Source organism: Sphingobium indicum B90A (genome assembly GCF_000264945.2).
Taxonomy (GTDB): Bacteria; Pseudomonadota; Alphaproteobacteria; order Sphingomonadales; family Sphingomonadaceae; genus Sphingobium; species Sphingobium indicum.
In genome coordinates this window covers 443,766-670,819 of the sequence record NZ_CP013070.1, presented here as the reverse complement: position 1 = coordinate 670,819, position 227,054 = coordinate 443,766, and the positions used below count along the sequence as shown (strand labels likewise).

General features: G+C 66.0%; 214 protein-coding genes, 4 tRNA genes, 1 other RNA gene and 5 pseudogenes (2 of these 224 cut by a window edge). 78 read left to right on the top strand and 146 right to left on the bottom strand.

Going from position 1 to position 227,054, the window contains the following annotated elements; genetic code table 11:
- Together SIDU_RS03415 and SIDU_RS03410 are read right to left on the bottom strand one after the other, a co-directional pair.
- On the bottom strand, positions 1–283 hold the 5' portion of the coding sequence (locus SIDU_RS03415; protein ID WP_039980398.1) for a strawberry notch family protein. It extends 3,959 nt beyond the left edge of the window; only the first 283 of its 4,242 coding nucleotides appear in the window; it begins with the start codon at positions 281–283; the stop codon falls past the left edge of the window.
- Between the two features lie 75 nt (positions 284–358).
- Positions 359–1,255: a DUF7146 domain-containing protein gene (locus SIDU_RS03410; RefSeq protein WP_007688402.1), complete on the bottom strand. Its 897-nt coding sequence runs from the start codon at positions 1,253–1,255 to the stop codon at positions 359–361.
- Positions 1,256–1,380: 125 nt separating this feature from the next.
- On the opposite strand from SIDU_RS03410, the gene SIDU_RS03405 reads away from it, so the two are divergent.
- Positions 1,381–2,037 (top strand): lytic transglycosylase domain-containing protein, encoded by a 657-nt coding sequence (locus tag SIDU_RS03405; protein WP_007688403.1) that lies wholly within the window; start codon positions 1,381–1,383, stop codon positions 2,035–2,037.
- Positions 2,038–2,091: 54 nt separating this feature from the next.
- On the opposite strand, the gene SIDU_RS03400 is transcribed toward SIDU_RS03405, so the two are convergent.
- The 15 genes and pseudogenes from SIDU_RS03400 to SIDU_RS03330 all read right to left on the bottom strand — a co-directional run bounded on the left by SIDU_RS03400 (position 2,092) and on the right by SIDU_RS03330 (position 15,670).
- On the bottom strand, positions 2,092–3,345 hold the full coding sequence (locus SIDU_RS03400) for a tyrosine-type recombinase/integrase (protein WP_007688405.1): 1,254 nt from the start codon (positions 3,343–3,345) through the stop codon (positions 2,092–2,094).
- 177 nt (positions 3,346–3,522) lie between these two features.
- Positions 3,523–3,599 (bottom strand) — tRNA-Met (locus SIDU_RS03395).
- A 107-nt stretch (positions 3,600–3,706) separates the two neighbouring features.
- A complete protein-coding gene (locus SIDU_RS03390; protein ID WP_007688407.1) occupies positions 3,707–4,468 on the bottom strand; it encodes a prepilin peptidase in 762 nt (253 codons plus the stop codon).
- Positions 4,465–5,181 (bottom strand): type II secretion system protein N, encoded by a 717-nt coding sequence (gene gspN / locus SIDU_RS03385; protein WP_007688408.1) that lies wholly within the window; start codon positions 5,179–5,181, stop codon positions 4,465–4,467. The genes SIDU_RS03390 and gspN overlap by 4 nt, the downstream gene beginning before the upstream one ends.
- The gene (gspM, locus tag SIDU_RS03380; RefSeq protein ID WP_013040578.1) at positions 5,181–5,666 is read right to left on the bottom strand and encodes a type II secretion system protein GspM; all 486 of its coding nucleotides are present in this window, start codon (positions 5,664–5,666) and stop codon (positions 5,181–5,183) included. The genes gspN and gspM overlap by 1 nt, the downstream gene beginning before the upstream one ends.
- Entirely contained in the window at positions 5,663–6,775 is a 1,113-nt protein-coding gene (gene gspL, locus SIDU_RS03375; protein WP_039980416.1) for a type II secretion system protein GspL, read from the bottom strand. The genes gspM and gspL overlap by 4 nt, the downstream gene beginning before the upstream one ends.
- Positions 6,772–7,761 carry a type II secretion system minor pseudopilin GspK gene (gene gspK, locus SIDU_RS03370; protein ID WP_007688413.1) on the bottom strand — a complete coding sequence of 330 codons (990 nt, stop codon included), beginning with the start codon at positions 7,759–7,761 and terminating at the stop codon, positions 6,772–6,774. Before gspK ends, gspL begins: the two co-directional genes overlap by 4 nt.
- Positions 7,754–8,392: a type II secretion system minor pseudopilin GspJ gene (gene gspJ, locus SIDU_RS03365; RefSeq protein ID WP_007688415.1), complete on the bottom strand. Its 639-nt coding sequence runs from the start codon at positions 8,390–8,392 to the stop codon at positions 7,754–7,756. The genes gspK and gspJ overlap by 8 nt, the downstream gene beginning before the upstream one ends.
- Positions 8,389–8,772, bottom strand: coding sequence for a type II secretion system minor pseudopilin GspI (gspI, locus tag SIDU_RS03360; protein WP_073507119.1), 384 nt, complete (start codon positions 8,770–8,772; stop codon positions 8,389–8,391). Before gspI ends, gspJ begins: the two co-directional genes overlap by 4 nt.
- Before the next feature lie 10 nt (positions 8,773–8,782).
- Positions 8,783–9,214 (bottom strand): annotated as a pseudogene (locus SIDU_RS03355) (GspH/FimT family pseudopilin); the annotation flags it as partial.
- A 79-nt stretch (positions 9,215–9,293) separates the two neighbouring features.
- On the bottom strand, positions 9,294–9,779 hold the full coding sequence (gspG, locus tag SIDU_RS03350; RefSeq protein WP_007688418.1) for a type II secretion system major pseudopilin GspG: 486 nt from the start codon (positions 9,777–9,779) through the stop codon (positions 9,294–9,296).
- A gap of 72 nt (positions 9,780–9,851) precedes the next feature.
- Positions 9,852–11,069 (bottom strand): type II secretion system inner membrane protein GspF, encoded by a 1,218-nt coding sequence (gspF, locus tag SIDU_RS03345; RefSeq protein ID WP_007688419.1) that lies wholly within the window; start codon positions 11,067–11,069, stop codon positions 9,852–9,854.
- A complete protein-coding gene (gspE, locus tag SIDU_RS03340; protein ID WP_050983567.1) occupies positions 11,062–12,603 on the bottom strand; it encodes a type II secretion system ATPase GspE in 1,542 nt (513 codons plus the stop codon). The genes gspF and gspE overlap by 8 nt, the downstream gene beginning before the upstream one ends.
- A 71-nt stretch (positions 12,604–12,674) precedes the next feature.
- Positions 12,675–14,855, bottom strand: coding sequence for a type II secretion system secretin GspD (gene gspD, locus SIDU_RS03335; RefSeq protein ID WP_039980404.1), 2,181 nt, complete (start codon positions 14,853–14,855; stop codon positions 12,675–12,677).
- A complete protein-coding gene (locus tag SIDU_RS03330) occupies positions 14,852–15,670 on the bottom strand; it encodes a type II secretion system protein N (protein WP_007688425.1) in 819 nt (272 codons plus the stop codon). Before SIDU_RS03330 ends, gspD begins: the two co-directional genes overlap by 4 nt.
- A gap of 80 nt (positions 15,671–15,750) precedes the next feature.
- Here SIDU_RS03330 and SIDU_RS03325 point away from each other — a divergent pair, with 80 nt between their 5' ends.
- A complete protein-coding gene (locus SIDU_RS03325) occupies positions 15,751–16,488 on the top strand; it encodes a prolyl hydroxylase family protein (RefSeq protein WP_007688427.1) in 738 nt (245 codons plus the stop codon).
- Positions 16,489–16,688: 200 nt separating this feature from the next.
- Here the strand turns inward: SIDU_RS03325 and SIDU_RS03320 are convergent, their stop codons facing one another.
- From SIDU_RS03320 to ssrA, 4 genes are all read right to left on the bottom strand, one after another.
- Positions 16,689–19,373 (bottom strand): TonB-dependent receptor domain-containing protein, encoded by a 2,685-nt coding sequence (locus tag SIDU_RS03320; RefSeq protein ID WP_039980420.1) that lies wholly within the window; start codon positions 19,371–19,373, stop codon positions 16,689–16,691.
- 89 nt (positions 19,374–19,462) lie between these two features.
- Positions 19,463–21,052 (bottom strand): hypothetical protein, encoded by a 1,590-nt coding sequence (locus SIDU_RS03315; RefSeq protein ID WP_007688430.1) that lies wholly within the window; start codon positions 21,050–21,052, stop codon positions 19,463–19,465.
- Positions 21,053–21,325: 273 nt separating this feature from the next.
- Positions 21,326–21,709, bottom strand: coding sequence for a hypothetical protein (locus SIDU_RS03310; RefSeq protein ID WP_007688431.1), 384 nt, complete (start codon positions 21,707–21,709; stop codon positions 21,326–21,328).
- A gap of 295 nt (positions 21,710–22,004) precedes the next feature.
- Positions 22,005–22,351: a transfer-messenger RNA gene (gene ssrA / locus SIDU_RS03305) on the bottom strand.
- Positions 22,352–22,374: 23 nt separating this feature from the next.
- On the opposite strand from ssrA, the gene SIDU_RS03300 reads away from it, so the two are divergent.
- Positions 22,375–23,127, top strand: a complete 753-nt coding sequence (locus SIDU_RS03300) for an NRDE family protein (protein WP_037511739.1) — start codon at positions 22,375–22,377, stop codon at positions 23,125–23,127.
- A gap of 39 nt (positions 23,128–23,166) precedes the next feature.
- Here SIDU_RS03300 and SIDU_RS03295 read toward each other — a convergent pair whose 3' ends face one another.
- The 5 genes from SIDU_RS03295 to SIDU_RS03275 form a co-directional block, all read right to left on the bottom strand.
- On the bottom strand, positions 23,167–24,387 hold the full coding sequence (locus SIDU_RS03295) for an MBL fold metallo-hydrolase (protein WP_073507117.1): 1,221 nt from the start codon (positions 24,385–24,387) through the stop codon (positions 23,167–23,169).
- Between the two features lie 112 nt (positions 24,388–24,499).
- Entirely contained in the window at positions 24,500–25,882 is a 1,383-nt protein-coding gene (locus SIDU_RS03290) for a sensor histidine kinase (RefSeq protein WP_007688434.1), read from the bottom strand.
- Entirely contained in the window at positions 25,882–26,976 is a 1,095-nt protein-coding gene (locus tag SIDU_RS03285) for a DUF2336 domain-containing protein (protein WP_007688435.1), read from the bottom strand. The genes SIDU_RS03290 and SIDU_RS03285 overlap by 1 nt, the downstream gene beginning before the upstream one ends.
- Before the next feature lie 46 nt (positions 26,977–27,022).
- Positions 27,023–28,189, bottom strand: a complete 1,167-nt coding sequence (locus tag SIDU_RS03280) for a hypothetical protein (protein ID WP_007688436.1) — start codon at positions 28,187–28,189, stop codon at positions 27,023–27,025.
- 76 nt (positions 28,190–28,265) lie between these two features.
- Positions 28,266–28,568, bottom strand: a complete 303-nt coding sequence (locus SIDU_RS03275) for a hypothetical protein (protein WP_007688437.1) — start codon at positions 28,566–28,568, stop codon at positions 28,266–28,268.
- 80 nt (positions 28,569–28,648) lie between these two features.
- Between SIDU_RS03275 and SIDU_RS03270 the strand changes: the two genes are divergently transcribed.
- Positions 28,649–31,321 (top strand): coiled-coil domain-containing protein, encoded by a 2,673-nt coding sequence (locus SIDU_RS03270; protein ID WP_007688439.1) that lies wholly within the window; start codon positions 28,649–28,651, stop codon positions 31,319–31,321.
- An 88-nt stretch (positions 31,322–31,409) separates the two neighbouring features.
- Here the strand turns inward: SIDU_RS03270 and SIDU_RS03265 are convergent, their stop codons facing one another.
- From SIDU_RS03265 to SIDU_RS03240, 6 genes are all read right to left on the bottom strand, one after another.
- A complete protein-coding gene (locus SIDU_RS03265; RefSeq protein WP_007688441.1) occupies positions 31,410–31,682 on the bottom strand; it encodes a DUF4242 domain-containing protein in 273 nt (90 codons plus the stop codon).
- Positions 31,683–31,784: 102 nt separating this feature from the next.
- Positions 31,785–32,510 (bottom strand): extensin-like domain-containing protein, encoded by a 726-nt coding sequence (locus SIDU_RS03260; protein ID WP_007688442.1) that lies wholly within the window; start codon positions 32,508–32,510, stop codon positions 31,785–31,787.
- 3 nt (positions 32,511–32,513) lie between these two features.
- A complete protein-coding gene (locus SIDU_RS03255) occupies positions 32,514–33,275 on the bottom strand; it encodes an NUDIX hydrolase (RefSeq protein WP_039980422.1) in 762 nt (253 codons plus the stop codon).
- A 106-nt stretch (positions 33,276–33,381) separates the two neighbouring features.
- The gene (locus tag SIDU_RS03250) at positions 33,382–34,824 is read right to left on the bottom strand and encodes an aldehyde dehydrogenase family protein (protein WP_007688446.1); all 1,443 of its coding nucleotides are present in this window, start codon (positions 34,822–34,824) and stop codon (positions 33,382–33,384) included.
- 42 nt (positions 34,825–34,866) lie between these two features.
- The gene (locus SIDU_RS03245) at positions 34,867–35,838 is read right to left on the bottom strand and encodes a hypothetical protein (protein WP_007688447.1); all 972 of its coding nucleotides are present in this window, start codon (positions 35,836–35,838) and stop codon (positions 34,867–34,869) included.
- A 40-nt stretch (positions 35,839–35,878) separates the two neighbouring features.
- A complete protein-coding gene (locus SIDU_RS03240; RefSeq protein WP_007688449.1) occupies positions 35,879–37,513 on the bottom strand; it encodes a GMC family oxidoreductase in 1,635 nt (544 codons plus the stop codon).
- A 286-nt stretch (positions 37,514–37,799) separates the two neighbouring features.
- Between SIDU_RS03240 and SIDU_RS03235 the strand changes: the two genes are divergently transcribed.
- Positions 37,800–38,609 carry an IclR family transcriptional regulator gene (locus SIDU_RS03235; RefSeq protein ID WP_233431864.1) on the top strand — a complete coding sequence of 270 codons (810 nt, stop codon included), beginning with the start codon at positions 37,800–37,802 and terminating at the stop codon, positions 38,607–38,609.
- A 45-nt stretch (positions 38,610–38,654) separates the two neighbouring features.
- Here the strand turns inward: SIDU_RS03235 and SIDU_RS03230 are convergent, their stop codons facing one another.
- The 5 genes from SIDU_RS03230 to SIDU_RS03210 form a co-directional block, all read right to left on the bottom strand.
- On the bottom strand, positions 38,655–39,959 hold the full coding sequence (locus tag SIDU_RS03230; RefSeq protein ID WP_007682743.1) for a spinster family MFS transporter: 1,305 nt from the start codon (positions 39,957–39,959) through the stop codon (positions 38,655–38,657).
- A 160-nt stretch (positions 39,960–40,119) separates the two neighbouring features.
- Positions 40,120–41,403 (bottom strand): metallophosphoesterase family protein, encoded by a 1,284-nt coding sequence (locus SIDU_RS03225; protein ID WP_007682745.1) that lies wholly within the window; start codon positions 41,401–41,403, stop codon positions 40,120–40,122.
- A gap of 122 nt (positions 41,404–41,525) precedes the next feature.
- Complete coding sequence (locus SIDU_RS03220; protein WP_233431863.1) at positions 41,526–43,778, bottom strand: TonB-dependent receptor; 2,253 nt, start codon at positions 43,776–43,778, stop codon at positions 41,526–41,528.
- A 473-nt stretch (positions 43,779–44,251) separates the two neighbouring features.
- Positions 44,252–44,689 (bottom strand): acyl-CoA thioesterase, encoded by a 438-nt coding sequence (locus SIDU_RS03215; RefSeq protein WP_007682749.1) that lies wholly within the window; start codon positions 44,687–44,689, stop codon positions 44,252–44,254.
- A 2-nt stretch (positions 44,690–44,691) separates the two neighbouring features.
- Positions 44,692–45,372, bottom strand: coding sequence for a GntR family transcriptional regulator (locus tag SIDU_RS03210; RefSeq protein ID WP_007682751.1), 681 nt, complete (start codon positions 45,370–45,372; stop codon positions 44,692–44,694).
- Positions 45,373–45,532: 160 nt separating this feature from the next.
- Between SIDU_RS03210 and SIDU_RS03205 the strand changes: the two genes are divergently transcribed.
- Positions 45,533–46,237, top strand: a complete 705-nt coding sequence (locus SIDU_RS03205; RefSeq protein WP_007682752.1) for a CoA transferase subunit A — start codon at positions 45,533–45,535, stop codon at positions 46,235–46,237.
- Between the two features lies 1 nt (position 46,238).
- Positions 46,239–46,874, top strand: a complete 636-nt coding sequence (locus tag SIDU_RS03200) for a 3-oxoacid CoA-transferase subunit B (RefSeq protein WP_007682754.1) — start codon at positions 46,239–46,241, stop codon at positions 46,872–46,874.
- A 252-nt stretch (positions 46,875–47,126) separates the two neighbouring features.
- Here SIDU_RS03200 and SIDU_RS03195 read toward each other — a convergent pair.
- Positions 47,127–47,202 (bottom strand) — tRNA-Ala (locus tag SIDU_RS03195).
- A gap of 225 nt (positions 47,203–47,427) precedes the next feature.
- On the opposite strand from SIDU_RS03195, the gene SIDU_RS03190 reads away from it, so the two are divergent.
- Entirely contained in the window at positions 47,428–48,375 is a 948-nt protein-coding gene (locus SIDU_RS03190) for a DUF2171 domain-containing protein (RefSeq protein WP_007682757.1), read from the top strand.
- A 49-nt stretch (positions 48,376–48,424) separates the two neighbouring features.
- Here SIDU_RS03190 and SIDU_RS03185 read toward each other — a convergent pair whose 3' ends face one another.
- From SIDU_RS03185 to SIDU_RS03170, 4 genes are read right to left on the bottom strand one after another with little or no spacing between them, the layout of a single operon-like run.
- A complete protein-coding gene (locus SIDU_RS03185; RefSeq protein WP_007682760.1) occupies positions 48,425–49,261 on the bottom strand; it encodes an HpcH/HpaI aldolase/citrate lyase family protein in 837 nt (278 codons plus the stop codon).
- A complete protein-coding gene (locus tag SIDU_RS03180) occupies positions 49,258–49,710 on the bottom strand; it encodes a MaoC family dehydratase (protein WP_007682761.1) in 453 nt (150 codons plus the stop codon). Before SIDU_RS03180 ends, SIDU_RS03185 begins: the two co-directional genes overlap by 4 nt.
- Positions 49,710–51,590 carry an acetyl/propionyl/methylcrotonyl-CoA carboxylase subunit alpha gene (locus tag SIDU_RS03175; RefSeq protein WP_007682762.1) on the bottom strand — a complete coding sequence of 627 codons (1,881 nt, stop codon included), beginning with the start codon at positions 51,588–51,590 and terminating at the stop codon, positions 49,710–49,712. Before SIDU_RS03175 ends, SIDU_RS03180 begins: the two co-directional genes overlap by 1 nt.
- On the bottom strand, positions 51,587–53,188 hold the full coding sequence (locus tag SIDU_RS03170) for a carboxyl transferase domain-containing protein (protein WP_007682764.1): 1,602 nt from the start codon (positions 53,186–53,188) through the stop codon (positions 51,587–51,589). The genes SIDU_RS03175 and SIDU_RS03170 overlap by 4 nt, the downstream gene beginning before the upstream one ends.
- Before the next feature lie 45 nt (positions 53,189–53,233).
- On the opposite strand from SIDU_RS03170, the gene SIDU_RS03165 reads away from it, so the two are divergent.
- A complete protein-coding gene (locus SIDU_RS03165) occupies positions 53,234–53,572 on the top strand; it encodes a DMT family protein (protein WP_007682766.1) in 339 nt (112 codons plus the stop codon).
- Between the two features lie 106 nt (positions 53,573–53,678).
- Here SIDU_RS03165 and SIDU_RS03160 read toward each other — a convergent pair whose 3' ends face one another.
- Positions 53,679–54,824, bottom strand: a complete 1,146-nt coding sequence (locus SIDU_RS03160) for an isovaleryl-CoA dehydrogenase (protein WP_007682769.1) — start codon at positions 54,822–54,824, stop codon at positions 53,679–53,681.
- Between the two features lie 86 nt (positions 54,825–54,910).
- Between SIDU_RS03160 and SIDU_RS03155 the strand changes: the two genes are divergently transcribed.
- Positions 54,911–55,786 carry a LysR family transcriptional regulator gene (locus tag SIDU_RS03155; RefSeq protein ID WP_007682770.1) on the top strand — a complete coding sequence of 292 codons (876 nt, stop codon included), beginning with the start codon at positions 54,911–54,913 and terminating at the stop codon, positions 55,784–55,786.
- Here SIDU_RS03155 and SIDU_RS03150 read toward each other — a convergent pair.
- Positions 55,740–56,552, bottom strand: coding sequence for a methyltransferase domain-containing protein (locus SIDU_RS03150; RefSeq protein ID WP_007682772.1), 813 nt, complete (start codon positions 56,550–56,552; stop codon positions 55,740–55,742). The two genes, SIDU_RS03155 and SIDU_RS03150, sit on opposite strands and share 47 nt — an antisense overlap.
- A gap of 62 nt (positions 56,553–56,614) precedes the next feature.
- Between SIDU_RS03150 and SIDU_RS03145 the strand changes: the two genes are divergently transcribed.
- The 3 genes from SIDU_RS03145 to bfr all read left to right on the top strand — a co-directional run bounded on the left by SIDU_RS03145 (position 56,615) and on the right by bfr (position 58,710).
- On the top strand, positions 56,615–57,856 hold the full coding sequence (locus SIDU_RS03145; protein ID WP_007682774.1) for a DUF418 domain-containing protein: 1,242 nt from the start codon (positions 56,615–56,617) through the stop codon (positions 57,854–57,856).
- 54 nt (positions 57,857–57,910) lie between these two features.
- On the top strand, positions 57,911–58,081 hold the full coding sequence (locus tag SIDU_RS03140; protein WP_007682776.1) for a (2Fe-2S)-binding protein: 171 nt from the start codon (positions 57,911–57,913) through the stop codon (positions 58,079–58,081).
- Positions 58,082–58,230: 149 nt separating this feature from the next.
- Positions 58,231–58,710: a bacterioferritin gene (bfr, locus tag SIDU_RS03135; protein WP_007682778.1), complete on the top strand. Its 480-nt coding sequence runs from the start codon at positions 58,231–58,233 to the stop codon at positions 58,708–58,710.
- Positions 58,711–58,764: 54 nt separating this feature from the next.
- Here bfr and SIDU_RS03130 read toward each other — a convergent pair whose 3' ends face one another.
- Complete coding sequence (locus SIDU_RS03130) at positions 58,765–59,172, bottom strand: (deoxy)nucleoside triphosphate pyrophosphohydrolase (RefSeq protein WP_007682779.1); 408 nt, start codon at positions 59,170–59,172, stop codon at positions 58,765–58,767.
- Between the two features lie 78 nt (positions 59,173–59,250).
- Between SIDU_RS03130 and SIDU_RS03125 the strand changes: the two genes are divergently transcribed.
- Positions 59,251–59,436: a Flp family type IVb pilin gene (locus tag SIDU_RS03125; RefSeq protein ID WP_007682781.1), complete on the top strand. Its 186-nt coding sequence runs from the start codon at positions 59,251–59,253 to the stop codon at positions 59,434–59,436.
- Between the two features lie 139 nt (positions 59,437–59,575).
- Positions 59,576–59,737: a Flp family type IVb pilin gene (locus SIDU_RS03120; protein WP_007682783.1), complete on the top strand. Its 162-nt coding sequence runs from the start codon at positions 59,576–59,578 to the stop codon at positions 59,735–59,737.
- A gap of 69 nt (positions 59,738–59,806) precedes the next feature.
- Here the strand turns inward: SIDU_RS03120 and SIDU_RS03115 are convergent, their stop codons facing one another.
- The 5 genes from SIDU_RS03115 to SIDU_RS03095 form a co-directional block, all read right to left on the bottom strand.
- Positions 59,807–61,285, bottom strand: coding sequence for a M48 family metalloprotease (locus tag SIDU_RS03115; protein ID WP_007682785.1), 1,479 nt, complete (start codon positions 61,283–61,285; stop codon positions 59,807–59,809).
- A 78-nt stretch (positions 61,286–61,363) separates the two neighbouring features.
- Complete coding sequence (locus SIDU_RS03110) at positions 61,364–62,308, bottom strand: acetyl-CoA carboxylase carboxyltransferase subunit alpha (protein WP_007682787.1); 945 nt, start codon at positions 62,306–62,308, stop codon at positions 61,364–61,366.
- An 11-nt stretch (positions 62,309–62,319) separates the two neighbouring features.
- Positions 62,320–63,237, bottom strand: coding sequence for a tyrosine recombinase (locus tag SIDU_RS03105; RefSeq protein ID WP_007682789.1), 918 nt, complete (start codon positions 63,235–63,237; stop codon positions 62,320–62,322).
- Positions 63,237–65,051, bottom strand: a complete 1,815-nt coding sequence (locus SIDU_RS03100; RefSeq protein ID WP_073507116.1) for a hypothetical protein — start codon at positions 65,049–65,051, stop codon at positions 63,237–63,239. Before SIDU_RS03100 ends, SIDU_RS03105 begins: the two co-directional genes overlap by 1 nt.
- Positions 65,052–65,056: 5 nt before the next feature.
- Complete coding sequence (locus tag SIDU_RS03095; protein WP_007687034.1) at positions 65,057–65,245, bottom strand: hypothetical protein; 189 nt, start codon at positions 65,243–65,245, stop codon at positions 65,057–65,059.
- 80 nt (positions 65,246–65,325) lie between these two features.
- Here SIDU_RS03095 and SIDU_RS03090 point away from each other — a divergent pair, with 80 nt between their 5' ends.
- Both SIDU_RS03090 and aroB read left to right on the top strand, forming a co-directional pair.
- Entirely contained in the window at positions 65,326–65,874 is a 549-nt protein-coding gene (locus SIDU_RS03090; protein WP_007687035.1) for a shikimate kinase, read from the top strand.
- The gene (aroB, locus tag SIDU_RS03085) at positions 65,865–66,974 is read left to right on the top strand and encodes a 3-dehydroquinate synthase (protein WP_007687038.1); all 1,110 of its coding nucleotides are present in this window, start codon (positions 65,865–65,867) and stop codon (positions 66,972–66,974) included. The genes SIDU_RS03090 and aroB overlap by 10 nt, the downstream gene beginning before the upstream one ends.
- A gap of 230 nt (positions 66,975–67,204) precedes the next feature.
- On the opposite strand, the gene rpmE is transcribed toward aroB, so the two are convergent.
- The 12 genes from rpmE to rpsB all read right to left on the bottom strand — a co-directional run bounded on the left by rpmE (position 67,205) and on the right by rpsB (position 78,667).
- Positions 67,205–67,429, bottom strand: a complete 225-nt coding sequence (gene rpmE / locus SIDU_RS03080; protein WP_007687040.1) for a 50S ribosomal protein L31 — start codon at positions 67,427–67,429, stop codon at positions 67,205–67,207.
- A 178-nt stretch (positions 67,430–67,607) separates the two neighbouring features.
- On the bottom strand, positions 67,608–68,087 hold the full coding sequence (gene fabZ, locus SIDU_RS03075) for a 3-hydroxyacyl-ACP dehydratase FabZ (RefSeq protein ID WP_007687042.1): 480 nt from the start codon (positions 68,085–68,087) through the stop codon (positions 67,608–67,610).
- Positions 68,088–68,094: 7 nt separating this feature from the next.
- On the bottom strand, positions 68,095–68,754 hold the full coding sequence (locus tag SIDU_RS03070) for an OmpH/Skp family outer membrane protein (protein WP_007687044.1): 660 nt from the start codon (positions 68,752–68,754) through the stop codon (positions 68,095–68,097).
- Positions 68,754–71,390 carry an outer membrane protein assembly factor BamA gene (gene bamA, locus SIDU_RS03065; protein WP_007687045.1) on the bottom strand — a complete coding sequence of 879 codons (2,637 nt, stop codon included), beginning with the start codon at positions 71,388–71,390 and terminating at the stop codon, positions 68,754–68,756. Before bamA ends, SIDU_RS03070 begins: the two co-directional genes overlap by 1 nt.
- Before the next feature lie 92 nt (positions 71,391–71,482).
- Positions 71,483–72,616 (bottom strand): RIP metalloprotease RseP, encoded by a 1,134-nt coding sequence (gene rseP / locus SIDU_RS03060; RefSeq protein ID WP_007687047.1) that lies wholly within the window; start codon positions 72,614–72,616, stop codon positions 71,483–71,485.
- Positions 72,613–73,770 carry a 1-deoxy-D-xylulose-5-phosphate reductoisomerase gene (locus SIDU_RS03055; protein WP_007687049.1) on the bottom strand — a complete coding sequence of 386 codons (1,158 nt, stop codon included), beginning with the start codon at positions 73,768–73,770 and terminating at the stop codon, positions 72,613–72,615. Before SIDU_RS03055 ends, rseP begins: the two co-directional genes overlap by 4 nt.
- Positions 73,767–74,546, bottom strand: coding sequence for a phosphatidate cytidylyltransferase (locus SIDU_RS03050; RefSeq protein WP_025772648.1), 780 nt, complete (start codon positions 74,544–74,546; stop codon positions 73,767–73,769). The genes SIDU_RS03055 and SIDU_RS03050 overlap by 4 nt, the downstream gene beginning before the upstream one ends.
- Positions 74,547–74,551: 5 nt before the next feature.
- The gene (gene uppS / locus SIDU_RS03045; protein ID WP_007684309.1) at positions 74,552–75,292 is read right to left on the bottom strand and encodes a polyprenyl diphosphate synthase; all 741 of its coding nucleotides are present in this window, start codon (positions 75,290–75,292) and stop codon (positions 74,552–74,554) included.
- Positions 75,293–75,335: 43 nt separating this feature from the next.
- Positions 75,336–75,893 carry a ribosome recycling factor gene (gene frr, locus SIDU_RS03040; RefSeq protein WP_007684308.1) on the bottom strand — a complete coding sequence of 186 codons (558 nt, stop codon included), beginning with the start codon at positions 75,891–75,893 and terminating at the stop codon, positions 75,336–75,338.
- Positions 75,894–75,899: 6 nt separating this feature from the next.
- A complete protein-coding gene (gene pyrH / locus SIDU_RS03035; RefSeq protein WP_007684307.1) occupies positions 75,900–76,625 on the bottom strand; it encodes a UMP kinase in 726 nt (241 codons plus the stop codon).
- A gap of 169 nt (positions 76,626–76,794) precedes the next feature.
- On the bottom strand, positions 76,795–77,721 hold the full coding sequence (gene tsf / locus SIDU_RS03030) for a translation elongation factor Ts (protein ID WP_007684305.1): 927 nt from the start codon (positions 77,719–77,721) through the stop codon (positions 76,795–76,797).
- A gap of 187 nt (positions 77,722–77,908) precedes the next feature.
- The gene (gene rpsB, locus SIDU_RS03025) at positions 77,909–78,667 is read right to left on the bottom strand and encodes a 30S ribosomal protein S2 (RefSeq protein ID WP_007684303.1); all 759 of its coding nucleotides are present in this window, start codon (positions 78,665–78,667) and stop codon (positions 77,909–77,911) included.
- A 248-nt stretch (positions 78,668–78,915) separates the two neighbouring features.
- On the opposite strand from rpsB, the gene SIDU_RS03020 reads away from it, so the two are divergent.
- Positions 78,916–79,140 (top strand): hypothetical protein, encoded by a 225-nt coding sequence (locus SIDU_RS03020; protein ID WP_007684301.1) that lies wholly within the window; start codon positions 78,916–78,918, stop codon positions 79,138–79,140.
- A 3-nt stretch (positions 79,141–79,143) separates the two neighbouring features.
- Here the strand turns inward: SIDU_RS03020 and SIDU_RS03015 are convergent, their stop codons facing one another.
- Both SIDU_RS03015 and SIDU_RS03010 read right to left on the bottom strand, forming a co-directional pair.
- A complete protein-coding gene (locus SIDU_RS03015) occupies positions 79,144–79,923 on the bottom strand; it encodes a CDP-alcohol phosphatidyltransferase family protein (RefSeq protein ID WP_007684299.1) in 780 nt (259 codons plus the stop codon).
- Positions 79,923–80,657: a phosphatidylserine decarboxylase gene (locus SIDU_RS03010; RefSeq protein WP_007684297.1), complete on the bottom strand. Its 735-nt coding sequence runs from the start codon at positions 80,655–80,657 to the stop codon at positions 79,923–79,925. The genes SIDU_RS03015 and SIDU_RS03010 overlap by 1 nt, the downstream gene beginning before the upstream one ends.
- Positions 80,658–80,910: 253 nt before the next feature.
- Between SIDU_RS03010 and SIDU_RS03005 the strand changes: the two genes are divergently transcribed.
- Both SIDU_RS03005 and SIDU_RS03000 read left to right on the top strand, forming a co-directional pair.
- The gene (locus SIDU_RS03005) at positions 80,911–82,131 is read left to right on the top strand and encodes an NADP-dependent isocitrate dehydrogenase (protein WP_007684296.1); all 1,221 of its coding nucleotides are present in this window, start codon (positions 80,911–80,913) and stop codon (positions 82,129–82,131) included.
- A 194-nt stretch (positions 82,132–82,325) separates the two neighbouring features.
- Positions 82,326–83,936: a carbon-nitrogen hydrolase family protein gene (locus SIDU_RS03000; protein ID WP_007684294.1), complete on the top strand. Its 1,611-nt coding sequence runs from the start codon at positions 82,326–82,328 to the stop codon at positions 83,934–83,936.
- A gap of 184 nt (positions 83,937–84,120) precedes the next feature.
- On the opposite strand, the gene glmS is transcribed toward SIDU_RS03000, so the two are convergent.
- From glmS to glmU, 3 genes are all read right to left on the bottom strand, one after another.
- On the bottom strand, positions 84,121–85,944 hold the full coding sequence (glmS, locus tag SIDU_RS02995; protein WP_007684293.1) for a glutamine--fructose-6-phosphate transaminase (isomerizing): 1,824 nt from the start codon (positions 85,942–85,944) through the stop codon (positions 84,121–84,123).
- Positions 85,945–86,028: 84 nt separating this feature from the next.
- Positions 86,029–86,826, bottom strand: coding sequence for a metallophosphoesterase (locus tag SIDU_RS02990; RefSeq protein WP_050983537.1), 798 nt, complete (start codon positions 86,824–86,826; stop codon positions 86,029–86,031).
- 56 nt (positions 86,827–86,882) lie between these two features.
- Entirely contained in the window at positions 86,883–88,175 is a 1,293-nt protein-coding gene (glmU, locus tag SIDU_RS02985; protein WP_233431892.1) for a bifunctional UDP-N-acetylglucosamine diphosphorylase/glucosamine-1-phosphate N-acetyltransferase GlmU, read from the bottom strand.
- Positions 88,176–88,335: 160 nt separating this feature from the next.
- Here glmU and SIDU_RS02980 point away from each other — a divergent pair, with 160 nt between their 5' ends.
- From SIDU_RS02980 to SIDU_RS02970, 3 genes are all read left to right on the top strand, one after another.
- A complete protein-coding gene (locus tag SIDU_RS02980; protein WP_007684290.1) occupies positions 88,336–89,004 on the top strand; it encodes an HAD family hydrolase in 669 nt (222 codons plus the stop codon).
- Positions 89,001–89,762 (top strand): enoyl-CoA hydratase/isomerase family protein, encoded by a 762-nt coding sequence (locus SIDU_RS02975; RefSeq protein WP_007684289.1) that lies wholly within the window; start codon positions 89,001–89,003, stop codon positions 89,760–89,762. Before SIDU_RS02980 ends, SIDU_RS02975 begins: the two co-directional genes overlap by 4 nt.
- Before the next feature lie 140 nt (positions 89,763–89,902).
- A complete protein-coding gene (locus SIDU_RS02970) occupies positions 89,903–91,075 on the top strand; it encodes a GGDEF domain-containing protein (protein WP_007684288.1) in 1,173 nt (390 codons plus the stop codon).
- Positions 91,076–91,281: 206 nt separating this feature from the next.
- Here SIDU_RS02970 and lpdA read toward each other — a convergent pair whose 3' ends face one another.
- The 9 genes and pseudogenes from lpdA to SIDU_RS02925 form a co-directional block, all read right to left on the bottom strand.
- Positions 91,282–92,682, bottom strand: a complete 1,401-nt coding sequence (gene lpdA / locus SIDU_RS02965; protein ID WP_007684287.1) for a dihydrolipoyl dehydrogenase — start codon at positions 92,680–92,682, stop codon at positions 91,282–91,284.
- A 49-nt stretch (positions 92,683–92,731) separates the two neighbouring features.
- Positions 92,732–93,004: pseudogene (locus SIDU_RS02960) on the bottom strand (GIY-YIG nuclease family protein); the annotation flags it as partial.
- A gap of 66 nt (positions 93,005–93,070) precedes the next feature.
- Positions 93,071–94,309 carry a 2-oxoglutarate dehydrogenase complex dihydrolipoyllysine-residue succinyltransferase gene (odhB, locus tag SIDU_RS02955; protein ID WP_007684284.1) on the bottom strand — a complete coding sequence of 413 codons (1,239 nt, stop codon included), beginning with the start codon at positions 94,307–94,309 and terminating at the stop codon, positions 93,071–93,073.
- 8 nt (positions 94,310–94,317) lie between these two features.
- On the bottom strand, positions 94,318–97,128 hold the full coding sequence (locus tag SIDU_RS02950; RefSeq protein ID WP_007684283.1) for a 2-oxoglutarate dehydrogenase E1 component: 2,811 nt from the start codon (positions 97,126–97,128) through the stop codon (positions 94,318–94,320).
- 85 nt (positions 97,129–97,213) lie between these two features.
- Positions 97,214–98,098 (bottom strand): succinate--CoA ligase subunit alpha, encoded by an 885-nt coding sequence (sucD, locus tag SIDU_RS02945; protein WP_007684281.1) that lies wholly within the window; start codon positions 98,096–98,098, stop codon positions 97,214–97,216.
- A gap of 102 nt (positions 98,099–98,200) precedes the next feature.
- Positions 98,201–99,163, bottom strand: a complete 963-nt coding sequence (gene mdh, locus SIDU_RS02940) for a malate dehydrogenase (RefSeq protein ID WP_007684279.1) — start codon at positions 99,161–99,163, stop codon at positions 98,201–98,203.
- A 305-nt stretch (positions 99,164–99,468) separates the two neighbouring features.
- Positions 99,469–100,581 (bottom strand): cell division protein ZapE, encoded by a 1,113-nt coding sequence (gene zapE, locus SIDU_RS02935; protein WP_007684277.1) that lies wholly within the window; start codon positions 100,579–100,581, stop codon positions 99,469–99,471.
- A complete protein-coding gene (locus SIDU_RS02930) occupies positions 100,578–101,024 on the bottom strand; it encodes a PaaI family thioesterase (RefSeq protein ID WP_007684275.1) in 447 nt (148 codons plus the stop codon). Before SIDU_RS02930 ends, zapE begins: the two co-directional genes overlap by 4 nt.
- Positions 101,025–101,058: 34 nt before the next feature.
- Entirely contained in the window at positions 101,059–101,847 is a 789-nt protein-coding gene (locus SIDU_RS02925) for a succinate dehydrogenase iron-sulfur subunit (RefSeq protein ID WP_007684273.1), read from the bottom strand.
- A 154-nt stretch (positions 101,848–102,001) separates the two neighbouring features.
- Between SIDU_RS02925 and SIDU_RS02920 the strand changes: the two genes are divergently transcribed.
- The 3 genes from SIDU_RS02920 to SIDU_RS02910 are packed head-to-tail and all read left to right on the top strand — an operon-like array spanning position 102,002 to position 104,609.
- Positions 102,002–103,093 carry a hypothetical protein gene (locus SIDU_RS02920; RefSeq protein ID WP_007684271.1) on the top strand — a complete coding sequence of 364 codons (1,092 nt, stop codon included), beginning with the start codon at positions 102,002–102,004 and terminating at the stop codon, positions 103,091–103,093.
- A complete protein-coding gene (locus tag SIDU_RS02915) occupies positions 103,090–104,184 on the top strand; it encodes a CDP-alcohol phosphatidyltransferase family protein (protein WP_007684270.1) in 1,095 nt (364 codons plus the stop codon). The genes SIDU_RS02920 and SIDU_RS02915 overlap by 4 nt, the downstream gene beginning before the upstream one ends.
- Positions 104,181–104,609: an HIT family protein gene (locus SIDU_RS02910; RefSeq protein ID WP_007684269.1), complete on the top strand. Its 429-nt coding sequence runs from the start codon at positions 104,181–104,183 to the stop codon at positions 104,607–104,609. The genes SIDU_RS02915 and SIDU_RS02910 overlap by 4 nt, the downstream gene beginning before the upstream one ends.
- Here the strand turns inward: SIDU_RS02910 and SIDU_RS02905 are convergent.
- Positions 104,597–105,364 (bottom strand): phosphocholine cytidylyltransferase family protein, encoded by a 768-nt coding sequence (locus SIDU_RS02905; RefSeq protein ID WP_007684268.1) that lies wholly within the window; start codon positions 105,362–105,364, stop codon positions 104,597–104,599. The two genes, SIDU_RS02910 and SIDU_RS02905, sit on opposite strands and share 13 nt — an antisense overlap.
- A gap of 119 nt (positions 105,365–105,483) precedes the next feature.
- Between SIDU_RS02905 and SIDU_RS02900 the strand changes: the two genes are divergently transcribed.
- Positions 105,484–106,815 carry a lipopolysaccharide biosynthesis protein gene (locus tag SIDU_RS02900; protein ID WP_007684267.1) on the top strand — a complete coding sequence of 444 codons (1,332 nt, stop codon included), beginning with the start codon at positions 105,484–105,486 and terminating at the stop codon, positions 106,813–106,815.
- A 3-nt stretch (positions 106,816–106,818) separates the two neighbouring features.
- Here SIDU_RS02900 and SIDU_RS02895 read toward each other — a convergent pair whose 3' ends face one another.
- On the bottom strand, positions 106,819–107,922 hold the full coding sequence (locus SIDU_RS02895; RefSeq protein ID WP_007684266.1) for an NAD(P)/FAD-dependent oxidoreductase: 1,104 nt from the start codon (positions 107,920–107,922) through the stop codon (positions 106,819–106,821).
- Positions 107,919–108,899: an alpha/beta fold hydrolase gene (locus SIDU_RS02890; RefSeq protein ID WP_007684265.1), complete on the bottom strand. Its 981-nt coding sequence runs from the start codon at positions 108,897–108,899 to the stop codon at positions 107,919–107,921. Before SIDU_RS02890 ends, SIDU_RS02895 begins: the two co-directional genes overlap by 4 nt.
- A 42-nt stretch (positions 108,900–108,941) precedes the next feature.
- Between SIDU_RS02890 and SIDU_RS02885 the strand changes: the two genes are divergently transcribed.
- The 8 genes from SIDU_RS02885 to SIDU_RS02850 all read left to right on the top strand — a co-directional run bounded on the left by SIDU_RS02885 (position 108,942) and on the right by SIDU_RS02850 (position 116,590).
- Positions 108,942–109,415, top strand: a complete 474-nt coding sequence (locus SIDU_RS02885; RefSeq protein ID WP_013040656.1) for an A24 family peptidase — start codon at positions 108,942–108,944, stop codon at positions 109,413–109,415.
- Positions 109,416–109,467: 52 nt separating this feature from the next.
- The gene (gene cpaB / locus SIDU_RS02880) at positions 109,468–110,484 is read left to right on the top strand and encodes a Flp pilus assembly protein CpaB (RefSeq protein WP_007684263.1); all 1,017 of its coding nucleotides are present in this window, start codon (positions 109,468–109,470) and stop codon (positions 110,482–110,484) included.
- Position 110,485: 1 nt separating this feature from the next.
- Positions 110,486–111,985, top strand: coding sequence for a type II and III secretion system protein family protein (locus SIDU_RS02875; RefSeq protein ID WP_007684261.1), 1,500 nt, complete (start codon positions 110,486–110,488; stop codon positions 111,983–111,985).
- A gap of 17 nt (positions 111,986–112,002) precedes the next feature.
- The gene (locus SIDU_RS02870; protein ID WP_007684260.1) at positions 112,003–112,659 is read left to right on the top strand and encodes a CpaD family pilus assembly protein; all 657 of its coding nucleotides are present in this window, start codon (positions 112,003–112,005) and stop codon (positions 112,657–112,659) included.
- A 1-nt stretch (position 112,660) separates the two neighbouring features.
- Positions 112,661–113,947 (top strand): pilus assembly protein CpaE, encoded by a 1,287-nt coding sequence (locus SIDU_RS02865; protein WP_007684258.1) that lies wholly within the window; start codon positions 112,661–112,663, stop codon positions 113,945–113,947.
- Between the two features lie 71 nt (positions 113,948–114,018).
- The gene (locus SIDU_RS02860; protein WP_007684256.1) at positions 114,019–115,017 is read left to right on the top strand and encodes a type II secretion system F family protein; all 999 of its coding nucleotides are present in this window, start codon (positions 114,019–114,021) and stop codon (positions 115,015–115,017) included.
- Between the two features lie 13 nt (positions 115,018–115,030).
- Positions 115,031–116,023, top strand: coding sequence for a type II secretion system F family protein (locus SIDU_RS02855; protein WP_007684254.1), 993 nt, complete (start codon positions 115,031–115,033; stop codon positions 116,021–116,023).
- A 135-nt stretch (positions 116,024–116,158) separates the two neighbouring features.
- Positions 116,159–116,590, top strand: a complete 432-nt coding sequence (locus tag SIDU_RS02850; RefSeq protein ID WP_007684252.1) for a DUF2147 domain-containing protein — start codon at positions 116,159–116,161, stop codon at positions 116,588–116,590.
- Between the two features lie 199 nt (positions 116,591–116,789).
- Here the strand turns inward: SIDU_RS02850 and def are convergent, their stop codons facing one another.
- Both def and recR read right to left on the bottom strand, forming a co-directional pair.
- Entirely contained in the window at positions 116,790–117,320 is a 531-nt protein-coding gene (def, locus tag SIDU_RS02845) for a peptide deformylase (protein WP_007684250.1), read from the bottom strand.
- 48 nt (positions 117,321–117,368) lie between these two features.
- A complete protein-coding gene (recR, locus tag SIDU_RS02840) occupies positions 117,369–117,965 on the bottom strand; it encodes a recombination mediator RecR (RefSeq protein ID WP_007684248.1) in 597 nt (198 codons plus the stop codon).
- 187 nt (positions 117,966–118,152) lie between these two features.
- On the opposite strand from recR, the gene fmt reads away from it, so the two are divergent.
- Both fmt and truA read left to right on the top strand, forming a co-directional pair.
- Positions 118,153–119,061, top strand: coding sequence for a methionyl-tRNA formyltransferase (gene fmt / locus SIDU_RS02835; protein WP_007684245.1), 909 nt, complete (start codon positions 118,153–118,155; stop codon positions 119,059–119,061).
- A 4-nt stretch (positions 119,062–119,065) separates the two neighbouring features.
- Positions 119,066–119,812: a tRNA pseudouridine(38-40) synthase TruA gene (gene truA, locus SIDU_RS02830; RefSeq protein ID WP_007684243.1), complete on the top strand. Its 747-nt coding sequence runs from the start codon at positions 119,066–119,068 to the stop codon at positions 119,810–119,812.
- A 23-nt stretch (positions 119,813–119,835) separates the two neighbouring features.
- On the opposite strand, the gene SIDU_RS02825 is transcribed toward truA, so the two are convergent.
- Positions 119,836–120,555: a queuosine precursor transporter gene (locus SIDU_RS02825; protein WP_007684241.1), complete on the bottom strand. Its 720-nt coding sequence runs from the start codon at positions 120,553–120,555 to the stop codon at positions 119,836–119,838.
- 86 nt (positions 120,556–120,641) lie between these two features.
- On the opposite strand from SIDU_RS02825, the gene SIDU_RS02820 reads away from it, so the two are divergent.
- Positions 120,642–120,718: transfer RNA gene (locus SIDU_RS02820), tRNA-Arg, on the top strand.
- A gap of 14 nt (positions 120,719–120,732) precedes the next feature.
- Here the strand turns inward: SIDU_RS02820 and SIDU_RS02815 are convergent.
- Positions 120,733–122,745, bottom strand: a complete 2,013-nt coding sequence (locus tag SIDU_RS02815) for an acyltransferase family protein (RefSeq protein ID WP_007684240.1) — start codon at positions 122,743–122,745, stop codon at positions 120,733–120,735.
- A 506-nt stretch (positions 122,746–123,251) separates the two neighbouring features.
- Here SIDU_RS02815 and SIDU_RS02810 point away from each other — a divergent pair.
- Positions 123,252–123,569 carry a hypothetical protein gene (locus tag SIDU_RS02810; RefSeq protein WP_007684239.1) on the top strand — a complete coding sequence of 106 codons (318 nt, stop codon included), beginning with the start codon at positions 123,252–123,254 and terminating at the stop codon, positions 123,567–123,569.
- Between the two features lie 8 nt (positions 123,570–123,577).
- Here SIDU_RS02810 and ypfJ read toward each other — a convergent pair.
- Positions 123,578–124,446 (bottom strand): annotated as a pseudogene (gene ypfJ, locus SIDU_RS02805) (KPN_02809 family neutral zinc metallopeptidase).
- 157 nt (positions 124,447–124,603) lie between these two features.
- Between ypfJ and SIDU_RS02800 the strand changes: the two are divergent.
- From SIDU_RS02800 to SIDU_RS02785, 4 genes are all read left to right on the top strand, one after another.
- Positions 124,604–125,782: a patatin-like phospholipase family protein gene (locus tag SIDU_RS02800; RefSeq protein WP_007684238.1), complete on the top strand. Its 1,179-nt coding sequence runs from the start codon at positions 124,604–124,606 to the stop codon at positions 125,780–125,782.
- Positions 125,779–126,585, top strand: a complete 807-nt coding sequence (locus SIDU_RS02795; protein ID WP_007684237.1) for a 3-hydroxybutyrate dehydrogenase — start codon at positions 125,779–125,781, stop codon at positions 126,583–126,585. Before SIDU_RS02800 ends, SIDU_RS02795 begins: the two co-directional genes overlap by 4 nt.
- A 160-nt stretch (positions 126,586–126,745) precedes the next feature.
- Positions 126,746–127,300: a hypothetical protein gene (locus SIDU_RS02790; RefSeq protein ID WP_007684230.1), complete on the top strand. Its 555-nt coding sequence runs from the start codon at positions 126,746–126,748 to the stop codon at positions 127,298–127,300.
- Positions 127,301–127,443: 143 nt separating this feature from the next.
- Entirely contained in the window at positions 127,444–128,796 is a 1,353-nt protein-coding gene (locus SIDU_RS02785; RefSeq protein WP_007684228.1) for an amidohydrolase, read from the top strand.
- 284 nt (positions 128,797–129,080) lie between these two features.
- Here SIDU_RS02785 and ftsH read toward each other — a convergent pair whose 3' ends face one another.
- From ftsH to ptsP, 6 genes are all read right to left on the bottom strand, one after another.
- Positions 129,081–131,030 carry an ATP-dependent zinc metalloprotease FtsH gene (gene ftsH, locus SIDU_RS02780; protein WP_007684226.1) on the bottom strand — a complete coding sequence of 650 codons (1,950 nt, stop codon included), beginning with the start codon at positions 131,028–131,030 and terminating at the stop codon, positions 129,081–129,083.
- Positions 131,031–131,097: 67 nt separating this feature from the next.
- Positions 131,098–131,289 carry a hypothetical protein gene (locus tag SIDU_RS02775; protein WP_007684224.1) on the bottom strand — a complete coding sequence of 64 codons (192 nt, stop codon included), beginning with the start codon at positions 131,287–131,289 and terminating at the stop codon, positions 131,098–131,100.
- Between the two features lie 128 nt (positions 131,290–131,417).
- A complete protein-coding gene (tilS, locus tag SIDU_RS02770; protein ID WP_007684223.1) occupies positions 131,418–132,362 on the bottom strand; it encodes a tRNA lysidine(34) synthetase TilS in 945 nt (314 codons plus the stop codon).
- Between the two features lie 7 nt (positions 132,363–132,369).
- Entirely contained in the window at positions 132,370–133,281 is a 912-nt protein-coding gene (locus SIDU_RS02765) for a tol-pal system YbgF family protein (protein WP_039979775.1), read from the bottom strand.
- Between the two features lie 99 nt (positions 133,282–133,380).
- Entirely contained in the window at positions 133,381–134,262 is an 882-nt protein-coding gene (locus SIDU_RS02760; protein WP_007684219.1) for a helix-turn-helix domain-containing protein, read from the bottom strand.
- Positions 134,263–134,365: 103 nt separating this feature from the next.
- A complete protein-coding gene (gene ptsP, locus SIDU_RS02755) occupies positions 134,366–136,642 on the bottom strand; it encodes a phosphoenolpyruvate--protein phosphotransferase (protein ID WP_007684218.1) in 2,277 nt (758 codons plus the stop codon).
- Positions 136,643–136,785: 143 nt separating this feature from the next.
- On the opposite strand from ptsP, the gene SIDU_RS02750 reads away from it, so the two are divergent.
- Both SIDU_RS02750 and SIDU_RS02745 read left to right on the top strand, forming a co-directional pair.
- Positions 136,786–137,943, top strand: a complete 1,158-nt coding sequence (locus SIDU_RS02750; RefSeq protein WP_007684217.1) for a pyridoxal phosphate-dependent aminotransferase — start codon at positions 136,786–136,788, stop codon at positions 137,941–137,943.
- 122 nt (positions 137,944–138,065) lie between these two features.
- Positions 138,066–139,235 carry a pyridoxal phosphate-dependent aminotransferase gene (locus SIDU_RS02745; protein ID WP_007684215.1) on the top strand — a complete coding sequence of 390 codons (1,170 nt, stop codon included), beginning with the start codon at positions 138,066–138,068 and terminating at the stop codon, positions 139,233–139,235.
- A 249-nt stretch (positions 139,236–139,484) separates the two neighbouring features.
- Here the strand turns inward: SIDU_RS02745 and SIDU_RS02740 are convergent, their stop codons facing one another.
- From SIDU_RS02740 to SIDU_RS02720, 5 genes are all read right to left on the bottom strand, one after another.
- Entirely contained in the window at positions 139,485–139,952 is a 468-nt protein-coding gene (locus SIDU_RS02740; RefSeq protein ID WP_007684213.1) for an SRPBCC domain-containing protein, read from the bottom strand.
- Positions 139,949–140,440, bottom strand: a complete 492-nt coding sequence (locus SIDU_RS02735; RefSeq protein WP_007684211.1) for a VOC family protein — start codon at positions 140,438–140,440, stop codon at positions 139,949–139,951. The genes SIDU_RS02740 and SIDU_RS02735 overlap by 4 nt, the downstream gene beginning before the upstream one ends.
- Positions 140,441–140,465: 25 nt before the next feature.
- A complete protein-coding gene (locus SIDU_RS02730; RefSeq protein WP_007684210.1) occupies positions 140,466–141,260 on the bottom strand; it encodes a VOC family protein in 795 nt (264 codons plus the stop codon).
- Positions 141,261–141,272: 12 nt separating this feature from the next.
- A complete protein-coding gene (locus SIDU_RS02725) occupies positions 141,273–141,635 on the bottom strand; it encodes a DUF1428 domain-containing protein (RefSeq protein WP_007684208.1) in 363 nt (120 codons plus the stop codon).
- A 79-nt stretch (positions 141,636–141,714) separates the two neighbouring features.
- The gene (locus SIDU_RS02720) at positions 141,715–142,455 is read right to left on the bottom strand and encodes an SDR family oxidoreductase (RefSeq protein ID WP_007684205.1); all 741 of its coding nucleotides are present in this window, start codon (positions 142,453–142,455) and stop codon (positions 141,715–141,717) included.
- Positions 142,456–142,557: 102 nt separating this feature from the next.
- Between SIDU_RS02720 and SIDU_RS02715 the strand changes: the two genes are divergently transcribed.
- Complete coding sequence (locus tag SIDU_RS02715) at positions 142,558–142,992, top strand: winged helix-turn-helix transcriptional regulator (RefSeq protein WP_007684204.1); 435 nt, start codon at positions 142,558–142,560, stop codon at positions 142,990–142,992.
- Positions 142,993–143,077: 85 nt separating this feature from the next.
- On the opposite strand, the gene SIDU_RS02710 is transcribed toward SIDU_RS02715, so the two are convergent.
- The 3 genes from SIDU_RS02710 to SIDU_RS02700 form a co-directional block, all read right to left on the bottom strand.
- Positions 143,078–143,890 (bottom strand): hypothetical protein, encoded by an 813-nt coding sequence (locus tag SIDU_RS02710; protein WP_037510308.1) that lies wholly within the window; start codon positions 143,888–143,890, stop codon positions 143,078–143,080.
- A gap of 114 nt (positions 143,891–144,004) precedes the next feature.
- On the bottom strand, positions 144,005–145,015 hold the full coding sequence (locus SIDU_RS02705; RefSeq protein WP_007684203.1) for an NAD(P)H-dependent flavin oxidoreductase: 1,011 nt from the start codon (positions 145,013–145,015) through the stop codon (positions 144,005–144,007).
- 120 nt (positions 145,016–145,135) lie between these two features.
- Positions 145,136–146,401: an aspartate kinase gene (locus SIDU_RS02700; protein ID WP_007684202.1), complete on the bottom strand. Its 1,266-nt coding sequence runs from the start codon at positions 146,399–146,401 to the stop codon at positions 145,136–145,138.
- A gap of 148 nt (positions 146,402–146,549) precedes the next feature.
- On the opposite strand from SIDU_RS02700, the gene ubiG reads away from it, so the two are divergent.
- On the top strand, positions 146,550–147,287 hold the full coding sequence (gene ubiG, locus SIDU_RS02695; RefSeq protein WP_007684201.1) for a bifunctional 2-polyprenyl-6-hydroxyphenol methylase/3-demethylubiquinol 3-O-methyltransferase UbiG: 738 nt from the start codon (positions 146,550–146,552) through the stop codon (positions 147,285–147,287).
- 6 nt (positions 147,288–147,293) lie between these two features.
- Positions 147,294–147,923, top strand: coding sequence for a YdeI/OmpD-associated family protein (locus tag SIDU_RS02690; RefSeq protein ID WP_007684200.1), 630 nt, complete (start codon positions 147,294–147,296; stop codon positions 147,921–147,923).
- A gap of 135 nt (positions 147,924–148,058) precedes the next feature.
- Here the strand turns inward: SIDU_RS02690 and SIDU_RS02685 are convergent, their stop codons facing one another.
- Entirely contained in the window at positions 148,059–148,661 is a 603-nt protein-coding gene (locus tag SIDU_RS02685) for a hypothetical protein (protein ID WP_007684199.1), read from the bottom strand.
- Between the two features lie 660 nt (positions 148,662–149,321).
- Here SIDU_RS02685 and SIDU_RS02680 point away from each other — a divergent pair.
- The gene (locus SIDU_RS02680) at positions 149,322–150,227 is read left to right on the top strand and encodes a DMT family transporter (RefSeq protein ID WP_007684198.1); all 906 of its coding nucleotides are present in this window, start codon (positions 149,322–149,324) and stop codon (positions 150,225–150,227) included.
- Here SIDU_RS02680 and SIDU_RS02675 read toward each other — a convergent pair.
- A complete protein-coding gene (locus tag SIDU_RS02675) occupies positions 150,219–150,650 on the bottom strand; it encodes an OsmC family protein (protein ID WP_007684195.1) in 432 nt (143 codons plus the stop codon). The two genes, SIDU_RS02680 and SIDU_RS02675, sit on opposite strands and share 9 nt — an antisense overlap.
- 89 nt (positions 150,651–150,739) lie before the next feature.
- On the opposite strand from SIDU_RS02675, the gene SIDU_RS02670 reads away from it, so the two are divergent.
- The 11 genes from SIDU_RS02670 (at position 150,740) to SIDU_RS02620 (ending at position 161,547) form a co-directional block, all read left to right on the top strand.
- Positions 150,740–151,105: a PRC-barrel domain-containing protein gene (locus SIDU_RS02670; RefSeq protein WP_007684193.1), complete on the top strand. Its 366-nt coding sequence runs from the start codon at positions 150,740–150,742 to the stop codon at positions 151,103–151,105.
- Between the two features lie 173 nt (positions 151,106–151,278).
- Positions 151,279–151,947, top strand: coding sequence for an RBBP9/YdeN family alpha/beta hydrolase (locus SIDU_RS02665; protein ID WP_007684191.1), 669 nt, complete (start codon positions 151,279–151,281; stop codon positions 151,945–151,947).
- Between the two features lie 150 nt (positions 151,948–152,097).
- On the top strand, positions 152,098–152,289 hold the full coding sequence (locus SIDU_RS02660; protein WP_007684190.1) for a YezD family protein: 192 nt from the start codon (positions 152,098–152,100) through the stop codon (positions 152,287–152,289).
- A 176-nt stretch (positions 152,290–152,465) separates the two neighbouring features.
- On the top strand, positions 152,466–154,949 hold the full coding sequence (locus tag SIDU_RS02655) for a TonB-dependent receptor (protein WP_025772628.1): 2,484 nt from the start codon (positions 152,466–152,468) through the stop codon (positions 154,947–154,949).
- Between the two features lie 226 nt (positions 154,950–155,175).
- Positions 155,176–156,048, top strand: coding sequence for a 3-methyl-2-oxobutanoate hydroxymethyltransferase (panB, locus tag SIDU_RS02650; RefSeq protein WP_007684188.1), 873 nt, complete (start codon positions 155,176–155,178; stop codon positions 156,046–156,048).
- A 74-nt stretch (positions 156,049–156,122) separates the two neighbouring features.
- On the top strand, positions 156,123–156,821 hold the full coding sequence (locus SIDU_RS02645) for a tetratricopeptide repeat protein (protein ID WP_007684187.1): 699 nt from the start codon (positions 156,123–156,125) through the stop codon (positions 156,819–156,821).
- A 14-nt stretch (positions 156,822–156,835) separates the two neighbouring features.
- The gene (locus SIDU_RS02640) at positions 156,836–158,179 is read left to right on the top strand and encodes an outer membrane protein assembly factor BamB family protein (protein WP_007684186.1); all 1,344 of its coding nucleotides are present in this window, start codon (positions 156,836–156,838) and stop codon (positions 158,177–158,179) included.
- A gap of 116 nt (positions 158,180–158,295) precedes the next feature.
- Positions 158,296–159,666 carry a ribosome biogenesis GTPase Der gene (gene der / locus SIDU_RS02635; protein WP_007684185.1) on the top strand — a complete coding sequence of 457 codons (1,371 nt, stop codon included), beginning with the start codon at positions 158,296–158,298 and terminating at the stop codon, positions 159,664–159,666.
- Entirely contained in the window at positions 159,653–159,868 is a 216-nt protein-coding gene (locus tag SIDU_RS02630; protein WP_007684184.1) for a sulfurtransferase TusA family protein, read from the top strand. Before der ends, SIDU_RS02630 begins: the two co-directional genes overlap by 14 nt.
- Positions 159,869–159,941: 73 nt before the next feature.
- Complete coding sequence (locus tag SIDU_RS02625; RefSeq protein WP_007684183.1) at positions 159,942–160,385, top strand: Hpt domain-containing protein; 444 nt, start codon at positions 159,942–159,944, stop codon at positions 160,383–160,385.
- Between the two features lie 142 nt (positions 160,386–160,527).
- Positions 160,528–161,547, top strand: coding sequence for an LLM class flavin-dependent oxidoreductase (locus SIDU_RS02620; RefSeq protein WP_007684182.1), 1,020 nt, complete (start codon positions 160,528–160,530; stop codon positions 161,545–161,547).
- On the opposite strand, the gene SIDU_RS02615 is transcribed toward SIDU_RS02620, so the two are convergent.
- Positions 161,515–162,636 carry an acyltransferase family protein gene (locus SIDU_RS02615; RefSeq protein ID WP_007684181.1) on the bottom strand — a complete coding sequence of 374 codons (1,122 nt, stop codon included), beginning with the start codon at positions 162,634–162,636 and terminating at the stop codon, positions 161,515–161,517. The two genes, SIDU_RS02620 and SIDU_RS02615, sit on opposite strands and share 33 nt — an antisense overlap.
- A 147-nt stretch (positions 162,637–162,783) precedes the next feature.
- Between SIDU_RS02615 and SIDU_RS02610 the strand changes: the two genes are divergently transcribed.
- Positions 162,784–164,442 (top strand): ATP-binding protein, encoded by a 1,659-nt coding sequence (locus SIDU_RS02610; RefSeq protein WP_007684179.1) that lies wholly within the window; start codon positions 162,784–162,786, stop codon positions 164,440–164,442.
- Positions 164,443–164,446: 4 nt separating this feature from the next.
- Here the strand turns inward: SIDU_RS02610 and SIDU_RS02605 are convergent, their stop codons facing one another.
- The 6 genes from SIDU_RS02605 to SIDU_RS02580 all read right to left on the bottom strand — a co-directional run bounded on the left by SIDU_RS02605 (position 164,447) and on the right by SIDU_RS02580 (position 173,886).
- The gene (locus SIDU_RS02605; protein ID WP_007684165.1) at positions 164,447–165,898 is read right to left on the bottom strand and encodes an MATE family efflux transporter; all 1,452 of its coding nucleotides are present in this window, start codon (positions 165,896–165,898) and stop codon (positions 164,447–164,449) included.
- 85 nt (positions 165,899–165,983) lie between these two features.
- Entirely contained in the window at positions 165,984–168,794 is a 2,811-nt protein-coding gene (locus SIDU_RS02600) for a valine--tRNA ligase (protein WP_007684162.1), read from the bottom strand.
- 116 nt (positions 168,795–168,910) lie between these two features.
- Positions 168,911–170,971 carry a S9 family peptidase gene (locus SIDU_RS02595; protein WP_007684160.1) on the bottom strand — a complete coding sequence of 687 codons (2,061 nt, stop codon included), beginning with the start codon at positions 170,969–170,971 and terminating at the stop codon, positions 168,911–168,913.
- 219 nt (positions 170,972–171,190) lie between these two features.
- The gene (locus tag SIDU_RS02590) at positions 171,191–171,682 is read right to left on the bottom strand and encodes a DUF2497 domain-containing protein (protein WP_007684158.1); all 492 of its coding nucleotides are present in this window, start codon (positions 171,680–171,682) and stop codon (positions 171,191–171,193) included.
- A gap of 69 nt (positions 171,683–171,751) precedes the next feature.
- Positions 171,752–173,233, bottom strand: a complete 1,482-nt coding sequence (locus SIDU_RS02585) for a TolC family outer membrane protein (protein ID WP_007684156.1) — start codon at positions 173,231–173,233, stop codon at positions 171,752–171,754.
- A gap of 20 nt (positions 173,234–173,253) precedes the next feature.
- Positions 173,254–173,886 (bottom strand): protein-L-isoaspartate O-methyltransferase family protein, encoded by a 633-nt coding sequence (locus SIDU_RS02580; protein ID WP_007684154.1) that lies wholly within the window; start codon positions 173,884–173,886, stop codon positions 173,254–173,256.
- Positions 173,887–174,085: 199 nt separating this feature from the next.
- Between SIDU_RS02580 and SIDU_RS02575 the strand changes: the two genes are divergently transcribed.
- The 3 genes and pseudogenes from SIDU_RS02575 to SIDU_RS19945 form a co-directional block, all read left to right on the top strand.
- Positions 174,086–174,159, top strand: a tRNA-Cys gene (locus SIDU_RS02575).
- 162 nt (positions 174,160–174,321) lie between these two features.
- Positions 174,322–174,864: pseudogene (locus SIDU_RS20325) on the top strand (tyrosine-type recombinase/integrase); the annotation flags it as partial.
- 52 nt (positions 174,865–174,916) lie between these two features.
- Positions 174,917–175,033: pseudogene (locus SIDU_RS19945) on the top strand (cold-shock protein); the annotation flags it as partial.
- A 59-nt stretch (positions 175,034–175,092) separates the two neighbouring features.
- Here SIDU_RS19945 and SIDU_RS02560 read toward each other — a convergent pair.
- From SIDU_RS02560 to SIDU_RS02525, 8 genes are all read right to left on the bottom strand, one after another.
- Positions 175,093–175,341 carry a hypothetical protein gene (locus tag SIDU_RS02560; RefSeq protein ID WP_007684151.1) on the bottom strand — a complete coding sequence of 83 codons (249 nt, stop codon included), beginning with the start codon at positions 175,339–175,341 and terminating at the stop codon, positions 175,093–175,095.
- Complete coding sequence (locus SIDU_RS02555; RefSeq protein ID WP_007684149.1) at positions 175,341–175,592, bottom strand: hypothetical protein; 252 nt, start codon at positions 175,590–175,592, stop codon at positions 175,341–175,343. Before SIDU_RS02555 ends, SIDU_RS02560 begins: the two co-directional genes overlap by 1 nt.
- Before the next feature lie 294 nt (positions 175,593–175,886).
- Positions 175,887–177,518: a chaperonin GroEL gene (gene groL, locus SIDU_RS02550; RefSeq protein ID WP_007684147.1), complete on the bottom strand. Its 1,632-nt coding sequence runs from the start codon at positions 177,516–177,518 to the stop codon at positions 175,887–175,889.
- Positions 177,519–177,590: 72 nt separating this feature from the next.
- On the bottom strand, positions 177,591–177,875 hold the full coding sequence (locus SIDU_RS02545; RefSeq protein WP_007684146.1) for a co-chaperone GroES: 285 nt from the start codon (positions 177,873–177,875) through the stop codon (positions 177,591–177,593).
- 223 nt (positions 177,876–178,098) lie between these two features.
- Positions 178,099–179,079 carry a sensor histidine kinase gene (locus SIDU_RS02540; protein WP_007684145.1) on the bottom strand — a complete coding sequence of 327 codons (981 nt, stop codon included), beginning with the start codon at positions 179,077–179,079 and terminating at the stop codon, positions 178,099–178,101.
- Between the two features lie 113 nt (positions 179,080–179,192).
- Positions 179,193–179,555, bottom strand: a complete 363-nt coding sequence (locus tag SIDU_RS02535) for a response regulator (RefSeq protein WP_007684144.1) — start codon at positions 179,553–179,555, stop codon at positions 179,193–179,195.
- Positions 179,556–179,636: 81 nt separating this feature from the next.
- Entirely contained in the window at positions 179,637–180,941 is a 1,305-nt protein-coding gene (locus tag SIDU_RS02530) for a cation:proton antiporter (protein ID WP_007684143.1), read from the bottom strand.
- Between the two features lie 21 nt (positions 180,942–180,962).
- A complete protein-coding gene (locus tag SIDU_RS02525; RefSeq protein ID WP_025772613.1) occupies positions 180,963–182,102 on the bottom strand; it encodes an extracellular catalytic domain type 1 short-chain-length polyhydroxyalkanoate depolymerase in 1,140 nt (379 codons plus the stop codon).
- Positions 182,103–182,554: 452 nt separating this feature from the next.
- Between SIDU_RS02525 and SIDU_RS20190 the strand changes: the two genes are divergently transcribed.
- From SIDU_RS20190 to SIDU_RS02515, 3 genes are read left to right on the top strand one after another with little or no spacing between them, the layout of a single operon-like run.
- Entirely contained in the window at positions 182,555–182,683 is a 129-nt protein-coding gene (locus SIDU_RS20190) for a hypothetical protein (RefSeq protein ID WP_257787146.1), read from the top strand.
- A gap of 28 nt (positions 182,684–182,711) precedes the next feature.
- On the top strand, positions 182,712–182,978 hold the full coding sequence (locus SIDU_RS02520; RefSeq protein ID WP_007684141.1) for a hypothetical protein: 267 nt from the start codon (positions 182,712–182,714) through the stop codon (positions 182,976–182,978).
- Between the two features lie 41 nt (positions 182,979–183,019).
- On the top strand, positions 183,020–183,937 hold the full coding sequence (locus SIDU_RS02515; protein ID WP_007684140.1) for a transglutaminase family protein: 918 nt from the start codon (positions 183,020–183,022) through the stop codon (positions 183,935–183,937).
- A 262-nt stretch (positions 183,938–184,199) separates the two neighbouring features.
- On the opposite strand, the gene SIDU_RS02510 is transcribed toward SIDU_RS02515, so the two are convergent.
- Both SIDU_RS02510 and SIDU_RS02505 read right to left on the bottom strand, forming a co-directional pair.
- Positions 184,200–184,397 carry an excisionase family DNA-binding protein gene (locus tag SIDU_RS02510; RefSeq protein WP_007684139.1) on the bottom strand — a complete coding sequence of 66 codons (198 nt, stop codon included), beginning with the start codon at positions 184,395–184,397 and terminating at the stop codon, positions 184,200–184,202.
- Positions 184,394–184,825 carry a ribbon-helix-helix domain-containing protein gene (locus SIDU_RS02505; RefSeq protein WP_007684138.1) on the bottom strand — a complete coding sequence of 144 codons (432 nt, stop codon included), beginning with the start codon at positions 184,823–184,825 and terminating at the stop codon, positions 184,394–184,396. The genes SIDU_RS02510 and SIDU_RS02505 overlap by 4 nt, the downstream gene beginning before the upstream one ends.
- A gap of 54 nt (positions 184,826–184,879) precedes the next feature.
- On the opposite strand from SIDU_RS02505, the gene SIDU_RS19905 reads away from it, so the two are divergent.
- Positions 184,880–185,734 (top strand): hypothetical protein, encoded by an 855-nt coding sequence (locus tag SIDU_RS19905; protein ID WP_007684137.1) that lies wholly within the window; start codon positions 184,880–184,882, stop codon positions 185,732–185,734.
- A 593-nt stretch (positions 185,735–186,327) separates the two neighbouring features.
- Here SIDU_RS19905 and SIDU_RS02495 read toward each other — a convergent pair.
- The gene (locus SIDU_RS02495; protein WP_025772609.1) at positions 186,328–187,119 is read right to left on the bottom strand and encodes a sulfite exporter TauE/SafE family protein; all 792 of its coding nucleotides are present in this window, start codon (positions 187,117–187,119) and stop codon (positions 186,328–186,330) included.
- Between the two features lie 178 nt (positions 187,120–187,297).
- Here SIDU_RS02495 and SIDU_RS02490 point away from each other — a divergent pair, with 178 nt between their 5' ends.
- Positions 187,298–187,972, top strand: coding sequence for a glutathione S-transferase family protein (locus tag SIDU_RS02490; RefSeq protein WP_013040744.1), 675 nt, complete (start codon positions 187,298–187,300; stop codon positions 187,970–187,972).
- A 239-nt stretch (positions 187,973–188,211) separates the two neighbouring features.
- On the opposite strand, the gene ndk is transcribed toward SIDU_RS02490, so the two are convergent.
- The 3 genes from ndk to SIDU_RS02475 all read right to left on the bottom strand — a co-directional run bounded on the left by ndk (position 188,212) and on the right by SIDU_RS02475 (position 190,622).
- Positions 188,212–188,634, bottom strand: a complete 423-nt coding sequence (ndk, locus tag SIDU_RS02485; protein WP_007684133.1) for a nucleoside-diphosphate kinase — start codon at positions 188,632–188,634, stop codon at positions 188,212–188,214.
- A gap of 93 nt (positions 188,635–188,727) precedes the next feature.
- The gene (locus SIDU_RS02480; protein WP_007684131.1) at positions 188,728–189,177 is read right to left on the bottom strand and encodes a DNA polymerase III subunit chi; all 450 of its coding nucleotides are present in this window, start codon (positions 189,175–189,177) and stop codon (positions 188,728–188,730) included.
- Positions 189,177–190,622, bottom strand: coding sequence for a leucyl aminopeptidase (locus SIDU_RS02475; protein ID WP_007684129.1), 1,446 nt, complete (start codon positions 190,620–190,622; stop codon positions 189,177–189,179). Before SIDU_RS02475 ends, SIDU_RS02480 begins: the two co-directional genes overlap by 1 nt.
- Before the next feature lie 177 nt (positions 190,623–190,799).
- Here SIDU_RS02475 and SIDU_RS02470 point away from each other — a divergent pair, with 177 nt between their 5' ends.
- The 4 genes from SIDU_RS02470 (at position 190,800) to rsmA (ending at position 196,387) form a co-directional block, all read left to right on the top strand.
- Positions 190,800–193,064: an LPS-assembly protein LptD gene (locus SIDU_RS02470; protein ID WP_007684127.1), complete on the top strand. Its 2,265-nt coding sequence runs from the start codon at positions 190,800–190,802 to the stop codon at positions 193,062–193,064.
- Positions 193,065–193,150: 86 nt separating this feature from the next.
- The gene (locus SIDU_RS02465; RefSeq protein WP_007684125.1) at positions 193,151–194,536 is read left to right on the top strand and encodes a peptidylprolyl isomerase; all 1,386 of its coding nucleotides are present in this window, start codon (positions 193,151–193,153) and stop codon (positions 194,534–194,536) included.
- Positions 194,514–195,539, top strand: a complete 1,026-nt coding sequence (gene pdxA, locus SIDU_RS02460; protein WP_025160942.1) for a 4-hydroxythreonine-4-phosphate dehydrogenase PdxA — start codon at positions 194,514–194,516, stop codon at positions 195,537–195,539. The genes SIDU_RS02465 and pdxA overlap by 23 nt, the downstream gene beginning before the upstream one ends.
- 5 nt (positions 195,540–195,544) lie before the next feature.
- Positions 195,545–196,387, top strand: a complete 843-nt coding sequence (gene rsmA, locus SIDU_RS02455) for a 16S rRNA (adenine(1518)-N(6)/adenine(1519)-N(6))-dimethyltransferase RsmA (protein ID WP_007684121.1) — start codon at positions 195,545–195,547, stop codon at positions 196,385–196,387.
- Positions 196,388–196,708: 321 nt separating this feature from the next.
- On the opposite strand, the gene SIDU_RS02450 is transcribed toward rsmA, so the two are convergent.
- The 7 genes from SIDU_RS02450 to SIDU_RS02420 form a co-directional block, all read right to left on the bottom strand.
- Positions 196,709–197,227 (bottom strand): tetratricopeptide repeat protein, encoded by a 519-nt coding sequence (locus SIDU_RS02450; RefSeq protein ID WP_037510035.1) that lies wholly within the window; start codon positions 197,225–197,227, stop codon positions 196,709–196,711.
- 92 nt (positions 197,228–197,319) lie between these two features.
- Positions 197,320–198,495, bottom strand: coding sequence for an RsmB/NOP family class I SAM-dependent RNA methyltransferase (locus tag SIDU_RS02445; protein ID WP_007682186.1), 1,176 nt, complete (start codon positions 198,493–198,495; stop codon positions 197,320–197,322).
- Between the two features lie 123 nt (positions 198,496–198,618).
- Entirely contained in the window at positions 198,619–200,076 is a 1,458-nt protein-coding gene (guaB, locus tag SIDU_RS02440; RefSeq protein ID WP_007683962.1) for an IMP dehydrogenase, read from the bottom strand.
- Positions 200,077–200,328: 252 nt separating this feature from the next.
- Complete coding sequence (locus SIDU_RS02435; protein WP_025161047.1) at positions 200,329–201,021, bottom strand: aspartate/glutamate racemase family protein; 693 nt, start codon at positions 201,019–201,021, stop codon at positions 200,329–200,331.
- Positions 201,022–201,080: 59 nt separating this feature from the next.
- The gene (locus SIDU_RS02430) at positions 201,081–201,878 is read right to left on the bottom strand and encodes an NAD(P)(+) transhydrogenase (Re/Si-specific) subunit beta (protein ID WP_409349299.1); all 798 of its coding nucleotides are present in this window, start codon (positions 201,876–201,878) and stop codon (positions 201,081–201,083) included.
- Positions 201,879–201,886: 8 nt separating this feature from the next.
- On the bottom strand, positions 201,887–202,156 hold the full coding sequence (locus SIDU_RS02425) for a proton-translocating transhydrogenase family protein (protein ID WP_007683957.1): 270 nt from the start codon (positions 202,154–202,156) through the stop codon (positions 201,887–201,889).
- A gap of 131 nt (positions 202,157–202,287) precedes the next feature.
- Positions 202,288–202,395 carry an aa3-type cytochrome c oxidase subunit IV gene (locus SIDU_RS02420; RefSeq protein WP_021223190.1) on the bottom strand — a complete coding sequence of 36 codons (108 nt, stop codon included), beginning with the start codon at positions 202,393–202,395 and terminating at the stop codon, positions 202,288–202,290.
- Between the two features lie 170 nt (positions 202,396–202,565).
- Between SIDU_RS02420 and SIDU_RS02415 the strand changes: the two genes are divergently transcribed.
- On the top strand, positions 202,566–204,011 hold the full coding sequence (locus SIDU_RS02415; protein ID WP_007683955.1) for a sigma-54-dependent transcriptional regulator: 1,446 nt from the start codon (positions 202,566–202,568) through the stop codon (positions 204,009–204,011).
- A 123-nt stretch (positions 204,012–204,134) separates the two neighbouring features.
- Positions 204,135–204,761, top strand: coding sequence for a hypothetical protein (locus SIDU_RS02410; RefSeq protein WP_007683954.1), 627 nt, complete (start codon positions 204,135–204,137; stop codon positions 204,759–204,761).
- 184 nt (positions 204,762–204,945) lie between these two features.
- Here the strand turns inward: SIDU_RS02410 and SIDU_RS02405 are convergent, their stop codons facing one another.
- The 9 genes from SIDU_RS02405 to SIDU_RS02365 form a co-directional block, all read right to left on the bottom strand.
- Positions 204,946–205,449 carry an asparaginase domain-containing protein gene (locus SIDU_RS02405; RefSeq protein WP_007683953.1) on the bottom strand — a complete coding sequence of 168 codons (504 nt, stop codon included), beginning with the start codon at positions 205,447–205,449 and terminating at the stop codon, positions 204,946–204,948.
- A 67-nt stretch (positions 205,450–205,516) separates the two neighbouring features.
- Positions 205,517–206,329 carry a pyrroline-5-carboxylate reductase family protein gene (locus SIDU_RS02400; protein WP_025772602.1) on the bottom strand — a complete coding sequence of 271 codons (813 nt, stop codon included), beginning with the start codon at positions 206,327–206,329 and terminating at the stop codon, positions 205,517–205,519.
- A gap of 11 nt (positions 206,330–206,340) precedes the next feature.
- Complete coding sequence (locus tag SIDU_RS02395; protein ID WP_013040761.1) at positions 206,341–206,847, bottom strand: type III secretion system chaperone family protein; 507 nt, start codon at positions 206,845–206,847, stop codon at positions 206,341–206,343.
- Positions 206,848–206,938: 91 nt separating this feature from the next.
- Positions 206,939–207,229 carry an accessory factor UbiK family protein gene (locus SIDU_RS02390; protein WP_007683948.1) on the bottom strand — a complete coding sequence of 97 codons (291 nt, stop codon included), beginning with the start codon at positions 207,227–207,229 and terminating at the stop codon, positions 206,939–206,941.
- Positions 207,230–207,275: 46 nt separating this feature from the next.
- Positions 207,276–207,824: a TspO/MBR family protein gene (locus SIDU_RS02385; RefSeq protein ID WP_007683946.1), complete on the bottom strand. Its 549-nt coding sequence runs from the start codon at positions 207,822–207,824 to the stop codon at positions 207,276–207,278.
- Between the two features lie 20 nt (positions 207,825–207,844).
- Positions 207,845–210,949, bottom strand: coding sequence for an efflux RND transporter permease subunit (locus tag SIDU_RS02380; protein ID WP_007683944.1), 3,105 nt, complete (start codon positions 210,947–210,949; stop codon positions 207,845–207,847).
- Positions 210,950–210,961: 12 nt separating this feature from the next.
- On the bottom strand, positions 210,962–212,020 hold the full coding sequence (locus SIDU_RS02375; protein WP_007683943.1) for an efflux RND transporter periplasmic adaptor subunit: 1,059 nt from the start codon (positions 212,018–212,020) through the stop codon (positions 210,962–210,964).
- 59 nt (positions 212,021–212,079) lie between these two features.
- Positions 212,080–212,844 (bottom strand): TlyA family RNA methyltransferase, encoded by a 765-nt coding sequence (locus tag SIDU_RS02370; protein ID WP_007683942.1) that lies wholly within the window; start codon positions 212,842–212,844, stop codon positions 212,080–212,082.
- Positions 212,844–214,865, bottom strand: coding sequence for a protein-disulfide reductase DsbD family protein (locus tag SIDU_RS02365; RefSeq protein WP_007683941.1), 2,022 nt, complete (start codon positions 214,863–214,865; stop codon positions 212,844–212,846). Before SIDU_RS02365 ends, SIDU_RS02370 begins: the two co-directional genes overlap by 1 nt.
- A gap of 77 nt (positions 214,866–214,942) precedes the next feature.
- Here SIDU_RS02365 and SIDU_RS02360 point away from each other — a divergent pair, with 77 nt between their 5' ends.
- Complete coding sequence (locus SIDU_RS02360) at positions 214,943–216,595, top strand: alkaline phosphatase family protein (protein WP_007683940.1); 1,653 nt, start codon at positions 214,943–214,945, stop codon at positions 216,593–216,595.
- Positions 216,596–216,709: 114 nt separating this feature from the next.
- On the opposite strand, the gene epsC is transcribed toward SIDU_RS02360, so the two are convergent.
- The 9 genes from epsC to SIDU_RS02315 form a co-directional block, all read right to left on the bottom strand.
- A complete protein-coding gene (gene epsC / locus SIDU_RS02355; RefSeq protein ID WP_007683939.1) occupies positions 216,710–217,714 on the bottom strand; it encodes a serine O-acetyltransferase EpsC in 1,005 nt (334 codons plus the stop codon).
- Positions 217,715–217,819: 105 nt separating this feature from the next.
- Positions 217,820–219,139, bottom strand: coding sequence for an ATP-binding protein (locus tag SIDU_RS02350; protein WP_007683938.1), 1,320 nt, complete (start codon positions 219,137–219,139; stop codon positions 217,820–217,822).
- Complete coding sequence (locus tag SIDU_RS02345; protein ID WP_007683937.1) at positions 219,136–219,846, bottom strand: response regulator; 711 nt, start codon at positions 219,844–219,846, stop codon at positions 219,136–219,138. Before SIDU_RS02345 ends, SIDU_RS02350 begins: the two co-directional genes overlap by 4 nt.
- Before the next feature lie 165 nt (positions 219,847–220,011).
- Positions 220,012–220,869: a TorF family putative porin gene (locus tag SIDU_RS02340; RefSeq protein ID WP_007683936.1), complete on the bottom strand. Its 858-nt coding sequence runs from the start codon at positions 220,867–220,869 to the stop codon at positions 220,012–220,014.
- A gap of 299 nt (positions 220,870–221,168) precedes the next feature.
- A complete protein-coding gene (locus SIDU_RS02335) occupies positions 221,169–222,665 on the bottom strand; it encodes a SulP family inorganic anion transporter (RefSeq protein WP_007683921.1) in 1,497 nt (498 codons plus the stop codon).
- A gap of 4 nt (positions 222,666–222,669) precedes the next feature.
- Positions 222,670–223,368 carry a carbonic anhydrase gene (locus tag SIDU_RS02330; protein WP_007683920.1) on the bottom strand — a complete coding sequence of 233 codons (699 nt, stop codon included), beginning with the start codon at positions 223,366–223,368 and terminating at the stop codon, positions 222,670–222,672.
- A 206-nt stretch (positions 223,369–223,574) separates the two neighbouring features.
- Positions 223,575–224,285, bottom strand: a complete 711-nt coding sequence (locus tag SIDU_RS02325; protein ID WP_007683919.1) for a response regulator transcription factor — start codon at positions 224,283–224,285, stop codon at positions 223,575–223,577.
- A complete protein-coding gene (locus SIDU_RS02320; RefSeq protein WP_007683918.1) occupies positions 224,282–224,734 on the bottom strand; it encodes a hypothetical protein in 453 nt (150 codons plus the stop codon). The genes SIDU_RS02325 and SIDU_RS02320 overlap by 4 nt, the downstream gene beginning before the upstream one ends.
- A gap of 91 nt (positions 224,735–224,825) precedes the next feature.
- On the bottom strand, positions 224,826–225,416 hold the full coding sequence (locus SIDU_RS02315) for a 3'-5' exonuclease (RefSeq protein WP_007683917.1): 591 nt from the start codon (positions 225,414–225,416) through the stop codon (positions 224,826–224,828).
- Between the two features lie 276 nt (positions 225,417–225,692).
- Between SIDU_RS02315 and SIDU_RS02310 the strand changes: the two genes are divergently transcribed.
- Complete coding sequence (locus SIDU_RS02310; RefSeq protein ID WP_007683916.1) at positions 225,693–226,787, top strand: glycosyltransferase family 4 protein; 1,095 nt, start codon at positions 225,693–225,695, stop codon at positions 226,785–226,787.
- A gap of 61 nt (positions 226,788–226,848) precedes the next feature.
- Positions 226,849–227,054: the 5' portion of an amylo-alpha-1,6-glucosidase gene (locus SIDU_RS02305; protein WP_007683915.1), read on the top strand. Its footprint extends 2,044 nt past the window's final position; 206 of the gene's 2,250 nt are visible here — the first part of the coding sequence; the start codon lies at positions 226,849–226,851; its stop codon lies off the right edge, out of view.

The window sequence follows — 227,054 nt, the reverse complement described above, 5'->3', positions numbered from 1 at the left end:
CGCAGAAGAACTGATCCGCCTCGTCGATAGGGCTCTTGAGCTGGATCTGATCTGAGGCTTGCAGGTGTTGAACCTGCGCCAGCTCGAGCGCAGCGTGAGCATCACGGACTGACCATGCCCCAAGTGCATCGGTTCCGCCGAAGTGGTCCGTCATGACGCGGTTGATGTCGCTACGCGAAATCGCGCTGCCTGCTGCCAATTGCAACGCCATTGCTTTGGCTGCCGTCACGACAAGCGGCGGAGATGGTGGATCGAATGCGAAGGCGAGGGAAGAGTTGGACATGGGAAACCTCCTGACGAGGTCCTGCGTCTCGCAGGCCTCAATCAGCCGAAGGCCCCCTCCCCTCTGGCATGCTGATCAGGTTTCGCGAGCGAGCCTTGCCTTGAGTTCGTCATTCCAGTCGAAACCGATCGATGCTGGGGCTCGCGAGCGGATCGCACGGCCTGATGCAGAATAGGCCTGTCGCGCTCGCTGATCCGCGAGTTCGCCTCCCGGATCATTGTCGATGAACAAGTGGAGCTCGCGCACACTCTCTGGAATCGCGACGAGGCCGAACCGTTCGTTACCGAGCGTTGCCCAGCAAGGAATCCCGGACAGCTGCATGGCTGACAGGGCGCTTTCGATACCTTCGGCAAGGCCCAACCGGCCTGCGGCCGGCGAGGCAAGTCTGACAGCCCCACAGCCGAGGCTTCCCAATGCACGCTTCGGCCGATCGAAAGCGGCGAGCTTTGCGCTCGGCGCGTCGAGAAATGTCCTGTGGATCGCGATTATGCCCATGTCAGTCGTGACGGCAGCCAACATTGCAGGGAGGAACTGGACCGCACCACGTGGTCCGAGCGGCGTGCGCTCGAGATAACGGAGCTGATCAGAGGCACGCAGGATCCCGCGCTGCGCGAGGTATCCTTCGGCAGGGCTGTCGGAGATCGCCGTCGCCGAGTGCCACAAACGCCGCGCGTTGGAATTGAAGGCCCTTTTTTCCGGTCGATCAGCGGCAACGGCACCCGAGCCATCGAACAGGTCACGGCTGCGAATACCCTGGCGGTCGAGTGCGGCAATCACCTCATCATTCGAGCATCCCGCGAAGCAATGAAACAGGATCGCTATGCGCCCCAGTGTCACGCTCAGTGAGGGAGTGCGGTCGTCGTGCGCGGGGCAGCAGCACATGCCTTTGCCCCGATACCATGTACCCTGAAGGCTTTCGACGATCGTGCGGGCGCGGCGTTCAAGTTGATGAACTTTGTCTAACGGGGGCATCGACCTTCTCCGGTTGAGGTGCCCTCCCCGCGCAGCCTCCGCTCTGCACTTGCGCCATTCCAATTTTCCTACATCGCTTGTTCTTTATATGTTCTCACTCGATTCGACTAGACAAGGATCGAGAAATGACAATCAGAACTCTCTTGATCGCGGGCATCGCGATCACCTCTGCTATCCCCGCCAGTGCCCAGGACCTAGCAGCGCCAGCCACGATCGACGCCCCGGCCAGCCATTCCGATGGCATCCGCATTGCTGAAACATCCAACGGCTTCCAGCTGGTCGAGCATGGGCTTTGGCGATCCGTCCAGGACGGGCCGGCACCTGTTCTGACGATCCCGCAAAATGGCCGGGTCAAACTGCCATACAGATACGAACCCAAGGCCAAACCAGGTCCATCCGACTTTCGGCGGGCGAGCTATCTGCCCCACGTCTATGCGGCGGAAGCGAAATATTCATTGCCCTCGGGCCTGCTCGATGCACTTGTATGGACGGAGTCTCGATACAACCCCTTTGCCATCAGCCCAGCAGGCGCAGCAGGTCTCGGACAGCTGATGCCAGCAACCGCAAAGGAGCTTGGGGTCTTCAATCGCTTCGATCCTATGGCAAACATCTTCGGCGCTGCGCGATACCTGCGGCAGATGCTCGACAGGTTTGGCGTGGTCCACCTCGCGGTGGCTGCCTACAATGCGGGACCGGGGGCAGTTGAACGTGCTGGTGGCATTCCCCGGAATGGCGAAACGCCCGGATATGTCCGCGACGTCCTACGGCACTGGCAGTTTTGATACGAACTGCGTCAAATGCCATTTGATCAGATTGAATGCTTCTCCTGACGGGCGTCACGCGGCGCGCTTTCGCCCTTTCCTGATGTCGACGACCTTCCGCCCATCGAGGAAGTCAGCCCAATCCTGCATCATTCGCCGGCGGGGCGCGAGATATTCCGCCGCGTTGTAAGCTCCCCGGACATCATCCTTCTCTGAATGAGCGAGCTGCAACTCGACCCAATCCTCATGGTACTTCCGGATCCACATCGCTGGCTTGCCAAATTCAACCAATTGCTCGTTCGCCCAGGTGCTGGCGAGTCCTCGAAAGCCGTGGATGGTCTGGCGACTATGATATCCAAGGCGGTAAAGCGCATAGATCATCGTGTTTTCAGACAACGGCTTGTCTGGGTGGGTCCCGGGAAACAGGTAATCACCGGTCGCCGCCGATACCATTTTTCTAGCAATGAGTGCGGCCTGGGCTGACAGTGGAACGAGGTGTTCGCGCCCCATCTTCATGCGCGCAGCCGGAATCCGCCAAACGGGTTCCGTACCATCGAGATTTTCAAATTCGGATTTGACGGCCAGTCGAAGCTCTTTTGTCCTGACCCAGGTTAGCAAGGCGAATAGCACTGCATCGCGGGTGATCGCCGAGCGCCGGTCACCTTCCTCTTGGTAGGCTCGCAGCTTTTCGAGGAACGCAGGTATCTCCACCAAAGGAAGGCGGCTCATGTGCTTCACCCTCGGCCGAGGCTTGAGGGCGCCACTGAGGTGAGCAGTGGGATCGCTGGATGCCAGCCCGCAAGCAATCGCGAACTGAAAGACCTGCCCTACCCCTTGCTTGGCACGCCGACTGATATCGAGCGCGCCTCGTGTCTCAATCCTGCGGATCATGTCCAGGACCTCTGGGGCAGTGATCTCGTGGATCAGCTTCTGTCCTAGGGAGGGGAAAACGTCCCGCTCCATTCGTGACCAGACACGTTCGGCATGCGCTGGATTCAATGCCGACTGGCGGTTCTCGTGCCAGCGTTTCGCTACCATGTAGAAGGTGTCACCGTGCTCCGATATCACCTCCCCCTTGGCCTTTATTGGATCCTTGCCCTCGGCAAGGAGCGCCTTGGCCGCTTTGCGTTTGTCCCGGGCGGCGGCGATCCCCAACGCCGGATAAGCGCCAAACGACAGCAACTTCTCCTTGCCTGCAACTCGGTACTTCATCCGCCAAAGCTTCGTGCCGTTCGGCTGGACGAGCAGGAACAAGCCCTCGCTATCGGCAAGCTTGTACGCTCGCTCGCGAGGCTTGGCATTCTTGGCTTGAGTCTCCGTCAGAGGCATGGGGGTATCGCTCCTTTCCGATACTCCGCAAAACTACCCCCAAAATACCCCCACACCAAATCTGGCTGCATGTGGAAGGCCATGGGCGCATGCGGACGCGAATCACCCGCAACCCTCTGCTATTATTTCGATTTTTGGAAAAATACGGAAGCTGCCGGAAGCTTCCGGATAAGCCAATGGTAGCGGAGGAGGGACTTGAACCCCCGACACGCGGATTATGATTCCGCTGCTCTAACCAGCTGAGCTACTCCGCCCCATGGGCCGTCCGCCGGGCCGTGCCCTGCGGTGAGGCGGCGCTATAAGCAGAGCGGGCTGATGGGTCAACGGGGTTTCACCGCATCGTGAAATTTCTCTGGCCGCGTCATCCGCCGCCGCCGGTGAGGATCGTGGCGAGCCACGATCCCGGCACTGCGGCGATGGCGAGGAAGGTGCCCAGCGGCACCCGCGTCGTGCCATCGACCCGCCTGCCCGTCGCCATGACGGCGACGACCGACAGCAGCCCCACGCTCGCCGCCAGCAGCAGGATGAAGGGCAAGGCCTGCCAGCCGAACCAGGCGCCGAGCGCGCCCAGCAGCTTGGCGTCGCCCAGGCCCAGCCCGTCCCGCCCCCGCGTCCGCCGATAGCCGGTCGCGATCAGCAGCAGCGCGAGGTAGCCGGCCAGCGCGCCGATCGCCCGATACGCCATCGTCGCTTCGGTGGCCCAAGGACCAAGGGTGAAGCCCAGAAAGGCCAATGGCAGGGTCAGCGCGTCGGGCAGCCAGAAATGCCGCCTGTCGAGCACCGCCAGCGTCAGGAGCAGCCAACCCAGCAGAGCCCATCCAACCCCGCCCGGATCGGGCGCAAATCCCAGGGCAAGCGCGCCGATGATCGCGCATCCCGCCTCCACCCGTCCATGCAGCGGATCGATGGGCGCGCCGCAGGTCCGGCACCGCCCCCGCTGAATCAGCGCGCTCAGCATCGGCACCAGATCGACTGCGCCAAGCACGCGCCCGCAGCCGTCGCAGGCCGACCGGCCGCGCAGCACGCTCCGGCCCCTGGGCCAGCGCAGGATGATCGTGGCCAGGAAGCTCCCGGCTATGGCTCCGGCTGTCGCGCCCAGCAGGGCGGGAAGGGCCTGGATCACAGCGTCCCTTCGATCTTCAGCACGCGCGCGCCCCCGGCTTCTGCAAAGCCCGCCTTGGCCAATGCCTCGCCCAGGGCGGCGTCGGCGGTTTCCACCCGCATTTCCGCCTGATAGCGACCCGATCGCCAGATGCGCAGATCGAGCTTTTCCAGTCCCGACTGGCTGACCAGCGGCAACAGCAGCGCTTCACCGTCGCAACTGGCCACGCCCGAAAGGCCCTGCGACAGATTGAGGCCCGGAAACTGCCCCATCCGGGCCCGCACGCGCCCCTCTGCATGGCCGCAGCGGTCGCCGGAGAACCAGGCCGACACATCTTCCATGACAAGGCTGCTGAGCGGCAGCGGCGCGAAGGTCCGGTCCAGCGGCACCGCGCCCGTCACATCGTCGATACCCATGCGCCCGAAGCCGACGGTCAGCGCGCCGCCCAGATCGTCCGCCGCGCCGTTGCGGCGCCAGACGTCGAACCGCGCCCGTCCCGCCAGCAACGACAGGGGCGACAGGCCGGCATGGACCGACCCCAGCGGCACCGTGCCCAGCATCAGCCGGTCGATCCCGCCGCTCCACACCGTGCCGCGCACCTCCCGCGCCGCCACGCCCAGCCGCTCCAGCCCCGCCATGCCGAGCGCGATGCGCATCGGCAGGAAGATGACGAAGCCCATCGCGAACAGGGCGATGATCGCGATGCGCGTCCGTCGCGAAAGGCCAAGCCCCATCACCGCTCGCCCCGCACCAGCACGGCCTGCACCGATACGCTGCCCGCCGTCGCCGCCGGCCGCGCACTCATCGTTTCGACCCGGATGCCCTGCCCTTCCAATGCGGCAAGCCATGACAGCAGCGCGACCGGCCGGACGGAGGCCATCGCCATGTCGATCCGGTCCGCGCCCTGCGCCTGCGCGCGTTCCAGCGTCAGCCCGGCCTCGCCAGCGCTCTGGCCGATGAACTGCTCCAGCGGCACGCCCGCATCGACCGTCGCCGTCGTGCGCGGCAGGGATTTCAGCAGCGTCACCTTGGCGCGGATCGCGGCGTTGCGGTCCGTCGCCTCCCGCAACGCGTCCCCTGCCGAACGCTGCGCCGCGTCCAGCGGCCGCGCCACGCCCAGCCACAGGATCACCACCGCCAGCAGCGCGAACATCACGCCCAGCATCCATTGTTCGCGGGGGCTTCGTTCGCCCCATAATGCCTGCAACCGTTCCATCATGACTGCACCGTGATGTCCGCCAGCATCCGCCCGCCGGGATCCTGCGAAGGCGTCGCCGTGATCGTGAAGCCCGCCGCCTGCAACGCCAGCAGCACGCTGTTGATGTCATCCCCCTTCGCCGCCGCCAGCGTGGCGCGGATCATCCCGTCGGGATCGCGCGACAGCGCCGTCAGCGATACGCCCGGCACGTCCTGCATCGCGCTCAACAGGCCGGAAACGGGCGCAGTGAAGGCATAGCCGCCCGCCCCCCGCGCCGCGAGCCGACGGTCCATCTCCACCTCCGCCTGGAGGAGGTCGTTCGCCCCCGGCACCACCTGCCGCGCCAGGGCCAGGCTTTCCGCGTCCAGCCTGCTCGCCGCGAAATGCCGTTTGGCAAGGCCGACCAGGGCGATGGACAGGCTGACGAGCAGGATGAGGGCGCTCCACAGCGCGATGCGAGCCATGGTCCGCTTGTCGAAGGACCGCCGCACCCGCTTGGCGAAGTCGCCCTGCCGCAGGTCGAGCGGCGGCCGGTCCAGCGCGGCGGTCGCCCGCGCATCGATCTGCCCTGCGGGAACGTCCCGCACCACGGCATCGCCGACCAGTTCCGGCAGGGCCAGGTCGCCCGCCAGCGCCAGATCGGCCCCCCGCAGCACCGCTTCGCCGCCGATCACGCCGCGCTCGAACCCCTCCTGCGGTTCGGGCAACAGCAGCGGGGCAGGCACGATGATGTCGGGGTCCAGACCATGATGCTGCGCCCAGAGCAGCCAGTGCTGCATGTCCGCCCGCGCCGCCACGGCGACGCAATGCGGCCGCGCCGGATCGTCATTCTCGTCCGCCGCGGCGAAAAGCTGGTCGGCGGGCACGATCCCGCCCGCCATGGCCGCCAGCCGCGCCGCCGCCCTGCCCTGCCGCGCCGGCAGGTCGGGATAGGCGCCCTGGTGCAGCGTCACCAGCGCCGCTGGCGGCACCAGCATCACCGTCATATCCTCCGGCAGCGCCGCCAGGCCGCAGGCCGCGAGCCAGTTCGTCCCCGCCCCCTTCCGCACCACGGCGCCGTTCGCCACCCGCGTCCACAACGGCTCCGCGCCCGGCCGTTCCGGCAGGACGACGATCAATCCCTCGCTCACGCGCCGGTCCCCCAATTGCGGCGTATCAGCGTGGCCGGACTTTGCCGCGCATCGATCAGCGCTCGTTCGACCACCTGCGTTCCCCCGACATCCACCGACACTTCCACTTCGAAAAATCCCGTCGTCAACTTGACCTGCCGCGCCGCCTCCTCCAGCGGGCTGAGCCCCGCCAGCGACGGGGCGCGCCAGAATTCCACCGTGCTGCCGTAGCCATCCGCCGGGCGCTGCGCCAGCAATTGCCGCGCCTGCGCGACGCTCAGCTGCCCCTGCATCAGCATGGCGAAAAGCGGCGCCTGATCGGGTAGCAGCGTATTGATGTTGATGGGCGACAGGTCGGCGGTGGGCAGGGCGCAGACCCATGGCCGCACCAGCCCGTAAATGGCCGGCGTCACCCCGTTGACCGCCCGCAATTCGCTGGGGTCGACCATGAAGCGGTTGGCCGCGCGATAGGGCCGCGGCGCCCGCGCATAGGTCTCGTCCTCCGCGCCGCCGGGCTGGGGCGCGCCATCCGTGTCGATCCAGTCAGCCAGCGACGCCGCCGCCACTTGCGCCTGTCGCACATCGACTCCCAGCGCCTGCAACAGCGCCTGGAACTGCGACACGCCCACCGGACGCACCTTCAGGTCAGCCTCTGTCTCGCCCGCGACCACGCTGTTGAGGTTGAAGCAATTGCCCCCGTCCGTCACCCGCGCCGTGGCCACGCCGCCCGGCACGGATATGGCCTGGGGCGTGCCCATCCAGTTGCCCGCCAGCGTCGTCTTGCCCGGACTGGCCGCCACCAGGTCGCCTATGCGCAACCGGGCGATCTCCGTCCCGGCATCGGCAAAGGCGCGCGCCTGGTCGACCGCGCCGCCATTGCCTGTCATCCGCGTGGCCAGCGCCAGCCGCTCCAGCGCGGTGGAGGCGACCACAGCCATCACCGCCACCAGCAGCAGCACGGTGAGCAGCGCAGCGCCGCGCTCTCCCGGCTTGCGCGGGTCAGCCATTGGCCGGCGCCCCTTCTGGCCTTTCCGCCGGCCCCGGCCCCACCAGGAAGCGCAGCGTCACCGGCGGCTCCCCGGTCCGCGTCACTATCATCTCCACGGCGCGGGGCATCAGGTCGGGCTGGGTCGGCGCCCATTGGTCGCGCCACTCCCCGCCAGCGTCGCGGAAGCGCAGCGCGACATCCTCGACCCCGGTGAGCAGCGCGGCCGGCTCGTCGCCCGCCGCGCCGTCGACCTGCGCATAGGTGCGCCGCTCCAGCCGCCCCTGCCGCACCCAATATTCGACTTTCTGGAGGGAGGGCCGCGGCAGGTCGCCCAGATTGTCCCACCCGCCGCGCACGAACTGGAGGACGGGCAGGCTCTCCCCCTCCCGATGCGACCAGAAAGCGGGCGCCAGCGTACCCGCTTCGGTGCGGCTGATGCGCGGCACCGCCTGCCCCAGATCGGCCGCCAGAGCGCCGCTCGCCCGCTGCACGGCGGCCATGTCGTCCAGCCGCAGCTTGATCTGCGCCTGCGCCGACACGCCGTTGCCCAGCAGCAGCACGCCCGCCGCCGCCAGCATGGCGAAGATCGCCAGGGCTACGAGCAGTTCGACCAGGGTGAAGCCCTGCTGGGCGGAGCGCGCCCTTGTCATTGCACCACCCGCACGAAACTCAGCACCACGGGGGAGGAACCCGCCTGCCCGTCGACGGTCAGATCGACCTGCAACAGGCGCTTGTCGTCCGTCGCCTTGACTTCCCGCGTCCAGTGCCAGCGCCGCCCGCCATTGTCGATGTCGCCCTCTTGAGAACCAAGCGAAGGCGGCGCGGGGTCGGTCTGCACCTCCACCATCAGGTTGCGCGCGACGATCTGACCCATCGCCTTGCTGTCGAGGTCGGCGGCGGTGTGCAGGGTCACGCCCTGCAAGCGCACGAGAGCCAGCGCGGCAAGGCTGAACACTGCCAGCGCGACCAGCATTTCGAGGAGGGTAAAGCCGTGCTCCTCCCCACGCGCCTTGCGGCAACGTGACAGCATGAGGCGCGTCCTACCCACCGACAACGACCTTTCCGGCCATGTCGACCGAAATCGAGACCCGTTCTCCCTCGCGGGCAAGGGTCACGATCATCGGATCGGTCGGCAAGCCCGTCCCGTCGAAACCGATCTGCTGCCGTCCGTCCTTGCCGACCAGCGCTCGCGTGCCCGATTTCCAGTCAGCGGTGGCGAAGGGCTTATCCTCCAGCCCCACCCATTGCCCGCCGTCGCGGCGTTGAAAGCCGTAGCCGGAAGCCGATACCCACACCCCCATGGGACGCGCCGTGACGACCGCTTCGTCGCGCGCCGCGGCCAGGCGCGCGGCGAAGCGGTCGGCATCCTCTATCACGCGCCCGCGCGGATCGGGGATCGCCAGCACGACCGCAGCCGAAATGAAGCCGATGATCGTCAGCACGACCATCAGCTCGATCAATGTGAAGCCCGTCTGCCCCTTCGTTTCGAGCGAAGTCGAGAAACGGCAGGCCTCCTCCTTCCCGCCTCCGCCGCACGAGGGGCGGAAACGATCAAAGCTCGCTGGAATAGATGTCGGCATTTTCATTGTCGCCACCCGGCTGCCCGTCCGCGCCCAGCGAACCGATGTCGAACGCGCCCTTTCGTCCCGGCACGACATAGCTGTAGGGCCTGCCCCAGGGATCGTTCGGCAGCTTCTTGATATAGCCCCCGCGCCGGTAACGCTGCGGCTGGGCGAGCGAGGCCGGCGGGCTGATCAGCGCCTGCAGCCCGTCCGTCGCGGACGGATAGGTCAGGTTATCGAGCCGATATTGCTCCAGCGCCTGTTCGATGGTGGCGATGTCGGCCCTGGCCTTCTCCACCCGCGCCGTGTCCGTGGCCGGAATGACGTTGATCGCCACGATCGTCGCCAGCAGGCCGATGATGACGATCACGACCATCAGTTCGACCAGCGTGAAGCCGTGTTCGGCGGAACGCCTCAAGGACGTGAAGCCGTGTTCGGCGGAACGCTTCAAGGACATGAAGCCGTGTTCGCCCATTGCGCCATCCTGCTCCTGCCTTCGCAGGAGCACGGCGCACTTCAACCTCTTCAAATCGGGCATAAACACTCCTCAGGCCCCGGTAAGGCTCTGCAATTGCAGGATCGGCAACAGGATGGACAGGATGATGACCGCGACGATGCCGCCCATCAAGATGATGATCGCCGGCTCCAGCATGGCCAGCGCGGCGGAAGTGAAGCTGTCGAATTCCCGCTCCAGATAGTCCGCCGCCCGCTCCAGCATGCTGTCCAGCCGCCCGGCGCTCTCTCCGCTCGCCGCCAGATAGACCAGCAAGGGGGGAAACACCCCCGCTCGCCGCAGCGCCGCCGACAGGCTGCCGCCGCCGCGAATGGCCTGCACGATCTCCTCCGACGCCTGGCGCAGCACCCGGTTATGGACGGTCTGGGTGGTCAGCGACAGCCCCTCCATCAAAGGAAGGCGGCTGGCCACCATGGTCGAGAGCGTCCGCGCCATCCGCGCCGCATGCAGGTCGCGGATCAGTCGTCCCAGCAAGGGCAAGCGCAGCAGCGTCGCATCGAAACGATAGCGGAAGCTCTCGATTTTCAATGCCCGCCAAAAGCCGAAGCCAGCCACCCCCTGCAGGATCGCCAGCAGCCACCAATAGCCCGCCAGAAAGGCCGAAATCCCCATCACCATGCGGGTGAGCAGCGGCAGTTGCTGGCCCACCGTGTCGAACTGCTCCACCACCTTGGGGACGACGAAGATCATCAGCGCCGCGACCACGCACACCGCAAAGGCGGCGAGCACGGATGGATAGGCGATGGCGGTCAGCACCTTCGACCGGATCACCGCCTGCCGTTCCATGAGGTCGGACAGGCGCTCCATGATCGTGGGCAGGCTGCCCGAACTCTCGCCCGCCGAGATCATCGCGCGGTAGAGCGGCGGGAAGCTCCTCGGCTCGGCGCCCAGGGCATCGGCCAGCCGCCGCCCCTCCAGCACGCCCGAATGCACCTTGCCGACGATGGCCTGCACATGCGCCTGCTCGCTCTGCCGGCCGATGGTGCGGAGCGATTCCTCCAGCGGGCTGACCTGGATCAGCGTCGACAACTGCCGCGTGAACAGCGTCAGTTCCTTGGCCGACAGACGCGGGGCGCGGAACGACAGACCCGCCCGCCTGCGCGCCTTCTCCACCGCGCCCGGCTCGATCCGAACGATGAACAATTTGCGCGAGTCCAGCTTCGCCCGCGCATCCTCGACCGTTTCGGCCTTGATCGCGCCCTTGCGTTCACGCCCGGCGGGGTCGATGGCGATATAGTCGAACTCAGCCATCCGGGATCGTTTCCACCTCGCCCGCGTCGCGCCGGGACACGCGGATCGCCTCTTCCGCCGTGGTCTGGCCGTCCCGCACCAGCGCCCGCGCCGCCGAACCCAGATTGGGGGCGTTCAGGAAAGCATGGCGCGCCACCAATGATTCATCGCCGCCGTCGTTGATCAGACGGCGGATGGTGTCGTCCACCCGGATCGCCTCGAACACGCCGATGCGGCCCTTGTAGCCGGTGCCGTTGCATGCCTCGCATCCCCGCGCCCGATAGATGATCGTGCCCGGATCGAAGCCCAGCAGGGCGCTGGCGGACTTGTCCGCCTGCACCGGCTCCCGGCAATGCTGGCAGAGCCGCCGCACCAGCCGCTGCGCGATCACGGCGCGCAGGGTGGAGGCGAGCAGGAACGGTTCCACCCGCATGTCGCGCATCCGCGTGATCGCGCCCACGGCATCGTTGGTGTGGACGGTGGACAGCACCAGATGCCCCGTCAGGGACGCCTGCACGGCGATTTCAGCCGTCTCCCGGTCGCGGATTTCGCCGACCATCACCACATCGGGGTCTTGTCGCAGGATCGCCCGCAGGCCCGCCGCGAAGGTCAGGCCGACCTTGGCGTTCACCTGCGTCTGCCCGACGCCCTCGATCGCATATTCGACCGGGTCTTCGACGGTCAGGATATTGCGCGTGCCGTCGTTAAGTTGTCGCAGCCCCGCATAGAGCGTCGTCGTCTTGCCCGATCCCGTCGGTCCGGTGACCAGGATGATGCCATTGGGTTCCTGCAACCCCTCCCGGAAAATCCTGTCCGCCGCCCCGGCCATGCCCAGCAGGTCGAGGTTCATGCCCGCATTCTCCTTGTCGAGGATGCGCAGCACCACCCGCTCGCCCGCTCGGCTCGGCAGGGTGGAAACGCGCACGTCGAGCAGCTTCCCGCCCAGCGTCAGCCCGATCCGCCCGTCCTGCGGCACGCGCCGCTCGGCTATGTCGAGGCGGGCCATCACCTTGATGCGGCTGACGACGACCGGCGCGACATGCGGCGGCATCCGCAAGGTTTCGCGCAACACGCCGTCGACGCGCATCCGCACGATCAGCCCGGTCTCATAGGGTTCGATATGAATGTCCGACACGCCCTGCCGCGCCGCTTCGGCGATGATGCCGTTGATAAGGCGGATGGCAGGCGCATCGTCCGCGCTGTCGAGCAGGTCGTCGGCGGTCGGAATGTCGGCGGCCAATATGTCCAGCTCGTCCGCCCCGACGTCGAGCGATCCCGCCATGGCCGCCGCGCTGCCCTCCATCGCATAATGGTCCGACAAATGCCGGTCGAACTGCGCGGCATCGACGAAACGCACGTCGAAGCTGCGCGCCAGATGCCGCCGCACCTCCAGCAGGACGCGGGGATCGCTGCCTTCGCGCACGGCGATGGTCAGCCGCTCTCCCTCCAGCGGCAGCATGACCACGCCATGCCTGCGCGCGAAGGCATAGGGTATGTCGACGGCGCGGGGGGCGATATGCGGGGCAATCGCTCCATCTTGCTCCTGCGCAGGCAGGAGCCCAGGGCCAGATTGCGCTTTCCCACCCTGGACTCCTGCCTGCGCAGGAGCACGTTGCTGCTCGTCGTTCACGGCTTTGCCTCACTTGGCGGAACGGGCCGCACCACGCCGCTCGACTGGCGGGCGGTCGGTTCGATGATCTCGGCGGGCGGCCGCGCCACGGCGTCGCCCGGCTGCGGCGCTGCGGCCGGAGGAGCCGAACCCATATAGTCGCGCACCAGTTCGTCGATGCTCGGCTCCTGTTCCGGATTGCGCAGCAACTGCATGCCGCGAATATAGCCGTAGCGCTGCTGCGTCAGTTTCTGCGCATCCTCCTTCGACCGCAGGATGGTGGGGCGGATGAAGACCATCAGGTTCGTCTTGGTCCGGCTCTTGCTGCGCGACTTGAACAGTTCGCCAAGGCCGGGAATGTCGGACAGCAGCGGAATGCGCTCTATCGTCTTGCGCTCATTGTCGTCCAGCAGGCCGCCCAGCGCCAATATCTCGCCATCGTCGACCGTCACGGTCGTCTCGATCTCGCGCTTGTTGATGATGAGGTCGCTGTTGTTGTTCGACACCGGCCCGGCGACGCTGGACACTTCCTGCTTCAGGAACAGCTTGATCGCGCCGCCGGTGTTGATCTGGGGCTTCACCTCCAGCTTGATGCCGACATCCTGCCGCTGGACGGTACGGAACTGGTTGTCGAAATTCTGGCTCAGCGCCTCGCCCGTCGTCACCGGCACCTGCTGGCCGACCAGTATCGACGCCTTCTGGTTGTCCAGCGTCATCACGGAGGGCGTGGAGAGGATGTTGCTGTCGGTGTCGGATTTGACGGCATTGATGATCGCGCCGAAAATCCCGTTCCGCCCCAGCGACGTCGCCACCCCGCCGAAGCCGCCGGTCGCATTCATCAGGCTGTCGACCGCCGCCTGCTGCAGCGTATTAGCAAGGTCGCCATTTTCCCGCGTCCTCGTCTCCGTTCGGGTGCCGTCCGGCGCCACGACGGTCGTCGTCGTCTCGCCCAGCCGATCGGCGGCGATCGCGCCTGCCAACGTCAAGATATTGGGCGAAGCATTGGAATAATTGGTCGCGGCAAAACCGGTCTTGGTGCTGCCGATCAGGAATTGCACGCCCAGCTTCTTGGCGGCGGCGTCGCTGATCTCGACGATGATCGCCTCCACCAGCACCTGTTCGCGCCGCGTGTCTATCTGGCGGATCGTCTCGCCCAGCATCCGCTGCACGTCGCTGTTCGCCGCGACGATGATCGCATTGGCGCCTTCATAGCGGGTGACGATGGCAGGCCCGCGGGACGAAATCCCGTTGCCGCCCGAACCGCCCGACCCCGCCATCACGGTCGAGGCGGCGGCAGGCGCGGCGGAGGGCGGGGTTCCGGCGGCCGGGGTTGAAGCGGTCACGGGCGAAGCGGTCGCCTGGCCCACCAGTTGCTGCAACACCGGCAGCAGCTTTTCGGCATCGGCATGTTCCAGCCAGTAGACGCGGATTTCGGTCCCGCTGGCCGCCTGCCGGTCCAGGTCGCGCGCCATCTGCGCCAGCCGCGCCACCGTCCCGGCGTCGCCCCGGATCGCGACGGCGTTGCTGCTGTCGATCGGCACGACGGTCGCGGGCTTCGCCGCCCCTTCCCCGCCCGTCGTCACCAGCGCCTGCAGGGACGTCGCGATCTCCCGCGCCCCGGCATTTTTCAGCACGACCGTGGTGGTCGAGGCCGTATCCCGGTCGATCCGCGCGATCACCTGCCGGATGCGCCCGATATTGTCGGCATAGTCGGCCACGACCACGCTGTTGCCCGCCCGGTTCGCCGTCACCGAACCATCCTTGCTGACCAGCGGCCGCAGCGTTTCCAGCGCGCTCGCCGCGTCGATGGAGCGCAGGCGGAACACCTCCGTCACGAACTGGTTGCGATTGGCCGCCCGGCCCACGGCGCTGGGCTGGCCCGCCGCGCCGTCCGCCGGCTGGATGCGATAGGCGCCGCCCGGCGCCGGCACCGCCACCAGTCCGTTCGCCCGCAGGGTCGACAGGAAAATCTCGAAATATTCGGACCGCGACAGGGGCCGGTCGGTCACGACGGAAACCTTCCCCGACACGCGGTTGTCGATGATGAAGGTCCGCCCCGTCACCCGCGCCGCGTCCTGGATGAAGGCGCGGATGTCGGCGTCGCGCACGTTCAGCGTCTGCTGCGCCATGACCGGCGATGCGATGGGAGCCGCCAGCGCGAGGGCCATGGCGGCGGAAAGAAGCGGTTTTCTGGTCATTGGCCTTGCAGTGTCAGATTGACGGAGGATGTGGCCGCGCCGCGTTCCACCATCAGGGAAATGCGCGAGCCGGGCATGATCCTGCCCTGCAGCGCCTGAAGATCGCTCAGCGATCTGATGGGCTGGCCATCGACCTGGGTGATGACGTCGCCGGGCTGGAAGCCGGCCTGCTGGAAGCCCGGTCCCCTGGCCGTCAGGATCAGGCCGGTGACGCGCCCGTTCTGCATCCGGGGGGTGAAGCCGACGTCGCGCTTCAGCGTGTCGGCGCTAGGATTGTCCATCCCCGCCACCGGCGGCGGCGGAGGCGAACCTTCCGGCGCGGCGACGGGCGCGGGCTGCGACTGGTCGAGGAAAACCTGCTCCTCCGCCCCGCCCCGGTCGATGGTGATATGGTCGAAGGCGACCGCCTTCAGCACCACGCCGGGCATGATCTCCTCCCCCACGGCAAAGCTGTTCTGCACCCCGTCCGGTCCCGCCACGATGGCGGAACCCAGTCCCGACCCTTCGTTCAGCCGGATGCCGTAGACCGTCAGCGCCAGGGAGGTCACGACGCCGCCGCCCGCCTGTTGCGGGCCGCCGCGATAAAAGGGGTCGAAGCGGGAAAACAGGGCCTGCCGCTCCGCGACGGAGAGGAAGCGGGCCTGCCGCCCTTCCCAGGGGCCGAAACTGCCGACGGGCGTCAGCACCGCCCAGACCAGCGCCGCGCACAGCAGCGCCAGCAGGCCCAGAAACAGCTTCTCGACCGCCGCCAGCCAGTCGACGGGCCGCAGCCGCCCGCCCATGTTCCGGATATTCTCGCTGAAAGCCACACGCATGCGCGTCGTTCATCCCCCTCGATATCGGCGCCTGCTATAAAATCGGTTTTACCACCGGATGACACTATTGTGACGCTTTGATGACAATCGCAACGACCGAAGCGACGGCGCTTGCATTTCGCGCGGCCAGCGATAGCAAAAGGCCTGATTTCCGCTTCCTGGACCCGCCGATGGCAGACAGCCTTCCCCCCTTCGCCGCCGACGCCGATCCCGCCTGGATCGCGTCCCACCCCCGCGTCCAGCGCGTGCCCAGCCGCGACCTTACCCTGTTCATCCAGCGCCATTTCCTCTCGGCGGAGGAATGCGCCGGCCTGGTCGAACGGATCGACGCCCACCGCCGCCCCTCCACCATCGCGGACGCGAATGGCGACGGATATTTCCGCACCGGCGAGACATGCGACCTGGATGCTTCCGACCCGTTCGTCGCGGGGATCGACGCGAAGCTCGCCGCCTTTGTCGGCATCGACCCCGCCCATGGCGAGCCCATTCAGGGGCAGCGCTATGCGCTCGGCCAGGAATTCAAGGCGCATACCGACTATTTCGAACCTGGGGGCATCGATTTCGAACGCTTCTGCGCGGTTTCCGGCAACCGCACCTGGACGCTGATGGTCTACCTGAACGAACCGGCGGCGGGCGGCGCGACCCGCTTCGTCAAGATCGGCAAGACGGTGCAGCCCGAAACCGGCAAGCTGCTGGCATGGAACAACCGGCTGGGGCCGGGCGCCTGTAATCCCGCCAGCATCCACCACGGCATGAAGGTGCGCGGCGGGGTCAAGCATGTCATCACCAAATGGTATCGCGAGCGGCCCTGGGCGTGATCGGGCGTGGGGCGCGAATGACCGTTGGCGCCATCAGGCGCGCCGTGCTCCTGCCTGCGCAGGGGCACGGCGCGCCCTTGGAGCGATCCAAGCGATCGGAACTGATCGCTGGCTAAGAAATCGCGGAAAACCAAAATCCAGAGCGGCCATCTGATTCAACCAGTATCGAAACCCGCTCCAGGAGAAGGCGGCCGGCAGGTTCAGAAGGCGACGGTCAGCGACGCGGCCAGGGTCGTGCCGATCTTGTATCGGTTGTAGAACAGCTTGGCGCCGTCCAATTGCTGAAACTCCTGGAATTTCCGGCCGGTGATGTTGCGCGCCTCGAACTTGAACTCGCTGTTGATGCCGCCCGGCAGCTTCACCGCCTGGCGCGCCACGAAGTCCAGCGTCAGGCCCGGCTTTTCCCTGATGTCGGGCTGAAGGTTCGGACCACGGCTGGTCACGCGGGGACTGGCGTAGGTGAGCAGCAGGGTCTGCTGCGACAGCTTGTCGGTATCCTCCAGCCCGACCTGGACGTTCACCAGATGGTCGGACTGGCCGGTCAGCGGCACGCCGTCCTGGAAATAGTCCGACGCCGCGGGCAGCGGCCCGGCGGTATAGCTGTAGGGGACGGTCGTGTCGCCTTCGCCGACCTTCAGCTTCGACCTGGTATAGGTGTAGTTGCCGATCAGCACCAGGCGCCGGCTCTGGAAGAAGGCCGCGTCGGACAGGCTGTCGAGCGGCAGATATTTCTGCACCTCGACCTCCGCGCCATAGAGCGTCGCTTCCGGCGCGTTGGCGAAGCTGGTCGTCACGTCATATTTGTCGTTGATGGTGGTGTAGGTTTCGATCGGATTGTCGATCTTCTTCCAGAAACCCGCCAGCGTCAGCCGTTCGTCGCGGCCCATATACCATTCGACCCGCGCTTCCGCATTCCACAATTCGCTGTCCTGCAGGAACGGGTTGCCGCGGTAGAAGCGGTTGGATTCCGTGTCGATATAGGGCTGCGCGATCAGTTCGCGGAACTGCGGGCGGGCGATGGTCTTCGACCCGCTGATGCGGAACTGAAGCCCCTTGGACGCCTCGAACGTCAGCGTCGCGGCCGGCAGCCAATAGCTTTCGTCGATCCTGTTAACCGGGGTCAGCCCGGTGTTGTAGACATCGACGCCCGTGACCGACTGCCGGCCCTTTTCATGGCGCACGCCCGAATCGATGGTCAGGCCCGGCGCCAGTTCCGCCTTCACCTGACCATAGCCCGCATGGACGCGCAGCGCGGCGTCATAGACCGGATAGTTGCCGGAAAAGTCCAGCAGCGTCATGTCGTAAAGCTGGATGGCGGCATCCGACAACAGATAGTCGGGCCGCATCTGCTGCGCGTCGATCGGCAGGTTGGTCGCATCGAAATGCAGTTCATAGCGCGACGACGTGCGCTTCGTGTCGCTGAACGCATAGCCTGTCGTCAGCGTCAGGGCGGGCGAGAATTTGTAGCTGAGGTCGGCGCCCGCCGACCACAGATCCTCGTTCAGGTCGCTGAAGGTGATCGACGCGTCGCCGCGCTGGCGGTTGAGCGCGTTGATGAAGCGATCCCCCACCGGATCGGCGGCAAGGTCGCGATTGGTGCGCACATATTCGAACTCGCGCTCATAGGGCGCCTCGCGCTGAGAATTGGCGTAGCCGCCGCGCAGATCCAGGCTGAGCGCGTCGGCCAGCCTGAACTCGCCCACCAGTTGCGTGTCGATCAACTGCCGTTCGTACCAGGCGGTGTTCTGCTTCATATAGTCCGCGCCCTCGATCTCGCCATTGTTCCGGCCGAGCGACAGGGCGCCGCGCTTCAGCGTGTCGCGGATGAAGACGTTGGTCCAGCGGATCTTCTGCTCCCCCAGTTCCAGCCCGGCCCCGAACAACGCGTTGACGGTGACCTCATTGTCCGTGCTGACCTGCGTCCCCGTCTTGCCCGGCGCCTGGCTGAGGTCGGTCGACGCCTGCTGGAGCGATGCGCGCGTGCGCCATTTGTTGCTGTAGGACGCGGTCAGCAACAGCCCCAGGCGCCCGTCGCTTCCAACGTCGAAGGCGGTGCCGCCGTTCAGCGATCCGGAAAAGTTGAACGGCAGGCTGTTGGTCCGCTGCAGCACCGAAGTCTTGGCGTTCAGGAACTGCATCGAGATCGCCTGCAGGCCGCCCCGCGGAATGTTGGAGAAGGGAACGCCGCCCTTGAACGCCTGTGCCAGCAGCGGCGGGACGTCGCGCGAACCGTCGTCGAAACCCGTCCAGTCCGACTTGCTGCCATAATAGGTGTAGCCGAGCTGGCCGGACGTCTCCGTATTGGCCGAGCTGCCGACGCTCAGTTCCAGATAGCTTTCCGCCGGAATCGCCTTGGTCGTGAGGTTGATCACGCCGCCGCCGAATTCGCCGGGGAAATTGGCCGAATAGCTTTTCTGCACCAGCGTCGAGGCGATCACGCTGGTCGGGAAGATGTCGAGCGGCACGACGCGCTTCAACGGTTCGGGGCTGGGCAGCGGCGAACCGTTCAGCAAGGCCAGCGAATAGCGGTCGCCAAGGCCGCGCACATAGACATAGCCGCCGGACACGACCGAAAGGCCGGTCACGCGCTGGAGCGAACCGGCGATGTCGCCCTCGCCCGTGCGCTTGATGTCGGCGGCGGACAGCACGTTCACCACCTGCGGCGCGGCCTGGGACACATTGCTGTTGCGGCGGCCGGTGACGATGATGTCGGAACCGGGGATGGACACGTCGACCCGCCCGGCCTGGGCGTCGGCTTCCTCTGATTGCGTCGGGGTGCCGGAGGTGACGGGCGGCGTGGGCGCGGCGTTCTGGGCCATGGCCGCAGGCGCGACCAGCGCGGTGGAAATCAGGAGCAGGCGCGCCATGTTCAGCGGCTGTGACATGAAAATGTCCCCCAAAAGAAATTCAGTGCAAAGAAGGCGGGGAAGCGCCGGATGCACGCTTCCCCGCCCCTGTTGAGGTCAGGAACCGATCAGGTGGTCGGGATGGCCGTGCAGTTCTTGCTGCTGCTGCCGAAGCTCGCCGTCACCGAGTTGCAGGTCCAGCCGGCATACCAACTGTCGTTGCTGTCCTTCACCGCGCCGACATAGTTGGTGGTGGTGAAGGCGCTGTCGACCGTCTTGGGGTCGATCGCGGTGCGGGCGGTTTCGGTCGCGCCGTTGACGAACAGGCTGGTCAGCGACGGCGTGTAGGTGAACGTGCTGTTCGGGTCGGTCGTGAAGATCGACTGGACCAGCGCCACGTCAGCGCCGCCGGTGCCCTTGAACGGGGTGGCGTTGCACTGCATGACCACCGACAGGTAGCGCGGCTTGCCCGCGTCCTGCAGCGCCGGGTCGGCATCGCGCACGGTCGACGCGCTGTTGATGCGCAGGCAGCTCTGGTCGGGGCTGACGATGATGCCGTTCACCATGGCAAGGTCGGCGCCGCCGCGCAGCATCATGGTCGCGCCGTCATCGCCGGTGTTCGACCGCTGGATATGGGTGAAGTTCGCCACCTTCAGATATTGGCGGGGCAGCGCGTCCTCGCTGGCATTGCTGTTCGTGGTCGAACCATTGGAGTCCGTCTCGGTGAAGGTGTCGCCGATATTGGCGTTGGCGCGCTGGACGGAGATGATGAACTGGGCCGTGCCGCGGAAGCCCACGTCGGTATCCAGATTGTCGTCCTCATTGCCGGTCAGCACCAGATATTTCATGTGCGTCGAACCGCCGAACACCTCGATGCCGTCGTCCGAGCTGTTATGGACCTGGATATGGTCGATCTGCGTGCCGGTGCCCACGCCCGAGGGAGTCAGGCCCTGCAGCTCCTTGCCGTTCGACAGCACGAAGCCCGAATAGCGGATCTGGACATAGCTCAACCGGCCGGAACTGTCGGCGTCGTCCGCGCCGCCGTAAATGGCGTTGCTGGCGCCTTCGGTGTCGCGCGTGCAGGCGGTGGTGCCCGGCGCTGCGGCCGGCGCGTCGCAATCGGTGATCTTCGCCCGGCCGAGCAGCACGATGCCGCCCCACTGCCCGGATGACTGGTCGTTGGCGGCGCCGGTCACATTCTCGCGGCTGGTGAAGACGATGGGGCTTGTCGCGGTGCCCACCGCATTGATCTTGTTGCCGCGATTCACCGCCAGATAGGCGTTGCCGGTGCTGGCGAAGACCACCACGCCCGGGTCGATCGACAGGGTGACGTTGGTGCCGGTGCTCGCGGCGCCCTGATCGGTGCCGACGTCCACGCGGCCCGGCAGGGAATAGATGACGCCCGCGGCCTTGGCGATCGCGGTGGTGCTGTTGAACCGCGCGGGAAAGCCGCAGTTCCGCCAGGTGTTGCTGCCGTCGGTGATGGTGCCAAGGTCGGTCAACTGGTCGGAACCCGCAATCGTCGGGCAGCTCGAAGCCGGCGTCACCGCCGTCGGCGTCGGCGTGGGAGTCGGCGTGGGCGTGGGGCTGGGCGTGGGGGTGGGCAGCACGATGGTGCCTTCGCCGGGCGAAGCGATGTCGTCCGCGCCGCATGCGCCGAGCGCCGCGCAGGCGCAGCCTGCCATCAGGATGGTTTGCAGTCGGTTGAACTTGGCCATGTCGTCTCCGCTTCCGGCTTTGCCGGCATGTGATGGAATGCGGAGCGCCAAGGGGAACTAGAATCGGACAACGCCCCCTGTCGCCCTCCGAGGCGGCAGCTAGGCTCGTCAGATGACAGGCTCATTTTGATTCCGTGACGAAACGGCGTCTTTGAGATGACAGTTTGAAGACTATTCTTTCATTCGCGTGACGGCGAACGCGGCAGGGGCGCCGTCCGGTAGCGGACGACGCCCCCTCTCCCTGCACCCAGGGCTTCCGCCTGACGCCTTTTTTCAGCGCATGGCGTATTGCGCGTTCAGCCGGCCGAGAGCGCGGCGGGCGATGTCCCGCGACGACGCCTCGTTGCCGTCCGCCGTCACCAGGGGGGTGTCCGGCGCGAACCGGGCGGCCTTGTAGGCCGCATGGGCAGCATCGATGCGGCCCATGCCGGCATAGGCATTGCCCAGGTTGATGAGACGGGCCGGATCGTTCGCCGCATCGGGACGGACCGCTTCCAGGCGGCGGGCGGCGCGGCCGTAATCCCCCGCGACCAGCGCGCCGGCGGCGAGACGGCCGTCGGGCACGCCGACCACGACCACCTCCTCCGTCGCCGCGAAGGCCATGGCCGGCGCCATCGCCGCCAGCCCAAGGGCCAGAATCGCTGCCGCCTTCGCCATTCCGTTTCTCCTGAAAAAACCTTCTACAATAGCCATCAGTATTTCACTTTGATGACATGGCGACAAGGGTCCGGGAAACCCCTGGAAAGGATTTTTATCACTTTATTTTCAATGTCTTATGACTTTTACTTCGAACTGTCATAAAAGTGTAATCGAATGAAGGGGTTACGGCCCCTTCCGATTCGCGCCAGGAGCGCGCAGGGCTGAACGATCCGCGATAGGCGGCTGGCGGGGACATGGATTTTCGGGAAGAAGGGTCCGGAGGGTTCTGTTGCCCGGCCCCTCCGGAGGCCGCTGAATTCCCTTCTGTTGCCCGGTGGGTTCAACCGCGTTCTTTTTGAGTAATGTCTGGCCGTAAGGCCATCAATTACGCAGCAAGAGCAAGAGCCTCGTTATCGTTGGCACTTGTGAGTTTTGAACCTTTTTACGGCTTACTCAGGCCGGGTGAAAATATCGCTTTTCAACACACGTCGATCCTAGTTCGGCCCCGTCAGACACCCCCTCGCGAAAGGGGATATGTGGTGGAGCCGCCGGGTACCGCCCCCGGGTCCGCTGCGCCTATTGCACGACACAATTTATCACCATAGCCGGGCGAACCCGGCACGGGCCTATATGGAGAGGCGCGGACCGTTTATCAAGCCGCCGCTGAATCGGGAGGAAAAGGCATGTGCATCATGGCGATGGCGTGGGACGCGCACCCGCACTGGCGGCTGATCCTGATCGGCAATCGCGACGAACTCCACGCCCGCCCGGCGGCGCCGCTCGCCCGGTGGGAGAATCCGGACCATCTGATCGCGGGGCGCGACCTGCTGTCCGGCGGAACCTGGCTGGGCGTGTCGGAACAGGGGCGCGCCGCGATCGTCACCAACCTGCGCGGCCATGGCGATCCCCATCCCGATCGCGCCTCTCGCGGCGCGCTGGTTACGGACCTTCTGAGCGGCCGGGAAGCGGCTCCGCCGGCGGATTTCAATCCGTTCAACCTGATCCTGGTCGAAGGGGATCGGGCGCAGTTCCTGACCAACCGCCCCGCCCCGTTGCGCACCGACCTTGCGCCCGGCCTTTACGGCCTTTCCAACGGCACGCTCGACGCGCCCTGGCCCAAGACGCTGGCCCTGAAATCCGCCCTGCTCGACTGGCTGGTCGCGGGAGCCGACGATCCGCTGACGCTGTTCGACGCTCTCCGCGCGGAAAGCCTGCCCCATGCCGGCATCGCCCCCGACGCGCCCTCTGACGTTCCGGCCGAGGCGATGGTGTCGCCCATCTTCATCCGAAATCCCGTCTATGGCACGCGATGCAGCACCATCGTCGCGGTGGACGCGCAGGGGCAAGGCGTCATCGCGGAGCGCCGCTTTGACGCGGACGGCGCGCAATCGGGGGAAAGCGGCATGGCCTTCCACTGGCCCGAAAGAGGCCGATGACGCGAAACGGCCGGCAGCGGCCATCCCGGCGGCGGCAAGCTACTCCAGTCCCGCGATCGCGCGGCGGTCGCACCGCCGCTCTCCGCGCCGCACCGGCGACCAGCCGGGCACCTGGATCGACTGCCCAACCCTGAGCGGCGCGAAGCGACGCCGTTCAATGCCCGCGCAGCGCAGATAAAGCTCCAGCATCCTGGGCGGCGTGTCCCATTTCTCATAGGAAAGGCGGAACGTCCCCCAATGGATGGGAATGGCGGTGGAGGCCTCCAGCTTCCCGAACAACCGCACCGCCTGTTCCGGTCCGACATGCGCGTCCGACTGCATCTGGCCGGGCCAGAAACGGAAGGCTCCGATGGGAATCAGCGCCAGCCTTATCGGCCCCAGCCGCGCCGCTTCGTCAGGCCAGGCCATGTCGCCCGCGCCCGTGTCGCCCGCGAAGAAGATATTTCCCGCCCTCGTGCTGATGAAGAAGCTGGACCAGAGCGCCCGGCTGCGGTCCGTGCCCCAGCGGCTGCTCCAATGATGATTGCGCAGAACATGGACGCGATAATCCGGGCAATGTTCGTAATTTTCGCACTGGATCACCGTGTCGTCGCCCAGGCCGCCCAGCGCCGCGCCGCTGACCGATTGCCCCCAGTCGAGCGCGGTCGACGGGATGCCGTTCGCTTTCAGTATCGCGTCGTTGCCCAGGCTGGTGACGATCTTTGGCCGGTCCCGTTCCCAAAGCCTTTTCAGCGTGGGGATGTCCATATGGTCGTAATGATTGTGGCTGACGAGGATAAGGTCGATCTTCGGCATGTCGTCGAAGCGCACGCCCGGCTGCGCCACCCGCTTCGGCCCCAGCGGCGGAAGGGGACTGGCATGGTCCGACCAGATCGGATCGGTGAGGATATTGAGGCCCGCCGCCTGCACCAGCACGGTCGCATGCCCGACCCAGGTGGCGACCATGCCCCGCGGCGCGGCGAAGGCAGGCGGGCGCGATGGCTTGACCGCCACCATGTCGGGCCAGGAGGGCCGGTCGTCCTGGCCCAGCAGCCAGCGGGCGATGAAGCCGCGCGGGTTGCTGCCCGGCGGCGCGGGAGAGCGGATTTCCCCGTCGGGATTGAAGAAGCGCGCGCCGTCATAATGGCGGCTGACCGGCCCCTCATAATAGATGCGGTCGAGAAAGGGCGGGACGATGGTCACCGCCAGGCAGAGGGCGACCGTCAGGAACAGCAGCGCGACGCCCAGGCCTTTCACGATTTTCCCGACGATGCGGCCCATGCCGTCTCCTGCCCTGATGATCCGGGACGGACATAGCGCGGATCGGGCTATCGGCAAGCGCTCAGATTGGGGGCGCTTGAAAGCAAGGGGGTGATGCCCGCCGTCCCTTGCCTCAGTTCTGCAAAGCGGGAAGCAGCAGCGTGAAGCGCGCGCCGCCTTCGGGCGCGTCGTCGATGTGAATGTCGCCGCCCATGGCGCGCGCCAGCCGCCGCGAAATATAGAGGCCAAGGCCGCTGCCGCCCGCGTCGCCGCGGCCGAGCCGTTCGAACTTGTCGAAGATCCGCTCCCGGCTGTCGGCCGCTATGCCGTCGCCCTGGTCCAGCACCGCGATCCAGGCCTGGCCGCCAAGCCGGCCCGTTTCGATCCGCACCGTCGATCCTTCGGGCGCATAACGCACGGCATTGCCCACCAGGTTCATCAGTATCTGCAAGGCGCGGCGGAATTCCCCGATGGCGGGCTCCGCCTCCTCCAGCGCGGGCGCGAGGATGCCGATCCCCCGGTCCCGCGCCTTGACCAGGAACAGCCCGGCAGCGCGCCGCCCGACATCGGCCAGGTCGATCTCTTCCGCAGCCACGCTGAAATCCGGCCGGTCTATCGCCTGCAGGTCCGCCAGATCGTCGATCAGCGCCATCAGATGCCGCCCCGCCGCCGAAATGTCGCCGGCATAACCCAGATAATCCGGCCGCAGCGGCCCTTCCAGTTGGGCGCCGATCGAATCGGCATTGGCGATAATACGCCCCAGGGGCCGACGCAGGTAACGGTCGAGCCGTTTCCCGAATTCGGCGGGGTAGAATAGCAGCGGCTCCGGCGTGGCGAGCGGCGCGGCGACGGCGCGGTCCACGGGCAGCGCCTTGCCGCGATAGCCCACCAACTGGCCCGCAAGGTCGAACATCGGAAAGCCCGACAGGATGAAACGCTGCGCCGGATCGCTGGTCAACCCGGCCACCTGGTCGCGAAAGGCGCGCCGCTGGGCAAAGCCGCGCAGGATCGCCAGGTCGCCGTCCGCATCGGCGCGCAGCTCGAAAAAGCTGGTGAAGCGGCTGCCCGGCAGGGGCGGTGCGGACGGCAAGGCGCCCTCTCCGCCCAATCCCTCCAGCACCATCTGGAAGCGCAACTGGGTGTCGATCTGCCATGTCCAGCCGTCGGACAGGGCGGCGATGTCTGTTTCCCGCCGCGCCAGATCGAGCGGCGCCGCGACTGCCTGCCGCTCATGCCAATCGATGATGGAAAGCTGCACCCGTTCGGCTTCCGGCTTGGCCCGCACCCACATGTCGATGTCGCCGCGCTCCGCCGCGGCGACGACCGGACGGGACAGGGCGATGCCCAGATGCGCCGCCAGCCGCGCCATCGCCGCCAGTTGCGGGATCGCCAGCGCGCTGCCGAGGTCTCCTCCTGCCTCCTGCTGCAAGGCGAGCACGGGCGCATCCGCGCTCAGCAGCCGGCCGTCCGCGGCGACCGTCGCTCGGATGATGGCGGGATGCGCCGGCATGTTCATCAACCGGCGATCCGCCGCAGATGATCCAACTTGGCCCGCAGCGCGGCGGGCGCGCGCAGGGCGCCCACCGCGGCATCGGCCTGCGCCACGCTCAATTCCTGATAGCGCATGGCTTCTCCAACGATGGTCGCATCGGACAAGGAGGGCCGCACCGGCCGCAGCGCCAGCAATAATTGCCGGTAATCGCTGTCCGATCCTCCCAGCGCGCGGCACAGCGCCGCAACCTGCCCCACCGGACCCATGACCAGGATGTCCGCGACCTGCGCGCTCTCCATCCGCAACCGCCGCCCGGCGAGCGCGGCGAACAGCAGGAAATGCCTGTGCTGCAGGGCGGCCGCCATTATTTCGGGCGCATCGGCGCGATCGCCCAATCGGCCGACCAGCCGGTCCGCCGCGGCGATCGGCCCGGTCGCCTCATCATGCCGGGCCAGTTGGCGCTGCGCCGCGGCCTCGACCAGCGGCACCACGGATTCCGCCTCGCTCAGGCCGCTCCGCTGGACGATGGCCGCCAGGCAGGCGGCCGCTGTCCACAACAGCTCCGCGAAGAAACCGGCAGGCAGATCGGGCTGCATCGGCTGATCCTCCGCCGCCGTCAGCAGCCAGCGCCCCTCCGCCAGCATCAGCGCGGCAAGCGCCTCGCCCAGCGCGGGATCGTCGGCGGGGAACAGCGAGTCCGCTTCCGATTCGCCCGAACCGCCGTCCGGCCCGCCGAACTGACGCAGCATCAGGCTGATCCCGCCCCGCATCTGCATATGGGCGAGCAGCGCCGGTCCCAGCAGGGTCGGCTGGGCGCGCAGCGTCGGCCAGCAGACGGGTTGCGGCCATTGCGCCAGGGCCGCCGCGATTTCCCGCGTTTCCTCCAGCGCCAGGCGCAATCCGATCTCCATCGCGGTCAGGCACCCGCCCAGATGCCGCCGGGTCTCCGCCACCAGCGCGTCGTGCCGTTCCCGTCCGTCGTCGGGAAAGAAAAACGCCAGATCAATGGCATGGCCGACGGGCACGGCGGACATGCCCGCCATGACTTGCGCCATCGGCCAGCAGTCCGCCCGGGTCGATCCGATCAGGGACGAATAGGCGCTCATGCCGGCCAGCATAATGGCACGTCGTTAAAATGCACTAAACCGTAACGAGCAAAATCGTTCAATTCCGGCGGAGCAGGATCATCGTTCCCACAGACGCGATGGCGCACAGCATCGCCAGGTCGAACATCGGCGCCAACGCTCCGGTCGCCGAAGCCAGCAGCAGCGGAATGAGCGCGCTGGCGGGCGTGAAGATCATCCATGGCCGCAGCGGCCCGGCCTTTTGCCAGCGATCCGCCATCTGGACGATCACCAGCATCAGCGCGAGATAGGTCGCCGTCGTCCCTCCCCCCGCCAAGGCGATCCCGCCTAGCGCGAAGGCCGGCGCGACGAAGGCCAGCCAGCCCATGGGCAGCGGCCGCAACGCCATTTCGTCCAGCCTGTCCGCCGTTTCCGCCAGCAGCAGCGACAGCAGCAGCAGGCAGAAGCCGGTGCCGGTCCAGAGCAGTTCGATCGGCACCAGCGCGATCGCGCCCAGCGCCATGGCGGCGATCCGCACCTGCAATGCCGGAACCTGCATGCGCATCAGCGCCGGACTGATCAACCGGGCCGCCGGGCCCAGCAGATATTGTTCGGCCGCGCCCCGGACGCGCCGCAGCCGCGGTCCGCCGGCAAGCACCGCCTGCGCCGCCAGATCGGCCTGCTCCTGCGTCTCCACCAGCGCGACGCGGCCCTCCATCAGGTCGTCCTGCGGCACGGTGATCCGGCGCGCGCCGGCCTGCACCGCGCCCCGCACCAGCGTCAGCGCCAGATCCCAGTCCCCGATCATGTCGAGCGTGTTGAACAGCAGGTCCGGACTGACCCGGACGAGGCCCGCCCAGCGCTGCCCGGCGTCGATCCGTTCGAACGGCGCGCTCGCCCGGCTGTCGTCCGTCACCAGCAGGGCATCGCCCTGATGGGCGGCCATAGCCTCGAAATAAGCCTGTCCGATGATCGCGCCGTCCGCGACCAGCAGGGCGTCGGCGTCGCGGGGCGCGTCGCGCACCATCGACACCATGTCGCGGACCAGCGCGACGGCGATGCCGTCGGCCGACAGCCGGTCCACGGCCTGCGACAGGGCCGGGGTGATGACGCTGACCAGGATCATCACCCGGTCGGCCCCGGCGCGCACCGCCTGCCGCGCCTGATATTCCACCAGAGTCTGCCCGGCGAAATGCAGGCTGGCGCGCAGCGACCCGGTCGAATCGCCGCCAGCCCGGCTTGCGCTGAGAATAGCCGCAAAAGTCATGCGTGATGAAACCGACCCGATCCTTGTTCAGTCCACCTTTACAAGGCGGAGGGCATCGCGCAAGCAGCCTGACGCGTCAACGTTGCGTAAGGTCGTCGAGCGCGGCGCGCAGCCGCCGCAATATGCGCGGGTCGCCCGGCGCGGCGTCGGCCGCTTCATCGGCCATCGCCATCAGGCCGGTCAGGCCGAAACTGGCCGCCAGCCCCTTCAGCCGCCAGGCGGCAAGCTGCCAGTTCGCGTCGCAGCGCGACCGCCCCAGCAGATCGACCTGCCGTTCGGCGCTTTCGATGAAGGCGACGCGCAGATCCTCTATCAGCGGTCTGTCGTCGCCGACAGCGGCGGCAAGAGCGGCATTCAGGGCGCCTGGATCATAGGACATGGGGTCAACGCTATCTGGCTTGCGTTAAGTTTTGGTAACAGGGCATTTTCGTACGCGCAAAAGCTGCTAGGATGGGCCGCATGAACGGGGGCAGCACAATCGTCGAATTCTGGCGGGACAAGGACGCGGCGATCGATGACGCGGCGCGGGCGGACGACGCCCTGCTGTTGAAACAGGCCGTCCTGGACCTGGAGGACGATGGCATGCCCGCGGAAAGCGAAGGCCATGGCATGCGCGCCCCGACCTGGGCGTTGCTCGCCGCCGGCCTTGGCTGGATCGGCTTTTCCGGCTGGGCGACGCTGTCCTCCGGGCAATGGCGCGCCGGGCCTGCGGCGTGGCCGGGGCTGGTTGCGACCATCCTGGTCCCGCTTATCCTGCTGGGCGTCTGCTACCTGCTGCTCTTGCGGAACAGCCGGAGCGAAGCCCGCCGCTATCGCGACACCGCCCGCGCCCTCCGGACGGAGGCGGAACTGCTGGAACTGCGGGTCGCGCGAATCGCCGCCCAGTTGGAAACCGCGCGCCAGAGCATGCAGGACCAGGCGGAACTGCTCGACAGCTATGGCGCCGCCGCCAGCAGCAATATGGAGGCTTCGGCCGAACTGATCGCGAGCCGGGCCAACAGCACCGCCGAACGCGCCGAGGCCGCCGAACGCGCCGGGCTGGCGCTCGTGCAGCGCATGGAGGCGCTGGTCGCCGCCATCCCGGAACTGGAGGATCGCGCAACCCGCATGTCCGCGCAGATCATGGACAATGGTCATGCGCTGGCGGAACGCATCGACATGCTGGAGGCGCGGCTGCATGCGCTGGGCGAGATTTCCGACGACGCCCGCAGCCGGACGCTTTCCGCGACCAAGAGCCTGTCCAGCCAGCTCACCGAACTTCAGGAAGCCACCCGCTCCGCCGCGCAGGAAGTGACCGGCATGGCCGATGTCGCTTCGGGCCGGATCGAGGCGACGACCCAGAGCGCGCGCAAGGCGATGGAGGAGAGCCGGCTCGACATCGAACAGAAGTCGATCCTGCTGAGCGGCCTCACCGACCGGACAAAGGCGGAAATAGCGGAGACCGCCCAGTCGGTCATCGCCCTGCTGACGCAGGAACTGAACCGCGTCGAGATCGACGTGCTGCACCGCCTGGAAACCACCCATGGGCGGGCGCAGGAAACCATGGCGGCGGTCGATGCCAATCTGACCGCGCAGGCCGCGTCGCTCAAGGCGCTGATAGAGGGCGCGCAGGCCGGCATCGCCGCCACCAGCCAATCCGCCCTTTCCACACTGGCGCGCGACGCCGAGACCGTGGAGGCCGAACTGCGCCGCCGGGTGGAAGCGGCCATTGCGCAAACCTATGAAGGCATCAGGCTGAGCGACGAGAGCATCGCCCGCCACGAGGAGGCGCTGGAGGCGCTGATAGCCCGGTCGCGCGACAGCATCGCCGCCATCGGGGATGACACCGTCGCCCATCTCGCGGACCATGTGGGCGAGATCGAAAGCCGCCTGCACCAGATCAACGATCTGGTCGAGGGCCAGCGGGCGCTTGTCTCCGGCCTGCAAAGCAGCTTGGACGAGGCGGTCGATTCCGCCCAGTCGCGCTTTGCCGCGATGGAACAGTCCGCCCTCGCCCGCAATGAGCGGCTGACCGAAGCGCTGTCGCGCCTGACCGCCGAAACGCAGCGCATCGACGCCGCGCTGGGGGCTGGCGGCATGACCGCCGAAAAGCTGATCGGCAGCGCGGAAACGCTGATGATGGCGCTCGATTCCAGCGTGCGCGAACTCGACGAAACCTTCCCCGCCGCGCTCCAGCGCTTCAACGGGCGGATCGAGACCAGCCGCACCCTGCTCGACAGCGCGGCGCCGGAAATGGAGCGGCTGGAGGCGATCTCCGAAGCGCTGCTCGGCCGCACCCAGGAGGCCGAGGAACTGCTGCGCGGACAGGGCCGACGCCTGACCGAATGGCTGGAAAGCACGCAGAGCGGCGTCGACGCCAATCGCGAACTGGTGGAGAAGCTGCGCACCGCGCTCGACAATGCGCATCAGGACGCCACCCGCATCACCGAGGGAGCCGGTCCGCTGCTCGTCACCGCGCTGCTGCGGGTGAAGGACACCGCCGACCAGGCCGCCGAACGCGCCCGCCAGGCGCTGAGCCGCGCCATTCCCGAAGCGGCGGAGGCGCTTGCCGACGCCAGCGAGCAGGCGATGCAGCGCGCCATCGACGAAAAGGTCACGGCCCAGATCGAAATGGTCGCCAGGGTGGCGGAGGAAGCGGTGAGGGCCGCGCATCAGGCATCCGACCGCCTGACGCGCCAGCTACTGACCATCGCCGACACCAGCGCCAGCGTGGAGGCGCGGATAGAGGAGGCCGAGCGCGCCGCCGAAGACCGCGACCGCGACCATTTCGCGCGACGGTCCGCGCTGATCATCGAATCGCTCAACAGCACGGCCATCGACGTTTCGAAGATCCTGTCCAACGATGTGACGGATTCGGCCTGGTCAGCCTATCTGAAGGGCGACCGCGGCGTCTTCACCCGCCGCGCCGTCAAGCTGTTGGACGCGGGCGAGTCCCGCGAAATCGCCCTGCATTACGACAATGATCCTGAATTTCAGGAGCATGTGAACCGTTATATCCACGATTTTGAATCGATGCTGCGGATCATCCTGTCGGCCCGCGACGGCAATGCGCTGGGCGTGGCGATCCTCTCCTCCGACATGGGCAAGCTCTATGTCGCGCTGGCGCAGGCGATCGAAAGGCTGCGACAATAGGGTTCGGCCCGGCGATCGTTCCGCCGTCGCCTGCTTCCGCGAAGGGGCGCGGCGGCGCCTCACCCTGCATCCCCACTTCCCCGACGCATCAGTCCGCCGTCGTCGGATCGATCGTCGCGCATATCCGGGCGATGCTGTTCGCCGGAAACCCCGCCATTTCGGCGTGCCGACGGATCAGTTCCTCGCTGGGCGCGCGATAGACGCAGTAAATCTTGTCGTCCGTCACATAGCTGTGAACCCACTGAATGTCCGGGCCAAGCTGGCGCAGGACATTGCAGGATCCCTGCGACGCGTCCTTGAGCTGATCGGGCGATAATCCACCGACACCCGGCATGTCCCGTTCGATCACGAATTGCGGCATGGCGTCCTCTCCTGCCTGAAAGGCGCGGGGATCATAGACCCTCCATGCCCCATGTTCGAGGGCGATATTGGATTAGGGCTGAATGTCGATGGCCCCAGGCCCTCAACGGCAGGCGCGCGCGCCCCATGCGCCGCGCTCCGCCTGGTCGAGGTGCAGATGGTCGCGATGCGCCGCATTGTAATCGGGCGACAGGACCGTCGAAAACAGCGCGCAGGCGCCGTCGCGGACCTCATGCAGGAAATCCGCTTCCTTCCCCTCTCCCTTCCAGTCCGCCGCGACGCCGATCCGACGGCCATCGGTCAGGATGAAACCCGCCACGTCGATGGCGTCGGCGGTGGCATGCTCGCTGAAATCCCCGGCACTGCGTCCATAGAGGCGGCGGCAGCTATAGGCGCCGAAATGCGTGACCTTCCGAACCGCCCGGCCGAAATGGCGCTGGGCGGCGGGCTGGACCACCTGCCATTCCCAGAGCTTGAGCGCCGCCGCAACCGGGCAGGATGGCGCCACCGCCGCCGGCTCCAGCGCGATGGCGCCGTCGGCCGGCGCCAGCCGCACGGCGTCGGCATAGGCGCAACGGCCCTCGCCGCCCGGCTTCATCCGCGCATAGGCGACGCCCGCCCGATCCAGCAGGGCCCGGCATTCGGCCGGACGGGCGGCCAGCATGGCGAGCTTGCGCCCGGTGAAGAGGCCGACGGGCTGGGAGAGGTCTAGGCGCGTCCAGGGAAGATTCTGCGGCTGGCGGGCGACATAGGCATAACCGACCAGGCAAAGGATCAATATCGCCGCGACATGGACCAGGCGGCGCAGGAAGACATGGATTCGTCGCATGGCTCAAGCACGCCGGACCGTCCCGATTGGTTCCGCCGTCACCGGATAGCCGAGATGATCGGGGATGCAGAGATGCGGCTTTCCATCCCTTTCCTCAAGCCAGGGCGTCACGGTTTCGACCGGGATCGACAAGGCGTGGGCGGCCAGATCGTCGAAGCTGGCAAATCGGGCCAGCCGCTCCAGATTGCGCCGCGTCGGAAAGATGACCTGCCCCTCCCCCCGGTCGCAACGCGCCAGCATGTCCGCCGCGCTGCTCCAGAAAAGCGCCACATTCTCTGTCGCATCGACGCTCGCTACCTGTCCTTCGGGCGCCCGGGCGATGTAGAAGCGGGTGTCGAATACCCGCCGCGCCTGTTCCAGATGCGCGGGATGCCAGCGGGCGAAGGGCAGCAGCCTATCCAGCGCGATTTCCAGCCCATGGTCGTCGAGTATGTCGCCCAGCCCCGCCCCCGCCGCCAGCGCCCGCCGCATGACGGCGATCCGGTCCGGCCCCGGCGGCGAGGTGAAGGCGATGGCGAGGCCGCTTTCCTCCAGCGTCTCCCGCACGGCGGCGATCCGCGCCGCCGCTTCGTCCAACGGCAGGCCGTCGGCGATCGTCGCGGCCAGGGCATGGTCGCCGGCATCCACCGCGCCGCCCGGAAAGACCAGCGCGCCCGCTGCGAAGGCCATGCTGGATGCGCGCTCCACCATCAGGATTTCCGCGTCCGCGCCGGGGCGGTCGCGCAGGATGACCACCGTCGCGGCGGCGCGGCCTGTGGGAAGCATATCTGTCATGGAACCGGCATAAGCGCCGAAATCGCCGGCGGTAAAGGCCCTTCCGTCGAGCGCCGGGGATTGATCGGACCGCGTCGACCCGAATGCCACGGCCGCGTCAGCTTCGCCGGATCACCAGGTTGCGGATTTCGCTCATGTCCTCCATGGCGAAGCGCACGCCTTCGCGCCCCAGCCCGCTGTCCTTGACCCCGCCATAGGGCATGTTGTCGACGCGGTAGCTCGACACGTCGTTGACGACGATGCCGCCGACGTCGAGATGGTCCCACGCCTCCAGCACCTTGTGGATGTCGCGCGTGAACAGCCCGGCCTGAAGCCCGAACTTGCTGTCGTTGACCTCGGCGAGCGCGGCCCTCCAGTCGGAGAATTTCGACAGGATGACCACCGGACCGAAGGCCTCCTCCCGCACGAGGTCGGTGTCGTTGGGGACGTCTTCCAGCAAGGCGGCTTCCAGCATGTTGCCTTCGCATCCGCCGCCTGCGAGCAGGGTCGCGCCCACCGCGACCGCATCGTCGATCCAGCCCTTCAGCCGCCTGGCCTCGTTGACCGAGATCATGGGGCCTATGAACGTGTCGCGCAGCTTGGGATCGCCGGATTTCAGGGTCCGGACCTTCGCGGCGAGCATGTCGCGGAACCTGTCGTAAATATCCTCGTGGATGATCACGCGTTGCACATGGATGCAACTTTGGCCCGATTGATAATAGCCGCCGAAGATGATCCGCGCCAGCGCATGGTCCAGGTCGGCATCCTTGTCGACGACGACCGCCGCGTTGCCGCCCAGTTCCAGCACGACCTTCTTCTTGCCCGCCCGCGCCTTCAAGTCCCAGCCCACGTCCGGCGAACCCGTGAAGCTGAGCAGCTTAAGCCGGTCGTCGGTGGTGAACAGGTCGGCGCCCGCGCGCGATGCGGGAAGGATGCTGAACGCGCCCTCCGGCAATATGTCGCATTCGGCGAGCACTTCCCCCATGATGATCGCGCCCAGCGGCGTCAGCGACGCGGGCTTCATCACGAAGGGGCAGCCGATCGCGATGGCCGGGGCGATCTTGTGCGCGGCGAGGTTGAGGGGGAAGTTGAACGGCGAGATGAAACTGCACGGGCCGATGGGCACGCGCTTCCACATGCCCATATAGCCCCTGGCGCGGGCCGAAATGTCGAGCGGCTGGACCTCGCCATAATTGCGGGTCGCTTCCTCGGCAGCGATGCGGAAGGTGTCGATCAGGCGGCCGACCTCCCCCTCGCTGTCGGCGATGGGCTTGCCCGCCTCGACGCACAAGGCATAGGCGAGTTCGTCGAAGCGCTCCTGAAAGCGGGTGACGCAATGGGCGAGTATGTCTCGCCGTTCGAAGCTCGCCAGCCGCGCCATCGGCTCGGCTGCGCGCGCGGCCCCGGCGATGGCTTCGGAGATGATCTCCGGCGTCGCGAGCGCGGTGCGGAAGGCGACCTCCCCGGTGAACTTGTCGGTCACCGCCAGGTCGGCATTGGGCTGCGCCGCCCGGTTATTGAGATAGAGCGGATAGACGTCTTTGAGCTTCATCACGGCCATTCTCCCATATCCCCGGCGCGCCGCGGATGCTGTTTCCCTTATCTACCGCTGGAGCGCCCGCGCAATCCGGCTGAGATAGAAGACGCGCTCGAACGTGGCGTCGAACGCGACGGGGGTCGACTGGTCGGGCGATCTATACCAGCGGCCGTCCTGCGCCTGGACATCGCATATCCATTGCGTCATGCGCGCGGAAACATCCCTGAACCCGTTGTCCCCGGTCACGGCGAACAGCTCGGCGCAGCCCCAGGCGATCTTGCCGTTGGAGGTCGATTCAGATATTTCCGGATGGCATCCGTTCACGAACGCCAGCAGCTTTTCCGCCGCATCGACCCATTTGCGCTCGCCCGTCAGCAGGTTCATCTGCGCCATCAACGCAAGAGCATATCCGATATACCAATATATCTGCCCGCTTTCCGACCGCCGGACCGTCCAGCCCCTGCCATCCTCCCCCGCCGCCGGCCGCACATATCCCCTTTCAGGCGACCACCGGAAATATAACGCCTCCCTGGGTTCGGGCTGGTCCTCGACAAGGGCGCGAACCAGATCGGCTCCCTTCGCGACCTCATGGCTCCTCCCAGCGGCGAGCAGCGCCGTCAGGGCGCAGCATGTCAGGCCGACATCGACGACCCGCCCCTGTCCGTCGACAAGGACGCCGCCCGTGGTCGGGCAAAGCTGCCGGCTTATGGCGTTCGCCGCCGGAACGGACATGTCGTAGCGACCGGCCAGATGGGCTCCCCAGGTCAGCCACGAATCCCGGTAGATCGGTCCGACCGTCGCAGCCGGATATTGCTCGCCCCCGAACTGCCCGTCCCGGTAGAAGTCCCGCTTTATCTTGCGCGCGACGCGTTCCGCCTCCAGATAGCGGCCGGCGACGGTCAATGTCAGGAGAGCCTTGTAATAGCCGAACAATATGGACTCGCTGCCTTCAAGCTCGCCGCTGTCCGATACGCGCTCGACAAGCCATTTCAGGCCGAGCGATATTGCTTCCTCGCAACGCCGAACGATCTCTGCCAATGATCCTCTCCAGGATTGAGAATGCGTGATGGGGGCTGCCTCACGCCGCCGTCCGGCGGATGAGATCGGCGCCCTTTTCCCCGATCATCAGGGCGGCCGCATTGGTGTTGGAGGACGGCATGGTCGGCATGATGGAGGCGTCCACAACCCGAAGCCGGTCGACCCCCCTGACGCGCAGCCGATCGTCGACCACCGCCCAGTCGTCGCGCCCCATCTTGCACGTGCCGATCGGATGATAGGAGGTCTGGCCGCTTTGCCGGATATATTCCTTGATCTCCTCATCGGAGGAAGCCGCCGCGCCGGGCCGCAATTCCGTCACGACGAATCTGGAGAGCGCATCCTGCGACGCGATGGTCCGCGCCATCCTGATCCCCGCGGTCAGAACCCGGACATCCTCTTCGTCCTCGAACTGGTTGGGGTAGATGAGGGGCGCGGCATTCGCGTCGGGCGAGGATATGTGGAGATGGCCGCGCGATCGCGGCGACAATTGGACGACGCCTATCGTCAGGCCGGGATGCGGGTCGATCCCCAGATCCTTGCTGTAGGCCATCCGATCCTGGCCGCTGAAATGGTGAAGCTGGAGCTTCAGGTCGGGCATCGGAGCATCCGGACGGGACCGCACGATGGCATGCGCCGACGCGAGCGGGGTCGACATCAGCCCCCGGCCCAGGAACAGCCATTCCGCCCCCACCTTCATGCGGAACAGGTAATTGCGGACCAGTTCGTTCAGGCCGGCGGTATTCCTGGCCTTCAGGCTGATGCGGGTTTGCAGGTGATCGATCAAATTCTCGCCAACGCCGGGCAAATGGTGGACGACAGGGATGCCGGCATCTTTGAGGATGAACCCGTTGCCGATCCCGGAAAGCTCCAGCAACTGCGGTGAACCGATCGCGCCTGCACTGACGATGATCTCTCTATCGGCGCGGATGGTCTGTTCCCCGCCGGCGTTCTGCAAGACCACGGCGCTGGCGCTTCCGCCGACGACATCGATCTTCCTGACCCGCGTGTTCGCCAGGACATGCAGGTTCCTGCGCTTCATGGCCGGGGAAAGATAACCGACGGCGGCGCTTTGCCGCCGTCCATAGCGGGTGTTGAACTGCAACGGGCTCGCCCCCTCGATCGACGCGCCGTTATAGTCGGCATTGGCCGCTATGCCGGCCTGCGCGCACGCATCCAGGAACGCGCCGGTGACCGGCAGATCCAGCCTGAGGCGCTCCACCGAAATCGGGCCGCCCCGCCCCCTGTAGCGCGGGTCTCCGCCCTTGAAATTCTCGAATTTCTTGAAGAATGGCAGGACATCGTCATAGCCCCAGCCGATATTGCCCATTTGCCGCCAGCGATCATATTCCTCGCGCAGGCCCCGGATGAAGATGGTGCCGTTGACGGAGCTGGAACCGCCGACGACCTTGCCCCGCGGCCAGCTCAGCCTTCGGCCGTTGAGCGCTGGCACCCCCTCCGTCTCATAGGGCCAGATCACGTCGGTCCGGCGCAGCATCTGCCCGGTCCCCAGCGGAGCCCGCATCCAGAACAGCGTGTCCGGGCCGCCCGCTTCGACGAGCAACACCGAATGTTCCCCGCTTTCGCTGAGCCGGCTGGCGACGACGCATCCCGACGATCCAGCGCCGATCACGATATAATCGTACGAAGTCCGGACATCGTTATGCGCCATGCTCATGCTGGGAATATTCCATTTCGTGCGACCCGCGGCTCAGGCCGGGCCGGATGCAGGCTTGCTGCATCCGGCGCCTCCCCCACGGTTTAGCTTGAATGATAAGTCATAATAGTTCCATATATCGAAACTGTCAAAGGATTATCGTCGGTATGTCGGAACTTTTAAATTTTCTCGGCATGGCCTATCAGGAGGATGCTTTTGGCCGCTCCAGTTCCTGTGTAATTGCGGAAGCTGGTGCGCGGGCGCCGACAGGCGAATCGGACGCGAGGGGATGGAAGTGGGAAAATCTGTGCCGGCCGAAGACCAGGGATCGATCACGAGACAGCGTTCCTCCAAATATTCCGACCCCTTCTTCGCCACGACGCTGGAGCGGGGCTTGCGGGTTCTTGCGGCATTCCGCCCGGATGACGCGTGGCTCAGCAATTCGGAGATTTCCGCCCGGACGGGAATGCCGCGATCCTCCGTCTCGCGCCTGACCAACACGCTGGTCCAACTGGGCTATCTGGGCCTCAATGAAAGCGGGTCCTATCGCGTGGGTTCCCAGGTTCTTTCCGTGGCCTATCCGCTGCTGGCGCGGTTCAAGATCCGGCAGATCGCGCGCCCCTTCATGCGCGATTTCGCCGTGCGGGCCGGCGGCAACGTGTCGATCGCCATGTCGAACGACCTCAACGCCATCATGCTGGACGTCACGCGATCGGACGACACGGCGCTGCCCGACTATATTTCCGACATAGGATTTTCCGTACCGCTCTATCGCACCGCCATCGGCCGCGCGATCCTGTCGCTCATGTCGCCGGAGGAGCGCGCCGCGCTTCACCAGCGGACCCTGGAGACCGCCCCGCAACTGGCCGACGGAAAGGCGGAGGCCGACCAGGGCGTGGAGGACTGCAAGACGGACGGTTTCTGCTTCGCCTCGTCCTGGCGGGCCGAAACGCTGGCGGTGGCGGCTCCGCTGCTGCGGACCGCCGATGGGGAATGCCTGGCGCTGGTGTGCGCCGTTCCGGCTTTCCGGACCAATGAGAATGAGATGCGGAACGATGTCGGGCCGCGCCTCGTTTCACTTGCCGCCCGGATCAGGGCGCTTGCCGGCGGCGCGTAGCAGGAGCCTGGCCGCGCAAGCATTTCCAGGAGCCGTTTCCCGGCTTCAGCCCGACTTCAGTTCGCTATTGAGGCGCAGGCTTGCGCGCCACAGGAAGAAGGCGGGGATCAGGCCCAGCCATGCCGCGCCATAAAGGACATATCGCACGCTTTCGGTCCCGACGGCGGGCTTCAGCATTTCCGACAAGATGCCGAACAGAAGCGGCCCCAGTCCCAGCCCGACCAGATTCTGCATGAACAGAAGTATGGCGCTGGCCATCGCCCGCGCCTCCGGCCGCACGAGCCCGTGCAGGCAGGCGAAGGTCGGGCCGTAATAGGATGCGTTGAACACCGTGGGTATGAAGATCAGCACGAGGGCGATATGCCATTCGTCGATCCAATAGCCGAGGAAGAGAATGGGAGCGCCGAGCGCCATGCCGATCACGGGCGTGGTCAGCATATGCCGCTTGTCCACGCGGCCGAAACGGTCCGCCATGTAACCGCCCAGCCAGGTGCCGACGATCCCCGCCGCGCCGATGGCGATGCCAAGCAACAGCCCCGTTTCTCCCACGCTGAGGCCGTGCGAGCGCTGAAACAGGATCAAGGCCCAGACATTCTTGCCATAGGTGAGGAAGGCCGTGAAAGAGGCTCCGATGGCGAGGTGAAGGAAGGTGCGCGTGCCGAACACCTCCCGCAGGGCGCCGACGACGGTCAGGTCGGCCCCAGGCGCCGGAGGAGCGGCCGCCGGCCGTCTGCGCTCGTCCCGGATCAGGAAGGGCAGGGCCATGGCCATCAGGATGCCGGGAGCCCCCACCAGCATGAACGCGAAGCGCCATCCCCACAGATCGTTGGCGAAGCCCCCTATGGCCAGCCCGAACAGGGTGCCGATGGGAATGCCGAGGCCATAGAAGGCGATGGCCGACGAACGCTTCGAAGGTTCGACCGTGGAGCTGATCAACGAGTGCGCCGCCGGGGTGCAGCCCGCCTCCCCTATGCCGACGCCGATGCGGGCGAGCAGGAGCTGGATGAAATTATGGGCCATGCCGCACAGCACCGTCATCCCGGCCCAGGTCGCGAGCGAGATGGAGATCAGCCCGACGCGATTGGTCGTGGGGCGATCGGCGAACCGGGCGATGGGAATGCCCAACACCGTATAGAAAAGCGCGAAGGCCAGGCCCGTCATCAAGCCGATTTGGGTGTCGGACAGCGAAAGATCCCTGGCTATCGGCTCTGCCAGGATGTTGACGATCTGCCGGTCGAGAAAGTTGAAAATATAGACCAGGAGCAATATCCAGAGCATCGTCCGGGCGCCCGACCTGTTCCGCACTTCGGCGGCGGCCGCAGCAGTCGCAACTTGATTGGTTTCATCCACTTTTCTCTCCCGGCGCCAGGGGCGCGGATGTGGCGGCGGGATTGCCCCCGCGGCGCCCATCAAAACTGGCTTCACATGGGGTCGCGACTTCCCGTTTTCTTCGGCGCGTTCGGCCCGGCGCCCGCCATGACTTCCGGAGACTGTCGCTTCGACAGGCCCGTCACTTGCGCCCGTCGCCGCGCGCGGACCGCGCCGGCGCGAAGCGGGCATGGAAATCGTCGAGATCCAGCGCGAATTCGTCGGACGCGATGAACTCCTCGTCCGTCGCAGTCGGCTTTTCCTTTTCCTTGTAGAATGCCGAATAGGTCGGCAGCTTGGAAGCCGTGGACTTGTAATAGGTGGAGATGGTCTTCACCTGCACGCTGGCCTTCGGGCCCGACAGGTCGAACTGCATCAGCCGCATCCATCCGTCGCCGATCGTCTCGCGCTCGTTCGCTCGCGCGGGCGCGGCGGTCACGAAGGATTGCCGGCGCCCCTGATAGTCCGACAGCACCTGATAGACCTTGTGCCCGAACCTGTTGAGGTCGACGCGATGGGCCTGCCCATATTGGTGGCCGCTGAGCATCAGGAAGATCTGGTCGTTCTGCGACAGGAACTTGTCCCACACGTCCTGCGGATTGTTGTGGACGGGATTGACCGCCTTGAAATCCACGGCGGGATTTTCGCGCCTTTCGCCTGCGCGGTTGAGGAAGCTGTGCGTGCTGACGATGGTGGGCAGGCCGGGGTAGCGCTTGATCACGCCCTCTGCCCATTTCAGCACCGCGTCGGACGGCGCCATCTCGAACCCGATATGCAGGAAGCGGTAGCCGCCCGCATCGAAGAGCTGGGCGCTGTCGGCGCCGCCATTATAGCTGGCGACATACCAGGACTTCTTCCTGAAGAAGGGCGTGTCCGCGCCGAATATGGACGTCCAGTTCTTGAGCCCGCCATAGGCGAGCATGCCGTTGGGCAGGCCCCCCTGGCCTTCCGGCCAGCGTGAATCGGCCCAGTTCGAATCATAGTCGTGATTGCCCGGCACGACCGAGAAGGGCAATTTCCCGGCAATCATCTCATATCCCCGGCGCGCCGTCGGCATTTCGACCGTGAGCACGCGGGAATCCGGATGGATTTGCGGCAGGCTGGTCAGATATGTCTGGATATGCTTGTACCCCTGGGCGGCATATTCCGGGGTCATGCGCTGGCTGGCATGTTGCCAGACATCGCCGAGCGCCGTGGCGAAGGCGATGTCGCCGCCGTGCGATTCCGCGTTCTCCGCGATGTAGCGCATCTGGTCGAAGAAGAGTTCCCGCGCATCGAAGGGAAAGCCCTCCTCGGTCTGATGGCGGTAATCGGTGTAATATTGGGTGTCCGGAATGACGGCGATCGTGAATTTCCCGTCCTCGGCCTGCGCAACCGACGTGCCGACAATGGCAAGCAACAAGATCAGAATGCGTTTGATCGACATGTTCCGGCCTTCCCAAGGCGCTTTCCGGGCCGCCCGGCGCACAGGGCGCCGGACGGATTGGAAAGCCAATTCAGACAATATTCCAGGGCGCCGATTTCCCTGCAAGCGAAGCGGAGCGGGCCTTAGAATTCATACCGCACGCCGCCGCCGAACAGCCGCGGCGACCCGACCAGGCGCTGCGCCAGATTGCGGTCGATCGCATACACCTCGTCAGTGAGGTTGCGGACATAGGCGAATACCGACCAGCCCGCATCCGACGACAGTTCCCCGCGCAATCCGAACAGGGCATATGTCGGCACCCTGGAGGTCGCGACATTGTTCAGGCGCTTGAATTCGGCGCTCTTGTAACGGGCGTCGAACGTGGTCGTGAACTCCAGCCCCCCGCCGAGCTGGAGCTTGTGAACCAGGGATGCGTTGGCGGTGCGATGCGGCGCGGCGGGAAGATCGTTGCCAAGGTTCGCGGCGACCTGAGCGGGCGTGCCCTGGAATTCCGTGATCCTGCTGTCGAGCAGCGTCCCACCCGCTTCCAGGCGGAGGCTGTGCCGATCATTGTCGAACAGGCTCAGTCCGACCTGCAAATCGACGCCGTAGAGGATCGACTTGCCGACATTGATGCGGACGTTCGGCGTGTTGGGCGCAACGATGGTGAATGCCTGCAGTTCCGACAGATCGTAATAGAAACCGTCGACCGATGCATAGAAGCCGGCGGCGGTCGAAACCTTGAAGCCTGCCTCATAGGCCTTGACGTTTTCAGGCTTGAGCGGCAGCGCCTCCACCGCGCTGAAGATCGACGATCCGTCGAAGCCGCCGGCCTTGTAGCCCGTGCCGTAGGACGCGTAGACCTTGATCTCCTCGATCGGCTTGTAGGACAGCGTCAGCCGTCCCGACACATTATTGTCGTGCGCCCGGTTGTCGAAGAACACGGGCACCGCGGGAAAGCGGCTGGCGCCCTGGGAGATGCCATACGGATTGAGGTCGATCGTCGATCCGGCGAACCGCGCCTTGTCGTCCGTGTAGCGAAGGCCGCCGGTAACGGTGAACTTGTCGGTGATCGGCCATTCGACCTGGCCGAAGACGGCGCGGCTTTTGCGCGTCTGGGTATAATTGGTCCGGACGCGGGTCGCCGCGACATCGGTATAGTCCAGATCGGTCATGAAGTTGACCTTGTCGTTGATCGCATAGACGCCGACCACCCAGTCGATCGGGCCAAGGTCGCCCGCCAGGCGGGCTTCCAGCGACTTCTGCCGCACGCGGTCGTTGAAATCCCAATCGAATACGCGCGCAGGGCCGCCGGTGGCCCCCTCCACGAAGCGCTTGCCATATTGGTAGCCCAGGATGGTGGTGAGCGTGATGTCATCCGTCAGCGGCTGCTCATAGTTCAGCGAACCGCCATGCATCCGGATGTCGCGCATCGGATAGCGGGACGAGTAGAAGGTGTAGGGATCGTTGTCGGGCTCCAGCCAGCCGTTGTTGTTGATGCCCTGGACGCTGTCGGTGATCTGGTTCTCGCCCTTGTCGCGGCTCATAAAGGCCTTGAGCTTCAACTTGCCGCCGGTGGGCATGGTCCAGAGCAGCGTGCCGCGCAGGGCCAGCATGTCGCGGTCGCCCCATCCGCTGCGAGCGCCCGGATCGGGAACCACCGGCGTGCCCGCGAAGACCCGCGTGCCGGCGAGCGAGCCGGCGCCCTTGCCGTTCATGTAACCGCCGCCCCATTCGCGCAGGACGGCGATGCGGGCGGAAATATCCTGCGTGATCGCACCGCCGACCGCGCCCTCGATGCGATAGCGTTCGTAACTGCCTAGTTCGGCCGTCACATAGCCGTCGAGATCCTTGCCCGGATCGCGCGTGAGCACGTTGATCACGCCCGCCGTGCTGTTGCGGCCATAGAGCGTGCCCTGCGGCCCCTTCAGCACCTCCACGCGCTCCACGTCGAAAAAGGGAAGCGAGAGGAAGAGATTGGACGTCTGGTAGACGTCGTCGATATGCAGCGCCGCCGACGAACTGCCGTTCGGGCGATAATCGTCGCTGCCGCCCAGGCCGCGGACGGAGATCACTTTGGACGCGCTGCCCCCGAAGTCGGACGTGATGCTGACGCCGGGCGTCTGCTCCACGATCCCTTCGAAGTCGCTGACGCCGCGCTCCTGAATATATTGGCCGCTGAAGGCCGAGATCGCGGCGGGAACGTCCGACAGGCGCGACGCGCGCTTCTGCGCGGTGACGACGATGTCCTGGCTTGAATCCCTGGGGGCATCGGCGCCGCCCGGAACGGCGTCCGACTGCGCATGGGCCGGCATGGCGCCCACCAGTGCAATCGCGGCCGATGCCGCCGCAAAGACCAGCCTGCCCCGCAAATGAAGATTCGCCCTTTCAGTCATGTCCATCTCCCACTTCCCCTTTATACATTATTCCATGGCCCCAAGGCGGCCACGCGCATTTCCAGACGGAAAACCGGCGCCGCGCCGACCTTCGGCGGCAATGCGCAAAAAATGCCTTGGCGTTCATCCATAAAATGAACTTTCTATCGTTTATAGTTTCATATATCGAAACTGTCAAAGAGATTTCGACGATATATTAAATTAACATTGCGCATGAAAGCAGGGCAAAGGAGCCGCCGCCCATTGCCTGCCGCGCACATGGCGCGATCTTCGCTGCCAGCCTGACGAAGCCCCTTCCCGCTTCCGCCGAGAGCATTGCCGTTACATCGGGATCAATGGCGGCGGCGCGCTCTTCAACGTTCCGGCGGCCGTTTTCCGCAGGGCGGATGGACGTTCGTTTCCCTAAAATCGGATGGAGACCAGGGAGCCGCGCTTCCGGGGCTTGTCGGACCTAGACGGCCGCCTTGAAAACCCTATGCCTGCTTCGCCATCCTTGCGGTCAGATCGGCCCTCAGTTCGTCGCGCAGCGGCTTTGCCTGCCCGTCCGTGCGGCATATGATGACCGTATCGCAGGTCGCGATGATGCGGCCGTTCTGGAACATCGCCTGATGGATCGTCCAGCTCGTGCGGCCAAGGCGGCCGAAGCCCGACGCGATATGGACGAGATCGGGAAAATTGCCTTCGCCCAGATAGCTTATGTGGAGGTCGCCAACCACAGTGCGCTCGTTCGACGGCCGGTTGGCCAGGGCGTCGACCTGCCGGTTCAGCATGACGCGGCCGCCCTCGAACAGCGCCGCGAAGGCGACATTGTTGATGTGGCCATTGACGTCCAGGTCCTGGAACCGCGTCTGGAAGTCTCCGCGCACCGGGTAATTGCCGGGGTCGAGCCGCCAGCCTTCCGGTTTGGGCATGATCAGCGCGCCCCCATATGGCCGTCGCTCCGCCGCGCATGCCAATCGGCGATGGCGCCGCGGACATTGTCGACGTGCCGGCGGGCCACCGCCTCCGCCAGCGCCGCATCCTTCTTCATGACGGCGGCCGCCATATCGGCATAGTCGCGGCGCCGGACCTTCTGGAGTTCGGGCATCGAATATTGAACGTGGATGATGTGCATGCCCACGGATGGAAAGAGCCTGCGCAACTCGCGATTGTCGCCGATCCGCAGCAGCACGCGATAAAATTGACGCCGCGCCGCGTTGAAGGCCCCCTCCTCCCGGTCGGCCGCCGCCATGTCGAGGCGCTTCAGCACGTCGCGCAGGGGCTTCCCGTGCAGGCGCTCCACATATCGGCCGGCCGCGGTGCGGGCGGCGAGCGCCGTCATCGCCTCCGCGACGTCGAGCACCTCCATGCTCTCGGCCAGGTCGAGCTTCCGGATCGAGGGCGACCGATTGGCCTCCAGTTCGATGATCCCGCGCACCGACAGATGTTGCATGGCCTCCCGCACCGCGTTTCGGCCGACGTCATAGCGAAGCGCGAGGTCCGTTTCCGCAAGCCGCTGGCCGGGGACGAGTTGCCGCTCGTCCAGCCCGGCCAATATGCCCAGAACCACCTTGCGCGCCGTGCCAGCAGGCTCGAACTCCAAACCGGCCTCCATAGGACCCCTCTTGATTGTTCTACAATCATGTTCCATACATGCTTTGGCCGGGAGTGCCTAGCAGCAAGACGGCGCCCGCGATCGCCGCCCCGCATTCCGACGCCCACATATCGCCGCCGCCGATAGCGGCACCACCTCAGCAGCATGCGAGTCCAACGACATGGCGAGAAAATTTCACGACACGGCCAGCGAGGCTCTTTCGGGCCTGCTTTTCGACGGAATGACCATCGCGGCGGGCGGCTTCGGCCTCTGCGGCATTCCCGAAACGCTGATCGACGAGATCCGCCGCAGCGGCGTCAAGGATCTTACCGTCATTTCGAACAACGCGGGCGTCGACGATTTCGGCCTGGGCCTGCTGTTGCAGAGCCGGCAGGTGCGCAAGATGATCTCCTCCTATGTCGGGGAGAATAAGGAGTTCGAACGCCAATATCTGACAGGCGCCCTGGAACTGGAATTCAATCCGCAGGGCACGCTGGCGGAGCGGCTGCGCGCGGGCGGCGCGGGGATCGCCGGCTTCTACACGCGAACGGGCGTCGGGACGATCGTGGCGCAGGGCAAGGAAGAAAAGATATTCGGCGGCGAGCGCTATATCCTGGAGACAGGGCTGACGGCCGACCTTGCCATCGTCAAGGCATGGCGCGGGGACGAGAAGGGCAATCTCGTCTATCGCAAGACGGCGCGCAACTTCAACCCGATGGTGGCGACGTCCAGCCGCGTCACGGTCGCGGAGGTCGAGGAGCTGCTTCCCGCCGGCGCGATCGATCCCGACCATGTCCACACGCCCGGCATTTTCGTGCAGCGCCTGATCATTGCCGAACGGAACGAGAAGCGCATCGAAAAGCGCATCGTGCGCAAGGAGGTTTGACATGCCCTGGACCCGCAACGACATGGCCGCCCGCGCCGCGCGCGAACTGCGCGACGGTTTCTACGTCAATCTGGGCATCGGCATTCCGACCCTGGTCGCCGACAATATTCCCGCAGGCATGGACGTGACGCTGCAGTCGGAAAACGGCATGCTGGGCCTTGGCCCTTATCCCGATGCCGCGCATGTCGACGCCGACATCATCAATGCGGGGAAGGAGACGATCACCGAACTCGCCGGCACCAGCTATGTGTCTTCGGCCGACAGTTTCGGCATGATCCGCGGCGGCCATATCGACCTTTCGGTCCTGGGCGCGATGGAGGTCGCGGAAAATGGCGACATCGCCAACTGGATGATCCCCGGAAAGATGGTGAAGGGCATGGGCGGCGCGATGGACCTGGTCGCGGGGGTCCGGCGCATCATCGTGCTGATGGACCATGTCTCGCGGGACGGCACGCCCAAGTTCCGCAAGAGCTGCACCCTTCCCCTGACGGGATCGGCGGTGGTCGACATGCTGATAACAGACCTGGCCGTCTTTGCGCGCGCCGACCGAAACGCCCGCTTCCGCCTGATCGAATGCGCGCCCGGCGTCGACCTCGATCAGGTCCGCGCCCTCACCGAAGCCGACTTCGACGCATGAGCGCGGCCGATCCGACGATTGCGGATGCCTGAACGGACGGAAAGCGCCGTTTGAGACGGCCTTTCCATCGGCGCGAAGTCCTTTCCGCTTTGACCTGCCGCGCTTGCCCGGCAGATCGGCTTCGCCCGTCCAGCGACATGTGGCGGCGCGGACATGGCTTCCACGCCTGCGCATCGGCACCGATGCGGCAGATGGACGAAAAATCCCCGAATGCCTGCCTGTCGGGTAGGAATCCAGGACTTGTCTGGAAAGTGGTGGAGCCGAGGGGGATCGAACCCCTGACCTCGTCATTGCGAACGACGCGCTCTCCCAGCTGAGCTACGGCCCCGTTAAGGAGCGCTGCCTATAAGCGACGGATTGCGGCCATGCAACGGTCTTTTTGCGCAAAAAAACGGAGCCGCCCTCCATCCTCCGGCGCGGCCGGTCTGCCGGGGCAAAGGCGGGACATTACTCCTGCGTAACGCCCGGAACGATGCGGCGGCATGCTCATTGGTGCGGTGACGGCATCTCAAGGGACGTCGTGCAGAAGCAGACGCAGACAAGGAGACGGACAATGGGTTACCAAGGCGGACGTCGCTATGGTGACGGCGATCGTAACTGGACGGACTGGGACCGGGATTCCGACCGTTACCGTGCGCGGCGCGACTGGCGGGACGATCGCAGCTATCGATATGGCACGCGCGGCCAGTTCGGCGGGCCGGGATCGGGATATGGCGGGTCGGGCAACCGGCGCCCGGCGGATGATTATGATCCTGACGAACGGGGCTTCCTCGACCGCGCCGGTGACGAGATCCGGAGCTGGTTCGGCGATGAGGAGGCGGAGCGCCGCCGCGAATATGACGATTATTACAACCGCCCCTATGGCGATCCGCGGGACCAGAGCAGCCGGATCGGCTATGCCTCCGCCGCCAATACGGGCCGCTACCTGCCCAATCGCGGCTACGCGCCCTATACCGGCGAACGCAGCGGCTTCGGCAGCGAGGATCATGGCTATCGCGTGCGCGCCTATGGCCCGAACCATGATTATGGCGAGCATCACGACGCCAATTACCATGCCTGGCGCCAGCAGCGGATCGACGAACTGGACCGCGACTATGCCGAATATCAGCGCGAAAACCGCGAACGCTTCAACAATGAGTTCGGCAGTTGGCGCACGCGCCGCGGCGAGCAGCGTCAGGCGGTCCAGCAGGTGCGCGAGCATATGGAAGTCGTCGGCAGCGACGGCGAACATGTCGGCACGGTCGACAAGCTGCGCGGCGACCGCATCATCCTGACCAAGAACGACCAGGAGTCGGGCGGCGTCCATCATTCGATCCCGTCATCCTGGATCCGGTCGGTGGACGCGCAGAAGGTGACGCTGGAAAAGACCGCGGAACAGGCGCAGACCGCATGGCGCACCGAGCGGGAGCAGCAGGCCCTGTTCGGATCGCAGGACGATGACGCCCAGGACCGTTTCAGCGGGGCTGGCGGTTCGACCTACGAAAAGGGCCGCTACCGATAAGGTCGCCCGGAAGCACAGGAGGGCCCCGGCCGCAAGGCCGGGCCTTTCTTCATTGGGCGGCGGCCAGCACCCGCTGCGCCTGGATGAGATGGGGCCGGTCGATCATCTTGCCGTCCAGTTTCAGCACGCCCGCGCCGGGATTGGCGGCGAAGGCGTCCACTACCGCCCTTGCCCGCGCGATCTCCGCATCGGTGGGGGTGAAGCCTTCGTTGATGGCGGCGACCTGCACCGGGTGGATCGCCATCATGCCAGTGAATCCGTCGCGCCGCGCACGTCCGATATAGGATTTGAGATCGTCCATCGCCTCGATCCGGGGGAAGACCGTGTCGATGGCGGGGACGCCCGCGGCATGGGCGGCGAACAGCGTCAGGCTGCGCGCCATTTCGAAGGGCGCGGTGTAGCGCCCGTCCTCCTCGCGGGAGGTCGACGCACCGATGGATGCGGGCAGATCCTCCGCCCCCCAGGTCAGGCCCGCCAGCCTGTCGCGCACCTGGCGGAAGCTGCCCAGTTCGAAAAGGGCGGCGGGGGTTTCGGTCGCGATGGGCAGGATCGGCGGCACAGGCGCGCCGCCGGACAGGGCGATCATCGCCTGGACGCTCGCCGCCCCCTCCGCCTTGGGCAGCATGATGCCGTCGGGCGAGGCGGGTAGCACGGCGGCCAGATCGGCGGCCGTGTGGTCGCCGTCCAGCGGATTGACGCGGACGAAGGCCACGCCGTCGCGGGGCGAGGCCAGCCATTCCGCTATCGCGTCCCGCCCATAGGCCTTGCGTTCCGGGGCGACCGAATCCTCCAGGTCCAGAATGATCGCGTCGGCGCCGCTCGCCGCCGCCTTGGCGAAGCGTTCCGGGCGGTCGGCGGGGACGAACAACAGCGAACGGAGCTTCATGCGGGCCTCTTCTTCAGCAGCGCCATGCGCAGGCATTGGCAGACGATTTCGTCCCGCTGGTTCATGAGCCGATGGGTGAATGTCACGATGCCCGCTTCGGGGCGGGAGCGGCTTTCCTTGAGGTCGGTGACTTCGCTGTCCGCCCGCATCGTGTCCCCGATGAAGACGGGCTTGGGCATGACCAGCCTGTCATAGCCGAGATTGGCGACCAGCGTGCCCAAAGTCGTGTCGCCCACCGACAAGCCCACCATCAGCGCGAAGGTGAAGGTGCCGTTGACGAGGATCTGGCCGAATTCGGAGGCTTTCGCGGCTTCGGCGTCCAGGTGCAGAGGCTGCGGATTATGGGTCATGGTCGAGAAGAGGAGGTTGTCGGTCTCCGTCACCGTGCGGCGGATTTCATGGTCGATCCGGTCGCCGATGGTCCATTCGTCATAATAGCGGCCCGCCATCAGTCTTCCCCCCGTTCCACCAGCACCAGCAGCGTGCCTTCGCTGACCTGGCCGCCTTCGGTCGCGTCCAGTTCCGCCACCACGCCGTCGAAGGGCGCGGTGAGGCTATGTTCCATCTTCATCGCCTCCAGCGTGACCAGCTTCTGGCCCTTGGCGACCCGGTCGCCCTTCGCCACGGCGACGGCGATGATGCGGCCCGGCATGGGGGAGAGGATCGCGCCGTCGGATGCGGCCGCGCCGCCCGCCTTGACCGGCGGGGTCTGGCTGAAGAACCAGCTTTGCCCGGCCTGGGTGACGATGATCGTGCCGTCCCGCTCCATGGCGGAGCGCAGGCCGGTGCGCAGGTCCCCGGACGCGGCGTCCGCGACGACATGGCGGCCGTCCACGAACAGGTCGATCCGGGTTTTCGGCGCTGCGTTGAGGCGGAAGCCGAACAGGCCTTCCCTGTCCTCGCGGCCGGTCCAGTCCTTGCGGAAACGCTGTCCGGCGGCGGCGAGAACGCGGTTGGACGGGCCATCGATGGCGGTCAGAGCCTCCCCCTGCCGCTCGATCAGGCCGGTGTCGAGGCGGCCCTCGGCAAAGTCGGCCATGGACAGGCAGGCATGCAGGAAAGGCTTGTTGGTGTGCAGCGGGCCGACGAAGCTGCCGTCGAGCCAGCGGAGCAGGTCGGTGCGCGCAGCCTCCCGATCCGGGCCGTGGCAGATGACCTTGGCGATCATCGGGTCGTAGAAGGAACTGACGGTATCGCCTGACTCCACGCCGGTTTCCACGCGCGCGCCGCTGTCGAACAGCAGCCGGTCGATGCGCCCGGGGCTGGGCAAGAAGCCCTTGGCCGGGTCTTCGGCATAGAGGCGGGCCTCTATCGCGTGGCCGTTGATCGACAATTGCTCCTGCTTCTTCGGCAGGGGTTCGCCGCTCGCCACGCGGAGTTGCCATTCGACCAGATCGACGCCGGTAATCTCCTCCGTCACCGGATGTTCGACCTGAAGGCGGGTGTTCATCTCCATGAACCAGATGCGGTCGGCGCGCAGGCCTTCGCTGGCGTCGGCGATGAACTCTATGGTGCCTGCGCCGACATAGTCGACCGCCTGCGCGGCGCGGACGGCCGCGCCGCAAATGGCTTCGCGGGTGGCGGCATCCATGCCGGGCGCGGGAGCCTCCTCTATCACCTTCTGGTGGCGGCGCTGGAGCGAGCAGTCGCGTTCGAACAGGTGGACGACCTGGCCGTGGCTGTCGCCGAACACCTGCACCTCGATATGGCGGGGCGAGAGGATATATTTTTCGATCAGCACCTGGTCGTTGCCGAAGCTGGACGCCGCCTCCCGCTGGCAGGAGAGGAGCGCGTCGGCGAAATCCGCCTGCGCGTCGACGCGGCGCATGCCCTTGCCGCCGCCGCCCGCGACCGCCTTGATCAGGACGGGATAGCCGATGGCATCGGCTTCGGATTGCAAGCGGGCGGCGCTCTGGTCCTCGCCCAGATAGCCGGGGGTGACGGGGACGCCCGCTTGGGACATCAGCTTCTTGGCGGCGTCCTTCAGGCCCATGGCGGTGATGCTGGCGGGATTGGGGCCGACCCAGATGAGACTGGCGTCGATGACGGCCTGCGCGAAGGCGGCGTTTTCGGAGAGGAAGCCGTAGCCGGGGTGGATGGCCTGCGCGCCCGTCGCCTTGGCGGCGGCGATGATGCGGTCGCCGATGAGGTATGATTCGCGGGCCGGGGATGGGCCGATATGGACGGCTTCGTCGGCTTCGCGGACGTGGAGCGCCCTGGCGTCGGCGTCGGAATAGACCGCGACGGTGCGGATGCCGAGGCGGCGGGCGGTGCGGATGATGCGGCAGGCGATCTCGCCGCGATTGGCGATGAGCAGGGATTGGATCACATGCGGAACACCCCGAAGCGGGGCGCCTCCTCTACCGGGGCGTTGAGCGTGGCGGCGAAGGCGAGGCCCAGCACGTCGCGGGTTTGGGCGGGGTCGATCACGCCGTCGTCCCACAGGCGGGCCGTCGCGTAATAGGGGTTGCCCTCATCCTCATATTTCTGGCGGATCGGCGTCTTGAAGGCCTCTGCCTCCTCCGGCGTCCATTTGGCGGCGTCGCGGTGGACGGTCGCCAGCACGCTGGCCGCCTGTTCGCCGCCCATCACGGAGATGCGGCTGTTGGGCCAGGTGAAGAGGAAGCGCGGGCTGTAGGCGCGGCCGCACATGCCGTAATTGCCCGCGCCGAAGCTGCCACCGATGAGGACGGTGATCTTGGGCACGCTGGCGGTCGCGACCGCCGTCACCAGCTTCGCGCCATGCTTCGCGATCCCCTCCGCCTCATATTTGCCGCCGACCATGAAGCCGGAGATATTCTGGAGGAACAGCAGCGGAATGCGGCGCTGGCAGGCGAGTTCGATGAAATGCGCGCCCTTTTGCGCGCTTTCGCTGAACAGCACGCCGTTATTGGCCAGGATCGCGACGGGCATGCCCCAGATATGGGCGAAGCCGCAGACGAGCGTCGTGCCGTAAAGCGCCTTGAACTCGTGAAATTCGCTGCCGTCGACGATGCGGGCGATCACTTCGCGCACCTCATAGGGGGCGCGGACGTCCTGGGGGATGATGCCGTACAGTTCTTCGGGGTCGTATCTGGGCGGGTTCGGTTCGCGCAGGTTGAGGTCGATTTCGGGCGCGGGCTGGAGCGTCGAGACGATGTCGCGCACGATGGTCAGCGCATGTTCGTCATTTTCCGCGACATGGTCGACCACGCCGGAACGGCGGCCGTGCACTTCCGCGCCGCCAAGGTCTTCGGCGGAGATGACTTCGCCCGTCGCGGCCTGCACCAGCGGGGGGCCGGCGAGGAAGATCGTGCCCTGGTTGCGCACGATCACCGTTTCGTCCGACATGGCGGGCACATAGGCGCCGCCCGCCGTGCAGCTTCCCATGACGCAGGCGATCTGGGGGATGCCCCGCGCCGACATCTGCGCCTGATTGTAGAAGATGCGGCCGAAATGCTCGCGGTCGGGAAAGACCTCCGCCTGGTTGGGCAGGTTCGCGCCGCCGCTGTCGACCAGATAGACGCAGGGGAGGCGGTTCTCCATCGCGATTTCCTGGGCGCGCAGATGCTTCTTCACGGTCAGCGGATAATAGGTGCCGCCCTTCACCGTGGCGTCGTTGCAGGCGATCATCACCTGCCGCCCCGACACGCGGCCGATGCCCGCGATCATGCCCGCGCCGGGCACCTCGCCATGATACATGCCGTTGGCGGTGAGTTGGCCCACCTCCAGGAACGGACTGCCGGGATCGAGCAGCCGCTCCACCCGGTCGCGGGGGAGCAGTTTGCCGCGGGCGACATGTTTGGCCCGCGCCGCCTCGCTGCCGCCGAGCGCGGCGTGGGCGACCTTTTCGCGCAGTTCGTCGCGCAGGGCGCGGTTATGCGCGGCGTTGGCCCGGAAGCTTTCGCTCTCCGCCGAAAGCTTCGTATCGAGAACGGGCGCACTCATGCCCTTGCGCTCCCCTGCCCCACGGTTGCATATCCAGGGCCATCCATGCCGACCATCCTGCTCCTCACCATTTCCAACCTGTTCATGACCGCCGCCTGGTATTGGCACCTGAAGGGCGGGATGAACAAACCCCTGTTCGCCGTCATCCTGATCAGTTGGGGCATCGCCTTCGTCGAATATTGCTTCGCCGTGCCCGCCAACCGCATCGGCTTCGCCCATGGGTGGAGCGCGGGCCAGCTCAAGATCGCGCAGGAGGCCATCGCGCTGATCGTCTTCGGCGGGTTCATGGTGACGGTGTTGGGCGAGCCGCTGCACTGGCGCCATCTGGCCGCTTTCCTGTGCATCATGGCGGCGGTGGGCTTCCTGTTCGTGGGGCGATCCTGAGAGTGCGGCGTGCTCCTGCGGAGGCAGGAGCCTAGTCCCGCCGTCTGAACTGGGTTCCTGCCTTCGCAGGAACACGTAACAGGCTTGGGCAAGGTCAGGGCCACATTCACGCGCCGATCAGTTCGCGGCCGATCAGCATGCGGCGGATCTCGTTCGTGCCCGCGCCGATGTCGAGCAGCTTGGCGTCGCGCATATAGCGTTCGACCGGCCAATCCTTGGTATAGCCCGCGCCGCCCAGCGCCTGCACCGCCTCCAGCGCAACCTTCATCGCATTCTCGCTGGCCAGCAGGATCGCGCCCGCCGCGTCGAAGCGGGTTGTTTTCCCCCGGTCGCAGGCCTGCGCCACGGCGTAGACATAGGCCCGCGCACTATTGAGCGCGACATACATGTCCGCCACCTTGGCCTGCATCAACTGGAAGGCGCCGATGGGCTGGCCGAACTGCCTGCGTTCCCGCACATAGGGCAACACCACGTCGAGGCAGGCCTGCATGATGCCCAACTGGATACCGGAGAGCACCGCCCGCTCATAGTCGAGGCCCGACATCAGCACGCCGACGCCGCCGTTGAGCGGACCCATGACATTATCCTCCGGCACTTCGCAATCGTCGAAGACCAGTTCGGCGGTGGGCGATCCGCGCATGCCGACCTTGTCGATCTTCTGGCCGATGGAGAAGCCCTTGAACCCCTTTTCGATCAGGAAGGCGGTGATGCCGCGCGCGCCCTCGCCCGTCTTGGCGTAGACGACCAGCGTGTCGGCATAGGGCGCGTTGGTGATCCAGAATTTCGTGCCGTTTAGGATATAGCGGTCGCCACGCTTTTCGGCGCGCAGCTTCATCGAGACGACGTCCGACCCCGCGCCCGCCTCCGACATGGCGAGCGAGCCGACATGTTCGCCGGAAATGAGTTTGGGGAGGTAGCGCGCCTTCTGTTCCGGCGTGGCCCAGCGGCGGATCTGGTTGACGCAGAGATTGGAGTGCGCGCCATAGCTGAGACCTATGGAGGCGGACGCCCGCGCCACCTCCTCCTGCGCGACCACATGTTCCAGATAGCCAAGGCCAAGGCCCCCGTCCGCCTCCTCCACGGTGACGCCGTGCAGGCCGAGCGCGCCCATTTCGGGCCACAGGTCGCGGGGGAACCAATCCTTTGCGTCGATCTCCGCCGCCAGCGGGGCGATGCGGTCGGCGGCGAAGCGGGCCGTCGTGTCGCGGATCATCTCCGCATTCTCGCCCAGGGCGAAATCGAAGTCGGGCATGGCGAACTCTCCTCGGCGCGCATCCTAACGTGCAACGGCGTTCAGGAAAAATTGAAACGGCGCGGGATAATGTATAGCTTCTGTCTATGATCGAACGCTATCTGCTCCGCTATTTCCTGGCCGTCGTCGACCAGGGCAATTTCTCCCGCGCCGCCGCGCATTGCCTAGTGTCGCAGCCCACGCTGTCGGTGGGCATATCCAAGCTGGAGCAGGCGGTCGGCGCGCCGCTGTTCCTGCGGAGCAACCAGCGGGTGGAACTGACCGAGGCGGGGGCGCGGCTGCTGACCCATGCCAGGCGGATCGAGCGCGAATTCAACCTGGCCGAAATGGCGGGGGAAAAGGCGGAGCAGGCCCCCGTGCTGCGCATCGGCGTGCTGCTGAGCATTGCGGGAGAGCTGGTCGCCCGCGCCATTGCGGACGGCGCCATGGCCAGGGAAGGCCGGATCGAGATCGTTCCCGGCAGCGAGCGCGAGTTGCTGGGGCGGTTGGACGCGGAGCGGATCGACGTGGCGCTCACCCTGATCAGGCCGGGCGCGGACCGTTTCCCGACGCAATCGATCATAGAGGAAGGCTATGGCATCGCCATGGCCGCCGACCATCCGTTGGCGGGACGGGCCATGGTGGCGGCCGAAGAACTCGCCTCCGAAACGATGATCGTGCGCCGCCATTGCGAGGCGCTCTCCGCCACCAGCCGCTATTTCGTCGATCGCGGCGTCCGCCCGCATTTCGCCTTGCGCTCGACCAATGACGAGCGCGTGATGCAGATGGTCGCGGCGGGGCTGGGCATCACGGTCATGCCGGACAGCTATCGCTGGCCCGGCATGGCGCGGGTCGCGCTCAAGGATTTCGGCGAGCGGCGGACTGTCGGATTTCTCTATGGCGCGCGGGCGGCAGGGCTGCGGGAAGCGCCCGCGCTTAAGGCGCTGGTGGCGTCTTTAGGGGCGGACGGCCGCCAGACCTGACCGGCGCGCGCGTCACCCGCCCGAACAATATCTGATAGACGTCGTCGCCGCCGCCCTCTTCGAAAGCCGCCATGACGCGGCGCAGGTCGCGGGGAGGAAGCGGCTTTCGCCCCTCGCTCGGCACCACGGCGCCGATGCCCTTGAGATGGCCGATCAGCCCCCTCGCGCCGCCGCATGGCAGGGCATATTCCTCGTCGAAAGCGAAGGCGTCGTCATGGCGCGCCAGCATCGATCGCAATGCTTCCAGCGAAGGATAGTCGGGGATGCCGGCGCTCAACCCGGCGGCCCGATGGGCCGAACGCCAGCGGGCGAAGCTGCCCTGCCCCATGGTCGAGAAAAGCAGGCTGCCCCCCGGTCGCAGCAATCCCGCGAGCCGCGCAACCGCGCTTTCCAGATCGTCGAACCATTGAAAGGCCAGGCTGGAAAGGATGAGGTCGAACCATTCGCCCTCGAAGATCGGCGCTTCCCCATCCATCGGCAGGAAGGTGCCCGCGACCAGTCCGCCCGTGGCGGCGCGGGCCAGCATGTCGGGCGAAAGATCCGTCACCACCAGTTCGGCGCCCGGCCAGCGCGCCTGGATGTGGCGCGTCAGGAAGCCCGTGCCGCAACCGATCTCCAATATCCGGCCGACGCCATCGGGCCTTTGCCGCTGCGCGAGATCGGCCACCAGCGCGGCGGCCAGCCGTTGCGGCCCGGCATGATCGTCATAATGCCCCGCCGCCGCGCCGAAGGCGTCGCTTATTCGTTGCTTGCGGTGGCCGTTCATGGCTAGTCGCATTGGCAGAGCCGCACCTTCTTTTCCAGCCCTTCAAAGGACAGCGCCGACCGATGACCGCCCCTTCCGCCCGGATTCCCGCCATGGACGTTCTGCGCGGCTGCGCGGTCATGGGAATCCTCTGGATGAACATCGCGGCTTTCGCCCTGCCCGAACAGGCCTATTTCAATCCCGCGGCGGCGGGGCCGCTCTCGAGGGGAGACATCGCCTTCTGGACGGTCAGCTTCATGGCTGTCGACGGCAAGATGCGGGCGCTGTTCTCCATGCTGTTCGGCGCGTCGATGCTGCTGCTGATCGACAGGGAGGAAATGGCCGGCCGCGACGGACGACGGGCGCAGGTGATGCGGGCCGGCTGGCTGTTCGTCTTCGGCCTGGCCCATTACCTGCTGCTGTGGTGGGGCGACATATTGATGATCTATGCGCTGGTCGGGCTGGCGGCGCTGCCGTTCGCGCGCAGGGATCCGCTGTCGCTCGTCAAATGGGCCTTTTTCTTCTTCCTCGCGCATTTCCTGATCTGCGCCGGCTTCGTCGGCACGCTCTACGCATGGGGCCATGCCGCCGCCGCCGGCGCCCCCGGCCATGTCGGTGCGGGTTTCGCCAATTTCATCGCGTCGCTTTCCGACCCCGACCATCCGGCCATTCGCAGCGAATATGAAATCTATCGCGGCGGTTTTGCCGGCATCTTCCTGCATCATGTCGCGCTGTTCGGCGGGCAGTGGCTGACCACCCTGCCGTTCGTCGCGTTCGACACGCTGGGGTTCATGCTGCTGGGCATGGCGATGTTGAAGGGCGGATTCCTGACCGGCCGTTGGGAGGCGGAGCAATATTGGCGGACCGCGCGCCATTGTTTCCTGATCGGGCTGATTCCGATGGCGGCGCTCGCGGCATGGGTCATCTCCAGCCGGTTCGCTCCGCTGACGGCTTTGGGATCGGCGCTGGCATGGTCCTTCCCCTTCCGCATTCCGCTGGCGGTGGGATGGGCGGCGCTGATCCTGTGGCTGTTCACGCGCCATCGCGGCGCGGCCCTGACCGCGCGCGTCGCCGCCGCGGGCCGACTGGCGCTCAGCAACTATCTGGGCAGCAGCCTCCTGATGTGCGCGATCTTCTATGGCTGGGGACTGGGGCTGTTCGGCCATGTTCCGCACCATAGGCTGCCGCTGTTCGTGATCGCGGCATGGGCGATGATGCTGATCTGGTCGCCGCTGTGGCAGCGCCGATTCGCGCTGGGACCGGCGGAGTGGCTGTGGCGCAGCCTTGCGAGGGGCCAAACGCAAAAGATTCGCAACAGCGACTGAATTCCTATTGCGACCTATTATCATCTGCGCTATCTCCCCTTTCAGGAGATTTGCATGGTTGTCTGTGTCTGCAATGCCATCCGTGAGAAGGATCTGAAACAGGTCGCCCGCGAAGGTTGCGCAACCCCGTGCAGCGCCTATGCGCGCCTTGGCCGTCGGCCCAAATGCGGCCAGTGCGTCCCCTTCGCCCGCACCATCATAGCGGCCGAACGCGCCTCCATTTGAAGTGATTGCGAATCAAGCGCATCGGATTGACGCGAACTTGACGCAATAGCGCAGCGAAAAATGGCGGATTTCTGCGGCTTTCCGGATTAACAAACGGAAGCGAAACGCTTATGCTCCCGGCACTTTCCCTACAGCCGGAGAAGAACGCCATGAAGGGCGACGCCAAGGTCATCGAATATCTGAACGAGGTTCTCAAGAACGAGCTGACCGCGATCAACCAATATTTCCTCCACTATCGCATGCTCAATCATTGGGGCATCGAGAAGCTCGCCAAGTTCGAATATGAAGAGTCCATCGACGAGATGAAGCATGCCGACAAGCTGGCGGAGCGCATCCTGTTCCTGGACGGGCTGCCCAATTTCCAGTTGCTCGGCCGCCTGAAGATCGGGGAGACGGTGGAGGAAATCCTGAAGGCCGACCTGGAACTGGAATATGAAGCCCTGCCCGTGCTGAAGGACGCCATCGCCCATTGCGAATCGATTCGCGACTATGTGAGCCGCGACCTGTTCCAGCACATCCTCGAAAGCGAGGAGGAACATGTCGACACGCTGGAAACCCAGTTCGAGATGATCGAGCGCATGGGCATCCAGAATTATATCCAGCTACAGAGCAAGGCTGCGGAGGAATAAGCCCTCCTCGACCGCAGGCTTGGCTCATATGGCGCGCCGGCCCCTCACCTCGCGTCAGATCAGCGAATCGAGCAGGCCGATCAGCGGCAGGTCGGCCGGCGGCATTTCCAGCGCATACATTTGCGCCGGCCTGACCCATCGCAGCGCGGTCGCATGCCGCGCTTCGGCTATGCCCCGCCATTTACGGCAGACATAGAGCAGCAGCAGCAGATGGCGGTCGCCCAAGGGTTCGCTCGCGAAGGTCGCAGGCGCCAGGCAACTCGCATGGGTGTGGATGCCCAACTCCTCCTCCAGTTCCCGGATCAGCGCGGTTTCGGGCGCCTCCCCCGGTTCGACCTTGCCGCCGGGAAATTCCCAGAGATGCGCCATCGGCTTGCCCGGCGGGCGCTGCTGCAACAGCACGCGGCCATCCGCGTCGACCAGGGCGGCGGCGACCACCAACAGGGGAGAATTTATCGTCATAATGGTCCCGCTTGAGGGGTTTGTTAACTCTGCCCCTTTTACAAGGGTATCAGGGGCTGTGTGTAAATGGGGTGCGGCATGCGGGCATTATTCAAAAATTTCAGCTTCTGGAAGCTGATCTACTGCCAGCGCGGAGCGACGGCGGTGGAATATGGCCTGATCCTCGCCCTTATCTGCCTGGCCATTGTCAGCGCCCTGTCGAACGTTGCCAACAAGACCATCGGCATGTGGAACAATGTCGCGACGGAAGTCCTGGCGCATTAACCATCAATATCTGACAGATGGTTCGCTCCATTAAATCTTTATCAACCGACACCCTCTAAACCATCCGAAGCTGACCTTCATTTCAAGCGGGGGGACGGCCGGGTAGTTAAACGTGAAATTTGACGCAAGGAGACTTCCAATGCAGTTCATCCGCAAGATGATGACGAACGAGAAGGGCGCGACCGCCATCGAATACGGCCTGATCGCTGCGCTTATCGCCGTCGCCGCCATCGGCGCCATGACCAGCCTGGGCGGCAAGCTCGGCAACACCTTCAACAATGTCTCGGGCAATCTGAAGTAAGCTCGAACCACATTGAAGAAAAAGGGGCGACGGAAGCAATTTCGTCGCCCTTTTTATTGGTCTCGACGTCTACCAGGTGATGATCTTGACCCGCTGGCCCGGCCGCAGCACGCTGTTTGCCGTCAGCGCATTGATCGTCAGGAATCGGTCCAGCGGATAATCGGTATAAGCCATGCGCTTGGCCAAGGACTGGACTGTGTCGCCAGCCTTTACAGTCACGACATCGACCCGGCGGAGCTTGATCGCGGCCGCCTCCTGCGTCGACAGGCGCTGCACCGACTGCACCATGGTGGAAAAGGGACCGATCCCCTGCCCCGCCGCAGTCAGCAGCAGGAAGTGATAGGCCTTTCCCCCGCCGAAATCATAAGCGAAGACGGTGGCATCGACCTGGCTGGACTGGGTTCTGGCGCGGATGGTGCGCCAGGCCGCGGGCAGCCCGTTAACGGTGGTGCGCCGAATCTCGCCCGGCGGAACGCCGCCATTGCCGCCGCCCAGCTTGGCGAACACAGAATCGATATAGGCGGACAGATCGCCGGAATAGGGTGCTGCGCTGAACTGCGCCTGGCCGCCCGATCCCGCGATCGTGACGGCGCTCGCACCATTTTCCATGCCGAAGCCCGATGGCGCGGCGAAGCTCACCCGCAAATCGGGATGGCGGAAGCGGCTGCCCTCGATCACGCCCTGTTTCGGATCGTCGCCATAGAGGACGCCGTTGAGCGCGTTCAGGAACGCGTCGCGGTTGCGGACCGTGCTCCTGGATCCGCTGGCGGCTGCATTGCGGGAAGCGCGCCCAACGCGCGAGGCGGGATCTGGATGGGTGCTTGCCCATTCCGGCAACGACCGGGAACTCCCAGTGACGCGGGCATCCAGGCTGCTTTGCGCCGCCAGCGAGGCCAGCATGGACGACAGGGCCTTGGGATCGTAACCGCCGGAGGCGAGATAGCGGATGCCCAGATCGTCCGCCTCATATTCCTGGCTGCGCGAGAATTTGAGCGTCAGCAACTGGCTGCCCTGCCCGATCCCCTTTTGCAGCAGGCCGGTTAGCGCCGAATCGCCCAGCAGGGCGCCCGTCAGCACTTGCAGCAGGGTGCCGCCAATGGCGTTGCGCTGCGCCGCCTGTTGCCGCCTTTGACCGTGCTGCGCCGCGACATGGCCGATCTCATGGCCGAGCACGCCCGCAAGCTCCGCCTCGTCATTCATCAGCGCCATGAGCTGGCGCGTCACATAGACATAGCCACCAGGAATGGCGAAGGCGTTGTTCACCGGCGAATTGAGCAGGGTGACGGTGAAGTCCCCCTGCGCATTGGACAGGCCGGACTGGACCGCGATGCGCCGCCCCACGCCCTCCACATATTTCGCCTGCGGTCCGGCGTAAGCGCCGCCGAATTCGTTGAGCAACTGGGGATGCTGCTTGGCGCCGGCTTCCTTTTCCTGCGGGCTGATCGACGAAACGGTGCGAATCGCCCGCTGCTGACCTTCCACTGACGGCGCGGCCGCCAGGACGGTCAGGCCCAGCCCGGCGGCAGCAAGAGATGATATTCGTTTCACGGCGCCTCCTGCATCCCTGTTACCTTCGCGTAACGAGCAATAGCAGGCGGATGTTCCCCGAAACAGAGGATGGCGCGGTCAGACGCCGATGGCCAGGAACTTGTCGGCGCGATCGGTCCGCAGCGCATCGGCGCTGAGGCCCGCCAGCGAATCCAGTTCCTCCCCGATCGCCGCGCCCAGATTGGCGATTGCCTGCACCGGCTCGCGATGGGCGCCGCCGACCGGCTCCGGCACGATGCGGTCGATAACGCCGAGAGATTTCAGATGCTGTGCCGTTACCTGCATCGCGGTCGCCGCGTCGCTGGCCTTTTCCGCCGTGCGCCAGAGAATCGACGCGCAGCCTTCGGGCGAGATCACCGAATAAACGGCATGTTCGAACATCAGCACGCGATTGGCCGCCGCCAGCGCCACCGCGCCGCCGGAGCCGCCCTCGCCCACTACGGCCGCCACCATCGGCACGCCCAGCGCCAGGCATTGTTCGGTGGAGCGGGCGATCGCCTCCGCCTGTCCGCGCTCCTCCGCCTGCACGCCGGGGAAGGCGCCCGACGTGTCCACCAGCGTCACCACCGGCAGGCCGAAACGGTCGGCCAACTGCATCAGGCGGATCGCCTTGCGATAGCCCTCGGGCTTCGCCATGCCGAAATTGTGGCGGACGCGGCTGGCCGTGTCGTCGCCCTTTTCATGGCCGATCACGACCACGCGCCGTTCGTCCAGAGTGGCGAAGCCGCCGATGATCGCCTGATCGTCGGCAAAGGCGCGATCCCCGGCCAGCGGCATGAAATTGTCGAACATGCCCGCGACATAATCCTTGAAATGCGGGCGGTCGGGATGGCGGGCGACCTGCGTCTTCTGCCAGGGGGACAGTTTCGCATAGGTGTCGACCAGCATTTTCGAAGCGCGCTGCTCCAGCTTGTCGATCTCGCCGCTGATGTCGATGTCGCCCGCATTGGCGGTGGCGCGCAGTTCGATGATGCGGGCTTCCAGTTCCGCGATGGACTTTTCGAATTCGAGAAAACTAACCATGGGGCATGGCGTTAGGGCGGAGAAACGTCGCCGTCAACGCGCCGATGCGTCATGCCGGCCAGCGGATGGCGGCTGTTGACCAGTTCGACCAGGCGGCGGCTGTCGACATGGGTGTAGATTTGCGTGGTGCCGATATCCGCATGGCCCAGCATCGATTGCAGGGCGCGCAGGTCCGCCCCGCCTTCCAGCAAATGGGTGGCGAAGGCGTGGCGCAGCACATGGGGACTGACCCGTTCGGGCGCGATTCCGGCGGCGGCGGCCAGCGCCTTCACCATCTGGTAGAGGCGGATGCGGCTGACATGGCTCTTGCCGGAGGGGAAGAGCCAAAGGCTGTCGGCGGGCACATGATGCAGCCAGGCAGCCACGGCGGCGCGAGCGCGGTCCGAAATCGGCACCAGCCGTTCGCGGGCGCCCTTGCCCTTCAGGATCAGGAAGGGCCGGTCGGACGCCAGCGCCCGGCGCGGTAGCGACACCAGTTCCGTCGCGCGCAGGCCGGAACCGTAGAGCAACTCGATCAGCGCCGACAGGCGCAGGTCGAGCGGCGCGGGATGTTCGACGGCCAGCTTGCCCGCGATCAGCGCGAACAGCGAATCGACCTCCTGCGTGGAGAGGATCTTGGGCAGGGAGCGGCGCGTCACCGGGCGCGGCAGGGCGGACGAGGGATTGTCGGCCCGCAGCCCCTCCTCCTCCAGAAAGGCGTAGAAGGCGCGCAGGGCGGAGGATTTGCGCGCCACCGAGGATGCGGCCAGTTCCGCCCAGGCCGTCGTCAACTCGGCCAGGCCGTCCCTGGTCGCGCCGGAGAGGCCGCCGACAATCTCCCCCGCCCCGGTCAGGTCGGCGCGATAGGCCAGCAGCGTGTTGCGGGACGCGCCCCGTTCGGCCGCCATCATCTCCAGAAAACGGTCGATAAGGGCGGCGTCGTCGCCCATCAGAGCCGCGTCATCGCCTCCGCCGCGATCATCCGCGCCTCCGGATCGAGGCCGACGCGGTGCAGCGCCGCGACGATATGATAGAGGTGGAAGGCGGGCAGGCGGTTCCAGTCGGCGGTCTGCATGCCGACCGCCGCCAGAAGGGCCACGCTGCCCTTTTCGCCCCGGCCCGCCGCCGCGTCGATGGCGCGGGACCAGCGGCTGGCGGCCCCCAGGTCGAAGCCATGATCCTGCGCCAGCGACGCGCCGTCCTGCGCATCGATGCGGGAAAGGCCCGCCAGCGCGGCGATCAGCATCTGCGTCTTGCGCGGGTCGGCATCCCTGGCGAAGGAGGAGACCCGGCCCGAACCGATCTCCACGACCGCGCTGGGCGCGCCGACCGCCAGCAAGGCCCAAAGGTCCGCCGCGCCGTCCCCATCCGCCTGCGCCGCAAGGCGCGACCATTGCGCCGCGCTGCGGTCATAACCCGCGGTGAACATGGCCGCGACCAGATTGGCCGCATCGCGCGCGCTGAGCTGCGAAACCGGCAGAGCCGCCGCAGCCCGCGCCGTCGCGATCAAGCCGACGAAATCCGGCCGCGCCTCATTCTGCCAGAGCGTCCGCATCGCCTGGAGCCGCTCGTCCGTCCCCGTCCCCGCATAGGCGGTGCGCAGCGCATCCACCCGGTCGGCCGCATTGGCGGGCAGGTCGCCGTCGGACTGCAACTGGCTGTAGAAACCGACCAGCGCCCTTGAGGAAAAGACGCCGAGCCGAGCCGCCACTTCGGCGCCCGGCAGGCGACGAACCGCCGACAGGGCAGGCGCGCGCGCTTCCCAGGCGCGGACATGCGGGCCGACCGTGGCATAGAGATCGTCCGGAATCTCGACATTGAGCGCCGTCGCCAGGCCGAAGCGCCAGGCCGTCAGCCGGTCCACCGCGTCCCACTCGATCTTGACCGAGCGGCGGGCGTTGAAGCCGGTGCCGACCACCTTTTCCGCCAGGCGATAGTCGATGCCGCGCACCACGCCGCGCCGCTGCGCCTGGTTGAGCGCGCCGCTGGCCGAACCCTGATCCCCCGAAAGCGCCGGGCAGATGGCCCGCGTCATGTCCCAACCCGGCTCCTTGCTGAACCGCAGCGCGCCCGCAGACAGCGGACACAGGCCCGCCGGATCGGCCGTCGCCAGATAGGTCTGCATGGCGATGGCATAGAGGCGCGGGGTGAAACGGTCGGAATCGACGCTCTGCACCAGCAGGCGGGCGCTGTCCGCCTCCCCCATGCGCAGCAGCAGCCAGGCGCGTTCGGCGACCCAGTCGGCGCCGTCGATGTCGCGGGGCGTATCGGTCGCGGACAGCAGCGCCCGGCGCAGCAGGATCGACGCCCAGCGCGAGGTGATCGGCGCCCGCGTCTCCTTCATCAGGGTGGCGAGGAACCGGCCCGATTGCGCGCCGAAGGCGTTGGGCGCCATGCCCTGCCGCTCCGGCGTCAGCGGCCCTATGCGGTCGAGCGAGCGGCGCGCATTTTCGGGCAGGTCATATTTCTGCTTTTCAGCGGCGAGTTCCTCCTCGCTCATCGCTTCCGCCGCATTGTCCCCCGCTTCTTCCGTGACGGAGAAGCTGGGCGGCAGGATCGGCGTCGCGGGCGCGGGGCCGACGGGCGGCGCAGGCGTGCCGGGGGCGGGACGCGGCGGCTGCGCGCCGGGTTGCGGCGCTTCGGGCGCATCGCCGAAGCCGGGCGGCAGGAGCGATTCGGGCGTTTCCTGCGCGACCACCGGCAGCGCCAGCGCGAGCGCGAGCGTGCCCAGCGCCCATTTCGCATTCACCCGCCGCCGCTGCATGCCCTTTACTGGCCCAGCTTTTCGGCGGGAATGACCTTTTCCACGCGGGCCTGCGGCTTTTCGCCGCCGCGCGACCAGAGCAGGGCGAGGATCGCGACCAGCACAGCGACCGCGATGATGGGAAGGATCGGCAGGGATGCCCTGCGGCGGCGCGAGCTGCCTTCAAAGCTGCTGTAGGAACGATTGCGCTTCATGAGTCCTGTTCTGGCCGGGCTGGGCATAAGGAAAGTTGCGATTTGCCTTGTCGGCGCGGGGATGTATAGCCCCGCTCGCCATGCAGCGAAACAGCAAATCCGCCGATGCGCGAGCGAAGCGCGGCCCCATCGTCCTGGTGGGCATGATGGGCGTGGGCAAATCGACCGTCGGACGGCGGCTGGCGGCGCGGCTGGACGTGGATTTCGTCGATGCGGACGAGGAGATCGAAAAAGCCGCGGGCATGACGATCAGCGAGATGTTCGAGCGCTATGGCGAGGCCTATTTCCGCGACGGTGAACGGCGCGTGATCGCCCGGCTGATGGACGGCGAGCCCAAGGTCATCGCCACCGGCGGCGGCGCCTTCATGCAGGAGGAGACGCGGGCGCTGATCCTGGATCATGCGCTGGCGATCTGGCTGAACGCCGACATCGACACGCTGGTCGACCGGGTGTCGCGCCGCGAGGGGCGGCCGCTGCTGAAGGGCAAGGATCCGCGCGCCGTGCTGACCGAACTGGCGGCGATCCGCAACCCGGTCTACGCGCTCTGCCCCATTCACGTGAAAAGCGCTGCCGCGCCGCATGACGTCGCGGTCGACAGCATCATGGAGCAGCTTTCCCAATGGCCATAGTCCGCGTCGCGCTGGATTCGCGCAGTTACGACATCGTGATCGAACAGGGCGTGCTGGACCGGGCGGGTTCCCATCTGGCGCCCCATGCGCGAAAAGGACGGCTGGTGGTCGTGACCGACCGGCATGTCGCCGCCGCGCAGCTTCCCCGGCTGGAGGCCAGCCTGCGCCGCGCGGGCGTGGCGGTGGAGCCGGTGATCCTGCCGCCGGGCGAGCAGACCAAGAGCTGGCGCCACCTGGAGGAACTGCTCGACGCGCTGCTGGCGCTGGAGATCGAGCGCGGCGACCATGTGGTGGCGCTGGGCGGCGGCGTGATCGGCGACCTGGTGGGCTTCGCCGCCTCGATCCTGAAGCGCGGCTGCCATTTCATCCAGGTGCCCACGACCCTGCTGGCGCAGGTGGACAGTTCCGTCGGCGGCAAGACCGCGATCAATAGCAAGGCGGGCAAGAATCTGGTCGGCAGCTTCTACCAGCCGTCGCTGGTGCTGATCGACCCCTCGACGCTCGACACGCTGCCGGCGCGAGAGACGCGGGCGGGCTATGCCGAGGTGGTGAAATATGGGTTGATCGATGACCCGGATTTCTTCGCCTGGTGCGAGGCGAAGGGGCACGACCTGCTGGCCGGCGACGTCCAGGCACGCGAATATGCCATCGAGCGCAGCGTGGCCGCCAAGGCGGCGATTGTCGCCGATGACGAGCGGGAAACCTCCGGACGGCGGGCCTTGCTGAACCTTGGCCATACTTTCGGCCATGCGCTGGAGGCCGACACCGGCTTTTCCGACCTTCTGCTCCATGGCGAAGGCGTCGCAGCGGGCATGGCTCTTGCCTTCCGCTATTCGGCGCGGCTCGGCCTGTGCCCGGCGGAGGATGCGGAGCGGGTGACGACGCATCTGAAGGCCGTCGGCCTGCCGCACGACCTTGCCGGCGCGCATGTGAAGGCGGACGGCGCAGCGCTGGTCGCGCACATGCTGCACGACAAGAAGATGGCGGCGGGCACCCTGCCCTTCCTGCTGGCGCGGGGAATCGGGCGGACCTTCCTGTCGAAGGATGTCGTGCTGGACGATGTCGCCGCATTTCTGGACGAGGACCGGGCGGCGGTTTGATGCCTGGGATGGCTGATGGGCGGTTAGCCGTCACTCCCCCTATTCGTCACCCCGGACTTGATCCGGGGTCCCGCTGCCTTTCCAAGCGTGCACCCGAAAGAAAGCGGGACCCCGGGTCAAGCCCGGGGTGACGGAAAACTGATGACGGGAATTGACCAATCCACTCCCCCACACAAACAAAAAGGGCGCCCCTAGAGGCGCCCTTTTCTGTCCTGCCTTTGGAAGGCCGATTACTTCTTCAGCGTCAGGCCGCCGAAGCGCTTGTTGAAGCGAGCCACCTGGCCGCCCTGCTCAAGCTGGCGGGTGCCGCCGGTCCAGGCCGGGTGCGACTTGGGGTCGATGTCGAGCGCCAGCGTGTCGCCTTCCTTGCCCCAGGTGGAGCGGGTGCGGAACGTCGTGCCGTCGGTCATCTGGACGGTGATGAAGTGGTAATCGGGATGCGTATCGGCCTTCATGGGTCTGCTCCGTCTATGGGCCGGTTTCCGACCGGCCATGGATGCGTAAAACTAGCGAAGGCGCGCCGTTACATGGGAATGCGCGCAAAAGCAAGGGGTGGAGCGGCCTTTCCCGACCACAGCGATCCGTCGTCCCGCCTGCGCGGGAATGACGGGATATTCCGAGCGCCGCGGCGTCTCAATCCACCGGCGGGTCGGCGATCATCGCGACGAAGCTGGCCTCGGCGCAGAGCTTGCCCTCCACCATCGCCTTGCCCGTGAACTTGCAGACGCGGCCGCGAATCTGGACCAGGTCGACATGCAGATCGAGCAGGCAGCCCGGCTCCACCGGGTTGCGGAACTTCGCCCCATCGATGCTCATGAAATAGACGAGCTTGCCCGAACCGCGCAGGTCCATCGTCTCGACCGTCAGCACGCCGGCGGCCTGGGCCATCGCTTCCACGATCAGCACGCCGGGCATGATCGGCCGGCCGGGGAAATGCCCCTGGAAGAAACCCTCGTTGATCGAAACCGCCTTGACCGCGTGGATCGTGCTGTTCGGCACGAGCGAAATCACGCGGTCGACGAGCAGCATCGGATAACGGTGCGGCAGCGCCGCCATCACCCCACGAATATCGATGGGGCCGACGGCGGCGGCATTGTCAACCTGATCCGTCATCCGGCGATCAGCGCGAGGCCGGCTGCTGCGACGGATTGGCGGGCGCAGCGGCAGGGGCGGCAGCGCCCTGGCCCTGACGGCCCGGCTGCCAGCCGGCCGGCGGCGTGATGCCGACGCTGGGCACCAGCGCGTTGAGTTCGGCCACCACCGACTGGGTGATGTCGACGGTCGGCTGATAGGACACGGTCGCGTCGGGCGACAGGATCAGGTCGACCTTGGCCTTGGTCATGGCGGATTTCAGTGCGTCCGACAGCTTGGCCGAAATCTGCTCCTCGACATAGGCGTTGGCGAGCGCGATCGGCTGGCCCAGGCGCTGCAATTCGGCCTGGCCGTCCTGACCGGCCTTCTGATAGGCCTCATATTGCGTCTGGATCGCCGGGGTCGGCTTGCCGCCGGCGGCCTTCATCGCGGCTTCCAGGGCCGTGCCCTTGGCCTTGAGGTCGGCGTCGATGGCGTTCTTGCGCGCGGTGAAGCCGTCGATCTGCGCCTTGTAGGTGGTCTGGATCTGGGTGCGCGCGGTCGAATAGGCCGAGCTGGTGGCGACGGCGCGTTGCAGGTCGACGACGGCGATGCCGGTCTTCGACTGGGCTGCGGCCGGGACGCTGGTCAGCGCCATGGCGGTCATCGGCGCCAGAACCAGCGCGGCGGCCTTGAAAATGGTCTTCATCAGAATTGAGTCCCTACGTTGAAGCTGATTAGCTGAGTGTCGTCCCCTGGTTCCTTGAGCAGGGCCTTGGCGATGTCGATGCGGAACGGCCCGAAGGGCGAGTTCCAGTTGACGCCGAAGCCCACGGCGACGCGCGGTTTCAGCGTATCGCCCAGATATTCTTCCTCGAACGGCCCGATCAGGAGGGTCTGGCCGGTTCCGCATGTGCCCGGAGTACCCGCTTCGCTGCGCGAGCCGGTCGTGTTGTCGGCGCAGATGCCGTTCGAATCCGTCGTGCGGGGATTGCGCAATCCCGCGACCGCGCCGACGTCGGCGAAGATCGACGGGCGCAGGCCCATTTCGCGAGCGCCCGATCCCAGCGGAATTTCCATTTCCGCCCGCGCCAGATAATAGGCCTTGCCGCCCAGCGCGTCGTCGGAAACATTATTGTTCCCCTCGCCCCGAACATAGGTGATGCTGCCGTCCGGGTTGGTTTGCGACTGCAGGTAATAGCGCTTCACGCGAGGCCCGATGCCGCGAATGTCGAAACCGCGAATCTGCGGATTGCCCAGGAAGAATCGGTCGGTCAGGCGAACCTTGTCGACCAGTTCGTTCGAAGCGTCGCGACGGTCGCCCTCAAGGCTGTGGATATAGCCGCCCTCCGCCGAGACGGAGAAGATGAACCCGCCGCCGACCGGCCAATATTTGGAGCCGTTCAACCGCGTGCGCACATATTTGACGCTGCCGCCCAGACCGGCGAAGTCCTGGCTCAGAACCACATTATGGCCCCGCGTCGGGCGAATGCGGTTGTCGCGGGTATCGTAGATCAGCGAATAGCCAAGGGACGACGTCGTCCGCTTGCCGATGGCGTCGCAAAGATAGCGGCCGGCGAGCAGCGGATCGCACTGAAGCCCCAGCGGACCCGCGCCGTCGGGATCGGAGTAGTAACTGTCCTTGTCGAGCGTAACGTCGTCCAGGTTCAGCGTGTAGCGCAGCGCCAGCGACATATATTCCGTGATCGGCACGCCAGCGCGAAGCTGGAAGCCGGTCGTCGTCTGCTCATAGGTGGTGTCGCGGTCGTTATTGTTCAGATAACGGAAGCTGTTGAGGTCGCGGCGGTAGATGTCGCCGCCCAGCGCGATGTTCCTGTCCATGAAATAAGGCTCGGTGAAGCCCACTTCCACCGACTTGGAATAAGCCGAATAGTTGACGCTGGTGCGCAGTTCCTGCCCCTTGCCGCGGAAGTTGCGCTGGGTGATCGACGCCGATACTATGAAGCGCTCCAGCGAGGAGAAACCGGCCGACAGCGACAGTTCGCCGGTCGATTTTTCCTGCACATTGGTTTCCAGGACGATGCGGTCGGGCGCGGAGCCGGGCTTCTGCTCGATGTCCAGCTTTTCCTGGAAGAAGCCGAGCGAATTGATGCGGTCCTTCGACCGCTTGACGAGGAAGCTGTTGAAGGCGTCGCCCTCCGCCAGGCGGAATTCGCGGCGCACGACCTTGTCCTGGGTCAGCGTGTTGCCGTTGATGTCGACCCGCTCGACATAGACGCGGGGCGCGTTGGCGATGCGGAAATCGATCCCCATCGTCAGCGTGTCCTTGTCGCGCTGGAAGTCCGGCTGGACGTCCGCGAAGGCGTAGCCGAACAGGCCCGCCGTCTCGCTCAGCGTGTCGACCGTATCCTCGACCTGCTTGGCGTTGTACCAGTCGCCCTTCTTCATCGGCAGCATCCTGGTCAGCGAATCGCCGGACAGGTCGCGAATGTCGCTGTTGACCTTCACGTCGCCGAATTTGTAGCGCTGCCCTTCCTCCACCACATAGGTGATGATGAAGTCCTGCTTGTCCGGGGTCAGTTCCGCCACGGCGGAGATCACGCGGAAATCGGCATAGCCTTCGGTCAGGTAGAATTGGCGCAGCTTCTGCTGGTCATAGGCCAGCCGGTCGGGATCGTAGCTGGTGCCGGAGGAGAAGATGCGGAACCAGCGCGACTGCTTCGTCACCATCTGGCTGCGCAGTTCGCCGTCCTTGAACTTCTCATTGCCGATGATGTTGATCTGGCGGACCTTGGATTTCGGCCCTTCGGAGATTTCGAAGACGATGTCGACGCGGTTCTGGTCGAGCTGCACCATCTTCGGTTCGACCGTGGCGGCGAAGCGGCCCTGGCGGCGATAGAGTTCGATGATGCGGGCGACGTCGGCGCGCACCTTCGACCGGGTATAGATCTGGCGCGGAGCCAGTTTTATTTCGGGACGTATCTTGTCTTCCTTGAGGCGCTTGTTACCTTCAAGGACGATGCGGTTGATGACCGGGTTTTCCTTCACCTCGACGGTCAGCGCGCCATTGTCGTTGCGGATCTGGACGTCGGCGAACAGTTCCGTCTCGTAAAGGTCGCGCAGCGCCTGGTCGAGCGATTCCTGGGTGAAGGACTGGCCGATCCGCAGCTTGGTGTAGGACAGCACCGTGTCGGGTTCCAGCCGCTGCTGGCCGGTGACGGAGATGGCGCGGATCGTGCCCGCGGGCGCGACGGCGGGAACAGGCGCGGGCGCGGCAGCCGGCGGGGCATTTTGCGCCATCGCAGGCACGGCAGACATGCCCGCGATCATCGTGGTCGCCAACAGGGCCACGACGACCGGGCGCTGCCTGTTGCTGCTCATCATCGCTGTCACCCGCTCCACCTTCTACAAAAAAGCAACATATCGTTCACGTCGGGAAAAAAGGCGTGAAATCGCGTCCTCCTGCCCGATACGGCTCAGCCGATCAAGCCGGACAGACGATCCCAGAGACCGAAAGAGGATAAATCGTTGAACGTTACCAGCACCATCATCGCCAGCAGGACCGCCAGTCCCGACCGATAGGCCCATTCCTGCACCTGCGGGCTGACCGGCCGCCGCTGTATCGCCTCCACCCCGTAGAACAGCAAATGGCCGCCATCCAGCATGGGGATTGGCAAGAGGTTGATGAACCCCAAGTTAATCGAGATGAGCGCCATGAAGAAGACGAAGCTTTCCACGCCCAGCGTCGCCGCCTGACCCGAAACCTCCGCGATCTTGAGCGGCCCGCCCAGTTCCTTGACCGACCGGCCGCCGCCGACGATCTGGCCCAGCGTCTCCACCATGGTGCGGATGATCTGGCCGGTGCGTTCGACCGCGACGACCGGCGCGCGCGCCAGGCTGACCGGCTCGATCACCGGCTCGCCCGGCGCGATGCCCAGCCGTCCGATGCGGAATTTGTTGCCAAAGCCGTCATCTTCCTCGACCGCGCCGACCCTGCCCTGTTTTTCGAACAGCCTGCCCTGCCGGTCGATCAGGATGGTGACGGGTTCGCCGGGGCGGATCTGCGCGAACAGGCGGATATCGTCGAAGGTCGACATCTCCCGCCCGTTGAGCGAGACGATGCGGTCCCCGGCGACGATCCCCGCAGCGGCGGCCGCGCTGCCCGGCTGCACCTGCCCGGCGACCGCGGGCGTGCGGCTCTCGCCATGGACGAAGGCGAAGGCGGCCAGGATCAGGATGGCGAAGAGGAAATTGATCGCGGGGCCAGCCGCGACGATGGCCGCCCGCTGCCACAAGGGCTTGGCCGGGAAGCTCTCGGCCCGTTCGGCGGCGGGCATTTCCAGCCAGCGCGGATCGGCCTGGCTCGCCGCGTTCATGTCGCCCTTGAACCGCACATAGCCGCCCAGCGGCAGCGCCCCCAGGCGCCAGCGCGTGCCGCGCCTGTCGGTCCAGGCGGCGATTTCCGGGCCGAATCCGATGGAAAAGGCTTCCGCCTTCACGCCGCACCAGCGGCCCACCAGATAATGGCCCAGCTCATGCACGAAGACGAGCGGTCCGATGACCGCCACGAATGCGACTACGGTCAACAGGAAACCGGGATTCTGGATCAAGCGGTCAATCTTTCCATCACTTGTGCAGCCATATTACGCGCCTGCGCATCCGCTTCCAGCACATCGTCGATCCGGCGGGGCACAGGCGCGCTATAGCGGTTCAGGACATCCTCCACAATCATGGCGATATCAAGGAAGCCTATGGCCCCTTTCAGGAAGGCGGCGACGGCGACCTCATTGGCCGCGTTCAATATGGCCGGCGCGGCGCCCCCCGCCTCCGCCGCCTGCCGGGTCAGCCGCAGCGCGGGGAAGCGATCCTCATCCGGCGCCTCGAAGTCCAGGCGGCCGATCCGGGCGAGGTCCAGCGGCTGGCAGGGCGTGGCGATCCGGTCCGGCCAGGCCAGCGCATGGGCGATGGGAATGCGCATGTCGGGCGAACCGAGCTGCGCCAGCGTGGATCGGTCGCGATATTCGACCATGGAATGGATGACGGATTGCGGATGGACGAGTATCTCGATCCGGTCCAGCCCGACCGGGAAGAGGTGCGCCGCCTCGATCAGTTCCAGCCCCTTGTTCATCATCGTCGCGCTATCGACGCTGATCTTCGCGCCCATCGACCAGTTGGGATGGGCGACAGCCTGCGCGGGCGTGATGCCGCGCATCTCCTCCCGGCTGCGGGTGCGGAAGGGGCCGCCGCTGGCCGTCAGCGTGATCCTTGCCACATCCTCCAAGCGGCTGCCTGCAAGGCATTGGAATATGGCGTTATGCTCGCTGTCGACCGGCAGCAGCGTCGCGCCCGATGCGCCGACGGCGTCCATCATCAGCGCGCCCGCCGACACCAGCGATTCCTTGTTGGCCAGCGCCACCGTGCCGCCCGCCTTCAACGCCGCCATGGTCGGGCGCAGCCCGGCGCAACCGACGATGGCGGCCATGCTCCAGTCGGCGCCGGCGCCCGCCGCGTCGACCAGCGCTCCTTCGCCCGCCGCCGCCTCCGTCCCGGAACCGCGCAGCGCGTCCTTCAACACCTCATAATGCGCCTCGTCCCCGATCACCGCGACGGCGGCATTGCTCTGCCGGGCTGCGGCGGCCAGGCCCGCCACATCGCTGTGCGCGGTCAGGGCGACGACCTGATAACTGTCCGGATCGCGCTGGATCAGGTCCAGCGTGGACATGCCGACCGATCCGGTCGCGCCGAAGATCGACACCTTCCTCATGGCAGTTGCACCAGGATCATGTAACAGACGGCTGCCAGCGGCGCGGCGGCGACCACGCCGTCCAGCCGGTCCATCACGCCGCCATGGCCGGGCAGCAGCGTCCCGCTGTCCTTGACGCCTGCCCGGCGCTTCATCCAGCTTTCCAGCAGGTCGCCCAATTGCGCCGCCACCGCCAGCAGGCCGCTCGCCGCCGCGAGCTGAACCGGCAGGTCGGCGAACCGATGGAGCAGGAAACCCACCGTCAGCGCCGCCAGCACGCCGCCGCCCAGGCCCGCCCAGGTCTTGGACGGGCTGACGCGCGGCGCCAGCTTCGGCCCGCCGATCGACCGGCCGGCGAAATAAGCGCCGATGTCCGTCGCCCAGACAAGGCCCAGCGCCCACAGGGTCAGCAGCAGCCCCTGAAGATTGGGCGCCTGCTCGCGCAGGAACAGCAGCGCCATCACCGGCACGACGATATAGGGAACGCCCAGCGCCAGCCTGATCGACCGACCGACCAGCGCGACGAAGAAGAAGGCCGCCGCCATCAGCGTGAAGGCAAGCCAGGACACGCCGGCCGCCACGGGGCAAAGGATCGCCAGCGGCACCGAGACGGCGAACATCGCCAGCCTGCGGTTCTCCGGCGTGGCTCCGGTCAGGTCGCCCCATTCCCCCTGCATCAGCACGCCCGCCACGGACAGCAGCATCCAGAACAGGAAACCGCCCGAAAACAGGGCTGCCAACGCTACGAGGATGAGCACGACGCCGACGATCGCGCGGGTGCGAAGCTCGCTCGACATGCCGGTCACAGCCCGCCGAAACGGCGGTCCCTCAGGCGGAAGGCGTCCAATGCGGCGGCCAGCGCCCGCCCATCGAAATCCGGCCACAGAATGTCCGTGAAGTAAAGCTCCGCATAGGCGGCCTGCCACAGCATGAAGTTGCTGAGCCGCTGTTCCCCCGACGTCCGGATCATCAGGTCCAGCGGCGGCAGGTCGGCGGTGTAGAGCGCCGCATCGACATCGGCGATGCCGATCTCCTCCGCCGCGATCTCGCCGGCGGCCACGCGGCGCGCCAGCGTCTGCGCCATGCGCACCAGCTCGTCCTGCGCGCCATAGTTCAGCGCTATGGCAAGGATCGGCCCGCTGTTCCCGGCAGTCCGCGCCACCGCATTGTCGATCAGATCGACGAGCGAAGGGTCGAGCGCCCGATAATTGCCGATGATGCGCAGCCGCACGCAATTGGCATGGAATTCATCGAGGTCGGACTGGATGAAATGGCGCAAAAGGCCCATCAGGTCCGTGACCTCGCTGGCCGGACGTTTCCAGTTTTCCGAGGAAAAGGCGTAGAGCGTCAGGCATTCCAGGCCCAGCTCCCGCGCGGCGCGGGCGACGCGGCGCACCGCCTCCACCCCGGCGCGATGCCCGGCGATGCGCGGCAGGAAGCGCTTTTTCGCCCAGCGTCCATTGCCGTCCATGATAATAGCAACATGACGAGCGCCATGGTCCGGCGCGCCGCTGGTCAGATCGGGTTTGGCTTGGGTGGCCATCAGACAGGAATGCGTGCTTTGGCCGCGAAAGGAAAGCCCCGGATCACTGACCGAGAATTTCCTTCTCCTTCGCCGCAGTCGCCGCGTCGATGTCCGCTATGGTGCTGTCGGTCAGCTTCTGAACCTCGGTTTCCTTGCGCTTGCGCTCGTCCTCGCTGATCTCGCCCTTCTTCTCGTCGGTCTTCAGGCTGTCCATGCCGTCGCGGCGGACATTGCGGACGGCGATGCGGGCGCCCTCCGCATATTTGCTGGCGAGCTTGGCCAGTTCCTTGCGGCGTTCCTCCGTCAGGTCGGGGATAGGCAGGCGCAGCGTCTGGCCGTCGACAATGGGGTTGAGGCCCAGGCCCGCCGAACGGATCGCCTTGTCCACCGGACCGACATTGCTCTTGTCCCACACCTGCACGGAAAGCATGCGCGGTTCGGGCGCGGAAACGGTCGCGACCTGATTGAGCGGCATATGCGCGCCATAAACCTCGACCGTCACCGGATCGAGAAGCTGGATATTCGCCCGGCCGGTGCGCAGGCCCGACAGATCGCCCTTCAGCGATTCGACGGCGCCCGCCATGCGGCGTTCGAGGTCGGCCTTGTCATATTGAGCCATTTTCTTTCAGCGCTCCTGATTTTGCACGATCGTCGCCACACCGTCGCCCGCCAGCACCTTCGCCAGATTGCCGGTTTCGCGGATGTTGAACACGACGATGGGAATATTGTTTTCGCGGCAAAGGGCAATGGCGCTTGCGTCCATGACCTTCAGATTGTCGTTCAGCACGCGGTCGAAGCTGATCTCCTCATAGCGGGCCGCGTCCGGCACCTGCTTGGGATCGGCATTGTAGATGCCGTCGACGCTGGTGCCCTTGAACAGCGCGTCGCAGTTCATTTCGGCCGCCCGCAGCGCCGCCGTGGTGTCGGTAGTGAAGAAGGGGCTGCCGGTGCCCGCCGCGAAGATGACGATCCGGCCCTTTTCCATGTGCCGCACCGCCTTGCGCCGGATATAGGGTTCGCAGACGGAGGCCATGGGGATGGCGGACTGGACGCGGGTGTCGTAGCCCAGCTTTTCCAGCGCATTCTGCACCGCCAGCGCGTTCATGACGGTGGCGAGCATGCCCATATAGTCGGCGCTCGCCCGGTCGAAGCCCTTGGCGGCGCCCGCCAGGCCCCGGAAGATATTGCCGCCGCCAACGACGACGCACAGTTCGAAGCCTGCATCCTTGGCGGCCGCGATCTCGCCCGCGACGCGGTTCACCGTCTCCGGCTCTATGCCGAACTGCCCCTGCCCCATCAGCACTTCGCCCGAAAGTTTCAGCAGGATGCGCTTGAAGGCTGGGCGAGACATGCGGGGCAATATTCCTTTTATATTCGGGCAAGGAAATGGCGCGCACCTTAAGCAGCGCGCGCCATTATGGGAAGCGGGGTTTTAAGTCCCGAACTTCCTTAGCGTTCGCTTCCGGCTTGTCGAGCGGCCTCAGCCTCCCGACACCGCCCGAAGCGAACCGTCTATCGGATCAGACGCCCGCGGCCGCGGCCACTTCGGCGGCGAAGTCGCTCGTTTCCTTCTCGATGCCTTCGCCGAGCTGGAAGCGGACATAGTTTTTCAGCGTGATCGACGCGCCGGCTTCCTTCGCCGCCTTGGCGACGACATCGGCGACCGGGGTCTTGTTGTCCATCACGAAAAGCTGGCTGAGCAGGGCCTGCTCCTTGGCGAACTTGGCGACCGCGCCGTCGACCATCTTGGCGACGATCTCGGCGGGCTTGCCCGATTCGGCGGCCTTTTCGGCGGCGATGGCGCGCTCGCGCTCCAGCAGGGCGGGATCGATGTCGGCGGCCGACAGGGCCAGCGGGAAGGCGGCGGCGATGTGCATCGCGATCTGCTTGCCCAGCGGCTCCAGAACGTCAGCCGGGGCATCGCCCTCCAGCGCGACCAGAACGCCGATCTTGCCCAGGCCCGGAGCGGCGGCGTTGTGGACATAGGGAACGACCACGCCCTGGCTCACCTCGACCTGGCCGACGCGGCGCAGGGTCTGGTTCTCGCCGATGGTGGCGATGTTGGCGACCAGCTTTTCAGCGACGGTGCCGCCCGACGGATAGGCGGCGTTCGACAGCGCTTCGGCATCGGCCACGCCCTGTTCCAGCGCGATGGCCGACACGGTGCGGACGAAATCCTGGAACTGGTCGTTCTTGGCGACGAAGTCGGTTTCGCTGTTCACTTCGACGGCGACGCCCTTGGTCCCGGCGACGGCCACGCCGACCAGGCCTTCGGCGGCGGTGCGGCTGGACTTCTTCTGCGCGGCGGCCAGGCCCTTGGCGCGCAGCCAGTCGGTCGCGGCCTCGATATCGCCATTGGCTTCGGTGAGCGCCTTCTTGCAGTCCATCATGCCCGCGCCCGAACGGTCGCGCAGTTCCTTGACGGCGGCAGCGGTAATTTCGGCCATGTTTCGGCTCCTAAATGTTTCGGATGGTTCAAATATGCGGGAGGGCGCATCTCCGGAAGAGTGCGCCCTACGCCGTCAATCTTTCAGTTCGAAGTCTCCGTTTCCCGTCTCCGTCCGCCCTGGGGCCGCGCCTCTTCAAATGAAGAAGAGGGCTTCGACAGGCTCAGCCCGAACGGGAAAGGAAATATCAGGCTTCGACAACGACCTCTTCAGCGGCGGGCTCGTCCAGAGCGCCGAGGTCGACGCCCGAAGCCTGCTGCGCGCCGCGGTTGCCCTTGGTGGCGGCGGCGGCGATGGCGTCGCAATAGAGGCGGATGGCGCGGCTGGCGTCATCGTTCGCCGGAACCGGGAAGGCGATGCCGTCGGGCGAGACGTTCGAATCGAGGATCGCGACGACCGGGATGCCCAGCGTGTTGGCTTCCTTGATCGCCAGTTCTTCCTTGTTGGCGTCGATCACGAACATGACGTCGGGAATGCCGTTCATGTCGCGGATACCGCCCAGCGACAGTTCCAGCTTCTCGCGCTCGCGAGTCATCTGGAGCACTTCCTTCTTGGTGAAGCCGTGGGTGTCGCCCGACAGCTTCTCTTCCAGGGTCTTCAGACGCTTGATCGAACCGGAAATGGTCTTCCAGTTGGTGAGCATGCCGCCCAGCCAGCGATGGTTGACGAAATGCTGGCCCGACTTGCGGGCGGCTTCGGCGATGGGATCCTGCGCCTGGCGCTTGGTGCCGACGAACAGCACCTTGCCGCCGGCGGCGACGGTCGCGGAAACGAAGTCCAGCGCGCGGCCGAAGAGCGGCACGGTCTGCGACAGGTCGAGGATGTGGATGCCGTTGCGCTCGCCGAAGATGTACGGCTTCATGCGCGGGTTCCAGCGGTGGGTCTGGTGGCCGAAATGGGCGCCGGCCTCGATCAATTGGTGCATGGTGACGACAGGAGCCGCCATAATATTTCTCCTTCCGGTTTGACCTCTGGGAATCAGGAACTGGGCGTCGCGCCGCAGCACCGGATATGTCGATTCCCATGTGGAATGGGCGCGCCTTTAGCGGGCCGGGAGAAGCAATGCAAGGGCTTGACTTGCCGTTCCGGATGGAACATAAGGAGAACATCGGGAACAAACAGCGGATTTACGCGGTTTGCGCTGGGTATAGTGAGCCATGCCGTGAAAATGGCAAGACAGAAAGTGATCTGCTTATGTTCGCACTGGTCGCAGCATTTGTTTTCATCGGATCGTTCCTGCTGGCGGCGGGAACCATCGTCGGCATGCTGATGCTCTATCATGACAAGATGGTCGCGGCGCTGACGTTCGAACCCATCCCGCGGGAGGTGCCGGTCTATCGCCTGCGGATCAGCCGCCGGCGCGCCGCCCCTTCGACCCGGCGGGCTGTTCCGGTGCTGGCCGCCGCCCTTGCCGCCTGAAGATCAGGCCGTCTCCTCGCCCGCCCGCTGCCGCCGCACCCTGGCGTAGGAGAGCATGCCGAAGGGGATGAGGGCGAGGTAGAAGGCGCACAGGGCCAGCAGCGTCAGCCAGGGATCGGTGATCAGCAGCGCGGCCAGCAATCCGGCGAGGGCAATCGCCTCCAGCCTGATGCGCTTGCGCAGGCGCAGCGCCGACCAGCTATAGGTCGCGATGTTGGAGATCATCAGGAAGGCGGTGAAGCCGGCCCAGGGCGCCACCACATACCATGCGCGGAACAGCGGCTCGCCCGTCACCAGCCAGAGATAGAGCGGCACGAAGGCCAGCCCGGCCCCGGCGGGCGCGGGAACGCCGGTCAGGAAACCGGCCGATTTGTGCGGCTGCACGTCCGCATCGATATTGGCGTTGAACCGCGCCAGCCGCAGCGCGCAGGACAGCGCATGCGCCAGCGCAAAGATCCAGCCGAATTTCGGCATGGCGTGGAGCGACCAGAGATAGAGGACCAATGCGGGCGCCACGCCGAAAGCGATGGAGTCCGACAGCGAATCCAGTTCCGCGCCGAAGCGGCTCTCGCCCCGCAGCAGCCGGGCGATGCGGCCGTCCAGCCCGTCCAGCACTCCGGCAATCAGGATGGAGAGCACGGCCCTCTCCCACTCCCCTGAAATGCCGTAGCGCACGCCGGTCAGGCCGAAGCACAGCGCCATCGCCGTCACCGCGTTGGGCGCCACCATCCGCAGGGTGATCCCCCGGCGCAGGCCTCGCGGAATGGCGCGCCGCCGTCGCATTATTGCTGAATCCCCGAAATCACCCGCATGTCGCCTATCTGGCCCAGGATCGTCTCGCCCGCGACGGTGCGCTGGCCCAGCACGACGCGGGGCGCGGTTCCGGCGGGCAGATAGACGTCGACCCGGCTACCGAAGCGGATCAGGCCGATGCGCTGCCCGGCGGCGACCATGTCGCCCGGCTTCACGAAGGGCACGATCCGCCGCGCCACAAGGCCCGCGATCTGGGTGAAGCCGATGCGCACGCCATCATGCCGTTCGACCAGGATATGCTGCCGCTCATTATCCTCGCTCGCCTTGTCGAGGTCGGCGTTCAGGAACTTGCCGGAAATATAGACGACCGACTTCACCGTCCCGCCGATGGGCGTGCGGTTGATGTGCACGTCGAACACGCTCATGAATATCGACACCCGGATCATGGGCTGGTCGCCCAGGCCGTCCGGCCCCGCCATCTCGCGCGGCGGCGGCACCCGCTGGATCAGCGTCACCAGCCCGTCGGCGGGCGCGACGATGGCGCGCTCGTCCTGCGGCACGGCGCGGACCGGATCGCGGAAGAAGGCCAGCACCCAGATCGTCGCCATCACCATCAGCCAGCCGAGCACTTCCCAGCCGACCAGGAACAGCAGCGCGGTGATGGCCGCCGCGATCAGGCCGAATTTCACCCCCTCCGGATGCACCGAAGGGAAGCGCCATTTCACATTGCCGCCCAGCGCGACGGTCAGTTCGTCATTTTCCATGGCATCGTCTTTAGGCACAGTCGGTTGGAGTGACAACGTCCGATGCTGGCGGGAGGGTCATGAAATGATCCCGACCCAAGCGAGGGGGCATCCGGTCGAGACCTATAGTTGCTCCTGCTTCGCAAGAGCAGGGAAGTTGGGGCCAAGACTGCTCATTTCCGGTCGAATCCGCACACAGCCGGTTGAACATTGCCGCCGCTTTGCCTAGTGCGGACCCAAATTCCACCCGAACGAAGAAAGCGGAACAGGCGCTATGGCTAAGATCAAGGTGAAGAACCCCGTCGTGGAGATCGACGGCGACGAAATGACGCGGATCATCTGGCAGTGGATTCGCGAGCGCCTCATCCTCCCCTATCTCGACATCGACCTCAAATATTACGACCTGGGCGTCGAGAAGCGCGACGAGACCAACGACCAGATCACCATCGATTCCGCCAACGCGATCAAGGAGCATGGCGTCGGCGTGAAATGCGCCACCATCACCCCGGACGAAGCCCGCGTCGAGGAATTCGGCCTGAAGGAAATGTGGAAGTCGCCCAACGGCACGATCCGCAACATCCTGGGCGGCGTGGTGTTCCGCGAACCCATCGTGATCCGCAACGTGCCCCGCCTGGTCCCCGGCTGGACCGACCCCATCGTCATCGGCCGCCACGCCTTCGGCGACCAGTATCGCGCCACCGATTTCCTGGTCCCCGGCCCCGGCAAGCTGCGCATGGTGTGGGACGGCGCCAATGGCGAGAAGATCGAGAAGGACGTGTTCAACTTCCCCAGCTCCGGCGTCGCCATGGGCATGTACAATCTGGACGATTCGATCCGCGATTTCGCCCGCGCCAGCATGAACTATGCGCTGGGCCGGGGCTGGCCGCTGTATCTTTCGACCAAGAACACCATCCTCAAGGCCTATGACGGCCGCTTCAAGGATCTGTTCCAGGAAGTGTTCGACAATGAATTCGCCGACCAGTTCAAGGCGGTGGGCGCGGTGTACGAACATCGCCTGATCGACGACATGGTCGCGTCCGCCCTGAAGTGGAGCGGCAAGTTCGTCTGGGCCTGCAAGAATTATGACGGCGACGTCCAGTCGGATACGGTGGCGCAGGGCTTCGGCTCGCTGGGCCTCATGACCTCCGTCCTGCTCTCGCCCGACGGCAAGACGGTCGAGGCCGAAGCCGCGCACGGCACCGTCACCCGCCACTACCGCCAGCACCAGCAGGGCAAGGCGACCTCGACCAACCCGATCGCCTCGATCTTCGCCTGGACCCAGGGCCTTTCCTATCGCGGCAAGTTCGACGAGACGCCGGAAGTCACCAAATTCGCCGAAACGCTGGAGAAGGTCTGCATCGAAACCGTCGAAAGCGGCGCGATGACCAAGGATCTGGCCCTGCTGATCGGTCCGGAACAGGCGTGGATGACCACCGAGCAGTTCTTCGAGGCGATCCGCGTGAACCTGGAAGAAGCCATGGGTCAGTGGAAATAAGCTTCTGGAACTGATCCGCACTTCCTAGGTTCAATACGGTAACGGAACGAGGCGGCGCCGCATCCCGGCGTCGCCTTTTCCATATCCGGGCAATCTGCCATCCGTTCGTTTCGAGCGAAGTCGAGAAACGTTTTGCGTATGACGTTTCTCGACTTCGCTCGAAACGAACGGCGATTACACCAGGAGGCGACCAGATGACGACAACCAAGAAGCGCCTGGAGGTTCGGGCGGCGGTCCCGGCGGACGTGCGCGGAATCCAGCGGCTGATCGCCCGCGTCTATCCCGGAATGCCCAATTATTCGCTGGCCACGCTGCGCGGCCAGATCAACAATTTCCCGACCGGCTGCTTCGTCGCCCTCTATGACAACAAAATCGTGGGCTATTGCGCGACCATGCGGGTCAGCAAGAGCATGGCCTTTTCCGCCCATGACTGGGAGGAGATCACCGCCAACGGCTTCGGCACGCGGCATAGCGCGGCGGGCGAGTGGCTCTATGGCTATGAGATGGCCGTGGACCCGAAGCTGCGCGGGCTGCGGATCGGCCAGCGCCTCTATGACGAGCGCAAGGAGCTGGCCGAGGAACTGGACCTGCACGGCATCGTCATCGCGGGGCGCATGCCCGGCTATGCCCGCGCCCGGCGGCGCGTCGACGGCCCGGCCGATTATCTGGAAAAGGTGGTGCACGGCAAGCTGCGCGACCAGGTGATCAGCTTCCAGCTCAAGAACCAGTTTGAGCCGCTGGGCGTGCTGGAAAATTACCTGCCGGAGGACAGGCAGTCCGACGGGCACGCCGCCCATCTGGTGTGGCGCAATCCCTATGTCGATCCCGACGAAGCGCCGGAAATGCGGGTACCGCGCGGGGTGGAGAGCGTCCGCCTCGCCACCTGCCAGTTGCAGGCCCGCGCCGTGCAGGATTTCGACGAATTCATCCGCAACATCGAATATTTCGTCGACGTCGCGGCGGATTATCGGTCGGACTTCATCGTCTTTCCCGAACTCTTCACCCTGCCGCTGCTTTCCTACGAGACGAAGAAGCTCTCCCCGACGGAGGCCATCGACAGGCTGACCGGCTATACCCCGCGCCTGACCCGCGAACTGGAGCGGATGGCGCTGGAATATAATATCAACATCATCGGCGGTTCCCACCCGACGCGGGCCGAGGATGGCGACATTCAGAACATCGCCTATGTCGCCCTGCGCGACGGATCGCTGCACACGCAGGAGAAGATCCACCCGACGCCCAACGAAGCCTTCTGGTGGAACATCAAGGGCGGGGATTCGCTGGACGTGATCCAGACGGACTGCGGGCCGATCGGCGTGCTGATCTGCTATGACAGCGAATTTCCGGAACTGGCGCGGCGGCTGGTGGACCAGGGGGCGCGGATCATCTTCGTGCCCTTCTGCACCGACTCGCGGCTGGGCTATATGCGGGTGCGCTATTGCGCGCAGGCGCGGGCGATCGAGAATCAATGCTACGTCGTGATGTCGGGCAATGTCGGCAACCTGCCGAACGTCGACAATATGGACATTCAATATGCCCAGAGCGCGATATTGACGCCCTGCGACCTGCCCTTCGCGCGGGACGGGATCGCGGCGGAATCGACGGAGAATGTCGAGACGCTGACCATGGCGGACGTGAACCTGGCCGACCTGAGCTGGGCGCGGGCGGAGGGCACAGTGCGCAACCTGCGCGACCGGCGGTTCGACCTCTATCATATCGACTGGGACAGCAATCCCGACCATGCCCATGCGCCGAGCGGGGGGCCGGTGCCGGCGGGCGGGCATAATGCGCCTGGGGGTGGGTGATGGGGGTGGATTGCCGACTTTTCTAATCCTCCCCATCGAAAGATGGGGAGGGGGACCGCGCGAAGCGTGGTGGAGGGGAATCGGGCGCGACCTCCGGCGCCCTGCGGGCGCTCCCCTCCACCACTCGCTTCGCGAGCGGCCCCCCTCCCCACGCTGCGCGTAGGGAGGATTTAAGCCACCCGCCTCACTCCACCGTGACGGATTTGGCGAGGTTCCTTGGCTGGTCGACGTCGGTGCCCTTGGCCACCGCCACATGATAGGCCAGCAACTGCACCGGCACGGCGTAGACCATCGGCGCGATCAGCGGGTGGACCTTGGGCATGGTGATGGTCGCCATGCAGCCCTCCCCCGCCGCCTGCACGCCGTCATAGTCTGAGATCAGCACCACCTTGCCGCCACGCGCCTGCACTTCCTGCATGTTGCTGACGGTCTTTTCGAACAGCGGCCCGCTGGGCGCCAGCACGATGACCGGCACCTTGTCGTCGATCAGCGCGATGGGGCCGTGCTTCATCTCGCCCGCGGCATAGCCCTCGGCATGGATATAGCTGATTTCCTTGAGTTTCAGCGCCCCTTCCAGCGCCAGCGGATAGTCCGGACCGCGCCCCAGATAGAGCACGTCCCGCGCCCCGGCGATCAGGTGCGCCATCCCCTCGATGGATTCGTCATAGGCCAGCGCGCCGTTGAGCGCGGCAGGCGCTTCGGACAGGTGGCGGACCAGTTCCTTCTCCGCCTTCGCATCCAGCCGCCCCTTGGCCCGCGCCAGGTTCGCCGCGAACGCCGCCAGCACCGCTAGCTGGCAGGTGAAAGCCTTGGTCGACGCCACGCCGATTTCCGGCCCGGCATTGGTCGGCAGCAGCAGGTCCGCCTCCCGCGCCATGGTGCTGGTGGGGACGTTGACGACGGCGGCGATCTTCTGCCCCTCGGCACGGGCGTGGCGCAGCGCGGCCAGCGTGTCGGCGGTCTCGCCCGACTGGCTGATGACGATCATCAGGCCGCCCTCCTCCATCACCGGGGCGCGGTAGCGGAACTCGCTGGCCACATCGATGTCGACGGGGACGCGGGCGAACTGTTCGAACCAATATTTGGCGACCATGCCCGCATAATAGCTGGTGCCGCAGGCGACGATGGTGACGCGGCGGATCGACCCCAGGTCGAAATCCGGGATCGGCAGCGACACCTGGTCCTCCATCCGGCGCAGATAGGAACGCAGGGTCTGGGCGACGACCACCGGCTGCTCGTAGATTTCCTTGAGCATATAGTGGCGGTGATTGCCCTTGGAGATCAGTTCGCCGGTCACGCCGCTGATGGTGACGGGGCGTTCGACGGGATTATTGTCCTTGTCGAAAATCTCCGCGCCGTCGCGGGTGATGACGACCCAGTCGCCTTCCTCCAGATAGGCGATGCGCTGGGTCAGCGGCGCCAGCGCCAGCGCGTCGGAGCCGAGATAGGTCTCCCCCTCGCCATAGCCCACCACCAGCGGCGAACCCAGGCGCGCGCCGATGAGGATTTCCGGATGGCTGCGGAACAGGATCGCCAGCGCGAAGGCGCCGTGCAGGCGGGGCAGCACCTGCGCCACTGCGTCCTTCGGGGATGCGCCCTGCTCCACCAGTTCGCTCACCAGATGGGCGACGACCTCCGTATCGGTCTGGCTGTCGAACACGCGGCCCCGCGCCGTCAGTTCCTCGCGCAGCGGCTTGAAATTCTCTATGATGCCGTTGTGGACCAGCGCCACTTCCTTCGTGGCGTGGGGGTGGGCGTTGCTGGTCGTCGGCGCGCCATGGGTGGCCCAGCGGGTATGGGCGATGCCGGTGGTGCCCGGCAGGGGCGCGGCCTCCAGTTCCTTCACCAGATTGGCGAGCTTCCCCTCCGCCCGGCGTCGGTCGATCCGGCCGTCATGGACGGTGGCGACGCCCGCGCTGTCATAGCCGCGATATTCGAGGCGCTTGAGCCCCTCGACCAGCCGCTCCGCCACGTCGCCCTTGCCGATGATTCCGATGATGCCGCACATGGATAGTCAGTCCCAAAGCCCGTGAAAACTCTATGCTTATGCCGCCTATGCCACGATCATGCGGCGGACGACAGGGGTACCGCATCAACGTGGACGAATATTAACCAGCCAGACCTCCGGGGGTGCAAGCATGCGGATCGGCAGGCCGCTGGTGCCCAGGCCCGCCGACACGACCAGGGTCCGCTGCCCTTCCCGATATGCGCCGCAGGCATAGCGGGTGCCGTAGCGCGAGGGCACATAGACGATGCCCGCGAAGGGCAGGGCCACCTGCCCGCAATGGGTGTGCCCCACCAGCGTCAGCATCGGCCGGTCGGGCAGCAGCGGGAACGCGTCCGGCCCATGGGACAGCATCAGCGGCGCGCCGCCCAGCGCCTGCATCGCGTCCAGCGTCCTGGGGATGTCGGGCCGCCCGGTATAGATGTCGCGCAGTCCGCCGACGGCCAGCGGCCCCCGCCGCACCGCCTGATTGTCGAGCAGGCGGATGCCGATCCGGGCGAACAGATCGCCCCATTCGCGGCGGCTGATCCCCGCATGCTTGCGCGCGTCATGATTGCCCAGCACCGCCACCACACCCAGCGGGGCGCGCAGGGCGGCGAAGGGGGCGATGCTCCGCGCCGGGTCATAGGTCGCGCCGCCCTTGTCGTCGCCGATATAGTCGCCGCCCAGCACTATCAGGTCGGGCCGGAGGCCGTTCACCAAGGCGACGATGCGCGCCATCCGCTCCGGGCTGTTGTCGGGACCGGACAAATGGCTGTCGGTCAGCAGCGCCACCGTCACCGGGCGGCGCGGCGCATCCGCCGGAAAGGGCAGCGCGACGTCCAGCCGCCGCACGACCGGCATCGCCCGCGCATTGGCGAAGAGCCAGGCGGCCGTTCCCACCATGAGGAGCGAAAGGACCAGCAGCGCGGTCAACCAGCGCCGCCTTCGGAAGAAGGCCGTCACCTGGCGGCTTTGCGCGCCTGCATCCGCGCCCGGAAACGCGCCGCCCAGCCGGGTTTCGCCTCCTGCTTCGGCCGGACGAGGCAGAGCGCGTCGGCCTCCACCGCCTGCGTCACCACGCTGCCCGCCGCGACGATGGCGCCGTCGCCGATCTTTACTGGGGCGACCAGCGCGCTGTTGGAGCCGATGAAGGCGCCCGCGCCGATCTCCGTCCGATATTTGAAGAAGCCGTCATAATTGCAGGTGATGGTGCCCGCGCCGATATTGGCCCCCGCCCCCACGCTGGCGTCGCCGATATAGGACAGGTGGTTGGCCTTGGCGCCCTCGCCCAGTTCGGCCTTCTTCACCTCGACGAAATTGCCGACCTTGGCCTTGGCGCCGATCTTCGCGCCGGGACGCAGCCGGGCATAGGGGCCGATGTCCGCGCCCTTGCCCACGGTCGCGCCCTCCAGGTGGGAAAAGGCGTGGATGGTCGCATCGTCCGCCACGCTGACGCCGGGGCCGAAGACGACATGGGGTTCTATCGTCACGTCGCGGCCCAGCAGCGTGTCATGGGAGAAGAACACGGTTTCCGGCGCGATCAGCGTCGCGCCATCGCGCATCGCCTCGGCCCGGCGGCGGTCCTGCCAGACGGCCTCCACCCCCGCCAGTTCGGCGCGGCTGTTGACGCCCGCCACTTCCCACGCCTCCGCCTCTATCACCGCGCTCTGCGCGCCGGGCAGCATGACGATGTCGGGAAGATAATATTCGCCCGCTGCATTATCATTGCCGATCTGGTCAAGCAGCACGAACAGGTCGGTGGAGCGCACCGCCATCAGCCCCGAATTGCAGAGCGTCACCGCCCGCTCCTCCGCATTGGCGTCCTTATATTCGACCATCTTTTCGATCACGCCCTGGTCGCGGGCGATGATCCGGCCATAGGCGGCGGCATCCTCCGGCCGGAAGCCCAGCACCACGGCGCGCGGTTCGTCGCCCCAGTTCAGGCGGTCCAGCATGCTCCGCAGCGTTTCGGCGCGCACCAGCGGCACGTCGCCATAGAGGATCAATATGTCGCCCGCGAAACCGGCCAGCGCGTCATGCGCCTGCGCCACGGCATGGCCGGTGCCCAGCTGCTGTTCCTGCACGGCGATGACGGCGCCGCTGCCCTCCACCGCCCTTTCCACCTGCTCCCGCCCGGCGCCGACCACCACGACCTGCCGTTCGGGCTGCAGCTCCGCCACGCTGGCGAGCAGGTGGAGCAGCATCGGCCGCCCCGCAATCGGGTGCAGAACCTTGTGCCTGGCCGACTTCATGCGCGTGCCCTGCCCGGCGGCAAGGATGATCACGGCCACGGGGCGAGCGGGGGAGCGGCTGGAGGTCACGGGGGCATCCTTCACGAAAGGGCCAAGAATCTGAGCGCTCTCTGCCATGTTTGACTTGCCTTTGCCACTACCCAGGCGGCATGAGCCGGGCATGGTTTCCATTCCCTTCGACATTGTCGGCTTCGACCTTGACGGCACCCTGCTCGACACCAGCGGCGACCTGGCGGCGGCGGTCAATTACGCCATCGCCACTGACGGGCGGCCGCCCTTTCCGGTCGAGGCGATCCATCCCTTCGTCGGCAAGGGAGCGAAGGTGATGCTCCAGCGGGCGCTGGACGCTTCGGGCGGCTATGACGAGGCGATGCTGGAAAGGATGCTGCCGATCCTGCTGGACTATTATGAGCAGAATCTGGCGATCCATTCCCTGCCCTATCCCGGCCTGATCGCGGCGATGGACGCGCTGGAGGCGGCGGGCGTGAAGCTGGCCATCTGCACCAACAAGGCGGAGCGTTTCACCATTCCGCTGCTGCACCAGATCGGCCTGTCGGACCGTTTCGCCAGCGTCGTCGGCGGCGACACGGTGGGCATCGCCAAGCCCCATCCCGCGCCGATCCACGCCATGATCGAGCGCGCTGGCGGCGGGCGGACGATCTTCCTGGGCGACACGATCAACGACATTGCAGGCGCGCGCAATGCGGGCATCCCCAGCATCGCCGTCAGCTTCGGCTTCCTCGACGGGCCGGTGGAGGAGCTGGAGGCGGACGCCGTCATCCACCATTATGACGATCTGGTGCCGCTGCTGGGAGGCTGGCCGACATGACGTTGCGGCTGGAACGGGAGGGCGCGGTCGCCACGCTGCTGATCGACCGGCCCCGGCAGCATAATGCCATGAACCAGGCGATGTGGGAACAATTGCCGCGTCTGGTGCAGGAGGCGATGGCGGACGAGGCGATCCGCGTGCTGATCCTGTCCTCGGCGACGCCCGGCCTGTTCTGCGCGGGGGCGGACATCCACGAATTTGCGCGCTGTTCGGGGGATGAGGAGTGGCGCGTCGCCAATCAGGCCGCGATCCGCGCCACCCAATATGCCCTGGCCCATGCCGAAAAGCCGGTGATCGCGGCGATAGACGGGGACGCGGTCGGCGGCGGATGCGGGCTGGCCATCGCCTGCGACCTGCGCATCGCCTCCCCCGCTGCCAGGCTGGGCATCACCCCGGCCAGGCTGGGCATCGTCTATGGGTTGTTCGACACCAAGCTGCTGGTCGATTTGGTCGGACCGGCGCGGGCCAAGCGCATATTGTTCACCGCCGCGCTGCACGATGCGCAGGAGGCGCTGGCCATCGGCCTGATCGACCAGATTTCGCCTGCGCCGCTGGAGGCGGCGATGGCACTGGCCGAAAGTATTGCCGCCAATGCCCAGCATTCGATCCGTTCGTCGAAGGCGATCATCCGCCGCATCCTGGATGGGCAGGTGGACGACGACGAGGAAACGCTGGCCATGTTCCGGGACGCCTTCACCCTGCCCGACTTCCGGGAGGGCGTGCAGGCCTTCCGCGACAAGCGTCGTCCCTGCTTCTGACCCGCTCGCCGCAGCTTCATCCATATCGGATGAACATCTCACCCGATATGGAAGTATTTGTTAAGGATCGGCTTTTACCCGTCGCCCCATAGGGACGCCGCGCCGGATCGCCCCCGAAAAGAGGAACAGGCACAATAAGCGTGGGAGAAAATTTCGCCTTCTTCCTGCCCGTCATGATGGCAAGTTTCGGCGTGGTTTTCGCCTTCGTCTGGACCCTGGGCATAAGGGCGGCCGGATATTGGAGCGCCGCCTATCTCTGCGTAGCGGGCGGCTTTGCGGTGCCGGCGGGATTCGCGCTGCTGCCGACGCCCCTTTGGGGCTTTGTGGCGGATTTGCTGTTCGCCAGCGGATTCCTGCTGTTCAGCCAGGCCCTGCTGGAACGCTGGCGACCCAACTGGCTGCTGCGGGCGCGGATCGCGATCTGGGCGCTGTCCGTGCTGCTGTGCGCCATGTCCCTCTTGCTGGACAACCTGCCCTTCGAACTGGTGTCGTCCGATTTCGGCTGTTTCCTGCTGATCGGCCTGCCGCTGATCGCCGGCAGGGATCGCCTGGACAACTGGTCGGACGGCGCCCTGTTCGGCGCGGCGGCTTTGGTCGCGCTGGACAATCTGATGCGCGGCAGCACCGTGCCGCTGACGCTGTCGAGCGACAGTTTCCTGAACAGCGACTATGCCTTTCTGATGCAGGCGCTGGCCTGCGTGCTTGGCCTGTTCCTGGCCTTGGCGGCGCTGGCGGCGAACATGCTCGACCTGCTCGCCTGCTATCGGCGCGACGCGCTGCACGATCCCCTTTCCGGCCTGCTCAACCGCCGCGGCTTTGACGACGCCATCGGCCAAAGAACGCGCAAGCTGCCGACGCAGGGCAGCCTGATCGTCTGCGACATCGATCATTTCAAGACGATCAACGATGCCCACGGCCATGCGCTGGGCGACCGCGTGATCGTCGCGCTGGCGCGGATATTGATGGAGTTCGCGCCCGCCGACGCCATCACGGCCCGCTTCGGCGGGGAGGAATTCATAATGTTCCTGCCCGACGCCGATGCGGCCCGGGCCGCCACGACCGCCAACGACATTCGGGAGAGCGTCGCGCGGGAGGTCGCCAGCCAACTCGGCCTTTCGCGTCCCCTTACCGCCAGTTTCGGATTGTCGGCCGTCCAGCCCGGCGATGCCGCGATCCACGACGCCATCGCGCGAGCGGATGCGGCCCTCTATGAAGCCAAGACGCATGGCCGCAATCGGGTTTGCGTAAGGCGGGCGCTCGCCGTGCCGGATGCGCCCGCCGCCATCCTGAAGTCACGCGCCCGGAGCGGATAGCGCTTCCCCCGTTCAGGCCGAAACGTGTTCCTGCGAAGGCAGGAACCCAGTCCAGACGCCGGAACTGGATTCCCGCCTTCGCAGGAACGAGCTGTGCTTCAATTAACCGGCATAACCCCAATGATCCATAACGTCATGAAAAAGGCCGCCCCTAAGGACGGCCTCTTCATTGTCGCGATCTCATTCCCGCGCAGGGCGGGAAGAGATCACATATGGATGGGCTTGCCCGTCACGGCCATGGCCGCTTCCTTGATCGCCTCGCTGTGCGTCGGATGGGCGTGGCAGGTATAGGCAATGTCCTCGCTCGAAGCGCCGAACTCCATCGCCTGCGCCGCCTGGGCGATCATCGTGCCCGCGACCGTGGCGATGATCCAGACGCCCAGCACCTTGTCGGTTTCGGCATCGGCGATGATCTTCACGAAGCCGTCCGGCTCATGATTGGTCTTGGCGCGGCTGTTCGCCAGCATCGGGAACTTGCCGACCTTGATCGCGCCCTTCTCCTTGGCGGCCTCTTCGGTCAGGCCGACGCCCGCGATTTCCGGCTTGGTGTAGACGACCGACGGGATCACGTCATGGTTCACGATGCCGGTCAGGCCCGCGATATTCTCCGCGACAGCGATGCCCTCATCCTCGGCCTTGTGCGCCAGCATCGGGCCGGGGATGACGTCGCCGATCGCCCAGACGCCCGGAACCTTGGTCGCGAAGTCATGATCGGTCTCGATCTGGCCGCGGGCGTTGAGTTCCAGGCCGATCTTGTCGAGGCCAAGCCCTTCGGTGTTCGGACGGCGGCCGATGGACACCAGCACGACATCGGCCTCGATCTTCTCGGCCGCACCCCCGGCGGCGGGTTCGACGGTCAGGGTCACGCCCTTCTTGCCGACTTCCGCGCCCGTGACCTTGGTGCCGAGCTTGTACTCGAAGCCCTGCTTCTTGAAGATCTTGTTGGCTTCCTTGCGGACTTCGCCGTCCATGCCGGGCAGGATCTGGTCGAGATATTCGACCACCGTGACCTTGGCGCCGACGCGCCGCCATACCGAGCCCAGTTCCAGGCCGATGACGCCGCCGCCGACCACGACCAGATGGCCCGGCACCTTGTCCAGTTCCAGCGCGCCGGTCGAATCGACGATCCTGCCGCCTTCATTGTCGACCTGCACGCCCGGCAGCGGCGTCACCGACGATCCGGTGGCGATGACGATATTCTTCGCGGTGACGGTCTTGCCCGCCACCTGCACGGTGTTGGCGCCGGTGAAGGTCGCCAGCCCCTTCAGCCAGTCGACCTTGTTCTTCTTGAACAGAAATTCGACGCCGCCGGTCAGGCCCTTCACCGCGTCCTTGCGCTGGCCCTGCATGGTGTCGAGGTCCAGGCTCATCTTGTCGATCTTGACGCCCAGCTTGGCGAGCGCGCCATTCGCGGCTTCCTCATAGAGTTCCGAGGCGTGCAGCAGCGCCTTGGACGGGATGCAGCCGACATTGAGGCAGGTGCCGCCCAGCGTCTCCCGGCTTTCGGCGCAGGCGGTCTTGAGGCCAAGCTGCGCGGCGCGGATCGCCGCGACATAGCCGCCCGGACCGGCGCCGATCACCAGAACGTCATAATCGAAGTCTGCCATTTCTCACTCCATTGCCGTGCTCCCGCGAAAGCGGGAGCCCAGGGCGTCGTCAGAACAGCGTTTCGAACAAATCCCGCCATTGTGGATTATCGCGTTCGATCAGCTCGATCTTCCAGGCGCGTTTCCATTTCTTCATCCGCAGTTCGCGATGCCGTGCTTCCTGCAGATCCTCATATGCCTCAAACCAGACCAGCAATTTACAATCATGGTCCTTGGTGAAACCGTCAATCAAGCCGTTGCGATGTTGATATGCCCTGGCCGCCAGATCGCTGGTGACACCCAGATATAGGGTGCCGTTGCGCCTGTTCGCCATAAGATAGACATAGCCGGCTCGCGTAGCGCGTCTCCACCCTGGGCTCCTGCCTCCGCAGGAGCACTGGTCACATCTTTACAGGTCGATCAGCAGGCGGGTGGGATCCTCGATCGCGTTCTTCACCGCGACCAGGAAAGTCACCGCCTCGCGACCGTCGATCAGGCGATGGTCGTAGCTGAGGGCGAGATACATCATCGGGCGGATGACGATCTGGCCGTCGCGGACGACCGGACGGTCCTCGATCCGGTGCAGGCCCAGCACCGCCGACTGCGGCGGGTTGATGATCGGGCTGGACAGCAGCGAGCCGAAGACGCCGCCATTGGAGATGGTGAAGGTGCCGCCCTTCATATCCTCCATGGTCAGCGTGCCTTCCTTGGCCTTCTTCCCGAAATTGCCGATGGTCTTTTCGATGTCGGCGACGCTCAGCGATTCCGCGTTGCGGATGACCGGCACGACCAGGCCGTTCGGGGCCGAGACCGCGACCGAGATGTCGGCGAAATCGTTATAGACGATCTCGTCGCCCTCGATCTGCGCGTTGACGCCCGGAATGTCGCGCAGCGCCATGCAGACGGCCTTGGTGAAGAAGCCCATGAAGCCCAGGCGGACGCCATGCTTCTTCTCGAACAGGTCCTTGTACTTCGCCCGCGCCTCGATGACGTTGGTCATGTCCACGTCATTATAGGTGGTGAGCAGCGCCGCGTTGTTCTGCGCTTCCTTGAGCCGCTTGGCGACGGTCTGGCGCAGGCGGGTCATCTTGACGCGTTCCTGCGCGCGGCTGGGACCGGCGGCGGGAGCAGCAGCGGCAGGCGCGGCGGCCGGGGCCAAAGCGGCGGCCTTGGCAGTGCCTGCGGCGGCGGCGGCGACGACATCGTCCTTGGTCAGGCGGCCGTCCTTGCCCGTGCCCTTGATCTTGCTGGGGTCCAGGCCATGTTCCAGCACCAGGCGGCGGACTGCCGGCGACAGAGTCAGGTTGCCGCCTTCCTCGTCATCGGCCGGAGCCGAAGCGGCGGGAGCCGGGGCGGCCGCCTCCGCCTTGGCGGCGGCGGGAGCAGCGGCGGGAGCGGCCCCGGCGGCCGCGCCTTCGTTCACATAGGCCAGCAGCGCGCCGACCTCGACCGTGTCGCCTTCCTTGGCGACGATGTCGCCCAGCACGCCGGCGACCGGCGCGGGCACGTCGACCGCGACCTTGTCGGTTTCAAGGGAGACGATGGGCTCGTCGGCCTTCACCGCCTCGCCGGGCTTCTTCAGCCACTGGCCAACGGTTGCTTCGGTAACGGATTCGCCCAGAGTAGGGACTTTGACTTCGGTAGCCATGAGCTTGTTCAGCCTTTCTTCTGGCGACGGATTTCTTCACGGACGCTGTGACCCAGCGCATCGGCGACGAGGGCGCCCTGTTCGGCGACATGGCGCTTGGCAAGGCCCGTGGCGGGCGACGCCGACGCCTTGCGGCCCGCATAGCGGGCGCGCATCGGCGCCTTGCCGGCGGTGGCCAGCGCTTCCTCGATATAGGGCTCCACGAAGAACCAGGCGCCGTTGTTGCGCGGTTCCTCCTGACACCAGACGACCTCTTCCAGATGCGTCATGCGCTCGATGCGCTTGGCGAGGGCGTCGGTCGCGAACGGGTAGATCTGTTCGATGCGAACGATCTGCACGTCCGTGTCGCCAGCGGCGTCGCGGGCCTCCATCAGGTCGTAGAAGACCTTGCCGGAGCAGAGCACCAGGCGGCGGGTATCCTTGTCGGCCGACCCGTTGGGGTCCGACAGGATGCGCTTGAAGTGCGTTTCGCCCAGGAAGTCCTCCGCCTTGCTGACCGCCAGCTTGTGGCGCAGCAACGACTTGGGGGCCATGATGATCAGCGGCTTGCGGAAGGGCCGCAGCATCTGGCGACGCAGGACATGGAAGTAATTGGCCGGGGTCGTGATGTTCGCGACCTGGATATTTCCTTCCGCGCAAAGCTGGAGATACCGCTCCAGACGCGCCGAGCTATGCTCCGGACCCTGGCCTTCATAGCCGTGCGGCAGCAGGCAGACGAGACCGTTGGACCGCAGCCACTTGGTCTCCGACGAAGCGATATACTGGTCGAAGATGATCTGCGCGCCATTGGCGAAGTCGCCGAACTGCGCTTCCCAGAGCACGAGGCTCTTGGGATCGGCCAGCGCGAAGCCATATTCGAAGCCCAGCACGCCATATTCGGAGAGCGGCGAGTCCAGCACCTCGAACCGGCCGTGCGGCACGGTGGAGAGCGGGACATATTTCGATTCCGTATCCTGGTCGGTCCAGACGGCGTGACGCTGGCTGAAGGTGCCGCGTCCGGAGTCCTGGCCCGACAGGCGGACGCCATAGCCCTCCGACAGCAGCGATCCGAAGGCCAGCGCCTCGCCGGTCGCCCAGTCGAAATTCTCGCCGGACTTGAACATCTCCGCCTTGGCGTCGATCACGCGCTTGAGCGTCTTGTGGACGTTGAGGCCCTCCGGAATCGCGGTCAGCGTCTTGCCCAGGCTGTCAAACAGCTTCTGGCTGATCGCGGACTCCACGCTCTGGCGGGTGGTCTCGGCGTCGGCGGGCTTGTGCAGGCCCGACCAGCGACCGGCGAACCAGTCGGCCTTGTTGGGCTTGTAGCTCTTCGCCGCCTCGAACTCCTCCTCCAGATGATTGACGAAATCGCCCGTCACCTGATTGACGAAATCGTCGTCGACCACGCCTTCGGCCTTCAATCGCGCCGAATAGACGTCGCTGACCGGCGGATGCTGGCGGATCTTCGCGTACATTTGCGGCTGGGTGAAGGACGGCTCGTCGCCTTCATTATGGCCGAAGCGGCGATAGCACCACATGTCGATCACGATGTCGCGATGGAAGGTCTGGCGATATTCCATCGCCAGCTTGCACGCGAAGGTGACGGCTTCCGGATCGTCGCCGTTGATGTGCAGGATCGGCGCCTGCACGCCCTTCGCCACGTCGCTGGGATAGGGCGAGCCGCGGGAGAATTGCGGGCTGGTGGTGAAGCCGATCTGGTTGTTGACGATGAAGTGGATGCAGCCGCCGGTATTGTAGCCGCTGACGCCGGAAAAGCCGAGGCATTCCCAGACGATGCCCTGCCCCGCGAAGGCCGCGTCGCCATGGATCAGCACGGGCAGCACCTGCTCATGCCTGGTCAGGTCGTCGCGGAAGGTCTGCTGCGCGCGGACCTTGCCCAGCACCACCGGATCGACGGTTTCGAGGTGCGACGGGTTGGGGACCAGCGACATATGGACCTTGACGCCGTCGAACTCGCGGTCGGTCGAGGTGCCGAGGTGATATTTCACGTCGCCCGAACCGCCGACATCCTCCGGATTGGCGGTGCCGCCGGAAAATTCGTGGAAGATGACGCGGAAGCCCTTGGCCATCACATTGGCCAGCACGTTCAGGCGGCCGCGATGGGCCATGCCGTAGACGATCTCGCGAACGCCCTGCGCGCCGCCATATTTGATGATGGCTTCCAGCGCGGGGATCATCGATTCGCCGCCGTCCAGGCCGAAGCGCTTGGTGCCGACATATTTGCGGCCCAGGAACTTCTCATATTGCTCGGCGTGGATCACCTTGGCCAGGATCGCCCTCTTGCCTTCCGGCGTGAAGTGGATTTCCTTGTCCTTGCCCTCCAGGCGCTCCTGGAGGAAACGGCGTTCCTCCACGTCCGCAATGTGCATATATTCCAGGCCGACATTGCCGCAATAATTGGCGCGCAGGATCGCCACGATCTCGCGCACGGTGGCATATTGCAGGCCCAGCGTGCCGCCCAGATAGACCTTCTTGTCGAGGTCGTTCAGGCCATGATATTCCGGCGTCAGGTCGGCCGGCAGGTCGCGCTGGGTCAGCCCCAGCGGGTCGAGATTGGCGGCCAGATGACCGCGCACGCGATAGGTGCGGATCAGCATCTGGGCGCGGATCGCGTCGTCGGCGGCGCTGACGGCGTCGGCGTCGGAAACCGCCTTGCCATTGGCCTTGGCGGCGGCCTTCACGGCCACCTGCATCTGCGTGGGGTCCAGCGCCCCGGTCAGGTCGTCGGTGTCGATCGGCGGCCAGTTGGTGCGCGCCCAGCTCGGTCCGTGCTCGATGTCCCCAACGCCGTCAAAAACTTCCTGGTTCTCGTAACCCATTTCTCTCGTCCCATGCCAACCGCGTGCAGTCGCGGAGCGGGGTAACCGATGGCCGGGGTGCAGCCCGGCCATCGCTTTCGGCCGATCAGCCCTTCAGCACTTCCAGCAGGGTCGTGCCCAGTTCGGACGGGCTGGCGGCGACCTTGATGCCAGCCGCTTCCATCGCGGCGATCTTGCTTTCCGCATCGCCCTTGCCGCCCGACACGATCGCGCCGGCATGGCCCATGCGGCGGCCCGGAGGCGCCGTGCGGCCCGCGATGAAGCCGGCCATCGGCTTCTTGCGGCCCTTCTTGGCTTCGTCGATCAGGAACTGGGCGGCCTGCTCTTCCGCGTCGCCGCCGATTTCGCCGATCATGATGATCGATTCGGTGGCGTCGTCGGCCAGGAACAGTTCCAGCACGTCGATGAAATTGGTGCCGTTGACCGGATCGCCGCCGATGCCGACGGCCGTGGTCTGGCCCAGGCCCGCATTGCTGGTCTGGAACACCGCCTCATAGGTCAGCGTGCCGGAGCGCGAGACGACGCCGACGCTGCCCTTGGAGAAGATGTTGCCCGGCATGATGCCGATCTTGCATTCGCCGGGCGTCAGCAGGCCGGGGCAGTTGGGGCCGATCAGGCGCGACTTGCTGCCCGACAGGGCGCGCTTCACCTTCACCATGTCCAGCACCGGAATGCCCTCGGTGATGCAGACGATCAGCGGGATTTCCGCATCGATCGCCTCCAGGATCGAGTCGGCCGCGAACGGCGGCGGGACGTAGATGACCGATGCGTCGGCGCCGGTCTTCGCCTTCGCCTCGGCGACGGTGTCGAACATCGGCAGGCCGATATGCGTCGTGCCGCCCTTGCCGGGCGTGACGCCGCCGACCATCTGCGTGCCATAGGCCAAAGCGGTTTCGGTGTGGAAGGTGCCGGTGGCGCCGGTCATCCCCTGGGTGATGACCTTGGTGTTCTTGTTCACCAGAATGGACATGAGCGTCCCTTCATTGTCTGTGGACGTGGCACTTTGGGTCTAAAGGCGGACCGACCCAGGCTGCGCACTCACCTGGGACGGTCCGGTGCAAGCTCGTGCGGATCAGGCCAGCGAAGGATCGATGCCCTTGCAGGCTTCCAGAAGCTCCTTCACGGCGTCGACCGACACCTGAAGGTTGGCCTTGGCCTCGTCGTCCAGCTCGATCTCAACGACCTGCTCGACGCCGTCCTTGCCGATGATCACGGGCACGCCGACATAGAGGTTGTCGACGCCATATTGGCCGGTCAGGTTCGCGGCGCAGGGCAGCAGGCGCTTCTGGTCGAACAGATAGGCCTCCGCCATGGCGATGCCGCTGGTGGCGGGCGCGTAGAAGGCCGATCCGGTCTTCAGCAGGGCGACGATCTCGCCGCCGCCCGAACGGGTGCGCTGCACGATGGCGTCGATGCGTTCCTTGGTCGAACGGCCCTGCTTGATGAGGTCGGGGATGGGGATGCCCGCGACGGTCGAATATTCCACGACCGGAACCATGGTGTCGCCATGGCCGCCCAGCACAAAGCTGTTCACTTCCTTGACCGAAACCTGGAATTCCTCGGCCAGGAAGTGGCTGAAGCGGGCGGAGTCGAGAACGCCCGCCATGCCGACGACCTTGTTGTGCGGCAGGCCGGAAAATTCGCGCAGCGCCCACACCATCGCGTCCAGCGGGTTGGTGATGCAGATGACGAAGGCGTTGGGGGCGTTGTTCTTGATGCCCTCGCCCACGGCCTTCATGACCTTAAGGTTGATGCCCAGCAGGTCGTCGCGGCTCATGCCCGGCTTGCGGGCGACGCCGGCGGTGACGATGATGACGTCCGCGTCCTTGATGTCGGCATAATCGTTGGTGCCGGTGATCTTGGCGTCGAAGCCTTCGACCGGGCCGCACTGCGACAGGTCGAGCGCCTTGCCCTGCGGCACGCCTTCGACGACGTCGAACAGCACGATGTCGCCCAGGCCCTTGAGAGCCGCGAGATGCGCGAGGGTGCCACCGATATTACCAGCGCCGATGAGCGCGATCTTCTTACGGGCCATATGCAATCATCCTCCAAGCCGTAAACCGGAACCGCATGTGCGCTTAGGCCTATCCGGCCGAGGTTTCAACCGCGCAAAAGCCCTCAGGTCAATTTATCTTTGCAATTCATTCGCAGTTGCATTAATAGGGCCGCCGCCCCTGTTGCCCAAGCGCTCCTACCCTGGCGCATGGCCCTTCCCCGCAGCGGCCACCTGCCGCACGCCTCCCTTGACGGGGGCGTGCGGACCCTTTTCGCAAAACCGGATTGCAGGGGAACAAGCGCTTTGGTCCCGTCATCCTGGACCCAATCCATCGCGTGCCGGGACTATTTCTCGCCGTGGCCCAGCGCCAGATAATCGTCGGACTGCATTTCCATCAGGCGCGACACGGTGCGCTCGAACTCGAACGCGCCGTCCCCTTCGGGATAGAGGCGCGCCGGCTCCGCATCGGCGGAGACGAGCAGCTTCACCTTATATTCGTAGAGCGCGTCGATCAGCGTCACGAACCGGGCCGCCTCGTTGCGCTTCTCCGGCCCCAGCACCGGAATGCCGACGATGATGACGGTATGATATTTGCGCGCGATCGCCAGATAGTCGGGCGCGCCCCGCGCCTCGGCGCAGAGGCGCTTGAAGGAAAAGACCGCCACGCCCTTCAGGCTCTTGGGCACATGGAGCGTGCGGCCGCCCTGGACCTTGATCTCCTCGACCGGCACCTTGGCCCGGTCCTCCACCGGATAGTCGGTCAGGCGGAAAAAGGCCTCCGACAGCGCCCTCGTCGCCTCCGGCCCGTTGGGCGCATGCCATAGCTGCGCATCGCCCAGGCGGTCGAGCCGATAGTCGGTCGGCCCGTTCAGGGTCATGACGTCCAGCTTCGCCTTGATAAGGTCGATGAAGGGCAGGAAAAGCTGGCGATTGAGGCCGTTCTTGTAGAGTTCGTCCGGCTCGCGGTTGGATGTGGTGACGATCGTCACCCGCCTTTCCATCAGGCCGGTGAACAGCCGCGACATGATGGCGGCGTCGGCCATGTTGTTGACGACCATCTCGTCGAAGCAGAGCAGCCGCGCCTCCTCCGCCAGCGAATCGACCACCGGCGGGATCGGGTCGCCCGTCTCCGACTTGCGCGCCTCGGCCAGCCGGGCGTGGACGTCGAGCATGAATTCGTGGAAATGGGCGCGCTTCTTGCGCTGGATATGCACCGCGTCGAAGAACAGGTCCATCAGCATCGATTTGCCGCGACCCACGCCGCCCCACATGTAAAGGCCGCGCGGCGGCTCGGGCGCCTTGCGCAGCAGCTTCCACAGGGTCGAACCGCGCGGCGGCGACGCCTCCAGCTCCTGTTGCAGCCCGTCGAGTCGCACTGCCGCCGCCCGCTGGTCGGGGTCGGGCCGCAATTCGCCCGCGGCCACGAGCGCGTCGTAACGGGCGATGACGCTGCTCACTTGGAAAGCGGCTTCCTGGATTCGGGCGCCTTGCGCACGGTCGCGTTCGATGCCGCGATCAGATCGTCATCCTGGAAAATGGTCAGGCGCAGGAACATCAGCCGTCCGGTTTCGCGCAGCAATTCCACCTCCGCGCGCAGGACGGGACCGATCTTTCCGGAACCACAATATTGCATGCCAAGGTCAACGGTCACCGCCGCTGCCTGTTCCGGACGGCCCATCGCCGCCAGGGCGGCGAAATAGGCATGGTCGGCAAAGGCCGCCAGCAAGCCGCCGTGCAGCAGGCCCAGGCGGTTGGCGTGCGACGGCCTGCTTTCCAGCATGACCGTCGCCCTGTCCGCCGCGTCGCTGCGCGAATAGCTGGTGCCGATGGCCGAATCGAGGAAGGTTCCCGGCGCCGTATCGGTCCAGCATGACCAGCCCGCCCAGGGCCCTTCGGCCACCGGGCTCAGACGACCCGTTCCGCCGCTCACCGCGTCAGAGCTGCCGTTCGACCATCATCTTCTTGGTTTCCGCGATCGCCTTCGCCGGGCTCAGTCCCTTGGGGCAGACATTCGCGCAGTTCATGATGGTGTGGCAGCGATAGAGACGGAAGGGATCTTCCAGTTCGTCCAGGCGCTCCCCGGTATATTCGTCGCGGCTGTCGGCCAGCCAGCGATAGGCCTGGAGCAGGATCGCCGGACCCAGGAACTTGTCGCTGTTCCACCAGTAGCTGGGGCAGGAGGTCGAGCAGCAGGCGCACAGGATGCACTCGTAGAGGCCGTCCAGCTTCTCGCGGTCGGCGGGCGACTGGAGCCGTTCCTTGCCGCTGGGCGCCGGGCTGACGGTTTGCAGCCAGGGCTTGATGCTGTTGTACTGCGCGTAGAAATGGGTGAAGTCGGGGACCAGATCCTTGATCACGTCCATGTGCGGCAGCGGCGTGACGCGCACTTCCTTGCCCGCGCATTCCTCGATCGAGGTGGTGCAGGCCAGGCCGTTGCGGCCGTTCATGTTCATCGAGCAGGAGCCGCAAATACCCTCGCGGCAGGAACGGCGGAAGGTCAGCGTCGGATCATATTCGTTCTTGATCTTCAGCAACGCGTCCAGAACCATCGGCCCGCAATTGTCGAGATCGATCTCGAACGTGTCGTAGCGGGGATTTTGCCCGGAGTCGGGATCGTAGCGATAGACCTTGAAGCTCTTGACGTTCGTCGCGCCGTCCGGCGCCTTGTGGGTTGCGCCCTTGGCGCTGATCTTGCTGTTCTTGGGCAACGAAAATTCGGCCATTGTTCGTCAAGCCTCTTCGGATAATCCTTCAGTCGGCGTTGCGCATAACAAAAAATCTGCAAAGGTCCAGCACTGACGCAATTCAAAAAACGGGTTTGCTTGATTTGTGGCGATCCTGGCCGCTACGGCGCGGCACACCCCGGAGACCAGTTCTTTGCCGACAGAGATCGCCTTCCTTGCCATTGCCGAAGCCCATCAGGTCTATCACTGGCTGCCGGCGGCGCTTGCCCTGTCGCGTCGGGCGGAGACGAAGGTGCATGTTCTTTCCCCGTCCCGGCTGATCCTGGACCTGGTCGCCAGCTATGATGAAGAAGGCGCGCTGAACCTCATCCGGCTGCGCCGACCGCCCACCCGACCCGACTCGCTGTTCCGCCAGCCTTCGCGGTTCCTGACGCTGATGCTGAACTATGCGGTCATCCGCCGCTTTCCTCTGCTGGTGACGACGGAGATTTCGAGCGGCTGGCTGCGCGCGATGCCGGGTTTTTCCGCGCGGATGATCCAGATCAAGCATGGCGCGGGCGACCGGGAAGGCGGGTACAAAGCGCGCCATTCCGCCTTCGACCTGACGCTGGTCGCGGGCGAGAAGGACCGGCGGCGGCTGATCGACCGCGGGCTCTGCACGGCACAGGATTGCGTGGTCGGCGGCTATGCGAAGTTCGAGCTGAAGGCCGCGCGGCAACGCTTTTTCGACAATGACTGGCCGGTGCTGCTCTACAATCCGCATTTCGATGCCGAATTGTCGTCATGGACCCGCCATGAGCCGGAGGTGCTGGCGGCGCTGGAAGCATTGGAGGGATGGAACGTCATCATCGCCCCCCATACCAAGCTGGCCGGCCGCGCCGCGCCGATCCGAACGACGGCGCCCCATATCCGCATCGACATGGGCAGCCGCCATTCCATCGACATGAGCTACACGATGAGCGCGGACGTCTATCTGGGCGACGTGTCGAGTCAGGTCTATGAATATCTGCTCCATCCCCGCCCCTGCATCTTCCTCAATCTCGACCGGCGCGACTGGCGTGGCGATGAGGCCTTTTCCCACTGGCGGCTGGGGCAGGTGATCGAGGATATGGGCACCCTGCCACAGGCGCTTGATTGCGCGGCGGACTTGCAAGCCGGGTTCGTTGATGCTCAGGAGGCGGCCATGTCCGATTCCATCGAGCCATCGCCCACCCCCGCCTCCGAACGACAGGCCGACTTTATCCTCGATTTCGCGCGGAAATCCGAAAGGAACGCCGCAGCATGACCCAGACGATCATGACCGCGCTCGGCCCGGTGCGGCTGCTGGGCGAAAACGCCACCCGCATCTGGGGCATGTCCAATGCCGAACGATGCCGCCGCATGGCCGAAAGCTCCGCGAAGAACGGCAGCGCGTTGGCGGACGGCCATGAACTGCTGTTCAACCTGGCCTACGCCTTCGATCCGATGCTGCTGCGGCTGGCGCTGGAGGAGCCGGGAACGGTCTTCGCCTGGGGCGCGGCGCCCATCGTTGGACAGGTACCGGCGGGCAGCGATCCGCTGGGCGCGGCGCATGTCGTCGATCTTTCGGACGGGCGGAAGCTCTACAACCGGCAACTCCGCAAGCTGGAGCAACCCTTCGTCCGGGAACTCACCCCCGCCACCCGGCGCGACATAGAGCGGCAAAGCTATTTCGGCGCCTATAAGGGCGTCACCGACCTGCTCACCAAATATCTCTGGCCCGAACTGGCGCTTTGGCTGACTCGGCTGGCCGCTTCCATCGGCATGACGCCCAATATGGTGACGGCCATCGGCGCGACGCTCTGCGTGGCCGCAACCTGGTTCTTCGCGCAGGGGCTGTATTGGACCGGCATGCTCGCCGGCTTCGTCTTCATGGTGCTGGACACGGTGGACGGGAAGCTGGCCCGCTGCACCATCACCTCGTCCAAATGGGGCAATGTCGCGGACCATGGCGTGGACCTGATCCACCCGCCCTTCTGGTGGTATTTCTGGGGCGTGGGGCTTTCGGCCTGGGAGCTGGCGCTGTCGGCGCGGGACTTCGCGCTGGTGATGGCGGCGGTGATCGCGGGCTATGTTCTCCAAAGGGTGATCGAGGGAATGTTCATCAAGGATTTCGGGATGGACATCCATGTCTGGCAGCGGTTCGACAGCCGGTTCCGCCTGATCACCGCGCGGCGCAATCCGAACATGGTGATCCTGTTCGTCGCGCTGCTGGCTGGACGGCCGGACATCGGCCTGATCGCATTGGCCTGGTGGACGATCATCTCGCTGGCCGTCCATGCCGTCCGGCTGGTGCAGGCCTATGGCGCGCAGCGCGCCGGGCGGCCCGTCGTCAGTTGGATGGAGGCAGGCGCATGAACGCGACCATCAAGAAATTCGGTTATCCCGCCACACTGATCGCGGAGTTCGCGCACTGGCTGGTGCTGCTGCGCCCGGCCCAGCCGACGCTGGGATCGCTGGTGCTGGCGGCGAAATCCGACGCGGAGGCCTTTGGCGACCTGCCGCCGGCAGCCCATGCCGAACTGGCGAGCGTGACCAAGGCGATCGAAAGCGCGCTCGGCCAGGCGGTCGGCTACGGCAAGATCAACTATCTGATGCTGATGATGGTGGACCCGCATGTCCATTTCCATGTGCTGCCCCGCTATGAGGGCAGCCGCGAACATGCAGGCGTTGCAGTCCCCGATGCCGGATGGCCGGGACAGCCCGACCTGGGCAGTGCGGCGAAACTTTCGTCGGACCAGATCGCCGCGCTGACCGGCTGGCTCAAACTCTACTTCGCGTAGCGCCCTTCGGCCAGCCAGCGGGCGGTGAGCGCATTCGCCGCCTCCACATCCTGCGGGAAGTCGACTTCCTGCCAGTCCAGCCCCTCGATGGAGACGGTGCCGACCCGGTTGCCCTTGGCGATGATGTCGATGGCGCGCAGATACCAGCGCTCCACCCCTTCGGGCGTGCGCATCATCTGGTCGATCTGGTTGCGGAAGATCGCGGCCCCCTCTCCCTTGAAGGCCAGCATGCCGATGGATTCGGCATTGGTGTCGTGCGGCAGCAACCGCTTGCCGATGGCGAGCAGGCGCCCCGTCTCGTCCCGGTTCACCTTCATGTCGTCATCGTCATAGTCGCCGGGCTTGACGTCCACGGTCACGGTGATGGCGTCCTGCGCCCCCGCGATCAGCTTCGCCACGATCTCGTCCGAAACGATGGTATCGCCGTTCAGGATGATGAAGTCCCGGTCCATCTCCTCACGCGCGATCCAGCAGGTGCCAAGGTTATCCGCCACCTGGAAGAAGGGGTTGAATACGGTGCGGATGCGCGCGCCGGTTTCGCGATAGAGTTGCAGGGCATGGTCCTCCACCCGTTCGGTGCGGAAGCCTGTGACGACGACGATGTCGGTCACGCCGTTCGCCACCAGCGCGGCGACCTGCCAGCTTATGAGGGTGCGGCCGTTGAAATCGATCATGCATTTGGGCACGTCGCGGGTCAGCGGCAGCAGGCGCGATCCCTGGCCCGCGGAAAGGATGATGGCTTTCGAAATAGTCATGAGGCGGGGCATTAAAGCAAAGACCGGCCGATGGACAGGGTGTGTTGCATCGCAGCCGGCCCAATCCTAGATAGGCGCGCGCGCCAGCGACGGCGTTGCATCGAAAGGCCGGAACCCAAGTGACGATCAACCGCGGATCGGGTGGCGCTCAGGAAGGCTTCGCCCGCATCCTGGCGAACACCGGCTGGCTGCTGGGCGGCAAGGGCGTGGGCGCGGTGCTGAGCCTTGCCTATCTCGCCATCGTCACGCGGACCCTGGGCGTCGCGGATTTCGGCCGCTTCGCGCTGGTGCTGAGCGCCACCGGCCTCATCCAGACGCTGGTCAATTTCGACAGTTGGCAGATCGTGGTGCGCTACGGCCAGCCGCATCTGGCGTCCGGCAATGGCGACGCGCTGAACCGGGTGCTGCGCTTCTGCATCCTGATCGACCTGGGTTCGGCCGTCGCGGGCGGGCTGATCGCGGCGTTCATCATCCTCGCCTTCGGGCCGCTGATGCAATTGTCGGCGGGCATGGGTTGGCAGGCATGGATCTTCTGCATGGTGATGATGATCACCATCCGCTCCAGCCCGACCGGCGTGCTGCGGCTGTTCGACCGATTCGATACCGGCGCCTTCGCCGAAACCATGATTCCGGTCGGGCGCATGATCGGCGCGGCGCTCGCCTGGATGCTGATGCCCAATGTCACCGGCTTCCTGATTGCCTGGGGCGCTGCCGAACTGCTCTGCGCGATCAGCTACTGGTGGCTCGCGCTGCGCGTCGGTGGCGACAGGCTCGGAAGCTGGCGGGCCGGCCGGGCGCTGGACGCGCGCAGGGAAAATCCCGGCATCGTCGGCTTCCTCACCGCCACCAATTTGCAGACGACCCTGTCCTCCGTCGGCCAGCAGGTGGCCGTGCTGGTGGTCGGCCTGTTCGCGGGACCGGCGGGGGCCGGCCTCTATCGGCTGGCCAACCAGCTCGCCAATTCCCTGACCAAGATTTCCGGCCTGCTCTCCCGCAGCATCTTCGTGGAATTGAGCCGCACCCATTCCAGCCATGGCCATGAGGCGCTGGGCACGTTGTTCCGGCGGACCAACCGGCTGGCGCTGGTCGCAGGGGCGGCGATCATCGCCCTGATCCTGGCCGTCGGCCATCCCTTGTTGGGCCTGATCGCCGGCAAGGCGTTTCTGCCGGCCTATCCGCTGCTGCTGCTGCTGGGGATCGCGGCCTGCATCGACCTGGTCGGGGTCAGCTATCGTCCGCTGCTGATGGCGACCGACCGGGCCAGCCTTTCGCTGCGCATCACGCTGGTTTCAACTGTGCTGCTGCTGGGGATGCAGGCGGCCTTGCTGCCGATATACGGAACGGTCGGGGCGGCCAGCGCGAATATCGTCGCCTCGATCGCCGGCTTTGCCATGATGGGCCTGGCGAGCCGACGGGTCTTGGCCCGGTCCGACATGAAGGAAGCGCGCTGAAACTTAACGGAACCGCGCCGGAGAATAAGGCGCCGGATCGATCCCCGCGATCTGGGGCGGCAAAGCCTCTCCCCTGAGAAGGGCAGCGCCCAGCAGAGCCGCCGCGGGCGAGGTCTGGATGCCGAACCCGCCCTGCCCGGCGAACCAGAAAAATCCCCGCGCCGCCGGATCGAAGCCATAGACCGGCGCGCGGTCGCGGGAGAAGCTGCGCAGCCCGGCCCATTTGCGCTCCACCGCCTCGACCGGCCAGTCGACCACCGACTCGAAACGCGCAATCGCCTCCGCCACCGCCATTTCCTCCGGCGCGGCGTCGCAGGGGGGCGATGGTTCCTCGTCATGCGGGGTCAGCCAGACGCGGCCCTCCCCTTCCGGCTTGAAATAGAATTGCGATCCAAGGTCCATGACCAGCGGCAGATCGGCCGAGGGCATGGCCGGCACGCGCAATTGCACCACTGTCCTGCGCAGCGGCGCAATGCCGATGGGCGCTACGCCGCAGGCCCTGGCCACGTCGTCGGCCCATGCCCCCGCCGCGTCGACGATCACGCCGCAATCGATCGCGCCCGCATCGGTTTCGATCCGCCAACCGCCGTCCCGCGCTTCGGCGCGCCGCAACGCCGTCGCCAGCCGCACCTCGCCGCCCAGGCGCCGGAACCGCCGCAACCAGGCCTGATGCAGCGCCGCCACGTCGATGTCGCACACCCCCGGCTCCAGAACGCCCAGCGACCATTCCGGCCTTAGTCCGGGGACCAGCGCGGCGGGATCGACCGGAACCAGGTCCACCTTGGCGCCGAACTGCTCCAGCAGACGGTCGCGCGCCGCCGCGTCTCCCGCCCGCCCGACATGCAGCGTCCGGCGCGGCGTCAGAAAGGGGCTTTCGCAAAAGTCCGGATCGGGCGCGGCCAGCATCGGACCCGACGCCGTGGTCAGCGGCTGGACGGCCAGCCCGCCATAAGTCTCCTCCCAGAAGGAGACTGCCCGCCCCGTCGCGTGATAGCCGGCGCTCGGCTCCATCTCCAGCATCAACACGCTGGCACGGTCCGCCAGCACCGCGCCAAGGCTCGCCCCGGCGATCCCGCCGCCCACGATCACGATGTCGTGCCGGTTCATCCCGCGCCGATCCGGTTCGGGGCGACCTCATCCAGGAAGCGGTCGATGCGCGCCAGCGCGTCCAGCCGCACCGGGTCCAGCTCCCGCAATATCTCATGCGCCGCCTCGCGCCCGTAGACATGCAGCCGCGCGCCGGCGATCCGCGCCGCGATCCGCTCGATGGCGGGCGTGGAGACCAGCCGGTCCGTCCGCGCCGCGAGTATGAGCAAGGGCACCGCGATCCGCTCGATCGCCCCACCCCTTTCCAGCGCGCGGGTCGAATGCAGCGCCTGCGCCACCCATTTCCAGCTAGGCGGCCCCAGCGCCACCTCCCGCCCATGGTCGCGCCACCACAGTTCATCGGCATAGCGTTCGGGATCGTGGGTCAGCCGCTTCTGCCGCATGCGGCGCTGCCGTTCCGACTCCTCCTTCTGCGTCCAGGCCTGTTTTTCGGCAAAGCCCAGCGCGCACATCGCTTCGGCAATGGCCACCGCCAGCCAGCGGGGCAGCGGCGCGGTGCGCAGGCCCATCATCGGCGCGACGGTCACGGCCGCGTCGGGCGGCGCCATCCCCTCCGCCAGCGCGCGCAGCAGCAGGTGGCCGCCCATGCTGTGCGCGACGATGGCGCTCGGCCCTTCCCCCTGCCTGCGCCAATCGGCGGCGAAGGCATCCAGGTCGGCGATCCATTGCCCGAAATCGTCGATATGCCCGCACAGCGGATCGGCGGTCGTGCGGCCCGATCCGCCCTGCCCGCGCCAGTCGAAGCCGGTGACCGCCCATCCCCGGTCGGCCCAGTGGCGGATGACCTCAAGATATTTCTCGATCATGTCGCCGCGTCCGCCCAGCACCAGCATCCTGCCGCGACCGCCCTCGCCCAGCCGGTAGCGGCGCAGGCCCCAGCCGTCGGGCGCGGTCCAGTAATCGAGCCGCCCGTCCATCGGCCAGGCGCGCCGGTCGAAGGGGGCGGGAACGAAGCGGGGCGAATCCATGCGCCGCATGGTTACGCTTTGGTAAGCCATGCGGTCTATAGTTTCGAACCCATGATGGGGGATATTTTCCGAATGGCGCTGATCGGCGCCCTGGCATTGCTGCTGATCGTGGCGTCCGTCACAGATCTGCGGTCTCGCATCATCTCCAACCGGCTGAACCTGACGGTGGCCGGGCTGGCGCCGCTCTGGTGGCTGGCCTGCGGCCTGCCGCTCTGGCCGGGCATGGCGGTGCAGTTGCTGGCGGGGCTGATCGTGTTCATGGCGTTCGCCGTCCTGTTCGCGCTCGGCTGCATGGGCGGCGGCGACGTGAAGCTGCTGGGCGCGCTCGCGCTCTGGTTCCCGTGGCAGGCGACCCTGTCGATGCTGATGCTGATGGCGGTGCTGGGGGGCATCGTCACCATCGTGACCGTCGTGCACCATCGCATGACCCGGCGGCTGGGCCAGCCGCAAATCCCCTATGGCATAGCCATCTCGTTCGCGGCGCTTTGGCTGCTTGGCGAACGATATATTAACCAATTTGCGTGAATAAACGGGGGCTCGGGCGCAACTCGTCCGATTGAGGGAGGCGAATTTCATCATGGATGCCAAGAAGATCGTGCTGCTGGTGGGGGCGCTGATCATAGCGGTCACTACAGCCTTGCTTGCACGCAACATGCTGAGTTCGTCGAGCGCTCCCCCGGCGGGCGCGTCGTCCATGCCGGTCGAGGCTGACCAGCCCCATGTGCTGGTCGCGACCAAGGCCCTGCCGGTGGGCACCATTTTGGACGCGGAGAGCTTCCGCTTCCAGCCCTGGCCCAAGGATCTGGTCGAGCAGGCCTATTATATCAAGGGCCAGGCCGACCCGCAGAAGCTGGTGGGCAGCGTCATCCGCACCGCCATTTCCGCCGGCCAGCCGATGACGCTGGGTTCGGTGATCAAGCCGGGCGAGCGCGGCTTCCTGGCCGCCGCGCTGGGGCCGGGCATGCGCGCCGTGACCGTGCCGGTGTCGGCGCAGAACAGCGTCGCGGGCTTCGTCTTTCCGGGCGACCGCGTCGACCTGGTGCTGACGCAGAGCGTCAGCGGCGGCGGCGAGGGCGAACCGCTCAAGGTTTCCGAAACCATCCTGCGCAACCTGCGCGTGCTCGCCACCGACCAGCGCATGGACGCGCTGGGCGATGACGGCAAGCCGGTCGTCCAGACCTATTCCAACGTCACCATCGAAGTGACGCCCAAGATCGCGGAGAAGATCGCGGTGGCGCAGACCATCGGCTCGCTCTCGCTCTCGCTGCGCTCTCTGGCGGACAACAGTTCCGAACTGGACGCCGCCATCGCGGGCAGCGACGTGGACCTGCCCGACGGCAGCAATTCCAGCACGGAAAAGAAGCTGCTGGCCAGCATCGCCGCGCGTCCGGTCGACAAGGGCAGCACCTATTCCACCGGCGCCGACGTCTCGCGCTATCAGCGCAGCAGCGTCCCAGCCAAGCCCTTGCAGAGCATGGGCGCTGGCGGCCCGGCCATGGGCGTGCCGGTCGGCGGAGCCATCGCCGGCCAGGGGCCGGTGATCCGCGTCGCCCGCGGAACCAGTGTGACCGTCGTTCCGGTCGGGGGGAAGTAAGATGAAGGGGTTTACAGTTCACACAGCGGCGGCCAAGCCGCTGCTCGGCCCGGCCATCGCGCTCGGCCTGGCGGTCGCCGTGGCTGCCGCTCCGACGAGCGCGCTCAACGCCGCGCCCGCCGCCATGCAGGACAATGCGATCCTGCTCTCCGTGGGCGGCAGCAAGGTCATCAACCTGCCCGCCAAGATGTCGGACGTGGTGATCGGCGATCCGGACGTGGTCGACGTCCATGTCCGGTCGCAGAACCAGCTTTACCTGATCGCGAAGAAGGCCGGGGAAACAACCGTCTTCGCGACGGCGACCAACGGCAAGGTGCTGTTTTCCGGCACGGTGCGGGTCGGCAACAACCTGACCAGCATCGACGACATGCTGAAGCTGGCGATGCCGAACGCGGACATCGCGGTCAACAAGATGAACGGCATGGTCCTGCTGACCGGCACCATCGCCGCGCCGGAAGACGCGGCGGAGGCCGAAAGGCTGACCCAGGCCTTCGTCGGCAAGGAAGTGACCGTGGTCAGCCGCCTGCGCACCGCGACGCCGCTTCAGGTCAACCTGCAGGTCAAGATTGCCGAAGTGTCCCGCGATGTCGGGCACAAGATCGGCATGAACTGGAAATCGCAGGATCTGACCGGCGGCAAATGGGCCGGCGGCATCGGCGGCGGCACCCGGGACGCCATCACCTTCAACAGCGGCGGCGGGGGAACGTTCAACTTCACAGCGGACGGCGGTTACAGCCTTGGCGGCGTGGCACGCGTGCTGGGCCTCGACATCGGCGCGGTGCTGGACCTGGCGGAATCGAGCGGCCTTGCCACCACCCTCGCCCAGCCCAACCTGACCTCGCTGTCCGGCGAAACCGCCAGCTTCCTGGCGGGCGGCGAATATCCCTATACTGTCAGCAACGGCACGCAGGGCAACAGCATCGAATTCAAGCAATATGGCGTGCAACTGGCCTTCACCCCGACCGTGCTGGCCGATGGCCGCATTTCGCTGCGCGTCCGCCCGACGGTGTCGAGCCTCGACTTCTCCGTCGACTCCAGCGTGCCCGCGCTCAGGAGCCGCACGGCCGAAACCACGGTGGAACTGGGTTCGGGCCAGGCGTTCATGATCGCCGGCCTGCTCAACAACGACACCGCGAACAGCATCAGCAAGGTTCCGGGCATCGGCAACCTGCCGATCCTGGGCAGCCTGTTCAAGTCGCGCAACTTCCAGCGTCATGAGACGGAACTGGTCATCGTCGTCACCCCTTATCTGGTGAAGCCGATGAACGCATCCGACGTGCGCCTGCCGACCGACGGCTTCCGCAACGCCAATGAGGGCCAGGGCCTGTTCCTGCAACAGGGCCATGACGGCGTCAGCGGCGCGCGCGCGCCGATGCCGAGCCGCGCGCCCGGCGCCCCGGCGCCCACGCCCGGCCCGCAGGCATCGGCCGCTCTGCCGCCCGTCGCCTCCCGTGACATCGGCAAGCGTTCGAAGGACGCCGCGCCGGGCTTCAGCTTCTGATCCGAAGGACGAAAGACATGACTTTCCAGTCTCGCAAAAACATCGTCCGCATCGGTGCGCTCGCCCTGATGGCGTTGCCGCTCTCCGCCTGCCAGACCGACCAGGCCGCCAATCGCGGCGTGCAGTCGATCCATCAGCCGGTCGTCAGCAACGCTGCCTTCACCTACGACGTGCAGGCAGGCCCCGATGGCGGCCTCACCGCATCGGAGGCCCGCCGGCTGGACGACTGGTTCGTTTCCATCGGCCTTGGCTATGGCGACCAGGTCGCCATCGCGACGGACGCGGGCTATTACAGCCCGGCGCTGCGCGAAGGCATAGCCGATGTGGTGGCGCGCCACGGCATGCTGGTGGGCGAAGACGGCACCGCCGTCGCCGGCGCCGCGCCGCAGGGGGCCGTGCGCCTGATCGTGCGCCGCGCCACCGCCAGCGTGCCCGGCTGCCCCGACTGGTCGGACAAGCCGGAAACCGACCAGCAATTGGGCGCGTCGACCAATTTCGGCTGCGGCGTGAACGGCAATCTGGCGGCGATGATCGCCAATCCGGAGGATCTGGTGCGCGGCCAGACCACCGACAGCGACCTGCGCACCGCCACGTCCAACCGGGCGATTTCGACCTATCGCGAAAAGGCGCCGACCGGCTCCGGCGACCTTAAGACCCTGTCGGGAGGCAATTGACATGAACGCACCCTGGAAACCCGGCGCATCCGGCCAGCGTGACCCCTTCCATGCCTTCGTCTGCGACGATCACAGTTTCGACCTGCTGCGCGTCGTCGCGGCGGAAATGGGCTGGGCGCCGGAAAAGGTGAACAAGGGCGGCATGCGTAACGCCGTGCAGTCCCTGTCGATCACCGCCTCGCCCCAGATCCTGTTCATCGACATGTCGGAAAGCGGCGATCCGCTGAATGACATCAACAGCCTGGCCGAAGTGTGCGAACCCGGCACCGTCGTCATCGCGGCGGGCCAGGTCAATGACGTGCGCCTCTATCGCGACCTGCTGGCCAGCGGCATCCAGGACTATCTGCTCAAGCCCTTCGGCGCCGACCAGTTGCGCGATGCGCTGGCCCAGGCGCAGGCGGTGTTCTTCGCGCCCCGCGACGCCGGCCCCGAACGTCCGCATATGACGGCGGCGGTGATCGGCACGCGCGGCGGCGTGGGCGCGTCCAGCATCGCCACCTCGCTCGCCTGGCTGCTCAGCGACAAGCAGAAGCGCCCGACCGCCCTGCTGGACCTGGACGTCCATTTCGGCACCAATGCGCTGGCGATGGACCTGGAGCCGGGCCGCGGCCTGACCGACGCCATCGAAAATCCCAGCCGCATCGACGGGCTGTTCATCGAACGCGCCATGGTGCGCGCAAGCGACACGCTGGCCATATTGTCGGCCGAAGCGCCGATCAGCCAGCCGTTGCTGACCGACGGCGGCGCCTTCTACCAGTTGCTGGAGGAGTTCCGCGCCGCCTTCGAATGCAGCGTCATCGACCTGCCGCGCGCCATGCTGATCCAGCATCCGCACCTGATGAGCGACGTGAACGTCACCGTCGTGGTCACCGAACTGACCCTGGCGGCGGCGCGGGATTCGATCCGCATCCTGTCCTGGCTCAAGACCAATGCCCCGCAATCGCGCGTGCTGGTGGTCGCCAACCGCGTCCATCCCGGCGCCCCGGAAATCAGCCGCAAGGATTTCGAACAGTCGATCGAGCGCAAGGTCGACGTGCTGATCCCCTTCGACCTCAAGGTCGCTTCGCAGGCGGCGAAACTGGGCAAGACTCTGGCGGAAACGGCCAAGGGCAGCAAGGTCGGCGCCGCCTGCAACACCCTGATGGATGCGGTGGTGGGCGCGGCGGAGGATGCGGAGGCCGATGAAGGTCGCCCGACCGCGTCGAAGAAGGGCGATTCCCTGCTGGGCAAGATCAGCGATCTCAAGAGCATGATCCCTTCGCGCCGCAAGGACAAGGCTTCGGCCTGAACAGGACGGGGCGTGCCGCCTGAGGGCGGCGCGTCCACTTTGATGGAACCGGACGGGAAACGGGCAGGCACATGAACGGCAATATCATCCTGATGGCGGTGCTGCTCGCAACCATGCTGGGCCTGGTCGTCATGGCCTTCAGCGGCCCGTCGCCCGAAAAGGCGCAGAAGCGCCGCATGGAACTGATCCGCGGCCGGCACAGCGATTCCACCGACGCCATATTGGAAGCGCGCATGCGCAAGGCGATTTCGAACCGCCCTGCCGGCAATGAAGCCTCGATGCTGGTGTCCCTGGTGCCCAACCCGGAAAACCTTGCCAAGCGCATCCGCATGACCGGCAAGAAATGGACGGTCAGCCAGTATATGACGGCCTGCGCTGTCATATTCTTGGCTCTGTGCGCCCTGCTGATGCTGCGCGGATTCCCGCCGCTGTTCGCGGTGATGCTGGGCCTGGCCGCGGGCCTGGGCCTGCCGCATATGTGGGTCAGCCGTCTGATCAAGGGCCGCGTGCTGAAGTTCAATGCCAAATTCCCCGATGCGCTGGAACTGCTGACCCGCGGCCTGCGCTCCGGCCTTCCCATCGCAGAGACGCTGAACGTCGTGTCGAACGAGGTTCCCGGTCCGGTGGGGGAGGAATTCAAGCTGATCACCGAACGCATCAAGATCGGCAAGACCATGGACCAGGCGTTGCAGGAAACCGCCGACCGGCTGGGCACGCCCGAATTCCAGTTCTTCGTGATCAGCCTGGCGATCCAGCGGGAAACCGGCGGCAACCTGGCGGAAACCCTGTCCAACCTTGCCACCGTGCTGCGCCAGCGCGCCCAGATGAAGCTCAAGATCCGCGCCATGTCCTCCGAATCCAAGGCGTCGGCCTATATCATCGGCGTGCTGCCGTTCACGGTCTTCGGCCTGATCTGCTACATCAACTATGATTACATGTCGCCCTTCTTCACGCCCGATCCGGCGGGGTTGTTCGGCCTTTCGACCATGCAGGTGATCGGCATAGGCGGCATGTGCTGGATGAGCATCGGCGCCTTCATCATGGCGCAGATGATCAACTTCGAGATTTGAGGAAGCCGACAAGATGGAAAGCACACCCGTCCCCGCCGGCACCCTTTTCGGCCTGACCGCCACGGATTTCGGCACGCTGCTCGCCGCCCTGGCGACGCTTGCGACGCTGTTCGCCCTCTATGCGGTCATGACCGTGCGCGATCCGATGGCCAAGCGCGTCAAGGCGCTGAACGAACGGCGCGAGCAGTTGAAGGCGGGCATCACCGCCTCCACCGCCCGCCGCCGCGCCAAGCTGGTGAAGAAGAACCAGGCGACCGACCAGATGCGGTCGTTTCTTTCCAACCTGAAGGTTCTGCAGGACGATCAGCTCAAGGAAGCGCAGATCAAGCTGGCGCAGGCGGGCATCCGGTCGAAGGACTGGGCGGTCGCGGTGATCTTCGGCCGGCTGATCCTGCCCATCGTCATCGGCGGCATGGCGGCGCTGCTGCTCTATGCCGTGGGCATCTACCCGGAATGGGGGGGCGCGAAGCGCTTCATGGCGTTCGCCGGCGCGCTGCTGCTCTCCTACAAGGCGCCCGACATCTTCATCGACAACAAGATTCAGAAGCGTTCCGCCGCGATCCGCAAGGGGCTGCCCGACGCGCTCGACCTGCTGGTGATCTGCGCAGAGGCCGGGTTGACCGTCGACGCCGCCTTCAGCCGCGTCGCCCGCGAACTCGGCAAGGCCTATCCGGAACTGGGCGACGAATTCCACCTGACCGCCATTGAACTCAGCTTCCTTACCGAGCGGCGCATGGCGTTCGAGAATCTGGCCACCCGCGTCAAGCTGGACGCGATCAAGGGCGTGGTCACGACCATGATCCAGACGGAAAAATACGGCACGCCGCTGGCTTCGGCCCTGCGCGTCCTGTCCGCCGAGTTCCGCCACGAACGCATGATGCGCGCCGAGGAAAAGGCCGCGCGCCTGCCCGCGATCATGACCGTGCCGCTGATTCTCTTCATCCTGCCGACCCTCTTCGTCGTCATTCTGGGTCCGGCCGCCTGCTCGATCAGCCAGGCCTTCTAAATTCTGGAGGGCGCAGCAAGGGGCGCTGCCGTAGCGTCCCTTGCTGCGCCCCTGAAGGCCGCTGATTTTCCGCCTTGGCGAAGCGGCCGATCCTGCCCTATCCCCTTTTGCAAAGACGCAAATCCGGAGAGGTCCATGGTCGCCTTCACCCGCATCGCCGCCCGCGCCGCGCTGCTCATCCCGCCCCTGCTCGCCGCCCTGCCAGCGCAGGCCGCGCAGCCCATCACCGGCCGCTGGGCCACGGTCGACGGCAAGGCCATCGTCCAGATCGCCCCTTGCGGCAAGACGCTCTGCGGGCGGATAGAGAAGATCGTGAAGCCCACCCCCGGCCGCCCCCCGACCGACATCAAGAACCCCGATCCGGCCCAGCGCGGCAAGCCGCTCACCGGGCTGGCGCTGCTCACCGGCTTTGCCGATGCGGGCGATCTGTGGAAAGGGTCGATCTACGACCCCGAAAGCGGCAAGACCTATAACAGCAAGGTCAGCCGCAACGGCGACGGCACGTTGAAGGTGCAGGGCTGCATCATGATGTTCTGCAAGACCCAGACATGGACGCCCGCGCGCTGATCGAATGACCCCTTTTGGATGAATCCAGCCATCCCCCCTCCCGCAGACGGCAGGGGTTCAGGGGGTGGGCCAGCACGACATCAGCGGCGATTCCCGGCGGCCAGGCCGGAAGCTGGCCGCGCTCGCCCTCAGCCTCCGGCCCGAAAAAGAAATGCCCCGGCGACGGCCGGGGCATTTCTTTTCATCTCTGCCGCCCGGTTCAGGCCGCCTTGCGCGCCTTGGTCAGCTTCTTCATCAGCATGTCCCGCTTCAACCGGGACAGATGGTCGATGAACAACACGCCCTGCAGATGGTCCATCTCATGCTGGAGACAGGTGGCCAGCAGCCCTTCCAGCCGCTCCTCATGGATGCGTCCGTCCCTGTCCATCCAGCTTGCCCGGATGCTCGCCGGCCGCTCCACTTCCGCGAACTGGTCGGGGACGGACAGGCAGCCTTCATTATAGACCGACAGATCCTCCGACCCATCCAGGATTTCCGGATTGATGAACACCATCGGCTTCTTGACCGGCGGCGCGCCTTCCTCGTCGGATTCGGGTTCCTGCAGGTCGATCACCAGCACCCGCTTGGGCACGCCCACCTGGATCGCGGCCAGACCGATGCCCGGCGCGTCGTACATGGTTTCGAACATGTCGTCGATCAGGCGCTGCAAATCGTCATCGATCGCCTCCACCGGAGACGAGATGGTGCGCAGGCGCGGATCGGGCGCCTCCAGGATGGGAAGAATGGCCATGGCGTCAAAATAATCGGGCGGCCGGAAAATTTCAAGCGACCGCCACAGTCACCCCAGCGGCCGCCGCGCCCGAAGCGCCTGCGCCAACGTGCCCTCGTCCAGATAGTCCAGTTCGCCGCCCACGGGCACGCCATGCGCCAGTTGCGTCAGGCGCACGGGAAAGCGCTCCAGCCGTTCGGCCAGATAATGGGCGGTGGTCTGTCCCTCCAGCGTCGCGTTCATCGCCAGCACCACCTCGTCTATGCCGCCCGCCTCCACCCGCGCCACCAGCGCATCGATGGACAGATCCTCCGGCCGCACGCCCTCCAGCGCCGACAGCCGGCCGCCCAGCACATGGAAGCGGCCCGGAAACAGCCGCGACTTGTCGAGCGCCCAGAGGTCCGCCACATCCTCCACGACGCAGAGCGCCCGCGCATCCCGGCGCGGATCGGCGCAGATGCCGCAGGGATCGACGGTGTCGACATTGCCGCACAGGCCGCACGTCACCAGCCGCTCGTTCACCGCGTCCAGGGCGCGCAGCAGCGGCTCCAGCGCGGATTCCCGCTTCTTGAGCAGGTGCAGCACGGCGCGCCGCGCCGAACGCGGGCCAAGGCCGGGCAGGCGGGACAGCGCCTGCGTCAGCGCTTCGATCTCTGGAGAAGCCATGGAACCGGAATAAGGGCTTGCAAGTCGTGGACACAAGGGGTTTGAGGAGCGTCTTTGAAAATGCGTCTCTCAGCGCTTTTCGGAGGCGGCACGGGCCCGCTCCCTCACCCGGCCACCCAACGGCAATATCATTTGGGTGGTCGGGTGGGGGAGCGGGCCGGCGCCGAGACCCAACAAAAGGCCCGCCATGCGTATCGTCTATATGGGAACCCCCGATTTCGCCGTTCCGGCCCTGGTCGCGCTGGCCAAGGCGGGGCATGAGATCGTCGCCGCCTACAGCCAGCCGCCTCGCCCCGCCGGACGCGGCAAGGCGCTGCGCCCCTCCCCCGTGCATGCGAAGGCGGAAGAGATGGGCATAGAGGTGCGCACGCCGGTTTCGCTGAAGGATGCGGACGTGCAGGCCGCCTTCGCCGCGCTGAACGCCGATGTCGCGGTGGTCGCCGCCTATGGGCTGATCCTGCCCCGCCCGATCCTGGATGCGCCGCGCCTGGGCTGCATGAACATCCACGCCTCCCTCCTGCCCCGCTGGCGCGGCGCTGCGCCGATCCAGCGCGCCATCCTCGCCGGCGACAATGTCACGGGCGTCACCATCATGGACATGGAGGCAGGGCTGGACACCGGCCCGATGCGCGCCAAGCATGTGACGCCCATAGAGGACAAGACCGCCGGGGCATTGACGCGGGAACTGGCCGATGCGGGCGCGGAACTGATGGTCGAGGTGCTGGACGACATCGCCCTCCATCCCCCCGTCGCCCAGCCGGAGGAAGGCGTCACCTATGCCTCCAAGATCGAAAAGGCGGAATCGCGGATCGATTTCGGCCGCGACGCGCATCAGGTCGAACGGCAGGTGCGCGCCTTCAACCCGGTGCCCGGCGCCTTCTTCGAATATCGCGGCGAGCGCTTCCGCATCCTTGCCGCCCATGTCGAGGGGGATGAAGGCCCGGCGGGCGAATTGCTCGACAACAGCCTGCTGATCGGCTGCGGCCATGGCAGCATCCGCCCGACGCTGATCCAGCGCGCCGGCAAGGGCGCCATGTCGGCGGGCGAATTGCTGCGCGGCTATGAGATGCCGGCGGGCAGCCGGGTCGACGCCTGAACCCATGGCCCGTTTCGCCTTCACCGTCGAATTCGATGGCCGCCCCTTCATGGGCTGGCAACGGCAGGCCCATGGACCGAGCGTGCAGCAGGCGATGGAGGACGCCATCTTCTCCGTCACCGGCGAACGGGTCGCCGTGCATGCGGCGGGCCGCACCGATGCCGGCGTCCACGGCCTTGGCATGCGCGCCCATGCCGACATTGCGAAGGACATGACGCCGTTCCGCCTGATGGAGGCGCTGAATGCGCGCCTTCGACCAGCGCCGGTCGCGATCCTCGCTTGCGAGACCGTGCCGGACGACTGGCATGCGCGCTTCTCCTGCACCGGCCGCTCCTATGTCTATCGCATCGTCAACCGCCGCGCCCCGCTGACCTGGGAAAGCGGACTGGCCTGGCGGGTGATCCAGCCGCTGGATGCGGAGGCGATGCAGCGGGCCGCGCAACTGCTGGTCGGTCGGCACGACTTCACGACCTTCCGCTCGGTCCATTGCCAGGCGGAAAGCCCGGTGAAGACGCTCGACCGGCTGGACGTGGAGCGCGCGGGCGACCGCCTAGCCATCCATGCGGAGGCGCGATCCTTCCTGCACCATCAGGTGCGGTCGATGGTGGGATGCCTCGTCATGGTCGGCATGGGGCGCTGGTCCCTCGGCGATCTGGAAGCGGCGCGGGATGCGAAGGACCGGGCGGCCCTGGGGCTGAACGCGCCGCCGGACGGGCTGTATTTCGTGAGCGCGCACTATCCCAACGCGTGAAACGCGCGCGGGCGGGAATGCGGTTAAAGGCTCGTCCGGAACGGCGTGAAATTCGTGCCCTCGTCGAACACGTCCAGCCCCTCGGCGCGCTTGAGGCGGCCGACCACCACATAGGTGACGGGCGTCAGCACCGCTTCCCAGGTGACCTTCATCAGCCAGTTGGTGACCATCACCGTCGCCACCTGCGCGCTGGTCCAGTCGCCGTAGAAGGCGAGCGGATAGAAAAGCAGGCTGTCCACCCCCTGCCCCACCACGGTGGAACCGATGGTGCGCATCCACAAATGCCTGCCCTGCGTCAGCAGCTTCATCTTGGCGAGGACGAAGCTGTTGGCGAACTCCCCCGCCCAGAAGGCGGCGACGGAGGCGAAGACGATGCGCCATGTGCTGCCGAACACCGCCTCATAGGCCTTCTGGTCCGGCCAGCCCTCCGCCGGGGGCAGCTTCACCACCACCCAGCTCATCAGCGCCATGAACAGCATCGCGCCAAAGCCGGCCCAGACGCAACGCCGCGCCCGCGCATAGCCATAGACTTCGGTCAGCACGTCGCCCAGCACATAGCCCAAAGGAAAGAAGAGGATGCCCGCGCCAAAGGTGAAGCCGCCCAGCGTCGAGAGCTTCGCCGCGCCGATCAGGTTGGACAGCAGCAGGATCGCGACGAAGCCCGCCATGCAGAAATCGAAATAGCGCAAGGGCCGCCCGCCCAGCGCATAGGCATCGATTTTCCTGACCCCCGCATCGCTCATGCGCCCCTGCATATCGGGCCGACGCGCAAATGCAATGCCGCCCATGATTGCAAGCTGGGCGAAGCCCCGCTATCGAACGCGCCGACGGCCCCGTAGCTCAGCTGGATAGAGCATTCGCCTTCTAAGCGAATGGTCACAGGTTCGAATCCTGTCGGGGTCGCCATCTCCCCTTTCAGTTCAGCGCTTTTCCTGGTGATCGGCGCGATCCCGGATCGGCCGCATGGCCTGATAGACCATGCCGCTCAGCAGCAGGCTGCCCTGCCGCGACAGATGGTCGTCGTCCGAATAAAGCGGCACGCCATGCATCATGGTCGCGCAATGGCCGCTGCGGCAAAGAAGGCGGTGCGGATAGACGATGCCCGCCGCGAAACGCCGCCGCATCTCGTCGAAGGCGCCGAACACGCCGCGCTGCCGCCGGAGGTAATCCGCCAGCGACAGGTCCAGTCGCGCCGGTTCGCTGTAGAGTTCCGCCCGCGCCAGGCTTTCCGGCACGTTGCGGCGGAATTCGGGAATGGGCGCGACCAATATGACCCGCTTGCCCATGCCGGTCAGCGCCCGCACGCTCTCCCTCAACCCGGCGCGGAACAGCAGGGCGTCGCGGCTGAGGCTCCTGTCGTCATCCGCGTCCCGGCCCAGATAGCAGGGCGTCCCGCCTTCGGGACGGCGCCCATTGGCGCACAGGCCCCAGCGGGACACCAGGAAGACGGTGTGGATGGTCGGGCTGTCGCGCAGCATCGCCAGCACCTGGGCGTTAAAGGCGCTGCAGTCATGGCTGGCGGGCTGGTCCAGCCGGTCCAGCCCCAGCAGGGTGGGACAGGCGGGATAGGATGCTATCCGGCCAGACAGGCCCAGCGCATCGCCCGCCTGGTCGAACGCGGGTTTCAGCGCATGGGCGTGGGAATCGCCCCACAGCAGGAAGCTGGGCGGCGTGCCGTTATGCGCGCCCACCGCGCACAGCGCCCGGTGCCGCACCGCCGCCATGCCCGAACAACGCTCCGGCAGATAGGCCATGCTCCCGCTCGCCGCATCGAGCGCCGCGACGGAGGGCGCCACCCGCGCGGGCAGGCCGCCGGACAGATAGAGCAGCGCGCCCGCCCCGCACCCCGCCGCCATCATCGCGCCGGCGAGGGCAAAGGCGCGGCCGGTCGTGAAGCGGCGCGCCCTGCGGAACGGCTCCTCGATGAAGCGCCAGGATAGAGCGGCGAGGAGGAGCGAGAGCAGGATGATGAACAGTTGCTCCCGCAACCGCCAGTCGCCGTCCGTCCGATAGGTCCAGAAGACGACCAGCGGCCAGTGCCACAGATAGAGCGAATAGGAGATGCGGCCGACCGCCACCGGGGCCGCTCCGGCCAGCATTCGGCTGACCGCCGACCCGCCTTGCCCCGCATGCAGGATCAGCATCGCGCCCAGCACCGGGTAAAGCGCGTTCAGGCCGGGAAAGACGGTCGCGCCGGAAAAGCCGAACAGCGCCCAGCCGATCGACGCCAGGCCGGCCAGCGCGCAGAGCTGCGCCGCCCATCGGCTCCGCAGCGGCGGCAACAGCCCGGTCGCCAGCAACGCGCCCGCCAGCAGCTCCCAGGCGCGGGGAAAGGGAAGGTAGAAGGCCAGCACCGGCGCGCGGTCGACCAGCAGCAGCGCCGTGCCGAAGGACAGGAGCGCCACCGCCCCCAGCAGGAGCCTCGTCCGCCCTCCCGCCCGGACGGCGCAGAGCATCAGCAGCGGGAAGAGGATGTAGAATTGCTCCTCCACCGCCAACGACCATGTGTGCAGCAACGGCGCTTCCTCCGCCGCGCTGCCGAAATAGCCGCTGTGCCGCGCGAAATGGAGGTTGCTGGCGAACAGCACCGTCGCCGCCGCGCTCAGGCCAAGCGCGCGATAGTCCAGCGGCAGCAGGATGCGGCTGCCGACGATGATGGTGACGGCGATGGTCGCAAACAGCGCGGGGAATATCCGGCGGATGCGCCGCACATAGAAGTCGGTGAGGCTGAACCGGCCTTCCGCCAGTTCCCGGCCGATGATCGAGGCGATCAGATAGCCGGAGATGACGAAGAAGATGTCGACGCCGACGAAGCCGCCGGAAAAGGGCCAGAGGTCGACATGGTAAAACAGCACCGGCAGCACCGCCAGGGCGCGCAGCCCGTCTATGTCGCGCCGATAGGCGGTTGATGGACAGGCTTCGCCGACGGGCAAAGCGGAACAGGATATGCTGGCGGCGATGCTCTTTTCCTCCCTGTTTTAGGGACTTGGCGGGCAGGCATTGGTGATAAAGCCCGTAGCGGCGAGCGCACCGGCGCATCGGGACAGGTGCAAGGGGCAAAGGTGTTAGGCGACGTGGACAGGTACCGGAGACTGACCGATTTGGGTGAATTCCCGCCATTCCCCCTTTCGTCACCCCGGGCTCGACCCGGGGTCCCGCTTTCTTTCTGAGTCCGCGCCCAGCCCAAGGCAGCGGGACCCCGGATCAAGTCCGGGGTGACGGGAAACTAATGACCGCCACTGGCCACTTCCCGGCATTTTCGAATGCGCCCCCTCCGCCCAGGCTCTCATGAGCCACCTGTCTCGTTCGAGCGCCTCCCCAGGAGCAAGGCGCGCCGTGGGGAGACCCCGTAATCTGACCGTCCGCTATTCCACAGCCGCCGACAGCATTTATTTACCATCCGCACCTATGATGGCGCGATCATGAATGGACGCGCCCCATGATCTACAAGGCCTTCGCCGCCGTGACCCTGATCGCCGCTCCGGTCATCGTATTGACGGTGCAGAGCTTCGCGCCCCGCGCCAGTCATGCCGTGCCGACGGCCGCGGTCGCCCCGGCTCCAGCGCCTGTGGTGATGCCCGCCGAGGCCATGCCCTCCCCGCCGCCGGCCCCAATGTCGGGCGCCGCCGACTTCGGCCAGCCCATGCCGGAGGCGGGAAAGCCCTTCCTCGCTCCAGGCGCCGGGCTGCCCGCCGCGCCGGCATCGAACGTGACGCCGGTCGAGGACGCGCAGCCGTCGGACGAGACGCCCCGATAAGGCCGGCCTCACATTCCCTTGAACGTATCGCACTGCGCGGGGTCGCCGCTGTCCAGCCCCTTGCGCAGCCAGGTCATTCGCTGCTCGCTGGTGCCATGGGTGAAGCTCTCCGGCACGGGACGGCGACCGGCCGCCTTTTGCAGCGTGTCGTCGCCTATGGCTTGCGCCGCCTTCATCCCCTCCTCCAGATCGCCCGGCTCCATCAGGCCGGTGCGCTTGGCCCAGACGCCCGCATAGCAGTCCGCCTGCAATTCGACCCGCACCTGCAACGCATTGCCCTGTTCCTCGCTGACGGCGCGCTGGCGCTGGTTCACCTGCCCAACGTCCCCTCCAGATCCTGCACATGATGGCCGACCTCATGCGCGATCACATAGGCCTGGGCGAAATCGCCGGGCGCGCCGAAGCGCTGGCGCAGTTCGTTGAAGAAGTCGGTGTCGAGATAGACTTTCCCGTCATTGGGGCAGTAAAATGGCCCCATGGCGCTCTGCGCCGCGCCGTATCCCGACACGCCGCTTTGGGAATAGAAGGACAGGACCGTCGGCTGATATTGCCGGCCGGCCTGCTGGAACAGCGGCCCCCAGACGCGCTCGGTCGATCCCAGCACCTTCAGGGACCAGTGCTGCACGTCGCTCAGCCGGGAAGCGTCGCGACTGACTTGCCCGCCCTGCGGCATCTGGCCGCCGCCGCCCATCAGGCTCAGGGGATTGACGCCCATGACGACAAGAATGATCAGCACCACCACGATGCCGCCGCAGCCGAACCGGCTGCCGATCAGCGGCAGCAACAGACCCAGCCCCCCGCCCAGCCCCCCGCCCGGCCCCCCGCGACCGTCCTGAATCTCGAAATTGGCGCTTTCCCGTTCGTCGTCGAGCCGCATCTCGTCCCTCTCTTTCCCCGCCCTGCCTATTCCATTCCGCCGCCGGTGGAAACGTCCCGATGCCCTGCGGGTTGCGGCGGGCGCGCTGTCGCATGACGAGATTGTAACGAGACATTCAGTTGGAATGCGACAAGACTATTCTATATTGCGGTGCGACATGGCCGATACCGAATCCCAGCCGCGCCGCCGCGCCAACATGCCGCTGCCCCTCCCCCGCGAAGTCGCCCTGTTGCTGCAGGGCGGCGGAGCGCTCGGCTCCTTCCAGGCGGGGGTCTATCAACGGCTGGACGAGCTGGGAATCGACGTCAGTTGGGTCGCGGGCATCTCCATCGGCGCGGTCAACGCCGCCATCATCGCCGGCAATCCGCCGCACAAGCGCCTCGCCCGGCTCAAGAAATTCTGGCTGACCGTGTCGGGCGGCATGCCCAATGTCGTGCTGCCGGAAATCGACCATATCCGGGAGGCCGCCCATCTGATGGCGGCGGGTTCGGTCGCCACCTTCGGCGTGCCAGGCATGTTCCGCCCGCGCCTGTGGCCCGCGACGCTGATGCCGGAAGGGACGCCGGGCGCGATCAGCTTCTACGACAGTGCGCCGCTCAAGGACACGCTGGACGCCTGCGTCGACTGGGATCTGCTGAACGACGGGCCGGTGCGCCTGTCGGTGGGCGCGGTGGACGTGGAAAGCGGCAATTTCGCCTATTGGGACACGCGCGGCCGGGGCGGCAACACCCGGATCGACGCGCGCCACATCATGGCGTCGGGCGCCCTGCCCCCCGGCCTGCCGCCGATCGAGATCGACGGGCGCTGGTATTGGGACGGCGGCATCGTGTCCAACACGCCGCTCGCCCATGTGCTGGACCATCAGAGCGCCGACATGCTGGTGTTCCAGGTCGACCTGTTCCCCGCCGAAGGGCCGATGCCCCGGCAGATGACCGACGTCTATTCCCGGACCAAGGACATTCAATATTCCAGCCGCACCCGCCAGGTGACCGACCAGTATCTGCGGCTGCGCAAGGAGCACAAGGCGATCCGCGCCCTGCTGGACAAGCTGCCGCCCGAATTGCAGGAGGACGCCGACGCGCAGCGGCTGCGCCAGTTGCTGGACGTCGGGTCGGTCAACATCGTCCACCTCATCTATCGCAGCCGCGCCTGGGAAAGCGGGGCGCGGGACTTCGAATTTTCCCGCTCAACCATGCTGGATCACTGGTCGCAGGGCCGCGACGCGGTGGAGGAAGTGATGCACCAGGGCGACCTCATCGCCCGCAACATCGTCAACGGGAAAAGCTCCACCTTCGACCTCGACGCGCCCGACCATCTCAAGGAGAAGCAGGCATGAGCAAGTCCCTGTCCGGCCAGAACTTCGCTGGAAAGACCGCCCTCATCACCGGATCGACCTCCGGAATCGGCCTCGCCTATGCCAAGGCGCTGGCCGGAGAAGGCGCGAATGTCGTCATCAACGGCTTCGGCGATGCGGACGCGATCGAGAAGGAGCGCGCCGGGCTGGAGGCGCTGAGCGGGGCCAAGGCGCTCTACAGCGGGCACGACCTGACCAGGACCGACCAGATCGAGGCGATGATGCAGGAGGCGGCCGACGCCTTCGGCGGCGTCGACATCCTCATCAACAATGCCGGGATGCAGCATGTCGCCCCGGTCGAGGAGTTTCCGGTCGACAAATGGAACCTCATCATCGCGCTCAACCTCAACAGCGCCTTCCACACCTCCCGCCTCGCCATTCCCTATATGAAGCGGAAGAAATGGGGGCGCATCATCCAGACGGCATCGGCGCATTCGCTGACCGCCTCCCCCTATAAGAGCGCCTATGTGACGGCCAAGCACGGGCTGGCGGGCTTCACCAAGACTCTGGCGCTGGAACTGGCGACCTTCGGCATCACGGCGAACTGCATCTCGCCGGGCTATGTCTGGACGCCGCTGGTGGAAAACCAGATTCCCGACACGATGAAGGCGCGCGGCATGACGCGGGAGCAGGTGATGAACGACGTGCTGCTCGCCGGGCAGCCGACCAAGCAGTTCGTGACGGTCGAGCAGGTGGCGTCCATGGCGCTCTATCTGTGCAGCGATGCCGCCGCCAACATCACCGGCGCCAATATGAGCATCGACGGCGGCTGGACCGCGCAATAGCCATGGGTGTCCGACCGCCAATGGCGGCTGTTTCCTAACATGGATCGTGTCATATTGGGAACAGCTGGAAGGATTTGTATTCATTGAGGAAACCCGATGCGGTCGGCGCAGGTTATCCCCTCCGACACGCCAAGCGGCGAAATTGGAAAAGGGACTCCTCATGAAGAAATATCTCGTTGCGGCCGCACTGGTTGCGGCCCTGCCCTCGGTCGCGTCGGCGCAGGAGGAAGCCGCTCCCGACGGCACCCAGGCCTTCGGCGTCGAACCCTATGTCGGCATATTGGGCGGCTATCACAGCTTCGACCGGCGCACCGAATTCGGCAGCGTTCCGGGCGAGACGATCATGAACGGCGCGATCATCAGCGGCGTCGCGGGCGTCAACGTGCCGCTCGGCCCCGTCTTCGTCGGCGTCGAGGGCAATGCGACCAAGGGTTTCAGCGACATCGACTGGGAATATGGCGTGAAGGGACGCTTCGGCGCGCGGGCCGGGGAAAGCGGCATGATCTTCGCGTCGGCCGGCTATCAGTGGGTGAACGGCAAGGGCGGCTGGCCGGACCGCAAGGACTGGATGTACGGCCTGGGCGTGGAAGTCGGCCCCAAGGACATCGGCCTGGGCGGCATCACCGGAAATAGCGGCATCCGCCTGCGCTTCCAGACCGAAACCTATGATTTCGACAGCTTCCGGCCCACGGCCGGCGTGATCTTCCACTTCTGACGCCTCCCATGGCATCGGCAGGAGCGCCCGTCGGCAATGGCGGGCGCTCCTGTCATGCCCAAAGGGGGCAGGGCATGCCGAAGGCCCCTTAAAAGCCGGGTTGAATCCGCTTATGGTCCCCCCTCCATCAGGGAGACCCATCGATGCGTTATGCGTTGACGGCCGTCATGGCCGCCGCCAGCCTTATCTCCATTGCCCATGCCCAGCCCCCCGGCGCGTCCGCCCAAGGGGCGACGCCATCCAGTGCCATCGCGGCGACCATCGCGAAGGACATGGACGGGCTGATGACGCTCTATCGCGACCTGCACGCCAATCCCGAACTGTCGGAACAGGAAAGCGCCACCGCCGCCAAGCTCGCCCGGCGGTTGAAGGCGATGAAGTTCGCCGTCACCGAAAAGGTCGGCGGAACGGGCGTGGTCGCGGTGCTGAAGAACGGGTCCGGCCCGGTGCTGCTGATCCGCGCCGACATGGACGGGCTGCCCGTGACCGAGCAGACCGGCCTGGAATTCGCCTCCAGGGTGAAGGCGAAGACCGCCGACGGCGCCGAAACCGGCGTGATGCATGCCTGCGGACATGACACGCACATGACCGCCTTCATCGAAACGGCGCGGCTCCTGTCATCGATGAAGGAGGATTGGAAGGGCACGCTGGTGATGATCCTCCAGCCCGCCGAAGAAGTGGGACGCGGCGCCCGGCTGATGCTGGAGGATGGACTCTACACCCGCTTCCCGCGCCCGACCCATGCCATCGCCTTCCACGACGCCGCCAATCTGGAGGCGGGGAAAATCGGCTATACGCCGGGTTTCGCGCTCGCCAATGTGGACAGCGTCGACCTGCTGGTGCGCGGCGCGGGCGGCCATGGCGCCTATCCGCAGACGACCCGCGACCCGATCGTGCTGGGCGCGCGGATCGTGACCGCGCTGCAAACGCTGGTCAGCCGGGAACAGGATCCGTTCGATCCGGCCGTGGTCACAGTCGGCAGTTTCGCCGGCGGCGCCAAGCATAATGTCATTCCCGACGACGCGAAGATGCTGCTTACCGTGCGCAGCTATTCCGACGAAACGCGGGAAAGGCTGATCCGCGGCATAGAACGCATCGCCCGGGGCGAGGCCATTGCCGCGGGCGTGCCGGACGACAGGATGCCGCTGCTCTCGGTCAAGGACGAATTCACGCCTTCCACCTACAATCCGCCCGCCTTCGCCAACCGGATGGCGGAGGTGCTGAAAAGCCATTTCCCCGAAGGCACGGTCAGCGAAACCAGACCCTCCATGGCCGGGGAGGATTTCGGCCGCTATTACCGCGCCGACAAGAGCATCGAGAGCTTCATCTTCTGGGTCGGCGGCGTGCCGGCGGACCGGATGGCGAAGGCCGCGGCGGGCGAGATCAGCCTGCCCTCGCTGCACAGCCCCTTCTGGGCGCCGGAGGCCGACAAGGTCATCGCCACCGCCAGCGAAGCCATGACGGTGCTGGCGATGCACATATTGAAACGGGATTGAGGCGGAGAAGTGGGATCGGGATGGGAAGCCCCTCATTTCCCCCTCCCGCAGGCGTTCAAACGCGGCACGTGACTCGTTTGAAGGGGCTAGGGGGTGGGCTGGCGCGACATCTGCGTCGTTTTGCAACCGCTAACCTGGAAGCTCGCTTCGCTCGCGCCGCCCCCTAACCCCTCCCGCCTGCGGGAGGGGGAATGACTTGGCCTGGCCAAAAGCCACCCTGCCCGGCAACCCATGAAAAAGGGCGCCACCTCCCGGCAGCGCCCTTTCCCAATCCATAACGCCGGTCAGGCGCCGGCAGGCGACGGATCGCCGAACGGCCCCTTGCGCCGCCGGGTCTTCGGGATCGAGGATCCGACCGCCGGGATCGTGGAGGGCTTGATCGTCGTGCCGTCGTCGCGGGTGATCTCGCCCTTGTCGAGCAGCGTCTTGATCTCCTCGCCGCTCAGCGTCTCATATTCCAGCATGGCGTTGGCGAGCAGGTGAAGCTGGTCCTCATGACCCTTCAATATTTCCTGCGCCCGCGCATAGCCCTGCTCGACCAGCCCGCGAATTTCCTTGTCGATCAGCTTCGCCGTCTCGTCCGACATGTGGACGCGCTGGCTCTGCGAATAGCCGAGGAAGGTTTCGCCCTGCTGCTCCTCATATTGCAGCGGACCCAGCTTGTCGGACATGCCCCATTGCGTGACCATGTCGCGGGCCAGCTTGGTGGCGTACTGGATGTCGCCCGACGCGCCGCTGGACACCTTGTCGTAACCGAAGATGATCTCCTCCGCCACGCGCCCGCCCATGGCGACGGCCATGTTCGCGTGCATCTTGTCGCGGTGATAGCTGTAGCTGTCCCGCTCCGGCAGGCGCATCACCATGCCCAAAGCGCGGCCGCGCGGGATGATCGTCGCCTTGTGGATCGGGTCGGACGCCGGTTCATGGACGGCGACGATGGCATGGCCCGCCTCATGATAGGCGGTCATCTTCTTTTCATCGTCGGTCATGACCATGGAGCGGCGCTCGCTGCCCATCATGACCTTGTCCTTGGCGGCCTCGAACTCGTCCATGGCGACCAGACGCTTGCCCCGGCGAGCGGCCATCAAAGCCGCTTCGTTGACGAGGTTCGCAAGGTCGGCGCCGGAGAAACCGGGCGTGCCCCGCGCAATCGTGCGCGGATTGACGTCCGGCGCCAGCGGCACCTTCTTCATGTGCACGGCCAGGATCTTCTCGCGGCCTTCGATGTCGGGGCGCGGCACCACGACCTGACGGTCGAAGCGGCCGGGACGCAGCAGCGCAGGGTCCAGCACGTCGGGGCGGTTGGTCGCCGCGACAATGATGATGCCCTCATTCGCCTCGAAACCGTCCATCTCGACCAGAAGCTGGTTCAGCGTCTGCTCGCGCTCGTCATTGCCGTTGCCCAGGCCCGCGCCGCGATGGCGACCGACCGCGTCGATTTCGTCGATAAAGACGATGCAGGGCGCGTTCTTCTTCGCCTGCTCGAACATGTCGCGCACGCGGCTCGCGCCGACGCCGACGAACATCTCGACGAAATCCGAACCCGAAATGGTGAAGAAGGGCACGCCCGCCTCGCCCGCGATGGCGCGGGCCAGCAGCGTCTTGCCGGTGCCGGGCGAACCGACCAGCAGCGCGCCCTTGGGGATCTTGCCGCCCAGGCGGGCGAATTTGCTGGGGTCTTTCAGGAACTCGACGATTTCCTGCAATTCCTCCCGCGCTTCATCGATGCCCGCGACGTCATCGAACGTCACCTTGCCATGCTTTTCGGTCAGCAGCTTGGCCTTCGACTTGCCGAAGCCCATCGCCCCGCCCGCGCCGCCGCCCTTCTGCATCTGGCGCAGCACGAAGAAGGCGATGCCCAGGATCAGCAGGAACGGCAGCGACTGGTAGATCAGGATCATCCAGAAGCTCGGCTGCTCCTCCGCCTGGCCCGAATATTTGACGTTATAATCGTCCAGCAGGCCGGTCAGGCCCGGATCGTTCACCGGAACGGTGCTGAATTTCTGCCCGCTGGTCAGCGTGCCGGAAATCCGGTCGGCGGCGATGGCGACGTCCTTGACCTGGCCTTCCTGCACCTTGGCGCGGAATTCGGAATAGGCGATGCCCGCCCCCGCGCTCGACGCCGTGCGGCTGTCGAACATCGAGACGAACAGCAACAGGGCGACGATCACCCCGGCCCATATCATCGCGCTCTTGATCCAGGGGTTGCCCTGCGGGTCTTTCTCGTCGTTCATTCACCACTCTCTTTCACCCGGCAAGATAGGGTGCCGCAGCAAAATCGCAAGCGCCCCCCGCCTGAGGTCAACCGCCGGCAAATTGCGACAGGGCGATATAGGCCAGGATCACCGCGACCCCCGCCGACAGACCGCAAAGCATATAGCCGGTATAGAGCAGCATCGGCGGATGGGGCCGTTCCATCCGGTGATTGCGCTGCGCCGCCGAAAGAATGACGCTGGCCAGCAGGCCATAGGTCACCGCCGCAAATTCAAACATGAATCGAAAATTCCCACGCTCAATCGGCTTCATTAACCAGCATAGGCGTTAAGGAAAGGTCATTGCGCCCGGTCAAATCGACGGATTGTTCATCGCATGCGCCAAGCCGCGGAACCTTTCCGTAACGATCATTGCCAACGTCGCTGCGGCGCCGCCATCAGCGTCCAGCGCACCCCGCCCTTGAGGACGAGGCGGCCGATGCTCATCTTCCCGCCCCTGCGCGCCGCCGCGATCAGCCGGTCCACCGCCTCCCCGCGGAGGGGAACGGCATCGGGCTGCAAGCGCGCCACCATGCGCAGGATCAGGCGGCGGAGCAGTTCGCGAGGCAGGTCGGTCCGGTCCAGCGCCAGCCCGCCGCCATCGGGCAGCACATGGCGCGCCTCCAGATCGTCGACCATCCAGTCCAGCGCTTCCTCCGCCTCCGCCAGGGCCGCCGCGCTGCGCCCCGCCGCCGCCGCGTCGATCCAGTCGACGCCCGCCAACGCCGCGCGCAGGGCCGCCCGGTCGAAGCGCGCATCGCCGTTCGACGGATCGTCGACATAGGGCAGGCCGCGTTCCAGCGCATAGGCCAGCAAATCCGCCTTGCGCTTGCCCAGCAGCGGCCGCAGCACCGCGCCCTGCCGCGCCCGCACGCCGGCCAGCCCGCCCACGCCCGCGCACCGGTTGAGCCGCATCAGCAGCGTTTCCAACTGGTCGTCGGCATGATGCGCCGTCAGCAGCCAGTCCAAGCCGCGCGCCGCCCGCCATTCTTCCAACAGGGCATAGCGTTGCGCCCGCGCCCAGCTTTGCACATTGCCCCGCACCGCGCCCTGCGGATGCAGCGTCGCATGCGCGATCCCGGCATCGCGGCACCAGTCCGCGACCATCGCCGCCTCCGCCGCCGAAGCCTCACGCAAGCCATGATCGACCGTCGCCGCTTCGACCCGCCCCGGAAAGGCCCGCGCCGCCAGATCGAGCAGGGCCATGCTGTCCGGCCCGCCCGACACCGCCACGCCGAAACGGGCGCTGGCGGCATTTTCCGCCAGCGCCCCGATGGCCTGCTTCAACTGCGTTTCAAGATCGCCCTCAGCCATGCGGCCCTCAGGCCGTGCACTTGGCCCTGGTCCGGCCCTTGTCCATCATCCCGCGCAGGCCGTTCGACAGGCTGGCGCCATAGACCTGCTCCAGTTCCGCATAGACCTTGCACGCATCGGCGGGCTTCTTGAGCTGGATCAGCGCCTCGCCCAGATAGGCCAGGCTGTCGGCGGCGCGGTCACCCTTGGGCCGCTTCTGGTAATTTTCGTAGAAGGCGACGGAGGCCAAGGCGGGCTTGCCGTCGTCCAGATAGGCGCGGCCCAGCAGGTTCGCGGCCTTGCTGGCGACGGGGCTGGCGCCATATTTGTCCACGGTCGCCTTGAGCTGCGCTTGCGCCTCCGGATAGAATTTCGCGTCCCACAGGCGGAAGCCATAGGTATAGGCATCGTCCGCCTCATTGCCTGTGGAGGGCCGCTCGATCGCGGCGACGGCGATCTTGCGTTCCTCGCTCGCGCCATTGGCGGCGGGGCGCGGCGCGGCCGGCCGGGCCGATGCGCCGGTCGCCGGAGCGGACGAGGCGGAGGGGCCGAGCGCCGTCGGCGGCACCACGGCAGGCGCTGCGCGGCTTTCCTGCTCCGCCTTGTAGCGGTTGAACGCCTCTTCCAACTGCTTGAGCTTGAAGGCGTTTTCCTCGACCTGCCCGGTGATGGAGGCCAGTTGCGATTCCAGCGCGTTCACCCGCGCCGTCAGGTCGGCAACCGGCGTGGACGCGGGCGACCCCGGCACCACCGCCGGGGCGGCGGGGCGGGCGATCTCCGCCTCCAGCGGCGCGCCGGCCGGGAACACCTTGCGCTGCACGGCGCGCATTTCCTTCTCCAGACGGTCGACGCGCACGTCGACGCTGACATTCTGCGCCGATAGCGGCGGCGCGAGCGCGACCAGCGCCAGTGCGGCCGTCGCGAAAAAAGCGTTACGCATGATGATCCCCGACTTATATCCGGCCTTAACCATAAGGTTATAATCCGCCCGGTAAAGCGCGACTTTGCGCCAAATTCCGCTGAATCGCCCCTGAACGGATCAGTCGGCGGCGGCCGGAGCCGGCCCCGACGCAGACGCCGGAGCGACGGGCTCAGGCGCGGCCGGAGCCGACCGCCCCTGCACCTGTCCCGCGGCGGGCGCCGCCCGCGCCAGCAGGGCTTCCGCATTGACCGGCACGTCGGCGATGGTGCGGTCCGGCGGTCCCAGCGGCGCGATCGGCTTGCCGCCGACCGTCACGGCCAGCGCCTGCGGCCGACCCGTCAGGATCATCGGATTGCGGGCATTGGCGGGAAGGGTGAAGCTCTCCCCCTTCTTCATCAGCCCGTCCTTCAACCGCTCGCCCGTCTCGTCATAGATGCGCAGCCAGACATCGTCATTGGCGGTGAACACGACCGTCTGCACCACCGGCGCCGCCGGGCGCGCGCCCGCCGCCGGCTTCGTAGCGGCAGGCGCGGGCGCGGCCTGCTGCGCGGCGATCTCCTCCCCCGTCGGCGGGGTCATCACCTGCGTGCGCCAGACGGCGAAACCGGCGACCAGCAGCACGACGATGGCCGCCGCCGTCCAGGCCAGCGCGCGGGAGGGCACCCGCGCCGGATCGGCCGGCTCGAACGCCTCGTAGCGGTTGCTGCCCAGGTCCGAATTATGCACCGCGCTGCGCACGTCGGCGGCAATCGCCACCTCGTCCACGTCGATGGCGCGGGCATAGGCGCGGGCAAAGCCCACCGCATAGGGAATGCCGGGCAGGGCGGCATAATCGTCGCGCTCTATCGCCTCCAACTGCCGCTGGGCGATGCGCGTCCGGGTGGCGACATCCTGTATCGACAGGCCCTGCGCCTCCCGCGCGGCGCGCAAGCGCGCGCCCGGAGTATCGGGCTGCCGTTCCGGCGCGGCGCCGGATTCCAGTTCGGGTTCTTCTGCCATGCTGCTCCGCGACCTTTGAAGGCTGGCCTTGTCTCATTGCGGGACGGGGATTGTCAACGCCGCGCCGGCCCCAAAAGCGCCGGCCGCGCCGCCCCTATCCCCTTTAATTCAATTCAATAGCATGTTCGCCGGCCCAGTCGACCAGCGCCGAACGAATATCCGTTACCCCCTTGTCCAGCAGATCGCGCATGAACCGGCGCAATTCCGCCGCGTCGACGGTGCGGATCATCGCCTTCACGGGTCCGACCGAGGCCGGCGTGATCGACAGGCGCCGCACGCCCAGGCCGATCAGCGCCATCGCCTCCAGCGTGCGCCCCCCCATCTCGCCGCACACGCCCACCGGCACCTCATGGTCTTCGCAGGCGCGCACCACGCGGTCCAGGAAACGCAATATGGCGATGCTCAGCCAGTCGTAGCGCTCCGCCAGCCGTGGGTGGGCGCGGTCGGCGGCGAACAGGAACTGCGTCAGGTCGTTGGTGCCGATGGACAGGAAATCCAGCCTGGGCAGCAGCAGGTCCAGCACCTCCGCCAAAGCGGGCACCTCCAGCATCGCGCCGTAACGCACGGCGACCGGCAGCTTCTTCTTCTGCGCCACCAGCCATTCGCGCTGATGTTCCACCAGGGCGCGGGCCTGCTCATATTCCCAGGGTTCCGACACCATCGGGAACATGACGTGCAGCACCTTGCCCGCCGCCGCCTCCAGCAGGGCGCGGGCCTGCGCCTTCATGAGGCCATCCCGGTCCAGCGCCAGCCGCAGCGCGCGCCAGCCCATGGCGGGATTGTCCTCCAGCTCCTCCTCCGCGTCGCGGGCCATATAGGGCAATGCCTTGTCCCCGCCGATGTCGACCGTGCGGAAGACGACCGGCCGGTCGCCCGCCGCGTCCAGCACGTCGCGGTAGAGCCGCTGCTGCTTTTCCCGCTGCGGCAGGGTGGCGGAAACCAGGAACTGGAATTCGGTGCGGAACAGGCCGATGCCGTCCGCGCCCACCAGGTCCAGCGCCTGCGCATCCTCCCGCAGGCCGGCGTTCACCATCAATTCGATCCGCTGGCCGTCGATGGTGACGGACGGCAGGTCGCGCATCGCCGCGAATTCGGCCCGGCGCTTCTGCGTGACGTGCAGCCTGTTCTCGAACGCCTCGTCCATGTCGGACGTCGGGCGGATCAGCAGGGCGTTGGCGCCCACGTCCATCAGGATCAGGTCGCCCTCGTTCACCTGATGCCGGATGTCGCGCACGCGGCCCAGCACCGGCACGCCCATGGCGCGGGCGACGATGGTGACATGGGCGGTCAGCGATCCTTCCTCCAGGATCACGCCCTTCAGCCGCCGCCGGTCATATTCCAGCAGTTCCGCAGGCCCCAGGTTGCGCGCGATCAATATGGCGTCCTGCCGCAATCCCAGTTGCGCCGCCGTCCCCAGCTGCCCCGACACGATCCGCAGCAGGCGGTTCGCCATGTCCTCCAGGTCGTGCATCCGGTCCTGGAGCAGCGGATCGTCGATCTGCCGCATGCGCATCCGGGTGCGCTGCTGCACGCGCTCGATCGCGGCCTCGGCGGTCAGGCCGCTGTCGATCGCCTCGTTGATCCGCCTGATCCACCCTTCGTCATAGGCGAACATCTTGTAGGTTTCGAGCACCTCCTGATGCTCGCCCTCCGTGCCGAATTCGGCCGCCCCCGTCATGCGGTCGATCTGCTCGCGCATCTTGGCGAAGGCGGAAATGACGCGGGCGCGCTCCGCCTCCGTATCCTCGGCGACGGTATGTTCGATATGGACGCGCGGCTGGTGGAACACGGCATGCCCCCGCGCCATGCCCATGACGAGCTGCAATCCGTGCAGCACCGTGCTGCCCGTGTCCTGCACCCGGCTGTCCAGCGGGCCGTCATCGGCCAGTTCCGCATTGGCGATCAGTTCGGACAGCACCATCGCCACGGTCTGGAGCGCCTCGATCTCCACCTCCTCATAGCGGCGCGGCTCGACATGCTGGACGCACAGCACGCCGATGGCGCGTTCCCGCCGCACGATGGGCACGCCGGCAAAGCTGTGGAACAGTTCCTCCCCCGTTTCCGGGCGATAGCTGTAGTCGGGGTGCGAGGCCGCCTCGTCCAGGTTCAGCGTCTCGACATTGGTGGCGATCATGCCGACCAGCCCCTCGCCCATCGCCATGCGGGTGACGTGGACGGCCTCCTGCTTCAAGCCCCGCGTCGCGAACAGTTCCAGCAGCCCTTCGCGCACCAGATAGATGGAGCAGACCTCGCTCGACAGCGATTGCCCGATGATCTCCACCACCTTGTTCAGCTTCGCCTGCGCGCTGGTGCGCGCCGCCATCACCTCCTGCAGGCGGGTGAGGATCTGGCGGGCGGCGGCGGCGGGCGTGCTGGGCATGGGTCAAGCGCTAACAGATCGCGCCGCCGCTTTCCAAGGCGAATATGTGCGGTTCCGGCGGATTTTCCCTGGACGGACATGGCGGAAATGAACGATGCTTTCGTTTACAGCCGTAAAATCTCAGGATTCAGGGAGATGAGCATATGGCAGAAATCGAAAACAAGGCCTTCGAACAGGATTTGATCGAGCGGGGCTATTCCCGCCGTCAGATGGGCAAGGTCGCTGCCCTGCTGGGCGCGGGCGCGGCCGCCCTGCGCGTCACCGGCGCCATGGCGCAGCAGGCCGCCAAGGCGGTCGAGGGCGCCGTGCGCATCGGCGCCAATGAATGCTGGACCGGCCCCTTCCCCGTCGCCGCCGAAGCCGCCTTCAAGCTGGTGCAGGAAGGTAATCGCTACGAACCCAATGACGAACATGCCAAGCTGTTCGCCGCCGTCTCCTCGGTGGAGGGCATTCCCGCCGACCGCATCACCGCCTGGCCCGGCTCCAGCGATCCGTTGAGCCGCGTCGCCGTCGCCTATGCCTCGCCCACGCGCGGCATCGTGACCGGCAATCCCACCTATGAAGCCATCTGGCGCACCGGCGAGTGGCTGGGCGCGAAAGTGACGAAGGTGCCGCTGACCAAGGATTACGCCCATGACGTGAAGGCGATGCTGGCGGCGGACCCCAATGCGGGGGTCTATTACATCTGCTCGCCCAACAACCCCAGCGGCACGATGACCTCGCTCGCCGACATCCAGTGGCTGGCCGACAACAAGCCCAAGGACGCGATCCTGGTCGTCGACGAAGCCTATATCCACTGGTTCGACGGCCCCAACGCCGCGAAGATGGCGGCGACCCGCGACGACGTGCTGATCCTGCGCACCTTCTCCAAGCTGTTCGGCATGGCGGGCATGCGCCTGGGCCTCACCTTCTCCAGCCCCGCCATCATGGAAAAGATGATGCGCTATGACGGCGGCCAGGTGACGGCGATGCTGCCGATGACCGCCGTCGCCTGCGGCACGGTGTCGGTGACCCAGGCCGACCTCATCAAGGCGCGCCGCGCCGAAATGAACGCCAACCGCGAAATGGCCGTCGCCCATCTCAAGAAGAAGGGGATCAAGGTCATTCCGGGCAGCCATGCCAACATGTTCATGGTCGACTGGGGCAAGCCCGCCAAGGAAATGCAGGCCGCGCTCCTGGCCGAAAAGGTGCAGATCGGGCGCAACTGGCCGATCTGGCCGAACGTGTCCCGCGTCTCCGTCGGCTCCGCCGAGGAGATGAAGGCCTTTTGCGACGCCGTCGACAGGGTGTGGAAGGCCTGATCCGGCCTGACCGCTCAAAATTTCGGAAATCGGGAGGCGGCGCATTGCGGAAATGCGCCGCCTCCTTCGTTTCTCCCCGTGGAATATGCGCAGTTGGTGGAACAATTAGGGGAACAGACGACATGACCATGATGTTGGAAAAGGACGCCCGCGAAGACCTGCTGGAGCGGGGCTATTCCCGCCGCACGATCGGCAGGATTTCCGCCCTGATGGCTGCCGGCGCGGCGGCCGGCAACCTGTTGATCCAACCCGCCTTCGCGCAGCAGCAGGCCTCCCGCGGGATCAAGGGCGCGGTGCGCATCGGCGCCAACGAATGCTGGACCGGCCCGTTCGAGCCGGGCGTGCAGGCCGCCGCGAAGGCCGCCGCGGTCGGCAACTGGTATGATCCGGACAATTACAAGGGCGACCTGATCGCCACCATCGCCAAGGTGGAGGGCATTCCTGAATCCCACATCATGCTGTGGCCCGGTTCGGGCGGCCCGCTGGTCAGCACGGTCGCGGCCTTCTGCTCGCCCACCAAGGGGCTGGTCACCGCCGATCCGACCTTCGAATCCGCCTGGCGCACCGCCGATTATCTGAAGGCCCCCATCGCGAAGGCGCCGCAGGCCATCGGCAAGGGCCATGACGTCAAGGCGATGCTGGCCGCCAACCCCAATGCCGGGCTTTACTATATCTGCACGCCCAACAACCCGACCGGCACCATCACGCCGATGGCCGACATCGAATGGCTGCTGGCGAACAAGCCCAAGGATTCCTTCCTGCTGGTCGATGAAGCCTATATCCACTGGTATGACGGCCCCAACGCCGCGAAGCTGGTGGCGGGCCGCAAGGACCTGATCGTCATGCGGACCTTCTCCAAGCTGTTCGGCATGGCGGGCGTGCGGCTGGGCCTGACCTTCGCCGATCCGGAAGTGCAGAAGCGCATCAGCCTGTTCGGTCCCACGGCGGGCGGCCTGTCGATCACCGCCATGGCCTGCGGCAACGCGGTCTATCCCGAAGCGGGCCTGATCAAGGCCCGCCGCGCCGAAATGATCGCGAACCGGGAGGAAACCATCGCCTGGCTTACCAAGAAGGGCATAGAGGTGCACGCCGGCAGCGAGGCCAACATGTTCATGGTCGACTGGAAGACCAAGCCCGCGAAGGAGATGCAGGCCGCCTTGCTCGCCACGCCGGAAAAGGTGCAGATCGGCCGCGCCTGGCCGATCTGGCCCACCGTTTCCCGCGTCACCGTGGGTTCGGCCGACGACATGGCGAAATTCCGCTCGGCGGTGGAGAAGGTCTACAAGGCCTGATCGCTTCCGAAGGGTAAAGAAAAGGGCGTCCGGTGCAAGCCGGGCGCCCTTTTCTTGTGCACCGAAACTTACGCCAATTCCTCCCTACGCGCAGCGTGGCACTGACTCTCTTCGACGTCGGCGCAGCCGATGGTCGAGGGGAAATACGCAGGTTGTGCCCCATTCCCCTCCACCACCGCTTTCAGCGGCGGTCCCCCTCCCCATCTCCCGATGGGGAGGAACAGGATAGGCCCGCTCTTGGCCGCTTCCCTACGCGCTCGCCGTCGAAGCCTCGCACAATGTCTTGAACTGCTCGGCCATCTGGTCCCACCCAGGATGGAAGCCCATTTCCTTGTGCCTCTCCATCGCCTCGGCATCCCAATGCCGTGCCGTCGCGGTGAAGCGCGTCCCCTCCCCCTCGTCGGCAAAGCTCCAGATCGCGGTCATGAACGGCGTCTGCGGTATCCAGCCGGAGGCATAGGCATCGGTCGTCACCACCTTCTCGCCCGGCACGACCTCCAGAAACACGCCCTCCATCGGCCCCGTATCCTCGCCATCGGGACCGAACATGCGCACCGCGCTCCGCCCGCCGGGGCGCAGATCCTCCTCGATCACCTCGGCGCGCCAGGGCTTTGGGCAGAACCATTGATCCTTCAGGTCCGTCCACACTTTCCACGCAATCTCGCGCGGCGCGGCGACATGGCATGTCACCGACAGTTCGAATATGGCGGCGCTCATGACGCGGCCCCTTCGAAGGCCGCCTTCATCCGGGCGGTGTCCAGCTTCTGCATGGTCATCATCTCCGTCATCATCCGCTGGATGCCCGGCCCGTCGCCCGTCTTGTAGAGGTCCATGATCTCCTGCGTCACCAACTGCCAGGACAGGCCATATTTATCCTTCAGCCAGCCGCACGGCCCCGGCGATCCGCCATCGGCGGTCAGGGCGTCGAAATAGCGGTCGATCTCCGCCTGGTCCCTGCACGCGACGGACAGCGACACCGCTTCGGTAAAGCCGAATTTCGGCCCGCCGTTCAGCGCCTGATAGCTCTCGCCGAACAGGGTGAATTCGACCATCAGCACGTCCCCACCCTTGAACGGAGCGGGCGTGGGCTGGTCCTGCGGAAAGCGGTTGATGAAATCCACCGACCCGCCGAAGATCGACACGTAGAAACGCGCCGCTTCCTCCGCCTGCCCATTATACCACAGGCAGGGTGAAATTCTGGACATGGTTCCTCTCCTTATCCTTCGGCCGTCACTCCCCGGCTGCGCGCATGCCCACCAGCGCGAACATCGCGCCCTGCGGGTCGGTCGCCTGGATGATCCAGGCCCCGCCCGGCACCTCCATCGGCCCGTTCAGCACCGTTCCGCCGCCCGCCTTCACCTTCTCCGTCGCGGCGTCGATGTCCGGCACGACGAAGTAGAACAGCCACAGCGGCGCGGGCATTTCCTTCGGCAGCGCCATCATGCCGCCGCTCATGCCGTCGAAGCTTGTCGATCCATCCTGCGAGAATAGCTGGTAGCTGCCCATCTCGCCCATATCCATCGCCTCGCCCTTCGCCCAGCCGAACATGGACGTGTAGAAGGCCAGGTCGGCGTCGAAATCGCCGCTATAGAGTTCATGCCAGCCGACATGCCCGTTCGCCATCGGCGGCGGCGGGTCCATCCCCTCCGGACTGGAGCCCTTGAGCAGCATGAACGGCGCCCCGCCCGGACCGGCCATCACCGCGAAGCGCCCGACGCCCGCTATGTCCTCCGGCGCCCGCTGCACGCTGCCGCCCGCCTCGGCCAGCCGCTTCGCATCGGCGTCCACGTCGGGCGACCCGACATAGCCGCCCCACCAGGGCCTCATGCCATGGGCGGCGGCGTCGGCCGGGATCGCCATGATCCCGCCCGTCGGCCCGGCGCTGCCCGAAACCACATGATAGCCGTGATCGGCCCCGAAGGGCTGGAAGGTCCAGCCGACGACATCGCCGTAAAAGGCCATGGCCGCCGCCGGATCGCCGGTCATCAGTTCATACCAGAAGAATTTGCCGTTCAGGTCGGTCATCGTCCCTCTCCCTCACGCCCTGGCGTCGAGCAGCACCTCGAACCCGCCGTAGATCAGCCGCGCGCCGATGAAGGGCATGTCCTCCCCCTCCTGCGGCTGCATCCGGGGGTCGTTCATGACCTTCTCCGCGCCCGCGTCCCGTGTTTCCTTGTCGGGCCATTCGATCCAGGAGAAGACGACCTCCTCATCCTCCTCCGCGATGACGGCCGTGCGGAAATCGTTGACCTTGCCCGGCTTGATGTCGTTCGCCCAGCATTCCACGATCCGCAGCGCGCCATGCTCGATGAAGATCGGTGCGGCATAGGCCGCGACTTCCCTGTACCGTTCCTTATTGCCCTTGGGCACCGGGATCACGAAACCGTCCATATAGCTCATGACGTCTCTCCTCATGCCCCCTGGCCGGTGCAGGATAGGGGGCCGGCTCCGCCTCTGCAAGCGGAGCCGGGCGTCCCGTTCAATGCGCGCCGTTCAGCGCCTCGAACACCTGGTCGAAATCGCCGCGCCGTTCCGCCTCGCGCAGGAACTTCACCCGCTCGACGCAGATTTCCTCCAGCGCGGGCTGCTGGCGCAGCAGCCCCATGACCTCCGCTATATAGTCGTCCAGCGGCATCATCTGCGGATTTTCCGCATGGCCGGGCATCAGGTCGGTCTGCACGCCCGGCGGCGCCAGTTCGATCACCTCGATCCCCGTATCCTTGAGCTGATGCCGCATCGACTGCGACCAGCTATGCAGCGCCGCCTTGGTCGCGCTGTAGGTCGGCGTCGCCGCCAGCGGGACGAAGGCCAGACCCGACGTCACCGTCATCAATGTCGCGGCGGGCTGCGCCAGCAGGTGCGGCAGCAGGGCATGGGTCAGCCGGATCGGCCCCAGCAAATTGGTCGCGACGGTCGCTTCCGCCACGGCCAGGTCGATTTGCTCCTCCACCACCATGATCCCGGCATTGTGGACCACGACGTTGAGCGCCGGGAAGTCCGCGACGAGCCTGTCGGCGAAGGCCGCGATGGCCGCCGCATCCCCCATGTCGACGGTCATCGCCGCCATGCCGGGATGCTCCGCCACGACGGCGTCCAGCGCCGCCTGCCGCCGCCCGGCGACGATCACCCGATTACCCGCCGCATGGAATTCATGCGCCAGCGCCGCGCCGATGCCCGATCCGCCGCCGGTGATGAGGATGGTGTTGCCGCTCTTGTCCATGGGTTTTCTCCTTTGAAGCGATGATGTGAGCGACAATTTATGCCTTTACTCTCTTTTGGAAAGAAGGCACCGTAAAGTTCCATAGGTACCGGAAAGTAAGAAATGGAAAATCCGCTGGCCAAGCGCTTCGCTCCCGATGAAATTTCTGAAGCGGAGGCCTTTATCGAGGCTAATCCCGAAGCGCCGCTGGACCCGCGAATCGAGCGGCTGGTGAACGAGCTGATCGGCCGCATCGCCGACAAATGGACGTTGCTGGTGTTGGAACTGCTGGAGGAGAAGGGCACGCTGCGCTTCACCCGCATCGCCGAGCAGGTGGAGGGGATCAGCCAGAAGATGCTGACCCAGACGCTGCGCCAGATGGAGCGCGACGGCCTGCTCACCCGCACCGTCCATCCGGTGGTCCCGCCCCGCGTCGACTATGCGCTGACGCCCCTCGGCAACAGTTTGAGCGCCGCCTTTTGCGGCGTCTGGGTCTGGGCGGAACGCCATCTGGAAGCGGTGGAAGATGCCCGCCGCCGCTTCGACGCGCGCGACTAAACACCCCCTCCCCGTTCGGGCTGAGCCTGTCGAAGCCCACTCCTTCTTGACGAGAAGTACGACCCTTCGACAAGCCTGTCCTGAGCTATTCCACCGGCACGAACGTCTCGCGCATGGGCGTCAGGGGAAAGGTCGGCACCTCGACCAGCACCGGCGCGCCCGGCACCCTGACGGGCGTGAAACCCGACGCGACTTCCCTGGGGGCCATCGGCGGCGGCGGCAAAGGGGTGGGCGACGCCACCACCGTCACCGTTCCGCCGAAGCGCGACTGCCATTCCGCCAGCCGCCGCAGATAGTCGGCATAGGCCGCGTAAAAATCCTGGAACGGCTTTTCCAGCGCGATCAGCGCTTCGGGCGCATAGGCCAGCAACTGGTCGGACGGCATGGCCAATATCTTCGCGCCGACATCGATCGCCACCGGGCAAAAGCTTTTCGTCACGGGCGGCAGGGCGAAGAAATTATAGACGACGGTGTTCAGCAACTCCCGCGCCTTCAGCCCGCCCGTTCCATAGGCGGCCAGATAATTGCGGTCGACCGCGGCATTGGCCTCCCGCAGCGCCGCCTGATGCACATGCAATATCCGGTTATACTGGATGCGCGCCGGTTCGTTGACGCCATGGCAGGACAGGGCCGCCACGTTCAGCGCCATGCGCACATGCCAGAGCGCGGTATTGGCCGTGACGCCGCGATTGGGGGTCAGATAGCTGCCGTCCGTCGCGACCTCCGGAATGCTCATATCCTCCACCGCGCCCATGGGCGGCAGCGGCTTGATGGTCGGCACCACCGGCGGCGGGGGCGTGGGCGGCGCCTTTTCCGGGGTGGAACAGCCCGCGACCAGCGCGAGCGCGGTTACGGATGCAAGCTCGAAAAAACGGCGAACGACGGGTCGCAACGGCACCCCGAAATCCTTTGATCATTGTCAGGACAGAACAAACTCATGGCAAAGCCATGCGTTCCTGACGAGCGCGCCGGGGTTCGGCTCATCGGGTCACGGATTCACCCTGTCCTGTTTTCAGGCGCGCCGCTCCAGCGCCACGGCGGCTTCGTCCATCAACTGGGCGATGATGTCGGCCACCGGCTCTTCCTTCGACACCATGCCGACCGACTGCCCGGCCATCAGCGACCCGCCCTCGACATCGCCATCGATCACGGCGCGGCGCAGCGCGCCCGCCCAATAATGTTCGATCTGCAACTGCGCCTCGCCCATGTCGACCGCGCCGCTGTCCAGCAGGTTGGCGACCTCCCGCTGCTTGGCGGTGAAGGCCTCCGTCCCGGCATTTTTCAGGGCGCGCACGGGGATGACCGGCAGGCGCGGGTCGATCTGCACGCTGGCGATGGCGTCGCGGGCGGAGGCGCGGAAAAAGGCCTTCTTGAAATTGGGATGGGCGATGCTCTCGGTCGCGCAGGCGAAGCGGGTGCCAAGCTGCACGCCCGCCGCGCCCATCTCCAGGTAGCCCGCGATCAGCTCCCCGCGCCCGATGCCGCCCGCGACGAACACCGGCAACTGCGACGCCATTTCGGGCAGGATTTCCTGCGCCAATACGCTGGTCGACACCGGGCCGATATGGCCGCCCGCCTCCATCCCCTCGATCACCAGCGCGTCGACGCCGGAACGGGCCAGCTTCTTCGCCAGCGCCAGCGCCGGGGCGAAACAGATCAGCTTCGCGCCCTTCTGCTTGATCGCCTCTATGCTGCCCTTGGGCGGCAGCCCGCCTGCCAGCACCACATGGCCGACCTCATGTTTCGCGCAGACGTCGATCAGGTCGAAAAGCTGCGGATGCATGGTGATGAGGTTGACGCCGAACGGCCTGGAGGTCAGCGCCTTAGTCGCCGCGATCTCCTTGTCGAGCAGGTCGGGCGTCATCGCCCCGCAGGCAATCACGCCGAAGCCGCCCGCATTGGAGATGGCCGCGACCAGATGCCGCTCCGACACCCAACTCATCGCCCCGCACAGGATCGCGACCTCGCAACCCAGGAAATCGGTGCCGCGGGCCATCAGGGATTGCAGTTTCGACTTGCTCATTCGTTCTTTCCCGTCATCCCCGCGGAGGCGGGGATCCATCTCCCGACGTTGCGACCGGGGATGGGGTTGGAGATGGATTCCCGCCTTCGCGGGAATGACGACCTTAGTAAAGAGGTTCGCTTACGCGACCGGCGCGTCCAGGCCATAGGCGGTATGCAGCACGCGCACCGCCAGTTCGGTCTCATCCTCGTCGATCAGCACCGACACCTTGATCTCGCTGGTGGAGATGGCGAGGATGTTGATCCCGCGATCGGCGAGCGCCTGGAACATGGCCGACGCCACGCCCGCATGGCTCTTCATGCCGACGCCCACGACCGACACCTTCGCCACCTTCGTGTCCGGGATGATCCGGTTGAAGCCGATCACGTCCTTCTGCCCCTCCAGCACGTCCAGCGCGCGCGCCAGGTCCGCGCCCGGCACGGTGAAGGTCACGTCGGTCTCGCCCTTGTCGCGGCCGACATTCTGGATGATCATGTCGACGTTGATCGCGGCATCGGCCAGCGGCCCGAAGATATGCGCCACCGCGCCCGGACGGTCCGGCACGCGGGTCAGGGTGATCTTCGCCTCATTCTTGTCATGGGCGATGCCGGTGATGAGCTGACGTTCCATCTTGTCTTCCTTGAGCTTGGCTTCCAGTTCCTCCTCGCTGACGATCAGCGTGCCGGGGAGGTCGTCCTGCGTGGGATCGTCGAAGGAGGAAAGCACCTGCACGACCACGCCTTCCTTCATGGCGAGGCCGACCGAGCGGGTCTGGAGCACCTTCGCCCCGACCGAGGCCAGTTCCAGCATCTCCTCATAGGTGACGAGGTCCAGCTTGCGCGCCCGCGCCACGATGCGGGGGTCGGTGGTGTAGACGCCGTCAACGTCGGTATAGATGTCGCAGCGATCCGCCTTCAGCGCCGCCGCCACGGCCACCGCAGAGGTATCCGAACCGCCCCGGCCCAAAGTCGAGATGCGGCCATCCTCCATCATGCCCTGGAAACCGGGGATCACCGCCACGGTGCCCGATCCCATCGACGCCAGCAGGTCGACCGTGTCGATCTCCCCGATGCGCGCCTTGGCATGGGCTTCGTTGGTGCGGATCGGCAATTGCCAGCCCAGCCAGCTTCGCGCGTCGACGCCCATCGCCTTCAGCGTCATGGCCAGCAGGCCGCTCGTCACCTGCTCGCCGCTGGCGACGACGACGTCATATTCCGCCGGGTCGTAGAGCGGCGAGGCTTCCTTGCAGAAACCCACCAGCCGGTCCGTCTCGCCCGCCATGGCGGACACGACGACGGCGACTTCATGGCCCTGCTCGACCACATGCTTGACGCGCGCGGCCACGTTGCGAATTCGCTCCATCCCCGCCATGGAGGTGCCGCCGAATTTCATCACGATGCGCGCCATTTGCCTGTCGAGCCTGCCTGCTGAAAAGAAATAAATGCCCCATGGGGGCGCGAAAACGGCGCTCCTATTAGCAGCAGCGGCGAATATGGCAACCTTGGCCGCAAAGCGCATATGGCGCGGAGCGGCGGACGCTGGTAGCAGGACGGTCATGGCGAACACAGCTTCCAGCACCATCGACCCCCGCGAGGCCGCGCATTTCGGCGGCATGGCCGCCGACTGGTGGGATCCCAAGGGCAGCAGCGCCATGCTGCACAAGCTCAATCCCGTGCGGCTGCGCTATATTCGCGACGCTATCGACCGGCACTGGCCGGGGCTTGACCGGAGCTTCCGTCCGCTCGCGGGCAGGCGGGCGCTGGATGTCGGCTGCGGCGCGGGGCTGCTCTCCGAACCGCTGGCCCGCATGGGCGCGGCGCTGACGGCGCTGGACGCGGCGAAGGAGAATATCGCCGTGGCGCGCAGCCATGCCGCCGGACAAGGCCTCGCCATCGACTATCGCGCCACCCCGGTGGAGCAGTTGGAGGAAAGCGGCTTCGACCTCGTCACCTCGATGGAGGTGATAGAGCATGTGGCGGACCCGGCCGCCTTCGTCGCCGCGCTGGCGGAAAAGCTGGCGCCCGGCGGCCTGCTGATCCTCTCCACGCCCAACCGCACGCCGCTGTCCCGGCTGGCCATGATCACCATCGGCGAAAGCGTCGGCGGCATCCCCAAGGGCACGCATGACTGGCATAAATTCATCAATCCGGAGGAACTGACGAAGCTGCTGGAGGATGCAGGCCTGGAAGTCATCGACAGCGCCGGCATCAGCTTCACGCCCGGCAGGGGCTTCATCCTCTCGCCCAACCAGGCAATCGACTATCTGCTGACCGCCCGGCATCGGCAGGGATAAAAGGCGATGGCGGCCGATTCCCGCATCGACGCCTATATTGCCAGACAGGCCGATTTCGCCCGGCCCATCCTCGCCCATCTGCGCGCCCTGATTCACGCCGCCTCGCCGGAAACTGGGCCGGAGATTGGGCCGGAGATTGGGCCGGAGATCGGGGAGACTATGAAATGGAGCATGCCCTTCTTCACCTATCGGGGGCAGAATCTCTGCAACATGGCGGGCTTCCGGCGGCATGTCGCCTTCGGCTTCTGGCATGACAAGATGGCGCGGGCCGGCGCCAGCGATGAAGCCATGGGCCAATTCGGCCGGATCGCCAGTCTGGAGGACCTGCCCGCCGACGCGGAACTGACGGCCTTGCTGGCCAAGGCCATGGCGCTGATCGACGCGGGCGACAAACCCCGCGCCGGGACCAGGGAGGCGCGCGCGCCGCTCCCGCCGCATCCCGCCTTCGCCGCCGCGATAGAGGCCGATCCCGCCGCCGCGGCGATCTGGGCAGGCTTCCCGCCCGGCAAGATCCGCGACTATTGCGAATGGATCAATGAGGCGAAGACCGACGCCACGCGCGACAAGCGCATCGCCCAGGCGATCGAATGGATCGCGGAAGGAAAGGGCCGCAACTGGAAATATGAAAAGCGCTGAGCACTCACCGCCGACGGGTCGACCGGCAAGCCGGAGCGGAAACGAAGGGAACGCGGCGGGGACTAAAAAAGCGTTCCGGGGCTGAACATCGCCCCCATGCCGCGCTCCCCCAAAGGCGCGGCACCTCTCCCACTCTCAGCTTACGGGCTTCGCCACCGCCACCAGCGTCGGTTGCGCATCCGCCGCGGCGTCGTTCGTCGCCGCGCCGGCCGCACCGGGCTGGGTCTTGAGGCTCGCCGCGGCCGACTGAAGCGCGACCGCGGCCGCCTCCAGCGCCGCCGCAGCGGATTGCGGCGTGACGGATTGCGGCGTGACGGGCGCTGCCGTCTCCGCCACTGCCGCCGCCGTTGTCGCCAGCGTCACCGGATCGCTTGCCGGAGCCGCCGCCGCAGCGGCCGTCACTTCACACACATCTCCGACCCCGGCCGGTTTTTCCGAGAAATTCCGGGCCAGCATCGGCAGTTCATTCGCACCGGCGTCGGTCGCCAAGCTCAGCAGCGTGTCGGCCATCTGGCAGAAACCCGCCGTCTGGACGCCATCGCTATGACTATTGGCCAGTCTGGTTATGAAATCATCATAGGCACGCTGTCCGTCAGCTATGCCGTTTTCGCGCATGAAGCGCAGTTTCAACGCATTATTATATTTATCGGCATTTCCCATCTTCTCGTGGAATTTATCGTATTTCGCCGTGATCTCGCTATTGGTCGACCGGCATTTCAGCGATCCCAGCATCAACATGATCTGTAAATCCCTGACTCGCGCCGCTTCGATTTCATAGCCTTGCCAGCACCGTGCCTCCCCCGCAGACGCGGCACCGCCGAAAAAGAGCGCGACAAAGCAACTGGCGGCACCCGCCGCCATCCTCAACCTGGACATGATGGACCTCGCAGAATCGACTGGACCCCGCAAATACAACATTAACATTTTGCCATAAAAATGCCATTAATTATTTGTTGACAGTGACATTAATGACGCATCCGGAAGCATGGCGGAATTGCGTCCTTTCATCGATCTCCGGCGATCAAATGGGTATTTTCCGTTCGGTATTTCATGGCGGGCGGCTTGGACAACCGATTTTGGGTTTGGACAACCGATTTTGGGTGGAGAGCCGTCATTCCCCCTCCGGCAGGCGGGAGGGGGCTAGGGGGTGGGCCGGCGCGACATCAGCGTTGTTTTGCAACGGCTAAGAGTCTGTTTGGAAACGCGCGGAAGATCGCATTTCGAGGCGGCACCAGCCCTCTCCCCCACCCGGCCACCCATATGATGCGGTGCGCCGAAAGGCGCATTTCCAAACAGAGCCGGAAGCTCCCCCGGATCAAGTCCGGGGTCGCGCCCACCCGGACCCGCCCATCCCCCTTGGACGGTTGCGTCATCGCGCAGCGGGGCTAAGGCGGTTGCATGCCGCCCCCATCCCCATCCAACAACCCGCATCGTCCGCTCGCCGCCATCGGCCTGCGGCTGGTCGCGGTGATCTGCCTGTCGGTCATGTTCGTGACGGTCCGGCTGGCCGATGCGCGCGGGGTCCATGTGGTCGAATCGCTGTTCTACCGCCAGGCGCTGGCGCTGCCGGTGGTGTTCGCCTGGATCGCGACCACGACCGGCGCGGGATCGATCCGCACCCGGCGCATCGGCGTCCACGCCACCCGCATGGTCATCGGCATGACCGGCATGCTGCTCAATTTCCTGTCCTACATCCTGCTGCTGCCGGCGGAGGCGGTGACCATCGGTTTCACCATGCCCATCTTCGGCACCCTGTTGTCCGCGCTCATCCTGCGGGAGGCGACCGGCATCCACAGGTGGACCGCGGTGCTCATCGGCTTTCTGGGCGTGATCGTGATGGTCCGGCCGGATGCGGGGCATTTCCCCGCCGTCGGCGTCGCGGTCGCGCTGTCCGCCGCCTTCGTCACCGCCTGCGTCAGCCTGGTCCTGCGCGAACTGGGCCGCACGGAAAGCGCCGGGGTGATCGTCTTCTGGTTCACCCTCCTCTCCCTGCCGCCGCTGGGCGCGGCGATGCTGTTCCACGGGCAGGCCCATGACGCCGCGACATGGGGCCTGCTGCTGCTGATCGGCCTGTCGGGCGGCATCGCGCAGATCTGCATGACCGCCGCCCTGCGCCGGGCGCCCGTTTCCGTGGTGCTGCCGATGGACTACAGCTCCATCGTCTGGACCACGCTGCTCGGCTGGGCGATCTGGGGCAATTGGCCGATGGCGACGACCTGGATCGGCGCGGCGCTGATCGTCGGGAGCGGCCTGTACATCGCTTGGCGCGAACATGTCCGCGCCCCGCCCCCGCCTTCAGCCTAGCAGTTCCGCGTCCAGGCTGATCTCCGCGTTCAGCAGCTTCGACACCGGGCAATTGGCCTTCGCCTTGGCCGCCAGTTCCTGGAAACGGGCCTCGTCCGCGCCGGGGATGGTCGCCTTCAGGCTCAGCCTGCTCGCCGTGATGGCAAAGCCGCCCTCCTGCTGTTCCAGCGTCACGACGGCGTTCGTCTCCATCTTCTCCGCCGTCAGCCCCGCTTCGCCAAGAATCAGGGACAGCGCCATGGTGAAGCAGGATGCATGGGCGGCCGCGATCAGTTCTTCGGGATTGCTGCCCGGCACCCCTTCGAAGCGCGTCGCAAAACCATAGGGATGCGCGTCCAGCGCGCCGCTCTGGGTGGAGATCGCGCCCTTGCCGTCCTTCAGGCCGCCGCTCCATACCGCCGATCCGCTGCGATTGATCTTCATGACCGTCCTCCTGTTCGCCTGCCGTGGGGAACCCGGCCGGTTCCCCATGGTTCATCATCATAACGCGATTTTTTCGCAGGAGAGTGACGATGTCTGACATGGCGAGGGAAAATCATGGCGACCTGATCGCATCCGACCGGGTCGAGGGCACCACCGTCTACAACCGACAGGGGGAGCGGCTGGGCCACATCTCGAACTTCATGGTGGACAAGCGCAGCGGGCAGGTCCGCTATGCCGTGCTGTCCTTCGGCGGCTTCCTGGGCATGGGCAGCGATCATTATCCGCTGCCCTGGTCGATGCTGAACTACGACACGGAAAAGGGCGGCTATGTGGTGGACTTGGCCAAGGACATATTGGACCAGGCGCCCCGCCACCTGCCGGACGAGCGCCCCGATTATGACGACGCCTATGGCCGCAGCGTCTTCCACTATTATGGGCTGATCTACCCCTGGTGAGGAGCGTTCCGGCGGTCCCGGGCTGCGCAAAGGCGGCGCCTCCGCGACCCTTTCGGCTATATGAACCCCAGATGAATCGGGTTGCCCAGATTTCGACACATTTTGTCGCTTGCCTATTGTCTACCAGATGAATAGAATTAACTCTCCCTCGACAATAGGACGAGGATTTGACCATGGAGCGATTCGGACATTCGGGAGATGCGCGCCAGCCGGTCGTGCTGACCATCCCCGGTCTCAACAATAGCGGGCCGGGCCATTGGCAGACGCTGTGGGAAGAAACGCGCGGCGATTGCGAGCGGGTCGATCTGGGAAGCTGGGCCAGCCCCAACCGCAACAGCTGGGTCACGCGGCTGGACGCGGCGATCCGGGCGGCGGACGGGCCGATCGTGCTGGCCGCGCACAGCCTGGGCTGCCTGGCCGTCGCATGGTGGGGCGCTTTGCAGAGCCAGGCCTATGGCTGGCCGGTGACGGGCGCGCTGCTGGTGGCGCCGCCCGATTGCGACCGCATGGAAACGCCGGAGACGATCGGCGGCTTCGGCCCCACGCCCCGCGCCCAACTGCCCTTTCCCTCGATCGTCGTGGCGAGCCGCAACGATCCCTATATCTTCTTCGAACGCGCCCACAGCATCGGCAAGAATTGGGGCAGCAGCTTCGTCGACGCCGGCTATTGCGGCCACATCAACGCGGAATCGGGCCTGGGCGAATGGCGCTTCGGCCAGGCGCTGCTGGAAAAACTGATCGACAATGCGCATGAGCAGGCCTCTGCAATGCGCCAGTTACGCCCCGCCATCCCGCTGGCGCATCAGGAGCGGCGATGGGCGGCGCTGCAGGTCAACGGCTGAAGTTATCGCATCGTTTCCGCGGAAAACCGGCCCTTCGACAGACTTTTCGCACGATGCTTCCGGGGCGCGACAAGAGAAACTTGAGCGCCCCTTATATTTGCTTTTTTGTCTATCAATATAGTTGAGATAAAGAGCGGCTAAGAGGTGTTTATGAGTGAAAACCGATCCATTGAATTCGCCCGCAACGGCCGCAGCGACGGGCAGCGCCACGACATCGCCGCCAGCATCGAAAAGGTGCGCAGCGTGCTGGAGGCGCTTCGTTTCGGGTCCGTCACGCTGACCGTGCACGACGCGCGCGTCGTGCAGATCGACGTGACGGAAAAGACGCGCCTCACCGCCTGAAGCAATAGCGGGGGCGCAAGGAAGATTCAGGGTTGCTGAACAAGGCCTGCAACAAGGGGCCGAATAACAGGTGGCAAGGGGTGGGCCACATTTTCCATTCCCAGACCAACGGCTTTGAGCGGACCACCGCAGAGGCCGCGATCAACATTCACCGGACATCCGGAAGGGGAATTACCATGATTGCGCGTTTTCTGTGGCTCGCCGGCGTGGCGAGCGCATCCATCATTGCGTCCAACGCGTCCGCGCAGGACGCGCCCCAGCCCGCCGCGGACAATAGCGAAAGCGCCGAACAAGCCACCGGCCGGGGCGAAGTGATCATCGTCACCGCCCGCCGCCGCGCCGAAACCGCGCAGGAAGTGCCGCTGGCGATCTCCGTCATCCGGGGCGACAGCATAGAGGCGACCGGCAATTTCAACGTCGTGAAGCTCCAGCAACTGGCGCCGACGCTTCAGGTCTACACCACCAATCCGCGCAACACGTCGGTCAACATCCGCGGCCTGGGCGTTCCCTTCGGCCTGACCAGCGACGGGTTCGAACAGGGCGTCGGCATCTATGTCGACGACGTCTATAACAGCCGCGTCGCCGCCGCGACCTTCGACTTCCTGGACGTCGCCCAGGTCGAAGTGCTGCGCGGCCCGCAGGGCACGCTCTACGGCAAGAACACCACGGCGGGCGCGATCAACATCACGACCAACCAGCCGACCTTCGATTTCGAAGGGCGCGCCGAACTGACGGTCGGCAACCTCAACTACAAGCAGGCGAAGGCCGCCATTTCCGGCCCGCTGTCGGACACCGTCGCCGCCCGCATCGCGGTGGCCGCGACCAGCCGCCGGGGCACGCTGTACAATGTGACGAGCCAGCGCTGGATCAACGAGCAGGACAATCTGGGCATTCGCGGCCAATTGCTGTTCAAGCCCAACGACGATTTCAGCATCACTTTGTCGGGCGACTACAGCAAGCAGGACCCGGAATGCTGCGGCACCGTGTTCGTGCGCGTCGGCACGACCCAGCGGCCGATCACGCGCCAATATGATGAGTTGGTCAAGGCGATCAACGCCAATCCCAACCCCGCCTTCCCCGGCCGCAACTATGCGGTGCCCAGCCGCAATCCCTATGACCGGCTGACCGACCTCGACAGCAGCCTGAACGCGGGCAACAAGATCGGCGGCGTATCGGCGCGGATCAAATGGGATGTCGGCCCCGGCACGCTGACCTCCGTCACCGCCTGGCGCTTCTGGGACTGGAAGCCGGAGAATGACCGCGACTTCACCGGCCTGTCGATCGTGTCCAAATCGCAGAACCCTTCGCAGCAGGACCAGTATAGCCAGGAATTCCGCTATAATTACGAAAGCCAGAAGATCGACTTCGTGGTCGGCCTGTTCGGCTTCAAGCAGCGGATCGACACCCAGGGCACCGAACAGCAGGGCGCGGACGCCAGCCGCTGGAGCCTGACCGGCGCGAATGCCGGGAATCCGAGCATCCTGCAAGGGCTGACCGCCAGCAACACGCAATGGCTCAAGAGCACCAGCGCGGCGCTGTTCGGCCAGCTAAGCTGGAAGGTGACCGACGCCCTCACCATCCAGCCCGGCGCCCGCCTGAACTACGACAAGAAGTCGGGCTTCTATCAGCGGATTGTCACGAACGGCCAAGGCCAGGCCATTTCGTGCGTCACGACGCCGGGCAACCCCCTACCGCCGGTGCTGGCGGCCCAGTGCGGCGTCTACCAGCCGCAGATCAGCGCCCCTTCGGACAGCGCCTGGAATTTCACCTACGACTTCAACGTCAATTACAAGATCGCGCAGGACATCCTGGCCTATGCGACCTATGCCAAGAGCTTCAAGACGCTGGGCATCAACCAGAACGGCTTGCCGCTCAACGCCGACAATACAGTGAATTTCGATGCGGGCACGGTGAAGCCTGAGTCAGTCAACCACTATGAAATCGGCCTCAAGACCCAATTCTGGAACCGCCGCGCCACCTTCAACCTCACCGCCTTCCGCACGGAGATCAAGAATTTCCAGGCGACGGTGAATGGCGGCCAGTTCGGCACGGTGCGCGGCTACCTCGCCAATGCGGAAAAGGTGCGGTCGCAGGGCATAGAGGCGGACTTCAAGGTCGTCGTCAGCGATCGCTTCACCGCCTATGCGAACGGCGCTTACACCGACGCCAAGTACAAGAAGTTCACCAATGCCCCCTGCCCGCCCGAACTGTCCGGGGGCACGTTGCAGCCGGCCAATCAGCCCGCCGATTATTCCAATGCGGGTGTTCCCAACACCCTCAGCCCGCGGGCATGCGACATCTCCGGCGACCGCCTGCCCGGCGTGTCGAAATGGGCCTTCTCCTACGGCGCGGAATATAACATTCCGGTCACGCTGCTGGACAAGGATGGCCAGCTCTATCTGGGCGTCGACGGCAATTACCGCTCGCACTGGAATTCCAACGCCTCGCCGTCCATCTACACGGAGGTTAAGGGCTATGCGCTGACCAACTTCCGCGCCGGTTTCCGGGGCGAAGGGTTCGACATCTTCGGCTGGGTCCGCAACGCCTTCGACGTGAACTATATCGAAAATCTCCAGGTCGCGCCGGGCAATACCGGCCTGATCGCCGGCCAGCCCGGCGACCCGCAGACCTGGGGCGGAACGATCAAATTCTCCTTCTGACCTTTTGAAAGAGGTTCACCCCTGCGGGGAGCGGCACGGCCCTGTCGCTCCCCGTATTTTTCGGGTTCGATGTCAGGATGACGTGCTCCTGCGCAGGCAGGAGCCCAGTTCGGACGGTGCGATGATCCACTAAGGACGGGACTGGGCTCCTGCCTGCGCAGGAGCACGTCACTTCCAACATATCGCCCGATTTGCGCCCGCCGCCGCTCTACGGTAGAGCGCAGCCATGTCCACGACCTTCACGCTCGACACCTCGACCAGCCGCGCCAATCCCACGCCCGTGCCGATGAAGCGCCTGACCGTGCCCGCCATCCAGCGCCGCAAGGCCGGGGGCAGGACGGAACAGCCGCTGGTGATGCTGACCGCCTATACGGCGCGGCAGGCGCAACTGCTCGACCCGCATTGCGACATGCTGCTGGTGGGCGATTCGCTGGGGCAGGTGATCTACGGCCTCCCCTCCACCCTGGCCGTCACGCTGGACATGATGATCGCCCATGGCGCGGCCGTGGTGCGGGGCAGCTATCACAGCGTCGTGCTGGTCGACATGCCCTTCGGCAGCTACGAAGCCTCCCCGCAACAGGCCTTCGCCAGCGCCAGCCGCGTCATGGCCGAAACCGGCTGCGCGGGCGTGAAGCTGGAGGGCGGCGCGGCGATGGCCGAAACCATCGCCTTCCTCAGCCAGCGCGGCATTCCCGTGATGGCGCATATCGGCCTCACCCCGCAGGCGGTGAACGCGCTGGGCGGCTATGGCGCGCGCGGCAAGAGCCGGGAGGAGCATGACAAGATCGTCTCCGACGCCCGCGCCGTGGCGCAGGCGGGCGCCTTCGGCATGGTGCTGGAGGGGGTGATGGAGGAGATCGCCGTCACCGTCACCGACAGCGTCGACGTGCCGGTGATCGGCATCGGCGCATCGGCCCATTGCGACGGGCAGGTCTTGGTGGCGGAGGACATGCTGGGCATGTTCGAACGGGTGCCCCGTTTCGTGAAACGCTACGAAAATATCGCGGAAACCATCGGCAACGCCGCCGCCCAATATGCGGCGGATGTCCGGAACCGGCACTTTCCGACCGAAGATCAGGTCTATCGGCCCAAAAAGTGAGTTGCGCGGGAAGCCCGCGCCGCTAAAGATCGCGCCTTCCGCGTGCCTTTTCTGACGAATTTCTGGAGACCCAAGTGGCCCTGACGCCGCAAAATAGCGAAGCCTTCATGCGCGAGGTGGACGAGGCCGTTCGGCAGGACCAGTTGCTGACCTTCTGGCAGCGCTTCGGCCGCTGGATCGTGGCGGCGGTGATCATCGGCCTCGCGGCCTTCGCCGGCTGGCTTTATTGGCAGCATTACACGAAGACGCAATCGCAGGCCGTGTCGGAGGAAATGGACAAGGCGATTTCCACGGCAATCGGCGGCGGCGCTCCGGACGCGAAGGAATTGGACAAGCTGACCCAGGCCAGCCAGCCCGGCTTCCGCGCCTCCGCCCTGCTGGTGAAGGCGGGCACGGCGGCGCGCAAGGGCGACAGCAAGGTCGCCATCGCCGCCTATAAGGCGATGGCCGACGACGCTTCGCTCGACCGGCCCTATCGCGATCTGGCGCTGATCCGCCAGACCACGCTGGAGTTCGAAACCCTCCAGCCGCAGCAGGTGGTCGACCGGCTGAAGCCCCTTGCCGTGGAGGGCGCGCCCTGGTTCGGCAGCGCCGGGGAACTGGTCGCGATCGCCTATATGAAGATGCGCAAGCCCGACCTCGCCGGGCCGCTGTTCGCCGCCATGGCGAAGGACAAGGACGTGCCCCAGTCGATCCGTTCGCGCGCGCGACAGATGGCGGGCTTATTGGGTGTGGATGCAGTCGAAACGCCGGTCGCGGCGGGACAGGAATGATTGGGCGCATGGGAATGCACAGCATGACGAAATTTTCGGGCGCCGGTCGCGCCGTGACCGTTGCCATGATGATCGCCCTGCTTGCGGGATGCGGCATTGTCGGCGGCAAGAAGGGCGGCCCCAAGACCCCGGTGGTCGGCAAGCGCACCTCGATCCTCAGCAATGAGCAGGGGGTGGAGGTCGACCCGACGCTGGCCGACGTGCCCGTGACCCTGCCCGAACCCTATGTGAACGACCAATGGTCGCAGCCGGGCGGCAGCCCCGCCAAGACCATGGGCAATCTGGCGCTGGGCGCTTCGCCCGCGCGGGCCTGGACCGTGTCCATCGCGGGCAGCACGCCGCAGGCCCGCCTCGCCTCCGCCCCGGTGGTGGTGGGCGGCAAGCTCTATGTGATCGACGCCGATGCGCGGGTGATCGCGTTCGACGCGAACAGCGGCGCGAAGCTGTGGCAGACCCCGCTCCCCGCCGCGGGCAGCGGCCGCGCCCTGTTCGGCGGCGGCGTCAGCGTCGTCGACGGAAAACTCTATGCCAGCACCGGCATCGGCGATGTCGCGGCGATCGACGCGAACACAGGCGCCATCCTGTGGAAGAAGCGCCCCGGCGGCCCGCTGCGCGGCGCGCCGACGCTGGCCAACGGCCATGTCTATGTGATGGGGCAGGACAACCAGATCTTCGCCCTCAACCAGAGCGACGGCGAAGTGCAGTGGACCGACAGCGGCACGCTGCAAGTCACCGGCATCTTCGGCGTGGCCGCCCCGGCCGCCGCGCAGGGCACGGTGATCGCGGGTTACAGTTCGGGCGAACTCACCGCCTATCGCTATGAAAATGGCCGGACGCTGTGGGGCGACGCCCTGTCGCGCACCAGCATCTCGACCGCCGTGGCGACGCTGACCGACATCGACGCCGATCCGGTGATCGACCGGGGCCGGGTCTTCGCCATCGGCCAGGGCGGCCGCATGGCCAGCTACGAACTGGTGAGCGGCCAGCGGCTCTGGGAAATCAACATTGCGGGCATCTCCACCCCCTCGGTCGTGGGCGAATGGGTGTTCGCGGTGACGAGCGACGCGAAGCTGCTCTGCGTCGCCCGCGCCACCGGCAAGATCCGCTGGATCAGCCAGCTTCGCCGCTGGGAAAAGGAAAAGAAGAAGGACAAGGCGATCCGCTGGACCGGCCCGGTGCTGGCGGGCGGGCGGCTGGTGCTGGTGTCGACCCATGGCGACCTCAACTATGTCGATCCGGCGACCGGCAATATACAGGCCCAAATCGATCTGGACCGGTCGATGTCGCTGTCGCCGGTGGTCGCGAACAACACGCTCTATATCCTGGCGGATGACGGCAAGCTGACGGCGTTTCGCTGACGCCATCGATGATGTTAGTAACCGTGCTCCTGCGAAGGCAGGAGCCCAGTCCAAGCGTTGGAACTGGGCTCCTGCCTTCGCAGGAGCACTCATAGTTTAAAGGAATAGGGCCTCTCATGCTGCCCACCGTTGCCATCGTCGGACGCCCCAATGTAGGCAAGTCCACCCTTTTCAACCGGCTCGTCGGCAAGAAGCTGGCGCTGGTCGACGACCAGCCCGGCGTGACCCGCGACCGGCGGGAGGGGCAGGCGAACCTGCTGGGCGTCGATTTCACCATCATCGACACCGCCGGTTATGAGGATGAAGACCCGCAGACCCTGCCCGGCCGCATGCGCATGCAGACGCAGGCGGCGGTGGAAAATGCCGATGTCGCGCTGTTCGTCGTCGACGCCCGCGCCGGAATCACCCCGCTGGACGAGGAAATCGCCCGCTGGCTGCGCGAGGGCGACGCCCCGGTCGTGCTGATGGCCAACAAGGCGGAGGGCAAGGCGGGCGACGACGGCGTGATGGAGGCGTTCAGCCTGGGCCTGGGCGACCCCGTCCCCTTTTCCGCCGAACATGGCCAGGGCTTGGCCGACCTGTTCCAGGCGCTGCTCCCCTATATCGACCGCGAGGAGGAGGAAGAGGAGGAAGGCGAACCGGACGAGGCCGATTTCGAATCCGCGCCGCTGAAACTCGCCATCGTCGGCCGCCCCAATGCGGGCAAGTCGACCCTGATCAACCGCCTGCTGGGCGAGAACCGCCTTCTGACCGGCCCCGAAGCAGGCATCACCCGCGACAGCATCGCCGTCGACTGGCAATGGACCGACCCGGACGGCAACGAACGCCCCGTCCGCCTGATCGACACGGCGGGCATGCGCAAGCGCGCCAAGGTGCAGGACAAGCTGGAAAAGCTGGCGGTTTCGGACGGCCTGAACGCTGTGAACTTCGCCGAAGTGGTGGTGCTGCTGCTCGATTCCACCCGCGGGCTGGAGGCGCAGGATCTGCGCATCGCCGACAAGGTGATCGAGGAAGGCCGCGCCCTCGTCGTCGCGCTCAACAAATGGGACACGGTGGAAAACGGCTCGGCCCTCTATCAGGGCATCAAGCAGGCGCTGTCCGACGGCCTTGCGCAGATACGCGGCGTGCCGATCATGACCGTCTCCGCCGCCACCGGCAAGGGGCTGGACGACCTGATCCGCGTCGCCTTCGAAACCCGCACCGCCTGGTCGCAGCGCGTATCGACCGGCATCCTCAACCGCTGGTTCGAACGCGCGCTGGAGGCGAATCCGCCCCCCGCCCCCGGCGGCAAGCGGATCAAGCTGCGCTACATCACCCAGAACAAGACCCGTCCCCCGACCTTCGTGCTGTTCGGCACGCGGCTGGACGAATTGCCGGAAAGCTACCGCCGCTATCTGGTGAACGGCATCCGCAAGGAACTGGGATTCGGCGCCGTGCCGGTGCGGCTGACGCTGCGCAGCGCCAAGAACCCCTATGCCACAAAGTGAAGCGGCGCATATCGACGCCAGGGGCATGAAATGCCCGTGGCCCGCGCTGCGCGTGGCGCGGGCGATGCGATCCGCCGACGCCGTGACGATCCAGGCTGACGATCCCGTCGCGGCCAAGGAACTGGAGGCGCTGGCGAAGCAACAGGGTTGGGCCTTCACGGCAAAGGCGCCGCATCTCTTCGCTCTTGCTCGGTCGCTTTGACGATCCCACCCGACTTAACCCCCTATTTACGCTCCTCTTCTATATTCCCCACGGCAGAGCAGGGAGTGTCAGGGTGTCATATCAAGAGGCCGAACTGGTCAATTGGACGGAGTTTGCCAAATCCCGTTCGGAGCTGGGCGCCGCCTTCCTCCGGATCCTGGGCTATTTCCGCGAGGACGGCGAAAAGGCGATCGGCGCCATCGAGGAGGCCTTTCGCGCCCGCAACGCCGCCGCGCTGGTCGCGCCGGCCCACAAGCTGAAGGGCGAGTCGGCCCAGTTCGGCGCCTATCGGCTCAGCGCCATGGCCGAGAAGATCGAAATGGTCGCCCGCCGTTGCGTCGAAAGCCGGGAAGGCCCGGATGAATTGATCGAGGATGTGGTCGCGCTGCGGCCCTGCTTCACAGAGACGATGGCGCTGCTCGACCGCGACGCCAACCCGCTGGTGGCGCGCCGGCCGCAGGGTTTCGGCCGCCGCATCGACAGTCCGGCCCAGGGATTCGGTCGCGCCGCCGGCTGAATGCTCGGGCCGTTATTTGCGGGCGTTAGGCGCGCCGTGCGCCTGCTGAGGCAGGAGCGCGCAAAGTTTCCCGAAGACCTCCGCATTCCATCCGCCCCGAACCGGCATTGAAATGGAACGAGTCCGCCCCCCATATTCGGCCATGACCCGTTTCTCCGTCCTGGACCTCGTTCCCGTCAACGAAGGCGGCACCGTCGGCGAAGCGCTTGGCCGCGCCGCCGACTTTGCCGCCCATGCCGAAAGCCTTGGCTTCCACCGCTATTGGGTGGCGGAGCATCATGGCATGCCGGGCATCGCGTCGGCCGCAACGGCCGTGGTGCTGGCGCATATCGGACGGGCGACCGACCGCATCCGCATCGGCGCGGGCGGCATCATGCTGCCCAATCATGCGCCGCTGCTGATCGCGGAGCAGTTCGGCACGCTGGCGGCGCTCTTTCCCGGCCGCGTCGACCTCGGCCTTGGCCGCGCTCCCGGTTCCGACCAGCGCGTGGCCCAGGCCATGCGGCGGACGCTGTCCGGCGGCCCGGACGAATTTCCCCGCGACGTGATGGAATTGCAGGCCTATTTCGCCGGCGACGCGCGCCTCGGCTTCCAGGCGACCCCCGGCGCGGGCGAGGACGTGCCGCTCTGGGTTCTGGGTTCCAGCCTCTATGGCGCGCAACTCGCCGCCGCGCTAGGCCTGCCCTACGCCTTCGCCTCGCACTTCGCGCCCGGCGCGCTGGACGAGGCCGTCGCCATCTACCGCCGCGATTTCCAGCCCTCTGCGCAGCTTGCTCATCCCTATGTGATGGCGGGCTACAATGTCTTCGCAGCCGACACGGCGGAGGAGGCGCGGCTGATCGCCACCTCCATGCAGCAGGCCTTCGTGCGCCTGCGCACCGGCCGGCCGGGCAAGCTGCAACCACCCGTCGCCGGCTATTATGAAAGCCTGCCGCCGCAGGCGCAGGCGATGCTGGCCGATGTGCTGAGCGCTTCCACCATCGGCACCCAGGCCGATGTCGAGCGCGACCTGGCCGCCTTCATCCGCCGCACCCAGGTGGATGAGGTCATCATCGGCGGCCAGATCCATGATTTCGAGGCGCGCAAGCGCAGCCTGGAGATCGCCATGGCGGCGGCCGGTCGAGTGGCGTCAGGCAGCCATCAGGCGGCCGCCGCTCAATAGCTTCGCCAGCCCCGGCGCGGCGCGGCTGAGCAGTGATCCCAACAGGATCACCGCGACCAGCACCAGCAGCGGCTGCACCAGCAGATAGGCAGGATAAAAGGGCGATCCCAGCTTGCCGAACACCACCCCCAGCACCGGCCCGCCCAGCCAGATCAGGATGAGGTGGGAGCAGAAGAGGAAAAAGGCGAAGGGCTCGATCCGCAGCAGCATGCCCCGCGCCGCGCTGGCCGCCAGCGACCAGGCGAAGCGCCAGAAGAACAGCGCCGCCGCGACCCGCACCGCCATGTCCAGCGTCGCCGCGCCGATGCCCGGCGGCAACACGCCCGGATGCAGGGACATATAGAGCTGCGCGCTCATCAGCAGCGCAAAGGGCGCCGCCGCCGCCGTCCAGGGCAGCGCAGCCACCCGGTCGGCCAGCCCCTCGCGCCGCGCCACGATGCCCATGATGAAGAAGAACAGGATGGAGGCGCGCATCAGCACCGGCGGCCCCCATCCCATGATCTGGCACAGCGCCGCCATCGCCGCCACCGCGCCCAACGCCCAGCCCGGCAGGCGAACGAACAGGGGCGCGGCCAGCATGCACAGGAACAGGTCGCGCAGGAACGGCATCTGCACGTTGATGTCGGGATTGCGGCTGACGATGAACAATTCCTGGAACATCCAGCCGGTGGACGATGGCACCGGCGCCGACAGGCCCAGCGCCCAGGCCGCGCCGGACACGAACAGGATCGCCAGCGCATTCCACAGGATCATCGGCAGCAGGATCGTCCGCACCTTCCGCCCGACATGGCGCAGCCAGTCATGGGTCCGCGACGACCCCTCCACCAGCCAGCCGGAAATCAGGCCCAGCAGGGGCACGGCGCTGCGCCCGAAAACCTCCATCAGGCCCCAGCGCAGGCTGTCCTGCGCCGTGCCCCTCAGGCTTTCCAGGTCATGGCCGTTCAGGCCCGTCCAGGCATGGACGTACACCACACCCAATATGCAGATCACCCGCGCGATGGAAATCGCGTCGGACCGCCGGGCCGCATCGGTCGTCAGCACCCGGGACACAGGATTTTCCCGATTTCCGGCCGATGTTTCAAAAGCCAAGCCTGACACGCATTTCCTCTGACCATCGCGGCGCGGGCCTGGCCGCACCTTCAACATGGGCGAGGGATAAGCAGATTCTTTACCAGTCGCCGGTTAAATCGATCCGACGTGCCGGAATCCCGTCCGGTCGAGGGGAAAAACAGGTTCATGACCCAGATGCACGGTGCAGACCATTTCGCAGGCGCGCAGCCGCATGCCTTCCAGCCTCCGGCCGACGCCATGGGGATGGTCTTCCAGATCGCCGGGTCCAGTTCGCAATTGATCATCGACGCCACGCGCATCGCCGCGCTGTCGCGCGATCCCGATCCTTCGCTCGCCATGGCGGGGCAGGTCGGCAGCCAGGTGAAGATGCGCGTCGGCCATGTCTGGCTGATCGCCAGCGTCCGCGCCATGGCCATGGATCGGCAGGACAGCAACAACATCATCGTCGACATCGACTTTCTGGGCGAAGGCGATGAGGAGAAGCTGACGGGGCGCATCTACCGCTTCCGCCGGGGCGTCACCCGTTATCCCACGCCGGGGACGGAGGTCTATCCGGTGTCGAGCGCGGACATGCAGCAGATCTATTCGGCCGACGACCGCCCCCATGTGCAGATCGGCACCGTCTATCCCACGTCCGACACCCGCGCCGCGCTTTATGTCGATTCGATGCTGGGCAAGCACTTCGCGCTGCTGGGTTCGACCGGCACCGGCAAGTCGACCAGCGCCGCCCTCATCCTGCACCGCATCTGCGACCTGTCGCCGCAGGGGCATATCGTGATGATCGATCCCCATGGCGAATATGGCGCCGCCTTCCAGCACAATGGCGCCGTCTATGACGTCAACAACCTGGCCCTCCCCTATTGGCTGATGAATTTCGAGGAGCATTGCGAGGTGTTCGTCACCTCCGAAGGCTCCGAGCGGACGGTGGATTGCGACATCCTCGCCAAATGCCTGCTGGCCGCGCGGTCGAAGAACCGGCTGGCGGAGAGCATCGGCCGGCTGACCGTCGATTCGCCCGTCCCCTATCTGCTGTCGGACCTTACCAACATCCTCCAGAACGAGATGGGGAAGCTGGACAAGGGCACCGGATCGCTGCCCTATATGCGGCTCAAGACCAAGATCGACGAGATCAAGAGCGATCCGCGCTACAGCTTCATGTTCTCCGGCATGCTGGTCGCGGATTCGATGCAGGAATTCATCGCCAAGATCTTCCGCCTGCCCTCCGGCGGCAAGCCGATCTCGATCATCGACGTGTCGTCCATGCCGTCCGACATCACATCCGTGGTGGTGTCGGTTCTGTCGCGGCTGGTGTTCGACTATGCGCTGTGGGCGCGCGACGAGCCGCAACGCCCGATCCTGCTCGTCTGCGAGGAAGCGCATCGCTACATCCCCAGCAGCACCAGCGGCGGCGGCCAGGCCGTGCGCCGCATCCTGGAACGGATCGCCAAGGAAGGCCGCAAATATGGCGTGTCGCTGGGCCTCATCACCCAGCGTCCGTCGGACCTGGCCGAAGGCGTGCTGTCGCAATGCGGCACGATCATCTCGATGCGCCTCAACAACGACCGCGACCAGGCCTTCGTGAAGGCCGCCATGCCCGAAGGCGCGCGCGGCTTCCTCGATTCCATCCCCGCCCTGCGCAACCGGGAGGCGATCATCTGCGGCGAAGGCGTCGCCGTCCCGATCCGCGTGGCGCTCGACAATCTGGAGGAGGAGCGGCGTCCAGCCTCGGGCGATCCGAGCTTCACGGAACTCTGGCGCCAGTCCGGCGGCGAAGCGGACATCCTCGACCGCACGATCACGCGCTGGCGCAGCCAGGGCCGGTAAGCGATTATCCCGCCGGGACGATCCTTCCGGCTGGCTCGCTCTCCGCATTGATACTTTCGCGGCACTCCTCTTCGTCCACGGGGACGAGCAGCTTCGCCTTGCGCCACCCGCCCTGCAGGTAAACCAGGCCGGCCAGCAGGAAGGACGACGCCGACCCTGCGGGAAAGCTCAGCCACAATGCGTCCGCCCCCAGATGCGGATAGCCCAGATGGTAGAAGCCCAGCCGCACCGCGAAGAGGGTGAAGACCAGGATCAGCAGCGGTCGCACCACCACGCCATTGGCCCGCATCACGCCGAACAGGATCATCGTCCCGCCGAACAGCACGAAGCTCCAGCTCGCCAGGAGCTGCATGTGCCAGGCGGCGGCGATGGCGGCTTCGTTCCGTCCCAGGAACAGCGCCAGCAGCGGCGCGTGGAACAGCAGGATCACCGCCACCATCATGCCGGTGATCAGCAGCAGATAACCCATGCCATATCCGGTGATCCGGCCGATCCGGTCCCATCGTCCCGCGCCGATATTCTGCGCCGCCATGGCGCTGACCGCCGCGCCCATCGCCATGGCCGGCATCTGGAGATAGGTCCAGATCTGCTGGGCCGCGCCATAGGCCGCGGTGACCAGAAACCCCTCCCGGTTGACGAGGCCGATCATCACCAGCCCTGACGCGGACATGACGATCATCTGCAATCCCATGGGCAACCCCTTGCCGAACAGGACGCGCATCTGGTCCGGCGCGGGGCGGAGATAAGCCAGTTCCCGCCCGCGCAGGCGCAACGGCAGATCCTTCGCATAGGTGTAAAGGACAAGGCCGATCAGGCTGACGACGCCCGCCGCCGCCGTTGCCGCGGCCGACCCGCCTATGCCCATCGCCGGGATCGGCCCCAGGCCCAGGATCAGCACCGGGTTCAGGACCAGGTCGACGCCCACGCTGACGAACATGAAGATCAGCGGCGTCCGCGCATCGCCCGTCCCGCGCAGGCCCATCATCATCATGACGCTGAGCAGAGAGGCGGGCATGGCGACGAAGATCACCCGCAAATAGACGAGCGCCAGGTCGAACGCCTCCGCCGGGGTCGCCAGCAGCCGCAGCAAGGCGGGCGCGCCGATCCAGCCGCCGGTCGCCACGACCAACCCCAGCAGGGTGCAAAAGCCGACGGCCGATCCGAACGCCCGGCGCGCCGCGTCCAGGTCGCCCCGTCCCACCGCCTGCGCGATCATCACCGTCGACGCCATGCCGAAGCCGAAGACGACGGAGAACATCAGGAACATGGTGATGTTCGCATTGGCCGTCGCCGCCAGCGCCTGCGCGCCCAGGAAACGGCCGACCCATATGGCGTTGATCGATCCGTTCAGCGACTGGAGGATGTTGGACGCCAATGTCGGGATGGCGAACAGCAACAGGGCCGATGCGATCGGCCCCTGCGTCAGATCCCTGCCGCGCCATTCCCGTGCAACCATGCGTCCCCCTTTTCGGATGGAAACCGGGGCGACCACCCATCGTCCCCGGTTCTTTCTCGGCGCGCCCCGGCCGACGTACCTGCGATCAGGCGAGTCGTTCCAGCGCAGCCTTCAATCTTTCCGCCTCGGCCGCCTTTTCGGCATGATCCTCCCGCGCCTTGGCGACGGCCTCCGGCTTGGCCTTTTCGACGAAGCTCGGATTGGAAAGACGACCGGACAGCGAATCCCGTTCCTTCTCCGCGCCGGCAAGCGCCTTGGCGAGCCGCGCCTTCTCCGCTTCGATGTCGATCACGCCTTCCAGCGGCAGGATGAAGGTCGCCTCGTCGACCACGATCTGCGCCGCGCCGCCGGAGACGCTGTCCCCGAAGGACAGGCTTTCCACCCTGCCCAGGCGCGCCAGTGCGGCCCCCTGGCGGTCGATGCGGCGGCGGGTTTCATCCGACGCGCCGTGCACGACCACGCCCAGCTTCGCGCCCGGCGGCACGTTGAGTTCGGTGCGGGCCGTGCGCATCGCGCCGATCAGGCGGATCAGCCAATCGATCTCCGCCTGCGCCTCGCTGTCCACGGCATGAAGCGCCTGCGGCCAACGCGCGACGATCAGTTCGTTTTCCCGCGTCCCGGTCAGATTCCATAACTCTTCGGTAATGAACGGCATGAAGGGATGCAGCATCACCAATATCTGGTCGAACGCCCAGCCCGCGACCGCTCTCGTTTCTTCATCCATCGAGCCTTTGGTCAACTCGATATACCAGTCGCAAAACTGGTCCCAGACGAAGTGGTAGATGGCGTTGGCCGCCGCGTCGAAGCGCAGTTCGGCCATGGCGATGTCGATCGCCTGCACGGTCGCCACCGTCTCCGCGACGATCCAGCGATTGACCGGCGCTTCAGCATGGGGCGCTTCGTGGCTGGTAGCGGCGGCGACGCCGTTGGATTGCAGGAAACGCGCCGCGTTCCACAGCTTCGTCGCGAAGTTGCGATAGCCCTCGACGCGCTTCTCATCCATCTTCACGTCGCGGCCCTGGCTTTCCATCGCCGCCATGAAGAAACGCAGCGCATCCGCGCCGAACCTGTCGATCAGGCCCAGCGGATCGACGACATTGCCCTTGGACTTGGACATTTTCTGCCCGTCGGCGGCGCGCACCAGGCCGTGCAGATAGAGCTTGCGCCAGGGCACGTCACCCATGAACTCCATGCCCTGCATCGCCATGCGCGCATCCCAGAAGAACAGGATGTCGAAGCCGGAGATCAGCAGGTCATTGGGATAATGGCGCTTGAGCGTCTCCGTCTCGTCCGGCCAGCCCAGCGTGCCGAAGGGCCAGAGGGCGGAAGAGAACCAGGTATCCAGCACATCGGGGTCGCGATAGAGAACGGCTTTCGCAGGATGATGTCCGATTTCCGCCGCTTCGGTCCGGGAACCGGCAATGACGATCTCGACGCCGTCGCCATAACATTCCCGCGCTTGAGCGAGCATTTCCTCCTCGTTTTCCGCAACGAAGATGTGGGTGCCGAGCGAAGGAACGATAGCCCCGTTATTGGTATGGGGTCCAAACCACGCCGGAATCCGATGCCCCCACCAAAGCTGGCGCGACACGCACCAGGGCTGGATATTCTCCATCCAGTTGAAGAAGGTCTTTTCCCATGTCTTGGGCACGATCTCGATCCGCCCGTCGCGCACCGCCTGCATCGGCGCGAACGCCAGCTTCTCCGCATCGACATACCATTGGTCGGTCAGCCACGGCTCGATCACCACGCCCGAACGGTCGCCAAAGGGCGTCTGGATGGTGCGCGGCTCGGCATCGGCGACGACCTCCTCGCCCTCCTTGTTCTTGGTGACGTGCGGAACCAGCAGGCCAAGCGCCTTCATCTCCGCCACCACCAGCTCGCGCGCGCCGTCCACGCCGTCCTTGCGGAAGCGGTGCAGGCCCAGGAACCGCTCCGGGATCAGCCCGTCGGCGGTCTGGACCACATTGGCGTCGGCGTCGAACATGTTGAGCATGTCGGCTGCCTTGAAGCCCGCCCGCCTGCCCACTTCGAAATCGTTGAAGTCGTGCCCCGGCGTGATCTTGACCGCGCCCGACCCCAGTTCCGGATCGGCATGCTCGTCAGCCACCACCCTGATCCGGCGGCCCGTGATCGGCTGGAGGATGTCCTTGCCGATCACATCCCTGTAGCGCGGGTCTTCAGGGTGAACCGCGACCGCCATGTCGGCCAGCATCGTTTCCGGCCGCGTGGTCGCGACGACGATATGGTCCGCGCCATCGGCCAGGCGAACGCCGTCGGCCAGCGGATAGCGGAAATGCCAGAAGCCGCCCTTCACCTCCTGCGTCTCCACCTCCAGATCGGAAATGGCCGAGCGGAAGCGCGGGTCCCAGTTCACCAGCCTCTTGTCGCGATAGAGCAGGCCGCGCCGGTGCAATTCCACGAACACCTTGATGACGGCCTTCGAAAAGCCCTCGTCCATGGTGAAGCGCTCATTGGCCCAGTCCATGGAGCATCCCAGGCGGCGAAGCTGGCGCGTGATCGCGCCGCCGCTCTCCGCCTTCCACTCCCACACCTTTTCGACGAACTGCTCGCGGGTGTAGTTGGTGCGCTTGTCCTGCCGCGCCTCCATCTGCCGCTCGACCACCATCTGAGTCGCGATGCCCGCATGGTCGGTGCCCACCACCCACAGCGCATCCTTGCCGCGCAACCGTTCATAACGGATGACGATGTCCTGCAGCGTGTTGTCCAGCGCATGGCCGATATGCAGGCTGCCCGTCACGTTCGGCGGCGGGTTGACGATGGTGAAGGGTTCCGCAGAGGGCCGTTCCGGGCGGAACAGCCCCTTCTCCTCCCAATGGGCGTACCAGCGGGATTCGATTTCAGCGGGGTCGAAGGTCTTGGGCAGTTCGGTCATAGGCTGGCCTTTACGCAAGGCGGCGGCGGCGTCAACTTTCCGCCGCCTCAGGGGCGAAAAACCCGCTCAGATGCGGCAACCTGCTCCTGCGCAGGCACGCCGCATTCAGCGCGACCTTATTTCTTCGTCCACATGTCCAGCCAGCCCAGCGCCTCGTCATACCATTGCAGCGAGTTGCGCGGCTTCAGCACCCAGTGATTCTCGTCCGGAAACACCAGCAGCCTCGACGGCACGCCGCGCCGCTGCAACGCGGTGAACGCCGCCAGCCCTTGCGTATAGGGGATGCGAAAATCCTTCTCCCCCGTCACCACCAGCATCGGCGTCTTCCATCGGGTCACATGATTGACGGGGTTCCACTTCTCGAACTCCTGCGGATTCTCATGATAGGGCCCGCCATGTTCCCATTCGTCGAACCACAGCTCCTCCGTTTCATAGGCCATGGCGCGGGCGTCGAACACGCCGTCATGCTGGACCAGGCATTTGAACCCGTCGGGCCAGTTGCCCGCGATCCAGTTCATCATATAGCCGCCATAGCTGGCGCCCAGCGCGCAGCCATTGCCGGCATCGACCTGCGCATCCTTGGCGGCGGCGGCGGCCAGCCCCAGTTTCAGATCCTCCAGCGGCTTGCCGCCCCAATCTTTGTTGATGCTGTCGGTGAAGGCCTGGCCGTAGCCCGTCGAACCGTGGAAATCGACGATCACCGCAGCATAGCCATGGGCCGCGAACGCCTTGGGATTCCAGCGATAGGACCAGCTATCGCTGAAGCTGCCCTGCGGCCCGCCATGGACCAGCATGGCTACCGGCAACTTGCCTGTTACACCCTTCGGCTTCACGATCTGGCCCCAGACGGTGTCGCCGTTCGCGCCCTTGAAGCTGTAGCGCTGGACCGAGACGTCATCGATCCCGGCCAGCTTTTCCGCATTGACGGCGGTAAGGCGCGCCGGCTTGCCCAGCGCCTTTTTGGAGGAATTGGGGGGCATTTTCCAGAAATCGGCGGGCGACTGGATGCTGTCGAGCGCGTGGACGAAGCCGCCCCCGGGCAGCGGCACGACGCTGCCCGCATGGCCCGCCTGCGTCAGCCGCGTGACCTTGCCCGACGCAGCATCCACGCGGAACACCGGATGATCCAGCACATCGTCGGCGGTGACGATTATCCCCTTCCCGTCCGCCTCCCAGGCAATGGAGGCCACCGAGCGGTCCCAATTCCCGGTCAGCGCCTTCGTCTCCCCGGTCGCGATGTCGCGCAGCATCAGCACCAGCCGGTCGCTTTCATAGCCGGGGCGCTTCATCGCCGCATAGGCCAGCCATTTCCCGTCCGGGGAAACGGCGGGCATGGTGTCGGTCGCGTCATTGGCGTCGGTCAGGTTGACCGGGGCCGCCCCGCCATCCGCCGGGACCGCGAAGATGTCGAGATTGGTCGACAGTGGCTCGATCCGCCCCGCTTCGCGCAGTGCGAAGAACAATGTCCTGCCGTCGGCGCTCCAGGCGATCTCCTCTGCTCCGCCGAAGGGCTTGGACGGGCTGTCCCCGACCAGCGCGCCCATGACCGACACCGCCTTGCCGCCCGACAGCGGCATCACGAAGATTTGCGAGCGCTGGCCGTCGGACCATGCGTCCCAATGGCGCGCGAATAGCTGGTCGTAGACGCGGCCGGTGCCAGCGCTTGGGAGCGCGGCAGGCTTTGTGTCGTCAAGGGTCTTCGCCCCCACGGGCCGGTCCGCCCACAGGGCGACCCGGTCGCCCGTGGGGCTGAGCAGAAAGCCGGAAATTCCGCCGGGCGCCCGCGTCACCTGCTCGGCGCTCCCGCCTGCTACGGAGACCCGCCAAAGCTGGTCGTCGCCGCTCCGGTTGGACAGATAATAGAGCGATTTCCCGTCCGCCGAAAAGGCCGGCGCGCTTTCATTCTTGTCCGGGGCCGAAGCAATCATGCGCGGCGTTGCGCCCGCCTTGCCCAGGTCCAGCAGATACAGGTCCGTCCGGCCCCTGTTCCCGGCGAGGTCGGTCACGCGCAACTGATAGGCCAGCCATTTCCCGTCCGGCGAAACCGCCGGGGCGGACACGCGGTTCAGGCTGACCATGTCGCTGGGCGTGAATGGCCGGGCAGCGGCGGGCGCGACGGCCAGCGCCGATTGGGCCAGGGCCAGAGCGCCAAGTCCTGCTTGCAGAAGATATTTCATGGATGAGCACCCTTGGATCGAGTCGCGCCGCTCTCTCGCGGGCGGCGTCGACAGCTATGGACAAGGGTGTAGGCGGCAATCCCGCCAACGCGCAAGGATCAACCATCCACGCGTAACAAAAGAACAAGAATGCTCAGATCAGGGTGCGTAAAGCATGAACCGCGCACAGGATGAGCAACCGCCCTCCCCGGTCCGCCGAATCAGCCCTCTCCACCCTGCTCAACGGCCGGTGATGCGGGCGATTTCCCTGGCGACCATATCTTCGACCATCTGCGGCAACCGCGCGTCCAGCCATTCCTTCAGCATCGGCTTCAGCATCGAGCGGACCAGCCCGTCCAGCGTATTGTCCTCCCCATCCTTGGGCGTCACCAGCATTGAGGACAAAGCGGACAGCGAATGCCGGGCCGCGACTTCGCTCTCGACGGACAGGATGGACGCATCCCCCTGCTCGGCAGCGGTCTTGGAGGCGCGGGACGTTCGATGGGCGGGCATGGGTTCCTCCACAGCGACCTCGTCGGTCAGTTCCAGCACTTCGTCGCTGGCAGGCTCGGACATCGCCTCCGCAACGGGAACGGCGCGGACCTTGGGCGCCGCCTCGCCCCGCACGCGGCGCGGCAGGGTCTGCACCGCCTCCTCGCCCTCTTCAGCGATGATCCGCTTGATGGACGACAGGATGTCCTCCATCGAGGGTTCCTTGCTCATGTCGCCCATGGTCAACCCCTATTCCAGTCCCCGTTAACGCTATAGCACCAAAGGAACGCCCTTGGGGTTAAAATTGCGTTAAGGCTGCGCCAAACCGGGGTCCACATTGGCGTTTTGCGCGGGCGAGTCAACGGTCCGCGTCGATTGCACCTTGGGCGCGGGGTCGAAATCCCAGTCGAACCACTTGCCCTTCACCCGGTCGTAATTGACCATCGGGTCGTAGAGCGTGCCCGCTTCCAGGTTCAGATCGTCCGCCTCCGCATGGCCCATGGCGGCCAGCAGGCTGAAACCCGCGACATAGGCGTTGCGACGCGCCGTCACGAGCTGAACCTTGGCGTTCACCGCCTCCTGCTCGGCATTCAAAATGTCCAGGATGGTGCGGCTGCCGACGGAATTTTCCGCCCGCACCCCCTCGAGCGACAGGTTGGCCGCCTCCACCGCCTTCTGGTTCGACTGGATGCTTTCCAGCGACGCCTGCCAGCTTGCATAGGCGGACCGCGTCTGCGCGATCACGCCGCGCTCGACCTCGATCTCTCGCTCCAGAGCCTGGGATTCCAGCGCCTGGTTGCGCCGCACCTGCGCGGCCGGACGGCCGCCCTGATAGAAGGGAATGTTGAGCTGGACGCCAGCCGACGCCTGCTTGTTGATCTGCGATCCGGTGGCGCTGCCAGAACCACCAGCGCCCATCAACGTGTCCAGATAGTTGGTGTAGCCCGCCTGGGTGAAGGCGGATACCGTCGGCAGCACCGTGCCCTTGGCGGCGCGCACGTCGAACTGCTGCGCTTCCCTCAGCTTCTGCGCGGCCAGAATGTCGGGATTGTCCTTGAGCGCCACCTGCACGGCGCTTTCCGGGGTCGCGGGCAGGCCCGGCAGGGGCGGCGGCGGCTCCAGATTGTCGGGCGCCTCGCCCACCAGCGCGATGTAATTTTCGCGGGCCGTGATCAGATTGGCCTCCGCATTTTGCAGGTCGGACCGCGCCAGCGCCAGGCGCGATTCGGATTGCGCCACGTCGGTGCGGGTCACGTCGCCCACCTCGAACCGATCGCCGGTCGCCTGCAGATTGACCTCCAGCGCCCGCACATTGGCCTGGTTGAGCGCGACGACCGCGCTGTTGCGGATGACGTCCATATAGGCCGCGACGACCTGCGAGAAGACGCTGGCCTCCGTGCCGCGCAGATCGGCCTGACCGGCGGCGACCCGCGTCTTGGCGGCCCGGACGGCGTTGCGCACGCTGCCCCCGGCATAGAGGGGAACGCTCAACTGCGCGTTCGCGTTCAGCGTGCGCTGCGGCGAAGTGAAGCTGATCGTGGGCTTGAGGATGCTTTCGGAATAGCTGCCGGTCCCATCCAGCGCGGGCCGACCCGCCGCCTTCTGGATCGGCACATTCTCATCCGTCGCCCGCTGACCGGCGCGCGCGCCCGTCAGGGTCGGGTTCGACCGATAGGCCTTGGCGAGCGCGCCCTGCAACGTTTCCGCATGGGCCGCGCCGCCCAGGGCGGAGGACATCGACAGCAACAGGATGAAGGCGGTGCGCCCCGAAAGCCGAACTTTTGCCGTCATGTCCCCCCCAATAGGCCCTTTCAGAACACAAATCCTTCCGGCGCGGCAAAGCCCGGAAGCACAACCATTTCCATGTCGGCGAGGCGGGAAAGACCCAGCACGCCCGACACCACCCGACCGCTGCACAGGCGGGTGACGCCGCGCTCCACGATACCCGTCACCACCCGCGCGCCATCGGCAAGCTGCTGAACGAGCGCGGCGGGCACTTCCTCCACTGCGCCGTCGATAAACAGCACATCATAGGGCGCATCGGCGGCGGAACCGGCGTTCAGCGGACCGCGAACCACCGCCACGCCGTCGACCGCGATCTCCGGCCCGCCCTCTTCCTCAACCGCGGTGACCTGAGCGCCCAGCCTTGCGAGCAGCGCCGCGCTGTAGCCGGTGGCGGCGCCGATCAGCAGCACCTTGTCGCCCTTGGCGATCTGCGCCTCCTTGAGCAGGCGGCCCGTCACCAGCGGCGGATTGAGCGCGCGCCCGCCGGCGAGCGGGACCGGCCGGTCGACATAGGCCATCGCCCGCCGCTCGGCGGGCACGAATTCCTCGCGCGCCACATGCGCCATCGCCGCGATCACGCGCTGATCGTCCACATCGCTGGTGCGAAGCTGGCTTTCGACCATGGCGGCCCGCATCGATGAAAAATTCTGCTCGGTCACGACAATTCCTCGACTGGAATAGCTTTAGGGGAGCTGTATTAGGAAAGCAATACAGCAAAGATATTATCGGACCTCTAAATCAGCGGACAAGCCACGCCAAGCGGCTTTGCGCGCCTTGGCACCAGAATCTTGCGCCACAATATCACAGCCCTGCTTGACTTTGCACCAAAAGCCGCACATTTGCGGCCACCCACGACGAGGCCCGATGGCGGAGTGGTGACGCAGCGGACTGCAAATCCGTATACGCCGGTTCGATTCCGGCTCGGGCCTCCATTTCAGCTTCCAGAGACGTCCACAATCGTCCAGAAAATGGCTGATTTCCGCCATTTTTTGTGCTAGACTTGCCAAGCAAATCCGGTCGGCTCCATCCTCTTCCGAGTACAATGAGGGTACAGATGATGGACCGCCCGCCGAGCACCGCTTGGGAGGTCCATCATGGCAGAAGGCAGCAGCCGCAGAACAGGCCTCACCGCAAATGCGGTGAAAAACGCTAGGCCCAAGGAGAAGCCGTACAAGCTCTCCGATCGTGATGGCCTTTACCTGCTCGTAAAGCCGACCGGTGTCCGGTACTGGCGCATGAACTATCGCTTCAACGGACAGCAGCGCACCCTGTCATTTGGCCGCTGGCCAGAAATCATGCTGAGCGAAGCACGGGAGATGCTTCTCGAGGCGCGACGGAAGCTGGCGAAGCGAGTCGATCCGGCCGAGCAGGCGAAGCTGGACAAAATCGCCAAGTCGTTGGCTGCAACCAACACCTTCGAGACGATTGCGGAGGAATGGCTGGAGAAGATCGAAAAAGAGGGCGCCGCGCCGCTCACCCTCAAAAAAGCTAGATGGCTACTGGGCAAAACCTACGCCGCAATCGGTCGCCGCCCTATTACCGAGATTTCAGCGCATGAGCTCCTCCTGGTCCTGAAGAAGGAGGAGGCCACGAAACGCTACAATACAGCCAACCGCATTCGCAGCACCTGCAGCCAGGTATTCCGCTACGCGATCGCCACGGCCCGCGCCCAGCGTGACATCGCTGTGGATCAGCGCCGTGGAACGCGCTGGCATGGTGACGCTGCAGAAAGATCAGCGTCTTCAATATGAAGTCGAGACCGATCGACGCGGCAAACAGTCTGCAGTGAATCTCGAAGCTGCCTGACCGCGTGGCCGACTTTCTGTCGGCCTGTTGCCGGAAAACGGGATGAATGGACGGTCGCTTCAGGAGCGATCATCGGCGTCCAAGGCTGCCTGGATCTCCTTTGGATCGACCGTGACGGTTTGGACCATGTTATGGGTCCGCACATAGAGGAGCGTTGCAACACGGACATAGACCGCGCGTTCATTGCCCTCGATGATCTCCTCTTCGGTATCGATATCGTAGACGCCCGCCGACAGGACTTCGTCCAATGCGGCCAGCCGAAATGGCGCCTTGAAGGTGATGGATGTCCTGGTGGTCCGCAGTGCCATCAGGTTGCGAGACCACGATCGGGATTCTCGCTGAAGGCCGCATCCTCTTCTTCCTCGGATAGCGAAGCCGCGGCCGGCAGCTGATCTTCCTGGCCAAGCTTGCCCTCGCGGCGGAGCGCGACAACGGCTTCGCGCGCCCAGGCTGCGGCCGCAGATGTCGCGACAATCCGGACATTGTCGAGATTGGCGACCGCCGCCCGGTCACGATGGAAAGCTTCCTGAGCCCTGCAAAAGGCGGATGTATGGGTCATGAGGCAACTCCCTAGCGACAACGATTGTGGGCGGGTGGCGACCGATCGGCGCTAAGCCGGAGGCTGATCCCTCATCGCCTGTCGCAAGGCATCGTCCAGACGCGAATAGCGGAAAGCCTTGTAGTGGAACCGGTCAGTGGGGACGCACTTGATCCCGTATCTGAGCATCAACTCTTCGTCGGTGAGCTCGATGGCGGGTGTCGATTGAAGTATCATGAAAAGCTACTCCTGTTGAAAGGAAGACGGGCGAAGAAGGGGAAGGCAAGCTTGGCTGTCCGCCCCACGCCGATTTCGTCAGAAACTCATGCCACCGATGCCGCCGGTCATGGATGGCGTGCTGCTTTCGTTGGTGAACTCCGCAACAGCCGCTTCGGTGGTGATCAACAGGCCCGCAACCGAGGCCGCGTCCTGCAAAGCGATCCGGACGACCTTCGTCGGGTCGATCACGCCGGATTGGAAGAGGTTCTCATATTGCTCGGTCTGGGCATTGAATCCCATATTCTCGTCGCGCGCATCAAGCAGGCGGCCCGCGATCACGCCACCATCATGCCCGGCATTTTCGGCGATCTGCCGCAACGGAGCCTGAAGTGCCTTGCGGACGATGTCGATGCCGCGCCGCTGATCGTCATTGACAGGATTGAGGCCATGCAGCGCCTTGGAGGCGTAGAGCAAGGCGGTGCCGCCGCCCGGCACGACGCCTTCTTCCACCGCCGCACGCGTTGCATGCAGCGCGTCGTCGACGCGATCCTTGCGCTCCTTCACTTCGGTTTCTGACACGCCGCCCACTTTGATGACGGCGACGCCACCAGCAAGCTTTGCAAGCCGCTCCTGCACCTTCTCGCGATCATAATCACTGGCGGTGTTCTCGACCTGCGACCGGAGCGCATCGATACGCCCCTTGATCACATTCGCGTCTCCGGCGCCGTCGACGATGGTCGTTGTGTCCTTGTCGATCGTGATACGCTTGGCCTGTCCGAGCATGTCCAGCGTCACGGTCTCGAGCTTTATGCCGAGATCCTCGGTGATGAGGTTGCCTCCGGTAAGAACCGCAATATCTTCGAGCATCGCCTTGCGCCGATCGCCGAACCCCGGCGCCTTGACGGCGGCGACGTTCAGGCTGCCGCGCAGCTTGTTGACGACGAGCGTGGCGAGAGACTCCCCCTGAATGTCTTCGGCGATGATGAGCAGGGGTCGACCCGCCTGAACCACCGCTTCCAGGATCGGGAGCAGCGCATGGAGAGCACCGAGCTTCTTCTCGTGTATCAGGATATAGGGATCCTGAAACTCGACCAGGCTCCTTTCCGGGTTGGTGATGAAGTAGGGCGAAAGATAGCCACGGTCGAATTGCATGCCTTCGACCACGTCCAGCTCGAACTCGACGCCCGTCGCTTCCTCAATCGTGATGACGCCTTCCTTGCCGACCTTTTCCATCGCTTCGGCGATCTTGCGACCGACGACCTCGTCGCCATTGGCCGAGACGATGCCGACCTGCGCAATCTCCTGATTGTTGGAGACCGGCTTCGAGCGCGCCTTGAGCTCGGCCACGACAGCGGCCACTGCAATGTCGATGCCGCGCTTGAGATCCATGGGATCAACGCCCGCGGAGACTGATTTCATGCCTTCGCGCACGATGGCCTGGGCAAGCACCGTCGCGGTGGTTGTGCCGTCGCCGGCATGATCCTGCGCCTTGGACGCGACCGCCCGGAGCATCTGCGCCCCCATATTCTCGAATTTGTCGCTCAGCTCGATTTCCCTGGCGACCGTCACGCCGTCCTTGGTGATGCGCGGCGCCCCGAAGCTTTTGTTGATGAGGACGTTGCGGCCTTTGGGACCGAGCGTCACGCGGACGGCATTGGCGAGAATATCGACACCACGGGCGATGCCTTCGCGGGCGTCGCGCGAGAATTTGACGTCTTTGGCTGGCATATTGTCTGATCCTTTGTGGCAGATCGTCCGCTGCCCCGGACGGGCAGCTCCGGGGGGATGCGAAGGCTTGGGTCAGCCAATGATGCCGAGGACGTCGCTTTCCTTCATGATGAGAAGGTCCTCACCGTCCAGTCTCACCTCGGAACCAAACTTGCTGAACAGGACGCGATCACCAGTCTTGAGGTCGAGCGGCGTAAGCATGCCATTCTCGGCTTTGGCGCCCGGGCCCGCGGAGACGATCTCGCCCTCCTGCGGCTTCTCCTTTACGGTATCGGGCATGACGATGCCGCCCGCGGCTTGCGCGGCAGCGACGATGCGGCGATCGAGCACGCGATCGTGAAGAGGTCGAAATGTCATCAATAGCATCCTGTCGCTGGACCGCGACGAGATGTCGTCGCTTCACAAGCGGGGAGCCAGCGCTGCCGATTTGCGATTGAATATCGCGGAGACGCGAATGCCAACGGACTTAATGTGGGGGCCAGCACCCTAGAAAACAAGGTGGAGCTCCCGTCGGCCAACGGCGGCTATGGCGCACAGAAAAAACGGGCATTCGCGGTGCGACCCAACCAAGCTCGGACGGTCAGTTGGCAAGTCGGCCGCGATCCATGCGGAGAGTCACCGCGAGACCGCTCTCGGCCCAGTCGTAATCGATCGTGCCGCCGAGCTGACCAGTCACGCTGCGCTGGACAAGCCTGCTCCCGAAACCAGCGCGTCCCACAGGGGCGATGACCTTGGGTCCACCATGTTCCAGCCACGTGAGCACCAGGTCTTCGCCGTCAGCAATGCTGGAGAGGTCGAGAGTGCCAACAGGAGCCGAAAGCGCACCATATTTCATCGAGTTGGTGGCTAGCTCGTGGATCACGAGGGCAAGACCGGTCGCCGTTCTCTCGCCTACGCCCAGTCGTTCAACTGCCACGCGAATTCGGCCCTTGAATGCGCCAAGGCCATCATAGGGAGCCAACAGCACGGCCAGCAGATCGCCGAGCAACGCGGCGTTGCCCTGGCCATCGGGAAGCGGCCGCACCAGATCATGCGCGCGCCCAAGCGCCGAGAGCCGTTCGGTCAACTCACATGCCAAATCCTCAACGCTGTCTGCCGAGCGCGATGAGATTGCCGTCAGACCCGAGGCGATCGCGAGCAGGTTCTTGACGCGGTGACTCATCTCGCCGGCTAGCAGTTCGTGGCCTTCTTCGGCCTGCTTGCGCCCCGTTACGTCGAGAAAGATGCCGTACATCGTCCGGCCGACGATGCCGACATCCTCGCCTTGGCCGCGCGCCGCTACCCAGCGTACGGTGTCGCCAACGATGATCCGAAAGTCGGTTTCGTAGGGCCCCAGGATCGCGCGAGTGGCACTGAAGGCAGACTGTACGCGATCACGGTCCGCCGGGTGAATCCGCGCGGAAAGCTCGCCGAAGGTCACCTGGTTGCTGGAGGGCAGGTCCCAGAGCTCGAACCCCAGCTCGTCCATCGCGAAGGCATCGGTATCGACGTTCCATGACCATAACGCGACCCCAGCCGCCCTGATCGCGTGACGCAGTTGGTCGGGGCGCCAGTCATGCATATCGGGCGTCCGTGCGGCCAATATCGTTCGTCCAATCGTAAGAGAGACCTTCGCTCTACACGGTTGCTGCAACGCTGTCCGGAAAAAGATGAAACGCTTCCTCGAACGCCTTCTCAGGTGGCGGTGAGGCTCCGCATTGTTTCAATCAAGGCCGGCCACATCGGTGGCTTTGCGACGAACGGGCAGCCGACTGGCAATGTGCTCGCATCAACCGCGCTTCGCCCTGAGGTTACGATGATATGCATGGGAGGCCACCGATCGCGAACCAGCGCGGCAAGCTGAATGCCGTCCATCGATCCCGGCATCTCGATATCGGTGAAAACCAACTGGATGTCTGCGCTCAGCATCAAGATGGCGATAGCGGCATCGGCATCTTCGGCCTCCAGGGCAATGAAGCCGGCGTTCTCGATCATGTCGACCGCGTGCCAACGAAGCAACGCTTGGTCTTCGACGACAAGAACCGTAATTTTGCGCATAATTACCCTCCGCTGACGAGGGCTGATCGCGAGCTAGGCCCTAACGGGCGACAGCACCGTTAGTTCCGACACGCATTCGCTTTACTGGCCGTCATGTCTTTGTCCGCCCGGCAGAGTGGGAGGTAAGCGTGAGATCTCACCCCGGCGCCGCTGCCATCGGTCGAGCAGTCTCAATGCCGGCGTTACGGTGACGCCGTGCAACAGGATCGAGGCCAGCACGACCCCGCCGATGATCGCCCAGAGCCGGCGTGGGTCGGCGAAAGACCCATGATTGAGCGCGAAGGCGAGATAGTAGATCGAGCCCATTCCGCGGATGCCGAAAAAGGATATCACCAGCTGCTCGCGCCAGGGCAGCTTCGATCCGACAAGGCTGAGCAGGCCTGCAGCCGGGCGCACCGCCAGCAGGACGCCGGCAACGAACAGCAGCATCAGCCAGTCGAAGCCAGCGAGCAGACCGCCGAAGGCAAGAATGCCGCCGAACAGGACGAGCAGCACCATCATCAGCAACCGCTCCGCCTCTTCGGCGAATCCATGCAGCCGGTCGTGATAGTCATCGTCGCGACTGGCGTTTCGCAGTGCCAGCGCCGAGACAAAGACGGCCAGAAAGCCGAACCCGCCCAGCATCTCGACCACGCCATAGGCGATCAGCGTAACCGCCAGCGCAACGAAGCCGTCCCCCGTGCGCGAGAGGCTCGCCCGCATCGGCAGGTGAAAGGTCAGATAACCGAGGCCGCGTCCGATGGCATAGCCTGCCGCAGCCCCAAGGAAGGTCTTCCAAAGAAGGTCGCGCCCGAACCATTCTAGCAGATCGCCGCTCCCGAAAGACGCTGCGCTGAGCGCAATCGCAAGATGCACGAAGGGGAAGGCAAGGCCGTCATTGAGCCCGGCCTCGGAGGTCAAGGCAAAACGGGCTTCGTCCTCTTTCCCCTCACCGGGGCCGCCCACCTGGACATCGCTCGCGAGCACCGGGTCCGTCGGCGCGAGCACGGCGGCGATCAGCAGCGCCGCCGCTGGGCCGGCCACCCCGAGCCCCCACGCCAGGCCCGCGACCACCAGCATGGTGATCGGCATTGCAATGCCCAGCAGCCGCCAGGTGAGCGACCAGCTGCGCAGCCCGATCATCCGATCGATCTTGAGGCCCGCACCCATCAACGAGACGATGACGACGAGCTCGCTCAGTCGCTCCACCAATACCGGAAATCGCAGCGGGTGGACCGCGAAAGGCCTGAGCGGCGGCAGCGCGAACAGCGCAGCGCCCACGGCGACGCACAGGATCGGCAGGGACAGCGGGGCCCTGCGCAGCAGCATCGGCAGCCAGGCCGTCATCAGCACCAGCACACCCAGCCCGGCAAGCAGCAGGACGTAAAACTGGTGCGAGAGCTCCACTGGAGTCCTTTCGCGTCCTGCTTAGCGCATCAGGCCGGCAGCGCGCAAAGCATCTTCGATTATGCGTTCGACGCCGCTTGGAGCGACCTGCGATCGGGGCCGCATTGCGTCAGGCTCGGCGGCAACGGTCGTGTCTGCGCTCGGTGGCGCCGCGGACGGCCGCGGTTGTGCAACGTCGGCACGTCCTTCGGACTGCACCGTACGCAGCCCCCAAAAGTTCGCAATCCGCCGCGTCGAAGAAATCCCGGCCTCGAGCATGTACGGCCCCGCCATTCCGCAGGCGTCCGCGCCGAAGGTGCTCAGTGGAGTGCCATGGCCGAGGCCAGCGATGCAATATTCCTCGATCACGTCGTGCCCGTGGGCGTCGCGCCACACACGGCGAAGATAGCCTTCGCATTTCTCGACAGCGCTGGGCGTGTGATCGACCCCGTGGAGGGCACGCCATTGCTCGACGATGAGTGCCGAATTCTCGTGGCTGACGGTCGCATCGCTGTCGCCGTGCCACACCGAAATCGTCGGCCACGCGCCCTTGTGCGGTGACGCAGCGGTGACGAGCCTGCCCAGCGCGGCCGCCGGAGGGCCGCCATGCGCCCGCATGCGATCGAACGCCTCGGGGATGGAGGTGGCTGTGCCATAGGGTAGGCCGGCGATGATCGCGCCGCCGGCAAACACCTCGGGATAGGTGGCGAGCATCACCGACGCCATGGCCCCGCCCGCCGAAAGCCCGGTCACGAAGATGCAGGATGGATCGATTCCATGCTGCTCGACCATCGCCGAGACCATTTGGCGGATCGATAGCGCCTCGCCTGCATCGCGCTGAGTGTCGCCGGTGTTGAACCAGTTGAAGCAGAGGTTGGCGTTGTTGCCGCGTTGTTGCTCCGGGTAAAGCAGCGCGAACCCCTGTTCGTCGGCCAGCCGCGACCAGCCCGATCCATGGTCATATCCGGCGGCATCCTGGGTGCAGCCGTGCAGCACGACCACCAGCGCGGTCGATTCACGCCGAGTGTGGGGAATGTAGAAGCGGCCGCGAAGCGCACCGGGATTGGACCCGAATGCCCCGAGATCCGAGAGCCGGTCTTCAGCAAACCTACCTGGTAAGCCGGGCAAGGCATGGTCCCGCAATCGGGAAAGACGGCTGAGCGTATCGTGCAAACTTCGCATGGGGCTTTCTCCTGGCCACGGCGGAAGCCCTGACGTGCAGACCGATTCAATCGAATTGCTGCGCTGCACAATGTCGGGTTGGACGAGGTAAATGGCAAGGATGTAGATGAATTATCTGCGAACTCGGAAGATGGGGCTGGTGCTACCCGGCTGCCGTCCCCATATAACCGCTATCGCGCCGTCCGTCTCGAGCTTGGCTGCGACTGAGAGTTTCTTCATGCTCCCGCTCTGACGCGGAGCTTCTCATGCGGTCCATCCTACATACGAGCTTTGCGCGGCCCAGGCCGCGTATCGCTCTCTTTCGCAAGCCGACTGCCGATACGGAGAAGGCGGCGCATGCGCAGTTTCGCGACCTACCATCCCTGGATGGAGCACGTCCGCTCGTGCCGCCTTCGGGGCGCTGATCATCTGCACCAGGGTCCAGCCGGGCCCGTATTCAAGGGAATAACGACATGGCCAAGGGACAACAACGCGGTAACCGCGAAGCGCGAAAACCGAAGAAGCCGGAGCCGCCCAAACAGAATGCCTCCAATCCATCGCTCAAGGGAACGCCTCCGGCGCAACAGTCCAAAAAGGATTGATCTCCTCTTTCACGGAAAGGCCGTCCCCATGCAGCTATCCTCTATCCTCTGCCGCGCCCAGGAAGCGCATCACCATGCGGTCGCCCGCGCTACCACGCTCGACAATGTCAGGAAGGTCGCGAATGTCGCCGCTGCCGCCTGGGCCAAGGAAGGCGTGGCCGCCGGCCTGCGCGAAAATCGGAAGCTATCTTCCAAGGGATTCGCCGAGGCGCATCTGCTGCCGAAGGAACCGCCCGCCGCCGATCATCGCGGGCGGAGCGAGAATCCCGATCGGGGGCATGCCGATCCCGGTTGAGACGACTTCCGGCGTTATATCGCGATTCAGGTGGTGACGGAATGCAGTTCCATATCTTTCATGTCACCACCTACGCATATCGGGGGCCGGTCGAGTTGCTTGCCCATCGGATGATGCTCACACCGCGCAGCTCGCATGCGCTACGCCTCATCTCCGCCGACCTCAGTTGCCAACCTGCGGCGGAACTGGAATGGACACAGGATGTCTTTGGCAATCTTATCGCCACGGCCTCCTTTCCGAACCCCTCGGAACGCCTGACGATCACCAATCATGTGATTGTCGACCAGACCGCCGCCGCTTGGCCCATCCTCAAGATCGCGCCACATGCGCACCGCTATCCGTTCGACTATTCGCACGAGGAGCTGACCGATCTCGGTGCGCTGATGGTACCGGAGCATGCGGATTCGGACGGCCGGCTGGCGACTTGGGCGCATGCGCAGGTGCTCGGCGTCGACACCGACACGTTGTCGCTGCTGCAAGACATAAACACGGCCGCCCGCATTGGCATGACCTATGTCACGCGAGAAGAGGTGGGGACGCAGACCCCGCAGGAGACGCTCAATCTTGCCTCCGGCTCGTGCCGCGATCTCGCCACGCTGTTCATCGAAGCGGTTCGGCAGCTTGGTTTTGGAGCGCGCGCGGTGTCCGGCTATCTCTTCGATCCGGTGATCCTGGGCAATCCCGCCGACCCGGGATTTCAGCACGGAGCGACGCATGCATGGGCGGAGGTGTATTTGCCCTGCGCAGGCTGGGTCGCATTCGATCCGACCAATGGCCGCATGGGCGAGGCACATCTGGTCCCCGTCTCGGTAGGCCGGAGCATCGCGCAGTTGAGCCCCATCGATGGTCGCTATGTCGGCGCCGCTGACGCCCTTCTCGGCATGACTGTGAAGGTCACGGTCTCGACAACGAGCCGCGCCGATCTCGATTCGCATGACATTTCATCGCCCCCCGAATGATCGTGCCTACAGCCTGACGCGCGCCTTTTCGGCTGCGGGATTCGTCACCACGCTTTACAAACAGCATAAGCGCTTCTGCCGCCGACGTGCGTAAAACGGACAAGATCTACGTCGCTGCCCGACTGGCAGGTAGGGCGCCGGAAGCTGCCGTACGACTGATCTGCAACGAATGGCAGTCTTGTCCCAGACCCAGTCAAAACCTGTTCTGGCGTTGAGGCAGTGGCGGCTGTGGTGATGGCGCGGATGAGTTCGGGATGCAGAATCATCGTCCGCCGCCCGACCGACCGCGCTCAATGAGTCCGTGCAGGCTTTCCAGCGGCACCAGCGTCATGGCCCCAACCTTGACGATCTCGATATGCCCGTCGGCGATCAGCTCGTATAGCTTGGACCGGCCAATGCCTGTGAGACGGCAGGCTTCCTTGACCCTGACCGCAATGGGCTGAATTTGGATGTCGGTCATGACTTGTCCTTCCTGCTGCTGGTTTCATCGATCACCGCAACCAGCTTCGGCACGCCCTGATTGCTTGCCAACCGGCGCGCAATTTGATCGATAAACTGCTGGTAACGGTGACGCCCAAGCCGCCCTGTCTCGATGTCGAACGGTGGCTGGTGCGCGGTGAGCGTCAGCTGATGCGCCACGAACAGGTCGAGCATCTCGGCAATGGCGTTCAGCATGGTTTCGCTGCGCTGAGCGATCCGCTGCTGGCGGTCGAGCCGTGGCCCGAAACGCTCGTCCAGTTCATGACCTGCCTTGCGCTCCAGCCATGCACGCAATGCGTCGGTCAGGATCGCCGTCTTCGATGCGCCTGGCCTGGATGCCAAATCTTCCAGAGCACGCGACAGGTCATCGGGCAGGTAAAATTGGTGACGGATCTTGCTGGTTTGCATGGGACGAGAATAGCCGCCTGGCATGCCCATGAAGATGGTGCAGACCCGACGCGTGTGGACGAGTGGGACGAATACGAGACCTACATGCGCATGGCGGAGAAGGCGGACTCCTCCGGCCGGGCCGACGCCGCAAGGCGGCACCGCGAGGCGGCGACCGGTTTGCGAGAGGCATGGTTCGCCGACGGCATCGCCGAACGCGGCCAACTCGGCAGCTCCGCCGTCCTGCAGGCAATCGCCGTGCGCGAGGACTGGACCCGCCGCTACGACCCAATTCGCCTCACTGTGCAGCACGATGCGTTCGTGCGAGAGCACATCGACCAGGCAATGACGCGGCACGCGGCCGTGGACGTGATAGACCCCGACGTCGCGTTGACTGACGTGGTGAACGATCCGACCCGGAAGGCGAAATACCAGCAGACCGTCGGGTCGCTGCTCAGCCATCTCGGCATGGAGCGCCTGGTCTTGATCCGCGGACTGCCAATCTGCGAATTCAGCTTCGGCTACACGCGCGTGTCGGCGACGCCGATCTACCAGCGGGAGCACAACGGCCAGCGCGTCGATATGCCGGTCCGGCTCAAGGCCTTCGACCAGCTGCCGATCGCGGACAACAAGCGGCCGATATACGTCACGCAGCAGCTCAACGAGGCGCTCTACTTTCGTCTCGACGAGGCGCGGGTCCTGCGCTGGCTGGAGGCCAATCAGATCGTCGACGCACCGGCCGACCATGTCGGGCGGGCGTATCTCGAGCGCTACACCGACTTCGGCCCCTTCGCCGCCTATGTGGGCTCGGCGAACCTGTTGAGGCGATCGAAGTCGACCAACCTAGAGTGCGGGATGTTGGTGGAAGGCCCGGCGGTCGCGGCTGTAAAGGTCCTGCTCGACGCCGTGATTTCAATGGCAAACAGTTGACGTGCCCTTTGAGATGAAAATCTAAGGCTGCGGCGATGGAACGCGCGGGTCAGGGTGGTCGATCGCGCAGCGCTACCTGCTCCTGCGTTCCTCGAGGTTGATCGTTGCATCAACACTGGCATCCTAGTGTGTCTCGATGCCATTCACCGGACACGTAGCCGACGCGATGCTCGGCGCGCGGCTCGGCTGTAGGGTAACGATCCACCGCGATGGGTTGAGCGTCTGCTTCGATCATACGTGAAGTCACAGTGGATGGCTGGTTTTGGGGTGCGAAGCTGACTCGCGAATACGCTACCAGAAACGTCCGCTATCCCAATCTAGGTCCTAAAAGACGCCGTTCCGGATCGTCCGACATCCCTGCCGTGAGCCCTTACCCTCAACAATGACATTTGAAGCATGATTCGGTAAAAATAGGATCGACGAATCGGCCGTATTTTTAGTTCGTGATTCCGCGTTTGAGAATCGAACCCATTTTGATTCCAGCGATGATGGACCGATTGATGGATTCATTTGTCAGACAAATGGAATCTTATATATTTTTCATTATCTTATTCTAGGAATTTGATTCCGGCTCGGCCTCCAACTATCGCCGCTCAGGCGATCAGCCGCCATCCCACCACCACCAGCACCGCCGCCAGCAGAGGCTGGAGCACGCGATCCGATGCGCGCGTGGCCAGCAGCGATCCGATCACGATCCCCGGCAGCGATCCGACCAGCAGGTTGACCAGCAGCACCGGATTGACATTGCCGATCCACAAATGCCCCAACCCGGCCACCAGCGTCAGCGGCACGGCATGGACAATGTCGGTGGCCACCAGCCGCTGCATCCGCATGCGCAGCGGATAGAGCGCCAGCAGCAGCGTCGCCCCGATCGCGCCGGCGCCGACGGAGGTCAGCGTCACCATCGCGCCCAGCAAGGCCCCGGCCAGCATGGTCAGCGCCGGCTGCCAGCGGGTGAAGCCGTCCGCCGTGCCCACCCGACGGGCCAGCGCCCAGGCGTGGAAGCGTCCGCGCAGCAGGGTCGCGGCCGCCGTGCCGATCAGTACCATGCCCAAGGCCGCGGTGATCACGCCGGTCTTGATCTGCCCCAGATGCATTTGCGACAGGATCGCCAGGACGATCAGCGACGCGGGAATGCTGCCGATCATCAGGCGCTTCACCACCTCATAGTCCGGACCGCCCTCGGCGCCGCCCTGATGGTGGTGCACGGCGCCCCCGACCGCCTTGGTGATCGATGCGAACCACAGGTCGGTGCCGACCGCCGTGGTGGGCGCGACGCCGAACAGCAGGATCAGGATCGGCGCCATCAGCGATCCGCCGCCCACCCCGGTCATGCCGACCATCAGGCCGACAAAAAGGCCCGCTACCGCGTGCAACCAATCCATATTCCGCCCCAGATTCATGACGCCGTGCAATCGACCGACCTGTAGGGCCGAAAAACCATGCCAGCCAGCCCCCTTTTGGATCGGAAATTTATCGCCGCGGAAACAAATGCTGCCGGCGGGAGGAACGATGGCCGCGATCCTCTCGACTTCCCTTGCCCCTGCCGTCTAAGACAGGGGCATGATGAAGCTGTTTATTGGCAACAAGGCCTATTCGAGCTGGTCGCTGCGCGGCTGGCTGGCGTGCAAGCTGTCCGGCCTTCCCTTCGAGGAAGTGGTCGTGCCGCTCTATGACGAGGCGTGGGAAAAGCGGCGCGAAGGCGACGAATTCGCGCCCTCTTCCGGCAAGGTGCCGATCCTGTGGGACGGCGACGACATCGTCGTATGGGACAGCCTGGCGATCGTCGAATATCTGAACGAGAAGTCCGGCGGCGGCGCATTCTGGCCCGCCGACACGGCCGCCCGCGCCATGGCCCGGTCGATGGCGGCGGAAATGCATTCGAGCTTCGCCGCGCTGCGCCGCGAGCACAGCATGAACATCCGCCAGATCTATGCCCCCGTCCCGCCATCCGAAGCGGTGGCGCAGGACATAGCGCGCATCATGCAATTATGGGCGGAGGCCCGCGCCCGCCATGGCGGCGCGGGGGAATTCCTGTTCGGGGATTTCAGCGCGGCCGACGTGATGTTCGCGCCGGTCGTGACGCGCTTCATCACCTATCAACTGCCCGTGGCCCGCTTTGCGGACGCCTATATGCGGGCGGTGATCAACCATCCCTGGATGCAGGAATGGATAGGCGGCGCCCAGGCGGAGGAATGGGTGATAGACAGGTTCGAGGCGCCGCCGCAATTGGGATGAGGCGGGTTTTGGCCAATCCAAGACATTCCCCTCCCGTAAACGGGAGGGGTTAGGGGTGGGCGCGAGCGGAGCGAGCTTCTGACTTGGCCGTTGCAAAACAACGCGCATGTTGCGCCAGCCCACCCCCTAACCCCCTCCCGCTTGCGGGAGGGGGAACGTCCGCTCTCCACCCAAAGCGGCCACGAAAATGGGGTCGGAAGCATGCGCCCCGACCCCTTCTCTCAAAATATCGCGTCGGATCAGCCGACGATTTCGTCGGGCTTGAAGAAATAGGCGATCTCGATCGCGGCGTTTTCCTCGCTGTCCGAACCGTGGACCGAATTGGCCTCGATCGATTCGGCATATTCCTTGCGGATGGTGCCTTCATCGGCATTGGCCGGGTTGGTGGCGCCCATGATGTCGCGGTTGCGCTTCACCGCGTCCTCGCCTTCCAGAACCTGCACGACCACCGGGCCGGAGATCATGAAGGCGACCAGATCCGCGAAGAAGGGGCGTTCCTTGTGGACGGCGTAGAAGCCCTCGGCCTGTTCGCGGCTCATGCGGATGCGCTTCGAAGCGACGACGCGCAGGCCCGCCTCCTCCAGCTTCTTGGTCACGGCGCCCGTCAGGTTGCGACGGGTCGCGTCGGGCTTGATGATCGAAAAGGTGCGGGTGACGGCCATGAGGCTCAAAAGCTCCGAATTATTGGGATGAGTTGGCGCGCCCTTTAGACCGGGCGGATGGCTATCGCAAGAGGGGGTGGATTCCGGTCCCCGCTACGGGCCCTGCACCCATTTGCGCCCTTCCTGCCGCCAGAAGCGAGGGGTCACGCCTTCCCGCTTGGCGAGTTCGCGCCAGCTTGCCCGCGCCCCGTCGATGGTTTCGGCGTCGAAGAAGTAGAAGGCGCGCTCGAAACCCAGCGCTTCCTCGCGCCATAGACCGTCGGCCAATGCGACATGCCGTGCCCCGTTGGCGACCAGATCGGCGGCCGGGCAATGCTGCGCCAGCAGCACAGGCTGCACCGATTCGGCATCATCGCCCGCCCGGCCATGCGCCAGGAAGCTCTCCGGCGGCCCGGCCCACAGTCCGGCTGAGATCCGCTCCAACCGTTCAGGCTCCCGCGCCACCACCAGCAGGCGCGCGCCCATGTCCAGGATGCGGCCCGCTATGGCGGGCAGCACCTGTTCCACGGGATCGCGGCTGAGCTGGTAGAAATCGACCTGCATTATCGCTCGAATTTATCCGCGACATAGCGGTCGAGCAGGCGCACGCCATAGCCGGTCGCGCCCTTGTCCCAGGTCGCGCCCGGCTTGTCGGCCCAGACCATGCCGGCAATGTCGAGATGCGCCCATTTCACGCCCTCGTCGACGAAGCGCTTGATGAACTGCGCCGCGGTGATCGACCCGCCATAGCGCGGGCCGATATTCTTCATGTCGGCGATCGGGCTGTCGATCAGCTTGTTATAGGCGTCGCCCAGCGGGAAGCGCCACAACTGGTCGCCCGACGCCTTGCCCGCCGCGATCAGATCGTCGGCTAGCCCGTCGTCATTGGCGAAGATACCCGCATATTCGTTGCCGAGCGAGATGATCATCGCCCCGGTCAGGGTCGCCAGATCGATGATGATTTCCGGCGCATAGGTCTTCTGCGCCCAGGTGATGACGTCGCACAGCACCAGACGGCCTTCGGCGTCGGTGTTCAGCACCTCGATCGTCTGCCCGGACATGGAGGTGACGATGTCGCCCGGACGCTGCGCGTTGCCGTCGGGCATGTTTTCGACCAGCCCGCAAATGCCGACGACGCGCACCTTCGCCTTGCGCCCGGCCAGCGCCTTGATCGCGCCCGCGACCGCGCCCGCGCCGCCCATGTCCCACTTCATGTCTTCCATGCCCGGTCCGGGCTTCAGCGAGATGCCGCCGGTGTCGAAGGTCACGCCCTTGCCGACGAAGACCAGCGGCTTTTCGGCCGCGCCACCCGTGCCGTCCCATTCCATCGCCAGCAGGCGCGGTTCGCGCACGGAACCCTGCGCCACGCCCAGCAGCGATCCCATGCCCAGGTCGGTCATCGCCGCCTTGTCCAGCACGGTGAGCTTGACGCCCAATTGCTCCAGATGCCTGCACCGTTCGACGAAGCTTTCGGGATAGAGGATGTTGGCAGGCTCCGACACCAGTTCGCGGGTGAAGGCCACGCCCGCCGCGACCGCCGACCGGCGTTCCCAGGCGGCCCCGGCATCGCTCGAAACCAGCGTGATCTGCTTGAGGGTCGGCTTGGCCTTTTCCGCCTGGCGCGTGCGATAGGTGTCGATCCGCCAGCCGCGCAGCGACGCGCCGAAGGCCAGCGCCGCCGCGCTCTCGCCGCTCGCGCCGCCGAAGAATTCCACCGCCGCATGGGTCGCGCCGCTGGTCGCGAGCCGCGCCGTCAGCGCGCTGCCGGCGCGCTCATGATCCGCGTCGCTGCCCGCGCCGGTGCCCACCAGCACCACGCGCAGCACCTTGCCGCCCTCTTCCACGAAGCTCTCGAAGCTGGACCCCGCCTCCCCCGTGAAGCGCGCCGCCGCGGCCCCCGCCGCCAGCACGGGCGCGGCGGCCAGGGGCAAGGCGTCGAATCCGCCCTTGGGCACGGCGAAGACCAGCGTATCGGCTTCGGGGCGGACAGGGCTGAACGCGATTTCCATCTATGGTCCTTTATTTCCTGCGGGGCTCTATGTCTTCCGCCTCCAGATAGTGCGGGTTCGACCGTCTGGCAAAGCCGTTCGACCGATTTCGGGCAAAAGACTGGCGGTGAAAGATTGCGGCGCGCGCAAAGCAGTGCGATAGGCGGAAACAAAGCGCCCCCGAAGAGGCCCCCACCTTTGCAGATTTCCCCTTTCCCCTTGCGTTTCAAAAAGGCCCTGGCCGCGAGCGTCGCCCTTTCGTGGCTGGGGATCGCCCCCCATGCCGCCGCGCAGCAGTTGCAGGAACCGCCGACGACGGTCAGCGCGCCCGACGCGCCGGTGCCGGAAAATGACGACCAGATCGGCTTCGCCGCCGACGCTCTGGAATATGACAGCGACAGCGAGGTCGTGACCGCCAGCGGCAATGTGCAGTTGCTGCGGGAAGGCAACCGGCTGCGCGCCGACAAGGTCGTGTGGAACCGCACCACGGGCAAGGTGGAGGCGACCGGCAACGTGTCCGTCACCGATCCCGAAGGCAATATCGCCTATGGCGACAGGTTCGACGTCACCGATTCCCTTCAGGACGGCATGGTCCGCAACATGCTGCTGGTGCTGCAATCGGGCGGTCGGCTGGCCGCCGCCGACGGCCAGCGGGTGAACGGCGTCTATACGCTGCGCAAGGCCGCCTATACCGGCTGCGCGGTCGAGGATCATGAGGGCTGCCCCAAGGAGCCGACCTGGCAGATCAAGGCGGTCCGGGTCGTCTACGATCCGGTCAAGGCCCGCGTCAAATACAGCAACGCCAGCGTGGAGCTGTTCGGCCTGCCGCTGATCCCGCTGCCCGGCTTTTCCCATCCTGTGGGCGACAATGGCGGCAGCGGCCTGCTGGTTCCGAACCTGCGCTACGACCGGAACAACGGGTTCGAAGTGGCGCTGCCCTATTATATGAAGCTGGCGCCCAATCGCGACCTGACCGTCACGCCGCATGTCTATACCGAAACGCTGCCGATGCTGGAGGGCAATTACCGGCATCTGTGGGACAGGGGCGCCTATCAGATCACCGGCTACGCCACCTATGGCAGCCGCGTCGCCACCGGCAACCCGTCCTCCACAGCGCCGGCGGGGTCGGAAAAGGATTTTCGCGGCCATCTGGACGCCAGCGGCGCGCTGCAACTGACGCCGGAATGGAGCATAGGCGGATCGATCCGCGCCGCGACCGACCGCACCTTCCTGCGCCGCTACGACATCAGCAACGACGACCGGCTGCGCTCCACGCTCAACGCCCGACGGATCGGGGAGAGAAGCTATTTCTCCATAGCCGGCTGGGCGGTGCAGACGCTGCGCACCGGCGATTCGCAGGGGCAGATGCCGATCGCGCTGCCGGTGATCGACTATCGCCTGCGGATGAAAGACCCGCTGCTGGGCGGCGTGGCGCAGTTGCAGGCGAACAGCCTGGCCATCACCCGCACCCATGGCCAGGACACGCAGCGCGCCTTCGCCGCCTTCGAATGGAACCTGCGCAAGCTGACGCCGATGGGGCAGGAAGTCACCTTCACCACCTATCTGCGCGGCGACGTCTATCACAGCAGCGACAATCTGATGAACAGCGTGGTCAGCTACGCCGGCGATCCGGGGTGGAAGGCGCGGGGCATCGCGGCAGCCGCCGTCGACATGCGCTGGCCCTTCATGGGCCAGGCGTTCGGCGGCGTGCAGCGCATCGCGCCGCGCGTCCAGATCGTCGCCGCGCCCAGGATCGCGAACCTTTCCGTCCCCAATGAGGACGCCCGCGCCATCGACCTGGAGGACAGCAACCTCTTCGCCCTGAACCGCTTTTCCGGTTACGACAGGTTCGAGGATTCGACCCGCGTCACCTATGGCCTGGAATATAGCCTGTCATTGCCGAACTTCTCGCTGGAGAGCGTGGTCGGGCAAAGCTATCGCCTGAACAGCCGGGAAAGCATCCTGCCCGACGGCACCGGCCTGTCGGACCGCCTGTCCGACATCGTCGGCCGCACCACCGTCCGCTACAGGGATTTCATCAGCGTCACCCACCGCTTCCGCGTGGACAAGGACAAGCTGGCCGTCCGCCGCAACGAAATCGACGCGACGGTCGGCAGCCGCAAGACCTATGCGACGGTCGGCTATCTCCGCCTCAACCGCGACGCCGACCGCAATCTGGAGGATTTGCAGGACCGGGAGGAATTGCGCCTGGGCGCGCGCGTCCAGTTCGCCCGCTTCTGGTCGGTCTTCGGTTCGACCGTCATCGACCTGACCGACACGAAGGAAGATCCGCTGTCGGTCGCGGACGGCTATGAACCCGTCCGCCACCGCCTGGGCATCGCCTATGAGGACGATTGCCTGACGCTCGGCCTCACCTGGCGGCGCGACTATCAGGTGCTGGGCGACGCGCGAAAGGGCAACAGCTTCCAGCTTCGGCTGGCTTTTCGCAATATTGGCATATAAGGATCAGCCTTCCCGCTTCCTGCTCAGGGTCGGTTAAGGCGGATCGGCGCATCTCGTGCCGAACCGATTGGAGATTTTTGTCGACGATGCAGCCTGTCGTTTCCCCGTTTTCCCGCATTGGCAGCCATGTCCGGTCGGGTTTTCGCACCATGCTCCTGTCCTCGGCCCTCCTGGCGACGGGCGTGAACGCCGTCGCGGCCCAGACGGTCGGCGACGATGACGGCGTCGCCTCGCAGCAACTCAACCTGCCCAGGGACGTGACCATCTTCGGCAAGAGCGACCCCAATGTCCGCAAGGCGACGGCCATCGTCAACGGCCGCATCATCACCGGCACCGACGTCGACCAGCGCCTGGCCCTGATCATCACCGCCAATGGCGGCAAGGTGTCGGACGAGGAGAAGGAAAGGCTGCGCGTCCAGGTGCTGCGCAACCTCATCGACGAAACGCTCCAGATCCAGGAAGCCGCCGCCAACGACATCAAGGTGGACAAGGCCGAGATCGACCAGAGCTATGAGCGGGTCGCGGCCAATTTCCGCCAGTCCCCCGCCCAGTTCGACCAATATCTGCGCCAGCAGGGCAGCTCGTCGGCCAGCATCAAGCGGCAGATCGAGGGCGAGCTGGCCTGGAGCCGCCTGCTCCGCCGCAATATCCAGCCCTTCGTCAACGTGTCGGAGGATGAGGTGAAGTCGGTGGTGGACCGCATGAACGCGGCCAAGGGCAGCGACGAATTCCGCATCGGGGAAATCTACCTGTCGGCCACGCCGGAAAACCAGCAGCAGATCGTCGCCAACGCCCGCAACATCATCGACCAGATCAAGCAGGGCGGCAGCTTCGCCGCCTATGCGCGGCAATTTTCCGAAGCCTCCACGGCGGCGGTCGGCGGCGACCTGGGCTGGGTCCGTCCCGTCCAGTTGCCCGACGAACTGGCGCAGGCGGCCGCCGAGATGCAGGTCGGCCAGATCGCCGGCCCGATCGGCGTGCCGGGCGGCGTCTCGATCATCTATGTCATGGACAAGCGCAAGGTGCTGACCGCCGATCCGCGCGACGCGCTGCTCAGCCTCAAGCAGCTTTCCGTCAGCTTCCCCGCCGGCACGACCAAGGAACAGGCGAGCACCAGGGCGGCCGCCTTCGCCGCGCAGGTCAAGGCGGTCAAGGGCTGCGGCCAGGCCAATGAACTGGGCGGCAAGATCGGCGCCGACGTGGTCGACAACGACAATGTGAAGCTGCGCGACCTGCCGCCGCAGTTGCAGGACATCCTCCTGAACCTCCAGGTGGGAGAGGCGACGCCGCCCTTCGGATCGATCAATGACGGCGTGCGCGTGCTGGTCGTCTGCGGCCGCGACGAAGCCTCCTCCGCCGCCGCGCCCAACGCCGAACAGATCATGGCGCAGTTGGAGGAGGAACGGGTCAACAAGCGCGCCCGCATCTATCTGCGCGATCTTCGCCGCGATGCCGTTATCGACTATAACTGATCCGGCGGATATGCCGCCCTTCGCCGTGTCGCTGGGCGATCCGGCGGGCATTGGCCCGGAAATCGTCGCCAAAAGCTGGGTCATGCGGGAGGCGCGGGGCCTGTCGCCCTTCTTCGCCGTGGGCGACGCCGCGTCCCTGCGCGCCGTCTGGCTCGGCCCGGTCGAGCCGGTCAGCACGCCGGAGGAAGCGGCGGAGGTCTTCGACAAGGCCCTGCCCTGCCTGCAAGTGGCGGACGCGGGAGAGATCACGCCCGGTACGCCCAGCATCGACGGCGCGCGCGCGGCGTTCCAGGCGCTGGAAGTCGCCGTGGGCCTGGCCCGCAGCGGTTCGGCGGCCGGGATCGTCACCGCCCCGGTCGGCAAGGAGCAGCTTTACGGCGTCGGCTTCGCCCATCCGGGGCAGACCGAATTCATCGCGGAACGCTGCGGCGTGGCGCCCCACAACGCCGTGATGATGCTGGCGGGGCCGTCGCTGAAGGTCGTGCCGATCACTATTCACATCCCCCTGGCCGACGTGCCGTCCGCGCTGACAATCGACCTGATCCGCGCCCGCGCCATCACCACCGCCAAGGGGCTTCAGCGCAATTTCGGCATCGGCCGCCCCCGGCTGGTGGTCGCGGGCCTTAACCCCCATGCCGGCGAAGGCGGGGCGCTGGGGCGGGAGGAGATCGATGTCATCCGCCCCGCCGTGGAGTCGCTCCAGGCGGAGGGTTACGACATCAGCGGCCCGCTCGCCGCCGACACGCTGTTCCATGCCCGCGCCCGCGAAACCTATGACGCGGCGCTGTGCATGTATCACGATCAGGCGCTGATCCCGATCAAGACGCTGAATTTCGACGAGGGCGTCAACATCACCCTGGGGCTGCCCATCGTCCGCACCTCGCCCGACCACGGCACCGCCTTCGGCATTGCGGGCACGGACAGCGCCAACCCCGGCGCGATGATGGCGGCGATCAGGATGGCCGCCGAAGCCGCCCGCGCCCGGCTGACCCCCGGCTGCTGAGGCCCATGGCTGCCGATACCCGTCGGGCGCTCCCGCCGCTGCGAGAGGTGATCGCCGCCCATGGATTGCAGGCGAGCAAGGCGCTGGGCCAGAATTTCCTGCTGGACGAGCAGTTGCTGGACCGCATCGCCGCCATTCCCGGCCCGCTGGAAGGCCAGCCCGCCTTCGAGGTCGGCCCCGGCCCCGGCGGCCTGACCCGCGCCATCCTGCGCGGCGGGGCGAAGCTGGTCGCGGTGGAGCGGGACCGGCGCTGCCTGCCCGCGCTGGCCGAACTGGACGCGGCCTTTCCGGGCCAGCTTCGCGTCCTTTCCGGCGACGCGATGGAGGTCGACGCCCGCGCCGAGGCGGGCGAAGGCGCCCATGTCATCGCCAACCTGCCCTATAATGTCGGCACGGCGCTGCTGATCGGCTGGCTTTCGGCGGAGTGGAGTCCGCTTCCCTGGTGGTCGACCCTGACGTTGATGTTCCAGATGGAGGTGGCGGAGCGGATCGTCGCGAAGCCGGGCGGCGACCATTATGGCCGCCTGGCGGTGCTCTCCCAATGGCGCAGCGACGCCCGCATCGCGATGAAGGTCCACCGCAGCGCCTTCACCCCGCCGCCGAAGGTGATGTCGGCGGTGGTCCACATCACGCCCAGGCCCGCGCCTGAGGGGGTGCAGTTGAAGCATCTCGAACGCCTGACCGCCGCCGCCTTCGGCCAGCGCCGCAAGATGCTGCGGCAGAGCCTGAAAGGCCTGCCCGGTGCGCTGGAGGCGCTGGAGGCGGTCGGCATCGACGCGCAACGACGGGCTGAAACGGTGAGCGTCGAGGAATTTGTTGAGGTCGCGCGGGTGTTGGGGCGGCTTTAGTTTTTGAGTCTGGCTTTGGTGGAGAGCGGACGCCCCCCTATTCGTCGCCCCTCCCCCTATTCGTCACCCCGGACTTGATCCGGGGTCCCGCTGCCTTGGGCTGGGCGCGGTGTAGAGGCAAAAGCGGGACCCCGGATCAAGTCCGGGGTGACGGAAAACTAATGTCCGCTCATGGCCATTTTCAGCCGGGCCGATGCGGGACGCGGCGCATGATCCTGCCGTAACGAGCCTCGCTGCGCTCGGCTACCCACCCCCGGCCCCTCCCTGGAAGGGAGGGGCGGAGAAAGGTTGTGGAGGCTCGGCGGCAGTGTAGCTTGTGGATCAAGGCGTCTCGGTTGCCGATCCCTTGGGCGCGGGGACGCTATCCTTCGCGCTCAGCACGGTCGCGGGCGGGCCTTTCTCTATCGCCGCCGCCAGTTGGCCTACGGCCGCGCAGTTCGCCTTGCACAGGCCCTGCGCCTGGGCGAGATTTTCCTTGGCCTTGGCGATGGCGCCCTTTTCGACCATCGCCTCGCCCTGGCCCACCAGAGCGGCGACGTCATTGGGTTCCAGCAACAGCGCCTCGCGATAGAGGCGGATCGCCTTGCCCTGCAAACCCTGCGCCCGCGCCACCTGCGCCAGTTCGATATAGGCGGTGCGGTTGCGCGGATCGACCGCCAGCGCGCTTTCCAGCGCGTCGGTCGCGCCCTGATAATTGCCCGCCTTGCGCGCCGCCTCGCCCGCCTTCTGCCATTCGACCGACAGCGGCGAAATCTGCGAATCCGGGCGCTGCGACAGGCCTGCGCTGGAAACGGTGGTCAGCAGGACGGCCAAAGCGACCGAAGCAGGGGTAAAACGCATGCACAACTCCAGCCATGTTTCAGGCGTTGATTCCGGTCCGGATTCCGGTGGCCAAGTCTCGCGATTTTGCGGGCGCTTGTCCATCGACTCTTTCACGCCGTCCGTCGCAGCCGCGCGAAATAGAAACCGTCCGTCCCGTCATGGCCCGGCGTCAGCAGCAGCCCGTCGCCATGGGCGCGGCCCATCGCCGCTTCGATCCGTTCGACGGTCCAGCCGTCATGCCGTTCCAGAAATGCCCGCACCTGATCCCGCCCCTCCCGGTCCGTCAGCGCGCAGACAGCATAGATCAACGCCCCGCCCGGCGCCAGCAGGGGAGCCGCGAAATCCAGGATCCGCGCCTGTTCCGCCGCCAGCCGGTCGAGCCGCGCCGGGGTCAGCCGCCAGCGCGCCTCCGGATTGCGCCGCCATGTGCCGGTGCCCGAACAGGGCGCGTCGACCAGCACCACATTGGCGCGGCCCCTCAGGCTTTCCAGCGCGCCCGCCTCATGCCCCTGGTCCAGCAGCAGCGTCTCGATGAAGGTCGCCCCGGCCCGTTCGGCGCGTGGATCGAGCCGGGCGAGGCGCGAGCGGATGGTGTCGGCGGCGATCAGCACGCCCTTGCCGCCCATCGCCGCGGCCAATGCCAGCGTCTTGCCCCCCGCCCCGGCGCAAAGGTCGATCACGGTCATGCCCGGCGCGGCGGCGCAGACGGCGGAGATCAACTGGCTGCCCGCGTCCTGCACCTCGACCTGCCCCCATTTCCAGGGGTCGCTCAGCTCGACCGGCGCGCCTTCGGGCAGGCGCAGGGCGTCGGGCAGTCCGGCGATCCGGGCCGCATCGGGATAATGTTGCGCGACCCGGTCCGGATCGCCCTTCAGCCGGTTGACGCGCAGGTCGACCGGCGCCCGGCCCAGCAGGGCGTCCCGCTCCACCGGCGCGGCGAGCAGCGGTTCGATCCAGCCGGGCACGACGCCCGCCGGGGCGCCCGCTTCACTGTCGGCAATCGGCGCCGGGCCATGGGCCGATCCGTCGAACAATGCGGCCAGTTCGGCCCGCTCCCGCGCCAGCCCGACCATGGCGGCGCGCCCGCTCTCCGGCCGTTCGGCGACGCGGCGCACCGCGTCATAGACATGGTCGCGCACCGCCCGCCGGTCGCGGGAGCCGGCATAGCGCCGTTCCTTGAAATAGCGGGCGATCAGCGTGTCCGCCGCCGGGCCGCCATCCCGCGCCGACGCGATGATGGCGTCGAGCAGTTCGATGGCGGCCTGGACACGGGCGGATGGGGTCATGACGAAACAAGCCCCTCCCCTTCAGGGGAGGGGTTGGGGTGGGGGATCGATACAGGGCACAGCGTTTGAGGCACGCCCCCACCCCCAACCCCTCCCCTGAAGGGGAGGGGCTTGATCGAGGGTTCAGCGCGTCGGGTAATTGGGCGCTTCCCGCGTGATCGTCACGTCGTGGACATGGCTTTCCGACAGGCCCGCATTGGTGATCTGGACGAAGCGGGCGCGTTCCCGCAAATCCTTGATCGTGGCGCTGCCGGTATAGCCCATGGCCGCCTTCACCCCGCCGACAAGCTGGTGGATCACGTCCTTGGCCGGACCCTTGAACGGCACCTGGCCCTCAATGCCTTCGGGCACCAGCTTCATCTGGTCCTTGATGTCCGCCTGGAAATAGCGGTCCGCCGAACCGCGCGCCATCGCGCCGACGCTGCCCATGCCGCGATAGCTCTTATAGGCGCGGCCCTGATAGAGGAAGGTTTCGCCCGGCGCCTCCGCCGTGCCCGCCAGCAGCGATCCGACCATGACGCAGCCCGCGCCCGCCGCCAGCGCCTTCGCCACGTCGCCCGACGTGCGCAGGCCGCCGTCCGCGATCACCGGCACGCCTTGCTTGGCCGCTTCCTCCGCCGAATCCATGACGGCGGTCAACTGCGGCACGCCGACGCCCGCGACGACGCGGGTGGTGCAGATCGAACCGGGGCCGATGCCGACCTTCACGCAGTCCGCGCCCGCGCCGATCAGCGCCTTGGTCGCTTCGGCGGTGGCGACGTTGCCCGCCACCACCTGAACATGGTTGGACAGCTTCTTCACCGCCTCTACCGCGACGGCCACCTGCCTGCTGTGGCCATGGGCGGTGTCGATGACGATCAGGTCGCATTCCGCGTCGATCAGCGCCTTGCTGCGCTCCAGCCCCTTGTCGCCCACGGTCGACGCCGCCGCCACGCGCAGGCGGCCCGACGCATCCTTGGTCGCCTGCGGATAGGTGACGGCCTTTTCGATGTCCTTGACCGTGATCAGGCCGACGCAATGATATTGATCGTCCACCACCAGCAGCTTTTCGATGCGGCGCTGGTGCAGCAGGCGCATCGCCTCCTCCTGGCCCACGCCGGTCTTCACGGTGGCGAGATTGTCGTGGGTCATCAGTTCGCTGACCGGCTGGGCCGGGTTTTCGGCGAAGCGCACGTCGCGGTTGGTGAGGATGCCGACCAGCTTGCCCGACGCCTCCACCACCGGAATGCCGCTGATCTTGTGCCGGGTCATCAGCATCTGCGCATCGGCCAGCGTGGCATTGGGCGTGATGGTGATGGGATTGACCACCATGCCGCTTTCGAAGCGCTTGACCGCGCGCACCGCGTCCGCCTGCTCCTCCACCGACAGGTTGCGGTGCAGCACGCCGATCCCGCCCAACTGCGCCATGACGATCGCCATGTCCGCCTCCGTCACCGTGTCCATGGCGGAGGAGAGGATCGGGATGTTGAGCTTGATCGCGCGGGTCACATGGGTGCTGGTGTCCGCCTGGCTGGGCAGCACATCGGATTCGGCGGGCTGAAGAAGCACGTCGTCAAAGGTGAGGCCGAGGCGGATATCCATGTGAAAGCCACTTTCTGCTGCGCGCCCGGCCAGTGGGGGGATAGCCGGTCGCTGGGGGATTCGTGGCGGCCCATGTAACCATTAAGCAGGAAAACAGCCAGACCCCCGAAAGCATTTTATTGCCGGGGAAGCGCAGGCCTGCACGCGATGCGGAATCGGGCGGAAGGGGCGGGCCGGAAGAGAAGCGTGGGGACTCGTCCGCTCCCCGCCCGAATTTCCAAAAACTGCACGCCCCGGAAGGGCCGACCCCCCTCAATCCCCCAGGATCACGTCCACGCCTGCCCGCGCATGGATGCTGGTGCCGTCGTAGATCGGCAGGACGTTCGCCTTCACATCGACGATCATCTCCAATTCGGTGCAGGCCAGGATCGCGGCCTGCACATTCTCCTTGGCGATGTCGGTGAGTTCGGACTTCATATAGCGTTCGGACTCGCGGCTCACCTTGCCGATGGTCAGCTCGTCATAGACGATCCGGTCGATCCGATCGGCCAGTTCCATGTCGGGCGGCAGCAGCGATATGCCGTGCGCCACCAGCCGCTGGCGGTAGAATTTCTCCGTCATCACGTTGCGCGTGCCGATCAGCGCGGCCTTTTCGATGCCGTCGGCCTGCATCTTGCGCCCGACGGCCTCCGCGATGTTGACGATCGGAATATCGACGCCGGCCTGCACCTCGTCATAGACGCGGTGCATGGAATTGGCGCAGATCAGCAGGGCGGCCGCCCCGCCCTGCTCCAGCCGCCTGGCGGACGCGGTCAGCACATCGGCCGCATGGGCCCATTCGTCGGGCGTGGTGGAGCGGCCTATGTCCGCGAAGTCCAGGCTTTCGATCAGCAGCGGAGCGCTGTGCTGGCCGCCCCTGGCGCGGTACACGGCCTGGTTGATGATCTGATAATAGCGCGCCGTCGACGTCCAGCTAAGACCGCCTATCAGGCCGAGCTTCTTCATGAATCCGCTTATCCCCATGCGCCGACGAAGCCGGACGGGCTTGTCCATCGCGCAAATCGTTAGGGGCGGCGTCCCGCATCGGCAAGCCCCTTCCTGCCCGCGCTGCCGCAAAGCCGCGCGCGGAACAGGGTGCCGGCCGCTCCCGCCAGCCCTCCCGCGACGACCATCGGCATATTTTCCAAGAAGAAGGCGGACGCCGCCACGGCCCAGCCGGCAAAGCCGCCCGCCAGCGCCAGCGCAGGTCCGGTCCCCGACCGCAAGGCCGATGTCGTCGCCGCCCAGCCCGCAAGTAGCGCGACTGCGATGCAGCCAAGGAGCCTCAACAGGTCGGGAGACGCCGCGAAGGCCCCGACCAGCCCGCCGGTCGCCGGCAGCGTGGCGGCGGCGATGACGGGGTGCCGCCACGCTGCCCCGCGCCGCAGGATCGCCGCCGCACCCGCGCAGGCCATCGCCCCGCAGGCGAGCGCGGCGCCGATCGCGGCAGCGGCCTCCATGCGCAGCCGGTCCGTCATTTCGTCCAGCAGGCCGAAGGCATGGGGATCGCGCCAGGCCGCTCCTGCCAGGAAGACCGCCCCCAGCCCCGCCAGCCCGCCAAACCCGCCCAGCAGCGACGGCAGCGCGGATCGCGGAACGCCGCGCCCCAGCGCCAGCCCGACAGCGCTTCCGGCGATCAGCGCCGCGCAGATTTGCGGCAGCGCCATGACATCATGGCTGTAGAGGGTCACGGCCGCCGCGACCGTCATCGCGGCGCTCGCCAGATGCGCGCCCCGCCGCAACCCGCCGCCAAGCGGGGCCAGCAAAGCCGCCGCGAACAGCAAGGCAGCCAGCGACCAGCCGGCCAGGAGCGTCGCGTTCACGCCTTCCATCATGGCCGGGGCGGCATGTCGATCCGCCGCGCCGCCACGAAGCCGCCGCAAAGCCCGGCGCTGCCCGCCACTATCGCCAGCAGGCCGAATATCCGAGCCAGGCTGCTGCCCGCTTCCGCCGAGACGATCAGCGCGCCGAGCAGAATGGCGGATGACAGCATCTGGAGGACGGAAACGAGCGCCCAGCCCTCATCCGGCCGCGTCCGCCATGCGACGAGCGCCCCGACGATGCAGGCCGCCAGGAAGAAGGGGAGAAGGAACGCCATCATCTGCTCCCCCTCATTGCGGGACGTCGACGACCGTCCAGCCCCGCCGGGCCGAAGGAGATCGTCGGGAAACCGACCGCTCCTTCATCCTCCGGGGACAGGCCGTCTCGCCCACCCCGGCGACCAGGCGCGCCTTAGCTGGCGATCAGCAGCACGACCAGGGCGGCGACGACGACGCTGGCGATGGTTCCCCATTTGATGAGGGCCACGAACCCTTCATAGGTCTGGGTTGCGCTGTTCATATTCCCGTCCGAAGCCATGCACCGTCCCTCTCTGTCCGTTTCGCGGGCATCCTCTTATCGCCAAGGCCGCTCCCCCTCAAGCCGTCAGCGAACAAGAAAATTTTTCCGGTTAAGCCGGTCTTTACACCTCTTCCCTACTTTCGGCGCCAGTTCGCATATGAGGGGTAAGGATGGCGCGCGACGGCGTTCCGATGCTGATGTTGATCGACGACGAGCCGGCGCAGCGCAGGCTGGTGTCGGCTCTCGCCGCCCGCGCGGGATGGCGCACCATCTTCGCCAATGACGGCGACACCGCGATTGCGATGCTGGGCACGCAGGACGGCATGCGGCTGGACGCCGTGCTGCTCGACCAATGGAGCCCGAGCTACGAGCCGACCGGCCTGGTCCGCGAACTGCGCGCCCGCCGCCCTGCCCTGCCCATATTGATCCTGACGGCGCATAACAATGTCGCCGTTGCGGTGGAGGCGATGCGGGCCGGCGCCACCGACTATCTCGCCAAGCCGATCGCGCCCGAACGGCTGCTCGCCGCGCTCAACGCCACGCTGAACGGCGAACATGGCAAGGGCGAGTTGCGCCCGCTGACCGAGAAGATCCCTGCCGCCCTGTCCTTCGAGGATGTGGTCGGCGCCGCGCCGCAGTTCCGCGCCGCGCTCGCCATCGCGGCCAAGGCCGCCCGCGCCCGCGTCCCCGTGCTGATCGAGGGCGAGAGCGGCGTCGGCAAGGATGTGATCGCCCGCGCGATCCACGCCGCATCCCCCCGCCACAAGCAGGCGATGATCACCGTGAATTGCGGCGCTATCCCGGCCAATCTGGTGGAATCCGACCTGTTCGGCCATGAACGCGGCGCCTTCACCGGCGCCTTCGACCGGCAGGTCGGCAAGTTCGTCGCGGCCGACATGGGCACCATCTTCCTCGATGAAGTGAGCGAAATGCCGCTGGACGCGCAGGTGAAGCTGCTGCGCGTGCTTCAGGACGGCGAGGTCCAGCCGATCGGCGCGCGCCGCCCGATCCATGTCGATGTCCGCGTCATCGCCGCCACCAACAAGCGGCTGCATGACGAGATCGAGGCGGGGCGCTTCCGCGAAGACCTATATTACCGCCTCAACGTCGTGCAGCTCACCATTCCGCCGCTGCGCGAACGTCTGGGCGACGTGCCGGCGCTGTGCCGCCATCTGCTCGCCCGCATCGCGACCCAGCCGGGATTGCGCGGCCTTGGCCTTACCGACGACGCGCTGGCGCTGCTGATGCAGCATGACTGGCCGGGCAATGTGCGCCAGCTTCAGAACGCCCTGTTCCGCGCCGCGGTGCTGTGCGAGGGCGATGCGCTGACCCCCCACGACTTCCCGCAGATCGCCGCGCAGATCCGCGGCCGCGGCCATGGCGAGTCCCGTGGCCGGCTCCATGCCGTGCCGCAGCCGCATCGGGAGGCCGCCGGCATCACCCTGTTCGAAGGCGACGGCCATGTCCGTCAACTGGCGGAGATCGAGGCGGACGTCATTCGCCTGGCCATCGGCCATTATCGCGGGCGCATGACCGAAGTGGCCCGGCGGCTGGGCATCGGCCGCTCGACCCTTTACCGCAAGCTCGCTGAACTGGGCATCGACAGCGCCGCCTGATCTTTTCGGGCTGCCCGTTCTGGGCCGCCTGATCGGGCCGGACGCCCCGCGCCGTCGTCGCTCCATCGCGCCGCGTTCGGTTGCGGCGTTGAAATGTCGCGGCGGCTATGCTTTGGGGGAGCGATGAAAAGCGCCACCCTCGCCGCCGCCATGCCCCTCCTCCTGCTGGTCGCCTGCGGCCGGGCCGAACCTGTAGAGGATCTCCCGAGCCAGGACGAACTCGCCGCCGCCGCCAACGCCGCCGCGGCCAGGGCAATGGCCGAAGCGAAGGCCGACACCCCCGAATCGCGCAACTATGTGAATGTGGAACGCGGCTTTTCCATCACCTTCCCCGAAGGCTGGCAGAAGGACGCGGCGTCCAGCAATGCCGACGGCGTGGTCTATCAGGACCCCGGCGCGGGCGCGGACGTCCGCATCTTCTGGCAGAAGAAGGAGGGCGACCAGACGCTGCAACAGATCGTCGAGACGGTGAGCGAAGGCTCCGAAGGGGTAAGCGGTGATTATATCGGCGACAATGAATATCGCGGCACGGCCAATGACGGCGAGGGGAACAACGTCGCCCTGCGGCTTATGAAGCAGCCGGACGGCGCCATCGTCACGGCCAGCTTCGTCTATCCCGAAATGCTGAGCGAGCAATATCAGGCGATGGCGGAAAAGACGCTCGACAGCCTGCGCATCTTCGCGTCCAAGGCGCAGACGCCCGACGGCGCCGCCGTTCCGGCGGCTGCGGGGAATGCCGGCACGCGTTGAGGCGGCCGGTGATGAAGTGATCATGGGTGGGGGCGGACATTCCCCTATTCGTCACCCCGGACTTGATCCGGGGTCCCGCTACCTTTTCCAAGCGCACTCTCAGAAAGAAAGCGGGACCCCGGATCAAGTCCGGGGTGACGAAACTGATGACCGCAACTGGCCAAAAACCACCCCCAGCGCGAACTCACTCGCCGATCGGAACGAAGGCGCCCTTTTCCCGGTCCTTCATCACCTTGTCGGCCCGAAAGACCGACCCGCTCATCGTGATGTAAACCCCCGGCGCGGCAAGCTGCGCCGTCGCGAAGGCCATGCCCAGGTTGAAGCTGGCGTCGCTTTCCCCGAAACGCGCCGGGGCGAGAGCGCCCACCAGCACCACCGTCTTGCCGGCAATGGCGGAAAGCGACTTCGCCGTCTCCGTCATCGTGTCGGTGCCATGGGTGATGATGATGCGGCTTTCCGGCGCGGCGGCGACCCGGTCGCGGATCAGGGCGCGGTCCGCATCGTCCAGTTCCAGGCTGTCCTTGCGCACCACCTCCTCGATGCGGAAGGGCCGCTTGACCCGGCCGATGTCGAGCAGCTTCGCCACCACGGTTTCGCCCACCTGATAGTCCGACAGCGCATCGAAATATATCTTGTCGATGGTCCCCCCGGTGGTGAGGACAAGAATCGGCGTTTCGGGGGACGGCATCGCAGGACTCCAAAGGGGACGGTTGCCCCCTCTAAAGCATTTCCATGAGGAGGTGAACCGCCCGGCCCTATTCGCCCCTGGCCATGGCCTCGCCCCGGTCGCGGGCGGCGACCAGCGTGTCGGTCAGCAGCTTCAGCAGCCGGTCGTCGGCGTCGAGCACGTTCAGGCCCTGCCGCGTCATGCCGCCGGGGCTGGCCACGCGGTCCGCCAGCGCGGCCGGGCTTTCGCTCGCCATCGCGGCCATGCTGGCCGATCCGCGCACGGTGGCGAGCGCCATGCGCGCGGCCTGATCGGCGGGCAGGCCAATCGCTTCGCCCGCCCGCGCAAGGGCATCGACGAAGCGGAACAGAAAGGCGGGGCCGCAGCCGGACAGCGCGGTGACTTCGTTGAACCGCCCTTCATCCGCAATCCATTCGGCAAGGCCGAGCGGAGCGATGAAAGCCTCCACCGCCGTTCGCGACGCCACCGGGAGGGCGGCTTCCGCATGGAGCGCGATGACCCCCTCCCCTATGCCCACCGGCAGGTTGGGCATGGCGCGGACGATTTCCGCCGCCGCGGGAAAGGCGGTGCGCAGATCGGCCAGCCGCGTTCCTGCAAGGATCGAGACGATCCGCACGTCGGCACGGCAAAGCGGCGCAAGCAGGGCCGCGACTTCGCCAAGCTGATAGGGCTTCATGCCCAGCACGACGGTGGTGCCGGCGGGCAGCGAGGCGGGATAGTCGGTGACGACCGCCACCCCCTGCGCCACCGCCCTGCCGCTGGGACGCAGCACGGTCGCCCGCGCCGGATCGAGGCCGCAGGCGAGCCAGCGCCGCAACATCTGCCCCGCCATGTTGCCGCAGCCGACAAGGAAGAGATGGTCGGGCCAGATGTCGGTCATGGGAAGGGGTCTCAGGCTTCGCCGCGCGTTTCGATGAGGCTGGCGGAAATCGCCTCGGCCGGGGTCTTGCCGCCCCAGAGGACGAACTGGAACACCGGGTAGAAACGCTCGCATTCGTCTATGGCGGTTTCGACCAATATCTGCGCCTGGTCGAGCGTCAGCGTGCCGCCCGCGCCCAGCAGCGCGCCGTGGCGGAACAGCACGATGCCGCTGGACGACCAGAGTTCGAAATGGCCGAGCCAAAGCTGTTCGTTGATCAGGCCCAGCGTTTCGTAGATGGCGCCGCGCTTGTCCTCATTCACCCTGATGTCGGGCAAGGCGAGCATTTGCAGCACCTGGTCTTCGTCCCGCCAGATGCCGCGAAGCTCATATTGCGCCCAGGAACCCTGGGTGCTGGCGACGATCTCATCCTCGCCGACCTGATCGTAGCTCCAGCCATGCGCCTCGAAATAGGCGGCCAGCATGTCGATCGGCGCAGCCTCCTGGCCGCCATTTTCATATTCGTCGCTGTCCATAATCTGCGCGCCTTAAAGCATTTTTGTGCGCCGGTGGAAACCGGGGCGGCATGGAAAATGCGTGGACAACCCCGCTTTCGCCTGGAAACGGCGGTTATTCGCCGTCCCTGGGCTTGGCGCGGACGGTCTGCTTGACGGGTTCGGACGCCTTGCCCTCCAGCGCGTCGAGGCGGGCCTTCAGCAATTCCACCTCCTCGCGGGCGGCGGCGGCCAGCGCCTTCACCGCGTCGAATTCGTCGCGGCTGACGAAGTCCATGCCGCCGATCCATTGCTTGGCCTTTTCGCGGGCGTTGGTTTCGAATTCGCGGCTCATGCCCGCGACGGTTCCGGCCGCGCCGTTCACCAGCTTGGCAAGGTCGTCGAAAAAGCGGTTTTCGCTCTGCATGATGCTATGTCCTTCCGTGCGGCGTCGCGACGGGCGGCGCCAAAAATCATATCTGGGTCTGGAGAGCGGGTTTGCCAAGGCTTTCCGCGTCCGGATTGAGGCGGCCGATCTCATAGTTGAGGTAGGAGGCGAAGGCCAGCCAGCACAGATAGGGCAGCAGCAGAAGTCCCGCGACCCGGCGGACGCGCCAGAACAGCGCGGTCGTGACGGCGACCAGCACGAACAGGACGACGATCAGCGCCAGGGCCTGATCCACCTGATGCGCCCGGAAGAAAAGCGGCGACCAGAGGAGATTGAGGATGAGCTGCGCGACGAAGGCGATGATCGCCGCGCCCCTGCCCCTGGCGCCGCGGGCGTGGAGCACGATGGCGAAGGCCAGCGCCATCAGTACATAAAGCACGGTCCAGGCGGCGCCGAAGACCCAGCCGGGCGGGATCAGTTCCGGCTTGGCGAGCGCGGCGAACCAGCGATTGCCATAGCCACTATTGGCGAGCTTGCCCGAAAGAAAGCCAAGGAAAACAATCGCGGGCACAGTAACCAGCGCCCAGCGCGCATAGGCAAGACGTAATTGACCCGGAGACGCAATCTCGTTCATCGGCAACGAAGCTCCACCTTTTACTCGGCGGCTTCGGGCGAATCCTTCAAGGCCGAGTCCAGCCGCCGACTGACGGTTTGCGGTGAAACGGTTCGTCCCGCAACCCGCGAATAGAGGATCGGGATCAGGAACAGCGTGATCAGCGTCGCCAGGCTGACGCCGGACACCACCACCACGCCGATGGAATGGCGCGCCGCCGCGCCCGCGCCGCCGCGTATGACCAGCGGCAGGGCGCCGATGACCGTGGCGATGGAGGTCATCAGGATCGGACGCAGGCGGCGGGCGGCCGCCTGACGGATGGCCGCGCCGATCTCCAGCCCCTCGTCGCGGAGCTGGTTGGCGAATTCGACGATCAGGATGCCGTTCTTCGCCGCCAGCCCCACCAGCATGACGATGCCGATCTGGCTGTAGAGATTGACCGACCCGCCCGTCAGCGCCAGGCCCAGCACGCCGCCCGCGACCGCCAGGGGGACGGTGGCGATGATGACGCCGGGGTGGACGAAGCTTTCGAACTGGGCGGCCAGCAGCAGGTAGACGATCAATATGGTGAGGCCGAAGACCAGCCAGATCGACCCGCCGGTCTCGCGCAGCGACTGGCTCTCGCCCCGATAGCCCAGCGCCAGCACTTCGGGCGACTGGCGGGCCTGATCCTCCAGGAAGTTCAGCGCCTCGCCCAGCGAATAGCCCGGCGCCAGGGCGGCGGTCAGGGTGATGGCGCGCAGCTTGTTGAAACGGTTGAGCTGGCGCGGCCCCGCGACTTCGCGAAGGGTGACGACGGCGGACAGGGGCACCAGCATGCCGGTGCGGCTGCGCACGTTGATGCGCTCCAGATCGGCCTGGGTCTGCCGCCCCTCCCGCTCCGCCTGCACCAGCACGCGATATTCCTCGCCCCGGTCGACATAGGTGGTGACGCGGCGGGAACCGAGCAGCGTCTGCAAGGCCTGGCTGATGTCGTTGGCCGATACGCCCAGGTCGCCCGCCCGCTGCTGGTCCACCTCGATCCGCATCTGCGGCTTGGTTTCCTTATAATCGGAATCGAGGTTGATGAAGCCCGGATTGGTCGCGGCGGCGGCCATGATGCGGTCCCGCGCGGCCACCAGCCCCTCATAGGTCGACCCGGCCAGCACCAGATTGACCGGCAGGCCGCGTCCCCGCCCAAGCCCCGAACGCGGCGCGACATTGCCGCGCACGCCGGGCTGGCTGGCGATGATCTTGTTGATCGTGTCGGCCACCTGCGCCGTCGTGACGGTCCGGTCCTCCCACGGCCGCAGGAAGGCGATGATGTTGCCGCCGTTGAAATCGTCGCTGGCCCCGAAACCGGCTGGGGCGCGCATGTTCAGCACCTGGAGAATGCCCTTGTCGCGCAACGGCTGAAGATCGGTTTCGATCTTCTCCATATAGATTTTCATGCGGTCGAAGCCGGTGCCTTCGGGGGCCGTCACCTGGCCGTCGACCACGCCGGTATCCTCCGCCGGGGCGAGTTCGGTCGGCAGCATGGTGAACAGCGCGCCGGCGATTCCAAGGAACAGCAGCACGGGGACGACGGCCATGAGCGGCCGCCTGAGCACGCGGTCGAGCAGGCGTCCATAGGCCGCCTCCAGCCGCTGGAACCGGTCGTCCACCCAGCGCGACAGGCGCGACCGTTCGGAATGGCGCAGCAGCTTCGAACAGAGCATCGGCGCGAGGCTCAGCGAAATGAAGCCGGAAAAGGCGATGGCGGCGATCATCGCGATGGCGAGTTCGCGGAACAGCAGGCCGGTCTGCCCGGCCAGGAACATCACCGGCACGAACACCGCGCAGACCACCAGCGTCGTCGAAATGATCGCGAAGCCCACCTGCCGCGTGCCGAGATAGGAGGCGACCAGCGGGTCTTCCCCCTGTTCGATACGGTGATAGACATTTTCCAGCACGACGATGGCGTCGTCCACCACCAGCCCGATTGCCAGCACGAAGGCCAGCAATGTCAGCAGGTTGATCGACAGGCCCAGCAGCCACATGACGGCGCAGGTCGCCAGCAGGCAGATCGGCACGGTGATCGACGGGATGATCGTCGCCCGCATCGACCCCAGGAAGAGGAAGATGACCAGCACCACCAGCAGGGCCGCTTCGCCCAGCGTGTCGTAGACATTGTCGATGGCGCGGCTGATGAACAGCGATTCGTCCGATCCGATGGTGACCTTCATGCCCGGCGGCAGGGTGGTCCGCAGTTCGGCGATCAGCGCCTTCGCCTTTTCCGCGACTTCCAGAGTGTTGGCGCCCGACTGGCGGATGATGCCGACGCCGACGCCGGTCGCGGCGTTGGAGCGGAAGGAGGTGTAGGGATTTTCCGCGCCCTGCTCGATCCGCGCCACATCGCCCAGCTTCACCTGATAGCCGTCCGCGCCGCGCCCGACGACAAGCTGCGCGAACTGTTCGGGCGTGGAGAAGGCGCGCTCGACGCGCAGCGTCTGGTTCTGGTCCTTGGACTCGAAACGCCCGGCGGGCAGTTCCACATTCTGGGCGCGCAGGGCGCTTTCGATGTCGCCCGGCGTGATGCCGAAGGCGGTCAGCTTCTCCGCATTCAGCCAGATGCGGGTGGAGGGCCGCTCATCCCCGCCGCCGGTGACGCGGGCGACGCCGTCAATGGCCGAAAAGCGGTCCAGCACGTTGCGGTCCAGATAATCGGCGATCTGGGTGGGGGTCCAGCCGTCCCTGGTGAAGACGATGAACAGGATCGCCCGCGCATCGGCATCGACCTTCCGGATTTCGGGGGCCAGCGCGTCCTCCGGCAAATCCTCCACGATGCCGCTGACGCGGTCGCGCACGTCGTTGGCGGCGGAATCGATGTCCCGCGACGGGTCGAATTCGATATTGACTGAGGAAACGCCGTCCCGCGAGGTCGAATTGATGTTCTGGATGCCCTGGACGCCCGCGACGCCATCCTCGATGATCTGGGTGATGCGGGTTTCGACGACCGAGGCCGCCGCGCCGGTATAGCTGGTCTCGACCGAGACGATGGGCGGATCGGTGTCGGGATATTCGCGGATGGACAGGCTGAGATAGCCGACCACCCCGACGATGCAGAGCAGCACCGCGACGACCGCCGCGAAGACCGGACGGCGAACGGACAGGTCCGAAAGCTGCATGGCCCGCCTCCCTTAACCGGCCGCCCGGCCGGCGCTCGCGCTCTTCGCCTCCGGCTTGTCGCCCGGCAGGCGCACCGGCACGCCGTCGGTCAGCTTGACGACGCCGTCGGTGACGACGGTCTGGCCCGCCTTCACGCCGCCCAATATCTCGACCAGGCCGTTCTGGCGGATGCCGGTGTCGACCTTGGTTCGCTTGGCCTTGCCGTCCTCCACCACGAAGACGAAGCGATCCTCGCCATCGCCCACCACCGCCAGTTCGGGCACGGACAGCGACTGGCGCTGCTTCGCGATGACGTTGACGGTCAGCAGCATGCCGGGCTTCAGGGCGCGGTCGGGATTGGGCAGGATCGCCCTGATCCGGACGGCGCGGGTGGCGGGGTCGATCACCGGGTCGATGGTGGCGATGGTGCCGGTGAAGGGCCGGTCGGGCCAGGCGGCGGAGACCGCCTTGATCGCCTGCCCTTCCCGAACCATCGACAGGCGGGTTTCGGGAATGGTGAAGTCCAGCTTGATCCGCGAAATGTCGCTGACCGTGGCGATGGGCGTCCCGGCGGTGACGATGGCGCCGGGGGACACGGTGCGCAGGCTGACCCAGCCGGAGAAGGGCGCGCGCACCACGCGGTCGCCGATGGAGGCGCGGGCCTGCTGCGCGCTGGCGCGGGCGGCATTGGCCAGCGCGACCTGGCTGTCCAGGCTGGCCGCGGTCGCGAAGCCCCGCGTCTTCAACGCCTGGATGCGATCCAGTTGCTGCTGGGCGGCCAGCGCCTGCGCCTGGGCGGCGGCGAGTTCGGCCCGCTCCTGTCCGGCCGCCAGGGTCGCGATCACCTGCCCCTTGCCGACATAGCCGCCGTCGCTGAAATTGAGGGAGGTGATGCGCTCCGTCACCGGGGCGGACAGCACCACCTGCTCATTGGCGAAGGCGGTGCCGACGGCGTCCAGATTGTCGGTGAAGGTTTCGGACGCGATCGGCGCGGCCTCCACCAATGCCGGGGGGCGCGCCTTCTTCTCCTTTTGACCGCCGCAGGCGGAAAGGGTGAGCGCAATCAGGAAGATAGGCAGGATGGTGCGCATGGGATCGGGCTAATCGGCCTTTGCAAGCGACTCAAACGGACGTTTGTCGCAGATGGTTACTATAGCGGCGAAACGAACAGGGGGGGATTATCCGCCAAATATGCGGAGAGGAGAAATTCGACATTGCCCTGGGGTCCGGTGATCGGGCTGGCGACGATGCCTTCGACCTGCCACCCCCTGGAAAGCGCCCAATCCCGCACTTCGCCGCACACCCGTTCATGGATGGCGGGATCGCGCACGACGCCGCCCTTGCCGACTTCCTCCCGCCCCGCCTCGAACTGCGGCTTGATGAGGGCGATCAGGCGCGCGCCGGGGCGGGCGAAGCCCATGGGGCGCTCCAGCACCTTGGCGAGGGAGATGAAGCTGGCGTCGCAGACGATGATGTCCACCGGCTCCGGCACATGGTCGGCGGTCAGGATGCGGGCGCTGGTCTGTTCATGCACGATGACGCGGGGGTCGGACCGCAGCTTCCACGCAAGCTGGTTGGTGCCGCTGTCCACCGCATAGACCCGCGCCGCGCCGTGGGCGAGCAACACGTCGGTGAAGCCGCCGGTCGAACTGCCGACGTCGATGGCGACGGCGCCGGTCACGTCGATCTCGAAATGCTCCAGCGCATGGGCGAGCTTGATGCCGCCCCGCGACACCCAGGGATGGTCGCGGCCCTTCACCTCCAGTTCGGCGTCGGCGGCGACCTGCTGGCCCGCCTTGTCGATCTTCCGGTCGCCCAGGAAGACGAGACCGGCGAGGATCAGCGCCTGGGCGCGGGCGCGGCTCTCCGCCAGGCCATTGTCCACGAGCAGTTGGTCGGCGCGCACCTTGGCCATCACGACACCAGAGCGGTCAGCGTGGCGGGGGTGAGGAGCTGGGGCAATGTCCGCGCCTCCCTGCCCGGCGCGTACCAGAGGTAGAGCGGGACGCCGGAACGCCCCTGCCCTTCCAGGAAGCGGGTGATGGCGGGATCGGCATTGGTCCAGTCGCCCACCATTACCGTGACGCCCGCCTTTTCGAAGGCGGCGCGGGTTTCGTCGCGGTCGATGGCAGCGGCTTCATTCGCCTTGCAGGTGAGGCACCAGTCGGCGGTGAAGTAGAGGAAAACCGGCTTTCCGGCGGCGCGCAGGCTGGCGAGGCGGGCTTCGTCGAAGGGCACGCCCTTTTCCGAAGCCGCAGCGGCAGGGGCATGGGTGGGGAGCAGGATTGCGGTTCCCGCGAAGAGGATCAGCGCCGCGCAGGCCACCGCCAGTCCGCCGCGCCGGCCATGAAGCTGCCGCCGCCCCAGCCACCACAGGCCGATTGCAAGAGCCGCCGCCGCGCCGAGGCCCAGCAGGATCGCCGGAACGCCCCTTTGCTGGCCGAGCAGCCACAGCAGGCCGAGCGCGGTCAGCGCCATGGGAATGGCCAATATCTTCTGGAGCCGCCCCATCCACGGCCCCGGTTTGGGCAGGCGGGTGCGGAGCGCGGGAATATGGGCCAGCGCCAGGAAGGGCAGCGCCAGGCCAAGGCCAAGCCCCGCGAAGATCGCCAGCGCCGCGCCAATCGGCAGGACTAGGGCGGCCCCCATGGCCGCGCCCATGAACGGGCCGGTGCAGGGCGTCGCGACGAAGGCGACCAACGCGCCGGTCCAGAATGCGCCGGTCGCGCCGCCCTTCCCCGCCAGACGGTCGCCGCCGCCGAAAGCGCTCAGTTCGAACAGCCCGGCAAGGTTCAGCGTGATCGCCGTCACCAGCAGCAGCAGCAGCAGGATGATGCGCGGATCCTGCAACTGGAAGGCCCAGCCCACCGCCGCACCGGCGGCGCGCAGGCCAAGCAGCAGGCCGCCCAAAGCGAGGCAGGTGAGGATGATGCCGAGGCTGTAGGCCCATGCTTCCCGCCGGACGGCGCGCTCGTCGCCGCCTGCGCGGGCGAGCTTCATCGCCTTGAGGCCGAGGATCGGGAAGACGCAGGGCATGATGTTGAGCAGCAGGCCGCCGAGCAGCGCGCCGCCCAGCGCAATCAGGACGGTCTGCGCCGTGGCGGAGCGGGCGGCGGGGACGGCGCCCGGCCGGGCCGTCAGCAGGAAGCCGACATGGTCGCCGGTGCGCAGCACGGCCTGCACCGGACCGGATTTCAGGCCCTGTCCGGCTTCGGTTTCGATGATCAGCCGGTCGCCCTGCCGCGTGACGCTCTGCGGGGCGGCATAGCGGGTGAGGCCGTCGGCCAGCGCGAAGAGATGGACGTCGCGGGCGCTGGCCGCCGCCGGAAAGGGCACGGACAGGCGCAGGCGGCCGTCGGCGACGGCATAGCTTGCCTCGCTGCCCAGCGGACGCGGCAGGTGGCTGCGCCAGCCGTCGAACTGCGCCCTGCCGCCCGGCAGGATCGCGCCGTCGCCCGCGATCAGGTCCAGCGCCAGATCGGCTCCCTCCGGCACGCAGACCTTGTCCGTGCAGGCCAGCCAGTCGGCGCGGACCCGGATCGGCAGCTTCGTGCCCAGGGGCACGTCCGGCGCGACGGTCAGCTTCGCCAGCACGCCATAGGGGCCTTCATAGACATGGTTCATCAGGCCGGAGATCAGCAATGTTTCCGGCACCGGATAGCGCAACGGGCCGATGGCGACTCCCTTTGGCAGCGTCCATTTGACGGTCATGCCCAGGCCCGCGTCGCCCGGATTCTGCCAATAGCCGTGCCAGCCCGGCTCTGGCGTCATGGAAAAGGCGATGGCGGCGTCCTTGCCCGGCTGCGGCACGGCGCTTTCCGCCGTCAGTTCCGCCGCGATATGCGGCGCGCCTCCGCCGAACGCGCCCTGCGCCTGCGCTGCGGCGGGCGCGAACAGCAAAAGCATTGTCATCAGAAGGACATGAAAAATCCGCATCGGGCCTCTGTTCCGGTGGACGCAAGGGGGCTAGGTCTCGATGCTTCCGCCGTCAAGGCATGAGAAGGTATCGCATAATGTTGAAGAATGTCGCGGCCGCGCTGCTTCTCGCCGCTTCGCTGCCCGCCATGGCCCAAGGCCCGGTTCAGCCCGCCGCTCCCGCCACTCCGCCCAAGCTGATCGTCGCCATCTCCGTCGACCAGTTTTCCGCCGACCTGTTCAGCGAATATCGCCAATATTATACGGGCGGCCTGCGGCGGCTGACGGAACAGGGCGTCGTCTTCCCCCGCGGCTATCAGGGCCATGCCGCGACCGAGACCTGCCCCGGCCACAGCACGATCTTGACCGGCAGCCGCCCGTCGCGCACCGGCATCATCGCCAATAGCTGGTTCGACCTGAACGCCGCCCGCGCCGACAAGCTGGTCTATTGCGCGGAGGACGAGGCGCAGCCGGGCACCAGCAGCGCCGACTATCAGGCCTCGCCGGTGCATCTTCGGGTGCCGACGCTGGGCGGGCGGATGAAGGCCGCCAATCCGGCCACCCGCGTCGTGTCGGTGGCGGGGAAGGACCGCGCCGCCATCATGATGGGCGGGCCGACCGCCGATCAGGTCTGGTGGCTGGGCGGGCCGCAGGGCTATGTCAGCTACAAGGGGGTGGCGACGCCGCCGCTGGTGGCCAAGGTCAATGAAGTCATGGCCCAGCGCCTGGCCCAGCCCAATCCCGGCTTCGAACTGCCGCCGCAATGCGCGGCCAAGGATTTCCCGGTCAAGGCGGGCAGCATCACCGTGGGCACCGGCCGCTTCGCGCGGGAGGCGGGCGACTACAAGGGCTTCCGCATCTCGCCGGAGCAGGACGCGATGACCCTGGCCTTCGCCGCCGCCGCGATAGAGGCCATGGCGCTGGGGCGTCAGGCGCAGACCGACATCATCTCCATCGGCCTGTCGGCCACCGATTATATCGGCCACGCCTACGGCACGGAGGGGACGGAAAGCTGCATCCAGGTCGACCGGCTGGACCGCGAACTGGGCGCCTTTTTCGACCGGCTGGACAAGGATGGGCTGGACTATGTGGTGATGCTGACCGCCGACCATGGCGGCCACGACCTGCCCGAACGCCACCGGCTGAACGCCATGCCGATGGAGCAGCGCGTCGACAAGGCTCTGACGCCCAAGGCGCTGTCCGCCGCCATCGCGGAGAAGACCGGCATCAGCGGCAAGAGATTGATCTGGGGCGACGGCCCGTCAGGCGATCTTTATTTCGACAAGGGCCTCACCGCTGCGCAGCGGACCAAGGTGGAGGCGGCGACGCTGGCCCTGCTGCGCGCCCATCCGCAGGTGCAGACCGTGTTCACCAGGGCGGAGATCGCGGCCACCCCCTCCCCCTCCGGCCCGCCGGAAAGCTGGTCGCTGATAGAGGAGGCCCGCGCCAGCTTCGACCCGCAGCGGTCGGGCGACCTGCTGCTGCTGCTGAAACCCCGCATCATGTCGATCCCCGAAGCGGCGGTGATGGGCTATGTCGCGACCCATGGTTCGCCCTGGGACACGGACCGCCGCGTGCCGATCCTGTTCTGGCGCAAGGGGCTGGTTCATTTCGAACAGCCGCTGGGCGTGGAGACGGCGGACATATTGCCGACGCTGGCGGCGTTGATCGGACTGCCGGTGCCGAAGGATCAGATCGACGGGCGCTGCCTGGACCTGATCGCCGGGGATGGGGATAGCTGCGCAAACTGATCATGCACAGCCTGTTCCTGCGCAGGCAGGAACCCAGTTCAGGCTTTGCCTTATCACGTCAAGCGCGGAACTGGGCTCCTGCCTGCGCAGGAGCACGAGGCGCTTGGCGCTGCCCTAGATATTCTCCGCGATGCCGTCGCGGCCTTCATCCAGCAAAGCGTGGACGCGGTGAGGCGCGGAAACCTCGACCCGGCTGGTCACTTCATAATGGGCCTTGGCCTGGCGGACATTGCTGTCGGCGGGCACGCTGTCGGTCAGCCAGACATTGCCGCCGATCACCGACCGGCTGCCGATGATGATGCGCCCCAATATCGTCGCCCCGGCATAGATCACCACATCGTCCTCGATGATCGGATGGCGCGGCAGGGCCTTTTCCAGCGCGCCCTTCTCGTCCGCCGGAAAGCTGCGCGCGCCCAGCGTCACGCCCTGGTAGATGCGCACCCGGTCGCCGACGATGGCGGTTTCGCCGATGACCACGCCGGTGCCATGGTCGATGAAGAAGCTGCGGCCGATCTTCGCGCCGGGATGGATGTCGATCCCCGTGCTGCCATGCGCGATTTCGGAGATGATCCGCGCCACCAGCGGCGCGCCCGATTGGTGGAGCCGGTGCGCCAGCCGATGGTGGATGATCGCCATCATGGATGGATAGCAGATCAGCACCTCGTCCACGCTGCGCGCCGCCGGATCGCCCAGGAAGGCCGCCTCCACATCGCTGTCCAGCAATTCGCGCAGCGCGGGAAGGCTGTCGGCGAAACTGCCGATGATGCGGGACGCCTCCCGGTCCACATGCTCGGCCGGCTCCCCCTTCATCGCATAGATGAGTTCCAGCCGGATCTGCCCGTAGAGGCGGCTCAGCACCGTTTGAAGGGTCTGGGCGACATAGGCGTCCTCATTATGCAGGCGCACGAAGCTGGGACCGAGGCGCAGCGGAAACAGCGCGCCGCACAAAGCCTCCATGATCTTGGTCAGCGTGGCGCGGGAGGGGAAACCCTCCGCGCCATATTCGGCATGATGGTCCTGCCCCTGCCGCCAACGCCGCCGCACCGCGCCCAGTTCGGCCGCCAGCCGATCGATGTCCCAATAACCCTGGGCGATTTCCTTTTCGCCTTCTGCCGTCATAAGCGCCTCTTTCGATACAGGCGCCCGGCATAGCGCGGCATGTTGCTTCGCGGTAAATGAGTTTTGCTTGGGGGCAGGCAGATTCTCTTTGTCAGCGCCCTTGGATCAGCGCTTTTGCGCTTCGGCCGGAAGATGCAGGCAGATTTCCGCCCGCAATCCGCCTTCGGGCCTGTTGGCGAGGGTCAGCTGGCCCCCCTCCAGTTCCACCGCCCGCGCAACGATGGCCAGGCCCAGGCCCAGCCCCCGCGTGTTGCGCTGCCGCGCCTCGTCCAGGCGGGTAAAGGGCTTGAGCACCTCGTCCAGCTTGTCGCGGGGAATGCCGGGGCCGTCATCGTCGACGCGGATCAGCACTTCCCGGTCGCGGCGTTCCAGCGTGACCCGCGCCCGGCTGCCATAATGCAGCGCATTTTCGACGAGGTTGACGACCGCCCGGCGCAAGGTGAGCGAGCGCACCTCCATTTCCAGATGGTCGGGCCCGACATAATCGACCTGCCTGCCCTGATCCTGGAAGGCGTCGACCACTGTCGCCGCCAGCACGGCGAGATCGGTGCGCACCGCCGGCTCGCCATTCTTCTCTCCGCCCAGGAAGGCGAGCAGCGAATCGATCATCTCCCCCATTTCGGTAAGGTCGCCCTCGATCGCCTCCCGCGCCTCATTGTCGGGCAGGTTCTCCAGCCGCAGCCGCAACCGGGCGAGCGGCGTGCGCATGTCGTGGCCGACCGCCGCCAGCGTCTCCGTCCGTTCGGTGATCAGGCGATGGATGCGCTTCTGCATGGCGTTGAAGGCGCGGATGAGGTTGCGGACGTCGTTGGACCCGCCCTCCTCCACGATCACTTCGTCGCTCAGGCCGATGCGCTCGGTGGCGCGGGTAAGGTCGCGCAACGGGGCCAGCGTCCGCCGGATCATGATGCCGCCGACGATCAGCAGCGCCAGCACCGGGATCAGCGCCAGCCCCATGCGGCCGATGGCGAAGGTCCATTTGCCGCCGCTGTGCCGCATGCCGAAATAGAGCCAGCTTCCGTCCGCCAGGCGCAAGCCGCCGTTGATCTCCGAAACGCGGCCTGGGGAGGCCAGGCGCAGCCACAGGCCCGACTGCTCCAGCGTCGGTTCCCAGTTGACGATCTGGCGGCGCATCCGCTCCAGCCCCGGCGCCAGGGCGGGCGGCGGGGGCGAGGAGGGTGCCCAATGTATGTCGTAGCGGTCGGTGGTCAGTTGCAGCGACAGGGCATGCCGCTCATCCGCCGGATGCTCGGTCAGCAGCTTGCGCGCGATCACCAGATGCTCGGCCAGGCGGCGCGCCTCGTCATCCTGGAGCGACAGGTGATTGGCCCGCTCGTTCAGGAAGACGCCGACGGCGAATTCCATCGTCAGGGTCAGCAGCAGGATGGCGAAGATCTGCCCGACCAGGCTGACATGCCGCCTCAAGCGCGGCTGACCTCCGCATTGAACATGTATCCGACGCCGCGAACGGTGGTGATCGGCGCCGAACGATCGTCCGTCGTCAGCTTGCGGCGCAGGCGGCTGACCAGCACGTCGATGCTGCGGTCGCTGCTGTCGCCCATGCGGGTGCGGGACAGTTCGATCAGCCTTTCGCGGGCGATGACGCGCTGCGGGTGGCTGAGGAAGCTGCCCAGCAGGTCGAACTCCGCGCCGGTCAGATCGACGATGGCGCCGGTGGGGGAACGCAGTTCGCGGCGGGGGAAGTTGACGATCCAGCCGTCGAAGCGCGCCTCATTCTCGCGATGCTCGTCCGGGCCGCGCTCCACGCCGACGCGGCGCAATATGGCGCGGATGCGGGCGATCAGTTCGCGGGTGCCGAAGGGCTTGGGCAGATAATCGTCCGCGCCCAGTTCCAGCCCGACGATGCGGTCGGTTTCGCTGCCCTTGGCGCTGATGAAGATGATGGGGACGTCGCTCTTGCGCCGGATCTGGCGGCACAGGTCAATGCCGTTGGTGCCCGGCAGCATGACGTCCAGCACGACCAGATCGACCGGCCCCGCGTCGAACGCCACCCACATTTCAGGACCGGAGGAAGCCGGCCGGACCTGATAGCCATGTTCCTGCAAGGCCCGCGCCGTCAGCGTGCGCAGCGGCGGGTCGTCTTCGACAAGGATGATGGTCGGCGCGGTCATGAAAATGTCGGCACGGCTGTGGGCATGACAGCGGGATAGGGACGGCCGGAGCCAGGGTCAACCGCACCGGCGGCCGGAAAGCCCCGGACGCGACAACAGAAACAATTTGTCACGTCCGGGAAAGAAGCATGGCCGGGCCTGGCGAACCAGGCCCGGCCCATCGGGTCAGAATGCAGCGGTCAGCGAGAAGAGGACCGTGCCGCGCGCGATCGACTTGCCGGCATCCTTGCTGTCGTTGACCATGAAGTTCGGACGCAGATAATCTTCCTCGACCCGGGCGATGTCGGTGTCGACAAAGGAGACGCCGACGGTCAGCGGCGTGCCCGGAATAGCCAGGTCGGCGCCGACCAGCCAGTCGAGATATTTGCCGGTGGGCGCGACCGAAGTGCCGTTCGGGCCAAGGCCCGGATTGCCGTTCGACCAGCCGACATGGGCCTTCAGCGTGACGGGGGTGCTGGGAACCGCGGCGCTGAGGTCGCCCCAGACGTAGAAATTGTCTTCCTTGTCGCCCGGATTGTCGGGCGTGCCGGCGAGATAGCTAGCTGCGCTGTTATACGTCCTGCCAAGCGCTTCCTGCTTGGGCGCGTAGGCAACGCCGACCAGGCCCTTGACCGGACCGAACTGGTGCGACAGCTTCACATAGGGTTCGGCGAAGTCGGTCTTGTCGGCGCCCGACGGGTACATGTACCAGGTCAGGCCGATGTCGACCGTGGTGCCCTCGCCCAGCGCGGCCGAATAGCCGGCGACCAGGTCGAGTTCCATGTTCGCGCCGCCGAAACGGCCCCAGCCGCCCAGGTTCGAACCCCAGGTGCCGACATAGAAGCCGCTTTCATGCGTGGCGGTGATGCCGCCCTGGATGGCCATGCCGCGGTCGCTCTGCGACACGCCGCGGAAGCGGTAGTCGGACACCAGACCGACGCTGCCAGTGACGGTGACGGGGCCTGCGGGCTCTTCCTGAGCGAAAGCCGGAGCGCTGGAAAGCAGCGCAAGCGCGGCACAGGCAATATGATACTTCATGAACATTCCCCTTTTACGTAAGAATGTTCCTTCCTGCGTCCGCTCCCTCCGAAGATCTTTGGGTCTTATCGTCTTCGATACCGGCGGTTCGGCAAAAGGTTTAGGGGGAGAAGGCGGAATGGGGAAACGGCTTTTCCGCAAATGCGAAAGGGCGTGAAGTCACTGTGTTATCCGCAACACGATTATTGTCTTCTATCGTTCCATATATTGCTATTATATTTCTACTTCGCATCATAAAGCAAAACCGCCGCATCGCCCTGGGGTGATGCGGCGGTTCGTTCACCGCCTGAGGAGGGGGTGAAGGATCAGGCGGCGAGATGACGCATGCGGCCGGTGGCGCCGAACAGTTCGACCTGCGCGCCGGTCCCCCGGCGACGGTCGACCCATTCGCGGACCATCTCCGCGCAAGTATGGTCGATATGGCTGAGACGCTCGACATTCAGGATGACGAGCCGCCCGGCCGGGAGCGCCTCCAGCCTGGCCGACAGCTTCGGCAGGCTGAGGAAGGTGGCGGTGCCGTGCAGCGCAACCTCGTGCGCGTCGTCCCGCTCCTCTTCGTCCACGCCCAGGCGGAGGCGCCGGGCATGGGGCAGAAGCTCGATCAGCGACAGGCCGATGCCGACCAGGACGCCGGTCAGCAGGTCGGTCGCCACGACGCAGACCAGCGTCGCCGCCCACACCACGGCCGGGAGCGGGCCATAGCGGTGGAGGAGATGCTTCACATGGTCGACGCTGACCAGGCGCACGCCGGTGACGACCAGGACGCCGGCCAGCGCCGCCATCGGGATTTCCCGCAGCAGCCAGGGCAGCAGGGCGACGAAGCCCAATATCCAGGCGCCGTGCAGGATGGTCGACAGCCGCGTCCTGGCGCCGGCCTGGACGTTGGCCGAACTGCGGACGATGACCCCGGTCATCGGCAGCGCGCCCGCCACGCCGCAGAGCAGGTTGCCCACGCCCTGCGCGCTGAGTTCGCGGTTATAATTGGTGCGCACGCCGTCATGCATCCGGTCCACTGCCGCCGCCGACAACAGGGTTTCCGCGCTGGCGATGAAGGCGATGGCGATGGCCGTGGTGATGATCGTCGGGTTCAGAAGCTGTTGCACCAGATCGTCGCCCGGCAGCGAAATGGCCGAGACGATGGATTCCGGCACGACGACCCGCGCCACCGGCAGGCTCAGGAAAAAGGCGGCCAGCGTCGCCAGCACCACGCCGACGAGAGCGCCCGGGAGCAGCTTCATTGACGCGGGACGCAGCTTCTCCCACCCCAGCATGCCGCCGATCGTGAGCAGGCCGACCGCGAAGGCGGTCGCCGCGTCCTGGTTGGAAAGACCGAAAATCTGCCCCGGCATGGCGACCAGATTGGCAAGACCGCTCGACAGCGGCTTGTCGTCGAACAGCACATGGAACTGGCCGACCACGATCAGCACGCCGATGCCCGCCAGCATGCCGTGCACCACGGCGGGCGATATGGCGCGAAACCAGCCGCCGACCCGCATCAGTCCGGCCACGACCTGGATCGCGCCCGCCAGGATCAGGATCGGCCCCAACGCGGACAGGCCCTGTTTCTGCACGATTTCGAAGACGATGACCGCCAGGCCCGCCGCCGGGCCGCTGACCTGAAGGGGCGAACCCGCCAGCAGGCCGACGATCAGGCCGCCGATCATGCCGGTGATCAGGCCCTTTTCCGGCGGCACCCCGGAAGCGATGGCAATGCCCATGCACAACGGCATCGCCACCAGGAAGACGACGATGGAGGCCGTGAAGTCGCGGCTGAGCGTGCCGCCGGAAAATGGCTTGAGCATGGGCTTACTCCGCCGCCTGCGCATAGGCGATGTCGGCGGCCAGACGCTTGGCGTGCGGCAGCGCGACCGGCAGCGGCTGGCCTTCGCGCAGCGGCAGGAAACGGCCGGTCTCGCCGTCCAGGCCCAGAACCTGACCCGCGTGGATGTCGACATACCAGCCGTGCAGCGCGATCTCGCCCCGCGCGATGCCCGACGCGACCGACGGATGGGTGCGCAGATGGGCGAGTTGCACCACCACATTCTCCAGCGCCATGTTGCGCAGCTTCTCCGCATCGCTGAGGTCGGCGGGGTAGCTTTCGCGGCACACCTTCTGCGCGGCATGGCTGTGGCGCAGCCAGGCGGCGACATTGGGCATGGCGCTGAGGTCGGCATTGGTGGACAGCGCCTTCATCGCGCCGCAATCGCTGTGGCCGCACACGATGATGTCGCGCACGCCCAGCACCATGACGGCATATTCGACGGTGGAGGTGACGCCGCCATTCTGCGTCGCGTGCGGCGGCACGATGTTGCCGGCGTTGCGGCAGACGAACAGGTCGCCGGGGTCCGCCTGCATGATATGTTCCGGAACGATGCGCGAATCCGCGCAGGAGATCATCAGCGCCTTGGGGCTCTGCCCGTCGCTGGCGAGGCGGTTGTAAAGCGCGCTCTGGTTCGGAAAGACATGGCTTTCGAAGCTGAAGACGCGACCGATCAGATCGTTCATGTCGTTGCATCCTTCTTGTCTGATGGCCGGTCAGGGGGCAGACCGGCCTTGAGGATGCACGATAGGGGGGCGTTTTTGCTGCGTCGCAGCGGCTTTGTTAAATAATATGTCTGAGTGATGGAAAGCGCGATAGGCGCGGCGGCTCGCCCGATTTTCCAGCAGAATCAATGTAATGGATGGGAAACATTGGACCGGGTCGAAGCGGCTCAGCGCCGGTCGACCACCGCGCTGAACATATATCCGCCGCCCCGCACCGTAACGATGGGCGCTGGCCGGCCGCCATGGCTGAGCTTGCGCCGCAGCCGGCTGACCAGCACGTCGACGCTGCGGTCGGAGGACGGCGCATCGCGCACGCCGCCCAGTTCCATCAGGCGCGGACGGGCGATCACGACCTGCGGATGATCCAACAGCACGAGCAGCAACGCAAATTCGGCGGCGGTCAGGTCGACCTGCGCGCCGTCGGGGGCCAGAACCTCGCGCCGGGAGGAATCCACAACCCAGCCGTCGAACCGCGCCTCGGTCGGTCGGCGCACGCCCAGGGCGCGTTCATTGCGTCCCCGGCGCAGCACGGCGCGCAGCCGGGCGGCCAGTTCACGGGTCGAATAGGGCTTCGCCATATAATCGTCGGCGCCCAGTTCCAGCCCGACCACGCGGTCGACCTCGCTGCTGTTGGCGCCGACCAGGATGATCGGCACGTCGCTGCGTTCCCGGACGTCGCGGCACAGATCCATGCCGTCCGGGCCCCGCAGCGCGGCATCCAGCACGACCGCTCCCACGGGCATGCTGTTCATCGCATCCCAGATTTCGCTCGCGGAGGCGGCGGCCATGGCCCGAAACCCGCTTTCCTCCAGCGATTGGCGCACATCCTGGCGCACGTCCTGCTGGGCGTCCGCGATCAATATCAGCGGTGGGTTCATCCGCCCGTTACGGCGCCCTTCGCGGACAGCGCGTGAATGCCGTCAAGCTCGCCCAGCAACGCGGCCCGATCCTGCCGCGCCACGGCGACGGCTTCGGCCGCGCGGGCGCCGGCGTGGCGGGCGACTTCCGCCTCGATCTCGTCGCGGGCGGCGGCGCAGCTGCCGGCATGGCTGCCCGACAGCGGAGCGAAGCGGTGGATCGGCTTGGCGACGGCGGCCAGGGCGCGGCCCTGCGTCGCGACGTCGCGGTTCACGACCAGTTCGGCCTGCCAGCGGCACACCGGCATGGACGGCCGATTGGCGAAGCGCGATTCGACCTCCCGGAAGCGGACCGTCGATTCGGTCTCGTAGCTCGCCCGATAGGCGTTCGACGCATGGGGGATTTCAGCGCTGTGGATCGGCGTGGCGACGGCAATGGCCGCCGCGCTGGACGCGAGAATGAGCAACATGGGGCCTTCTCCCTGACAACCGGAAATGATCGGTCCGGGTTTTAGGCGGGCTGAATGTCTCTGAAATTTGCCGAGTGTTACAAATTATTGCTCAAGCATTTTCCCGTTGCGGGCGGCGCGGGCACGATCCTCCCCTTTTTCCGACTGGAGCCAGGCCATTCGCGTCAGGGGCATGGATCGTCCGGCCGCTCACATGATCCAGCAGCGCCGACAGCCACAGCGCGTCGCTCGCCGCCCGGTGGCGATGCGGGTGGAGCGCGTCGGCGCGGGCGACCGCCTCCATGATCCGCCGTTCGCCCGCGCGATGCTCGTCAAGCAGCAGCGAGACATGGTCGATGAGGAAGGGCGTCGCCTGCCCCGCCGCGTCGGCCAGCGTGTCGAGCCAATATTGGTCGATCATGCTGTCGGCCACCATGCGCCGCCCCGCGCAGGCGTCGGCCAGTTCGGACAGCACGGTTTCGACAGGCTGGCCCTCGCGCTCCACCCGGTCGCGGTCCAGGCCGTGCAGCGCCTCCGCCTCGGCGGACCAATGCCATCCCGCCCAATCGTCATGCGGCCGGATCAGCCAGCTTCGCGCCTTGCCCTCGCGGGCGATGCCGACTTCAATGGGGTAGGACAGGCCGTGCCGGGGCAGGCACGACGCCTCGAAATCGATCGTGAGGATCGTCAAGATGCTCTCCATATTTCAGGGCCATGCCTGCCCCTCTTCAGACCGGCCAGTCAGTTTTCCGCTGTGGCTCACCTAAGCGGCGACTATGTCAGTCCGAAGTCAGGGGCGCGAAAAATGATGCGGACGGGCGCATTGCGTCGACCGGCCGAAAGGGCGCGTCCATCGGAAAATCCCGACATGGAAGCGCGATCGCCATGCAACCTGCGGGGCTTTCGCGCTTTTAACGGGGGCGCCCACCGCAAGTCGGGGGGATCGGTGGCGGCGCGGCCTTCAAAGGGATGCCCGACCATGAAAATCGCACAGATTGCTCCGCTTGCCGAAAGCGTGCCGCCGCGCCTCTATGGCGGCACCGAACGCATCGTGTCCTACCTGACCGAGGAACTGGTGCGGCAGGGGCATGAGGTGACGCTGTTCGCCAGCGGCGACTCCGTCACCCGGGCGGAACTGGTGCCGGTGACCGACATGGCGCTGCGGCTCAACCCCAAGGTGCGCGACCCCATCCCCTACCACATGATCCTGCTCGATGCCGTGCGCCGCCGGGCCGACGAGTTCGACGCGCTGCATTTCCACATCGACCTCATCCACATGCCGCTGGTGCAGGATTTCATCGGCCGCTGCGTGACGACGCTGCACGGCCGGCTGGACCTGCCCGACCTGCCCGCCTTCTACCGCGCCTTCCCCGATCACAGCCTGGTGTCGATTTCCGACCATCAGCGGCTGCCGATGCCGCCGGTGAACTGGGCAGGGACGATCCACCACGGCCTGCCCGCCGACCTGCTGCCGCCCCGCATCGGCCCCAGCGACGGCTATCTGGCCTTTCTGGGGCGCATTTCCCCCGAAAAGCGTCCCGACCGGGCGATCCGCATCGCCGCGCGTTCGGGATTGCCGCTCAGGATCGCGGCGAAGATCGACGCGGTGGACCGCGCCTATTGGGAGCGGGAGATCGCGCCGCTCGTCGAACGCTACCCCAATGTCCACTATGTCGGGGAGATCAACGAAGCGCAGAAGGCCGAATTCCTGGGCCGGGCAAGCGCCCTGCTGTTCCCCATCGACTGGCCCGAACCCTTTGGCCTGGTGATGATAGAGGCTATGGCCTGCGCCACGCCGGTCATCGCCTTCCGCTGCGGTTCCGTCCCCGAAGTGATCGACCATGGTCGGTCGGGCTATATCGTCGAGAGCGAGGATGAAGCGGTCGCGGCGGTCGGCCGCCTCCGCGAACTCAACCGCGCGAAGGTGCGCGCCGCCTTTGACGCACGCTTCACGGCAGAGCGGATGGCCGCCGATTATGTTCAGCTTTATCACGACCTTCCCGGCGCGCGGACGCAGGCGGCGATGCTGCGGCGGCTGCGCGGAGAAGGTTCGGAACTTCAGGTCGTGGGATAGAGCATTTTCAACTTGGCCGTTTGCGGGCAGCAGCCCGGAAATGCGGCATCAGGAGAGAGGCATGACGGCAAGCCAGTTGCAGCCGGAAAACCCCAGCCCTTCGGTCCCGAACGCCGGTCACGGCATTGATCCGGGGCAGGCGCTGTCGCAGGCGCAGACGCAATTCTTCATCCCGGCGACGGCGTCGCTCCATGAGCGGCGGCCGCGGACGCTGAAACATGGGGACAGCTTCGCCGTGTTCGACCATAGCGGCGACGCGATCGCGGG

Coding starts and splice junctions, on each gene's coding strand:
- SIDU_RS03410 (WP_007688402.1), bottom strand. CDS start 1,255: ATGCCCCCGTTAGACAAAGTTCATCAACTTGAACGCCGCGCCCGCACG.
- SIDU_RS03405 (WP_007688403.1), top strand. CDS start 1,381: ATGACAATCAGAACTCTCTTGATCGCGGGCATCGCGATCACCTCTGCT.
- SIDU_RS03400 (WP_007688405.1), bottom strand. CDS start 3,345: ATGCCTCTGACGGAGACTCAAGCCAAGAATGCCAAGCCTCGCGAGCGA.
- gspN (WP_007688408.1), bottom strand. CDS start 5,181: ATGGGGCTTGGCCTTTCGCGACGGACGCGCATCGCGATCATCGCCCTG.
- gspM (WP_013040578.1), bottom strand. CDS start 5,666: ATGATGGAACGGTTGCAGGCATTATGGGGCGAACGAAGCCCCCGCGAA.
- gspK (WP_007688413.1), bottom strand. CDS start 7,761: ATGGCTGACCCGCGCAAGCCGGGAGAGCGCGGCGCTGCGCTGCTCACC.
- gspJ (WP_007688415.1), bottom strand. CDS start 8,392: ATGACAAGGGCGCGCTCCGCCCAGCAGGGCTTCACCCTGGTCGAACTG.
- gspI (WP_073507119.1), bottom strand. CDS start 8,772: ATGCTGTCACGTTGCCGCAAGGCGCGTGGGGAGGAGCACGGCTTTACC.
- gspG (WP_007688418.1), bottom strand. CDS start 9,779: ATGGGCGAACACGGCTTCATGTCCTTGAAGCGTTCCGCCGAACACGGC.
- gspF (WP_007688419.1), bottom strand. CDS start 11,069: ATGGCTGAGTTCGACTATATCGCCATCGACCCCGCCGGGCGTGAACGC.
- gspD (WP_039980404.1), bottom strand. CDS start 14,855: ATGACCAGAAAACCGCTTCTTTCCGCCGCCATGGCCCTCGCGCTGGCG.
- SIDU_RS03330 (WP_007688425.1), bottom strand. CDS start 15,670: ATGCGTGTGGCTTTCAGCGAGAATATCCGGAACATGGGCGGGCGGCTG.
- SIDU_RS03325 (WP_007688427.1), top strand. CDS start 15,751: ATGACAATCGCAACGACCGAAGCGACGGCGCTTGCATTTCGCGCGGCC.
- SIDU_RS03320 (WP_039980420.1), bottom strand. CDS start 19,373: ATGTCACAGCCGCTGAACATGGCGCGCCTGCTCCTGATTTCCACCGCG.
- SIDU_RS03315 (WP_007688430.1), bottom strand. CDS start 21,052: ATGGCCAAGTTCAACCGACTGCAAACCATCCTGATGGCAGGCTGCGCC.
- SIDU_RS03310 (WP_007688431.1), bottom strand. CDS start 21,709: ATGGCGAAGGCGGCAGCGATTCTGGCCCTTGGGCTGGCGGCGATGGCG.
- SIDU_RS03300 (WP_037511739.1), top strand. CDS start 22,375: ATGTGCATCATGGCGATGGCGTGGGACGCGCACCCGCACTGGCGGCTG.
- SIDU_RS03295 (WP_073507117.1), bottom strand. CDS start 24,387: ATGGGCCGCATCGTCGGGAAAATCGTGAAAGGCCTGGGCGTCGCGCTG.
- SIDU_RS03290 (WP_007688434.1), bottom strand. CDS start 25,882: ATGAACATGCCGGCGCATCCCGCCATCATCCGAGCGACGGTCGCCGCG.
- SIDU_RS03285 (WP_007688435.1), bottom strand. CDS start 26,976: ATGCTGGCCGGCATGAGCGCCTATTCGTCCCTGATCGGATCGACCCGG.
- SIDU_RS03280 (WP_007688436.1), bottom strand. CDS start 28,189: ATGACTTTTGCGGCTATTCTCAGCGCAAGCCGGGCTGGCGGCGATTCG.
- SIDU_RS03275 (WP_007688437.1), bottom strand. CDS start 28,568: ATGTCCTATGATCCAGGCGCCCTGAATGCCGCTCTTGCCGCCGCTGTC.
- SIDU_RS03270 (WP_007688439.1), top strand. CDS start 28,649: ATGAACGGGGGCAGCACAATCGTCGAATTCTGGCGGGACAAGGACGCG.
- SIDU_RS03265 (WP_007688441.1), bottom strand. CDS start 31,682: ATGCCGCAATTCGTGATCGAACGGGACATGCCGGGTGTCGGTGGATTA.
- SIDU_RS03260 (WP_007688442.1), bottom strand. CDS start 32,510: ATGCGACGAATCCATGTCTTCCTGCGCCGCCTGGTCCATGTCGCGGCG.
- SIDU_RS03255 (WP_039980422.1), bottom strand. CDS start 33,275: ATGCTTCCCACAGGCCGCGCCGCCGCGACGGTGGTCATCCTGCGCGAC.
- SIDU_RS03250 (WP_007688446.1), bottom strand. CDS start 34,824: ATGGCCGTGATGAAGCTCAAAGACGTCTATCCGCTCTATCTCAATAAC.
- SIDU_RS03240 (WP_007688449.1), bottom strand. CDS start 37,513: ATGAGCATGGCGCATAACGATGTCCGGACTTCGTACGATTATATCGTG.
- SIDU_RS03225 (WP_007682745.1), bottom strand. CDS start 41,403: ATGTCGATCAAACGCATTCTGATCTTGTTGCTTGCCATTGTCGGCACG.
- SIDU_RS03220 (WP_233431863.1), bottom strand. CDS start 43,778: ATGACTGAAAGGGCGAATCTTCATTTGCGGGGCAGGCTGGTCTTTGCG.
- SIDU_RS03215 (WP_007682749.1), bottom strand. CDS start 44,689: ATGCCCAAACCGGAAGGCTGGCGGCTCGACCCCGGCAATTACCCGGTG.
- SIDU_RS03210 (WP_007682751.1), bottom strand. CDS start 45,372: ATGGAGGCCGGTTTGGAGTTCGAGCCTGCTGGCACGGCGCGCAAGGTG.
- SIDU_RS03205 (WP_007682752.1), top strand. CDS start 45,533: ATGGCGAGAAAATTTCACGACACGGCCAGCGAGGCTCTTTCGGGCCTG.
- SIDU_RS03200 (WP_007682754.1), top strand. CDS start 46,239: ATGCCCTGGACCCGCAACGACATGGCCGCCCGCGCCGCGCGCGAACTG.
- SIDU_RS03190 (WP_007682757.1), top strand. CDS start 47,428: ATGGGTTACCAAGGCGGACGTCGCTATGGTGACGGCGATCGTAACTGG.
- SIDU_RS03185 (WP_007682760.1), bottom strand. CDS start 49,261: ATGAAGCTCCGTTCGCTGTTGTTCGTCCCCGCCGACCGCCCGGAACGC.
- SIDU_RS03180 (WP_007682761.1), bottom strand. CDS start 49,710: ATGGCGGGCCGCTATTATGACGAATGGACCATCGGCGACCGGATCGAC.
- SIDU_RS03170 (WP_007682764.1), bottom strand. CDS start 53,188: ATGAGTGCGCCCGTTCTCGATACGAAGCTTTCGGCGGAGAGCGAAAGC.
- SIDU_RS03165 (WP_007682766.1), top strand. CDS start 53,234: ATGCCGACCATCCTGCTCCTCACCATTTCCAACCTGTTCATGACCGCC.
- SIDU_RS03160 (WP_007682769.1), bottom strand. CDS start 54,824: ATGCCCGACTTCGATTTCGCCCTGGGCGAGAATGCGGAGATGATCCGC.
- SIDU_RS03155 (WP_007682770.1), top strand. CDS start 54,911: ATGATCGAACGCTATCTGCTCCGCTATTTCCTGGCCGTCGTCGACCAG.
- SIDU_RS03150 (WP_007682772.1), bottom strand. CDS start 56,552: ATGAACGGCCACCGCAAGCAACGAATAAGCGACGCCTTCGGCGCGGCG.
- SIDU_RS03145 (WP_007682774.1), top strand. CDS start 56,615: ATGACCGCCCCTTCCGCCCGGATTCCCGCCATGGACGTTCTGCGCGGC.
- SIDU_RS03140 (WP_007682776.1), top strand. CDS start 57,911: ATGGTTGTCTGTGTCTGCAATGCCATCCGTGAGAAGGATCTGAAACAG.
- bfr (WP_007682778.1), top strand. CDS start 58,231: ATGAAGGGCGACGCCAAGGTCATCGAATATCTGAACGAGGTTCTCAAG.
- SIDU_RS03130 (WP_007682779.1), bottom strand. CDS start 59,172: ATGACGATAAATTCTCCCCTGTTGGTGGTCGCCGCCGCCCTGGTCGAC.
- SIDU_RS03125 (WP_007682781.1), top strand. CDS start 59,251: ATGCGGGCATTATTCAAAAATTTCAGCTTCTGGAAGCTGATCTACTGC.
- SIDU_RS03120 (WP_007682783.1), top strand. CDS start 59,576: ATGCAGTTCATCCGCAAGATGATGACGAACGAGAAGGGCGCGACCGCC.
- SIDU_RS03110 (WP_007682787.1), bottom strand. CDS start 62,308: ATGGTTAGTTTTCTCGAATTCGAAAAGTCCATCGCGGAACTGGAAGCC.
- SIDU_RS03105 (WP_007682789.1), bottom strand. CDS start 63,237: ATGGGCGACGACGCCGCCCTTATCGACCGTTTTCTGGAGATGATGGCG.
- SIDU_RS03100 (WP_073507116.1), bottom strand. CDS start 65,051: ATGCAGCGGCGGCGGGTGAATGCGAAATGGGCGCTGGGCACGCTCGCG.
- SIDU_RS03095 (WP_007687034.1), bottom strand. CDS start 65,245: ATGAAGCGCAATCGTTCCTACAGCAGCTTTGAAGGCAGCTCGCGCCGC.
- SIDU_RS03090 (WP_007687035.1), top strand. CDS start 65,326: ATGCAGCGAAACAGCAAATCCGCCGATGCGCGAGCGAAGCGCGGCCCC.
- aroB (WP_007687038.1), top strand. CDS start 65,865: ATGGCCATAGTCCGCGTCGCGCTGGATTCGCGCAGTTACGACATCGTG.
- rpmE (WP_007687040.1), bottom strand. CDS start 67,429: ATGAAGGCCGATACGCATCCCGATTACCACTTCATCACCGTCCAGATG.
- fabZ (WP_007687042.1), bottom strand. CDS start 68,087: ATGACGGATCAGGTTGACAATGCCGCCGCCGTCGGCCCCATCGATATT.
- SIDU_RS03070 (WP_007687044.1), bottom strand. CDS start 68,754: ATGAAGACCATTTTCAAGGCCGCCGCGCTGGTTCTGGCGCCGATGACC.
- bamA (WP_007687045.1), bottom strand. CDS start 71,390: ATGATGAGCAGCAACAGGCAGCGCCCGGTCGTCGTGGCCCTGTTGGCG.
- SIDU_RS03055 (WP_007687049.1), bottom strand. CDS start 73,770: ATGAGGAAGGTGTCGATCTTCGGCGCGACCGGATCGGTCGGCATGTCC.
- SIDU_RS03050 (WP_025772648.1), bottom strand. CDS start 74,546: ATGTCGAGCGAGCTTCGCACCCGCGCGATCGTCGGCGTCGTGCTCATC.
- uppS (WP_007684309.1), bottom strand. CDS start 75,292: ATGGCCACCCAAGCCAAACCCGATCTGACCAGCGGCGCGCCGGACCAT.
- frr (WP_007684308.1), bottom strand. CDS start 75,893: ATGGCTCAATATGACAAGGCCGACCTCGAACGCCGCATGGCGGGCGCC.
- pyrH (WP_007684307.1), bottom strand. CDS start 76,625: ATGTCTCGCCCAGCCTTCAAGCGCATCCTGCTGAAACTTTCGGGCGAA.
- tsf (WP_007684305.1), bottom strand. CDS start 77,721: ATGGCCGAAATTACCGCTGCCGCCGTCAAGGAACTGCGCGACCGTTCG.
- rpsB (WP_007684303.1), bottom strand. CDS start 78,667: ATGGCGGCTCCTGTCGTCACCATGCACCAATTGATCGAGGCCGGCGCC.
- SIDU_RS03020 (WP_007684301.1), top strand. CDS start 78,916: ATGTTCGCACTGGTCGCAGCATTTGTTTTCATCGGATCGTTCCTGCTG.
- SIDU_RS03015 (WP_007684299.1), bottom strand. CDS start 79,923: ATGCGACGGCGGCGCGCCATTCCGCGAGGCCTGCGCCGGGGGATCACC.
- SIDU_RS03010 (WP_007684297.1), bottom strand. CDS start 80,657: ATGGAAAATGACGAACTGACCGTCGCGCTGGGCGGCAATGTGAAATGG.
- SIDU_RS03005 (WP_007684296.1), top strand. CDS start 80,911: ATGGCTAAGATCAAGGTGAAGAACCCCGTCGTGGAGATCGACGGCGAC.
- SIDU_RS03000 (WP_007684294.1), top strand. CDS start 82,326: ATGACGACAACCAAGAAGCGCCTGGAGGTTCGGGCGGCGGTCCCGGCG.
- glmS (WP_007684293.1), bottom strand. CDS start 85,944: ATGTGCGGCATCATCGGAATCATCGGCAAGGGCGACGTGGCGGAGCGG.
- SIDU_RS02990 (WP_050983537.1), bottom strand. CDS start 86,826: ATGGTGGGAACGGCCGCCTGGCTCTTCGCCAATGCGCGGGCGATGCCG.
- glmU (WP_233431892.1), bottom strand. CDS start 88,175: ATGAAGTCGGCCAGGCACAAGGTTCTGCACCCGATTGCGGGGCGGCCG.
- SIDU_RS02980 (WP_007684290.1), top strand. CDS start 88,336: ATGGTTTCCATTCCCTTCGACATTGTCGGCTTCGACCTTGACGGCACC.
- SIDU_RS02975 (WP_007684289.1), top strand. CDS start 89,001: ATGACGTTGCGGCTGGAACGGGAGGGCGCGGTCGCCACGCTGCTGATC.
- lpdA (WP_007684287.1), bottom strand. CDS start 92,682: ATGGCAGACTTCGATTATGACGTTCTGGTGATCGGCGCCGGTCCGGGC.
- odhB (WP_007684284.1), bottom strand. CDS start 94,309: ATGGCTACCGAAGTCAAAGTCCCTACTCTGGGCGAATCCGTTACCGAA.
- SIDU_RS02950 (WP_007684283.1), bottom strand. CDS start 97,128: ATGGGTTACGAGAACCAGGAAGTTTTTGACGGCGTTGGGGACATCGAG.
- sucD (WP_007684281.1), bottom strand. CDS start 98,098: ATGTCCATTCTGGTGAACAAGAACACCAAGGTCATCACCCAGGGGATG.
- mdh (WP_007684279.1), bottom strand. CDS start 99,163: ATGGCCCGTAAGAAGATCGCGCTCATCGGCGCTGGTAATATCGGTGGC.
- SIDU_RS02925 (WP_007684273.1), bottom strand. CDS start 101,847: ATGGCCGAATTTTCGTTGCCCAAGAACAGCAAGATCAGCGCCAAGGGC.
- SIDU_RS02915 (WP_007684270.1), top strand. CDS start 103,090: ATGACCCAGACGATCATGACCGCGCTCGGCCCGGTGCGGCTGCTGGGC.
- SIDU_RS02910 (WP_007684269.1), top strand. CDS start 104,181: ATGAACGCGACCATCAAGAAATTCGGTTATCCCGCCACACTGATCGCG.
- SIDU_RS02905 (WP_007684268.1), bottom strand. CDS start 105,364: ATGACTATTTCGAAAGCCATCATCCTTTCCGCGGGCCAGGGATCGCGC.
- SIDU_RS02895 (WP_007684266.1), bottom strand. CDS start 107,922: ATGAACCGGCACGACATCGTGATCGTGGGCGGCGGGATCGCCGGGGCG.
- SIDU_RS02890 (WP_007684265.1), bottom strand. CDS start 108,899: ATGCGGCGCATGGATTCGCCCCGCTTCGTTCCCGCCCCCTTCGACCGG.
- SIDU_RS02885 (WP_013040656.1), top strand. CDS start 108,942: ATGATGGGGGATATTTTCCGAATGGCGCTGATCGGCGCCCTGGCATTG.
- cpaB (WP_007684263.1), top strand. CDS start 109,468: ATGGATGCCAAGAAGATCGTGCTGCTGGTGGGGGCGCTGATCATAGCG.
- SIDU_RS02875 (WP_007684261.1), top strand. CDS start 110,486: ATGAAGGGGTTTACAGTTCACACAGCGGCGGCCAAGCCGCTGCTCGGC.
- SIDU_RS02870 (WP_007684260.1), top strand. CDS start 112,003: ATGACTTTCCAGTCTCGCAAAAACATCGTCCGCATCGGTGCGCTCGCC.
- SIDU_RS02865 (WP_007684258.1), top strand. CDS start 112,661: ATGAACGCACCCTGGAAACCCGGCGCATCCGGCCAGCGTGACCCCTTC.
- SIDU_RS02860 (WP_007684256.1), top strand. CDS start 114,019: ATGAACGGCAATATCATCCTGATGGCGGTGCTGCTCGCAACCATGCTG.
- SIDU_RS02855 (WP_007684254.1), top strand. CDS start 115,031: ATGGAAAGCACACCCGTCCCCGCCGGCACCCTTTTCGGCCTGACCGCC.
- SIDU_RS02850 (WP_007684252.1), top strand. CDS start 116,159: ATGGTCGCCTTCACCCGCATCGCCGCCCGCGCCGCGCTGCTCATCCCG.
- def (WP_007684250.1), bottom strand. CDS start 117,320: ATGGCCATTCTTCCCATCCTGGAGGCGCCCGATCCGCGCCTGCGCACC.
- recR (WP_007684248.1), bottom strand. CDS start 117,965: ATGGCTTCTCCAGAGATCGAAGCGCTGACGCAGGCGCTGTCCCGCCTG.
- fmt (WP_007684245.1), top strand. CDS start 118,153: ATGCGTATCGTCTATATGGGAACCCCCGATTTCGCCGTTCCGGCCCTG.
- truA (WP_007684243.1), top strand. CDS start 119,066: ATGGCCCGTTTCGCCTTCACCGTCGAATTCGATGGCCGCCCCTTCATG.
- SIDU_RS02825 (WP_007684241.1), bottom strand. CDS start 120,555: ATGAGCGATGCGGGGGTCAGGAAAATCGATGCCTATGCGCTGGGCGGG.
- SIDU_RS02810 (WP_007684239.1), top strand. CDS start 123,252: ATGATCTACAAGGCCTTCGCCGCCGTGACCCTGATCGCCGCTCCGGTC.
- SIDU_RS02800 (WP_007684238.1), top strand. CDS start 124,604: ATGGCCGATACCGAATCCCAGCCGCGCCGCCGCGCCAACATGCCGCTG.
- SIDU_RS02795 (WP_007684237.1), top strand. CDS start 125,779: ATGAGCAAGTCCCTGTCCGGCCAGAACTTCGCTGGAAAGACCGCCCTC.
- SIDU_RS02790 (WP_007684230.1), top strand. CDS start 126,746: ATGAAGAAATATCTCGTTGCGGCCGCACTGGTTGCGGCCCTGCCCTCG.
- SIDU_RS02785 (WP_007684228.1), top strand. CDS start 127,444: ATGCGTTATGCGTTGACGGCCGTCATGGCCGCCGCCAGCCTTATCTCC.
- ftsH (WP_007684226.1), bottom strand. CDS start 131,030: ATGAACGACGAGAAAGACCCGCAGGGCAACCCCTGGATCAAGAGCGCG.
- SIDU_RS02775 (WP_007684224.1), bottom strand. CDS start 131,289: ATGTTTGAATTTGCGGCGGTGACCTATGGCCTGCTGGCCAGCGTCATT.
- tilS (WP_007684223.1), bottom strand. CDS start 132,362: ATGGCTGAGGGCGATCTTGAAACGCAGTTGAAGCAGGCCATCGGGGCG.
- SIDU_RS02765 (WP_039979775.1), bottom strand. CDS start 133,281: ATGCGTAACGCTTTTTTCGCGACGGCCGCACTGGCGCTGGTCGCGCTC.
- SIDU_RS02760 (WP_007684219.1), bottom strand. CDS start 134,262: ATGGCAGAAGAACCCGAACTGGAATCCGGCGCCGCGCCGGAACGGCAG.
- ptsP (WP_007684218.1), bottom strand. CDS start 136,642: ATGCCCAGCACGCCCGCCGCCGCCGCCCGCCAGATCCTCACCCGCCTG.
- SIDU_RS02750 (WP_007684217.1), top strand. CDS start 136,786: ATGGCAGAAATCGAAAACAAGGCCTTCGAACAGGATTTGATCGAGCGG.
- SIDU_RS02745 (WP_007684215.1), top strand. CDS start 138,066: ATGACCATGATGTTGGAAAAGGACGCCCGCGAAGACCTGCTGGAGCGG.
- SIDU_RS02740 (WP_007684213.1), bottom strand. CDS start 139,952: ATGAGCGCCGCCATATTCGAACTGTCGGTGACATGCCATGTCGCCGCG.
- SIDU_RS02735 (WP_007684211.1), bottom strand. CDS start 140,440: ATGTCCAGAATTTCACCCTGCCTGTGGTATAATGGGCAGGCGGAGGAA.
- SIDU_RS02730 (WP_007684210.1), bottom strand. CDS start 141,260: ATGACCGACCTGAACGGCAAATTCTTCTGGTATGAACTGATGACCGGC.
- SIDU_RS02725 (WP_007684208.1), bottom strand. CDS start 141,635: ATGAGCTATATGGACGGTTTCGTGATCCCGGTGCCCAAGGGCAATAAG.
- SIDU_RS02720 (WP_007684205.1), bottom strand. CDS start 142,455: ATGGACAAGAGCGGCAACACCATCCTCATCACCGGCGGCGGATCGGGC.
- SIDU_RS02715 (WP_007684204.1), top strand. CDS start 142,558: ATGGAAAATCCGCTGGCCAAGCGCTTCGCTCCCGATGAAATTTCTGAA.
- SIDU_RS02705 (WP_007684203.1), bottom strand. CDS start 145,015: ATGAGCAAGTCGAAACTGCAATCCCTGATGGCCCGCGGCACCGATTTC.
- SIDU_RS02700 (WP_007684202.1), bottom strand. CDS start 146,401: ATGGCGCGCATCGTGATGAAATTCGGCGGCACCTCCATGGCGGGGATG.
- ubiG (WP_007684201.1), top strand. CDS start 146,550: ATGGCGAACACAGCTTCCAGCACCATCGACCCCCGCGAGGCCGCGCAT.
- SIDU_RS02690 (WP_007684200.1), top strand. CDS start 147,294: ATGGCGGCCGATTCCCGCATCGACGCCTATATTGCCAGACAGGCCGAT.
- SIDU_RS02685 (WP_007684199.1), bottom strand. CDS start 148,661: ATGTTGATGCTGGGATCGCTGAAATGCCGGTCGACCAATAGCGAGATC.
- SIDU_RS02680 (WP_007684198.1), top strand. CDS start 149,322: ATGCCGCCCCCATCCCCATCCAACAACCCGCATCGTCCGCTCGCCGCC.
- SIDU_RS02675 (WP_007684195.1), bottom strand. CDS start 150,650: ATGAAGATCAATCGCAGCGGATCGGCGGTATGGAGCGGCGGCCTGAAG.
- SIDU_RS02670 (WP_007684193.1), top strand. CDS start 150,740: ATGTCTGACATGGCGAGGGAAAATCATGGCGACCTGATCGCATCCGAC.
- SIDU_RS02665 (WP_007684191.1), top strand. CDS start 151,279: ATGGAGCGATTCGGACATTCGGGAGATGCGCGCCAGCCGGTCGTGCTG.
- SIDU_RS02660 (WP_007684190.1), top strand. CDS start 152,098: ATGAGTGAAAACCGATCCATTGAATTCGCCCGCAACGGCCGCAGCGAC.
- SIDU_RS02655 (WP_025772628.1), top strand. CDS start 152,466: ATGATTGCGCGTTTTCTGTGGCTCGCCGGCGTGGCGAGCGCATCCATC.
- panB (WP_007684188.1), top strand. CDS start 155,176: ATGTCCACGACCTTCACGCTCGACACCTCGACCAGCCGCGCCAATCCC.
- SIDU_RS02640 (WP_007684186.1), top strand. CDS start 156,836: ATGCACAGCATGACGAAATTTTCGGGCGCCGGTCGCGCCGTGACCGTT.
- der (WP_007684185.1), top strand. CDS start 158,296: ATGCTGCCCACCGTTGCCATCGTCGGACGCCCCAATGTAGGCAAGTCC.
- SIDU_RS02630 (WP_007684184.1), top strand. CDS start 159,653: ATGCCACAAAGTGAAGCGGCGCATATCGACGCCAGGGGCATGAAATGC.
- SIDU_RS02620 (WP_007684182.1), top strand. CDS start 160,528: ATGACCCGTTTCTCCGTCCTGGACCTCGTTCCCGTCAACGAAGGCGGC.
- SIDU_RS02610 (WP_007684179.1), top strand. CDS start 162,784: ATGACCCAGATGCACGGTGCAGACCATTTCGCAGGCGCGCAGCCGCAT.
- SIDU_RS02605 (WP_007684165.1), bottom strand. CDS start 165,898: ATGGTTGCACGGGAATGGCGCGGCAGGGATCTGACGCAGGGGCCGATC.
- SIDU_RS02600 (WP_007684162.1), bottom strand. CDS start 168,794: ATGACCGAACTGCCCAAGACCTTCGACCCCGCTGAAATCGAATCCCGC.
- SIDU_RS02595 (WP_007684160.1), bottom strand. CDS start 170,971: ATGAAATATCTTCTGCAAGCAGGACTTGGCGCTCTGGCCCTGGCCCAA.
- SIDU_RS02590 (WP_007684158.1), bottom strand. CDS start 171,682: ATGGGCGACATGAGCAAGGAACCCTCGATGGAGGACATCCTGTCGTCC.
- SIDU_RS02585 (WP_007684156.1), bottom strand. CDS start 173,233: ATGACGGCAAAAGTTCGGCTTTCGGGGCGCACCGCCTTCATCCTGTTG.
- SIDU_RS02560 (WP_007684151.1), bottom strand. CDS start 175,341: ATGGCACTGCGGACCACCAGGACATCCATCACCTTCAAGGCGCCATTT.
- SIDU_RS02555 (WP_007684149.1), bottom strand. CDS start 175,592: ATGACCCATACATCCGCCTTTTGCAGGGCTCAGGAAGCTTTCCATCGT.
- groL (WP_007684147.1), bottom strand. CDS start 177,518: ATGCCAGCCAAAGACGTCAAATTCTCGCGCGACGCCCGCGAAGGCATC.
- SIDU_RS02545 (WP_007684146.1), bottom strand. CDS start 177,875: ATGACATTTCGACCTCTTCACGATCGCGTGCTCGATCGCCGCATCGTC.
- SIDU_RS02540 (WP_007684145.1), bottom strand. CDS start 179,079: ATGCATGACTGGCGCCCCGACCAACTGCGTCACGCGATCAGGGCGGCT.
- SIDU_RS02535 (WP_007684144.1), bottom strand. CDS start 179,555: ATGCGCAAAATTACGGTTCTTGTCGTCGAAGACCAAGCGTTGCTTCGT.
- SIDU_RS02525 (WP_025772613.1), bottom strand. CDS start 182,102: ATGCGAAGTTTGCACGATACGCTCAGCCGTCTTTCCCGATTGCGGGAC.
- SIDU_RS20190 (WP_257787146.1), top strand. CDS start 182,555: ATGGCCAAGGGACAACAACGCGGTAACCGCGAAGCGCGAAAACCGAAG.
- SIDU_RS02520 (WP_007684141.1), top strand. CDS start 182,712: ATGCAGCTATCCTCTATCCTCTGCCGCGCCCAGGAAGCGCATCACCAT.
- SIDU_RS02515 (WP_007684140.1), top strand. CDS start 183,020: ATGCAGTTCCATATCTTTCATGTCACCACCTACGCATATCGGGGGCCG.
- SIDU_RS02510 (WP_007684139.1), bottom strand. CDS start 184,397: ATGACCGACATCCAAATTCAGCCCATTGCGGTCAGGGTCAAGGAAGCC.
- SIDU_RS02505 (WP_007684138.1), bottom strand. CDS start 184,825: ATGCAAACCAGCAAGATCCGTCACCAATTTTACCTGCCCGATGACCTG.
- SIDU_RS02495 (WP_025772609.1), bottom strand. CDS start 187,119: ATGGATTGGTTGCACGCGGTAGCGGGCCTTTTTGTCGGCCTGATGGTC.
- SIDU_RS02490 (WP_013040744.1), top strand. CDS start 187,298: ATGATGAAGCTGTTTATTGGCAACAAGGCCTATTCGAGCTGGTCGCTG.
- ndk (WP_007684133.1), bottom strand. CDS start 188,634: ATGGCCGTCACCCGCACCTTTTCGATCATCAAGCCCGACGCGACCCGT.
- SIDU_RS02480 (WP_007684131.1), bottom strand. CDS start 189,177: ATGCAGGTCGATTTCTACCAGCTCAGCCGCGATCCCGTGGAACAGGTG.
- SIDU_RS02475 (WP_007684129.1), bottom strand. CDS start 190,622: ATGGAAATCGCGTTCAGCCCTGTCCGCCCCGAAGCCGATACGCTGGTC.
- SIDU_RS02465 (WP_007684125.1), top strand. CDS start 193,151: ATGCAGCCTGTCGTTTCCCCGTTTTCCCGCATTGGCAGCCATGTCCGG.
- pdxA (WP_025160942.1), top strand. CDS start 194,514: ATGCCGTTATCGACTATAACTGATCCGGCGGATATGCCGCCCTTCGCC.
- rsmA (WP_007684121.1), top strand. CDS start 195,545: ATGGCTGCCGATACCCGTCGGGCGCTCCCGCCGCTGCGAGAGGTGATC.
- SIDU_RS02450 (WP_037510035.1), bottom strand. CDS start 197,227: ATGCGTTTTACCCCTGCTTCGGTCGCTTTGGCCGTCCTGCTGACCACC.
- SIDU_RS02445 (WP_007682186.1), bottom strand. CDS start 198,495: ATGACCCCATCCGCCCGTGTCCAGGCCGCCATCGAACTGCTCGACGCC.
- guaB (WP_007683962.1), bottom strand. CDS start 200,076: ATGGATATCCGCCTCGGCCTCACCTTTGACGACGTGCTTCTTCAGCCC.
- SIDU_RS02435 (WP_025161047.1), bottom strand. CDS start 201,021: ATGAAGAAGCTCGGCCTGATAGGCGGTCTTAGCTGGACGTCGACGGCG.
- SIDU_RS02425 (WP_007683957.1), bottom strand. CDS start 202,156: ATGATGGCGTTCCTTCTCCCCTTCTTCCTGGCGGCCTGCATCGTCGGG.
- SIDU_RS02420 (WP_021223190.1), bottom strand. CDS start 202,395: ATGAACAGCGCAACCCAGACCTATGAAGGGTTCGTGGCCCTCATCAAA.
- SIDU_RS02415 (WP_007683955.1), top strand. CDS start 202,566: ATGGCGCGCGACGGCGTTCCGATGCTGATGTTGATCGACGACGAGCCG.
- SIDU_RS02410 (WP_007683954.1), top strand. CDS start 204,135: ATGAAAAGCGCCACCCTCGCCGCCGCCATGCCCCTCCTCCTGCTGGTC.
- SIDU_RS02405 (WP_007683953.1), bottom strand. CDS start 205,449: ATGCCGTCCCCCGAAACGCCGATTCTTGTCCTCACCACCGGGGGGACC.
- SIDU_RS02400 (WP_025772602.1), bottom strand. CDS start 206,329: ATGACCGACATCTGGCCCGACCATCTCTTCCTTGTCGGCTGCGGCAAC.
- SIDU_RS02390 (WP_007683948.1), bottom strand. CDS start 207,229: ATGCAGAGCGAAAACCGCTTTTTCGACGACCTTGCCAAGCTGGTGAAC.
- SIDU_RS02385 (WP_007683946.1), bottom strand. CDS start 207,824: ATGAACGAGATTGCGTCTCCGGGTCAATTACGTCTTGCCTATGCGCGC.
- SIDU_RS02380 (WP_007683944.1), bottom strand. CDS start 210,949: ATGCAGCTTTCGGACCTGTCCGTTCGCCGTCCGGTCTTCGCGGCGGTC.
- SIDU_RS02375 (WP_007683943.1), bottom strand. CDS start 212,020: ATGCGCACCATCCTGCCTATCTTCCTGATTGCGCTCACCCTTTCCGCC.
- SIDU_RS02370 (WP_007683942.1), bottom strand. CDS start 212,844: ATGGCCAAGGTGCGCGCCGACCAACTGCTCGTGGACAATGGCCTGGCG.
- SIDU_RS02365 (WP_007683941.1), bottom strand. CDS start 214,865: ATGCGGATTTTTCATGTCCTTCTGATGACAATGCTTTTGCTGTTCGCG.
- SIDU_RS02360 (WP_007683940.1), top strand. CDS start 214,943: ATGTTGAAGAATGTCGCGGCCGCGCTGCTTCTCGCCGCTTCGCTGCCC.
- epsC (WP_007683939.1), bottom strand. CDS start 217,714: ATGACGGCAGAAGGCGAAAAGGAAATCGCCCAGGGTTATTGGGACATC.
- SIDU_RS02345 (WP_007683937.1), bottom strand. CDS start 219,846: ATGACCGCGCCGACCATCATCCTTGTCGAAGACGACCCGCCGCTGCGC.
- SIDU_RS02340 (WP_007683936.1), bottom strand. CDS start 220,869: ATGTTCATGAAGTATCATATTGCCTGTGCCGCGCTTGCGCTGCTTTCC.
- SIDU_RS02335 (WP_007683921.1), bottom strand. CDS start 222,665: ATGCTCAAGCCATTTTCCGGCGGCACGCTCAGCCGCGACTTCACGGCC.
- SIDU_RS02330 (WP_007683920.1), bottom strand. CDS start 223,368: ATGAACGATCTGATCGGTCGCGTCTTCAGCTTCGAAAGCCATGTCTTT.
- SIDU_RS02325 (WP_007683919.1), bottom strand. CDS start 224,285: ATGAACCCACCGCTGATATTGATCGCGGACGCCCAGCAGGACGTGCGC.
- SIDU_RS02320 (WP_007683918.1), bottom strand. CDS start 224,734: ATGTTGCTCATTCTCGCGTCCAGCGCGGCGGCCATTGCCGTCGCCACG.
- SIDU_RS02315 (WP_007683917.1), bottom strand. CDS start 225,416: ATGGAGAGCATCTTGACGATCCTCACGATCGATTTCGAGGCGTCGTGC.
- SIDU_RS02310 (WP_007683916.1), top strand. CDS start 225,693: ATGAAAATCGCACAGATTGCTCCGCTTGCCGAAAGCGTGCCGCCGCGC.